The organism is Streptomyces sp. NPDC088197, from assembly GCF_044741185.1.
Lineage (GTDB): Bacteria > Actinomycetota > Actinomycetes > Streptomycetales > Streptomycetaceae > Actinacidiphila.
Window position 1 is genome coordinate 206,821 of the sequence record NZ_JBIUSD010000007.1, and the last position, 226,800, is coordinate 433,620.

The window sequence follows — 226,800 nt, forward strand, 5'->3', positions numbered from 1 at the left end:
CGTCCGGACGAAAGACGGTGCGCCCCGTCAGAGGCGAACCCCTCACCGGCGGGTGGTCCGGGGACAACCGGTCTGCCCCGCTGGGGCGGGTGGTGAGGTGCGGGAGCGTCGTGGCTGGTGGCGCAGTTCCCCGCGCCCCTTAAAGGATCGGCTCGCCGTCCGGACGAAAGACGGTGCGCCCCGTCAGAGGCGAACCCCTCACCGGCGGGTGGTCCGGGGACAACCGGTCTGCCCCGCTGGGGCGGGTGGTGACGTGCGGGAGCGTCGTGGCTTGTCGCGCAGTTCCCCGCGCCCCTTAAAGGATCGGCTTGCCGTTCGGGCGAAAGGGGGTGGGCCCCGTTAGGGGCGCGGGGAACTGCGCGGCCCGCCCCCACCGGCGGGTGGTCCGGGGACAACCGGATTGCCCCGCTGGGGCGGGTGGTGACGTGCGGGAGCGTCGTGGCTGAGCGCGCAGTTCCTCGCGCCCCTGAAGACCTGGCCCTGCGCGAGGGCGCCGGCTTTTTTGTGGGACCCCCCGGAGGGGTCAGTGGCGGATGAGGCGGTCGGCGGCGCGGGTGGTGAGGAGGAGAAGGAGGGCGGTGAGGAGGGCGGTGGGGAGGAGGAGCTGGGCGGCGGAGCCGGGGTGGAGGCCGTGGACGAGGGGCGGGTCGAGGAGGAGGGAGAGGGCGGTGACGGAGACGAGGGGCCCGGCGGCGTACCAGGCGAGGAAGATCAGCGGGCCGGGCCCGCCGACGGGGGAGCCGCCGCCGAGGAAGAGGAGCTGGGTGCGGGCGGGGCCGCGGCACGCGGAGAAGAGGGCGGCGGCGGTGAAGGGCGGGGCGCACAGGGGCATGAGCAGCAGCGCCGAGGGGGTGCCGGTCACGGCGAAGGGAACCGCGGCGAGCAGGCCGAGGAGCGCGCCGAGGACGGCGGGCACGACGGCGTGGTGCAGCATCAGCGTGCGGAAGCGGAACGGCGCCCAGGCGGCCCGCCGCACGTCGTCGGTCTCCAGCCGCGCCGCCTCGGCGAGCGCGCCGACCGCCATGTAGCCGAAGAGCAGGCCGAGGACGAGGCCGACGACCCGCCGCTCCCCGCCGAGGTCCACGCCGAGCCCCGCGGTGGCGGCGCCGCACGCGGTCCAGACGGCGGCCTTGCCGAGCCGCCCGGGAGCCCGCAGCAGCGCCAGCAGGTCGCGCCACTCGACGACGAAGTGCCGGCCGAGCCGCCCGCGCGGCGGACGCAGCCGCAGCCCGCGGGCGGTGGACGCGCCGCCCGCCTCCATGATCGCCAGCTTGGCGGCGCGCAGCTCCATCGACCACATCACGGAGGACACGGTGGTGGCCGTCGCCGCCCGCTCCCTGAGCTGCGTGGTCGGCACGCGGGCCGCGTCCCCGTACGCGCGGACGGTGGCGACGGCGGTGAGCGCCACCAGCAGCACGACCGCGGCGGGCCAGCCGGGCACCGAGCCGCCGGTGGCCCGTACGACCGGCTGCGCGGCCCAGCCCCACGGCCCCGACCACAGCTCGATCCACTCCAGGACCGACGAGCGGTGGCCGGTCGCGGCCAGGACGGTCTGGGCGGTCAGCGCGCCCAGCAGCAGGACGGCGGGCGCGGTCCACCGCTGGACGGCCCGGATCAGCCGGGGCCGCCGCTCGACGGCCATGCCGAGCGCGACCGCGAGCAGCGGCAGGCACAGCGCGGCCGGGAGCACCCCGAGCAGGGCGGGGCCGATCGCCGCGCGCCCGGTGACGCGCAGTACGACGCCGCCCGCGACCCCCACCAGCAGGCCGGGGATCAGCGCGATCCCGGCGGAGAGCCGGAACCACGGGCGCAGCACCGCCGCCCGCCGTACCGGCTGGGCCAGCAGCCAGCCCACGGTCGGGCCCGGCACGACGACCGGGCCGCGCCACAGCGCGTCGCGCGCCGCGAAGAGCGCGAGGGCGACGGTCAGGGTCGTGAACAGCGCGGGCAGCCCGCGCTGGAGGTCCCGGCCGACCCCGCTGTAGTCCGCGCCGTTCTCCAGCTCCCGCAGGAAGTGCACGGCCACCCCGCTGCCGTACCCGATGCCGCCGAGCAGCACGGAGTACAGCAGGACGGCCAGGTCCCGGCCCTGTTCCCTGCGGTGTGCCCGGCGCTTGCGCTTCAGCCAGGCCAGCGTCTCGGCCGTCCGGTCGTCGTCCTCCTCGCTCCAGACCTCGTCGGGGTCCGGGTCCCCGAGGTCGGACGCGACGTCGGACGCGACGCCGGAGTCGTCGCCGTCGTCCACCGGGTCCCGGCCGTCCGCCTGCGGCGGGATCGACGCGGCCGTCACGGGCGCAGCCCCAGCTCGCGCAGGACCGTGGCGGGCGCGCCGGTGGCGATCACACGGCCGTCCTCCAGGGCGATCATGCGGTCGGCGACGGCCTCGGCGAGGTCGGGCTGGTGGGTGGCGAGCAGTACGGCGACGCCGTCGGCCTTCTCCGCGACGAGCAGTTCGGCCAGGCGGCGCCGGGCGTCGGGGTCGAGGCGCTGCTCGGGCTCGTCGAGGACGAGCAGGTCGCGGGGGCGGACGAGGGCGGCGGCCAGCAGCAGGGACTGCATCTGGCCGGAGGAGAGCGAGCCCGGCAGGGCGTTGGCGTGGTCGGACAGCCGCCGGTCGGCCAGCACCTGGTCGATCCAGGCGGCCGCGTCGTCCACGGCGTGCGCGACGGTGACCAGCTCCAAGTGCTCGCGGACGGTCAGGTCCGGGTAGCAGGCGACGGTGTCGCCGACGACCGCGACCCTGGCGCGTACCTCCGGGTCGTCCTCGCTCATGGTGCGGCCCGCGAACAGCGCCTCTCCCGAGGTGGGCGCGTCCCGGCCGCTGGCGATCCGCAGCAGGGTGGACTTGCCGGAGCCGTTGTGGCCGAACAGGGCCGTGCAGCGGCCCGGCGCCAGGCTCAGGTCGAGCGGCAGCAGCGCCTTGCGTTCCCCGTAGGTCCTGCTCACCTTCCGCAGTCGCAGGAGCGCGCCCGCACCCTTGGTCGCCTTCATGCGGGGCCTCCGTGCCGAGGTGGGTGGATACGTCGTGACCTTAGTACGACGGGTGCGGCGGCCCGGCCGCCGGTCGGCACAGCGCCGCCGCATTGGTATAGACCTATAGCGGGTCGCCCGGATAGCATGCGAGCGCAATCGCACCACCTCCGCACGGTCCCTGACTGTCTGTCAGGGAATCACCCTGTTCAAGGAGTTGGAACGTGAGACAACGCATCGGACTGCTCGCCGCCGCCGCGGTGGCGATCCTGGCCCCGCTCGGCGCCGCGACCTCCGCCAGCGCCGCGGGCGAATTCCACGTCTCGGGCGTCTACTACACGCAGGAACAGTGCCAGGCGGCGGGCGCCGCGGGCGTCGCGCTCTGGGGTCCCAACTACTTCTGCTCCCAGGCCAACGGCTTCGTGTACCTCTACACGCACTGACCCCGTGACCCCGCGGACCCGCTGATCCCACCGGGATCACCGGCGGCACGGGACCGGGGGCGCGGCGCGGGCCCGCCCCCGGTCGTCACCGTGACGACACCCGAACGTCTTCCTGCGGTGGTTCGTTCAGGACAGAATCACCCCTCGTGACGATGACGGATGCCACGGAGACCGCCCACGCCGGCGGGAACGGCCCTTCGGCGCTGCTGCGCGGGCTGCTGGTCGGCGGGGCGTTCGGCGCCGGGGTGGCGGCGATCGTGGTCGGCGGCACCATCGGCAAGGTCGCGGTGTGGGGCAGCGGCATCGCGGCCCTGGCGCTGCTGGTCCTGACCACGGCCGCGTTCAGCGCGCGGCGCCGGGTGCGGCGGCCGGTCGTGGAGCGGGTCAAGGCCGTCGCCATGATCGAGAGCAGGCGCGCCACCAGCGGGGAGTACGCGGACGTGCCGGTGGCCTTCGACCTGACCGTGGCGCCGGACGACCGGCCCGCGTTCCGGGCCCACGTCCACCGGTCGGTGAATCTGGTCGACCTCCCCGACTTCCCGGTGCGCGGCATCGTGGTGGTCGAGTACCGGCCCGACAGGCCGTGGGACGTCACGATCGTCAGCGAGCCGGACGCGGAGTGGGCGAGCCGGGCGGCGCGGGCGTCGCTGGACTCGGCGCCGGAGTCCACGCGGGTCCGCGATCCGGAGAAGGCCGGCCCCTGGTGCGCGATCGCCGTCCTCGGCATGCTGGCCGGCGCCGCGGTCGTCGTCCTGGTCTTCCGCGGCGACCTCTTCACGGACGACCCGGCGAAGCCCTCCTCGTCCGCGACGAGCCCCGGCGCCTTCGGCGGTTCCGGCCGTTCCGGCGGTTCCGGCTCCACGAGCACGACCGTCTCGCGGAGCGTGACCACGGCCGACGTCAGCACCTCGATCCTCATCGGAGGGCAGTTGCGCGCCACCTCCGACGCGCTGCTCAAGGCCGGGGTGTCCACCGCCGTCAGCGTCAGCGTCACCGACCGCCGTATGACGGCCCGCGGCACGAAGCCGGACGAGTGGGCCCCGGGTCAACTGCCCGTGGTGCTGACCGACCTGCCGTACGAGCGGATGCCGGAACTCGTCAGGGAGGCCAGGACCAATCTCGGGGTCACGGGCGCGGGCGCCGGCTCCTGGAGGATCGACATCGCCCGCGACGCGAAGACCAGGGCCGTGGTGATCCGGGTGACCGTCACCGGCGGCAACGGCACGGCCGACGTGCAAGCGGACGGAACAGGACGTATCACCGCGACCCACTCGCTGTGAGGGCCGCCGCCGCACGCCTCAACGAGCCCAGGTTTGGCGGCTGAACGCGGAGGGGTAAGCTTTCCGGCCCGATTGGCCACGGCCATGCCCCATATGGCACACTGTCCAAGTTGCTCGGTCGAGCGCCGATGCTGCGCGCCTCCCGTCGGGAGGACCGGAAGCGAGTCCCACAGTACTCGTCGCCTTAACTGCCCCTCGGGGCAGCGCTGGGGCGGACGTACGGGAATCTTCCGGGAAGCGTGAGCGCGGTTCCGACCAGGCATCCGGTGGGTGTTATCTCCCACGCAACCCCCTGAAGAGGGATTTCCGCATGCGGAAATTCGCGGAAGGGGCGCGACACGCCCGACCGCGTGGGTCGGCGAAGCGGATGTCAGAGCGTAAACAGAGACAAGGACTACGGAGTAGCCATGGCGGGACAGAAGATCCGCATCCGGCTCAAGGCCTACGACCACGAGGTCATCGACTCCTCGGCGAAGAAGATCGTCGAGACGGTGACGCGTACTGGTGCGCAGGTCGCGGGCCCGGTGCCGCTGCCCACTGAGAAGAACGTGTACTGCGTCATCAAGTCGCCGCACAAGTACAAGGACTCGCGCGAGCACTTCGAGATGCGCACGCACAAGCGCCTGATCGACATCCTCGACCCGACGCCCAAGACCGTTGACTCGTTGATGCGCCTGGACCTTCCGGCCGGCGTCGACATCGAGATCAAGCTCTGAGAGGCGCGGAGAAGATGACCAAGCAGATCAAGGGCATCCTGGGCGAGAAGCTCGGCATGACCCAGGTCTGGGACGAGAACAACCGTGTCGTCCCAGTGACTGTCGTCAAGGCCGGTCCGAACGTTGTGACCCAGGTCCGTACGAACGACGCCGACGGTTACGAGTCGGTTCAGCTCGCCTTCGGCGAGATCGACCCGCGCAAGGTGAACAAGCCCCTCAAGGGCCACTTCGCGAAGGCCGACGTCACCCCCCGCCGCCACCTGGTGGAGCTGCGCACCGCGGACGCCGCGGAGTACACGCTCGGCCAGGAGATCACCGCCGAGGTGTTCGAGGCAGGCGTCAAGGTCGACGTGACCGGCAAGAGCAAGGGCAAGGGCTTCGCCGGTGTCATGAAGCGTCACAACTTCAAGGGCCTCGGCGCCGGGCACGGCGTGCAGCGCAAGCACCGCTCGCCGGGCTCCATCGGTGGCTGCGCCACCCCCGGCCGTGTCTTCAAGGGCATGCGCATGGCGGGCCGCATGGGCAACGAGCGGGTCACCACCCAGAACCTGACCGTCCACGCCGTTGACGCGGAGAAGGGACTGCTGCTCATCAAGGGCGCTATCCCCGGTCCGAACGGCGGCCTCGTCCTGGTCCGCACCGCGGCCAAGGGGGCCTGAAGGCTATGAGCACCATCAACGTCCTGTCGCCGTCGGGCGACACCGCCGGGACCGTAGAACTCCCGGCCGAGATCTTCGACGCCAAGGTCAGCATCCCGCTGATCCACCAGGTCGTCGTCGCGCAGCTCGCCGCCGCCCGCCAGGGCACGCACAAGGTGAAGACGCGTGGCGAGGTCCGCGGTGGTGGCCGCAAGCCGTACCGCCAGAAGGGCACCGGCCGCGCCCGTCAGGGCTCGACCCGCGCCCCGCAGTTCGCCGGCGGTGGCGTCGTCCACGGTCCCGTACCGCGTGACTACTCGCAGCGCACCCCCAAGAAGATGGTCAAGGCCGCCCTCCGCGGCGCCCTGACCGACCGTGCGCGGCACAACCGCATCCACGTCGTCTCCGGCGTCGTCGAGGGCTCCGCCCCGTCGACGAAGGCCGCCAAGAGCCTGCTCGGCAAGATCAGCGAGCGCAAGAACGTGCTCCTGGTCATCGAGCGCGCCGACGAGGCCGCGTGGCTTTCCGCCCGCAACCTGCCCCAGGTGCACATCCTGGACGCAGGCCAGCTCAACACGTACGACGTGCTCGTCTCCGACGACGTGGTCTTCACCAAGGACGCCTTCGAGCGTTTCGTGGCGGGATCCGGTCCTGAGTCGGCCTCCGGCAAGGCCGTCGCCTCCGAGGATGAGCTCGAAGGGAGCGAAGCCTGATGAGCGACGACACGACCACCACCGGACCCGTGATCACCAGCAAGACGTACACGGACCCCCGTGACCTCTTGATCAAGCCGGTGGTCTCGGAGAAGAGCTACGCGCTGCTGGACGAGAACAAGTACACGTTCGTCGTCGACCCGCGCGCGAACAAGACCCAGATCAAGCAGGCCGTCGAGGCGGTCTTCTCGGTCAAGGTCACCGGGGTCAACACGATCAACCGGCAGGGCAAGCGCAAGCGCACCCGCACCGGTTTCGGCAAGCGCGCCAACACCAAGCGCGCCATCGTGACCCTTGCCGAGGGCGACCGAATCGACATCTTCGGCGGCCCGGTCTCCTAACGGAGGCCGGATCGTGTCGAAGTCCTGAATTCATCCGAGGACTGAGAAATGGGTATCCGCAAGTACAAGCCGACGACTCCGGGCCGTCGTGGCTCCAGCGTCGCCGACTTTGTCGAGATCACGCGGTCCACGCCGGAGAAGTCGCTGGTCCGCCCGCTGCACAGCAAGGGCGGCCGTAACAACGCCGGTCGTGTGACCGTCCGCCACCAAGGCGGTGGCCACAAGCGCGCCTACCGTGTCATCGACTTCCGTCGCCATGACAAGGACGGCGTGCCCGCCAAGGTCGCGCACATCGAGTACGACCCCAACCGCACCGCGCGCATCGCGCTGCTGCACTACGCGGACGGCGAGAAGCGCTACATCCTCGCCCCCGCGAAGCTCCAGCAGGGTGACCGGATCGAGAACGGCCCCAACGCCGACATCAAGCCGGGCAACAACCTGCCGCTGCGCAACATCCCGGTGGGTACGACGATCCACGCGATCGAGCTGCGGCCCGGTGGCGGCGCGAAGATCTCCCGCTCCGCGGGCGCTTCCGTCCAGCTACTGGCGAAGGAAGGCACCATGGCCACCCTTCGCATGCCGTCCGGTGAAGTCCGCATGGTCGACGTCCGCTGCCGCGCCACGATCGGCGAGGTCGGCAACGCCGAGCAGTCGAACATCAACTGGGGCAAGGCCGGCCGCATGCGCTGGAAGGGCGTCCGCCCGACCGTCCGCGGTGTCGCCATGAACCCGGTGGACCACCCGCACGGTGGTGGTGAGGGCAAGACCTCCGGTGGTCGCCACCCGGTCTCCCCGTGGGGTCAGAAGGAAGGTCGTACTCGCTCGCCGAAGAAGGCATCGAGCAAGTACATCGTCCGCCGCCGCAAGACGAACAAGAAGCGCTAGGAGCGGGTTTAGATGCCGCGCAGTCTCAAGAAGGGGCCCTTCGTCGACGACCACCTGATCAAGAAGGTGGACGTACAGAACGAAGCAGGCACCAAGAACGTCATCAAGACCTGGTCCCGCCGCTCGATGATCATCCCGGCGATGCTGGGTCACACGATCGCGGTGCACGACGGCCGTAAGCACGTCCCGGTGTTCGTCACTGAGTCGATGGTCGGCCACAAGCTCGGCGAGTTCGCACCGACCCGCACCTTCCGCGGGCACGAGAAGGACGACCGCAAGTCGCGGCGTCGCTGAGCGGGCTGAACCGTGACGACGAAGACAGACACTGAAGGGACAACCATGGAAGCCAGGGCCCAGGCGCGGTACATCCGCGTCACGCCCATGAAGGCCCGCCGCGTGGTGGACCTCATCCGTGGCATGGACGCCACGGAGGCTCAGGCGGTCCTGCGTTTCACCCCGCAGGCCGCGAGCGTGCCGGTCGGCAAGGTGCTGGACAGCGCCATTGCCAACGCCGCGCACAACTACGACCACACCGACGCCGAGTCGCTGTTCATCAGCGAGGCGTATGTGGACGAGGGTCCGACCCTCAAGCGGTTCCGGCCGCGCGCCCAGGGCCGCGCCTACCGCATCCGCAAGCGGACCAGCCACATCACCGTGGTCGTCGCCAGCAAGGGAGAGACCCGGTAATGGGCCAGAAGGTAAACCCGTACGGGTTCCGCCTCGGCATCACCACGGACTTCAAGTCCCGCTGGTACGCCGACAAGCTGTACAAGGACTACGTCAAGGAAGACGTGGCCATCCGCAAGATGATGACGCAGGGCATGGAGCGCGCCGGTATCTCCAAGGTGGAGATCGAGCGCACCCGTGACCGCGTCCGCGTCGACATCCACACCGCCCGGCCGGGCATCGTCATCGGCCGTCGCGGCGCGGAGGCCGACCGCATCCGCGGTGACCTGGAGAAGCTGACCGGCAAGCAGGTCCAGCTCAACATCCTCGAGGTCAAGAACCCGGAGATGGACGCTCAGTTGGTGGCCCAGGCCGTCGCCGAGCAGCTCTCCTCGCGCGTCTCCTTCCGCCGTGCCATGCGCAAGAGCATGCAGGGCACCATGAAGGCCGGCGCCAAGGGCATCAAGATCCAGTGCGGTGGCCGCCTCGGCGGCGCCGAGATGTCCCGCTCCGAGTTCTACCGCGAGGGCCGTGTCCCGCTGCACACCCTGCGCGCCAACGTGGACTACGGCTTCTTCGAGGCCAAGACCACCTTCGGCCGTATCGGTGTCAAGGTGTGGATCTACAAGGGCGACGTCAAGAACATCGCCGAGGTCCGCGCCGACAACGCCGCGGCCCGTGCGGGCAACCGCCCGGCGCGTGGTGGCGGCAACGAGCGTCCGCAGCGCCGCGGTGGCGAGCGCGGTGGCCGCGGTGGCGGTGGCGGCCGTCGTCCTCAGACCGACGGCGCGTCCGGCTCCCCGGCCTCCAAGACGGATGTTCCTGCCGTCGAGGCCCCGGCAGCAGCCGCGGAGACCCCCGGAACGGAAGGCTAAGTACCATGCTGATCCCCCGTAGGGTCAAGCACCGCAAGCAGCACCACCCCGGGCGCGACGGAATGGCCAAGGGCGGCACGGAGCTGGCGTTCGGCGAGTACGGCCTTCAGGCCGTCACGCCCGCCTACGTGACCAACCGGCAGATCGAGTCCGCTCGTATCTCCATCACCCGTCACATCAAGCGCGGCGGCAAGGTCTGGATCAACATCTACCCGGACCGCCCGCTGACCAAGAAGCCCGCCGAGACCCGCATGGGTTCCGGTAAGGGTTCTCCCGAGTGGTGGATCGCGAACGTCAAGCCCGGTCGGGTGATGTTCGAGCTGTCATTCCCGAACGAGAAGGTTGCTCGTGAGGCGCTGACCCGCGCCGCGCACAAGCTTCCGATGAAGTGCCGCATCGTGCGGCGCGAGGCAGGTGAGTCGTGATGGCGGCCGGTACCAAGGCTTCCGAGCTGCGCCAGCTTGGTGACGAGGAGCTCGTCAACAAGCTGCGCGAGGCGAAGGAGGAGCTGTTCAACCTCCGCTTCCAAGGGGCCACCGGGCAGCTCGAGAACAACAGCCGGCTCAAGGTGGTCCGCAAGGACATCGCCCGGATCTACACGTTGATGCACGAGCGTGAGCTGGGCATCGAGACGGTGGAGACGGTGGAGAGCGCCTGATGAGCGAGAAGAATGTGACTGAGACGACCGACGAGCAGCGCGGCTTCCGCAAGACCCGCGAGGGCCTTGTGGTCAGCGACAAGATGGACAAGACCGTAGTGGTCGCCGTCGAGGACCGTGTGAAGCACGCCCTGTACGGCAAGGTCATCCGCCGCACCAACAAGCTCAAGGCGCACGACGAGCAGAACGCCGCGGGCATCGGCGACCGGGTCCTCCTCATGGAGACCCGGCCGACCTCCGCGACCAAGCGGTGGCGCGTCGTCGAGATCCTCGAGAAGGCCAAGTAATCCCTGAGGGCACTCCCTCAGGACCGTTCCGTCAGGCTCGGCGGTGGCCCGCTCCCCGTGAGTGGGCCCCGCCGGGAACCGACGCGACAAACAGGAGATAGACGTGATCCAGCAGGAGTCGCGACTTCGTGTCGCCGACAACACTGGTGCCAAGGAGATCCTTTGCATCCGTGTTCTCGGTGGCTCGGGTCGCCGCTACGCGGGAATCGGTGACGTCATCGTCGCCACCGTCAAGGACGCGATCCCCGGTGGCAACGTGAAGAAGGGCGAGGTCGTCAAGGCGGTCATCGTCCGGACCGTCAAGGAGCGCCGTCGCGCCGACGGCTCGTACATCCGGTTCGACGAGAACGCCGCCGTCATCCTCAAGAACGACGGCGACCCCCGCGGCACCCGTATCTTCGGCCCGGTGGGCCGTGAGCTGCGCGAGAAGAAGTTCATGAAGATCGTCTCGCTCGCGCCGGAGGTGCTGTAACCGATGAAGATCAAGAAGGGCGACCTGGTCCAGGTCATCACCGGTAAGGACAAGGGCAAGCAGGGCAAGGTCATCGTTGCCTACCCCGCGCTCGACCGTGTCCTCGTCGAGGGTGTCAACCGGGTCAAGAAGCACACCAAGGCCGGCCAGACCGACCGCGGTTCGAAGACCGGCGGCATCATCACCACCGAGGCGCCCATCCACGTCAGCAACGTGCAGCTCGTTGTTGAGAAGGACGGCAACAAGGTCGTGACCCGCGTCGGCTACCGGTTCGACGACGAGGGCAACAAGATCCGCGTTGCCAAGCGGACCGGTGAGGACATCTGATGACTGACACCGCTACGACGCACGCACAGCCGCGTCTCAAGACGCGCTACCGCGAGGAGATCGCGGGCAAGCTGCGCGACGAGTTCTCGTACGAGAACGTCATGCAGATTCCCGGTCTCACCAAGATCGTGGTCAACATGGGTGTGGGCGACGCCGCCCGCGACTCCAAGCTGATCGAGGGCGCCATCCGCGACCTCGCCACGATCACCGGCCAGAAGCCGCAGGTCACCAAGGCCCGGAAGTCCATCGCGCAGTTCAAGCTGCGTGAGGGTCAGCCGATCGGCGCCCACGTCACCCTCCGCGGTGACCGCATGTGGGAGTTCCTGGACCGCCTGCTGTCGCTCGCGCTCCCGCGTATCCGCGACTTCCGCGGTCTGTCGCCGAAGCAGTTCGACGGCCGGGGCAACTACACCTTCGGTCTCACGGAGCAGGTCATGTTCCACGAGATCGACCAGGACAAGATCGACCGCGTCCGGGGTATGGACATCACCGTGGTCACCACGGCGACCAACGACGATGAGGGCCGCGCCCTCCTTCGTCACCTCGGCTTCCCGTTCAAGGAGGCGTGAGCCGTGGCGAAGAAGGCTCTCATTGCCAAGGCCGCTCGTAAGCCGAAGTTCGCTGTGCGCGCGTACAACCGCTGCCAGCGCTGCGGCCGGCCGCACTCCGTCTACCGCAAGTTCGGCCTGTGCCGCGTGTGCCTTCGTGAGATGGCCCACCGTGGCGAGCTGCCGGGCGTGACCAAGAGCTCCTGGTAGTCCGGGCAATCCGGATCACCAGGAACTCTCGGTAAGCATCTGGACGGTCGGGGGCCCAACCTTTTTCCCGTAAGGTAGAAGGGTTGGGCGTCCGCCGCCCGATTCGACTTACTACGCCGTAGGTCCCCGTACCGCACCCGTCCCGACGTGTCCGCCACCGCGCGGCGCACCTCTCGGGGAGAGGGATGGCACAGATAGGAAACCCCGGCGAGAGAGGCCCAGGGCCAACTCATGACCATGACCGACCCCATCGCGGACATGCTGACCCGTCTGCGTAACGCCAACTCGGCGTACCACGACGACGTCGAGATGCCGTTCAGCAAGATCAAGTCGCACATCGCGGAGATCCTCCAGCAGGAGGGTTACATCACCGGCTGGAAGGTCGAGGACGCCGAGGTCGGCAAGAACCTCATCCTCGAGCTGAAGTTCGGTCCGGAGCGGCAGCGCTCCATCGCCGGGATCAAGCGGATCAGCAAGCCTGGTCTGCGGGTCTACGCGAAGTCCACCAACCTGCCGAAGGTGCTCGGCGGCCTGGGCGTGGCGATCATCTCCACGTCCCACGGGCTGCTCACCGGCCAGCAGGCGCAGAAGAAGGGCGTGGGTGGGGAAGTCCTCGCCTACGTCTGGTAACCGGGAAAGCGAGGTATAGCAATGTCGCGCATCGGCAAGCTGCCCATCTCGGTTCCCGCCGGAGTGGACGTCACCATCGACGGCCGCACGGTCGCTGTGAAGGGCCCCAAGGGTTCCCTTTCGCACACCGTTGCCGCGCCGATCGAGATCGCCAAGGGCGAGGACGGCACTCTGCTGGTCACCCGCCCCAACGACGAGCGTGTCTCGAAGGCCCTGCACGGCCTGTCCCGCACGCTGGTGGCGAACATGATCACCGGCGTGACCGCGGGCTACAGCAAGCAGCTCGAAATCAGCGGTGTCGGCTACCGCGTCCAGGCGAAGGGCTCCAACCTGGAGTTCGCCCTGGGCTACAGCCACCCGATTCTCGTCGAGGCCCCCGAGGGGATCTCCTTCAAGGTCGAGAACCCGACGAAGTTCTCCGTCGAGGGCATCGACAAGCAGAAGGTCGGCGAGGTGGCCGCCAACATCCGCAAGCTGCGGAAGCCCGACCCGTACAAGGCCAAGGGCGTCAAGTACGCCGGCGAGGTCATCCGCCGCAAGGTCGGAAAGGCTGGTAAGTAGCCATGGCATACGGTGTGAAGATCGCCAAGGGCAAGGCGTACAAGGGTGCGGCACTCAAGCGTCGCCACATCCGCGTCCGCAAGCGGGTCTCGGGCACGGAGGCGCGTCCGCGTCTGGTCGTGACCCGTTCCAACCGTGGCATCGTGGCGCAGGTCATCGACGATCTCGCGGGCCACACGCTCGCGTCCGCGTCGACCCTCGACGCGTCCATCCGCGGCGGCGAAGGCGACAAGAGCGCCAAGGCCAAGCAGGTCGGCCAGCTCGTGGCCGAGCGTGCGAAGGCCAAGGGCGTCGAGGCTGTCGTGTTCGACCGTGGCGGCAACCAGTACGCGGGGCGCATCGCCGCCCTGGCGGACGCCGCCCGCGAAGCCGGACTGAAGTTCTGATCCGGTTCCGTAGCTAGCGGAAAACGAAGAGAGGTAATTCCAATGGCTGGACCCCAGCGCCGCGGAAGCGGTGCCGGTGGCGGCGAGCGACGGGACCGTAAGGACCGGCGGGACGGCGGCCAGCAGGCCGAGAAGACCGCCTATGTCGAGCGTGTCGTCGCGATCAATCGCGTCGCCAAGGTTGTGAAGGGTGGTCGTCGCTTCAGCTTCACCGCGCTGGTCGTGGTGGGCGACGGTGACGGCACCGTGGGTGTCGGTTACGGCAAGGCCAAGGAGGTGCCGGCCGCCATCGCCAAGGGTGTGGAGGAGGCCAAGAAGCACTTCTTCAAGGTCCCCCGTATCCAGGGCACCATCCCGCACCCGATCCAGGGCGAGAAGGCCGCGGGCGTCGTCCTGCTCAAGCCCGCTTCCCCCGGTACCGGTGTGATCGCCGGTGGCCCGGTGCGCGCCGTTCTGGAGTGCGCCGGTATCCACGACGTGCTGTCCAAGAGCCTCGGCTCGGACAACGCGATCAACATCGTGCACGCCACGGTGGCCGCGCTCCAGGGGCTTCAGCGCCCCGAGGAGATCGCCGCCCGCCGCGGTCTGCCGATCGAGGACGTCGCGCCCGCCGCCCTGCTGCGTGCGCGTGCCGGGGTGGGTGCGTAATGGCTCGCCTCAAGGTCACCCAGACCAAGTCCTACATCGGCAGCAAGCAGAACCACCGTGACACCCTGCGGTCGCTCGGCCTGAAGCGGCTGAACGACGTGGTGGTCAAGGAGGACCGGCCGGAGATCCGCGGCATGGTCCAGACCGTCCGCCACCTCGTCACGGTCGAGGAGGTCGACTGATCATGGGTAACGAAAGCCCGATCAAGATCCACAACCTCCGTCCGGCCCCCGGCGCCAAGACCGCCAAGACCCGTGTGGGTCGTGGCGAGGCGTCCAAGGGCAAGACGGCCGGTCGTGGCACCAAGGGCACCAAGGCCCGCTACCAGGTTCCGGAGCGCTTCGAGGGCGGGCAGATGCCCCTCCACATGCGTCTCCCGAAGCTCAAGGGCTTCAAGAACCCGTTCCGCACCGAGTACCAGGTCGTCAACCTGGACAAGCTCGCGACCCTCTACCCCGAGGGTGGCGAGGTCACGGTGGCCGATCTGGTCGCCAAGGGCGCGGTACGCAAGAACCAGCTCGTCAAGGTGCTCGGCACCGGCGAGGTGACCGTGGCGCTCCAGGTGACCGTGGACGCGGTTTCCGGGTCCGCCCAGCAGAAGATCACCGCCGCCGGCGGTACCGTGACCGAACTCATCTGAGTCAGATGTCACACGACGACCGGGGATGCCCAGCACCTAGGGGCATCCCCGGTCGTTGTTTCCTTGTATTTCCTTGGCCGATTGGTCATTCCTAGGGAGCCCGCCTCGCGGGTAGGGTGACGTCGGTTGTTACTGTTCGCAGAGCCTGTGTGCTTTCGCGGGTGGTACAGCCGTATGGCCAGCGCCGTATCTGCCCGTATCAGTCAGTACCTCATCAGACCGTCCTTCCGCCGTGCGCGGGGGGTGCAGGAGGCACCGTGCTCACCGCGTTCGCACGGGCGTTCAGGACGCCCGACCTGCGGAAGAAGCTGCTGTTCACGTTGGGCATCGTGGTGATCTATCGCCTCGGTGCGCATGTTCCGGTGCCGGGGATCGACTACTCGGTGGTCAACCAGTGCATTAAGGACACGAAGAGCAGCAACAGCCTCTTCGGCCTGGTGAACATGTTCAGCGGCGGCGCTCTTCTCCAGCTCACGATCTTCGCGCTCGGGATCATGCCGTACATCACGGCGAGCATCATCCTGCAGCTCCTCACGGTGGTGATCCCACGCCTGGAGGCCCTCAAGAAGGAGGGCCAGGCGGGCACCACCAAGATCACGCAGTACACCCGGTACCTGACCGTCGCGCTCGCGGTCCTCCAGGGCACCGGCCTCGTCGCCACCGCCCGCTCCGGCAGCCTGTTCTCCAGTTGCCAGAACAAGTTCGACATCGTGCCGAACCAGTCGATCTTCACCACCGTGACCATGGTGACCACCATGACCGCGGGCACCGTGATGATCATGTGGCTCGGCGAGCTGATCACCGACAAGGGCATCGGCAACGGCATGTCGATCCTGATGTTCGTGGCCATCGCCGCCGGATTCCCCGGCTCGCTGTGGGCGATCAAGGTCTCCGGCAAGATCGCCGGCGGCTGGGTGGAGTTCCTCGCGGTGATCGCCGTCGGTCTCGCGATGGTCGGCCTGGTGGTCTTCGTCGAACAGGCCCAGCGCCGAATTCCGGTGCAGTACGCGAAGCGCATGATCGGCCGCCGCTCGTACGGCGGCACCTCCACGTACATCCCCCTGAAGGTCAATCAGGCGGGTGTGATCCCGGTCATCTTCGCGTCGTCGCTGCTCTACATCCCGGCGCTGATCGTGCAGTTCTCCGGGTCGACCGCGGGCTGGGCGCAGTGGATCAGCCGCAACATGACCAAGGGCGACCACCCGATCTACATGGCCGCCTACTTCCTGCTGATCGTGTTCTTCGCCTTCTTCTACGTCGCTATCTCGTTTAACCCCGAGGAAGTGGCGGATAATATGAAGAAGTACGGTGGCTTCATCCCCGGCATCCGGGCCGGCCGCCCCACCGCGGAGTACCTGAGTTACGTGCTGAATCGCATCACGTGGCCGGGATCGCTGTATCTGGGTCTCATCGCTCTCGTGCCAACGGTCGCCATCGCGGTCTTCAACGGGAGCAACGGCAGCTTCCCGCTGGGCGGCACCAGCATCCTGATCATCGTGGGTGTCGGTCTGGAGACGGTGAAGCAGATCGAGAGCCAGCTCCAGCAGCGTAACTACGAAGGGTTCCTCCGCTGATGCGAATCGTCCTGGTCGGTCCCCCCGGCGCGGGCAAGGGGACGCAGGCCGCGTTCCTCGCCAAGAACCTGTCGATCCCGCACATCTCCACGGGAGACCTGTTCCGCGCCAACATCAGTCAAGGGACCGACCTGGGCAAGCAGGCGAAGGCGTTCATGGACGCCGGTGACCTGGTACCTGACGAGATCACCATCGGCATGGCGGAGGACCGCCTGGAGCAGGCGGACGCGGCGGAGGGCTTCCTGCTCGACGGCTTTCCGCGCAACGAGTTCCAGGCCCGCGCGCTGGACGCGTACATGGCCGGGCACGGGATCGCGCTCGACGGTGTGCTCGACCTGGAGGTCCCCGAGGACGAGGTCGTCAAGCGGATCGCCGGCCGCCGGGTGTGCCGCAACAACAGCGCGCACGTCTTCCATGTCGAGTACAGCAAACCCGCCACCGAGGGCGTCTGCGACGTCTGCGGGGGCGAGCTGTACCAGCGCAGCGACGACGCGGAGGACAAGGTCCGCAACCGGATCGAGGTCTACCACCGCGAGACCGAGCCGATCATCGACTACTACAAGCAGCAGGACCTTGTGGTGACGATCTCGGCGCTCGGCCCGGTGGCCGAGGTCACGCAGCGCGCGATGGACGCGCTGCGCGCGGGCGAGCGGCGGTAGCCGCCGCAGAGCACGGCATCGGCCGTGGTGCCCTGACGGGCGCCACGGCCGTATCGTTGAGTGGGCACATGCCGTCCTCGAGGGGCGGGCGGTGCCCGAGCACTGACGTACACGAGGAAGGCGCCAGCCGTCATGGTGGAGATCAAGACCCCCGAGCAGATCGCCAAGATGCGCGAGGCCGGGTTGGTCGTGGCGGCGATCCACCGGGCGACGCGCGCCGCGGCGGTGCCCGGCGCCACCACCAAGGACCTGGACGAGGTCGCCGCGAAGGTGATCGCCGACCACGGCGCCAAGCCGAACTTCCTGGGGTACGGCGGCTTCCCCGGCAACATCTGCACGTCGGTCAACGACGTGGTGGTGCACGGCATCCCGGACCGCGAGACGGTGCTCAAGGACGGCGACATGATCGCCATCGACGCCGGTGCCATCGTGGACGGCTGGCACGGCGACGCGGCCTTCACGTGCTTCGTGGGCAGCGGGCACGCGCCGGAGCTGATCGAGCTGAGCCGGGTCACCGAGGAGTCCATGTGGGCGGGCATCGCCGCCTTCCGCAAGGGCAACCGGTTGGAGGACATCTCCAAGGCGATCGAGGGCTACATCCGCCGCCAGCCGCGGCCCGCCTCCGGCAAGTACGGCATCGTCGAGGACTACGGGGGCCACGGCATCGGCACCCAGATGCACATGGACCCGCACCTGCTGAACTACGTCACCAAGAAGCGCGGGCGCGGCATCAAGCTGATCCCCGGCGTCTGCCTCGCCATCGAGCCGATGGTCACCCTCGGCACCCCCCGCACTCACGTCCTCGCCGACGAGTGGACGGTCAAGTCCGACGACGGCTCCTGGTCCTCCCACTGGGAGCACTCCATCGCCCTCACCGAGGACGGCCCCCTCGTCCTGACCGCCGAGGACTGCGGCAAGGCCAAACTGGCCGAGTACGGCATCACGACCGCTCCGGACCCGCTGGCGTGATGATCCACCGGTCTGACGTTCCCCTGCTTAAGGATCTTCGGGGCAGGGCATACATCCCTGATTCGTCTTTCCGGGTGGCGTGACGTAGACTGACACGTCGGCTCTCGCGTGTCTTTTGGCATGTCTGGGGCCGACCAAGGTAGCCGATCCCGAAAGCAGGACATGGCCAAAAAGCAAGGCGCCATCGAAATCGAGGGCACCGTGATCGAGTCTCTGCCGAACGCGATGTTCAAGGTGGAGCTGCAGAACGGTCACAAGGTCCTCGCGCACATCAGCGGCAAGATGCGGATGCACTACATCCGCATCCTCCCGGATGACCGGGTCGTTGTGGAGCTCTCTCCGTACGACCTGACGCGCGGACGGATCGTCTACCGATACAAGTAGCAACGAGTAGATCTCAAGACCCGGAGAACCTCACCTCATGAAGGTCAAGCCGAGCGTCAAGAAGATCTGCGACAAGTGCAAGGTGATCCGCCGTCACGGCCGGGTCATGGTCATCTGCGACAACCTGCGCCACAAGCAGCGCCAGGGCTGACGCACGCCGACCTACCTGCATCCGCAGAACTTCGCGCGACGCACACACGTACATACGCAGTGCCCATCTCCTGCCACAAGGGGATGACACCTCCGGCGGAGGCCGGGGACCTGGTCGTACCACCGCTCAGCACACGAGCGGTCGGCGGTCAGGAGCCGGTACTGCGGAAGACCTCCGAAACCATCAGGAGCCAAGAAAATGGCACGCCTTTCAGGCGTTGACCTCCCGCGTGAGAAGCGCGTGGAGATCGCCCTCACCTACGTCTTCGGCATCGGGCGCTCCCGCTCCCAGCAGGTGCTGAAGGAGACCGGTGTGAACCCCGACATCCGCGTCCGCGACCTGGCCGAGGAAGACCTCGTCAAGCTGCGCGAGTACGTCGATGCCAACTTCAAGACCGAGGGTGACCTCCGTCGCGAGGTGCAGGCCGACATCCGCCGCAAGGTGGAAATCGGCTGCTACCAGGGTCTGCGCCACCGTCGTGGCCTGCCGGTCCACGGTCAGCGCACTCACACCAACGCCCGTACCCGCAAGGGTCCGCGTCGCGCCATCGCCGGTAAGAAGAAGCCGGGCAAGAAGTAGTCCTCAGCGGACGCTCATCAGCGGTCTTCGCTGTAGGACCGACCACCTCCACCGGGAGAAGTTGACACATGCCTCCTAAGGGCCGTCAGGGCGCAGCCAAGAAGGTGCGCCGCAAGGAAAAGAAGAACGTCGCTCATGGGCACGCCCACATCAAGAGCACGTTCAACAACACGATCGTCTCGATCACCGACCCCGCGGGCAACGTGATCTCCTGGGCCTCCGCCGGCCACGTCGGCTTCAAGGGCTCGCGCAAGTCCACCCCCTTCGCCGCGCAGATGGCCGCCGAGTCGGCCGCCCGCCGGGCGCAGGAGCACGGCATGCGCAAGGTCGACGTCTTCGTGAAGGGTCCCGGCTCCGGCCGCGAGACCGCGATCCGCTCCCTCCAGGCCACGGGCCTCGAGGTCGGTTCGATCCAGGACGTCACCCCGACCCCGCACAACGGCTGCCGCCCGCCCAAGCGCCGCCGCGTCTGACAAGCTGATACAGGAGACACGAGACAATGGCGCGTTACACCGGGGCCGACTGCAAGCGTTGCCGTCGGGAGAAGCAGAAGCTCTTCCTCAAGGGGAGCAAGTGCGAGAGCGCGAAGTGCCCGATCGAGATCCGTCCTTACCCCCCGGGTGAGCACGGACGCGGGCGCACCAAGGACAGCGAGTACCTTCTCCAGCTTCGTGAGAAGCAGAAGTGCGCGCGCATCTACGGTGTCCTCGAGAAGCAGTTCGTGAACTACTACAAGGAAGCGAACCAGAAGTCCGGCAAGACCGGTGAGAACCTTCTGCGCATCCTTGAGACCCGCCTCGACAACGTGGTGTACCGGGCCGGCTTCGCCAAGTCCCGCGACCACGCGCGGCAGCTCGTCCGTCACGGACACATCACCGTCAACGGCCGCAAGACCGACATCCCGTCGGCCCGTGTGTCCGTGAGCGACATCGTCGAGGTCCGCGAGTCGTCCCGCAACCTGACCCCGTTCGCGGTGGCCCAGGGCGAGGCCGGCGACAAGACCGTGCCCGCGTGGCTCGAAGCCAACGCCGGCAAGCTGCGGATCCTCGTGCACAGCCTGCCCGAGCGCCAGGTGATCGACACCCAGGTGCAGGAGCAGCTCATCGTCGAGCTGTACTCGAAGTAAGCAATTACTTCGGCGTACGGACCGAGGCGATGCCGGGCGGTACGACGGGCAACCGTCGTACCGCCCGTATCCTCGTAGTACAGGGGGCGTCAAATAGCGGGCGCCCACGAATGAAGGACCGACACTCATGCTGATCGCTCAGCGTCCCTCGTTGACCGAAGAGGTCGTCGACGAATTCCGCTCCCGGTTCGTGATCGAGCCGCTGGAGCCGGGCTTCGGCTACACCCTCGGCAACTCGCTCCGCCGTACGCTCCTCTCCTCGATCCCCGGTGCCGCTGTCACCAGCATCCGGGTCGACGGTGTCCTGCACGAGTTCACCACCGTGCCGGGCGTCAAGGAGGACGTGACCGACGTCATCCTCAACATCAAGCAGCTCGTCGTCTCCTCGGAGCACGACGAGCCGGTCGTGATGTACCTGCGCAAGCAGGGCCCGGGTGTCGTCACCGCCGCCGACATCGCGCCCCCGGCCGGTGTCGAGGTGCACAACCCCGACCTGGTCCTGGCGACGCTGAACGCCAAGGGCAAGCTGGAGATGGAGCTGACCGTCGAGCGCGGTCGCGGCTACGTTTCCGCGGTGCAGAACAAGCAGCAGGGCCAGGAGATCGGCCGCATCCCGGTCGACTCCATCTACAGCCCGGTGCTCAAGGTCACCTACAAGGTCGAGGCGACCCGTGTCGAGCAGCGCACCGACTTCGACAAGCTGATCGTCGACGTCGAGACCAAGCAGGCCATGCGCCCCCGTGACGCCATGGCGTCCGCGGGCAAGACCCTGGTCGAGCTGTTCGGCCTGGCCCGCGAGCTGAACGTCGACGCCGAGGGCATCGACATGGGCCCGTCCCCCACGGACGCCGCCCTGGCCGCTGACCTGGCGCTGCCGATCGAGGAGCTGGAACTCACCGTCCGCTCCTACAACTGCCTCAAGCGCGAGGGCATCCACTCCGTGGGTGAGCTCGTGGCACGCTCCGAGGCCGACCTGCTCGACATCCGCAACTTCGGCGCGAAGTCGATCGACGAGGTCAAGGCGAAGCTGGCCGGCATGGGCCTGGCCCTCAAGGACAGCCCGCCCGGATTCGACCCCACCGCCGCCGCCGACGCCTTCGGCGCCGACGACGACGTGGACGCCGGTTTCGTGGAGACCGAGCAGTACTGATCGCCTCCGGCGCGGCCGGGACCCCTGGTCCCGGCCGTCGCCGGGCGCCTTCCCGGTTCGCACCGAACGGGGAGGGCACCGGGGCCCCGCCCCGGACCCCCATCGAGCTGGCAGCCGCCAGTTCGCACTGACATCGGTACCTCGTACGGCCGGTGCAGCGGAGAAGGAGAAAGACCATGCCTCAGCCCGCGAAGGGTGCCCGCCTCGGCGGCGGCGCCGCGCACGAGAAGCTGCTGCTCGCGAACCTCGCGAAGTCGCTGTTCGAGCACGGCAGGATCAAGACCACCGAGGCCAAGGCGCGCCGTCTGCGTCCGGTCGCGGAGCGGCTGATCACGAAGGCGAAGAAGGGCGACATGCACAACCGTCGCCAGGTGCTGCAGACGATCACGGACAAGAGCGTCGTCCACACGCTCTTCACCGAGATCGCGCCGCGGTACGAGAACCGCCCGGGTGGCTACACCCGGATCACCAAGGTCGGTAACCGCCGCGGCGACAACGCGCCGATGGCCGTCATCGAGCTGGTCGAGGCGCTGACCGTGGCGCAGGCCGCCACGGGCGAGGCCGAGGCCGCCACCAAGCGTTCCGCCAAGGACCGCGCCGGTGACGAGGCTCTGGCCGACCTCAAGAAGGACTCCGAGCCGGCGGACGCCACGCCCGAGACCGCGGACGACGCGGTCGAGGACGCCGCTCCGGCCGACGAGGAGCCCAAGGAGTCCAAGGACGCCTGAGCGTTCTGAGACCCCGGGAGCGACCCCGCGGGCCCGTACCCCTCTGCCGGAGGGGTACGGGCCCGTTCCGCTGGTCCCCGCGATCCCCGGCCCCCGAAGTCCCCAGGGTCCCCAGAGTCCCCTGATCCCGCTGAGAGGAATGCGCGCGTGAGCGACGAGGTGGCGCCCGGCGCCGTACGGGTGCGGCTGGATCTGGCCTACGACGGTACGGACTTCTCCGGGTGGGCCAAGCAGCGCACCCGGCGGACCGTGCAGGGGGAGTTGGAGGCGGCGATCCCGACGGTGCTACGGATGGCGGAGCCGGTGGAGCTGACCGTCGCGGGGCGCACCGACGCCGGGGTGCACGCGCGCGGGCAGGTGGCGCATGTGGACCTGCCCGCGGACGTGTGGGCGGCCGAGGGCGGCAATCTGCGCCGGCGGCTGGCCGGACGGCTGCCGTGGGACGTACGCGTCTGGGACGTCTCGGCGGCCCCCGCCGGGTTCAACGCGCGGTTCTCGGCGGTTTGGCGGCGGTACGCCTACCGCGTCGGCGACCACCCCGGCGGTGTGGACCCGCTGCTGCGCGGCCACGTGCTGTGGCACGACCGTCCGGTGGACGTCGACCGGATGAACGCGGCGGCCGAACTCCTGCTCGGCGAGCACGACTTCGCCGCGTACTGCAAGAAGCGCGAGGGCGCCACGACCATCCGCACCCTGCTCGACCTGCGCTGGGAGCGTACGGCCGACGGTCTCGCGGTCGCCACGGTCCGCGCCGACGCCTTCTGCCACAACATGGTGCGCGCGCTGATCGGCGCGATGATCCTGGTCGGCGACGGCCACCGCCCGGTCGGCTTCCCCGGCGAGGTCCTGGCCGGGCGCGAGCGCCACTCCGCCGTCAAGGTCCTGCGCCCGCACGGCCTCACCCTGGAAGAGGTCGGCTACCCGGCGGACGACCAGCTGGCCGCCCGCTCGGTGGAGGCCCGCAACAGACGGACCCTGCCGTGCGCCCCCGCCGCGCCCGCTGCCGCCGTTACGGGGTAGCGGCGCTCGCGGCGTCGCGGCCGCGCTGGATGACGCGCTGGAAGGCGAAGTCGGAGGCGTCGTTGGCGGCCTGCCTGGCGGTGGTGTCGGCCTTGGTGAGGGTCTTGCCGGTCTTGAAGCCGGAGATGGTGAAGTAGGCGTAGCGGCCGACGGCGTTGGACGTCATCTGGCAGGCGACGGCGTGGCAGAAGTCCTTGATGCCGCCGCCGTTGAGCGGGCCGAGGTAGTGGGCGGTCTTCTGCACCTTCGCCGCGTGGGCGGTGTCGTCGAAGACGGCGACGCCGACGGTGACGGCCACGCCGCCGCGTACGTAGGTGGCGCGGATCAGCTTGCGGCAGCCGTTGGCGGTGAGGGCGGCGGCCAGCTCGCTGCGGGCGCCGTCGGCGCACTTGGCGGTGGTGGCAGCGGCGGTCTGGGAGTAGACGTTGCCGCCGATCCGGAACTGCTTGCCGGGGAAGAGGCCGCCCACGGTGATCGGGGCGGTGTCCTTGGCGGCGGTGGAGATGAAGTCCAGCGGGTTGGGCGGCGGCGGGGGAGCGACCGAGGAGAACGAGGGCGCGGGCGGCAGCGGCGACTGCGACGTGGCGCCGCTGGTGGCCGAGGACGGGCCGGCCACCGGCTCGTCGTCCGAGCCGCCCGACATGACGACGGCGGTGGCGACGCCGCCCGCTATCACCGCGACGGCGACGATCCCGCCGCCGAGCATCATCAGCTTGCGCCGCTTGGCGCCGCTGGCGGCCTGCTGCTCGGCGAGCGCGCCCCAGTCGGGTGTCCCGCCCGAGGGCGGGCCGCCCGGCCCTGAGGCGGGCGTGTGCGCCCCTTGTCGACGCTGTCCCGCGCCGCGCTGCTGGCGCGGGAAGGGCTGACGGTGGGTGCCCATGCCGGGCGCGCCCTGCGGGGCGCCCTGGGGGCTCTGCGACGGGCTTCGGGGTGCGCCCTGGGCGGCCGGCCGCGGGCCTGTCGGGCCGGTGGGCCGCGCGGGGGCGGGGCCGGGCGGCGGCGCGGGAGCCGCGGGGGTCTCGGCGGCACCCGGCGCCGCGGCGGCGGGCGGCAGCGAGGCGTGCGGCCGGGCCGCGCCCTGGCCGGGGACGCCGGGCCGTACCTGGTACGCGCCCGGCTGCTCGGCCTGCGGCGACCACGCGGGACCGGACGAGGGTGCCTGCGGCTGCGACTGTCCCGGCTCGTGGCGGAACCCGCGCCGCGGGTCGTCCGCGTAGCCCCCCGGCGGCCCGGCCGGCTGGTCGGCGGCCGGGCCCGACGGCGGCTGCGGGCCCTGCGGCGCCTGCGCGTCGTACGGCGACGGCTGCTGCGGGGGTGCCTGGGCGGCGGCGTGGCGCGGCTGGGGCCGAGAGGGGATGACGCGTCCCTCAAGGACCTCGCGCTCGCCCTCGGGGGCGCTCGTGGGGGGTTCCTGCGGAGGCTGCGGCTGCTGTCCGGGCCCATCAGTCATGCCGCGCATCATATTGCCGGTCAGGCCGCGCACATATTCCGGTGAACACACCGGTGAACACACCGGAGAACGCACCGGTGAACGCGCCGGTGGAGACCTCACGAAAACGAGTTGGGGCGGATCGCGCCCCACAGGGAGAATCCAGGACATGGGACATGTGGAAGCAGCGCACTTGGAGTACTACCTGCCGGATGGGCGGGCGCTGCTCGGCGACGTCTCGTTCCGGGTGGGCGACGGCGCCGTGGTCGCGCTGGTCGGCGCCAACGGCGCGGGCAAGACCACGCTGCTGCGGCTGATCTCCGGCGAGATCAAGCCGCACGGCGGCACGGTCACGGTCAGCGGCGGCCTCGGGGTGATGCGGCAGTTCGTCGGCAGCGTCCGCGACGACCGCACCGTACGTGACCTGCTGGTGTCCGTCGCGCACCCGCGGATCCGGACCGCCGCCAAGGCGGTCGACGCGGCCGAGCTGGCGATCATGGCGCAGGACGACGAACCGGCGCAGATGGCGTACGCGCACGCCCTGGCCGAATGGGCCGAGGCGCGCGGCTACGAGGCCGAGACCCTGTGGGACATGTGCACGATGGCCGCGCTCGGCGTGCCGTACGAGCGGGCGCAGTGGCGCGAGGTGAAGACGCTTTCGGGCGGTGAGCAGAAACGGCTGGTTCTGGAGGCCCTGCTGCGCGGTCCCGACGAGACGCTGCTGCTCGACGAGCCGGACAACTACCTGGACGTGCCGGGCAAGCGCTGGCTGGAGGAGCAGCTCGCCCTCACCAAGAAGACCGTGCTGTTCGTCAGCCACGACCGGGAACTGCTGGCCCGCAGCGCGCAGAAGATCGTCGCCGTCGAGACCGGCCCGGCCGGGTCCACGGTGTGGGTGCACGGCGGCGGTTTCGACACCTTCCACGAGGCCCGCAAGGAGCGCTTCGCGCGCTTCGAGGAGCTGCGGCGGCGCTGGGAGGAGGAGCACGCCAAGCTCAAGGCGATGGTGCTGCGGCTACGCCAGCAGGCGGCGAACAGCCCCGACATGGCGTCCCGCTACCACGCGGCGCAGACCCGGCTGAAGCGGTTCGAGGACGGGGGCGCCCCGCAGGAGCCGCCGCGCGAGCAGGACATCCGGATGCGGCTGCGCGGCGGACGTACCGGCGTACGGGCGGTCACCTGCGAGAAGCTGGAGCTGACCGGTCTGATGAAGCCGTTCGACCTGGAGGTCTACTACGGCGAGCGGGTCGCGGTGCTCGGCTCCAACGGCTCGGGGAAGTCGCACTTCCTGCGGCTGCTCGCCGGGGACGGGAGCGTCGCGCACACCGGGACGTTCAAGCTCGGCGCGCGGGTGGTGCCCGGCCACTTCGCGCAGACCCACGCGCACCCGGAACTGCTCGGCCGCACCCTGGTCGACATCCTGTGGGGCGACCACGCGCACGACCGGGGCCGCGCCATGGGCGTCCTGCGGCGGTACGAGCTGGAGCGGCAGGGCGACCAGCCCTTCGACAAGCTCTCCGGCGGGCAGCAGGCCCGCTTCCAGATCCTGCTCATGGAGCTGGCCGGGACCACCGCGCTGCTGCTGGACGAGCCCACGGACAACCTCGACCTGGAGAGCGCCGAGGCCCTTCAGGAGGGCCTGGAGTCGTACGACGGCACGGTGCTCGCGGTGACGCACGACCGGTGGTTCGCGCGCAGTTTCGACCGCTATCTGGTCTTCGGGTCCGACGGTCTGGTCAGGGAGTCCACCGAGCCGGTCTGGGACGAGCGGCGGGTCGAGCGCAAGCGGTAGGGCCCGGCGGACGCCCGGTCCCCACGGGTCCCGAACGGCCCCTCCCGGCCCGGGAATCCGACGCGTTTTGACCCGTACGGGGGCGCGCGGGTATTCTTCGATGTCGTTATGCGTATTGGCTTGCTCTATCTCACGTGAGGGGCCCTTACGCCGGTCCACCGGGCCGATGACCAGCGGCAGGCAGACGGGTTGCGTCCCCGAATGCCGCCAGGGCTGGCCTGATCGTCCGGGTGGCCTTGTACAAGGACCCGTTTCCCCGGCCCCTCACGGGCTCGTGGAGACACCATCACTGAAGAAGCGAAGGCGACCGTGCGTACGTTCAGCCCCAAGCCCGGCGATGTCACCCGCCAGTGGCACGTAATCGACGCGCAGGACGTTGTCCTGGGCCGTCTGGCCACCCAGGCCGCGACCCTCCTGCGGGGCAAGCACAAGCCCATCTACGCCCCGCACGTCGACACCGGTGACTTCGTCATCATCATCAACGCCGACAAGGTGCACCTGTCGGGCAACAAGAAGACCCAGAAGATGGCGTACCGCCACTCCGGGTACCCGGGCGGCCTGCGCTCCGTGCGCTACGACGAGCTGCTCGACAAGAACCCGGAGAAGGCCGTGGAGAAGGCCATCAAGGGCATGCTCCCGAAGAACACCCTGGGCCGTCAGATGCTCTCGAAGCTGAAGGTCTACTCGGGCGACCAGCACCCGCACGCTGCCCAGCAGCCGGTGCCGTTCGAGATCACCCAGGTCGCGCAGTAGTACCGGCCACCAGCTACCAGAAAGAATCTGAGGAGAATCGTGGCTGAGACCACTGCCGAGACCGTCGTCGAGGGTGAAGAGACCTTCGAGGAGATCACGACCTTCGAGTCCGAGACCCCCGAGTCGGAGTACACCTCCGAGTCGCTCGCCTCGCGCTTCGGCGACCCGCAGCCGGCCGCCGGCACCGGCCGCCGCAAGCAGTCCATCGCCCGTGTCCGGATCGTTCCGGGCAGCGGCAAGTGGAAGATCAACGGCCGCACCCTTGAGGGCTACTTCCCCAACAAGGTGCACCAGCAGGAAGTCAACGAGCCCTTCAAGGTGCTCGAGCTGGACAACCGGTACGACGTCGTGGCCCGCATCAGCGGCGGCGGCATCTCCGGCCAGGCCGGTGCCCTGCGCCTGGGCGTCGCCCGCGCGCTCAACGAGGCGGACGTGGACAACAACCGCGGCCCGCTGAAGAAGGCCGGCTTCCTGACCCGTGACGACCGCGCGGTCGAGCGGAAGAAGGCCGGTCTGAAGAAGGCCCGCAAGGCCCCGCAGTTCAGCAAGCGCTAAGTCGCCTCCGGCGCGGGAACCAAACCCGCGCCGGGCGCATCGAACGCCTCGGAGACACTTTGTGCCTCCGAGGCGTTCGCATTCCTGGGAATCGGCACATTTGTCTGTTGATATGGCTCTGAGCCCTGGATGGTGGAGCCATGTCCCCGCACCGGGGGCGCGGACCGCGGGGCACGGGAGGCCCGGCGGCACAGGGATCGTCGCGTCCCGGGACGGCCGCACGACCGCACGGATCATCGGAGGAAACACTGTGGGACGACTCTTCGGCACCGACGGCGTGCGGGGCATGGCCAACGCCGACCTCACCGCCGAGCTTGCTCTCGGCCTGTCGGTCGCGGCGGCACACGTGCTCGGCGAAGCGGGCAGCTTCGCGGGCCACCGGCCGGTGGCGGTCGTGGGGCGCGACCCGCGCGCCTCGGGCGAATTCCTGGAGGCGGCCGTCGTGGCGGGCCTCGCGAGCGCGGGCGTGGACGTCCTGCGGGTCGGTGTGCTGCCCACCCCGGCGGTGGCGTATCTCACCGGCGCGCTGGGCGCCGACCTCGGCGTGATGCTCTCCGCGAGCCACAACGCGATGCCGGACAACGGCGTGAAGTTCCTGGCGCGCGGCGGCCACAAGCTCGACGACGAGCTGGAGGAGCGGATCGAGGCGATCTACGAGGAGCACCGCACCGGCGCCCCCTGGAACCGCCCGACCGGCGGCGGCGTCGGCCGGGTCCGCGACTACGACGAGGGCTTCGACCAGTACGTGGCCCACCTCATCGCGGTGCTGCCCAACCGCCTCGACGGCCTGAAGGTCGTCCTGGACGAGGCGCACGGCGCGGCCTCCCGCGTCTCGCCCGAGGCGTTCTCGCGCGCCGGTGCCGAGATCATCACCATCGGCGCCCAGCCCGACGGGCTCAACATCAACGACGGCTGCGGCTCCACCCACCTGGAACTGCTGAAGGCCGCCGTGGTCGAGCACGGCGCCGACTTCGGCATCGCGCACGACGGCGACGCCGACCGCTGCCTGGCCGTCGACGCCACCGGTGAGGAGGTCGACGGCGACCAGATCCTCGCGATCCTCGCCCTGTCGCTGCGCGAGCGCGGCGCCCTGCGCGAGAACACCGTCGTCGGCACCGTGATGTCCAACCTCGGCTTCAAGCTGGCGATGGAACGCGAAGGCATCGAGATGGTGCAGACCGCCGTCGGCGACCGCTACGTCCTGGAAGCGATGAAGGAGCACGGGTACGCGCTCGGCGGCGAGCAGTCCGGGCACGTCATCGTGCTCGACCACGCCACCACCGGCGACGGCACCCTGACCGGTCTGCTGCTGGCCGCCCGCGTCGCCGCCACCAAGCGCACCCTGGCCGACCTGGCCGGGGTCATGGTGCGGCTGCCGCAGGTGCTGGTCAATGTGCCGGACGTCGACAAGAGCCGCGTCGACTCCACGCCCGAGCTGCTGACCGCCGTCGCCGAGGCCGAGACCGAGCTGGGCACCACCGGCCGGGTCCTGCTGCGGCCCTCCGGCACCGAGCCGCTGGTGCGCGTGATGGTCGAGGCCGCCGACATCGACCACGCCCAGTCCGTCGCCGGGCGGCTGGCCGACGTCGTCAAGTCCACCCTGGGCTGAGCCGCCCCGCGCGGGGGCCGACCGTACGTCGTCAGGCGGCGGGTACGTGCCGCTTCGCCCAGAGCCACTTCTGGGCGAGCAGCGTCAACGTGCCCGCCACCGCGATGCCCGCCAGGTTGATCACGAGCTGCAAGGTGGAGCCCCACGCCTCGCCCCAGGCCCCGTAGCTGATCCCCAGGGCGGCGTTCGCGGCGGCCGGCACCGTCGTCACCGAGATCGCCACGCCCACCAGCGCGCCCGACTTGGACGAGGTCAGGGAGAGGATTCCGGCGATCCCGGCGAGGAACGCGACGACGAACGAATCCCACGTCGGCTGCCAGATGAACTCCGTCGCCGGGTGCGGCGCGTCGAACCGCGCCTGCGTGAACAGCCCGAACAGGCTCATCAGATCGCTGAACCCGCCGGTGATCAGCATCGCCACCGGGAAGCCGATCAGCAGCGCCGCCACCGACCGCCCCACCAGGCGGCGCTGACGCCGCACCACCCCCGTACAGATCCCGGCCAGCGGCCCGAACTCCGGCCCGACCACCATCGCGCCGACGATCAGGATCGAGCTGTCCAGCATCACGCCGTACGCGGCCAGCATCGTCGCCACCGTCAGGAACGCGATGTACGTGACCGTCAGCGTCGACTCCTCGTGCGTCTCCTCGACCAGCGACTCCCACAGCACCGCGTCCGCGCCCTCGCCCGGCGCGTCCTCCTCGGCCTTCTCCGCGCTCGTCGACAGCGTCAGGTCGATGTTCTCGACCGCGATCGAACCGGTCTCCGCCACGCCCAGCTCACGCAGCCCGGCCAGCAGGCCGTCGGCCGCCTCCCGCGCCACGTCGCAGGTCAGCACGTCGCCGAGCGGGTCGTACGCGGCGCCGCGCATCACCGTCAGATGGGTGGCGCCGAGGGTCGCGCCGACCAGTCGCGCGACCTCCTCGGTGCGGTCGGCGGGCACGATCATCCGCAGGTGCAGCACGGCGGGGCTCCCGTTTCCTCGACATCTGGCGGCCCGCGTCGGGCGAGCCGCGTCATGTGACCGGCGCCGGGTGACCGGCGTCAGAGCTTGCGCAGCGACAGGCGCTGCACCTTGTGCCCCGGCCCCTTGCGGAGCACCAGCGTCGCCCGGCTGCGGGTGGGCAGCACATTCTGCTGCAAGTTGGGCTGATTGACGGTGCGCCACATCAGCCGGGCGTACTCCAGCGCCTCGTCCTCCGAGACCTGGGTGTACTTGCGGAAGTACGAGTGCGGGTCCTGGAAGGCCGTCTCGCGCAGTTTCCTGAACCGCCCCAGGTACCACTGCTCGATGTCCTCGGTGCGCGCGTCCACGTACACGCTGAAGTCGAAGTGGTCGGCCAGGCCGATCCTCGTCCTGCCGTCCTTGCCGGGCAGCGCCGGCTGGAGGACGTTCAGGCCCTCCACGATGAGGATGTCCGGGCGGCGCACCGTCAGCGTCTCGCCGGGCACGATGTCGTAGATCAGGTGCGAGTAGACCGGCGCGGTGACCTCGTCGCGGCCGGCCTTCACGTCCGCCACGAAGCGGGTCAGCGCGCGGCGGTCGTACGACTCGGGGAAGCCCTTGCGGGACATCAGGCCGCGCCGGTGCAGCTCCGCGTTGGGCAGCAGGAAGCCGTCGGTGGTGACCAGTTCGACCCGCGGGTGCTCGGGCCAGCGGGCCAGCAGCGCCTGGAGCAGCCGGGCCGTGGTCGACTTGCCCACCGCCACACTGCCCGCCACCCCGATCACGAACGGCGTCCCCGGCTGCGCGTGGTGCCCTCCCCCTGCCTTCGGCGGAGGCGCCCCCACCGCGTCCCCCAGGAAGGTGTTCAGCGCGCCGCGCAGCCGGTTGTGCGCGGCCACGTACAGATTCAGCAGCCGGGACAGCGGCAGATAGACGTCCACCACCTCGTCCAGGTCGATCACGTCGCCCAGGCCGCGCAGCCGCTCCACCTCCTCGGCGGTCAGCGGCAGCGGCGTGCGCTCGCGCAGCGCACTCCACTCCTCGCGGGTCAGGTCGACATAGGGGCTGGTCGCGGCTGGGGTCGTCGGCACGGGCCCCATTGTCCAGACGTGCGCGTACGGAGCGCGGGCGGGGGGTGCGGAGCGCGTGCGGGGGTGTGGCGCGCGGCCGGGGGTGCGCGTGCGGGCGGGGGCACGGCGGGTGGGGGCACGGCCTAAGCTGGCCGGCATGAACGGCACGTCGGGCGAAGGGGATGGCCAGTGATCGTCGGGGTCGGGATCGACGTCGCCGAGATCGACCGCTTCGCCGCCGCCCTGGAGCGCACGCCCGGCATGGCCGACCGGCTCTTCCTCCCCGGCGAACTGCTGCTGCCGACCGGCGAGCGGCGCGGTGTCGCCTCGCTGGCCGCCCGGTTCGCGGCCAAGGAAGCGCTCGCCAAGGCCCTGGGCGCACCCGCCGGGCTGCACTGGCTCGACGCCGAGATCACCACGGAGCCCTCCGGCCGGCCCCGGCTGACCGTCACCGGGACCGTGGCCGCGCGGGCCGCGGAGCTGGGGGTACGCGGCTGGCACGTCTCCCTCAGCCATGACGCCGGGGTCGCGTCCGCGGTGGTCATCGCGGAGGGCTGACCCGCGGGCGGATGCGCCGGGCGCGTCCGGTCCGCCTGGTCGGGGGGCTGGGTGCGCGCCGGGCGCGTAGTGTCCGTTGAGGCTGTTTCCGTCGAGCCCTGCCGGAGGACTTTCCATGAGGTACGCGCACGCGGTGGAGACCGTACGGGCCGCCGAGGGCGAGTTGATGGCCCGGCTGCCCGAGGGCGCGCTCATGCAGCGCGCGGCGGCCGGGCTCGCGGGGGCGTGCCGGGACCTGCTCGGGCGTACGTACGGCGCGCGCGTCGTCGTCCTCGCCGGGAGCGGCGACAACGGCGGTGACGCGCTGTACGCCGGTGCCCGGCTGGCCCGCCGCGGCGCCGCCGTGCACGCCGTGCTGCTGGCCCCCGAACGCGCCCACCGCGGCGGCCTCGCCGCCCTGCTGGCCGCCGGGGGCCGCGCCGCCGCAGCGGAGGACGCCGAGGCGCTGATCGGGCGGGCCGACCTCGTGCTCGACGGGATCGTCGGCATCGGCGGCAAGGGCGGCCTGCGGCCCGGCGCCGTACCGCTCGCCGAGGCCGCCGGGGCCTCCCGCGCCGTCGTCGTCGCCGTCGACCTGCCCAGCGGCGTCGACGCCGACACCGGGGAAGTCCTCGGGGACGCCGTGCACGCCGACGCGACCGTCACCTTCGGTACGTACAAGCCGGGGCTGCTCGTCGACCCGGCCGCCACCTTCGCCGGGGCGCCCCGGCTCGTCGACATCGGCCTCGGGCCGTACCTCGGCGAACCCGAACTGGAGGCGCTCCAGCACGCGGACGTCGCCGCCGCGCTGCCGCGGCCGGGGGAGTCGAGCGACAAGTACCGGCGCGGTGTCGTCGGCGTCGTCGCCGGGTCCGGGCGGTATCCGGGGGCCGCCGTCCTCGCCGTCTCCGGCGCGCTGCGGGGCGGCGCCGGGGCGGTGCGCTACGTCGGGCCCGGCGGCGACGCCGTGCTCGCCCGGCACCCCGAGGTGCTGGTGTCCACCGGGTCCCCGCACAGCGCCGGGCGCGTTCAGTCCTGGGTGGTCGGGCCCGGCATCGGCGACTCCCCGGAGGCGCGGCAGGCCGTCACCGACGTGCTCGCCACCTCGGTGCCGGTCCTCGTCGACGCCGACGCCTTGCGCTTCCTCTCGCCCGCCGCCGTACGGGAGCGGAGCGCCCCCACCGTCCTCACCCCGCACGCCGGGGAGGCCGCCGCGCTGCTCGGCTGGGCGCGGGAGGAGGTCGAGGCGCGGCGCCTCGACGCCGTGCGGGGGCTGGCCGGGCGGTTCGGTGCCACCGTTCTGCTTAAGGGGGCCACCACGTTGGTGGCTTCGCCGTCGCCCCGGGCGGCCGTTCGCGTCAATCCGACGGGGGTCGCGTGGCTGGCGACGGCGGGGAGTGGGGACGTGCTGTCCGGGCTTGCGGGGTCGTTGCTCGCGGCGGGGCTTGCGCCGATGGACGCGGCTGCTTGTGGGGCGTACCTGCATGGGCTCGCTGCGCGGCTGGGGTCGGGGGGAGCGCCGCTTGCGGCGTTGGATGTGGCCGCCGCCGTTCCCACTGCGTGGCGCAGCCTTTAGCTTGTCTTTCCCGCCCGCCCACCCCTGCGGGTGTTTGTTCGTCTGCGGGTGCCGCTTGTGCCTGGGTCGGTGCCGGTCCGGGGCACCTCCTCGGGCGACGAACGTGTCCGCACTTCGATGACGTCCAGCCCTTGTCTGTTCGTCCCCCTGCGGGGGCACCCCGGCCCGTCCCCTCCCGGTACGTCGGCGTCCGGCGGTCCGGTGGGGGTGCCGGGGAGGGGGGTGGGTGGGCTCGGGTGCGTCGGTGTTCGACGGTCCGGTGGGGGTGGGCTCGGGTGCGTCGGCGTCCGCCTGTCCGTGGGGGTGGGCGGAGGGGGTGGGTGGGGGCTCGGCTGCTTCCGGTGCGTCGGCGGCCGACGGTCCGGGGGGGGCAGGTGAGGCGGGGGATCGGGGGGGCTTGGGGTGGGGGGTAGGATCTGCGGGCCTTGTCGGGGTGTGCCGGTGGGGGTGGGCTGGTCCTGTGGGGGGATTGTCGATGACGTTCCGGCTGCGTGCTGTGCGCGCGTTGGTGTTGCTGGTCGGGTTCGTGTTGTTGGGGTTTGTGCTGTTGGCGGCGATGGCGGCGCTGGACTGGCTGCTGGTGACGCGGTGGTTCGCGGCGGGGGCGGCGTGGTTCGAGGGCACGATTTTGATGGTCACGGCGTTGGTGGCGGTGGCGATCGTGCGGGGGATGCTGGCGTTTCTGCGGGCCGGGCGGCTGGGGTCGGTGCCGGACGGGGTGGCGGTCACGGCGCAGGAGCAGCCCGAGCTGTGGGAGCAGGTGCGGGCGGCGGCGGAGGTGGCGGGGGAGCGGGCGCCGGACGAGCTGTACCTGGTTTCCGAGGTCAACGCGGGGGTGGCGGAACAGAGCCGTCTACTGGGCCTGTTGCCGGGGCGGCGCCGTCTGCTGCTGGGCCTGCCGCTGCTCGCGGGGCTGACCGTGCCCCGGCTGCGGGCCGTTCTGGCGCATGAGTTCGGCCACTACGGCAATCGCGACACCCGGCTCGGCGGCCTCACCCTGCGCGGCCGGGCGGCCGTACTGCACACGGTGGAGGTGTTCAGCGAGGGCACCACGCGGATGCATTACGTGGTCGGGGCCGTCTACGTCGGCTACGCCCGGATGTTCCTGCGGACCTCGCAGTCCGTCGCCCGCCAGCAGGAGTTCGCCGCCGATGAGTCGGCCGCCCGGTACGCGGGCCGTGACGCGACGGTCGGCGCACTGCGCGCCATGCCGGTCATCGACGCCGCGTACGACCACTACGTGGACACGTACGCCGGGATGGGCGGCCCCGTGGGGGCGCTGCCTCCGGTCGGCGAGGTCCTCGGCGGATTCTCGCGACTGCTCGCCGCCCGGCCGGGGGAGAGGCTCGCCGCGCTCGCGGACGGTCGGCGTCCGCCGAAGCCGCACCCGTACGACTCCCACCCGCCGCTCCAGGATCGGATAGCCCGGATCGAGCGGCTGCCCGCCGACGGTGCGACGGATGAAGCTGAGGGGGAGGCGAACGCGCTGTCCCTGCTGCGGGACCAGAGCCAGGTGTTCGCCGCTCTGGAGGCGCGCACGCTGCCCCCGGAGGCGGCCGAGCGCCCGCGTCTGGCCTGGGACGACCTGGTCATGGCCCGCGCCTCGGCGGATGCCGAGGGCTGGTCCCGACCGCTGCTGCTCGCGGTCGCCAGGGCGCTGCGCGCGGAGTCGCCGGACCAGGACGGCGCGGCCCGTACGTCCCGCCGCGCGTCCTCCGAGACGGTGACGGACACCGATCTGCCCACCTTGGAGGACGTGCTCGACGCCTTCGACCACGGCCTGCTGTGGATGGCGGTCGCCGACCGTATCCCCAAGCCGCCGCAGGCGGGCCGCCTGACCGGCGCGTCGGCGCGCAACTTCATCCGGCCCGTGGTCTTCGACGGGCTGGCCGGTCTCATCCAGCTCCGTCTCATCGAGTCCGGACTCGCCGCCCCCGACATCGCCTGGACGGGCCGCCCCGGACTTGTTCTCCCGCCGGCCTGGGAGAACGGCATGGACGACGCCATCGACGCGGCCATCGCCGACAGCCCCGACACGGCCCCCCTCCGCACGCTCCTTGCCGCCGCCGACCGGGAGGTCGTCCCGTAGCCGTCGCGGGGGTCAGGCCGGGCGAACGCAGAAGGGGTGCCCGGCCGGACTGGCGTAGACCCGGGCGCCCTCGCGGTCGGCGGAGCCGACGTCGCCGGTCGGCCGCAGCCGTCGGCCGCCGGCCGCGAGCACCCGCGTGTCGGCGCTCTCCATGTCGTCCGTCGCGAGGTCGAAGTGCATCTGCTGGGAGGTCCCGTCGGGCCACCGCGGCATGACATGCCCCGGAACCCGCTGGACCACGAGCACGGGGAATCCGTCGCTGCGCAGGAAGTGGTGCGTGGCCGTCCGGGTGACCGAGCCGCCGAGCAGGCGGTGCCAGAACGCGCCTTCGCTCTCCGGGTCCGCGGCGTCCACGATCAGTGACGTCAGGCTGAAGGTCACGGTGTCTCTCCTCGGAATCGCTGGGGCTCAGACGGTGGGGATGATGCCGCCGTCGACCCTGAACTGGGCGCCGGTGAGCCATTTGGCGCGGCCGGACGCGAGGAACGCGATCATCTCGGCGACGTCCTCGGGTTCGCCGGGCCGTCCCATCGGCAGCTTCAGGTGCTCCACGATCCGCTGCGTGACGTCGTCGACGCCGATGCCCTCACTGTCGGCCATCCGCCGGAGGTGGTCGGCGGCTCCCTCGGTGACGACGAAGCCCGGCAGCACGCACACCACGCGTACGCCGTGGCCTCCCACCGCCGTCGCCAGTTCGCGGCTGTAGGCGTTGAGCGCCGCCTTCGACGCGGCGTACGACGCCTCGGCGGGCTGGGGGAGGTGGCTGGCGATGGACGAGACGTGCACCACGACGCCCGAGCCGCGCTCGACCATCCCCGGAACCAACGCCCGGTCGAGCCGGACCGCGCTGAGCAGATTCATCTCCAGGTCGGCGAGCCACGACGCGTCGGACCGCTCCAGAGTCGGCATCGGCCCGGTCGCGGCTCCCGCGTTGTTCACCAGGACGTCGACGCCTCCGACGCTGTCCAGCACGCGCTGCCCCAGCTCCCGCACCCCCTCCTCGGACCGCAGGTCGGCCGGGATGAAGGCGGCGTCCAGGTCGTCCGGCGGCGCGGTGCGCGAGGCCGTCAGCACCGTGGCGCCCGCGGCGGCGAAGCGGCGGGCCGTCGCCTCCCCGAGCCCTCGGCTGCCGCCGGTCACCAGCACACGCAGGCCGTCAAGCCCCTCGTTCTCGATCGTCACGGACGTTCTCCCCAGTAAAGTGAACCCGACTCCGGAAACTGTACACAAGCGGAGTCCGATTCACCTTATGGAGGACTGTTGCCGTCACCACGCCCGTTGCGCGCCGACGCCCGCCGCAACCGCGACGCGCTCCTCGCCGCCGCGCGCGAAGCACTCCTCTCCGACGACGACGCCCACGTCGAGGAGATCGCCCGCCGTGCCGGTGTGGCCGTCGGCACGCTGTACCGCCACTTCGACACCCGCGAAGCCCTTGTCGCCGACGTGTACCGCCAAGAGGTCGCCGACCTCTGCGCGGCCCCCTCCCGGCTGCTCGCCCAGCACGCCCCCGACGAAGCCCTGCGCGCCTTCCTCCTGCTGCTCGTGGAGCACGCGGCGGTCGGCCGCGGCATGGGCGAAGTGCTGGAGAGCATCATGGCGACCGACTCGCCCGTCTTCGACGACACCCGCGCCGAGATGGCCCGTGCCCTGGACCACCTCCTCACCGCCGGCGCCGCCGCCGGCCTCATCCGCGAGGACGTCAGCGGCCGCCTCCTCCTCCGCGCCCTCGGCGGCATCTGCGGCCTGCGCTCCGAAGGCTGGCAGGACGACGCCGTACGCATCGCCTCACTCCTCTACAACGGCCTCCGCCTCCCCGCCTAGCGCCTGTCCGGCGAATCACGAACGGCCCCTGCGACCCCCACCCCGCCCGGCCCCACTGACGGGCACCCGTAGCCGTACGCCACCAGCCCACCCACCCCCTCCGCCACCACAGCGCACCGTCGGCGCCGACGTACCCGAGCCCACCCCCACCGGACCGTCGGCCACCGACGCACCCGAGCCCACCCACCCCGCCCGGCCACCCCCACGGACCGTCGGACGCCGACGTACCCATGCCCACCCGCCCCCTTCCCCGGCCACCCCCACCGGCGGGCGGACGCCGACGTACCGGGAGGGGACGGGCCGGGGTGCCCCCGCAGGGGGACGAACGGAAAGGGGCTGGACGTTTTCGAAGTGGGTGCACGTTCGTCGCCCGAGGAGGTGCCCCGGACCGGCACCGACCCAGGCACAGGCGGCACCCGCAGACGAAAAAGCACCCGCACGGGTGGGCGGGCGGGCGGGAAAGACAACGCCCAGCACCCGACCTGAGACACTGACCGCAATGGACGAGAAGCGGATGCGCGGCTGGGCACAAGTGGACCTGACCGCGCTGCGAGCAAACGTGAGAGCGCTGCGCGCAAAGGCACCCACGGCCGCGTTCATGGCCGTCGTGAAGGCCGACGCCTACGGCCACGGAATGGTCCCGTGCGCCAAGGCGGCCGTCGAGGCCGGAGCGACCTGGCTCGGCGTGGCCACCCCCGAGGAAGCCCTGACCCTGCGGGCAGCGGGCCTGAAGGCCCGCACCCTGTGCTGGCTGTGGACCCCCGGAGGGCCCTGGCGGGAGTGTGTCGAAGCCGACATCGACGTGACGGTGAGCGCGATGTGGGCGCTCCGCGAAGCCACGGCGGCGGCCGAGGCGGCCGGCCGCCCGGCCAGGGTGCAGCTCAAGATCGACGCGGGCCTCGGCCGCAACGGCGCCCAGCCCGCCCAGTGGCCCGAACTGGTCGCACGGGCCCGCGCGGCCGAGCGCGACGGCCTGATCCGGGTGACAGGAGTGTGGGCGCACTTCAGCTGCGCCGACGAACCGGGCCACCCCTCCATCGAGCGGGAGCTGAACGTCTTCAAGGAGGCCCTGGCGCAGGCCGAGGCGGCGGGCCTCGCCCCCGAGGTGCGGCACCTCGCGAATTCGCCGGGCACCCTGACGCTGCCGGAGGCGCACTTCGACCTGGTGCGGCCGGGCGTGGCGATGTACGGCATCTCGCCGGTGCCCGAGATCGGCGGTTCCGCGGACTTCGGGCTGCGGCCGGTGATGACGGTCGTCGGCCGCCTGGCGTCGGTGAAGCGGGTGCCGGGCGGGCACGGGGTGAGCTACGGGCACAAGTACGTGACGCCGGGCGAGACGACGTTGGCGCTGGTGCCGCTGGGCTACGCGGACGGCGTGCCGCGGCACGCCTCGGGCACGGGCCCGGTGCTGGTCGCGGGCAAGTGGCGGACGGTCGCGGGCCGGGTCGCGATGGACCAGTTCGTGGTGGACCTCGGCGGCGACGCGGCCGAGCCAGGCGACGAGGCGGTGCTCTTCGGCCCCGGCGACCAGGGCGAGCCGACCGCCGAGGACTGGGCACGGGCGTGCGGCACGATCGCGTACGAGATCGTCACCCGCATCGGCGCGCGGGTCCCGCGGGTATACGTGGGCGCCAGCGATGGAGCACCGTGCCCGTAGGCGTGACCGGCCCCCTGGTCTCGGTGGGCGAGACCACAGGCGGCAGCGACGACGCCCCGTGTCCCACGGCGTGATCGGCGCGCGGGTCCCGCGGGTATACGTGGGGGAAGGCGCCGGTCCCGGCGCAGGCGACAGCGATGGAGCACCGTGCCAGAAGGCGTGAAGTGGGAGAAGGCAGGGCTGGTCGGCGCGGCGATCGGGGTGGTCGCGGCGGGCGCCGCCGCGGGCGTGGCGATCGAGCGGGTGACCGTCGGCCGCGGGATGCGCCGCCGCGCCCGGCTGGCGCTGGACTCGGCGGGCCCGTACGGAACGCTGCGCGGACAGCCCGGCACGGTCGCGGCGGAGGACGGCACGGAGCTGTACTACGAGACCGAGGACGTCGCGCCGCCCGAGCCCGAGCCGCAGACACCGCCCTCGCGCCGCAGCCGCGGCTGGCTGCGCCGCCGCGCCGAGGCGCCGCAGCCGGTGACGGTGGTGTTCTCGCACGGGTACTGCCTGAACCAGGACTCCTGGCACTTCCAGCGGGCGGCGCTGCGCGGCACCGTACGGGCGGTGTACTGGGACCAGCGCAGTCACGGCCGCAGCGAGCGCGGCCGGGACCAAGTGGCGGGCGGGCCCGCCACCATCGACCAGCTGGGCCGCGACCTGAAGGCGGTGCTGGACGCGGCGGTGCCCGAGGGCCCGGTGGTGCTGGTCGGGCACTCGATGGGCGGGATGACGGTGATGGCGTTCGCCGACCAGTTCCCCGAGTACGTCGAGGAGCGGGTCGTCGGCGTCGCGTTCGTCTCGACGTCGGCGGGGAAGCTGGCCGCGGTGACGCTGGGGCTGCCCGCCGCGGGCGCGCGGGCGTTCCGGGCGCTGGCGCCCGCGGTGCTGCGGGCGCTGGGCAGCCAGGCGGATCTGGTCGAGCGGGGGCGGCAGGCCACCGCCGACCTGTTCGCGGGGATCATCAAGCGGTACTCGTTCGGCTCCGACGTGGACCCGGCGGTCGGCCGGTTCGCCGAGCGGCTGATCGAGTCGACGCCGATCGACGTGGTCGCCGAGTTCTACCCGGCGTTCACCGACCACGACAAGGGCGACGCGCTGTCGGTGCTCGACGGGCTGCCCGGTCTCGTACTGGCGGGGGACAAGGACCTGTTGACGCCGAGCGCGCACAGTACGGAGATCGCCGAGAAGCTGCCGGACGCCGAACTGGTGATCGTGGAGGGCGCGGGGCACCTGGTCATCATGGAGCGCCCCGAGGTGGTGAACGCGGCGCTCGCGCTGCTGATCGCGCAGGCCGCGGACTCGGTGCGCGCACCGGTCCCGCAGGTGCTGCGCGACCTGGCGGCGGCGCGGGCGTCGACCCGTACGACGGCCGCCGACGCGTAACATTCGCGTTCATGGCCACACCGCACGATGCCACGCCGCCGCACGAGACCGCCGCGCAGAACGCCGCCGAGCACGAGGCGGTGCGGCGCGGCGCGACACCGCACGAACCGGGCTCCGTGGGGATCACCGTCCCCACCCCCGACCTGATGCGCGACCTGGGCCGCCGCCTGGCCGCGCTGCTCGCCCCCGGCGACCTGGTGCTGCTCAGCGGCGAGCTGGGCGCGGGCAAGACCACGCTGGCCCGCGGCCTCGGCGAGGGTCTGGGCGTACGCGGCGCCGTCACCTCCCCGACCTTCGTGATCGCCCGCGTCCACCCCTCCCTGACCGCGGGTCCCGCGCTGGTGCACGTGGACGCGTACCGCCTGGGCGGCGGCCTGGACGAGATGGAGGACCTGGACCTCGACGTGTCGCTCCCCGAGTCCGTGGTCGTCGTGGAGTGGGGCGACGGCAAGGTCGAGGAGCTGTCGGAGGCGCGGCTCCAGGTCGTCATCGCCCGTACGGTCGGCGGCCCGGCGGACGGGGACGGCGAGGGCGACGACGTACGCGAGGTGACCGTCACCGGCGTCGGCCCGCGCTGGACCGGCCAGGACCTCACCGCGCTGCGCGCCTGACCCTCGCTCCGATCCCCCGTTCGGCCCCCGCTCCGCCCTCCGTTCCGACAGGCTGTCGGCAAGATGTTGCGCGAGGGCGGCCGGGCGTGGTCTGCTGGTTGCGGGTACCTGGTTAGGGCGCCCTAACTACGTCTCTTCGGGGAGGCGCACATGCCGGCCCAGATCCGGACCCAGGACACGCGGGACCCGCGGCGGGACACCCCGCCGCCCAACGTCGGCGCCCTGCTGGCCGCCGGAGCCGCGGCCCGCACACTGTCGACCCCGCCGGACGACGGCGAGGAGCCCGCGCCGGCGGACGCGCCGGTCACCACGGCGACGGGCAGGACGACGGACGCGCCGGAGGCAGAAACCGGCGCGTGAGACGCGCGGCTACTTCACAGGGCGCCTACTTCACCGGGCGGCTACTTCACGGCGCGGCCACTCCGCGCGGCTACTTCACGACGAAAACACTGCTGCCGATCGTTGCGATCTGCCACAGCGCCGTGCCGTCGAGCCGCGTCTCGCGGATCGCCGCCGTCTGCTTCGAAGGATCAGGCTTCGCCAGCGACCCGTCCGCGGCCGCGCTGAAGCCGACGTTTATCCCGTCGGTCGTCGCGAAGAGCACCACGTGCTCGACCTGGGCGCCGTCGCCTCCTATGCCGGAGGCGCGCCGCGAGAAGACGCGGTGTATCCCCACGCTCGGCGCCACATTGCCCGCGACCACCGCGTAGGTGCGGTCGACCTTCTCCGCGTCACCGACCAGCCACACCCGCTTGGCGGAGATGCCGTAGACCACGCGCCTGCCGGTGCCGGAGGCGGCGGGCAGCGGATACGTCTTCGGCGTCGGCTTGGTGCTGGGCGACTTCACGGCCGAGGTGGAGGGCCTGGCCTGCGGCGGCTGGTCGGGCGCGGAGCCCGCCGCCTGCGCGGCGAGCACGGCGATGACGACCAGGGCAGCCGCAGTGAGCCCCGAGACCAGGGTGCTCGACTTGATCCGCGCCACGGTTGTCCTCCGGATGGGGTTCGCACATGCTCCCGGTTGACGGTAGCAGCCGCGCCGCCCGCGGCCACGACCGTACGGGCGCGCGCCGTACCCTTGGGGACGTGCTGCTGCTTGCCTTCGATACCGCCACACCCGCCGTCACCGCCGCCCTGCACGACGGGGAGCGGGTCCTCGCCGAGTCGACCGTCGTCGACGCGCGCCGGCACGGCGAGTTGCTGATGCCCGCGATCGACCGGGTCCTGGTCGCCGCCGACCGTACGCTCGCCCACGTCACCGGCGTCGTGGTCGGCGTCGGCCCGGGACCGTACACCGGGCTGCGCGTCGGCCTGGTGACGGCCGCGTCCTTCGGGGACGCGCTGGGCGTCCCCGTGCACGGCGTGTGCACCCTGGACGGGCTGGCCTGGGCCGCGGGCGCGGCCGGGCTCGACGGGCCGTTCACCGTGGCCACCGACGCCCGCCGCAAAGAGGTGTACTGGGCGCGCTACGACGACCCGCGGCACCGCGCCACCGAGCCCGCCGTGGACCGCCCGGCCGACATCGCGGACGCGGTACGCGGCCTGCCGTCGGTCGGCGCGGGCGCCGCGCTGTACCCGGAGGTCTTCACCGACCGCCGTCAGGGCACCGAGGACCAGTCGGCGGGCGCGCTCGCGGCGCTGGCCGCGTACCGGCTGGCCGCCGACGAGCCCTTCGACCCGCCGCTGCCGCTGTACCTGCGGCGGCCGGACGCGCAGGTGCCCGCCGGGTACAAGGCGGTACTGCCGAAGTGACCGGGGCCGCTCACGGGAGCGCCACCGCCGTGACGCTGCGCGAGATGCGCTGGTGGGACCTGGACGCCGTACTGGCCCTGGAACACGACCTGTTCCCCGAGGACGCCTGGTCGCGCGCGATGTTCTGGTCGGAGCTGGCCGACGCCCGGCACCCGGCCGCGACCCGCTTCTACGTGGTCGCGCAGGACGCCGGGGGACGGCTCGTCGGCTACGCGGGGCTCGCCGCCATCGCCGGAACGGGTGATGTGCAGACCATCGCCGCCGCCCGCGACCACTGGGGCACCGGGCTCGGCGCCCGGCTGCTCACTACACTGCTGCGCGCCGCCACCGACGCCGAGTGCCACGAGGTGCTGCTGGAGGTACGGGTCGACAACACCCGCGCCCAGCGGCTCTACCAGCGCTTCGGCTTCGAGCCGATCGGCTTCCGCAAGGGCTACTACCAGCCGGGCAACGTGGACGCCCTCGTCATGCGGCTCGCCGACCCGGCCGCCACCCCCGTCGCCCCCGCCGCCTTCGCGCAGACCGACGAAACCGACCCGGCCGCCCCGCCTCCCACCCGTACAGGAAACTGAGATCCATGGCTGACGAACCCCTTGTCCTCGGCATCGAGACCTCGTGCGACGAGACCGGCGTCGGCATCGTGCGCGGCCACACGCTGCTGGCCGACGCGGTCGCCTCCAGCGTCGACGAGCACGCCCGGTACGGCGGTGTGGTCCCCGAAGTGGCCAGCCGCGCGCACCTGGAGGCGATGGTCCCCACCATCCAGCGCGCGCTGAAGGACGCCGGGGTCGCCGCGAGCGACCTGGACGGCATCGCGGTCACGGCGGGCCCCGGGCTCGCGGGCGCGCTGCTGGTCGGGGTGTCGGCGGCGAAGGCGTACGCGTACGCGCTCGGCAAGCCGCTGTACGGCGTCAACCACCTGGCCTCGCACATCTGCGTGGACCAGCTCGAACACGGCGCGCTGCCCGAGCCGACGATGGCGCTGCTGGTGTCCGGCGGGCACTCGTCGCTGCTGCTCGCGCCCGACATCACCAGCGACGTACGGCCGTTGGGCGCGACCATCGACGACGCGGCGGGCGAGGCGTTCGACAAGGTCGCCAGGGTGCTGGGGCTCGGCTTCCCCGGCGGCCCGGCGATCGACCGGCACGCCCGCGAGGGCGACCCCGGGGCCATCGCCTTCCCGCGCGGCCTGACCGGCGGGCGCGACCCGGTCTACGACTTCTCCTTCTCCGGCCTGAAGACCGCCGTGGCGCGCTGGGTCGAGGCCCGGCGCAGGGACGGCCAGGACGTGCCGATCGCCGATGTGGCCGCGTCCTTCCAGGAGGCCGTGGTGGACGTGCTGACCCGCAAGGCGATCCGCGCCTGCCGGGACAACGGCGTCGACCACCTGATGATCGGCGGCGGTGTCGCCGCCAACTCCCGCCTGCGGTCACTGGCGTTGGAGCGCTGCGAGGACGCGGGCATCCGGCTGCGGGTGCCGCGCCCCGGCCTGTGCACCGACAACGGCGCGATGGTCGCGGCCCTCGGCGCCGAGATGGTCGCGCGCGGCCGGGCCTCCTCCACCCTCGACCTGCCTGCCGACTCCTCGCTGCCGGTCACGGAGGTGTCGGTGCCCGGCCACACCCACCCCGGCCCGCACGGCCACGGGCCGGGCCACGCGCACCCGCACGCACACGACCACGGGCCGGGCCACGCGCACGACCACGACCATGTGCACGAGCTGAGCAAGGACAACCTGTACGGATGACCGTCACGCTGATGTGGGAGGCCGCCGCCGCAGAAGGCCGCGGCCCCGACCTCCTCGACTGGGCCAGGAAGCAGGCCCGTACGCTCCCCGGCACGCCGACCCGCCGCGAATTCCTCACCGCGCCCGACGACCGGGTGCTCATCCTCACGTGGTGGGACGCGCCCTACGACGCCGTACTGCCGGAACTGCCCGACCCGGACGGGACGTTGGTGCGCCGCCAGGTGCACCGCTGGCGCTTCACCTCGGTGTCGGTGGAACCCGGCGCCTGAAAGTCGCATCAGCCAGGGTGTGCACCACGATCCCCTGACCCCCGTCCCCACCCGCGCCCGTCGCCGCCCCGGCGGTCGCCCGGCCCGTACCGGCAGCAGGGCCGCTCTCCCGCTGCTGGCGGCGGCCTGCCTGCTGCTCGTCGCGGGCTGCTCGGGCAGCAGCCCGACGTCCGCCTCGACGCCCGGCCCGTCCGCGCCGACGGGCACGGCCACGAGCGCGGGCGGCACCGGGAAGCCCACCACGCCGGCCGGCTCCGCGCAGGCCGAGCGCGCCGCCGCCTTCCGCAAGTGGGGCATACCCGTGCTCGCGGACCCGCCCCCGCCGCCCGCGGTGAAGCCGGTCAAGACCGGCAAGGGGCTGCTGCCGGTGGTCAGCGATGTCCCGACGACGCGGAAGATCGTCTTCGTCACCTTCGACGACGGCGCGGAGAAGGACCCGAAGTTCGTGCGGATGATGCAGGACCTGAAGATCCCCTTCACCATGTTCCTGACGAACGCGATCATCCAGAACGACTACGGCTTCTTCAAACCGCTCCAGGCGCTGGGCAACTCGATCGAGAACCACACCCTGACCCACCCCAACCTGAACACCGAGTCGCTCGCCGCGCAGAAGCACGAGATCTGCGGCCAGCAGACGAAACTCACCCACGAGTACGGCACCGCGCCCGGCCTCTTCCGCCCGCCCTACGGCAACCACAACGCCGCCACCAAGGAGGCCGTGCGGTCCTGCGGTGGCCTGCGCGCGATCATCCTGTGGCGCGAGTCGATGCAGATCAAGAAGGTGCAGTTCCAGCGGCCCGACCACACGTTCCACCCCGGCGACATCATCCTGGCGCACTTCCGCGGGCCCAGTGAGCTCAAGGGCGAGTCGATGACGAGGATGACCGCGAACATGCTCCGGCAGATCGCCCAACAGGGCTTCACCGTGGCCCGGTTGGAGGACTACGTCTGAGAGGTCCCGGTCACCGGCCGCCCGAGCAGCATCGAGGGCGCGCCCGCCACCCGGGTCAGGAACACGGTCGCCGCGTGCGGCCCCCGCGGCTTGACCCGGCGCCGCACCTCCTCGGGCTCCACCGCCGACCCGCGCTTCTTCACCGTCAGCACGCCGACCTCGCGCTCCCGCAGCAGCGCCTTGAGCCGCTTCAGCCCGAACGGCAGCACATCGCCGATCTCGTACGCCGTCGCGTACGGCGTCGGCCGCAGCTCGTCCGCCGTCACGTACGCGATGGTCTCGTCGATCAGGCCGCCGTCCAGCGGGGCCGCCGCCTCCGCCACCAGATGCGCGCGGATCACCGCGCCGTCCGGCTCGTACAGATACCGGCCGACCGGGCGGACCTCCGGGTCGGGCAGCGGCGCCGCCGTGCGCAGACTGGCCCCGCCGGGCAGCAGCGTGGCGCGTACGGCGCCGGGCTCGGTGCCGAACCACAGCGCCGCCTCCTTCACGTCACCGCGGTCCGAGACCCACTCCGCCTCGGCCTCCGGCGGCACCGCCTCGTGCGGAATGCCGGGCGCGACCTTCACCGCGGCGAACGGCACCGCCCGGGCCGCGGCCAACGCCCAGGACAGCGGCGGCGCGTACGCCTCGGGGTCGAAGGTCCGCCCGCCCGTCGCCCGGCCGCCACCCCTCATCGACGTGCCGCGCGCGGCCCCGCCCGGTCCGCCGGTCCGGCGCGCCGGGTCCACGAACACCGCGTCGAACCCGGCGGTGTCCACCTCCGTCACGTCCGCGCAGCGCACCTCGATCAGGTCGGCCAGGCCCAGCGCCGCCGCGTTCGCCCGCGCCGCCGCGCACGCCAACGGGTCCCGGTCCACGGCCAGCACCTCGATCCCGGCCCGCGCCAGCGCGAGGGCGTCCCCGCCGATGCCCCCGCACAGGTCCGCCAGCCGCCGCACGCCGAGCGCCCTGAAGCGCTCCGCGCGGTGCGTCGCGACACTCTTCCGGGTGGACTGCTCCACGCCGTTCGGCGTGAAGTACATCCGGTACGCGTCCTCCTCGCCGAATTTCGCCACGGCCCGCTGCCGCAGCCGCGCCTGCCCCAGCGCCGCCGACACCAGCCCGGCGTCGTACGTGCGCCGCAGCCGGGTGGCCGCCGCCAGCTCGTCGGCGGGGCTGTGCTCCCGCAACTCCGCGAGCAGCGCCTGTCCGTCGCCGGACAGCAGCCCGGCAAATCCTTGGAGGTCCACCCGGCCATTGTCCCCGCCCGCCATGCGCCGGACGACGGGGCCTGGTACCCCCGAGGGGTACCCCTTTGGAGGGCGTCGCCTGGCACTCCGCTTGACCGAGTGCTAAGCGCGTCCTAGTCTCGGTTCTGGCACTCGGCACCGCTGAGTGCCAGCACTCAGCGACGGGCAGGTCCGGCACCCGCGACGACGGGCCTACCAGGTCGCCGACCCAGACAGACACTCTTCCGTGAGCCCTTTGAAGGGGGAGGTCGGATCGTGACGACCGCCAGCACCAAGGTTGCCATCAAGCCGCTCGAGGACCGCATCGTGGTCCAGCCGCTGGATGCCGAGCAGACCACGGCCTCCGGCCTGGTCATCCCGGACACCGCCAAGGAGAAGCCCCAGGAGGGCGTCGTCCTGGCCGTCGGTCCGGGCCGCTTCGAGGACGGCAACCGCCTGCCGCTCGACGTCTCCGTGGGCGACGTCGTGCTCTACAGCAAGTACGGCGGCACCGAGGTGAAGTACAACGGCGAGGAGTACCTCGTCCTCTCGGCTCGCGACGTCCTCGCGATCGTCGAGAAGTAAGCACCGCTTTTACCGCAGCAGTGATCCCGCCCCGGGTTTCCGCGTCCTACGGACCGGGCGCCCGGGGTGGTTTCGTTGCCTGCTCCTGCCGTCCTTGACGACGTGATTTGACGAGTAGACGAGGTAGTTCACAGGCATGGCCAAGACCCTGAAGTTCGACGAGGACGCCCGTCGCGCCCTTGAGCGCGGCGTCAACAAGCTCGCCGACACCGTGAAGGTGACGATCGGTCCCAAGGGCCGCAACGTCGTCATCGACAAGAAGTTCGGCGCCCCCACCATCACCAACGACGGCGTGACCATCGCCCGTGAGGTGGAGCTGGAGGACGCCTACGAGAACCTGGGCGCCCAGCTCGTCAAGGAGGTGGCGACCAAGACCAACGACATCGCGGGTGACGGCACCACCACCGCGACCGTGCTGGCCCAGGCCCTGGTCCGCGAGGGCCTGCGCAACGTGGCCGCGGGCGCCTCCCCGGCCGCCCTGAAGAAGGGCATCGACGCCGCCGTCAAGGCCGTGTCCGAGGAGCTGCTCGCCACCGCCCGCGCGATCGAGGGCAAGGAGGACATCGCCGCCGTCGCCGCGCTGTCCGCGCAGGACAAGCAGGTCGGCGACCTGATCGCCGAGGCGATGGACAAGGTCGGCAAGGACGGTGTCATCACCGTCGAGGAGTCCAACACCTTCGGCCTGGAGCTGGACTTCACCGAGGGCATGGCGTTCGACAAGGGCTACCTGTCGCCGTACTTCGTCACCGACCAGGAGCGGATGGAAGCGGTCCTCGACGACCCCTACGTCCTCATCCACCAGGGCAAGATCTCCTCGATCCAGGACCTGCTGCCGCTGCTGGAGAAGGTCATCCAGTCCGGCGCGTCCAAGCCGCTGCTGATCATCGCCGAGGACGTCGAGGGCGAGGCCCTGTCGACCCTGGTGGTCAACAAGATCCGCGGCACGTTCAACGCCGTCGCCGTCAAGGCGCCCGGCTTCGGTGACCGCCGCAAGGCCATGCTGGGCGACATCGCGACGCTGACCGGCGCCACGGTCATCGCCGAGGAGGTCGGCCTCAAGCTCGACCAGGCCGGTCTCGACCTGCTCGGCACCGCCCGCCGCATCACCGTCACCAAGGACGACACCACGATCGTCGACGGCGCCGGTGACAAGGCCGAGATCGAGGGCCGCGTCAACCAGATCAAGGCCGAGATCGGCACCACTGACTCGGACTGGGACCGCGAGAAGCTCCAGGAGCGCCTGGCCAAGCTCGCCGGCGGCGTCTGCGTCATCAAGGTCGGCGCGGCCACCGAGGTCGAGCTCAAGGAGAAGAAGCACCGTCTGGAGGACGCCATCTCCGCGACCCGCGCCGCGGTCGAGGAAGGCATCGTCTCCGGCGGCGGCTCCGCGCTCGTCCACGCCGTCAAGGTCCTGGAGGGCAACCTCGGCAAGACCGGTGACGAGGCGACCGGTGTCGCCGTCGTCCGCCGCGCCGCCGTCGAGCCGCTGCGCTGGATCGCCGAGAACGCCGGTCTCGAGGGCTACGTCATCACCGCCAAGGTGGCCGAGCTGGAGAAGAACCACGGCTTCAACGCCGCCTCCGGTGAGTACGGCGACCTCGTCAAGGCCGGCGTCATCGACCCGGTCAAGGTCACGCGCTCCGCGCTGGAGAACGCGGCCTCGATCGCGTCGCTGCTGCTGACGACGGAGACGCTGGTCGTGGAGAAGAAGGAAGAGGAGCCCGCTGACGCGGGGCACGGTGGGCACGGTCACTCCCACTGAGTGACGTCCGGCGGTTCCACCGGGGCGGCCCCGGCACCCTCACGAGGGTGCCGGGGCCGCCCCCTTTCCCCGCCCCGGCCCTACGTCGCCTCCCCGACAGACGGCACACCGCCTTCCCCGCGGCGCCCCCCCGGACGGCTCCCTTGCCCTGGGCGTCACGCCGATCTTTTTCGGGGCGCGGCCCCGGGGCGGTTCTTCTGCCGAGGCGGCACGCCGTGTAGTTAGGGGCGCGGGGAACTGCGCGCTCAGCCACGGCGCTGGTGCGCCGTGAAAACCGGCCCCAGCGGGGCAGTCGCTGTTGTTCTCGGGCTGAAAGCCCGGTGGGGGCTGGTCGCGCAGTTCCCCGCGCCCCTAAAAACAGGCCCTGCGTCGGCGCCGCGCGCGTACCCGTGCCCCTAAAGACAGGCCCTGCGCCAGCGTGGCGCGCGTAGCTGCGGCCCTGGGGGCGTGAGCTGAGGGATCGGCTTACCCACGGGGGTCGAAGCGGCGGCCGGCGCGGGTGGAGGCGGCTGCGTAGAGGCCGGGAGGAAGGTGCCGGGCAAGAGAGACGGCGAGTTTGTAGCGGGCGGAGGGCACGCTGAGAATGCGCCGACGGGCGAGATCACGCAGAGCCGCCGTGACCACGGCATCGGCGTCGAGCCAGGCGAAGGAGGGCAGCCGGGAGGCGTCCATCCCGGCCCGGGCGTGGAATTCGGTGCGGACGAAGCCGGGGCACAGGGCGAGGAGCCGCACCCCGGACCCGGCCGTCTCGGCGGCCACGCCCTCGGTGAAGTGGACGATCCACGCCTTGCTGGCCCCGTACGTGCCGCGAGGCATGTAGGCCGCGACGGACGAGACGTTGATCACGTACCCGCGCCCCCGCGGGCGCATGGTCTCGACGGCCGCGCCGGTGAGGCGCAGCACGGCCTCGCAGTGCAGCTTGAGCATGCGCAGCTCGTCGGACATGGGGGCGTCGAGGAAGGTGCCGTGGTTGCCGAAACCGGCGTTGTTGACGAGGACGTCGACGGGCCGTTCCCGGTCGCGCAGCCGCGCTTCCACGGCGGCGATCCCGTCGTCGGTGGTGAGGTCGGCGGGGAGCGCCTCGACGTCGGCCCCGTACCGCTCGCGCAGCCCGGCCGCGGTGTCGGCGAGCCGCTGTTCGTCGCGGGCGACGAGGACGAGGGCGTGTCCGTCGGCGGCGAGCCGTCGTACGAAGGCCGCTCCGATGCCGGAGGTCGCGCCGGTGACCAGTGAAGTCGTCATCCCGGCAGCGTACGGGCCGCTGCCGGACCCTTCGTCAACGCGCCGGACTCAAGCGGCTGTTGACCGCCTCCAGATACGTACGGTTCATGGTGTCGGCCGCGGCCATGACCCGCGGCAGCAGCTCGGACTCCAGGGTCATCGCCCGGAAGAGGAAGGCGACGGTGACCTCGTGGTCCGGCCGGTGCACGACCTCGACCGGGTCCCCGGCGCGGACCTCGCCCGGTGTGATCACCCGCAGGAACGGGCCAGGCAGCCCCTCCCGGGTGAACCGCTTGACCCATCCGCGTTCGTCCAGCCACCCGGCGAAGGTGCGGCACGGGATGCGGGGCGAGGTCACTTCGAGGACGAGCCCCGCGGCGCCGATCCGCCAGCGCTCGCCGATCAGCGCGGCGTTGACGTCGATGCCGGTGGTGGTCAGATTCTCGCCGAAGCGGCCGTCGGGCAGCTCGCGCCCCAGCCGCCGCTCCCAGCGGTCGAGATCCTCGCGGGCGTACGCGTACACCGCCTGTTCGTCGCCGCCGTGGAAGCGCAGGTCACAGACGGTGTCCCCGGCGAGGCCGCCGCCCGCGACGCCGCGCGGTCCGGGCGCCGTGACGGCGACGGGTCCGGTCACCGGGAGCTTCCCGATGCCGGTGAGGCCGCCTTCGCCGTCGGTGTAGGGCACGACGAGGGGGCGGGCGACGTTCACGGAGCGCACTCGGGACATGGGAGGCAGCCTATTTCGCGTCGCGGGCGAGGCGGCGGCGGATCGCGTCGCGGTCCTCGCGGGGGAGGGCGTCGAGGCCGGTCAGCAGCGGCAGCAGCTCGGGCTCGGTGGTGAAGGCCCGGAAGGACAGCGCGACGGTGACCTCGTGGTCCGGCCGGTGCACGACCTCGACCGGGTCCCCCGCGCGGATCTCGCCCGGCTCGATCACCCGCAGATACGGGCCCGGCAGCGCCGCGTCGGTGAAGCGCCGCAGCCACCGGTTCTCGCCGAGCCAGCCCGCGAAGGTCGCGCACGGGATGCGCGGGCAGGACACCTCCAGGAGGGGTCCGCGCGCGCCGATCCGCCAGCGCTCGCCGATCAGCGAGGCGTTGACGTCGATGCCGGAGGTGGTCAGATTCTCGCCGAAGAAGCCGTTGGCGAAGGTACGGCCCAGCTCGCGGCCCCAGTGGTCGAGGTCCTCGCGGGCGTACGCGTAGACGGCCTGGTCGGCGCCGCCGTGGTGCTTGACGTCGTGCGCGCGGTCACCGGCCAGACCGACCGCGCCGTCCCCCTTCGGACCCGGCGCGGTGACCCGTACCGGGCCGGTGACCGGCCGTTTGTCGATACCGGTCGCCGGCAGCCGCTTCCACGGGTTGGGGCGCGGGTGGCCGATGTTGACGCTCAGCAGCAGTCCCATGCGGGGCGCGCCTCCGCTCTCAGGGCTGGTAGAGGTACGGGGTGGTGACGCTCAGGGCGCTGAAGCCGAGGCGCTGGAGGATGGGGCGGCTGGCGTCCATCGCGTCGACCTGGAGGTAGCGGTAGCCGCGGGCGGCGGCGATACGGGCCCGGTGGGCGATCAGCGCGCGGTAGACGCCGCGCCCGCGCCACTCGGCGACGGTGCCGCCGCCCCACAGGCTCGCGAAGTCCTTGCCCGGCGGCATCTCCATGCGGGCACCGCAGACCGGCCGGTCGCCCGCCATCGCCAGCACCAGCGCGATCTCGTCCGGCGCCTGCGCGAGCGCGTCCAGCAGCCGCTCGCGCAGCTGCTCCGCGCCGGTACCGAACGCCTCCTCGTGCACGGCGGCCAGCAGGTCCACCCCGGCGGCGTCGGTCACCTCCACCAGCCGTACGCCGTCCGGCGGGACGGGCTCGCCGGGCAGCGCCGCCACCTCCGCGACCATCAGCGTCTCCGGCTCCTCCGGCACGAACCCCGCCGCGCGCAGCCGCTCGCCCAGATCGGCCGGCCGGTCGTGCGAGTAGAGCTTCCACTCGAACTCCCGGCCCGCCCCCTCGGGCGACTTCAGCCACGCGAGCTGCGCCTGGACCGCGGGGCCCGCGCTGCCCTCGTCCAGCTCCGACCAGAGCACCCCGCTCCAGTCGTGCACGGCGGCCCCCACCTGCCGCACCACCCCGCCGCCCCGCTCCACCCGCGTCCCCGCCCCCTCCGGCGGAGCGTCCCGCCGCATCTGAGCATCGAACAACCGGAGTACATAAGCGCGATCCATCCCCCCATCCCAACACGCCCACCCCCCCACCCCCAACCGATTTCCCCCCGCGACGCGCCCCGCCGGGTCCGGTGGGCTCACGCGACCGAGGAGCCACCGCCCGGAGCCGGTTCGTCGGATCGCTCGTCGGTATGGGCGGTGAAGACGAAGGTGGAGGTGTCGCCGTCGAGGTTGATGCTCAAGGACGCGTCCAACGCCTTCGCGAGCCGCGTCAGCAACGGCAGTGTCGGTACGGAGTCGCCGCCCTCGATCGTGGAGATCTGCGGCTGGTTCATGTCCGCGCGCCGCGCGAGGTCGGTCTGGGTCAGACCGAGTTCCGTACGCCGGTCGTACACGGCCTGGCCGAGGGCGAACGCGTAACCGGCCGCCCTGTACGCGGGGGACTCCTCCACCTCTTCGCCGAGAAGCTTCCGGTCCCGCCGGGTCTTCCACGCCGCGTGGTTCATGCCGTCTCCTCCTTCACCCGGTCATAGCTGTGCCGGGCGGGCCCGTGGTCCGCCTCGCACACCTTCTGCGCCTGCTGCGCGCGTTCGACTTCGGCGTCCTCGCGCTGCCTGGTCTTACGGAACACCGTCAGCAGGACGATGCGCCTTCCCGGCGCGAGCCAGTAGGTGACGCGCACCGCGTTGCCGTCCATGACGAATCGCAGCTCGCGCACTTTTCCGCCCAGATGACGCGAATACGGCTCCCCGAGCGTCGCACTTCCGGTTCGATTCCGATCCGCCATAAACCGTCCGCCGTCGCGACTATACACATATCTATATGCGGCGCCGGAGCGGTCGTACCAGGTCAGGCGAGGGATTCGAGGGTGTGGTCGATGTCGGAGGGGGTGTTGTAGAGGTGGAAGGCGAAGCGGAGGGAGGTGGTGGGGGTGGAGAAGCGGACGGCGGCGGCGGTGAGGCGGGCGGGGGCGGTCGGGGGGAGGGCGACGGTGACGGTGGCGGAGGGGCCGGGGACGGGGGTGTGGCCGAGGGCGGTGAGGCCGTCGCGGAAGCGGGCGGCGAGGGCGGTGTCGTGGGCGTGGATCGCGGGGACGCCGATCTCCTCGATCAGGGAGAGGGAGGCGGCGGCGCCGACGAGGGGGAGGTAGGCGGGGCGGGCGTCGAAGCGGCGGGCGCCGGGGGCCAGCCGGGTGACGGGGCCGTAGCACCACTCCCAGGGGTCGTCGGCGGCGTACCAGCCCGCGAAGCCGGGGGAGAGGGTCGGCTCGGCGCCCGCGCGTACGGTCAGGAAGCAGGCGCCGTGCGGGCTGAGCAGCCACTTGTAGGCATGGCAGACCACGTAGTCGTAGTCGTCGGCGCACAGCGGGAGCCAGCCGACGGACTGGGTGCCGTCCAGGAGCGTACGGGCGCCGTGGGCCGCGGCGGCGGCGCGGATCGCGGGCAGGTCGGCGACCCGGCCGTCGGCGGACTGCACGGCGCTGACGGCGACCAGCGCGGTGCCCGGCCGCACCGCGTCGGCGAGCGCGTCCAGCGGCACGATCCGCAGATCCAGGTCCTCGCGGGCGGCGAAGGGCTGCACGAGGGAGCTGAAGTCCCGGTCGGCGACGACCACTTCGGCGCCGGGCGGCAGCCGCGCCGCGATCAGCCCGACGCTCTCGGCGACCGTGCTGGCCAGCGCCACCCGCTCCACCGCCACCCCGACGATCCGGGCGTAGGCGGCGCGCGCCGAGACGACGGCCGCCTCGAAGGCGTCGGTGTCGGGGCGGCCCGCCGCCCACTCGTCGACGGCCCCGCGCAGCGCCGCCGCGGTGCGGGCCGGGAGCAGCCCGACGGTGGCGGTGTTGAGGTAGGGCGCGCCGGGGTCGAGGTCCGGATACTCGGCACGGATGAGGCGGTTCGCGGCGAGGCCGTCCCCCGAGGCGCCGCCGCCCGCGCCCGTACCCCTGCCCGCGCCCGTACCGCTGCCTGTACCGCTGCCTGTGCCTGTGCTGCCGAATGCGATGGCGTCCATGGCTCCTCAGCGTGGCGCGGGCCCGCCTCAAAGTCCATTACCGATATCTGTCGGGTATCCCTAAGTTCCGCTTATGGTGGGCGGATGATCGAGGCACGTCATCTCCGGGTGCTGCGGGCCGTCGCCCGCACCGGTTCGTTCTCCGCGGCGGCCCGCGAACTGGGCTGCACCCAGCCCGCCGTCAGCCAGCAGATGAAGGCGCTGGAGCACTCCGCGGGCACCCCGCTGCTGGTCCGCGGCGCCCGCGAGACCCGGCTGACGGAGGCGGGTGACGTGCTGGTCAGGCACGCCGTCGGCATCCTGGCCGGGCTGACGGCGGCCGAGGAGGAGGTCGCGGCGATCGCGGGGCTGCGGGCCGGACGCGTACGCCTCACCTCGTTCCCCTCGGGCAGCTCCACGCTGGTGCCGGGCGCGGTCGCGGCGATGCGCGCGCAGTACCCGGGCACGAAGGTGTCGCTGGAGGAGGCCGAGCCGCCGCGCTCGGTGGAGATGCTGCGCGCGGGCGACTGCGACATCACCCTGGCGTTCCGCTACGTGGATCTGCCGACCCCGGCCGAGGAGTCGTGGGACGACCTCGTCGTGCGCCCGCTGCTCACCGACCGGCTGGTCGGCGTCGTGCCGGAGGGGCACGCGCTCGCCGTCGGCGGGCGCCCGGTGGACATCGCGGAGCTGGAGCAGGAGCAGTGGATCGCGGGGTGCGCGCGCTGCCGCCGCCACCTCGTGGAGGTGTGCGAGCGGGCCGGGTTCACCCCGCGGATCGACTTCGCGACCGACGACTACCCGGCGGTGGTCGGCCTGGTGGCGGCCGGTCTCGGGGTCGCGGTGCTGCCGGAGCTGGCGCTGGAGTCGGTACGTCCCAAGGGTGTCGCCGTGGTGGAGGTGCGTCCGGCCGTGCAGCGCGAGGTGGTGGCCCTCACGCTGCCCGATCTGGCGAACGTCCCGGCGGTGGACATGATGCTCGGCCGCCTCGCGCAGGCGGCGGCCCGCTGATCTCAGGGCACCGGTCGCCCGTCAGCCGGGCCCGGCGGGCGGCGCGCCGCGCGTGCCGTACGCGGCAGGGCGGACGGGGCCGACGCGGCCGACGGGGCCGACGGAACCGGGAGTGCCGACGGCGCCGGGAGTGCAGGAACGATTCTGCTGGCGTCTCGCGGAAGCGCGCTCACACGTGGGACGCGTCGCGGATGTCGGACGCGTCGTGCAGGTCGGCGTCGTGCAGGTCAGAATCGTGCAGGTCAGAGTCGTGCAGGTCAGAGTCGTGCAGGCCAGAGTCGTGCAGGTCGGCGTCGTGCAGGTCGGCGTCGTGCAGCTCGGACCTGTCGTCCAGGTCGGCGTCGTGCAGGTCGGTCGCGTCGCGCACGTCCGACGGCTCGCGCTCGGAGCGGCCCGCCTCGGCGTCCGCCGACGGCATCCGCGACCGCGAGCGGCCCATCATCGCCTCGCGCTCGTCCTCGGTGAGTCCGCCCCAGACCCCGTAGGGCTCGCGGACGGCGAGGGCGTGGGTGGCGCATTCGGCCCGTACGGGACAGCGCATGCACACCTCCTTGGCGGAGGCCTCGCGCGCGCTCCGGGCGGCGCCCCGCTCGCCCTCGGGGTGGAAGAAGAGCGAGCTGTCGACGCCTCGGCAGGCGGCCACGAGCTGCCAGTCCCAGAGGTCGGCGTTGGGGCCGGGAAGGCGGGAGAAGTCTGCCATTGCTTATCCCCTCGGAGGGTGTGTGTCGGTCTGGGAGGCCGTGAAGAGTCAGCGTCTCGACCGTACATCTACTGTCGTAGTAGATGTAAATATGACTCATCGCCAATCTAGTGGCGAATAGCCCACAAGGCGCGAAAGAGCGTCCAAACAGTGAAAAATCTGGCATAACACCCGTTCGGCAGCATCCGGGCAGGGCCGCTCGGCCGTAGAGGAATCGTTCCGCCTCCGAAATACCGGCTCTCTCACCCGTCTGACCTGCGGCCTGGGCGATCCGTGTGCGCATGATCACGTAGAGTGCCGATGACCGTCGGCAAACTTCGTAACTCTTTCGGGTGAGGGTCGTTGAGTCTGGCGGAAGCGGTTGGCGGACAAGTGAATCGGGCAGGTGCCCGAGGCCGTCAGCCTCAACGGTGAACATTCGTACAGCCTGGAGGCACAACGTGACGCGGTTCAGCTGCGGAGGGCGGTCATGACTTCTGTCCTCGTCTGCGACGACTCCCCGCTCGCCCGAGAGGCCCTGCGCCGCGCGGTGGCCACCGTGCCCGGTGTCGAGCGCGTAACCACCGCGGCCAACGGCGAGGAAGTCCTCCGCCGCTGGGGTGCCGACCGGTCGGACCTGATCCTGATGGACGTCCGCATGCCCGGCCTCGGCGGCGTCGAGACCGTACGGCGGCTGCTGTCGGCCGACCCCGGCGCCCGGATCATCATGCTCACGGTCGCCGAGGACCTGGACGGCGTGGCGCTCGCCGTCGCCGCCGGTGCCCGCGGCTACCTGCACAAGGACGCCTCGCGCGCCGAACTGCGGGCGACTGTGACGCAGGCGCTGGCCGACCCCACCTGGCGGCTCGCCCCGCGGCGGCTGCGCTCGGCCGAGATGGGCGCCGCGCCCACCCTCACCGCCCGCGAGATCCAGGTGCTCGAAGGCATGAGCCACGGACGCTCCAACGCCGAGATCGGCCGCGAGCTGTTCCTCTCCGAGGACACCGTGAAGACGCACGCCAGGCGGCTGTTCAAGAAGCTCGGCGCGTCCGACCGGGCCCACGCCGTGGCGCTCGGCTTCCGCTGGGGCCTGGTTCGCTGAGCCGTCGTGTCGTACGCCCGAGAGGGCGGCCGTTCCGGCGAAGTCGCCCACAAGTCCTCGGTTTCCCGGGGGAGGACGCATGCTTGACGTATGGACTTCCTCGGGGATCGGCGGGGGCCTCACATGGCGGAGATGACAGCGTCGGGTTCGGCCGCTCATAACGCTTCGGTGCAGAAGTACGGCCGCGATGACGCGGATCGCGCCGCGGCGAGGCACCATGGGTGGATGCGCGACGACGACACTCCGGCCATCGGTGCCCTTGTCCGGCGCGCAGTCGACGGCGACGAGCAGGCGACACACGACCTGCTCGCGCATGTCCACCCGCTCGCCGAGCGGTACTGCCGCACCAAACTGTCCCGTCTTCCGGGCGACGCCCGGCACTTCGTCGACGACCTCGCCCAAGAGGTCTGTCTCGCGGTGCTGTGCGCCCTGCCCCGCTACCGCGACCTGGGGCGGCCGTTCGAGGCCTTCGTGGTCTCCATCGCCGCCCACAAGGTCGCCGATCTGCAACGGGCCGCCATGCGCGGGCCCGGCAGCACCGCCGTTCCGTCCGACGAGATGCCGGAGAAACCGGACGATTCGCTCGGCCCCGAGGAGCGCGCGCTGCTCAACAGCGACGCCGCCTGGGCCAAGAAGCTGCTCGACAACCTCCCTGACCACCTGCGCGAGTTGGTGCTGCTGCGGGTCGCCGTCGGGCTGAGCGCCGAGGAGACCGGCCAGGTGCTCGGCATGTCGCCGGGGGCCGTACGGGTGGCGCAGCACCGCGCGCTCAGCCGGCTGCGCGCCATCGCGGAACAGACGGCGGGGGCGCCCGCCGCCGGGGACGCGCCGGGTCTCTCGGCGTAGGACACGCGGAAACGGACGGGCGGGCCCGGCACCGGGCCCGGCACCCGGGTGCGACGGCGCGGTCCGGCCGCGCGGTCCGACCGCTGGTGACCGTACGGGTGTACGGGCCCGGCCGAGGGCGTCATGGGAATAGCGGCGAAGCCACTACCATTGAACAACTCGCCGGGCAAGACCATTCGGGAAGGTGTCATGACGCTGAACGCCGACGGAGTAGCTGAGAAGTTCGCCACACTCGGGCTGACCTATGACGATGTGCTGCTGCTTCCGGGGGCGTCAGAGGTGCTGCCCAACCAGGTGGACACCTCCTCCCTCATCTCCCGCAACGTCCGGGTGAACATCCCGCTGCTGTCCGCCGCCATGGACAAGGTCACCGAGGCCCGGATGGCCATCGCGATGGCCCGCCAGGGCGGCGTCGGCGTGCTGCACCGCAATCTGTCGATCGAGGACCAGGTCAACCAGGTCGACCTGGTGAAGCGGTCCGAGTCCGGCATGGTCACCGACCCGATCACCGTCAGGCCCGACGCGACGCTCGCCGACGCGGACGCGCTCTGCGCGAAGTTCCGGATCAGCGGCGTGCCCGTCACCGACGCGTCCGGGCGGCTGCTCGGCATCGTCACCAACCGCGACATGGCCTTCGAGAGCGACCGCTCCCGCCAGGTCCGCGAGGTCATGACCCCGATGCCGCTGGTCACCGGCCAGGTCGGGATCTCCGGGGTCGACGCGATGGCGCTGCTGCGCCGCCACAAGATCGAGAAGCTGCCGCTGGTCGACGCCGACGGCAAGCTCAGCGGGCTCATCACCGTCAAGGACTTCGTCAAGGCCGAGCAGTACCCGAACGCGGCGAAGGACTCCGAGGGCCGGCTGCTGGTCGGCGCCGCCGTCGGCGCCAGCCCCGAGGCGCTGGACCGCGCCCAGGCGCTGGTCGGCGCGGGCGTCGACTTCCTCGTCGTGGACACCTCGCACGGCCACAACAGCAACGCGCTGAACTGGATGGCGAAGATCAAGTCCAGCGTCGGCGGGGTCGACGTGGTCGGCGGCAACATCGCCACCCGTGACGGCGCCCGCGCCCTCATCGACGCCGGTGTCGACGGCGTCAAGGTCGGCGTCGGACCCGGCTCCATCTGCACCACCCGCGTCGTCGCGGGCATCGGCGTCCCGCAGGTCACCGCGATCTACGAGGCCGCGCAGGCGTGCATCGAGGCCGGGGTGCCGGTCATCGGCGACGGCGGCCTCCAGTACAGCGGCGACATCGGCAAGGCGCTCGCCGCGGGCGCCAGCAGCGTCATGCTCGGCAGCCTGCTCGCCGGGTGCGAGGAGTCCCCCGGGGAGCTGCTCTTCATCAACGGCAAGCAGTTCAAGTCCTACCGGGGCATGGGGTCGCTCGGCGCGATGCAGTCCCGCGGCCAGGGCCGCTCCTACTCCAAGGACCGCTACTTCCAGGCCGAGGTCTCCTCCGACGACAAGCTCGTGCCCGAGGGGATCGAGGGCCAGGTGCCGTACCGCGGACCGCTGTCCGCCGTCCTCCACCAGCTCATCGGCGGTCTCCGGCAGACCATGGGCTACGTCGGCGCCGCCGCCGTCTCCGAGATGGAGTCCAAGGGGCGGTTCGTCCGCATCACCGCCGCCGGGCTCAAGGAGTCCCACCCCCACGACATCCAGATGACCGTAGAGGCCCCCAACTACCACGGCTGACGCCGCGCTTGCGCGGGACCTGGTCCTCCGGGCCGGGGCCCCGGGCGGTTCTTCTCCCCGCGCCCCTACGGGGCACAGGTCCTGTGCCGAGGCAGCGCGCGGGGGCGCATCCCCGACGGGGCACGGGCCGCCCGCGGGCCGAACGGGGATACTGAGGGGCCGCAGGTCAAAAGAAAGGCGCAGGACGTGACAGAGATCGAGATCGGTCGGGGCAAGCGAGGCCGCAGGGCGTACTCGTTCGACGACATCGCCGTCGTGCCGAGCCGGCGCACCCGGGACCCGAAGGAGGTCTCGATCGCGTGGCAGATCGACGCGTACCGCTTCGAGCTGCCGTTCCTCGCGGCGCCCATGGACTCGGTGGTGTCGCCGGAGACGGCGATCAGGATCGGGAACCTCGGCGGCCTCGGGGTGCTGAACCTCGAAGGGCTGTGGACCCGGTACGACGACCCGGAGCCGCTGCTCGCGGAGATCTCGGAGCTGGACGACACCCGGGCGACGGCCCGCCTCCAGGAGATCTACGCGGCGCCGATCCGCGAGGAGCTGATCGGGCAGCGGATCAAGGAGGTCCGGGACGCGGGCGTCGTGACGGCCGCCGCGCTGTCGCCGCAGCGCACCGCGCAGTTCTCGAAGGCGGTCGTGGACGCGGGCGTCGACCTGTTCGTGATCCGCGGCACCACGGTCTCCGCCGAGCACGTCTCCGGCTCGCACGAGCCGCTGAACCTCAAGCAGTTCATCTACGAACTCGACGTGCCGGTGATCGTCGGCGGCTGCGCCACGTACACGGCGGCGCTGCACCTGATGCGGACCGGCGCCGCGGGCGTCCTCGTCGGCTTCGGCGGCGGCGCCGCGCACACCACGCGCAATGTGCTGGGCATCCAGGTGCCGATGGCGACCGCGGTGGCCGATGTCGCCGCCGCCCGCAGGGACTACATGGACGAGTCCGGCGGCCGGTACGTGCACGTCATCGCGGACGGCGGCTTCGGCGCCAGCGGTGACCTGCCCAAGGCGGTCGCGTGCGGCGCGGACGCGGTGATGATGGGCTCCCCGCTGGCCCGCGCCACCGACGCGCCGGGCCGCGGTTTCCACTGGGGCATGGAGGCGGTCAACACCGAACTGCCGCGCGGCAAGCGGATGAACCTCGGCACCGCGGGCACCACCGAGCAGATCCTGCTCGGCCCGTCCCACGCGCCCGACGGCTCGATGAACTTCTTCGGCGCCCTGCGCCGCTCGATGGCCACCACCGGCTACTCGGACCTGAAGGAGTTCCAGCGCGTCGAGGTGACGGTCTCCCCGACCCACCACCGCTAGGGCGTGTCCGTAAAGTCTCGCCTGGCTGGCGGCGCCTGGCACGCACGCTCGCTGCGTTGTCGGGCTCATCCGAATAGGCCCACTATGAGGACGACCCTCCGCCTTGCGATCGCACGCACCAGACACCGCCAGCCCCGCCCTCCGGGCGGACGACGCGACTTTACGGACACGCCCTAGACCGCACACGCCGGAGAACGCACGAGGGGCCGTACCGCGCAGGCGGTACGGCCCCTCGTCGCGTCACGGCGCGGTACGCGTCACCGCGCCGGGGCGGTTGTCGTCAGTTGTCGCCCGCGTGCTTCGCGACGCCGAAGGAGATGAACGCGGCGACGGCGAGGAAGAGGAAGCGCATGAAGCTGAAGTCCTGCTTCCACGAGTCGAGCAGGTCGCCGAAGTGGTGGAAGAAGATGTCGGTGACCGGCATCGAGCCGCCCTGGCCCGACACGTAGTGGCTGATCACCAGGGCGCCGCCGAAGAGTTCGCCGAAGACGACCGCGAACAGCGCGAGCAGGACGGCCACGAACGGCAGGGCCGGGTTGCGTCCGCCGGCCTTGCCGACGGCGAGGCCGACGAGCGCGCCGACGCCGATCGCCATCAGCCGGAATTCGTGGGTGCTGCCGTCGTCGCTGGACAGCGCGCGCAGGATGCCGCCGTACGCGAGCGCGGCGACGATCGCGGCCAGCAGGCCGACCAGGAAGCCGAGTCCGGGGTTGTCGCGGCGGGCGACCGGCGCCGGCGGCGGGTAGGCGGCCGGGTTGAAGGCGCCGGGCGCGGGCGGCGCGCCCCACTGCTGCTGGGGCTGCTGACCGTAGGGCGCCTGGGGCTGCTGGCCGTACGGGGCCTGGGGCTGCTGCGGGTAGCCGTATCCGGCGCCCGGCGGCGGTCCGTACGGATTCTGGCCACCGGGCTGCTGCGGCTGCTGCGGCTGCTGCGGCGGCGGGTAGTTGGCGCTCATGGGGTCCCCCGGGATACGGCATTCGACGATGGACGCCGAAATCTAGCAGCAGGGGGTGACAATCGGACAAGTTGTTCTTCCGGTCGTTACATGACCACTACACGCGGATCGGGAACCCCGCCGCGGCGGGCCGCTACAGCCGCGCCGCCGCGCCCGCGGGCGTCGCCCCCCTTGTGTCCAGCAGGAGTTGCGCCTTGACCGCCAGACCCTGGAGGTCGTACGTGCGGTGGTGCTGGAGCAGCACCGTCAGATCGGCCTCGGAGGCGGCCTCCCACAGGGAGTCGGCGCGCGGCACCGGACGGTCGAGAACGCGCCACTGCGGTACGTAGGGGTCGTGGTAGCACAGCTGCGCGCCGAGTTCGATGAGCCGGGTGCCGATCTCGCGGGCGGGGGCGCCCTCCTGGGAGGCCAGGTCGGCCTTGTAGGTGACGCCGAGCAGCAGGACGCGGGCGCCGCGCAGGGACTTGCCGTGCTCGTTGAGCAGCGCGGCGGCGCGCTGGACGACGTAGCGCGGCATGCGGGAGTTGACCTCCTGGGCCAGTTCGACCATCCGCAGCGGGTGGCCGAGCATGCGGACCTGGCCCTGGGCGGGCATGGCGGCGAAGAGCGGGACGGCGTTGGGGTCGAGGGCGGCGGCCGGGCCGCCGACGCCGGGTCCCGGTCGGAACGCCTGGAAGCCGAACGGCTTGGTCTCGGCGCAGCGGATCACGTCCCACAGGTCGACGCCGAGGTCGTGGCAGAAGACCGCCATCTCGTTGGCGAAGGCGATGTTGACGTGCCGGTAGTTGGTCTCCAGCAGATTGACCGCCTCGGCCTCGCGGGGGCCGCGGGCGCGCACGATGCGTTCGGTGAAGCGGCCGTAGAAGGCGGCGGCGGCCTCGGTGCAGGCGGGGGTGCAACCGCCGATCACCTTGGGGGTGTTGGCGAGGTGGAAGTCCCGGTTGCCGGGGTCGAGGCGGCTGGGGGAGTAGGCGAGGTGGAAGTCCCGGCCCGCGCGCAGCCCGTCGGCCTCCAGCAGCGGGCGCAGGAACCCCTCGGTGGTGCCGGGGTAGACCGCCGACTCCAGGACGACGGTGGTGTGCGGGCGCAGGTGCCCGGCGAGCGCGCGGGCGGCGGCGGACACCGCCGTCAGGTCCAGGGCGCGGTCCTCGCCGAGCGGGGTGGGCGCGCAGATCACGGCGGTCCTGACCCGGCCGAGCACCGCCGGGTCCGCGGTCGCGCGGAAGCCGCCCGCGAGCATCCGGCGCAGGTCGGCGGCGGCGAGCGTGCCCGGCGGTACGCGGCCCGCGTTGATGTCGGCCGCGGCGGCCGGGTCGGGTTCGTAGCCGATGACGCCGACGCCCGCGGCGGTCGCCGCCTGGGCGAGGGGAAGTCCGGTGCGGCCGAGTCCGAGCACTGCGAGGTCTGCGGGCATGCGGTTCAGTCCTCTCCCTTGCGACCACCACGGGGACTCCACGGATGGCTCCACGGATGGCTTTAAATCAGGCTAACCAGACAAATGACTGATATGACCGCACGGCGCGCCGTGCAGTCATCCGGGTTACGGGCAGAAGAGGCACGGGATCGCCGGGTAGGAGAGGGACGGCCCGGACGCCCTGCCCGCAGGGCGTTCACCGCCTCGCCGCACCGCGGGCGCGCCCCGGCACCCCCCTCGACGGCGGGTCAAGGGTGGCCGCTCGCGGCGGTGGCGGTCACTATCGAGTGGAGGGCTATCCACCGCGGCGGCACGCGAGAGCGCCGCCACCATGGGAGGCACACGGATGCGTACGTCAACACTGGGCCCCGCCGAGCGGGCCGGGGCACTGGCCCGGATGGCCGAGCACGAACTGGACCTGCTGGTCGTGGGCGGCGGGGTGGTCGGCGCGGGAACAGCGCTGGACGCCGTCACCCGTGGCCTGTCCACCGGTCTGGTCGAGGCCCGCGACTGGGCGTCCGGCACGTCGAGCCGGTCGAGCAAGCTGATCCACGGCGGCCTGCGCTACCTGGAGATGCTGGACTTCGCGCTGGTCCGCGAGGCCCTCAAGGAGCGCGGCCTGCTCCTGGAACGCCTCGCCCCGCACCTGGTGCGGCCGGTCCCGTTCCTCTACCCCTTGCAGCACAAGGCGTGGGAGCGGCTCTACGCGGGCTCCGGCGTCGCGCTGTACGACACCATGTCGGTCTCCTCCGCGCACGGCCGCGGCCTGCCGGTGCACCGCCACCTCACCCGTAAGCACGCCCTCCAGGTCGCGCCCGCGCTGCGCAAGGACGCGCTGGTCGGCGCGCTCCAGTACTACGACGCGCAGGTCGACGACGCGCGCTTCGTCACCACCCTGGTGCGTACCGCCGCCTCCTACGGCGCGCAGGTCGCCAACCAGGCGCGGGTGATCGGCTTCCTCCGCGAGGGCGAGCGCGTCGTCGGCGCGCGGGTGCAGGACGGCGAGCAGGGCGGCGAGTACGAGATCCGCGCCAAGCAGATCGTCAACGCCACCGGGGTGTGGACCGACGACACGCAGGCGCTGATCGGCGAGCGCGGCCAGTTCCACGTCCGCGCGTCCAAGGGCATCCACCTGGTGGTCCCCAAGGACCGGATCCACTCCACCACCGGGCTCATCCTGCGGACCGAGAAGAGCGTGCTCTTCGTCATCCCCTGGGGCAGGCACTGGATCATCGGCACCACCGACACCGACTGGGACCTGGACAAGGCCCACCCGGCGGCGTCCAGCGCCGACATCGACTACCTGCTCGAACACGTCAACTCGGTGCTGTCCACCCCGCTGACCAGGGACGACGTCCAGGGCGTCTACGCGGGCCTGCGTCCGCTGCTGGCCGGGGAGTCGGACGCCACCAGCAAGCTCTCGCGCGAGCACACCGTGGCGCACCCGGTGCCCGGACTCGTGGTGGTCGCGGGCGGCAAGTACACGACGTACCGCGTGATGGCCAAGGACGCGGTCGACGAGGCCGTGCACGGCCTGGACCACCGGGTGGCCGAGTGCTGCACGGAGGATGTGCCGCTGGTCGGCGCCGAGGGCTACCACGCGCTGTGGAACGCCCGCGCCCGCACCGCCGCCCGCACCGGACTGCACGTCGCCCGGGTGGAGCACCTGCTCAACCGGTACGGCTCGCTCGCCGAGGAGGTGCTCGCGCTGATCGCCGAGGACCCGTCGCTGGGCGCCCCGCTGACCTCGGCCGACGACTACCTGCGGGCCGAGATCGTCTACGCGGCGATGTACGAGAGCGCCCGCCACCTGGACGACGTGCTCGCCCGCAGGACCCGGATCTCGATCGAGACCTTCGACCGCGGCACCCGCAGCGCCCGCGAGGCCGCCGAGTTGATGGCACCCGTCCTGGGCTGGGACAAGGACCAGATCGACAAGGAAGTGGCCTACTACGAGAAGCGCGTGGAGGCCGAGCGCGAGTCGCAGCTCCAGCCCGATGATCTGACCGCGGATGCGGCCAGGCTGGGCGCGCCCGATATCGTTCCCCTCTAGGCACGGTGCGTCTCGGGGGAGACGCGGCGCGCGTCGGGGGAGCGGGCGGAAGGGCGCGAGATGACGGGACAGGCCGACGAGGGGCGGTTGGTCGCGGGCCGGTACCGGCTGCTCGAACGCATCGGCCGGGGCGGCATGGGCACCGTGTGGCGGGCCGAGGACGAACTCCTCGGCCGGCAGGTCGCGGTGAAGAAGCTGCACCCGCCCCAGCCGCACATGCACGACGACGAGTTGGCCACCCTCTTCGAACGCACCCGCCGCGAGGCGCGCGCCGCCGCCCGGATCAGCCACCCCAACGTGGTGGTCGTGCACGACGTCGTGGACGACGAGGGACTGCCGTCCATCGTCATGGAGTACGTCCCGTCGGTCACGCTCGGCGAACAGCTCAAGAAGCACGGACCGCTGCCGGTCGCCGAAGTCGCCAGGATCGGCCGCGGCATGGTCGCCGCGCTGCGGGCCGCGCACCGCGCCGGAGTGCTGCACCGCGACGTCAAGCCGGGCAACGTCCTGCTCGGCGTCGAGGGCGGCGCGCCCGTCGAGGGCGCTTCCGCGGAACAGGGCTACGGCAGCGGGCGCGTGGTCCTCACCGACTTCGGCATCGCCCAGGCGTCCGGCACCTCCACCCTCACCCGGACCGGCGAACTCATCGGCTCCATCGACTTCCTGTCGCCCGAGCGGATCAGGGGCGCCCTGCCCGGACCCGAGGCCGACCTGTGGGCGCTGGGCGCCACCCTCTACCAGGCCGTCCAGGGCGAGTCGCCCTTCCGGCGGCCGACCGCGATCGAGACCGCGTACGCCATCGCCGAGGAGCCGGTGCTGCCGGCCGCCAACGCGGGCGCGCTGACCCAGGTGATCGCCGGGCTGCTCGCCAAGGAACCGGCCGAGCGGCTGTCCGCGGCCGAGACCGAGCGGCTGCTGCGGATTCCGCTGGCAGAACCCGACACCGGGCAGGTCGACACCGACCGGTTCACCTACCCCGCGGGCGACGGCCGGACCGCCACCGTGACCCAGGTGCCCGGCGCCCCGCCCCCCGGCGGCGCGCACTCCCCTCCGTACGCCGACTCCTTCGGGCCCCCGCCGCCCTACTCCACGGGAACCGGTACGGGAACGGCCGCCGGTTTCGGTACGGGCGCGGGCGGTTCAGGCCCCGACACCGGCCCGCACTCCGGCGCGCACCGCCCCGAACGGCCGCGCCGCCGTACCGGAGCGTGGATCGCGGGCGTCGCCGTCCTCGCCCTCGTGGCCGCGTGCACCGCCTTCGCCGTCATCCACAACGGCGGCTCCGGTACGGACGCGAGCCCCGGCCCCACCACGGCGGTCAGCACACCGCCCACCGGCACCACGTCCTCGGCCGGTCCGACGCCGAGCACCACGGCGCCGCCCCCGCCGGTCCCCGACGGCTACCACCTGGTCACGGAGGCCGACCACGGTTACGCGGTGCCGGTGCCCGACGGCTGGACGCGGCAGGTCAAGAACGACGGTGACGAGGTCGACTTCATCGACCCGACCGGCAAGATCGGCCTGAAGATCAGCTCGCTGGACTTCGGCAGCGACGACCCGTACGAGCACTGGCTGACTCTGGAGCCGCAGACCCAGGAGCAGGTTGACGAGTACCACCGTGAACGGATGATCCGCACCGTGCAGTTGGGGATGCCCGCCGCGCTGTGGGAGTTCACCTTCCAGGGCTCGGTCCGCAAGTTCCATGCGATCGACCTCGGATTCGGCAAGCCGGGTGGTCGTGAGTACGCGGTCTACCTGTCGGCTCCGGACGCCGAATGGGACACCTACCGACCGGTGTTCACGAACGCTGTGGCCGGTTTCCGGCTATCGAACCCATAAGCCGGGTTCGCTTCCGCGTCCCCCGTTCGGGGATGATGGGTGTTTACACGTCCAGCACTCCAGAGGGATCCCATGAGCGAGGTCGAAAGTACCGACGGACGCGTGCTCGCCGACCGGTACCGCCTCGGCGAAGTCCTCGGCAAAGGCGGCATGGGCACGGTGTGGCGCGCCGTCGACGAGACGCTGGGCCGTACCGTCGCGGTCAAAGAGCTGCGTTTCCCCGGCAACGTCGACGAGGACGAGAAGCAGCGCCTGGTCACCAGGACCCTGCGCGAGGCCAAGGCCACCGCGCGGATTCGCAACACCGGCGCGATCACCGTCTTCGACGTGGTCAAGGAGGACGACCGGCCGTGGATCGTCATGGAGCTGGTCGAGGGCCGCTCGCTGTCCGACGCGATCCGTGAGGACGGCCCGCTCACGCCCAAGCGCGCCGCCGAGGTCGGCCTCGTCATACTCGACGTCCTCAAGGCCGCCCACAACGCCGGCATCCTGCACCGCGACGTGAAACCCTCCAACGTCCTGCTCGCCGACCGCGGTTCGGACCCCGCGGGCCGCGGCGCCGGGCGCGTGGTCCTCAGCGACTTCGGCATCGCCCAGATCGACGGCGACCCGTCCGTCACCTCCACCGGCATGCTCGTCGGCGCCCCCTCGTACATCTCGCCGGAACGCGCGCGCGGCCAGAAGCCGGGCCCGCCCGCCGACCTGTGGTCGCTCGGCGCGCTGCTCTACGCCTCGGTCGAGGGCCGCCCGCCCTACGACAAGGGGTCGGCCATCGCCACCCTGACCGCCGTGATGACCGAGCCGGTCGGGCCGATGACCAACGCCGGGCCGCTCGCCGAGGCGATCAAGGGCCTGCTGGTCAAGGACCCGGCCCAACGCCTCGACCACGACGCCGCGTACGCCCTGCTGTCCACCGTCGCGCACGCCCCCGAACGCCCGGTCGCGCCGCCCACCTCCGACGCCCGTACCGTCGTGCTGAACGTGGACCCGCAGCCCACCCCGACCGACGCTCCCGCTGCCTCCGGCGGGGGGACCCCCACCGCCGGAGGCGAAGCCGCCGCCGACCAGGCCCGGGTGCGCGACGCGCTGCGCTCGGTCCGCAAGGCCGCCGCCGCCAAGATCCCCGCGAAGCCCGCGACGTCGGCCGCCGCCCCTGAGCCGGGCGGCCCCGTCCCGCCGCCCGCCCCGCCGCGCGCGTCGCTCACCGACGTCGTACCGCGCCGCACGATGGTCATCGTGGCCGCGGCGATCGTGATCGTCCTGCTGGGCACGGTGATCGGCATAGCGCTCGCCAACTCCGGTGGCGGCGACGGCGGGAACGGATCGGCGTCGAAGCCGAAGGGCGGGGCCTCGGCCTCCGCGTCGACCGGCGCGAAGAACGACGACGACAGCAAGGGCGGCACGGACGACAGCAAGTCGCCGTCGTCGCCGGGCGGTTCGGCCTCCGCGCCGACCACCCCCGCCTCGTCCCCGCCGGCCACCGGCGGCTCGGACGCCGTACCGGCGGGCTTCTACCGCTACGACGACTCCGAGGGCTTCTCGATAGCCCTGCCCAACGGCTGGAAGCGCGTGGGGGACAACGGGTACGGCAGCGGCTCGAAGTTCCGGGGCTCGGACGGCAGCGAGTTGCTCGTGGACTGGACGCATTCGCCGGGGCCGAGCGCGCTCAAGGACTGGCAGAACGCGGCGAAGACCGCAAAGTCCGGCCGGAACGGCATGCCCGGCTACCAGGAACTCAAGGTGGCCCAGACGCAGTACCGCTCGTACGACGCGGCCGACTGGGAGTACAAGCGGGACGTGAAGGGTAAGCAGGTACACGTCCTGAATCGCGGCATGGTGACGGACCCGAAGCACGGGTACGCCATCATGTTCACGACTCCGGCCGACGCGTGGACCAGCGATACCAGCACCAAGGCCCTCACGACCTTCTTCGCTACCTTCAAACCGGCCAAGTGAGCCTTCCGCAGCACGTATTGTGAGTAGCCGTGGACTGTCCGCAGCCGGAATCCGTTCGGATCGGACCGCTTCGGGTACAAGGTGGGGTGCGGGCGAGGGTTCCCGCACGGATGGCATCGGGTCGGGAAGGGCCGGAGAGGGGGCGTCGTGGACGAATACGCGGGCCGCGTGCTCGCCGACCGGTACCGGCTGCCCCGGCCGCCCGCCGACGAGTTCGAACTGGTCGAGACGCGCGCCTTCGACACCTACAGCGGCCAGGAGGTCCTGGTCCGGCAGGTGCTGCTGCCCGAGGTCGTCACGGCCGAGGACCCGGGCGACGACCGGGGCTACGGCGACCAGGACGCGCTGAGCGACAGCGCCCGGCGCGCCCTTGAGGCCGCCCGCGCGGCGGCGGCGATACCCGACCACCCCCGCCTGGTCCAGGTCTTCGACATCTTCATCGAGGGCGGCAGTCTCTGGATCGCGAGCGAACTGGTGTCCGCCCGGCCGCTCGCCGCGTTACTCGCCGACCGGCCGCTGGACGCCTACCGTGCCGCCGAGGTCGCCTCCGACGTGCTCACCGCGCTGCGTGCCGTGCACGCGTACGGCTGGACGCACCGCAATGTGACCGCGAGCACCGTGCTGGTCTGCGACGACGGCCGGGCGATGCTCGCCGGGCTCGCCGCGGGCGCCGCCCAGGAGGCGCTGTGCGGCTACGACCCCGTGCCGCAGCACATCCAGGTCCTCGCGGGCGGCGGCCTGTCGGGCGCGGGTGAGGACCAGTCGTGGCACGGCCCCGAGTCCGCGCTCGAACAGGAGCGGGCCCGGCAGAACCGGATCACCGTCATCGGCGCCGTCACCGAGCGCTGGGCGCCGGAGCAGGCGCACGAGGTGCACGAGAACTGGCGGCTGTCGCCGCCGGTCGGCCCGGCCGCCGACCTGTGGGCGCTCGGCTCGCTGCTCTTCCGTACCGTGCAGGGGCATCCGCCGTTCCCCGAGGAGAGCGCCGCCGAACTGGTGCAGATGGTGTGCGCCGAGCCGCCCGCCTTCGCCGAGGAGTGCGGCGCGCTGCGGCCGATCGTCGAGTCGCTGCTCCGGCCCGACCCCGAGGAGCGGCCGGAGGCCGAGGAGTTGGGCGGCTGGCTGCGGTCGCTGATCCGCTCCGCGCCCGAGCCGGATCTCGGCCTCGACATGGTCCAGGTGCCGACGGATCCGGCCAAATTGCCGATCGTGCGCCGCAAGGGCGAGTTGGTGCGGCGGCGGCGCCGCAAGGCCGCCGCCGAGGCCGACGTCGCCGGGATTCAGCACCGCAGGCACGCCCGCGGCAAGCAGGCCAGGGTCACCAAGGCCAAGCGCGAGCAGGCGCGGCGCAGCGAGATGCGGCAGGAGCAGATCCACCAGGAGCAGGAGGTCGTCTACCGCAAGCCTCCGCGCGGCGGCGACGAGGCACCGCGCAAGCTGGGCGTGCGGCTGCTGATCGCGGTCCTGGTGGTGCTCGCGGCCGTCGTCGCGTACGCGGTGCTCGCCATGCCAGGCAACGGCGACACGTCGGACAACGGGGCCAAGGGCGGCGACCGTACGGTCCCGGCCGAGGTGCCGGGCGGGCACAGCGGCGGCAAGAAGCCGACGCCGACGCCTACTCGTACGACCGCGGCGCCGACGACGAAGCCGGCCACCACGAAGCCGGCCCCGCCGCCGAGTACGGCGGTGCCGCCGCCGGACCTCGGCAGCGACTTCGTCATGCGGACCGACTCCGCCGGGTTCACCGTCGCCGTCCACACCGGGTGGCAGCGCTCCGGCAAGAACGGTCAGGGGCAGGTCCGTTACTCCGGCAGCGACCTCCAGCTCACCGTCGTGCCCGGCCGTGACAAGGTCTCCGACCACGGCAGCGATCCGCTCGCCTACCAGCTCGAAGAGCCCGAACTGGCCGCCTTCCGCGGCTCCTCCTGGTCCGCCGCCTCCGGTCTCCACACGCTCGACCTGCGCGGGCACAGTGCCGCCGAGGGCGAGTACAGCTACCGCGACGCCAACGACACGCAGATCTACGCCCTCAATCTCGCCGTCATCATCGACGGCTCCTACCACGTCGTCGTCGTCAGCGGGCCGGACGCTCGGCGCGCCGATGTCCAGCGTGCCTTCGACAAAGCCGTCGAAACCTACGCGGCGAGCTGACGCCCGCCCCACGCCAAGGTCTCGCCGCCCCGGCCCGTTCACCTGGCGCGGTTGAGTCCGCCCCGTCAGGGGCGCGGGGAACTGCGCGAGCAACCCACCACCGGCCGGTGGTCCGGAGACAACCGAACTGCCCCGCTGGGGCGGGATTTTCGCCCGCGCCACTGCCAGCGGCTGCTCGCGCAGTTCCCCGGAGGGGATTCCTCAGAACGCACGTGACGTGCGGGAGGGGTAGGCGGACCATGGAGAGCATGTACGCGACGGCTATTGCTGGCGATGACGGCGGCGGGGGCCGTGCGGGCGGCCGCGGTCGTGGTCGGGGTAGGAGGGCGCGGATTCCGGCGGGGCCGGTGACGGCTTATGACGGGTGTGGGAAGTGTCTGGTGGCGGTGCGCAGGCTGAGCCGGAAGAAGGACGCGACGTCGTCGCCGGAGAGGCCGGAGGCTCAGGACCTCAAGGCGGCGGCGAGAGTCGGTGGTCACATCATCGCTTGGGCGGACGACTGGGAGGGCCCGCATGCCGGGCGGTCCACTCCGCACGCGCCGCCACAAGCAGGGGGTATACCTCGCGGTCGAGGTAGTCGGCCTGAGCACGCAGTTGGGCGGCGAACGTCGCCAGGCCGGTCGGATCGAGCCCGTTGACCCAGTAGTCGTCAACGATCCAGACGTTCGCCACCGGAAGACGCCCCGCAGTGTCTTCGGCGTACGGCGTGCAGTCGATGGTCCCGCTGAACACCGCCGACTCCTCGCCCGGTTCGCGGGCATGCGCGACGCGCATCCGCTGACCGTCGAAGTGAGCCTGGTGGCACATGTCTCCCAGCAGGACGAAGAGCCGTGCGAGCGATACGCCGGACGTGCTCGGATCGTCCTCGGCCCAGGTCGGCAGGTAACCCGTGGCGGTGTAGTTGTCCGTGCTGGCGATCTCCCACGTCCGGCCAGGGCGTGCGGGAACGTCGGTTTCGGCGGCAGGGCCACGGGAGACGGTCTTCATTCCGCTCACCGGCCCGGCACCTCGCCCTCGGCGTCCGCGTCGTCCTGCGCGACCACCGCCCATACCCGCTTTCCGACCCCTTCTCGCGCGCTCACACCCCAACGTGACCCGGTAATCGCGTCCACCAGCGCCAGCCCCCGGCCGCACTCCGCGTCCGCCGACGGCTCCTGGAGTACGGGCCAGGACTCGTTGGCGTCATGCACCTCGATCTGCACGCCGCCGTCGAGGCGTTCGTACCGCGTCTCGATCAGCCGCCCCTGCGGAGAACGCGCATGGCGCAGAGAATTGGTCAGTAACTCCGAGAGGACGACCTCAGCGCGGTCGGCGAGCGTGGGCATCCCCCAAGCTCCCAAATGCCCCCGCAGCTCATGCCGAGCCACCGGTACACACCTCGGATGGTGGGCCCACCGCTTCACGACCAGGGAACGCCCCTCCGCAGCGGGCGGCACAGTCAACGTCACCGCACTGCCCCCACCCACACGAACGAACGCCGGTTAAACTCACGCATGTCAGCCTGCTCTCTCAGGTTGGCCACGCCCCCGGACCGTTCACGCGGTTGCGGGGGTCGTACGGCGAATCCGCCAGGAGCGCGGCCTGCACGTCCTGACCCGAGTAGCGTTGCTTGTCGGCAAAGTCCGGTGCAGTAGTTACGTGTCCGCGCTCGTCCGCACCTCTGCGGACACAGCGGACAGCGGAGGACTCATGAGCGAGTCATTCGGTCAGGCGTTGAAGCGGCTTCGCGGAAGCCGGTCGCTTCGAGACGTAGCCCGATTAGCAAGTGTCAGCAAGAGCCAGGTGTCTGATCTCGAAAACGGTCGGCGCAAGCCAACCGCGCAGTCAGCGGCGGCACTTGATCGGGCGTTGGAGGCACACGGAGAGCTGGTGGTCCTGGCCGAAGCGGAGTCCGGTCCGTCGTCACTTGAGCAAGCGGACTCCTTGCAACGCGGGCTGCACGAAGCCTTCGCCGCTGGTCCCCTCTCAGGTGTGAGCCTGGACGAGGTGGAATGGACGGTCGCACGCCACGGCAGAGCCACCCGATACCGTCCGGAGTCCGAGCTGTTGCCAGATCTGATCACCGACTTCGCAGATCTCCGCCTCTTAATGACGGGGCGTCAGTCGGAGCGCGTACGTAAGCGGCTCACCATCGCCGCCGCACGTATGTCCGGTCTCGTCGCCCTGACATTGCTCAAGATGGGAGACGAGCGAGCGAAGAGTTGGTGGCGCACGGGGCGTGCCGCAGCGGCGTCCGCCGAAGACCGGGCCACCCTCTCGTGGATCTACGCGCAGGAGGCGTACCAGCTCTACTACAGCGGTGACCTCTACGGGGCGGTCGAACTGGCTGTACGGGCCCAGCATTGGGCCGGTGGCCTCCCTTGCGTCGGGCCTGCTCTCGCCGCGCCGCTTGAAGCACGTGCCCACGCCTTGCTCTCCCGACCCGACGCCACGGCGGTGGCGCTGGCTCATGCTCAAGATGCGCTGAACCGGCTTCCGGACGAAGACCGGGAGGAGTCCGCGTTCAGCTACTCCGAATCGCAGATGGCCTTCCACGCCGGGAACGCCTGGACGCACCTTGAAGACACCGACCGTGCCAGCGCGGAGTTGACCCGCGCTCTCGATCTCTACCCATGCTCCGATCACACGGACCGGGCTCTCGTCCGGCTGGACTTGGCCATGTGCACGGCGATTGCGGGCGATCCCGCCTCGGCCGCCGAACAGGCCATGAACACCGTGGTCGAGTTGCCCGAGGAGCACAGGACCGCACTGATCATGTGCCGCGCCCGAGATGTCGCCGATAGGGTGCCGGAGGCTCGAAGAGTGCTGGAGGTGAAGGCGCTGCGTGAGATCCTCGCGCAACCTTCGGAGTGAGAAAGGGCGGGCGCGGTGCAGATCAGCGAGGCGACCGAGGCGGACACGGATGAAATCTCCGTGATCCTCGGAGAGATAGAGCACTACTACGGCGGCGAGCCGACCGCCGCCGATCCCGAGCAGATCCGCCGGGCCCTGTTCTCCTCCAGGCCCGCCGCCACCGTTCTCCTCGCCCGGAATGACGGCAACGTCGTCGGGCTCGCGTCCTACACGTTCCTCTGGCCCGCAGCGGGCGCGGACACGTCGCTGTACCTCAAGGAGCTTTACGTACGCGAGAGCGCTCAGCGTCGCGGCGTAGGTCGTGCGCTGCTGGCTGAGCTGAAGAGGATCGCCGCCGAATCCGCGTGCTCCCGGATCGAATGGACGGCAGACACCGACAACCCCCCGGCCCTCGCGTTCTACGAGGCACTGGGCGTGGAACAGAAGGCGGGGAAGGTCTTCTACCGCCTCGGCCTGTAGCACTAGATGTTGCCGTCGACGGACCGCACACCGGTTCAAGCAGCTACGGCTGATGGGCGGCTGATCGGGGCTTTAGGCAGCCACCATGGGGCGAGCCTCTAAGATCGGGGCCCACTTCGGGCTATTGCGGGCAGGTCCACAGCCTGCCCGAGTCGCGCGAGCTTACGGGCCCCGATCTCTCGCCCCATGGCAGCTCCCGCCCAAAGCCCCGCCCAACCGCCAGCCCGCACGCGCACCCAGCAATGCGCGCACCCCAACTGACCAGCGCGAATGCCTCATTTTGCCTGTTCAGAGCGACTTCTCGCCGGTAGACCGGACCTTGTCTTTAGGCGAAGTCCCCCCGCGCCCCTGAGGAACACGCCCTGCGGGGAGGGGCTGTTCGGGGCGGGGGCCCTGGAGGGTGGGCCGGGGTGGGGAGGGTGGATAGCCTGGGGGGTATGGGGAGTGACGGGGGGTGGACGGCGGAGGCGGAGCCTCGGGATGTGGTGGCGGGGAGGTACCGCATCACGGGGCGGCTCGGCCGCGGGGGGATGGGGACGGTGTGGCGGGCGGAGGACGAACTGCTGCACCGACCGGTGGCGGTCAAGGAACTGCACCTGCCCGAGGGCGGCCAGGACCGGGCACTGCGCGAAGCGCGCAGCGTGGCCAGGATCAGGCACCCGCATGTGATCGTCGTGTACGACGTGCTGGAGCAGGACGGCCGCCCGTGGATCGTGATGGAGCTGGTGGACGGCCGTTCGCTGGCGGACGTGCTGGCACAGGACGGCCCCCTGGAACCGCGGGAGGCGGCGCGGATCGGCGCGGCCGTGGCGGGCGCGCTGCGGGCGGCGCACGCGAGCGAGGTCCAGCACCGTGACGTGAAACCGGCGAACGTGCTGATCGAGCGCGGCACCGGACGCGTCGTGCTGACGGACTTCGGAATCGCCCGGGTCGCGGGCAGCGCGACGATCAGCGAGACCGGGTCCTTCGTGGGGTCGCCGGAGTACACCTCGCCCGAGCGGATGTCGGGCCGTGCGGCGGGCCCGGAGTCCGACCTGTGGTCGCTCGGCGCGCTGCTGTGCGCGGCAGTGGACGGCGAGTCCCCGTTCCACCGCGAGTCGATAGGCGAGATCGTGCACGCGGTCGCGATCGACACGATCAGGACGCCCGAGGCTGCGGAGCCGCTGCTGCCGGTGGTCACGGCGCTGCTCGACCGGGACCCGGGCCGCCGGATGGGCGCGGCGCGGGCGCAGACGCTGCTGACGGCGTACGCGGAGACCGGTGAGCCGCCGCCCGCCCAGCACGTACCGGTGGTCCCGGCGGCCGAACCCCCGCGTGACGCGGAGCCCGAGCCGCGGGCGACCCCCCGCCCGAAGGGCCGCAGGCGCCGTGTCCTCGCCGCCGCCGTGAGCGTGGCGGCCCTCGCGGTCGGCGGCGGCGCGCTGGCCGCGGTGCTGGTCGTCCGGCACGACGACGGCGGCGCCCGCGCCGCGTCGCCCCCGCCGAGCACGGCGCCGGTGACGGGCACGACCCCGCCGCCCACGACGCCGAGCCCGACGACACCCCCGCCGACGACCCCGGCCCTCCCGGCCGGGTACGAGCGCGTCACCGATCCGACCGGCTTCTCACTGGCGCTGCCCGCCGGATACGTGCGCGACGCGCAGCGCGACAGCAGCGGCGTCCTGCGGGTGTACTACTGGTCGCCCGACCGCGCCTTCCGCTTCGGCGAGCGCGAGCAGTCGCCCGACCCGCGCGGCCCGTACGCGGTGCTGCGCGACCAGGATCTGGCCGGTCCCCGGGCGGGCAGTGTCTATCCGGGGTACCGGGACGGCGTGATCACCGAGACCACGCAGCGCGGGCGGCCCGCCGCGCTGTGGCAGTTCACGTACGACGGTTTCGCGGACGGCAACGGCGCGCGCCGGACGTTCGACCTGTGCTGGACGGAGGGCGGCCGGATGTACGACATGTGGCTGTCGGCGCCGATCGAGCAGGTCGAGCGGGCGCGGGACACCTTCGACGCGGCGCGCGCCGCCTTCCGTCCGCACTGATGTTCCACCGACACGTACGCGCCCCGCGGGCACCCGGCGCCTGCCGCCACTGCCCCTCCGGGCAACCCGCGTGACCTGCGAAGATCCGTACGACGCCACCGATTGCTGGCTTAGTTGCACGGATCACGAGGAAAATACTTACTCACGGGTATCCAATCGGTGCCGGACGGTCGTAATCTCACCGGCATGACGGATTCGCTGGAGCGCAGCACGCCCCCCGCAGACGGCCGCCCCACCGACGGCCCCACCGACGGAAACCCGGTCGCGCCCACCACGGCGCGCGGCCCGAAGGACGTCGTCACCCCCGATCTGGTCGCCCGCCTCACCCGCGACGTCATCGGCTGGGGGTCCCCCCGCTGGCAAGCAGGGGGAGGCCGTACCGCCAGCCACACCCCGCTGACCGGCGACAGGCTCGCCGAGCTGCCGGAGACCACGCCCGAGGAGGTCGCGGAGGCGTTCGCGCGCGCCCGCACGGCGCAGAAGGCGTGGGCCGCCACCCCCGTACGGCAGCGCGCGGCGGTCCTGCTCCGCTTCCACGACCTGGTGCTCGCCCGGCAGGCCGAGGTGCTCGACCTGATCCAGGTGGAGACCGGCAAGGCGCGCATGCACGCGCACGAAGAGGTGCAGGTGGTCGCGATGGCGGCCCGGCACTACGGCCGCAAGGCCCCCGCGTACCTGAAGCCCAAGCGGCACACCGGCGCCATCCCGACGCTGACCAAGGCCGTGGAATTGCGGCAGCCGCGCGGTGTCGTCGGCCAGATCGCGCCCTGGAACTACCCGCTGGAGCTGTCCGTCGGCGACGCGCTGCCCGGACTCGTGGCGGGCAACGCCCTGGTGATGAAGCCGGACACCGAGACCGCGCTGACCGCGCTGTGGGCGCGCGAGCAGTTGGTCGAGGCGGGGCTGCCCGGCGACGTGTGGCAGATCGTGATCGGCGAGGGCCCGGTCGTCGGCCCGGCCCTGGTCGAGCACGCCGACTACGTGTCCTTCACCGGCTCGACGCGCACCGGCCGCGACGTGGCTCAGCGCGCCGCCGCCCGGCTGATCGGCGCCTCCCTCGAACTCGGGGGCAAGAACCCCCTGTTGGTGCTGCGTGACGCCGACCTCGACAAAGCCGCCGACGGCGCCGTCCGCGCCTGCTTCGCCTCCGCCGGTCAACTCTGCGTCTCCGTCGAGCGGTTGCTGGTGGACGAGTCGGTCGCCGACGCGTTCCTGGAGAAGTTCGCCGCGCGCACGAAGGCGATCAGGCTCGGCACGGCCCTCGCGTACGGCGCGGGCATGGGATCGCTGGCCGGGGAACGGCAGTTGGAGACCGTCGTCCGGCACGTCGAGGAGGCCCGCGAGAAGGGCGCCACGGTGGTGGCCGGCGGCCGGGCCCGCCCCGACATCGGCCCGTACGTCTACGAGCCGACGATCCTGGACGGCGTCGAGGCCCCGATGGCCGTCTGCGCGCAGGAGACCTTCGGCCCCGTCGTGTCCGTCTACCGCTTCCGCGACGAGGAGGAGGCGATCGAGCGCGCCAACGACACCGACTACGGCCTCAACGCCAGTGTGTGGACCAAGGACACCCGGCGCGGCGCGCGGATCGCGGCCCGGCTGCGCTCCGGCACGGTCAACATCAACGAGGCGTACGCCGCCGCGTACGGCAGCGTCCGGGCGCCGATGGGCGGCATGAAGGACTCCGGGCTCGGCCGCAGGCACGGCTCCGAGGGCATCCTCAAGCACACCGAGGCCCAGACCGTCGCCACCCAGCGCCTTCTGCCGATGGCGCCCTCGCTCGGCATGACCGACGAGACGTACGCGAAGTTCCTCACCGTCTCGCTGAAGGCGATGAAGGCCCTGCGGATGCGCTGACCCCCGCCCGCCCGCGCGCTGCCCGGCCCTCGCCCGCCGCCCGCGCCCCGCCCACGCCCTGCCCGCCGACCCGGCCGGACCGGACGAGTCCCGCACCGACGCACGGAGGATCACGTGTCACAGGAAGACGGCTACGACTACGACGTCGTCGTCATCGGCTCCGGCTTCGGCGGCTCCGTCTCCGCGCTGCGGCTGACCGAGAAGGGCTACCGGGTCGGCGTGCTGGAGGCCGGCCGCCGCTTCGCCCGCGACGAACTGCCGAAGAACTCCTGGGACGTCCGCAACTACCTGTGGGCGCCCGCGCTCGGCCTCTACGGCATCCAGCGCATCCACGTCCTCGGCAACGTCCTGGTGCTGGCGGGCGCGGGCGTCGGCGGCGGCTCGCTGAACTACGCCAACACCCTGTACGTGCCCCCGAAGGCGTTCTTCGAGGACCGCCAGTGGGGCGCGATCACCGACTGGCAGCAGGAGTTGGCGCCGTACTACGACCAGGCCCAGCGGATGCTCGGGGTGCGGACCAACCCCACGCTCACCCCCTCGGACGAGCACCTGAAGGCGGCGGCCGAGCGGATGGGCGTCGGCGACAGCTTCCACCTCGCGCCGGTCGGGGTGTTCTTCGGCGACGGCCAGGACGCGGGCGGCGCGTCGAAGGCGGCGCCCGGCGGCGAGGTGCCCGACCCGTACTTCGGCGGAACCGGCCCCGCGCGGCGGGCCTGCACCGAGTGCGGCGAGTGCATGACCGGCTGCCGGCACGGCGCGAAGAACACCCTCACGGAGAACTATCTGCACCTCGCCGAGCGGGCGGGCGCCGTCATCCACCCGATGACCACCGTCACCGACCTCACCGAGGACCCCGAGGGCGGCTACCGCGTCACCGCCGTCCCCACCGACCAGCGCAAGAAGGGCGAGCGGGCGGTGCTGAGGGCCCGTCAGGTCGTGGTCGCGGCGGGCACGTACGGGACGCAGACGCTGCTGCACGCGATGCGCGACGGCGGCCGGCTGCCCGGCATCTCGGCGAAGCTCGGCGAGCTGACCCGTACCAACTCCGAGGCGCTGGTGGGCGCGCAGACCTCCACCCGCCGCTACCGCAAGCGGCACCCGGACCGCGCGCTGGACTTCACCAAGGGCGTCGCGATCACCTCGTCCGTGCACCCCAACGACCACACCCACATCGAGCCGGTCCGCTACGGCAAGGGCTCCAACGCGATGGGGAATCTGTCGATCATGGCGGCGCCGTACGGCGGGAAGGTGCCGCGCTGGGCCGAATTCGCCGTCAACTACCTGCGCCACCCGGCGGTCGGCCTCCGCTCGCTGTCCAACTTCCACTGGTCGGAGCGGACGATCATCGGCCTGGTCATGCAGACCAGCGACAATTCGCTGACCACCTACCGCAAGGCCAAGGGCCTGGGCAAAGGGCTGCTGACGGCCCGTCAGGGTCACGGCGCTCCCAACCCGACGCACATCCCGGAGGGCGCGCGGGCCGCGGAGTTGATAGCCGAGGAGATCAACGGCTTCGCGGGCAGCAATGTCGGCGAGGCCACCGAACGCCCCATGACCGCGCACTTCCTGGGCGGCTGCCCGATCGGCGAGGACGCGGACCACGGCGTCATCGACCCGTACCACCGGCTCTACGGGCACCCGGGCATCCATGTGGTCGACGGTTCGGCCGTCTCGGCGAATCTCGGCGTCAATCCGTCGCTGACGATCACCGCGCAGGCGGAGCGCGCGATGTCGCTGTGGCCCAACAAGGGCGAGGCGGACCCGCGTCCGGCCCAGGGCGAGGGCTACCGCAGGATCGCCGCGGTACGGCCCGCCGCCCCGGTGGTGCCGGAGGGAGCCTTCGGCGCGCTGCGGCTTCCGCTGCTGCCGGTCCCCGCGGTCCCGCCCAGGTCCGCGGCAGAGTGACGCGGCTGAACCGGCTGAACCGGCTGAACTACCTGAACCGGCTGAACTGCCTGAACTGACTGCGGTGACTGACGCGTTCGGGTGACGCGTCCGCGCGCGCCGACGCGTACCCGTGCGCACGGGCACGCGCTGTGTCACCCGATCGTGGACGGGAAGTCCGTGCCGGGAGCCGTACATGAGTAATGTGGGTTCTCGCAGAGCGGCCGGATCCAAGCGTCCCCGGAGCCGACCGCCTCTTTGAGTCGTGACCGGGCTGCTGTCCCCTGCCGTCCGGTCACATAGCACCGACACGAGGTCCCACGGCGACCGCACACCTGCGGTCGCCTCATCGCATCGGTCACACCCCGCCTAGCTGCGTCTAGGCGGTGTCCAGTTCCACGCGTGGTGTTGGGTTACCGCCCCTGGATGGCACGGACACCACCTCCAACGAAGCCATCGCGGGCCGGTCACGTGCCGTACGGGTGATGCCGCTCGAAAGGGCGAAACGTCACGCCTCGCGGGCCGCTCCGGCCGCGCCGCTCACACCTTGCCGCGGCACAGTTCCAGCAGCGTCATCGCCAGTGACGTGCCCGGCCTCCCCAACTCCGCGCTGTAGTGCGTCAGCACCTCCATCTCGCGGTTCAGGCTCACCCGGCGACCGCCGGACGTCATGCGGGCGCGCTGGATGTCGGCCGACTCGGTCATCCGTTCCCTGACCAGGCCGATGATCCGGGTGTCGAGATCGTCGATCCGCCGCCGCTTGCGCGCGATGACCGCGTCCGCGGACTCCGGGACGCCGTGGGTGTCCGGGGCGTCCGGGACGCTCTCGGTGCCCGCGGTCGCGGTCGCGGGGGCCGGGGCCGGAATGGGGGCCGGGACGGAGGTAGGTGTCGGGGTCGGGGTCGTCATGTCTGCTCTCCTCGGGAGGGGCGGGCGGCGCCGCGGGCCTCGGGTCCCGGGGGAGCGAAACGACAGGCGCCCCGGGCCGTCCGGCCCGGGGCGCCTGGGAAGTCGCTCGTCAGCTCACGCGACGCGACCATGGCAGCCGGACCAGCCGGTGCCATAGGTAAACGTGACGCTGCGCGTGTGCATGGCGTCAGTGTGCCCCCCTCGCCTCCCGCGGGGCAAGCCGGGGGAAGGAGGGAGTGCGCCGCCCCGGTAGAATCGGGTCCTATCCCCGTTGGAACCGCCGGAAGGCACACCGTGGTAACGCCAGTCGCCCCCGCCCCCTCGTCGGGCACACCGGATACACCGGACCTGGTCCTGGTCGTGGACTTCGGTGCGCAGTACGCGCAACTGATCGCGCGCCGGGTCCGTGAGGCCCGGGTGTACAGCGAGATCGTGCCCTCCACGACGCCGGTGAGCGAGATGCTGGCGAAGCGGCCGAGCGCGATCATCCTGTCCGGCGGCCCGTCCTCGGTCTACGAGCCGGGCGCCCCCACCCTGGACCCGGCGATCTTCACGGCGGGCGTCCCCGTCTTCGGCATGTGCTACGGCTTCCAGCTCATGGCGACGGCGCTCGGCGGGACCGTCGACAACACCGGGGCGCGGGAGTACGGCCGCACCGCGCTGGCCGTCTCCAAGCCCGGCTCCACCCTCTTCGAGGGCACCCCCGCCGAGCAGTCGGTGTGGATGTCGCACGGCGACGCCTGCTCGGCCGCGCCCGAGGGCTTCGCCGTGACGGCGTCCACCGACGTGGTGCCGGTCGCCGCGTTCGAGAACGACGAGAAGCGGCTGTACGGCGTCCAGTACCACCCCGAGGTGCTGCACTCCACGCACGGCCAGCAGATCCTGGAGCACTTCCTCTACCGCGGCGCGGGCCTCGCGCCGACGTGGACGACCGTCAATGTCGTGGACGAGCAGATCGCGCTGATCCGCGAGCAGGTCGGCAGCAGCCGGGCCATCTGCGGGCTGTCCGGCGGCGTGGACTCCGCGGTCGCCGCCGCCCTCGTCCAGAAGGCCATCGGTGACCGGCTCACCTGCGTGTACGTCGACCACGGACTGATGCGCAAGGGCGAGACCGAGCAGGTCGAGAAGGACTTCGTGGCCGCGACCGGCGTCCAGCTCAAGGTCGTGGACGCCACCGACCGCTTCCTGGACGCGCTCGCCGGGGTCAGCGACCCGGAGCAGAAGCGGAAGATCATCGGCCGGGAGTTCATCCGGGTCTTCGAGCAGGCGCAGGCGGAGATCGTCGCCGAGGCGCCCGGCGACGAGCCGGTGGAGTTCCTGGTCCAGGGCACCCTCTACCCGGACGTGGTCGAGTCCGGCGGCGGCACCGGCACCGCGAACATCAAGTCGCACCACAATGTCGGCGGCCTGCCCGAAGACCTCCAGTTCACGCTCGTCGAGCCGCTGCGCAAGCTGTTCAAGGACGAGGTGCGGATGGTCGGCCAGGAGCTGGGCCTGCCCGAGGAGATCGTGCAGCGGCAGCCGTTCCCCGGCCCCGGGCTCGGCATCCGGATCGTCGGCGAGGTCACCCGCGACCGGCTCGACCTGCTGCGCGAGGCCGACGCCATCGCCCGCGAGGAGCTGACCGCGGCCGGGCTCGACCGCGACATCTGGCAGTGCCCGGTGGTGCTGCTCGCCGACGTCCGCTCCGTCGGCGTCCAGGGCGACGGCCGCACCTACGGCCACCCGATCGTGCTGCGCCCGGTCTCCTCCGAGGACGCCATGACCGCGGACTGGTCGCGGCTGCCGTACGAGGTGCTGGCGAAGATCTCCACCCGGATCACCAACGAGGTGGCCGACGTCAACCGCGTGGTGCTCGACGTGACGAGCAAGCCGCCGGGCACCATCGAGTGGGAGTGACGCGCGTTCAGTGCGCCGCCAGGCTCTCGCGGGCCGCGGTGACGTAGCGGCTCCTGGCCGCCTTGTACTCCTCCCACGCGCTGTCCGGGATCTCGTCCATATCGTAGAAGGACCGGATGCGGCCGACCAGGGCCTTCGCCTCGGTGAGCGGGCCGCCGCCCTCGATGTCCAGCACATTGAGGGCGGCCTGGGTCCTGCCGTACGCGGCCTCCGTACGCTCCAGGAGGTCGGCCCTGTCGGTGTGGTCGCCCTGCCTGCGGTGCCAGACGACGGACGCCTCCTCGTCGGTCGCGGTGAGGAAGTCCGCGTAGTCGTCGCGGTGGGCCAGGTAGATCGTCAGGTCGTACGGCAACTCGGATACCTCCACCCGTCGGGTCCGTGCGATGCCTGAGTATCGGGGGCGGGGCCGCGTACTGCCAGAGACGTGCGGGTCTTTCTGCGGTCCCGCGCTTTGTGGCCGCCGCCTTGAGTGACAGCCGCCGGGCGTACGTATGTCCCTCCGAGGGCGCCGTACCGGCAGAATCGTTCTCATCAGGGAACGCACGGGCGGCGGGATTGGCGGAACACGATGCTCGAACGGCTCGACGTCCGGCGGGACACCGCCCGTCGCTACGCACTGCTGCCGCTGCGGATCTTCCTCGGCGTCACGTTCATCTACGCCGGGCTCGACAAGCTGACCAGCGACACCTTCTTCACCGACTCCGCGAACGGCTCGCTGGTGCAGATCCTGCACGGCGCCCACGACACCGCGGCGATCCCCGCGATGATCGACCTCGCGCTGAAGGCGCCGCACGGCTTCGGGTACGCCATCGCGCTCGGTGAGACAGCGGCGGGGCTCGGCACGCTGTTCGGGCTCCTCGGCCGGGTCGCCGCCCTCGGCGGCGCGCTGGTCTCGCTCAGCCTGTGGCTGACGGTGAGCTGGTCCTCGACGCCGTACTACTACGGCAACGACCTCGCGTATCTGATGGCCTGGCTGCCGCTGGTGCTCGCGGGCACGCCCTATCTGTCGCTGGACGCGCTGCTCGCGCGGCGGCGCGGCAAGGGCGGCGGCGCGGTGCCGGGGCCCGGCGCGCACGCCGCCGACGGCTCGGGCTCCGCTACGCGCGGCGGCGCTTCCGGCGCCCCCGTACCGCCCTCACGACCTGTGTGACGATCGCGGTGGCCACCGTCAGGGCCAGACCGCTGACGACGAGCGGGACGGAGTCCTCGGGCCGCAGGTCCCAGACCTGGCAGGCGTCGAGGATGAAGCACGCCGTCAGCCAGAGCAGCACCAGGCCCATGACCAGGACGGCGGGTTCGAAGCGGTGCCTTCTCATCGGTTCACCTGTCCTGCGGGCGGGCCGGGCACGCCGGGTACGGGCACGTGGCGCGCGCCGGGTACGGCGGGCGCGGTCGGCGCGAGCGGGGCCGTCCCCGTACCGGTCCCGGCCGTGGCGGGCTCGATCCGCAGATCACCGGCGCCGATCCGCACGTGGACGTTGACCGTGCCGGTGTTCATGGTGCCCGCGGGCGGGGCGAAGACGACCGGCACGGCCCCTTCGCTGTTGACGTTCAGCCCGCCGTGGTCCTTCTCCGGCAGGCGGATGGCGCCGACGGCGACGTGGTAGGTCAGCTGCACGGTCGCGTCCTTGGGCAGTCTGATCAGCACTTCGCCGACGCGCAGGTCGACCCGTGTGTTGACCGTCCTGCCGTCGAGCGTCAGGTCGGTCAGGTCGAGGACGCCCTGTCCGCTGCCGCGTTCGTACGTCGGCTGGACGGCGGCGGCGGTCATCGGCCTCCAGGTGTCGCGCCACCCCGCGTTGTCGTGCGGCACCGACGCGGTGGCGATCAGCCCGGCGAGGGTCAGCAGGGTGAAGAAGACGGTGCCGCCGCGCGCCCGCCCGGCGAACGACGCGACGACGAAGGCCAGGCCGAAGACGCCGAGCACCGCGATCAGGCCGATCTCGACGCTCACGGCGGGGGACTGGTACGGCGCCGCGGCCCCGGTGCCGATCGCGCCCGCCGCCACGACCAGCACGAAGACGGTCAGGCCGAAGACCCACGAGCTCTCCTTCTTGCGGGCCGCGCGCTTGCGCTCCCGCCAGGCGACCTTGTCCTCGTCGCCGTAGGGGCCGTCGTCCGGGCCCCACAGATACGACGGCTCCTTGGTCAGCGGGCCGCGCCACCAGGACGCGGAGCCGCCGGGCTCCGGCGGCGCCTGCACGGCGGGCGGCGCGTCCACCACCGCGCTCGCCGCGCCCGACGGGGAGGCGGCCTCGCCCGCGGCCTGCCGACGCCGTACCTGGGCCCAGTAGTAGACGGCGCCGGTCGTCGCGGCCAGCAGGATCAGTGAGAACGCCTGGTCGTCGCCGTTGTCCAGCATCGAGGCGTACAGCCCGCAGCCGACCAGCGCCATCAGCACGGCGGTCAGCGGCGCGCCCTCGATCCGGCCGGACAGCAGCCGCTGCGCCTCGCTCTGCCGCTCGCCCTCCAGCGGGATGACCAGCCAGCCCATGCCGTAGATGATCAGACCTATGCCGCCGGTGAGGGAGAGGACGGCCAGCACCACGCGGAAGATCACCGGATCGATGTCGAAGTAGCGGCCCGCCCCGTCGCACACGCCCGCGAGGACTTTGTGGTCGCGGCCACGGGTCAGCCGCCGCTTGGGCGCGGCGCTGTCGCCGTCCGGGCCGCCGGTGCCGCCGGTGCCGAGGCCGCTGCCGTCGGCGTCGTCGGCGCGCGGTGCACTCGGCCGGTCGCGCGGCTCGTCGCTCGGCTCTTCGGGTGGCTGGTCCGTCATACGACCATGGTGACGGTTCACGGGGGCGGCCGGCATCGGCCCCGACCCTGGTACGTCCCTGATCCGTACCCTGCCCTACCCCTGGGGGGACAACCCTGATGCCCCGGGCGGCCCGGACGTGTGACGATCGGGGTATGTCAGCGAGCAGCCCGGCCGGAGCGTCCGGCATGCCCGGAGCGTCCCGTATGCCGGGCGGGTCCGGCGGACCCGGCGTGCCGGGCGGTCCCGGTCCCGGTGGTCCCGGCCCGGGCGGCTCCGGTGGTCCCGGTCTGGGCGGCTCCGGTGGTCCCGGTCTCGGCGGGCCCGGTGCTCCGCGGGGTCCCGGCGGTCCCAGCGGGGCGTCCTTCCTCTCCTCGCCCCTGTCCTCGCACGAGCCGGGGGACTCCGGGGTGCGCAAGCTCTACCGCAGCTCCGAGGGGCGGATGGTCGGCGGCGTCGCGCGCGGCCTGGCCGGGCACTTCGGCCTGCCCGTGCTGTGGGTACGCGGCCTGTTCGTGCTGCTCGCCTGCTTCAACGGCATCGGCGTGCTCCTCTACGCCGTCTTCTGGTTCTTCGTACCGCTCGGCGTCGGCGGTGTCGCCATGGCCAAGGAGCCGCGCGACGCCCGCTCGTGGCTGGCGGGCAAGCGGCCCGACAAGGGCCAGATCATGGCCCTGATCGCGCTGGCCGTCGGCGCGGGCATCCTCATCGACAACCTCAACCTCGGCGCCGCCAACCGCGCCGTGTGGCCGCTGCTGGTCATCGGCCTCGGTGTCGCGCTGGTCTGGCGGCAGGCCGACAACGCCCGCAAGGCCCGCTGGGTCGAGATGAGCCACGGCAAGCGGTTCTGGCCGCTGGCCCGCGCGGCGGCCGGTGTCGCCCTGGTCGTCGCGGGCGTCACCGGCTTCATCGTGGTGCGCGGCTCCGGCAGCCACCTCGGCGGCATCCTCCAGGCCGCGCTCGCCGTCCTCGTCGGCGTCGCGCTGATCGCGGGCCCGTACCTGGTCCGTATGACACAGGACCTGTCGGCGGAGCGGCTGATGCGCATCCGGGCCCAGGAGCGCGCCGAGGTCGCCGCCCACGTCCACGACTCGGTCCTGCACACCCTGACCCTCATCCAGCGGCACGCCGACGAACCCCGCGAGGTCAACCGGCTGGCCCGCGCCCAGGAACGCGAGCTGCGCGCCTGGCTCTACCGCCCCGAGGGCACCGGGCGCGACGACGAGCCGACGACGGTCGCCGAGGGCGTACGCGCCGCCGCCGCCGAGGTCGAGGACGCGCACGGCGTCCCGGTCGAGGTCGTCTGCGTCGGCGACTGCCCGCTGGACGAGAAGCTGGCGGCGCAGATGCAGGCCGCGCGGGAGGCGATGGTGAACGCGGCCAAGTACGGTGGCAGCGGACCCGTTCAGGTCTACGCGGAGGTGGAGGGCGTCAAGGTGTTCGTCTCCGTGCGCGACCACGGCCCCGGATTCGACCTCGACCAGGTGCCGGACGACCGCATGGGCGTCCGCGAGTCGATCATCGGCCGGATGCAGCGCAACGGCGGCGAGGCCCGGCTGCGGGCCGCACCCGGCGGCGGTACGGAAGTCGAACTGGAGATGGAGAGGGTGGCGGCATGAGCACACCGAGTGCGCCTTTGGCGGGGGAGCGGCGGGTACGGGTGGTGCTCGTCGACGACCACCGCATGTTCCGTACCGGGGTCCAGGCGGAGATCGGCGCCACCGAGGAGACCGGTGTCGAGGTCGTCGGCGAGGCCGCCGACGTCGACCAGGCGGTCAGTGTCGTCACCGCGACCCGGCCCGAGGTCGTCCTCCTCGACGTGCACCTGCCCGGCGGCGGCGGTGTCGAAGTCCTGCGCCGCTGCGCCCCGTTGGCCGCCGACCCCGACAACCCGGTGCGTTTCCTGGCCCTTTCGGTCTCCGACGCGGCCGACGACGTCATCGGTGTCATCCGGGGCGGCGCGCGCGGTTATGTCACCAAGACCATCACCGGGCCCGACCTGATCAACTCGATCTTCCGGGTGCGCGACGGAGACGCCGTCTTCTCCCCGCGGCTGGCCGGTTTCGTCCTGGACGCCTTCGCGTCCACCGACGCCCCGCCGGTCGACGAGGACCTGGACCGGCTCACCCAGCGCGAGCGCGAGGTCCTGCGCCTGATCGCGCGCGGCTACGCGTACAAGGAGATCGCCAAGCAGCTCTTCATCTCGGTCAAGACCGTCGAGTCCCATGTCTCGGCCGTCCTGCGCAAGCTCCAGCTCTCCAACCGCCATGAGCTCACGCGGTGGGCGACGGCACGGCGCCTGGTCTGAGCCGGGCGCGCACGCCGGAGCCCGCAGGAGAGCCCGTACGTGAACCTGGCCGCGAGCCCGCAGGAGAGCCTGGCCGCGAGCGTCGCGTCACGCCCGGGCGTGTGCTGTGGCTGGCGTGCCTGGTCCTCGTGTGGGCGCTGCTGCTGCTGGCCGGGGTGCTGGACGTCGTCGCCTTCGTCGCCAGCGCGTCCGACACCCCTTACCAGGGCCGGGCCGACGACCGTACCGCCGCCTGGTGGACGCTCTTCGGTCTGGTGATCCCGCTGGCCTTCCTGGCCGCCGTCCTGACCTCCCTGGAACGACGCGCCCGCCGTCGCCGCGGCGGTCCGCCGGGCGGTGACCGCAGGTCGCTGACGGACGGCAGCGTCGGATAAGCGGTGTCAGAGGGCGGCGATACGGTCGCCCGCATGACGGAATCCACCGACCTGACGGACATCCGCGCGGCTTACGACACCGTCGCCGACAGCTACGCCGACCTGCTGCGGGACGCGCTGGCGGCCGGCGTCCTGGACCGCGCGACGCTGGGGGCGTTCGCCGAACTGGCCCAGCGGGGACGGCCGGTGGCGGACATCGGATGCGGCCCCGGACGGATCACCGGGTATCTGGCGGAGCTGGGACTCGACGTCTTCGGCGTCGACCTCTCGCCCGAGATGGTCGCCGTGGCCCGCCGCGATCTGCCCCGACTGCGCTTCGACGTCGGCTCGATGACCGACCTGGACCTCCCGGACGGCTCCCTCGGCGGCCTCGTCGCCTGGTACTCGATCATCCACCTGCCCCCGCGCCTGCTGCCGCGCGTCTTCGCCGAATTCCACCGCGTCCTGGCCCCCGGCGCCCCGCTCGCCGTGGCCTACAAGATCGGCGACACCCGCCACCACCTCTCCCACGGCTACGGCCACCCCATCTCCCTCGACGTCTACTGGCATCCCCCCGCCCGTATCACCGCCCTCGCCGAATCCGCCGGCCTCACCGTCACCGCCACCACGACCCGCGCTCCGGCCCCGGACGAACGCCAGCCCCAGGGCTACCTGTTGGCGGCCAGGCCCGTCTGAAGGGCGGGGGTCAGGCCAGGGCGACGGTGATGATCTCGCGGCTGGCCGGGGTGACCGGGGTGCGGGGCCAGTCGCCGTAGCGGGACTCGGTGCGGAAGCCCGCGGCGGTGAGGAAGGCGTCGAGGGCGGGCTCGGAGAGGAAGCGGAGGGTGGAGCGGTCGGTGTGGAGGGGGGTGCCGTCCGGGGCGGCGGTGGTGGTGGTGAAGGTGACGAGGTCGGGGGTGACGGAGTCGACGGTGTGCCAGACGCGGAGCGGACCGGCGGTGGGGTGGGTGGTCGTGACGGGGTGACCGGGGGTCCAGGACAGCCAGGCGCGGGCCTGGGGGTGGCGGGTCTCGAAGACGAAACGGCCGCCGGGGCGCAGGGCGGCGCGGACGGCGGCGAGCGAGTCGCGGATGTCGTCGTCGGTGAGCAGGCACTGGAAGGCGTGCCCGGTCATGATCGCCAGGTCGAAACCGGCGCCGGGCGGGGCGTCGGCGGCGCGGCCGTCGAGCCACTCGATGTCGGTACGGCGCCGGGCCCGGCGCAGGGACGGGGGGTGCGGGTCGAGGCCGACCAGACGGCCGCGGTGGCCCAGCGCCCGCGCGTGATGCAGCGTCATGCCGGTGCCGCAGCCCACGTCGAGAACGGAGTCGGCGGCCATGACCAGGTCGGTGTAGAACCGGTCGCCGGGTGACCGCTCGGGGTCCCACTGATTGAGCAGGTCGTAGAGCACGGCATCGTCGTCGTCGGTGAACACCGGGACAGTATTGAGGCGCGGCCGTCCGCGGCCAACCGGTTATTCCGGCCGCCGGGAAGGTGCCCCCGGCACGTATGCCTTTCCGGCGCGCTCCGCTATTCGGCCGGCCTCGCCGTTCGGCGCCAATCCTTACGAACACGGGGGTTCGTAGTCACCACCCGGCGACCGGTGATTCGATACGCGGCTGTAGGTATCGCTGAGCGTGGGGTGGGGGAAATGGCTCGGGGTGGAGCGGGGCTGTTCGGCGTGCGCGAGGGGCGGTTGAGGCCGCGCGCGGCGGGTGCGGTGCGTGAGAGCGCCGCCGTACCGCCGACGGCGGGAGCCATTCCGGGAGTGCCGCCCCTGTCGACGTCACCTACGGATTCCGGTCGTCCGGATTCCGCCCGTCCGGATTCCGCCGCTCCGGATTCCGCCCATACGGATTCTGCCCGTCCGGATTCTGCCCGTCCGGATTCCCGCGCGAATACAAAAGCGTCCACGGCTTCCGCCCCGTCCGGGACCGTCGCCTCGCGAACGGCCCTCTCCTCCGGCGGCGGCGACACGGCCGGGGCGGCGGCGCGTCGGGAACGGGCCGCCGCGGCCGTCGGCGGGTGACGGCCGCCGGGCGGGGCGGGACGAACCGGCCCGGCCGGGCGCGTGGTGATCGTTCGTGGGGTTGTACGGCCGCGGGGCGGGATGTCCGTCCGCGGCCGGTGTCGGGACTGCTCGTGCCGCGGTGCTCCGGTCCGCGGCCGTCATTCACCAGGGGGTTGTCATCGTGAGATCGGGATTCGCCGGCCGCGGGCGGCGGGCACGCGCCCGCGCGTACCTGCCGGGCAGGCGCGCCAAGCTGTTCGTCGTGGCGCTCGCCGCCGCGCTGACCGTGCCGGTCGGGCTGAGCCCGCTCGCCCACGCCGCGCCGGGGCCGCTGGGCCGCCCCGATCTGCCCGCGCCGCGCAACGGCACGGTGCACACCGCGGGCCTCGGCGCGCAGCAGGCCCGCGCGAAGGCCGCGGCGGGCAAGGCGGCCGACGACCGGAGCGCGCGGCGCGCGCTCGCCGAGCAGCACACGACCTGGCCCAAGGGCAGCACCCTCAAGAGCGCCGCGTCCGGCACCTCCGAGGTCACCGTCCTGGACCGGGCCGCGACCGACGCGGCAGGCGTACGAGGTGTGCTGCTCGCCGTCACACCGCGGGCGCGCGAGGCGAGTTCGGCCTCCGCCGCGCACACCGGCCCGGCCGGCGCACGCGTCCACGTCTCCGTCGACTACTCCTCCTTCGCCTCCGCCTACGGCGGCGACTGGTCCGGCCGCCTGCGCCTGGTGCGGCTCCCGGCGTGCGCCCTGACCACCCCGCAGAAGGCGCGGTGCAGGACCCGGACCCCGGTCCCTTCGTCCGTCAACGACCTTGCCCGGCAGACGATTTCGGCCGACGTCAGTGCCGATGCCGGTGCCGGTGCCGGTGGTGACGCCAGCGCTGACGCCACCGACGACGCCCCCGCCACGGCCGGTACCGACGCCGGTACCCTGAGCGCCTTCGCCGTCACCGCCGACAGCGGCGAGTCCGCCAAGGGCAGTGGCGACTACGGCGCCACCCCCCTGTCGGCGTCCTCCAAGTGGTCGGCGGGCACCTCCTCCGGCTCCTTCGACTGGTCGTACCCGATGGAGGTCACCCCGTCCGTCGCGGGCCCGGTGCCCGCGGTGACGCTCACCTACGACTCCGGCAGCATCGACGGCCGCACCGCATCGACCAACAACCAGGGCTCGCAGGTCGGTGAGGGCTTCACCGTCTCCGCCGACTCCTACGTCGAGCGCCAGTACGGCGGTTGCGACAAGGACGGGCACGCCGAGGTCTTCGACCAGTGCTGGAAGTTCGACAACGCCTCGGTCGTCCTGAACGGCAAGTCCACGGAGCTGGTCAAGGACGACACCACGGGGAAGTGGCGGCTGGCCGACGACGACGCCTCCACCGTCACCCACTCCACGGGCGCCGACAACGGCGACGAGGGCGACAGCGTGGACGGCGCGGGCGAGTACTGGACGGTGACGACCGGCGACGGCACCCAGTACGTCTTCGGCCTCAACAAGCTCACCGGCGCGGGCACGCAGCGCACCAACTCCGTATGGACCGTCCCGGTGTTCGGCGACGACTCCGGCGAGCCCGGCTACGCCAAGGGCAGCGCCTTCGCCGACCGCTCCTACAACCAGGCGTGGCGCTGGAACCTCGACTACGTCGTCGACACCCACGGCAACGCCGAGTCGTACTGGTACACGGCGGAGTCCAACTTCTACAAGAAGAACGGCTCGAAGACCGCCAACGCCTCCTACACGCGCGGCGGTCACCTCGACAAGATCCTCTACGGGCAGCGCTCCGACACGCTCTTCAGCGCCACCGCGCCCTACGAGGTGACCTTCGGCTACACCGAGCGCTGCACCGCCTCGGACTGCTCGAAGCTGACCAAGGACACCGCGCACAACTGGCCCGACGTGCCCTTCGACGCGATCTGCGCCTCCGGCGCGTCCGACACCGACTGCGCCGCCCAGGCGCCGTCGTTCTTCACCCGCAAGCGCCTCACCTCGGTGCAGGCCCTGGTGCTCTCGGGGACCTCGTACACGCCCGTCGACACCTGGGCGCTGGCGGAGAAGTACCTGGACGCCGGTGACCTCGGCGACAGCAGCGACCAGACGCTGGTGCTCGACTCGATCAAGCGGACCGGCGAGGCCGGCACCGCGGTCCCGCTGGACCCGGTGTCGTTCACCTACCAGATGCTGGCGAACCGGGTCGACGCCACCGACGACATCCTGCCGCTGCACCGGCCCCGCATCCAGTCGGTCACCTCGGAGACCGGCGCGGTCACCAGCGTCACGATGTCGACGCCGGAGTGCGTGCGCGGCTCGCACATGCCCGCCGCCGAGGACAGCGACACCATGAACTGCTATCCGCAGTACTGGCACATCAACGGCGCCGAGGACGCCGGGCTCGACTGGTTCCACAAGTACCGCGTCGTGGACGTCACCACCTCCGACCCGGCGGGCAACAACGAGGCGCTGGAGCAGAGTTACGTCTACACCGACCCGGCCTGGCACTACAACGACAGCCCGTTCACACCCGACGACGAGCGCACCTGGTCGGTCTTCCGCGGCTACGGCACGGTCACCTCGTACTCCGGGACCGGCGCGGGCAACCGGCTCAGGACCGTCACCCGCTACATGCAGGGCATGAACGGCGACAAGGTGAAGGCGGGCGGCACCCGTACGGTCACCGTGGCGGGGCTGACCGTGCCGGGACTGACCACGGCGGCGCTCACCGACTCCGACCAGTACGCGGGCTTCCAGCGCCAACAGGTCACCTACAACGGGGACACGCCCGTCTCGGCGACCGTCAACGACCCGTGGTCGGTCAGGACCGCCACGCAGCACAAGTCGTACGCCGACGTCGAGGCGTACTACGTGCGCACCGCGAAGACGTACTCCGACACCTATCTGACCGTGCCCGCCAAGTGGCGCACCAGCACCACGGCCAGCACCTACGACTCCTACGGCATGCCGGTCACGGTCGACGACGCGGGCGACACCGCCAAGAGCGGCGACGAGACCTGCACCCGCACCTGGTACGCCCGCAACGACAGCGCGGGCATCAACTCCCTGACCTCCAGGGTCCGTACGGTCGGCCAGCCGTGCGGCACCGCCGACGCGTCGCTGTCGCTGCCCGCGAACAGCACCACGCGCGGCGATGTGCTCGCCGACACCGCGACCGTCTACGACAGTTCGGCCGCGACGGCCTGGACCGCGAACCAGAGCCCGGCCAAGGGCGACGCGATGTGGAAGGGCCGGGCCGCCGCGTACCCGGCGGGCGCGGACGCCAACGGCGACCGCAACCCCAGTAGTTGGCAGACCACCGGCACCTCGGCCTACGACACCCTCGGCCGGATGACCCTCGCCAAGGACGGCGCGGGCAACCCGACGTCCAACACCTACACCCCGACCGGCGCGGGCGTCCCGACCCGTTCGGTGATCACCAACGCCAAGAGCCAGAAGACCACGACCTTCTACGACGGTCTGCGCGGCCTGCCGACCACCACCTACGACGTCAACACCAAGAAGACCGAGCTGACCTACGACGGTCTGGGACGGCTGACCGGCGTGTGGCAGCCGGGCCGCGTCAAGTCGGCGGGCGACAGCGCCAGCATCGTCTACGGCTACCACATGGAGCGCGGCTCGGCGCCGTACGTCAGCACCTCCACGCTCGGCCCGAACAACGTCCGCAGGGTCACCTACCAGATCGACGACGCGCTGCTGCGCCCGCTCCAGACGCAGTCGCCGAGCCCGCTGGGCGGCCGGGTCCTCACCGACACCCGGTACGACTCACGGGGGTTGGCGTACGAGACCTTCGCCGGGATCTTCGACCAGGACCACACGCCGAGCGGCACGTACGCCCGCGCCGAATACGGCGGCGCGCCCACCCAGCACGAGATCACCTTCGACGGCGCGGGCCGCACCACCTCCGACAAGCTGCTCGTCTACGGCGTGCAGAAGGGCGTCACCGTCACCTCGACGTACACCGGCGACTCGACGGCCACCAGCGCCCAGCCGGGCGGCACCGCCTCCCGCGTGATCACCGACGCGCTCGGCCGCACCGTCGAGCGCCGCGACTACTCGGGCGCCTCGCCCGCCGACGCGGACTACGGCGGCGCCGCCCCGCTGCCCGCGCACACCAGCACCCTGTACGGCCTGACCAGGGACGGTAAGCAGTCCACCGCCACCGGCCCCGACAACGCCAAGTGGAGCTGGGGCTACGACCTGTTCGGCCGTCAGGTCTCCGCGAACGACCCGGACATGGGCGCCACGTCGACCACGTACAACGCGCTCGACCAGATCGCCACGACGACCGGCTCCACGCACAAGACGCTGCTGTTCGAGTACGACACGCTCGGCCGCAAGACCGGCGAGTGGGAGACGGCCAGGACCGACGCGACGAAGATCGCCGCGTGGACGTTCGACACGGCCGCCGCGGGACAGCTCGACACCTCCACCCGCTACGACGGCGGACTGGCCGGGAAGGCGTACACCCAGAAGGTCACCGCGTACGACGACGCCTACCACGTCACCGGCAGCGAGATCGACCTCGACGCCAACGACCCGCTGGTGAAGTCGGGTGCGGCGAAGGCCAGTTACAGCTACTCCGCCTACTACAACGTCGACGGCAGCCTCCAGCACACCACCGAGCCCGCCGTCGGCGGCCTGCCGCAGGAGTCGGTCAGCTACGGCTACACGCCGACCGGCCAGATCGAGACCGCCACCGGCACCAGCGGCTACCTCCAGGACACCTCCTACTCCGCGCTCGGCGAACCGCAGCAACTCACCCTGGCCACCGCGGCGTCCGGGGTGAAGAAGGCGTACATCACCAACGTCTACGAGGAGGGCACCAGCCGGCTGACCCGCTCCTCGGTCACCGACCAGACCCACGCGTACATGACGCAGGACCTCAACTACAGCTACGACGACGCCGGGAACGTCACCAAGATCGCCGACCCGACCACGCAGGGCGGCACCGCGCAGGCCGACACGCAGTGCTTCGGCTACGACGGCTACCAGCGGATGACCAGCGCCTGGACGCCCGCCAACGCCGACTGCGCGAGCACCACGACCGGCGGCGCGGCCCCGTACTCCACCGGCTGGACCTACAACCCGGCGGGGCTGCGGCTCACCCGGACCCAGCACACCGCGACCGGCGACAGCACCGCTCAGTCCTGCTACAACGACTCCGCCCACCCGCACGCCCTGACCACCGTCACGGCGGCGGCGAGCTGCACCGGGGCGACCGCCACGTACGGCTACGACGAGGCGGGCGACACCACCAAGCGGCCCGGCCCGAGCGGCACTTCGCAGACGCTGGCCTGGAACAGCGAAGGCGACCTGACCAGGACCACCGAGGGCGCCAAGGTCACCGACTACCTCTACGACGCGGGTGACAACCTGCTGATCCGCCGGGCGTCCGCGGGCGACGGCGAGAGCGTCGTCTACCTGGGCGCCACCGAGATCCACAGCAAGGTCAGCGCCGGGAAGACCACCACCTGGGCGGTCCGCACGTACACCGCGGGCGCCGGGGGACCGGCGATCGCGGTGCGCTCCACCCAGTCCGGCGCCACCACTCTGACCTGGCTCGCGGGCGACAACCACGGCACCAGCAGCCTCGCGGTGGACGCCGGCACGCAGGCCGTCACCAAGCGCTACACCGACCCGTTCGGCGCCGCCCGCGGCAGCGCGCCCGCGACGGCGTGGCCCGACGACAAGACCTTCCTCGGCAAGCCCGCGGACACCGGCACCGGACTCGTCCACATCGGCGCCCGCGAGTACGACCCGTCGACCGGCCGCTTCATCAGCGTCGACCCGCTGCTCCAGACCGACAAGGCGCAGACCCTCAACGGCTACGCCTACGCCGCCGACAATCCCACCGGGCTCGCCGACCCGACCGGCGAGGGCGTTCCCGAGTGCATGACCGGTGTCATCACCGGCTGCCACAACGGCGTGCCCGGCAAGGGCTCGGTCTACCACCCGGACCGCGACCCGGGGAACCGGCCGTCCCACAGCGGCGGCAAAGGCAACGGCAACAGCAACAGCAGTGGCAGCGGCGGCTGCGACCGGGCCTGCCAGAACGCGCTCGCCGCGCTCCAGCAGAACACCTGGAAGGACGACAAGAACGAGAAGAACGTCCACGCGGCGCTGGCCAAGGAACTGCGCGACTACGTCCTCGCCCTCGCCGGGAACACCAACCCCTGCAAGGTCGGCGCGTCCGTGACCTCCGGCACCATGGCCGCCTGCAACCAGATGGGCGGCAACTCGCCGCAACTGACCTGGACCGACCTGCTGCAACTGTGGCTCGGCGGCAAGGGCGCCAATGTGCCCTTCGACGCGAACAGCCTGCTCACCAAGCAGTTGGCGTTCAACGGCCACAGTCTCCAGATCATCAAGAATCTGGCCAGGGCGGTCTCGGACGCCGACTTCGGGGCCGACATTGACGCGCTGGGAGGCCAGGACGACTATGTCGACGGGAAGAACCTCGGGGAGAAGATGAAGAATCTGCCCAAGGACCTCAGCGGCATGGCCACCAGGGGGCGCGTGGGCACCAAGGTCCCCGAAGCCTTCACCGGCGGCTACGACCTCGTCTACCAGGTGATCAACCAGAACAAGAAGGACCACTCCATGACCGTGGCCTTCGCCGCGTTCAACGACACCGGCACCGCGTCCGCCTTCCACTTCGGGGTCCCGGACATCAAGCAGGGCTACGGAGGAGCGAGCGTGTACCAGGAGTACTACTGGTCCGTCACGGTGAGCGTCGAGTGACCACCGGTCCGCAGGCCACGCTCCCCGCCGCACCGGACGGCGGGGAGCCCGGGGGGCCGGGCTCCGGCGGTCACGGCTCCGGGCCCGCCGCCCGGCTCGACCGGCTCTGGGGGCCCGTCCGCTGGGCGCTGCTGGCCGTGCTGGTGCTGTCGTTCGCCACCGTCCTGCTGCGGATCGTGCCGGGCGGCGGGTCGACCGGCGCCCTGGCGCGGGACATCGAGGCCGGGCGGACCCACTCGGTACGGGTCGACGACCAGGGCTCCGACGGGATCACCGTCCGCTGGAGCGCCGGGCCGCTGACCGAACGGCAGTACACCTACCGGCCCGCGAACCCCTTCCCCGGCGGCCGGAACGGTGTCGTCGGGGAGTTCACCGCGGACATCAGGCGGCAGGCGGGACCCGCGGCGGACGGCCTCGCCGTACGGAGCTTCGACAGCTCCTACGGCGCCGGGGGCCTGACGCTGCTGGTGCCCGTCGCCTACGTCCTGCTCACCCCGTGGGCGTGGCTGCGGGTGGCGGCGCTGCTCGCCGGTCTCCTGGTGGTCGTACGGACGCTGGCGGTGACCCGGCACCGGCGCGCGAGCGGCCCCGCGTGGCTGCTGGCGTGCGCGGTGACGGGGGCCGGTTTCTTCGGCTACCTGTGGGCGGAGCCGGGAGGCGGCCCCGGCCCCGGCACCTCGGGGGACGGGTCCGTACGGGCGCCGCGGTGGACGCGGGCCTGGCTGGCGTCGCTCGCCTCGGCGGCCGGGCTGGCCGTCCTCGGCGCGCTGCTGCTGCTCGTCGCCGGGCGGTACTGACCCGGCGACCGGCGGAGGCGTACGGCCGCGGGCGCGCGCTCAGCGCAGGATGCCCGCGGCCGTCGCGGCCTTCAGCCAGGTCGGGAACTCGGTGAGCAGGCGGTCGTACAGTTCGGCGTCGGAGAGGCTGGCGATGTCGTCGACGGCGAAGAAGCCGACGTTGTCCACGCGGCGGCCGGTCATGGTGTCGAAGCGCTCCAGGACGCCGTAGTTGGACTGGCCGAGTCCGACGAACTGCCAGAACAGCGGCTCCTCGACGGCCCCGCGCAGCTCGCGCTCGATCTCCGCGTTGCGGTAGACACCGCCGTCGGAGAAGAAGAGCACGAGGGTCGGGGCGGCGGACGGCTCGCCGCGCACGTAGTCCCGTACCTGCGCGATGACCTTCTGCTCCTCGTTGCCGAAGCCGACCAGCTTCATGTCCACCTGGCCGTTCGGAGACGGCTTGCGGCGCTTGAAGATGCCGATCGCGCCGACCCGGACGTGCAGTTCCAGCCACTGCGGCAGCGAGCCGAGGTCGAGGTCGGGCAGCCGCGCCGGGTTGCTGGCGAAGGTCCACGCCTGCATGACGCCGTCCGGTACGAGCGCGGCGGCCACGGCCGCCATCCGCTCCACCACGTCGTGCACCACGCGCCGCGAGTACAGGTGGGACATCGACCCCGACGCGTCCAGCACGATGATCACCCGCGCCCGGACGTTGTCGGCGCCGTGCTTGCGCAGGCTCACCGCGACCTGCTCCTTGCGCAGCGACAGCCGCTTGCGCATGTCGACCGGCAGGTGCTCCTCGCCCTTGACGAGCGAGGGCGCGCCGGAGCCGGGGGCAGGCGCCGACGCGTATCCGGAAGCGGGCTGCGCGCCGTGCGCAGAGCCGTACGGGGAAGCGGGCTGCGCGGGCGCAGAGCCGTACGGCGAGGGCGCCGCGTACGGGGACGCGGGCGGCGGGGGCGCGGCGGGCGCCGTCACGGGAACGGGCGCCGCTTCCTCCTCCTCCGCGTCCACGCTGATGCCGAAATCGGTGGCGAGCCCCGCGAGGCCCGAGGCGTACCCCTGGCCGATCGCGCGGAATTTCCAGCCGTCCCCGCGCCGGTACAGCTCACCCGCGACGAGCGCCGTCTCGGATGTCGCGGTGACCGGGAAGTACGCCAGTTCGGCGCCGGACGCCGCGTCCAGCAGCCGCAGCCCGAGGCCGGTCATCGCGCCGAAGGTGCCGCCGTCGGCGGACGCGCACAGCATGATCCGCTCGATCCCCGGCTCGACGCGCGCCAGGTCCACCTCGATGGTGTCGGTGACCACGGCCGCCTGCCGCTTCCCCGCGTGCCGTACGGCCCCCGACGCGTGTCCTGGCTGGTTGTAGAAGACGAAGTCGGCGTCGTCCCGCACCTTCCCGCCGCCCGCCAGCAGCAGCGCCGACGCGTCGGCGTCGGGCCCGCCGCCCGCTCCCCAGGCCAGTTCGGCCCGTACGGCGGGCACGGCGACCGGCACATTCGCACCCTTGCTCAGCGGCGTAGACGTCATGGGGCAAGTCTGCCCGGAGTCGGGCGGTTCGTCAGGAGAAGAGCTTGTCCGGATTTCGTATCAACATCTGACGTACGGACCGGTGGGCGGGGCGGACGGGCCGACGGCCGGGCTCAGCGGGCGGGCGGCCTCGGTCAGGTGGGGCGGGTGGCTCCCGCGAAGGGCATCTCGGAGATCGGGGCGATACGGACCGGGGCGCCCGGGTGCGGGGCGTGGATCATCTGGCCGTTGCCGATGTAGAGGCCCACGTGGCTGATGCCGGAGTAGAAGAAGACCAGGTCACCGGGTTGGAGCTGGGACTCGGAGACCCGGGTGCCCGCGTTGATCTGGGTGTACGTGGTGCGCGGGAGCGAGACCCCCGCGGCCCTCCAGGCGGCCTGGGTGAGGCCGGAACAGTCGTACGAGTTGGGCCCGGTGGAGCCCCAGACGTACGGCAGGCCGAGCGCGCGGTAGGCGAAGGCGACGGCCTGGGCGGCGCGCGAGGACGGCGCGGCGACGGGCGTCGTGTCGCCGGGCAGCGGCGTACGGGCGCTGGCGCGGCTCGCGGCGGCCGGTCCCGACGACGGGGTGTCGGCGGCCTCGACGGCCGCGCGCTGGGCGGCCGTCAGCCGGTCGAGCAGCGCCCGCGCCGCCCGCAGCTTGCCCTGCACGGTCGCCTTGCGCGCGGCCAGCTTGGACTGCGCCTCCTTGAGCGCGTCGAGTTTCGCGTCGGCCGCGTCATGGGTACGGGTGACGTCCTGCTGCTCCTCGGTGAGCTGCGCGAGCGCGGTCGCCGTCCGCGAGTCGAGGCGGTTGAGCATCCCGGCCCGGTCCAGATACGTGTCGGGCGAGGAGCTGAGCGCGAGCTGCACGCTGGGGTCGAGCGAGCCGGTGCGGTACTGCGCCGCCGCGAGGGCGCCGATCGTGTCGCGGGTGGCGTTCAGCCGCGCGGTCTTGCGGGCCAGTTCGTTCTGCAGATCGGCGACCGCGGCGCGGGCCTGATCGGCCTGCTCCTTCGCGCCGTTGTACTGCTCGGTGGCGGCCTCCGCCTGCCGGTAGAGCGTGTCGACCTGGTCCTTCACCTCGCTGAGCGAGGCCGGTGCCTGCGGCCGCGGGTCCGCGAGGGCGGATTCGCCGAGCAGGCTCACGGAGGCGGCGGACGCGAGCGCCACGGTGAGGGCGGCGCGGGTCGCGGTGAGCGCCGACGTGCGGGCGGACGTACGCGCCGCCGAGGTTCTGCGGTGTGAGGCGGGACTGTGGGAGGCCATGCGGCCGTCATTCCTTCCAGTGCTCCGACGGGCCCGCGCGGAGGCCCGGCGACGCCTGCACGGGGGAGCAGAGCGCCGCCGGACCTTCGGCGGGGGTGACCGCGCCGCCACGGTCCTGACGGCTGTGGGGATCGGTCACCTGGGGAGCGACGCTAAACCTGACCGGGGGTGCGCCAGGGGAAGGAGACCGGGACTGCTCCGATTCGACCGGCCCGTGACCGTAAACGACCGCCGTTCGACGGGTGACCCGGTCATATGCGCGCGCCTGCTGACCAAAGTGCCCGGTCGGGAGGTCCGACCGGGCACGGGGTGCTATGCGGGGCTGTGAGCCCGGCGGTCCTGAGGCTCCGCGGACGCGGGCTCAGGCGATGCGGCGGGCCGCCGCGAAGGGCATCCAGCTCATCGGGGCGACCTCGACGACCGCGCCGCTGTGCGGGGCGTGCACGATCTGGCCGTTGCCGATGTACATGCCGACGTGGCTGATGCTGGAGTAGAAGAACACCAGGTCGCCGGGGCGCAGGTCGGACTGCGAGACCGCCGTGCCGTCCTTGACCTGGTCCCACGTGGTGCGGCCGATGGAGATGCCGGCGGCGCGGTAGGCGGCCTGGGTGAGCCCGGAGCAGTCGTACGCGTCGGGGCCGGTGCGGCCGGAGCCGTACGGCTTGCCGCGCTGCGACATCGCGAACTGGATGGCGGCGGCGGCGCGGCCGGACGCCGGGCCGTTGTAGGTGTAACTGACGTTGCTCGCCGTGGAGTTCGAGGAGTTCGAGGAATTCGAGGAGCCCGCGGTGTTGGTCGGGGCGGTGGGCCGCATCGCGGCGAGCTTGGCGCGCTCCTGCGCGTTGAGGCTGTTGAGCAGCTTCTGCGCGGCGGCCAGCTTCGTCTGGACGTTCTTCTTCGCCGCCGCGAGCTTGTTCTGCGCGCTGGTCAGCTCGTTGAGGCTCTTGGTGGCCTGCGCGCGCTGGATGGACGCCTGCTCCTGCTGGACCTTGAAGGTCTCCAGCGCCTGTTCCTGCGTGGTGGAGATGCGGTCCATCATGTGCGACTGGTCGAAGAACTTCTGGGGGTCGTCCGTCAGCAGCAACTGCGTCGTCTGGTCGAGGCCGCCGTCGCGGTACTGCGCGGTGGCGTACTGCCCGAGCACCCGCCGCGTCTCGTTCATCTTCGCGGTCTTCTGCGCGACCTGCTCCAGGAGCTGATTGGCCTTGGCCCGCTGGTTGTCGGTCTTCTCCTTGGCGGCGTCGAAGTGCTGCGTCGCTACCTCGGCGTCCTGGTTGAGCTGGTCGATCTGCGCCTTGACCTCGGTGATCGAGGGCTTCGCGGGCGCCGCGCTGGCGCTCTCGCTGAGCAGGGTGACCGACGCGAGGGCCGCTGTGGTGATCCCGACGGCGGCCCGTGGACCGGCCGTGGACAGTATGCGATTGCGCGGCTTGCGGTGCGACGCCAAGGGAGGCGACTCCTTCCGAATACCGCCGACCGGGTTAGCTGACGGGTTCGGGCTGAAGGTCGCCCTACGGTCCCGACGCCTGCTGCGGCGTCCGTTCCGATTCACCCCACGTGCTGTTGGGTCCCCGGCTCCGGCCTGGGCCGGATTGAGCGGAGGTGATTCGCTGTCGGCTCTTCAGCCGACGGGGAAGCTCACCACCTAGCGGGCTACCGTAGTCAACTTGTGCGAGCCTTGGGAAGTTTGGATTGCAATGTGACCGAAATCGCTTTGTGATCTTACCGTTTGTGAGCGCGACGGCGTCCGGACAAGTCGGACTATGCCGGGTGGACTATGCGGGACGGACCGCCCCGTAGAACGGCATTTCGGTAATCGGGGCGATCTTGACCACGGTGCCGGTGTGCGGCGCGTGGATCATCTGGCCGCCGCCGATGTAGAGGCCGACGTGGCTGATGTCGCTGTAGAAGAAGATCAGGTCACCCGGCCGGAGATCCGACTCCGACACCCGCGTGCCGACGTTCACCTGATCCCAGGTCGTGCGCGGCAGATCGACCCCGGCCGCCTTCCACGCCGCCTGGGTGAGCCCCGAGCAGTCGTACGACGTCGGCCCGGTCGCGCCCCACACGTACGGCTTGCCGAGCTGCTTGCGCGCGAAGGCGATGGCGTCGTCGGCCTTCGAGGAACCCGTGCTCGGCACGGTCGGCGTCGAGGAGTCCTTCGCGGCCTTCGCCGCCTTCGCCGCGGCCTCGGCCGCCGCCTTCTCCTTGGCCGCGATGGCGGCGGCCTTGACGCGCGCCTCTTCCTCCTGCTTGGCCCGCAGCGCTGCGAGCCGCGCCTTCTCCTGCGCGTTGAGGCTGTTGAGCAGCTTCTGCGCCTCGCCCAGTTTGGCCTGCACATCCCGCTTGGCGGTGCGCAGTTCGCCCTGCTGGGTGGTGAGCGTCGCCAGGCTCTTGGCCGCCTCGATGCGCTGCTGCGTGGCCGCGGCCTGCTGCACCCGGTACGACTCGACGGCCTTCTGCTGCCGCTTGCCGAGCACGTCCGACAGGTGCACCTGGTCGAGCATCGACTGCGGGTCGGTGGCCAGCAGGTAGCGGCCGGTCGAGTCGTCGCCCCCGGTGCGGTACTGCGCGGCGGCGTACTGCCCGAGGACCCGGCGCGAGTCGTTCAGCGCCTGCGTCTTCTTCGCCGCCTGCTCCAGGAGCCGGTTGACCTTCGCGTTCTGCGCGTCGGTCGACTCCTTGATGCCGTTGTACTTCTCCGTGGCGACCTCGGCCTGGTGCGTCAGCCCGTCGACCTTCGCCTTCACCTCGGCGATGCTCGGCTGCTTCGGCTTGGCCGGCTCGGCGCTGGCGCTCTCCGCGAAGAGGGTCACGGTGGCCAGCGCGGCCGTCGTGATCCCCACGGCCGCACGCGGGCCGGGGGTGCTGAGGATCGCGGCGCGAGCCTTACGGTGTGTCGCCATGGCGCGCGAACTCCTTTCGGACGCCCATCCGGACGCTGCTGGAGCGAGACCGTAGCCAACGCTCCGGGCTGCTGGGAAGAGCGGTGTCCGATAGGCCCGATACCTTTTCGTAATCATTTCCCATTGTCACGGTGCGTGGTAACGGGACTACGGGGTAAAGGTACGTGGTTGCCCCGGAGGCGGCCGTCGGGCGGGGGGCCGGGAGTGTCGGCCGGGACTCCGGGCGAAGGGGTTGGGGTGTCGGCCGGGGGGCCGTCGTACGGGGGCCGGGGGGTGTCGGCCGTGGGCTGTGCGGGGAAGGGCCGTGGGCTGTCGGTGCCGGGCTCTAGACTCGGGGAGCGATGAGCAGCCTCTTTGACGACAACTTCCTGAACGGTCTGCATGTGGCCCCCGAGCCCGCCGACCCCACCGCTCCGCCGCCCCCGGAGGACGGGGGCCCCGGCGGCGAGCACGTACCGGACGACCTGTTCGGCGGCCGGTTCGACGGACCGCCGCCGCAGGCCACCGGGCGGGACGCGTATTACCGTGACGGCGCCCCGCGGCCCGCCACCGACCCCGCGCAGCTCCTGGAAGGGCTCAACGAGCAGCAGCGCGCCGCCGTCGAGCACGCGGGCGGCCCGCTGCTCATCGTCGCGGGCGCGGGCTCCGGCAAGACCCGGGTGCTCACCCACCGGATCGCCTATCTGCTCGGCGCCCGGCACGTGCACCCCGGCTCCATCCTCGCCATCACCTTCACCAACAAGGCCGCGGGCGAGATGAAGGAGCGCGTCGAGGAGCTGGTCGGCCCGCGCGCCAATGTGATGTGGGTCTCCACCTTCCACAGCGCGTGCGTGCGCATCCTGCGCCGCGAGTCCAAGTCGCTCGGTTTCACCTCGTCGTTCTCGATCTACGACGCCGCCGACTCCAAGCGGCTGATGGCGCTGGTCTGCCGGGACCTCGACCTGGACCCCAAGCAGTACCCGCCGAAGTCGTTCAGCGCGAAGATCTCGAATCTGAAGAACGAGCTGATCGACGAGGAGACCTTCGCGGCCACCGCGGAGAACCCCTTCGAGAAGAAGCTCGCCGAGGCGTACGCGATGTACCAGTCGCGGCTGCGGGACGCCAACGCGCTCGACTTCGACGACATCATCATGACCACCGTCAATCTGCTCCAGGCGTTCCCCGACGTCGCCGAGCACTACCGGCGGCGCTTCCGGCACGTCCTGGTCGACGAGTACCAGGACACCAACATCGCCCAGTACACGCTGGTCCGCGAGCTGGTCGGCACCGATCAGGACGAGGACGCGGCCGAGCTGTGCGTGGTCGGTGACGCCGACCAGTCGATCTACGCCTTCCGCGGTGCGACGATCCGCAACATCCTCCAGTTCGAGGAGGACTACCCGCAGGCCCGCACGATCCTGCTGGAGCAGAACTACCGCTCCACGCAGACGATCCTCACGGCCGCCAACGCCGTCATCGAGCGCAACGCGGGGCGGCGGGCGAAGAACCTGTGGACCGAGTCCGGCGACGGCCCGGTCATCGTCGGCTACGTCGCCGACCAGGAGCACGAGGAAGCGCAGTTCATCGCCGAGGAGATCGACCGGCTCACGGACGCGGGCGACGCCCGCCCCAGCGACGTCGCCGTCTTCTACCGCACCAACGCGCAGTCCCGTGTCTTCGAGGAAGTCTTCATCCGCGTCGGCCTGCCCTACAAGGTCGTCGGCGGCGTCCGCTTCTACGAGCGGCGCGAGGTCCGCGACGTCCTGGCGTATCTGCGGGTGCTGTCCAACCCCGAGGACACCGTGCCGCTGCGCCGCATCCTCAACGTGCCCAAGCGCGGCATCGGCGACCGCGCCGAGGCGATGATCGACGCGCTGGCCGCGCGCGAGCGGATCACCTTCCCGCAGGCGCTGCGGCGGGTGGACGAGGCGTACGGGATGGCGGCCCGCTCGGCGAACGCCGTCAAGCGCTTCAACACGCTCCTGGAGGAGCTGCGCACCATCGTGGAGTCCGGCGCGGGCCCCGCGGTCGTCCTGGAGGCCGTGCTGGAACGCACGGGCTATCTGGCCGAGTTGCAGGCGTCCACCGACCCGCAGGACGAGACCCGCGTGGAGAACCTCCAGGAACTGGCCGCCGTGGCCCTGGAGTTCGAGCAGGAGCGGGACGCGGACGAGCCGGGCACCCTCGCCGACTTCCTGGAACGGGTCGCGCTGGTCGCCGACTCCGACCAGATCCCCGACGAGGACGACTCCGGCGGCGTCATCACCCTCATGACCCTGCACACCGCCAAGGGCCTGGAATTCCCCGTGGTGTTCCTCACCGGCATGGAGGACGGCGTCTTCCCGCACATGCGGGCGCTCGGCCAGGTCAAGGAGCTGGAGGAGGAGCGGCGGCTCGCCTACGTCGGCATCACCCGCGCCCGCGAACGGCTCTACCTGACCCGCTCGACGATGCGCAGCGCCTGGGGCCAGCCCTCCTACAACCCGCCGTCGCGTTTCCTGGAGGAGATTCCGCCGACGCTGATCGAATGGAAGCGGCTCGGCTCCGCCGGGGGGTCCTCGGGGCCCATGACCAAGTCCGCCTCCGCGGCCTCCTCCGTCACCGCCCGCGGCCGGTCCGGCGCCGCCGGCGGCTTCGCCACCCGCCGCTCCTCCGGTGACCGCCCCGTCATCTCCCTCAAGGTCGGCGACCGCGTCACCCACGACCAGTTCGGCCTCGGCACCGTCATCTCCGTCACCGGCCAGCCGGGCGACGAAAAGGCCACCATCGATTTCGGCGACGAACGCCCCAAACAGCTTCTTCTCCGCTACGCCCCCGTAGAAAAGCTCTAGCCCCTCCCGCGCGGGCCTCCCCCCTGCGCCAGCCCGCCGCCCTACACAGGGCCTGGTCTTTAGGGGCGCGGCCCCCGTGGGTTCACCTTGCGCAGGGCCTGGTTTTTAGGGGCGCGGGGAACTGCGCGACAAGCCCCCACCGGCGGGTGGTCCGGGGACAACCGGACCGCCCCGCCGGGGCGGGTGGTGACCTGCGGGAGCGCGGCGGCCGGCCGCGCAGTTCCTCCCCCCACCTCCGGCCGGGGGTGCCCCCAGCGCCCCAGACGGGGCACAGCCCACCCGCAGGGTGAACGCACAGGGGCCGCGCCCCTGACGGGCGCACCGTCATGCGCAGGGTGGACGTCGCGAGTGGGCCCGCCCGCAGGGCGTCAGCGGGGGTCGAGCCCGTGGGCCAGAAGCCAGGGCAGCGGATCGATCGGAGATCCCCCGTGGGGCCGCACCTCGAGGTGCAGGTGCGGACCGGTGGTGTTGCCGGTGTTGCCGGAGTAGGCGATGACGGTGCCCGCCTTGACCGACCCGCTGCGAATCTTCGTACTGCTGAGGTGGCAGTACCACGTCTCCGTGCCGTCGGCCGCCGTGACGATCGCCATGTTGCCGTAGGAGCTGTTCCACTGCGTGCGGACGGTGCCGTCCGTGACCGCCATGACCGGCGTCCCCACCGACACGGGGAAGTCGATGCCGGTGTGCAGCGCCATCCAGTTGACCCCGGCCTGGCCGAAGTACGCGCTGAGGCCCTTCTCCGTCACCGGCAGCAGGAACTTCGGCCGCAGCGCCTCCTTGCGGGCCGCCGCGTCCGCCTTGGCCTTCTTCGCCGCCGCCTCGCGGTCCTTGAGGTCGATCCGCTCCTGCGTCCGGCTCGCGCGGTCCGCGAAGTCGTTCGCGTCGGCGCTCACCCCGGCGAGCTGCCGGTCGAACTGCGTCGTCGGCGCGTTCGCGTCCGTCGCCGCGCTCCCGCCGTCGGCCTGCGTCTTCGAGGATTCGGCGACGCCGACCCCGGAGACCGCCGCCGCGCCCACGGCCGCCACGCCCATCACCGCGACGGAGGGGACCGCCACGGTCAGCAGCGCCGACCGCCGGGCGGGCTTTCGTCGTCGGCTGCGCGCCACCGGCTCGCCGTCTGCCGGGAACGCGTCCGCGTAGGCGTGCTCCACGGCGGGTTCGTCGTCGCGGGCCGCCTCGGCCGTCGCCGTCACGGGCTCGACCGCGTCGACCGCCTCGAACTCGGCCGTCATCGCGGCGGGTTCCGCCACCGGCTCCTCGACCCGCGGGTGCGGCTGCGGCTCCTCGTGGACCGGCGCCATCTGCTCGTACACACCGGTGTCGCCGCTGGCGTCGTAGCCGTACCCGTAGCCGTACGTCGGATACGCGCCCGAGTCCCAGTCCTGCTGCGGCTGTTGGGCCGGAGCCTGCGGTTCCTGATACGGCTGCTGGTAGAACGCCGTGCTGTCGTACGTCCCCGTGTCGTAGTACGTCCCCGCGGCCTGCGTCGCGTACGGGTCGTACGCCGCGTAGCCGCCGGTGTCGTACGTCCCGGTGTCGTACGTCCCGGTCCCGGCCGCGTACATGCCGGTGTCGTAGACGCCCGTGTCGTACGTGCCCGTGTCGTACGAGGTGTACGTGCCGGTGTCGTACGCGTCGGCGGGCTGGGACTGCGCCGGTACGTGGGGCTGCTGGACCTGGGTCTGGGCCTGCGGCTGCCCCTGGTCGTAGCCGTAACCGGTGTCGTAGCCGTACCCGTGTGTGTACTGCGGGGGCTGCGGGGCATACGCGTAACTACCGGTCGCGTCGGGCGCGTGGCCGTACAGCGGATCGGCGTCAGCGAAGGTGGTGCCGACGGTCTGGTAGGCGCCCGTGGAATAAGCGTCGTACCCGTAGGCGTCGTAGTCGGGGGCGTACCCCGACGCAGGACGTTCGTTCACCGCCAGCTTCTCTTTCGCCTAGGCAGCAGGAGAATTAGCGGTGACTGTAGCTCCCCGTACGGGGAGCCGACAATCTTCTGCGGTGACCTGGCGTCCGCCTTGCCCGGTGTTCGGTTGATATTCGACCGTTACGTGTCCGTTATGCGGCGTCGATCGCGCCCCTCCAGAGCTCCTTCCCGCTCAGCGCTTGCCGTATCTCGGCGGCCACACCCCGGTGCACGGGCAGTGCCAGGTGGCCGATCCCGCTCACCCGGATGTTCTCCGCCGAAAGATCCGGGTGTTCGAGGCGCGCCGCGGCCACCGGGACCATCAACTGGTCGAGGTCGCTCCAGAACGACACAAAGCGCGTCCCGCACCCCCGCGCGGGCTGCGACAGCTCCTCCAGCAGCGCCGACCCGGGCCGCATCTGCCGCACGATCGGCAGCGGCGTCAGCAGCGGCACCACCCTGGTCCCGGTGTGCGGCGTCCCCAGCGTGACCAGCGTCCGCACCCGCGCGTCACCGCCCAGCCGCTGCACGTAGTACCGCGCGATCAGCCCGCCCAGGCTGTGTCCCACCAGGTCGACCCGGCTGTGCCCGGACTCCGCGCAGATCCGCTCGACGTGCCGCCCCAGCAGCTCGGCCGCTCCGCGTATGTCACAGGTCAACGGTGAGTAGTTCAGCGCGTCGACCCGTGTCCAGCCGTGGTGCAGCAGGGAGCGGCGCAGCAGGGTGAAGACCGACCGGTTGTCCACGAAGCCGTGCAGCATCACCACCGGCGGGTGGGCCCTGCCCTCGGTCGGCAGCCGCAGCGCCCCGCCGGGCGCCCGGCCTATCGCGGGTGTCTTCGGTGAGGGGGCGGCCGTCCGCGCGGGGAGTATCCCCGTGGGGTAGAGCAGCAGGTGGCCCGCCAGGATCGCCAGGTCGAACGCGGTGGCCTTGACCAGCGCCGCGCCGTGCAGCAGCCGGGCCAGCGGGGCCGTCGCCGCCCCGGCGGACGGACGGTCCGCCTGCGGGTCCTCCGCGGCCCGCGCAGGGCCGGTGGCGGCCGGGGTGCCGGCCGGTGTCGTGGCGTCCGGCGAATCGGCTGGTCCGACGGTCATGGCCCACCTCCCGTCACGGCACGCTCCGTGCGGCCCGGTGGCCCGGCGTGCCCTGTCGAGGGCCGGAGCGGAGGCCGTGTCCCCGTGCTCTGCGGCTGCGAGCGCGGGAACACGGCATCCTGGCAGCGGCTCCTCCACAGCGGGCCGGACCGGTGAGCGACGGCTCCGGCGTGTCCCACACCGTGACGAGCCGTTTCCCGGGGTCCCACCCGTGGTGAATGTGTCCCACTGTGTGATTTCCCCCTCCCTGGGTCCCGCGAAACTGTCGGGCGGCGGAGCGGGGCGATAACGTTCGTTCACACTGTGGGACGCTCTCCGCGACCGCAGCCCCGAATTCCCGGCCCGCGAGCCGTACGCATGGAGGCAGTGATGGGAGTGTCCGGTCCGATCCGCGTGGTGGTGGCCAAGCCGGGTCTCGACGGCCACGATCGCGGGGCCAAGGTCATCGCCCGCGCCCTGCGGGACGCCGGTATGGAGGTCATCTACACCGGCCTGCACCAGACGCCCGAGCAGGTCGTCGACACCGCCATCCAGGAGGACGCCGACGCGATCGGCCTGTCGATCCTGTCCGGCGCCCATATGACGCTCTTCGCGAAGGTCCTCGAACTGCTCAAGGAGCGCGACGCCCTGGACATCAAGGTCTTCGGCGGCGGCATCATCCCCGAGGCCGACATCGCGCCCCTCAAGGAACTCGGCGTCGCCGCGATCTTCACCCCCGGCACCCCGACCACGGCCGCCGTGGACTGGGTGCGCGCCAACGTCCACCAGGCCACCGGCGCCTGACCGCCGCCGCCCCGTCCGCCCGAGCCCGCCGGGCCCTCCGAGCCGCGCCAGGCCCCGGAGCGCCCGGGCCGCGGTGCGCACCGCCCGCCGTACCGTCCGCATGATCACTCACCCCCGTCCCCCGGCGCCCCGGGGGCGGTGGCCTCGCCGCGCAGCTCGGCCAGCATCACCGCGCGCAGCCGCAGCGTGCCCGTCAGCCGCTGGAACGCCTCCGACCAGTACGCGCCCGCGCCCGGCGAACCGTCCGGCGGCTCCTCGGCCGCCGCGCTGAGCACCCCGACCTGGTCGGCCGCCGCCGGATCGAGACAGCGCTCCGCCAGACCCATCACGCCGCTGAAGCTCCACGGGTAACTGCCCGCGTCCCGCGCGATGTCCAGGGCGTCCACCACGGCCCGGCCCAGCGGCTCCGACCACGGCACCGCGCACACGCCCAGCATCTGGAACGCCTCGGACAGCCCGTGCGTGGCGATGAACTCCGCCACCCACGTGGCCCGTTCGCCCTCCGGCAGGATCGACAGCAGCTTCGCCGGGTCGCCGACCGCCGCCACCGGCGAGGACGGCGCCGGGGGAGGGCCGAGCAGGGCCCGCGCCCAGCCCGTGTCGTGCTGCCGTACCGCCGCCCGGCACCAGGCGGCGTGCAGATCGGCCTGCCAGTCGTCCAGGACCGGGAGGGCGATGATCTGTTCCGGGTCGCGGTCGCCGAACCGCGCGCCCCAGGTCGCCAGGGGCGCCGCGTCCACCAACTGGCCCAGCCACCAGGCCCTTTCGCCCCGCCCGCTCGGCGGCTTGGGCGCCACCCCGTCCCGTTCCATCCCCGCGTCGCACTCGTACGGCGCCTCCACCGTGATGCCGTCGGGGCCCAGCGACACACAGCTCCTGGCCCGGTCCGCCATCCGCCCGGCCAGCGCCGACTCGGGCAGCGCGGCCAGCAACTCGGCCGCCGTCGAGCGGACATTGCGGCTGCGGTCGGTCAACGCCTGTTCCAGGAAGGGCTCGTCGGCCCCCGACAGGCCCACCCGCAGCGAGTCCAGGAACATCAGCCGGTCCTCGGCCCGCTCGCCGCTCCAGGTGGACACCAGCAGCGCCAGCGCGCGGGCCGGGTCGGCCAGCCTGATCCGGGTGAGCAGCGCGACCCGCTCCGCGAACAGGCCCTCCTCCCACAGCCGTTCGGCCGCGTCCGGGTCCTCGGGCGCCGCCGCCAGGCCCCGGTGGCCCGAGCGCAGCACGAACTTCCAGTCCGGATTCAGCCCGGCCAGCCACAGCCCGCGCGGTCCCGCCAGCGCCACCGCGTCCGTCCGCAGGTCCGTCCGCGCCCTGGCGGCGTCCAGCAGTGCGGGCAGCAGCGCGGGCGGCGCCCCGTACCCGAGGAGGTTGGCCTCCGCGAGCCACTGCGGCAGCAGCTCGGCCAGATTCGGCGCCGACCCCCGCCGGTTGCCGGAACCGCCGCCGGTGCGGTCCGTCAGCAGCCGGTCCAGCCGCTGCCGGGCGGCCTCGGGCAGCGGCCGTCGTGTGTCGGGCGGCGCCAATCCCGGCCGCTCCCGCGCCACCCCAGGCCGTACACCGGCACGCCGCCGCACCACCCCGGCCGCCGCCGCGTCCAGCAGCCCCGCCGCCGCCTCGTCCGCGTCGCCCGCCACGATCGCGGGCCGCCGCCGCTCGGTGCCCAGCAGCGCGCTGCCGACCAGATCGTCCCAACCGATGCTCATCACATTCCCCCTTCGCACTCCACGACGTCGCCTCGCGGATCTCCTCCGCGTCGTCCGCTTCCCCTGCGCTGATGCCGCTGATCCCGCTGCTGCCTGATGCCGCTGCTCCGGCCGGGTCCGGCCCGCCGGGTTCCCGCGCGCGGCTGCCCCCTCCGCAGTCGCGCACCGTCCCCCGGGCGGGCCGCCCCGCGCCCCCGTACCCGTCCCCCCGTAAACCGTGCGTTCCACGCCGGGCCCTGCTCCGGGCTCCCCGCGCTTCCGGCGCGGTTAGAGCGGCACCGTCTCCCCGCCGTCCGGCCAGACCGCCAGCGCGCGCAGGCCCGTCGGACCCAACTCACCGAAGACGGTGACCGGGTGGCCGCCGGAGACCGAGGCGAGGCGCCACAGGCCGGTGGTGGCCGGGGTGAGCGGGACGGCGTCCTGCCCTTCCCTGTGCGCCAGTTGCCAGCGGTTCGGCCCCGGTATGGGGACGACTCCCGACAGGACGACGGGCCACGCGTCGAGCCAGGGGTCGTCCGCGAGCGCGCTGCCGTAGGACGCGAGCGCCGCGTCGATCCCGGTCCCGACCGGTGCGCCGCCCGTACCGCCGCCGGAGGGGCCGCCGCCCGTACCGCCGCCGGAGGGGCCGCCGCCCGCGCCGACCGTGCCGTGCCGGGTGCCGAGCGCGGCCCGCAACGGCAGCGCCGCCGGGTGGTAGGCCAGCTCCGCGTCGAGCACCGCGCCCACCGGCAGGGCCAGTTCGGGCGCGCGGCCGACCGCCCCGAAGGACAGGAGCAGCGCGAAACGGCCGGGCTCCCGGTCGTACAGCCAGATCCGCCGAGTCGTCAGCCGCTCGTCCGCGCTGTCGTACTGCGCGAGGACCTGCCAGTGGCCGCGGACGGTCGGCCCGGCCAGCAACTCCGCCGTGTCGACGGTGAATCCGACCCGCGACCTGACCGTGTCGGCCAGCGGCCCCGGCAGCCCCTGGCGGCCGAGGAAGCCGCGCGCCAGCAGATGCAGCAGCGCCGTCTCCTCCAGCATCCGCGACGGCCAGTCGCCGCCCGCCGCGACGACCGTCCCCAACTCCCGCACCCGCGTGGCCAGTCCCGGCGCCTGCGCGTCGACCATGCGGGCCGCGATCTCGTCCCACTGCTGATAGCCCGCGCGGTCCGCGCCCGCGAGCCCGCCGCGCAGCAGGTCGGTGAGCCGCTGCTCCAGCTCGGCGGCCCCGCCCTCGACGCGGACCGCGCGCCGCTCGGCCCGCCGCCGCGCCGCCGTCGGGTCCGCGGGGCCCGACTCCGCCCGGACCGCGGCCGTCTCGGCCACCGTCTCGGCCTTCTTCCGCCGGGCGTCGATCCACTGCTCGGCCCACTCCGGCACGTCCCCCGCGCCGACCGGCCCCGCCCCGCCCTCGGACCACAGCAGCAGCAGTCCGAGCGCGTGCTTGCACGGGAATTTCCGGCTCGGGCAACTGCACCGGTACGCGGGCCCGTTCACATCCACGACCGTCTGGTACGGCTTGCTGCCGCTGCCCGCGCACAGCCCCCACACCGCGCCGCCGGCCGTCCCCGCACCGGACCACGGCGCGGGTGTGGCGAGCCGCGCGCCCGCCTTGCGTGATGCGGCGTCAGGCGCGAGCGCCAGGACCTGATCCGCTGTCCACCGTGCTTCCGTCTCCATGTCCCCGAAGGTAGAACCCCCCACTGACAATCGCTCTGACCTGCGCGGATCGCGCGCTGTGACCGATTGTCAGTGGTCGGGTGCATCGTGGAGAACAGCTCGGACCACGCGGGTCCGACGGATGAGTGGGGGAGAGCCATGACCGGTACGACGGGTGCCGAGACCGACAGCGGCACCGGCGCCGAGCAGGCCCTGAGGCCGCACGCGGAGGACGCGTTCGCGGACGAGCTCAAGGCGCTCGCCGCGGCGGACGACCGGCCGCGCCCCGCCCGGTGGAATCTCTCGCCCTGGGCCGTGGCCACCTACCTGCTCGGCGGGACACTGCCCGACGGCACGGTCGTCACACCGAAGTACGTGGGCCCGCGGCGGATCGTCGAGGTGGCCGTGACCACGCTCGCCACCGACCGGGCGCTGCTGCTGCTCGGCGTGCCGGGCACCGCGAAGACCTGGGTGTCGGAACACCTCGCCGCCGCGATCAGCGGCGACTCGACACTGCTGGTGCAGGGCACCGCGGGCACCCCCGAGGAGGCCATCCGCTACGGGTGGAACTACGCGCAGCTCCTCACCAACGGCCCCAGCAGGGACGCGCTGGTGCCCAGCCCCGTCATGCGGGCGATGGCCGAGGGCCGGCTCGCGCGCGTCGAGGAGCTGACCCGCATCCCGGCGGACGTCCAGGACTCGCTGATCACGATCCTGTCCGAGAAGACCCTGCCGATACCGGAGTTGGGCGCCGAGACACAGGCCGTACGCGGCTTCAACCTCATCGCGACCGCCAACGACCGCGACCGCGGGGTCAACGACCTCTCCAGCGCGCTGCGCCGCCGCTTCAACACGGTCGTGCTGCCGCTGCCCGCCTCCGCCGAGGACGAGATCGACATCGTCTCCCGCCGGGTCGACCAGCTCGGCCGCGGCCTCGACCTCCCGGCCGCCCCGGAGGGCGCCACCGAGATCCGCCGGGTCGTCACCGTCTTCCGCGAACTGCGCGGCGGCGTCACCGAGGACGGCCGCACCAAGCTCAAGTCCCCCTCGGGCACGCTCTCCACGGCCGAGGCGATCTCCGTGGTCACCAACGGCCTCGCGCTCGCGGCCCACTTCGGGGACGGCGTGCTGCGGGCCGGTGACGTCGCCGCGGGCATCCTCGGCGCCGTCGTCCGCGACCCGGCCGCCGACCGGCTGATCTGGCACGAGTATCTGGAGACGGTCGTCCGCGAGCGGGACGGCTGGAAGGACTTCTACCGCGCCTGCCGCGAGGTGTCGGCATGACGGTCATGGACGCCGCCACCGGCGGCACGACGACGGGTGACCGCGCGGCGGGAGGCACGCGGACGGCTGACGGTACGGCGGTGCCCGGTCGCGCGGAGGACGGTGCGACGGCGGCCGGAAGCAGGCCGGAGGACCGCGCGGCGGAAGGACTCCGGGCCGGGGCGGTGCCCGCCGCCGTCGTCCGCGGCGGTGCGGGCGGCCACTACGGCGACGACCTCGTACTGCTCGGGGTCCGGCACCACGGGCCCGGGTCCGCGCGGGCGGTGCGGGCCGCGCTCGACGCGTACCGGCCGCAGGCCGTGCTCATCGAGGGGCCGCCGGAGGCCGACGCGCTGCTCGCGCTGGCCGCCGACCCCGCGATGCGCCCGCCCGTCGCGCTGCTGGCGCACGTGGTGGACGACCCGGCGCGGGCCGGGTTCTGGCCCTTCGCCGAATTCTCGCCCGAGTGGGTGGCGATCCGGTGGGCCGCGCAGGCGGGCGCCGACGTCCGCTTCATCGACCTCCCGGCCGCGCACACCCTCGCGCTGCGCGCCGCCGCGGAGGAAGAGGAGGCCGCGTCCGGCGGCCCGGACGCGGAAGGGCCGGTACGGGGGCCGGTGCGAGAAGGAGAGGAAGGGCAGCAGCCCGCCGAGGGGGAGGCGGCCGGAGGGGATACGGACGACGGCGGGGCGGCGGCTGCCGCGCGGATCGACCCGCTGGCCGTGCTCGCCAGGGCCGCCGGGTACGACGACCCGGAGCGCTGGTGGGAGGACGCGGTCGAGCACCGCGGCGGCACGGCGGACGGCGACGGCGACGGCGACCCGCTCGTCCCCTTCGCGGCGCTCGCCGAGGCCATGGCGGCGATCCGCGAGACCTACGGCGACGGCGGCCACGCCCAGGACCCGCTGCGCGAGGCCCACATGCGGCTGCGGGTCCGCGAGGCGCGCAAGGCGTACGAGCGGACGGCGGTGGTCTGCGGCGCCTGGCATGTGCCCGCCCTCACCGAGCGGACGACGGCCACCGCCGACCGGCAGCTCCTCAAGGGCCTGCCCAAGGCGAAGGTCGAGACGACCTGGGTGCCGTGGACCCACCGTCGGCTGGCCAGGGCCAGCGGATACGGCGCGGGCATCGACTCGCCGGGCTGGTACCGGCACCTGTTCACCGCGCGGGACCGCCCGGTGACCCGCTGGATGACGAAGGTGGCGGGGCTGCTCAGGGAGGAGGACCTGCCGGTCTCCTCGGCCCACGTCATCGAGGCGGTACGGCTGGCCGACACGCTCGCCGCGATGCGGGGCCGCCCGCTGGCCGGTCTCGGCGAGACCACCGACGCGGTCCGCGCGGTGATGTGCGACGGCTCCGACGTGCCGCTCGCGCTGATCCAGGACCGGCTGGTCGTCGGCGACGTGCTCGGCGAAGTCCCGCCGGACGCGCCCGCGGTGCCGCTCGCCCGTGACCTCGCCCGCGAGCAGCGCAGGCTCCGGCTCAAGCCCGAGGCGCTGGAGAAGGAGCTGGAGCTGGACCTGCGCAAGGAGACGGACGCGGGCCGCAGCCGCCTGCTGCACCGGCTGACGATGCTCGGCATCGGCTGGGGCGAACCGGCCGTCGCTCGGCACGGCAAGGGCACCTTCCGTGAGACGTGGCGGCTGCGCTGGGAGCCGGAGCTGGCGGTACGGATCGCCGAGGCCGGGATCTGGGGCACCACCGTGGGGTCGGCCGCCACGGCCAAGGCCGAGGACGCCGCCGTGCACAGCGACGCGCTGGCCGCCGTCACCTCGGTCGCCGAACAGTGCCTGCTCGCCGGGCTGTCCGACGCGCTCCCCGTCGTCATGCGCGTCCTCGCCGACCGCGCCGCGCTCGACGCCGACGTCTCCCACCTCGCCGCCGCGCTGCCCGCGCTGGTCCGTGCCGTCCGCTACGGCGACGTCCGCGGCACCGACTCCGCCGCCCTCGGCGAGGTCGCAGAGGGCCTGGCCTCCCGTATCTGCGTCGGCTTCCCCCCGGCCTGCGTCGGCCTCGACGCCGACGGCGCGGCGGCGCTGCGCACCCACATGGACGAGGTCCACCGCGCGATCGGCCTCCTCCCCTCCCCGACCCCGCACCCTGCGGTCGGCCCAGGACCTGCGGTTGGCCCGGCGCAGACGGACGCACCCGCACCCGCACCCGCCTCCGGCACCGCACCCGCGCCCGGCACCGCACCCGCACCCGCCTCCGGCACCGCACCCGCCTCCGGCGCCGCGCTGGTCTCCGGGGCCAGCGCGCGGGGGCGGGGGAATGCTTCTGAGGGGGACCTTCGGGAGCGGTGGGCGGGGACGCTGCGGGGGTTGGCCGAGCGGGACGGGGCGATACCCGGGCTGCTGCGGGGGGCCGCGACGCGGCTGCTCATGGACGACGGGCGGATCGAGGCGGAGGACGCGGCGCGGCTGATGGGGCTGGCGCTGTCGCCGGGGACGGGGCCCGCGGAGGGGGCCGCGTGGATCGAGGGGTTCCTGTCCGGCGGCGGGATGCTGCTGGTGCACGACGAGCGGCTGCTGGCGCTGGTCGACGGCTGGCTGGCGGCCGTACCGGCGACGGCGTTCAACGACGTGCTGCCCCTGCTGCGGCGGACCTTCGCGGACTTCGAGACCGGGGTGCGGCGCAGCGTGGGGGAGTTGGTGCGGCGCGGCCCCTCGGCGGCGCGCCACCCGGCCACCGCGTCGGACCCGGGCCTGCCCGGCTTCGGCACCGGCCTCGACGCGAGCCGCGCCGACGCCGTCCTGCACACCGTCCGGCTGCTGCTGGGCACGACCACCACGACCGATCTCGCCGCCAGGCTGACCAACGAGGGGGACCAGGCAGATGACTGACACCGATGAGCGGCTGCGCCGCTGGCGGCTCGTGCTCGGCGGCGGGGGCGCCGACGGCACCGGGTGCGAACTGACCGGCAGGGACGCGGCGATGGACCGTACCCTCGGCGCGCTGTACGGCGGCACGGGCAGCGCCTCGGGGCGCGGGGCCGACCGTTCGGCGGGCCTCGGCGGCTCCGCGCCGCAAGTGGCCCGCTGGCTCGGCGACATCCGTACGTACTTCCCCAGCTCCGTCGTCCAGGTGATGCAGCGGGACGCGATCGACCGGCTCGGGCTGTCGGCGCTGCTGCTGGAGCCGGAGATGCTGGAGGCCGTGGAGGCCGACGTGCACCTGGTCGGCACGCTGCTGTCGCTGAACAAGGCGATGCCCGACACCACCAAGGAGACGGCGCGGATGGTGGTCCGCAAGGTCGTGGACGACCTGGAGAAGCGGCTCGCCACCCGGACCCGCGCCACCCTCACCGGCGCGCTCGACCGCTCGGCGCGGGTCAGCCGCCCCCGGCACCGGGACATCGACTGGAACCGCACGATCCGCGCCAACCTCAAGAACTACCTGCCCGAGCACGGCACCGTCGTGCCCGAGCGGCTGATCGGTTACGGCCGCGCCGACCAGGCGGTGAAGAAGGACGTCGTCCTCTGCATCGACCAGTCGGGTTCGATGGCCGCCTCCGTCGTCTACGCGTCCGTCTTCGGCGCCGTCCTGGCCTCGATGCGGTCGATCGCCACCAAGCTCGTCGTCTTCGACACCGCCGTGGTCGACCTCACCGACGAGCTGGACGACCCGGTGGACGTGCTGTTCGGCACCCAGCTCGGCGGCGGCACCGACATCAACCGGGCGCTCGCGTACTGCCAGGGCCTGATCACCCGTCCGGCCGAAACCGTCGTCGTACTGATCAGCGATCTCTACGAGGGCGGTATCCGCGACGAGATGCTGAAGCGGGTGGCGGCCATGAAGGCGGCCGGCGTCCAGTTCGTGGCGCTGCTCGCGCTGTCCGACGAGGGCGCGCCCGCCTACGACCACGACCACGCCGCCGCGCTCGCCGCCCTCGGCGCTCCCGCGTTCGCCTGCACCCCCGACCTCTTTCCCGATGTGATGGCAGCGGCGATCGAGAAACGCCCGATTCCGATACCGGAGGCGTGAACGACGATCGGGAACGGACCCGGACGGTGATCTGTGACCGTTCTCACCGCCCACATGTGATCTGCGATTTAGCCCGTCACCGCCCTCGGCGATAACCTGCGAGACGGACATGCCGCGTACTCGGTCACCGTGTGCGCTTCCCTTGTGACAGTGCAGTCGCCCTGCCCGTAGCGGCACGCCCAGGCAGATCAGGCAGAAACGCACGCAGCGCCGCACACATCAGGCGGCAGCAGCTTGCGAAATGCTGAATTCCAGGGAAACCAGGAACCCTGGAAACCAGGGAAAAGGGAGACGGACGCGCGTGGACCTGTTCGAGTACCAGGCGAGGGACCTCTTCGCCAAGCACGGTGTACCGGTGCTGGCCGGTGAAGTCATCGACACGCCTGAGGCGGCGCGCGAGGTGGCGGAGCGACTGGGCGGCCGTGCGGTCGTCAAGGCTCAGGTCAAGGTGGGCGGCCGCGGCAAGGCCGGTGGCGTGAAGCTGGCCGCCGACCCGGCCGACGCGGTGGCCAAGGCCGACGCGATCCTGGGCATGGACATCAAGGGCCACACGGTCCACAAGGTGATGCTCGCCGAGACCGCGGACATCAAGGAGGAGTACTACGTCTCCTTCCTGCTGGACCGCACCAACCGCACCTTCCTCGCCATGGCCTCCGTCGAGGGCGGTGTCGAGATCGAGGTCGTCGCCGAGGAGAACCCGGACGCGCTGGCCAAGGTCCCGGTCGACGCCCTGGAGGGTGTGACCCCGGAGAAGGCCGCCGAGATCGTCGCCGCCGCGAAGTTCCCGGCCGACATCGCCGACCAGGTCGCCTCCGTCCTCCAGCAGCTCTGGACCGTCTTCGTCAAGGAAGACGCCCTGCTGGTCGAGGTCAACCCGCTGGTCAAGACCGGCGAGGGCAAGATCGTCGCGCTCGACGGCAAGGTCTCGCTCGACGAGAACGCCGCGTTCCGGCAGCCGGAGCACGAGGCGCTCGAGGACAAGGCCGCCGCCAACCCGCTGGAGGCGAAGGCCAAGGCCAAGGGCCTCAACTACGTGAAGCTGGAAGGCGAGGTCGGCATCATCGGCAACGGCGCGGGGCTCGTCATGAGCACCCTCGACGTCGTCGCCTACGCCGGTGAGGCGCACGGCGGCGTGAAGCCCGCCAACTTCCTGGACATCGGCGGCGGCGCGTCCGCCGAGGTGATGGCCAACGGCCTGGAGATCATCCTCGGCGACCCGGACGTCAAGTCCGTCTTCGTCAACGTCTTCGGCGGCATCACCGCCTGCGACGAGGTCGCCAACGGCATCGTGCAGGCCCTGGAGCTGCTCAAGTCCAAGGGTGAGAACGTCACGAAGCCGCTGGTCGTACGCCTGGACGGCAACAACGCGGAGCTGGGTCGCAAGATCCTGTCCGACGCGAACCACCCGCTGGTACAGCGCGTGGACACCATGGACGGAGCGGCCGACAAGGCCGCCGAGCTGGCTGCGAAGTAAGGGACGAGGACACCGACAACCATGGCTATCTTCCTGACCAAGGACAGCAAGGTCATCGTCCAGGGCATGACCGGCGCCACCGGCATGAAGCACACCACGCTCATGCTCGCCGACGGCACGAACATCGTCGGCGGCGTCAACCCGCGCAAGGCGGGCACCACCGTCTCCTTCGACCAGGGCGAGGTCCCGGTCTTCGGCTCCGTCAAGGAGGCCATCGAGGCCACCGGCGCGGACGTGACGGTCATCTTCGTCCCGGAGAAGTTCACCAAGGACGCCGTGGTCGAGGCCATCGAGGCCGAGATCCCGCTCGCCGTGGTGATCACCGAGGGCGTCGCGGTGCACGACTCCGCCGCGTTCTGGGCGCTCGCCCAGGCCAAGGGCAACAAGACCCGGATCATCGGCCCGAACTGCCCCGGCCTGATCACCCCCGGCCAGTCCAACGCGGGCATCATTCCGGGCGACATCACCAAGCCCGGCCGCATCGGCCTGGTCTCCAAGTCCGGCACCCTGACGTACCAGATGATGTACGAGCTGCGCGACATCGGCTTCTCGTCCGCCGTCGGCATCGGCGGTGACCCGATCATCGGCACCACGCACATCGACGCGCTCGCCGCGTTCGAGGCCGACCCCGACACCGACCTGATCGTCATGATCGGCGAGATCGGCGGCGACGCCGAGGAGCGGGCCGCGGCCTTCATCGAGAAGAACGTGACGAAGCCGGTCGTCGGCTACGTCGCCGGTTTCACCGCGCCCGAGGGCAAGACGATGGGCCACGCGGGCGCCATCGTCTCCGGCTCCTCCGGCACGGCGCAGGCCAAGAAGGAGGCCCTGGAGGCCGCGGGCGTCAAGGTCGGCAAGACGCCGTCCGAGACGGCGCGCCTCGCGCGGTCGATCCTGGCCGGCTGACCCGCGGTCGGTTCGGCACGCCACACGGCGCGGGTCCGGTTCCCTTCCTCGGAAGGGGCCGGACCCGCGCCGTTTCCGCGTCGCGCGGACGGAGCTCGGCCCAGCGGCCGTTCGCCGCTGCCGTCCCCGCCCGGACCGCGCCCGCGGCCAAGTCCTCAGGGCAGCGGCGGTTTGCCGGTGTCCGGGCGGAGTCGCGCCCCGTGCGCGTCCCGTAGGCCGGGGCGGGGGTTGCGGTGTGCGGTCGGGGGGACGCGGGGCGGGACGGGCGGGGGTACGTCGGTGCGTGCGTCCGCTGCCGCGCGCGCCGGGTCGTCGGAGGGGGCGTGGCCCGGGGCGCCGGGGGTGTCGGCGCGGTTCTGGCCCGCCTCGCGAGCGTGCCGGGGCGGCACCGGCTTGCTGTGGTCGGGCGCGACCGCCATGGTCACGACGGTGGCCGTCACGATCAGGGCGGTCAGGGCGAAGGCCGCGACCGTACGCCGCCGTACACCGCGCTCGCTCGCGTCCCGTACGGCGGCCGGTTTCCGGGTACGCGCGGGCGCGGCGTCGTCCTGCTCGTCGGCGAGCAGCGCGCCGAGTTCCACGGACAGGGGCTGGCCGTCCTCGGAGAGTTCCGGCAGCGCCGTGGTCAGGGCGGCCCGCGCGTGGGTGATGCGTGCCGCGGTGATGGGCGTACTGGACTCGGTCTCGGCGGCGGTGCCGGGCAGATCGAGGCCGAGGCCGTCGTAGAGGAGCAGGGCGCGGCGGTGCTCGGCCGGCAGCCGCAGCAGGGCCGCCGCCAAGGGGACGGGGGCGGCCGGGGCGGCGGGTTCGCGGCGGTGGGCCGGGACCCAGCGCTGCCAGGGCGCGAGGGCGAACGCGTAGGCGTTCGCGCGCAGCCAGCCGACCGGATCGGCGTCCCGCGCCACCTCCGGCCACCGCTGCCACGCCTGGTCGAAGGCGCGGGCCACGGCGTCGTCGGCGAGCCGCGGACTGCCGGTCAGGACCAGGACCTGGCGTACGAGCGGGTCCGCGCAGTGCGCGTACAGCGCGTCGAAGGCGGCCTCGGGGCTCGGGCCGGGCAGCACCGGCGGGTCCTGTGCCACGACGGGCGCGGCGACGACCGCCACGCGGCCCAGACCGACCGGCTCACGGGTGGGCGCGGGGGAGCGCGGGGGCCTCTTGCGCGCCGGAGCCGTGGGCGGAGGGGTCTTCGCCGCGGGGCTCTTGGACGGCGGGCTCTTCGCGGCCGGCCCCTCGGGCGCCGGTCTCTTGGGCGCGGGACCCGCGGGGCTCTGGGACGGAGCCGGGTCCGCGGCAGGTGCGGGCGCGCCGGACGACGGCGGATTCTGCCGCTGCCGCGACGTCGGCTTCTGCTTGGCCGGTACGGGCTTGGGCGGTGACTGTGTCCCGCCGGTGCGCCTGCGGGCGCTCACCGCGGCGACCCCGAGCCGTCACGCCGTACCCGTGCTCGTACGGATACCCGTACATGTGACAGTGTGAAAAAAGGACACATAGCGCCCATCATGTGCGACACGACGACTTTTCGCCCGCTGCCGGGGCGAAACGGGTGTTGTTGGCACCATGGGTCGCCGTGACCCATACGACCGATCGCATCGCGGCACTGTCCGCCGAGGCCGCTGCCCGGCGGGTCGCGGCGGCACGCGCCACCGCGTTCGCCGGGGGAGCGGTCGCCGCCGGGCTCGGCCTCGGCGTCCTCGGCGCCGTCGTCCTCCTGCTCTGGATCGCCTCGCCCTTCCCCGACAGCGGCCTCGGCGGCGCCCTGCACGTCGGCGCCGCCCTGTGGCTGCTGGCCCAGGGCGCCGACCTGGTCCGTACGGAGACGCTCTCCGGCGCCGCCGCGCCCATCGGTGTGACCCCGCTGCTGCTCACCGCCCTGCCGGGCTGGCTGCTCTTCCGCGCCGCGGCCTCCGCGGTCCGCACGGCGGCCGGGGGCGAGGACGGCCCGCGGCCCGCGGTCGACGTCCGTACGGTGGCCGCCACCGCGGGCTGGCTGCTCGGCGGATACCTGGCCGCCGCGTCCGGCGCCGTCGCGTACGCCGCGGGCGGGTCCTTCCGCGTCGACATCCTCGCCGCGCTGCTCTACGTGCCGCTCTTCGCGACCGCCGTGACCGCCGCCGGGGCGTGGTCGGGGTGCGGGCGGCCGTCACTCGCGCGGGTCGGGCCGTACGGCCGGGAGGCCGTCGTCGCGCTGCGGGCCGCCGGGACGGCGGTGGGCGTCGTCATCGGCGGCGGCGCGCTCATCGGCGCCGCCGCCCTTGGGTGGCACGCCGGGGCCGCCGGGCGGACCTTCGCGCAGCTCAGCGCGCCACCGGCCGGACAGCTCGCCGTCCTGCTCGTCGCGGTCGCGCTCGTCCCCAACCTCGCCGTCTGGGGGGCCTCGTACGCGCTCGGGCCGGGGTTCGCCGTCGGCGTCGGCAGCGCGGTCGCTCCCGCCGGGGCCTCCGGCTATCCGACGCTGCCCGGATTTCCGCTGCTCGCCGCGTTGCCGGACGAGGGGAGCGGGGGGTTCGTCGGGTGGGCCACCCTCGCCGTGCCCATTTGCGCGGGGGTTCTCGTCGCCCGGTCCGTGGGGCGCGCCGCCGACGCGTGGAGCCTGCGGCGTACGGCCTCGGTGGCCTCGGTGGCGGCCCTCGTCACCGGGGTCGCCTTCGCGCTGCTCGCCGCCGTGTCGGGCGGGCCCCTCGGCACCGTCACCCTCGCCGCCTTCGGCCCCTCCTGGTGGGCCACCGGCCTCGCCGCGCTCGCCTGGACGCTGCTGCTCGGTGCGCCCGGGGCCGTGGCGATGCGCTGGCACCGGGACGGGGCCGCGGTCTTCCGTCCCCGGACCTGGGCCGGTTGGGTCCGGGCCCTGCGGCCCCTCGGCTGGCCTGCCGCCACCGCGCGCGCCGCGCGCGGGCTCTGGGGGCGGTGCGGCCCCGCGGTGCGGCGCCGTGTCGCCGCCTTGCGGCCGACCCGCGCCGTTTCGGCGTCCGCCGAGGTCCCGGTACCTGCGGTTCCACCGCCTCTTCCTGCGGAGCCGCCTCCTCCGGCCGTTCCGCCCATGCCGACGCTGCCGCCTGCTCCGATCGCCGCCCCGGACCCCGTCGCCGCCCCGGACCCCGTCGTCCCCCGGCCCGAGCCGGACCCCGGGCCCGAGTAGGCCCCCCACCGGGCTTTCAGCCCGAGAACCCACAGCGTCTGCCCCGCCGGGGCCGGTTCTCCCCCGCGCCCCCGGTGGGGGCTCGCCGCGCAGTTCCCCGCGCCCCTAAAAAGCAGGCCCTTCGTCTGCGCCCGGCGGAAGAGGTCGAGCCCCGTAGGGGCGCGGGGAACTGCGCGACAAGCCCCCACCGGGCGGACGCTCGGCGAATACGCGACCCGAATTTCACGCGCCACCCCCCCGGAGGGGATCAGCGGAGGCCGGGGAAGTCGCGGAGGGGGCTGGGGAGGAGATTCTGGCAGGAGTGCGACGCGGGCGTGGTGAGGGCGTCGCTCTTGCAGGTGAAGTAATCGCGGTAGGCGTACTGCAAGGAGTACGTGGTGACGACCAGCGCGAGCGTCACGGCACTGGTGATGATGCCGCTCCAGGCCGCGGTGACGAAGGAGCGCTGGGCGTCGGGCCCGGGCGCGGGCGGGGCGGGCCGGGGCGTCTGGGTGGCGTCGGCCAGGGCGGAGGCCGCCTCGGCGCGGGCCTTGGCCCGGTCCTGCGGGCTCATGCGGAGCGCGGAGATCCCCCAATAGAGGGCGAGCGCGCCGAGCAGGAGCCCCACCGGGGTCCAGCCCAGGAGGGCGAAGATCAGTCCCCAGCCGCCGCAGACCAGCGAATAGCGCGACCGCCGCTGGGCGGGGTCGGTGGGGTCGAAGCGCGGGCCGCTGCCCGCGGGCCCGGTGGGACCGCCGCCCTGCTCCGGCCTGCGTCCGAACGGGTCAGGGCGTCCGCCCTGGGGCTGCTGATTGCTCCACCCGTGGCCCCACGCGGTGGGCGCGCCGTGCGGTGGCGGGGGCGGACCCTCCGGCTTGTCCCCGGAGCCGCCTTCCGACGAGCCTTCCGACGAGCCCTCCTTCGACGAACCATCTGAGGGCTGCTGTCGCGGCTGCCACGGACGGTCGGGCGCGCCCTCAGGCGGCGGCGCGAAGGGATTGTCCTGCTGATCGCCCTCGGGCGCGCGCAGCGCGAGACGAATACGGCCGCTGCTCATGATGTGATGCGCCATCCCCTTGGGCTCGACTCCTTCTTCGGCTTGTACCGACGTGTACTGACGTCTTGCAACGACCGTACGACGATGTGCCATCCCTGTCAGATGCGTCACTTACGCCCGCGTGCGGGGCGCGCGAAGTGCCGCTCTCCCGGCAGACGCTACCGTCCGCGCGCTCCCCCGTCCCGTGGGGGCCGCCGGGAGTGCCGGTATCGTTGCTGACGGTCGGCGGCCTCGTAGGGTTCCCCGTCATCCGATCGGCCTCCGACTCGTACGATCCTCTAAACGAGAGAGCACCGCCAGTGGCCGCGCCCGCACACGCCTCCACCCCCGCCCGTCTCGTCGTCCTGGTCTCCGGTTCGGGGACCAATCTCCAGGCGCTGCTCGACGCCATCGAGGCCGATCCCTCGTACGGGGCCGGGGCCCGTGTGGTCGCCGTCGGCGCCGACCGCGACGGCATCGCGGGCCTGGACCGCGCCGTCCGCGCGGGCCTGCCCACCTTCGTCGTCCGCGTCAAGGACCACGAGGACCGCGCCGCCTGGGACCTCGCGCTCGCCGAGGCCACGGCGCGGTACGCGCCCGACCTCGTCGTCTCCGCGGGCTTCATGAAGATCGTCGGCAAGGAGTTCCTGGCCAGGTTCGGCGGCCGGATCATCAACACCCACCCCGCGCTGCTGCCGAGTTTCCCCGGCGCCCACGGCGTACGCGACGCGCTCGCGTACGGCGCCAAGGTGACCGGGTGCACCGTCCACTTCGTCGACGACGGCGTCGACACCGGCCCGGTCATCGCCCAGGGCGTGGTCGAGGTCCGGCCGGACGACACGGAGGACGCGCTCCACGAGCGCATCAAGGAAGTCGAGCGACGACTGCTCGTCGAGACCGTGGGGCGCCTGGCGCGCCACGGCTACCGCATTGAGGGACGAAAGGTTCATGTCGGTGAATAAGCCCATCCGTCGCGCGCTGATCAGTGTCTACGACAAGACGGGTCTCGAAGACCTGGCCCGCGGTCTGCACGAGGCGGGGGTGGAACTGGTGTCGACCGGGTCGACCGCCGCGAAGATCGCCGCCGCGGGCGTCCCCGTCACCAAGGTCGAGGAGCTGACCGGCTTCCCCGAGTGCCTGGACGGCCGGGTCAAGACGCTGCACCCGCGCGTCCACGCGGGCATCCTCGCCGATCTGCGCCTGCCCGACCACCAGCGGCAGCTCGCCGAACTCGGCGTCGAGCCGTTCGAGCTGGTCGTCGTCAACCTCTACCCGTTCAAGGAGACCGTCGCCTCGGGCGCGAGCCCTGACGAGTGCGTCGAGCAGATCGACATCGGCGGCCCCTCGATGGTCCGCGCCGCCGCCAAGAACCACCCGTCGGTCGCCGTCGTCGTCAGCCCGAACCGGTACGCCGACGTCCTGGCCGCCGTCCGCGACGGCGGCTTCGACCTCGCCGCCCGCAAGCGGCTCGCCGCCGAGGCGTTCCAGCACACCGCCGCGTACGACGTGGCCGTCGCCTCCTGGTTCCTGGACGGCTATGCGTCCAACGAGGAGTTCCCCGAGTTCAGCGGGCAGACGTACGACCTCCAGCAGACGCTGCGCTACGGCGAGAACCCGCACCAGGGCGCCGCGCTCTACAGCGACGGCAGCGGAAAGGGGCTGGCCGGGGCGGAGCAGTTGCACGGCAAGGAGATGTCGTACAACAACTACGTCGACACCGACGCCGCCCGCCGTGCCGCGTACGACCACGAGGGCGTCTGCGTCGCGATCATCAAGCACGCCAACCCGTGCGGGATCGCGGTCGGCACGGACGTCGCCGACGCCCACCGCAAGGCGCACGCCTGCGACCCGGTCTCCGCGTACGGCGGCGTCATCGCCGTCAACCGGCCCGTGTCGGTGGCCATGGCCGAGCAGGTCGCCGAGATCTTCACCGAGGTGATCGTCGCTCCCGGGTACGAGGACGGCGCCGTCGAGATCCTCGCGCGCAAGAAGAACATCCGCGTCCTGCGCTGCGCCGACGGGCCCGAGACCGTCACCGAGTACAAGCCCATCGAGGGCGGCCTCCTCGTCCAGGCCAAGGACCGCTTCCAGGCCGAGGGCGACGACCCCGAGACCTGGACCCTCGCCACCGGGGACGCGCTGACGGCGGCCCAGCTCGCCGAACTTGCCTTCGCCTGGCGCGCCTGCCGCGCCGTCAAGTCCAACGCCATTCTTCTCGCGAAGGGCGGTGCCACGGTCGGCGTCGGCATGGGGCAGGTCAACCGGGTCGACTCCGCCAGGCTCGCCGTCGAGCGCGCCGGGGCCGAGCGCGCCACCGGCTCCTACGCCGCCTCCGACGCCTTCTTCCCGTTCCCCGACGGGCTCGAGGTCCTCACCGCCGCCGGGGTCGCCGCCGTCGTCCAGCCGGGCGGGTCCATCCGCGACGAAGCCGTCATCGAGGCGGCGGCCAAGGCGGGAGTCACGATGTACCTGACGGGGACACGGCACTTCTTCCACTAGGCCCCTGGCGGTAGGCCGATCCTTCACAGGGCGCGGGGACCGCGCGTCCGGCCGTGACGTGCTCGCACGTCACCACCGGCCCCGGCGGGGCGGACCGGTGGTCTTCGGACCACCGGCCGGTGGGGCCGGCCGCGCGGTTCCCCGCGCACGCGGCCCCGCGGGTCGGCCGATGACCCGTTCGTCATCTACACCGCTCGCGGCCCCGCGCACGCGGCCCCGCGTCAGCGCGGGGTCGGTCAGGACTGGTCCTTGATGACCACGGTGTGGACCATCTTGTCGGCGAAGGTCTGCTTCTTCGCGTCCCACAGCGGCCAGAGGAACCCGAGGTAGCACGGCAGGCCGTCCAGGACGTGGAGCAGGCGGCGGCCGAAGGCGAGGCCGAAGCCGAGGGTGGAGCCGTCGTGTTCGCGCAGGAGGCGGATGCCGACGATCTTCTTGCCGGGGGTCTGCCCGGTGCTGCCCTCGCGGTAGCAGAGGAAGAGCATGGCGACGAGGCTGAGCAGGCCGCCGATGAGGATCAGCGCGACGGAACCGCCGGAGACGTGCGGGTTGGGGCACGCGTCGCGGGGGATGCCCGCGTCGTCGCAGTCCTGCCAGCGGTCGGCGAGCTTGACGGACATCTGGGTGTAGCCCGCGATGACCAGGCCGCCCGGTACGAGGTTGAACATCAGCGCGTCGAGCAGCGTGGCACCGAGCCGGGCGCCCCAACCGGCCAGCGGGGGCATGCCGGGCGGCAGGTTCCCCTGCGGGTAGCCGTACGGCGCCTGGCCCGGGTAGCCGCCGCCGGGGTAGCCGTAGCCGCCGGGCTGCTGCTGTTGCTGCGGGTATCCGGGGTAGCCGCCGGGCTGCTGCTGGTACGGGCCCGGCTGCTGCGGGACGCCCTGGCCGTACGGGTTCTGCGCGTAGGGCGGCTGCTGCGGCGGCTGGGACGGTCCGCCGTAGGGGTTTCCGGGGCCGGGAGGGCCGGGGGGTTGGCTCACGTGCTGCTTCCTTACGCGCGCGGCTGGGACGACAGGGCCGGTCGGGACGGCGGCGGCCGGACCGCATCCGTCGTATATCCGTCGTACTGGCCCAATCGGGGGACGAGGCCACATCGTGGGGCCCCTGTGCCCCGGTGCGCAAGGGACCAGAGGTGTCGGACCGAGGTCGGGACGGTGCCTCCACGGTGCGGCGGTCCGGGGCGGCGGCCGGGGCACCGGTCGAGGCACCCGTCCGGGCGTCGGCGGGCGTCGGCGGGGGCCGGGCACGGCACAGGCGGCGCTCAGGTGGCACCCAGGCGGGGTTCGCGCCGGGGGCGGATTGGTCCGGCGCGGGTCCGATCCGCGAGAATGGCGGGCATGACCGCCCAGATTCTCGATGGCAAGGCCACCGCCGCCGCGATCAAGTCCGAACTCGCCGAACGCGTCAAGGCGCTGAAGGCCCGCGGGATCACCCCGGGCCTCGGCACGCTGCTGGTCGGCGACGACCCGGGCAGCAAGTGGTACGTCGCGGGCAAGCACCGCGACTGCGCGCAGGTGGGCATCGGCTCCATCCAGCGTGAACTCCCGGACACCGCCACGCAGGAGGAGATCGAGGCGGTCATCCGCGAGCTGAACGCGGACCCGGCCTGCACCGGCTACATCGTGCAGCTCCCGCTCCCCAAGGGCATCGACACCAACCGGGTGCTGGAGCTGATGGACCCGGCCAAGGACGCGGACGGGCTGCACCCGATGAGCCTCGGCCGACTCGTGCTCAACGAGACCGGGCCGCTGCCCTGCACCCCCAACGGCATCGTGGAGCTGCTGCGCCGCCACGGCGTGGAGATCAACGGCGCCGACGTGGTCGTGGTCGGCCGCGGCATCACCGTGGGCCGCTCGATCGGCCTGCTGCTGACCCGTAAGTCGGAGAACGCGACGGTCACCTTGTGCCACACCGGCACTCGTGACCTCTCCGCGCATCTGCGACAGGCCGACATCGTCGTGGCCGCCGCCGGTGTGCCGCACATCATCAAGCCGGAGGACGTGAAGCCGGGCGCGGCCGTCCTGGACGTCGGCGTGAGCCGCGACGAGAACGGCAAGATCGTCGGCGACGTGCATCCGGGCGTGGCCGAGGTGGCCGCCTGGATCTCGCCGAACCCCGGTGGCGTCGGCCCGATGACGCGGGCGCTGCTCCTCCAGAACGTGGTGGAGGCGTCCGAGCGGGCCGCGGGCGATGTCGGCTGATCCGGGTCCCGCGGCAGGGGCCGCGGACTTCGGCGCCGGGGGGCCGGGGACCGGCCGGACGCCGGGGGAGGGCCGTGAGAACGGCTCGGGCCCGGCGTCGGCGCCGGTGCCCGCGCCCGCGTCCGCCGGGCACTCCTCTGGGCACTCCCTCGGACAGGCGGCCGGAATCACCGGGGAGCACGGCAGGCACGAGGCCGGGCCCGGCAGGACCACCGCGCGTCCCGAGGGCGGCGGCCGGGCGGCGGGCAAGGACGCCCCCGCGCCCGCCCGGCAGTGGCCGATCCTGCTGGTCATCTGCGGCGCGGCCATCGGGCTGATCGTCACGGCGGCCGGCGCCTTCCGCGCGGGCACGATCGTGATCGGGGCGTCGCTGCTGGTCGGCGCCGCGCTGCGCTGGGGCGTGACGGCGGTCGGCATGCTCGCGGTCCGCAGCCGGTTCACTGATGTGATCACGTACGGGCTGTTCGGTCTCGCGATCGTGCTGCTGGCGCTGATGGCGCAGCCGGATCCGCTGATCAGGATTCCGTTCCTGGAGGACATCATCCACTTCTCGGTGCGGTAGCCCGGAACGGTGGGCTGACGCGGGGCCAGGTTCTTTGGTGGCGCCGCCGCGTGGGCGCTCCGCTTAGGTCACCACCGGTCCCGGCGGGGCAATGCGGTTGTTTCCCGGCCACCGGCCGGTGGGGGGTTGCTCGCGCAGTTCCCCGCGCCCCTGACGGGGCGGGCCCCTTTCGCCTGGGCGGCGGGCCGGTCTTTTTGGGGGCGCGGGGAACTGCGCGGCCAGCCATGGCGCTCCGCGCAGGTCGCCACCGGTCCCGGCGGGGCAGTGCGGTTGTTTTCCGGTCACCGGCCGGTGGTGGGTTGCTCGCGCAGTTCCTCGCGCCCCTGGCGGGGCGGGCCTCTTTTCGTATGGGGGGTGGGCCGGTCTTTTTGGGGGCGCGGGGAACTGCGTGGCCAGCCACGGCGCTCGCGCAGGTCACCACCGGCCCCCGGCGGGGCAATTCGGTTGTCCCCGGACCACCGGCCGGTGGGGGCTGGCCGCGCAGTTCCTCGCGCCCCTGACGGGGCGCATTCCCCGGGGCGGGCGCTGGGCCGCGACAGCGGTGGCGCGGACGAAGGGCTGGCCTCGGAGGCGGCCGGGGCCCGGCACCCGGTAATAGCAGGTCCGGACGAGTTCGGGGACGCTGTCCGGAAAGTCCCCCCGACAAGGGGACACCCGTTCTAGCGTTGCCCCCGGCGGGGGACTCGTTGAGACAGGGGGCACGATGGGGCAGTGGGAGCCGTTGGCGGAGCGGATTCCGGTGGATGTGCGGCGACTGGCCGTGCAGTTACGCCGGATGAAGGACCGCGGCGGCCTGACGGTCCCGGCGCTGGCGGCGCGCACGGCGCAGTCCGCGGAGTCGTGGGAGAAGTACCTCAACGGCAGGCAACTGCCGCCGCTGGACGCGGTGGAGGTGCTGGCGCAGGCGAGCGGCGCGGACTACGACCGGGTCGGCGCGCTGTGGAAGCTGGCGGAGAAGGCCGCGACCGGCACCGGCGACAGGGGCCGGGGCAAACCCGTACCGCATCCCGATCCGCTGGACCCGCTGGGCCCGGAGGAGGGTCTGCCGGGCAACCGCCGCCGCAGGGCGCTGCTGTTCGGCACGGCGGGGGTGCTGGCGATCGGCGCGGCGGTGACGGTGCTGCTCGCGGCGGGCCCGAGCACCGGGCGGGCCCCGGTGCCCGAGGCGGCGCCGACGGTGACCGACCGGGCGACGGCTCCCCGTCCGCCGGTCCGCCGGGAACACCCGGTGCCACGGCCACCCACGGCGCGGGCCCCGGCAGCGCGCCGGGCGGCGGCGCTCCCGGCACCGTACCGACCGATTCCGGGTCCCCTTCGGCGCCCGCCTCCGGAGGAACCGTTTCTCCTACGGATACGCCCACCGGTCCGCCGTCCCCGACCGCGACCGCCACCGGCCGCGGCGGCCTGTGCCTCGGCCTGCTCGTCGTCAACCTCTGCCTGGGCGGCCAGGGCTGAGACGCGCGGACCCAAGTCCGCGCGGACCCGCGGCGCACCGCGCAAACCCGCGGACGCGGGTCCCGCGCGGCACGGGAACGTCACCCGGCGGCCTTCCCGGTGACCGGGGCCACACGCCCTCGCGTCACCGGCGGCGCCGCCGCGCGATAGCCTGACAGACGGCTCTCTTGACGACGAGAGAGTCACGTTCCGGGGCCGCTCGGGCCACTGCCGGGGCGGCAATGCCAGGTACCCGCAGGAAAAGGCCAGGAGAAGGCAATGACTCGCACCCCCGTCAACGTCACCGTCACCGGAGCGGCAGGCCAGATCGGCTACGCCCTCCTCTTCCGCATCGCCTCGGGCCACCTGCTCGGCGCGGACGTGCCGGTGAGGCTCCGTCTGCTGGAGATCCCCCAGGGCCTGAAGGCCGCGGAGGGGACCGCGATGGAGCTGGACGACGCCGCCTTCCCGCTCCTCCAGGGCATCGACATCACCGACGACCCGAACGTGGCCTTCGACGGCGCCAACGTCGCGCTGCTGGTCGGCGCCCGCCCCCGCACCAAGGGCATGGAGCGCGGCGACCTGCTGGAGGCCAACGGCGGCATCTTCAAGCCGCAGGGCAAGGCCATCAACGACCACGCGGCCGACGACATCAAGGTCCTGGTCGTCGGCAACCCGGCGAACACCAACGCGCTCATCGCGCAGTCCGCCGCCCCCGACGTACCGGCCGAGCGCTTCACCGCGATGACCCGCCTGGACCACAACCGCGCGGTCGCGCAGCTCGCGAAGAAGACCGGCGTGCCGGTCTCGGAGATCAAGCGGCTCACCATCTGGGGCAACCACTCGGCGACCCAGTACCCCGACATCTTCCACGCCGAGGTCGCGGGCAAGAACGCCGCCGAGGTCGTCAACGACGAGCAGTGGCTGGCCGACACCTTCATCCCGACCGTCGCCAAGCGCGGCGCCGCGATCATCGAGGCGCGCGGCGCGTCCTCCGCCGCCTCCGCCGCGTCGGCCGCCCTCGACCACGTCCACACCTGGGTCAACGGCACCGCCGAGGGCAACTGGACCTCCATGGGCATCGTCTCCGACGGCTCCTACGGCGTCCCGGCCGGTCTCATCTCGTCCTTCCCGGTCACCACGAAGAACGGCGCCTTCGAGATCGTCCAGGGCCTGGAGATCAACGAGTTCTCGCGCGCGCGCATCGACGCGTCCGTGAAGGAGCTGGAAGAGGAGCGCGCCGCCGTGCGCGAGCTGGGCCTCATCTGAGTCCCGCCTCTTTTCCGCCGGTAAGGGGTCCCGCCCTGGTGCGGGGCCCCTTACGTTTGCCCCATGGACGTCATCCTGCGCGAGGTACGCGACTCGGACCTGCCCGTCTTCTTCGTTCAGATGCAGGACCCCGAGGCGGTACGGATGGCCGCGTTCACCGCCGAGGACCCGTCGGACAGCGCCCGCTTCCACGCCCACTGGGCCCGCGTCCGTGCCACCCCCGGCGTCGTCAACCGCACGGTCGTCGCCGCCTCCGACGGTACGGTCGTCGGCCACGCCGCCGTCTACGGCCCGCCCGAGGAGCGCGAGGTCACGTACTGGATCGGCCGCGAGTTCTGGGGCCGCGGCGCCGCCACCGCCGCCCTCCGCCAACTCCTCGCCGTCGCCCCCGAACGCCCCCTGCACGCCCGCGCCGCCGCCGACAACCCCGGCTCGATCCGCGTCCTGCGCAAATGCGGCTTCCACCCCACCGGCACCGACCGCGGCTTCGCGAACGCCCGCGGTGAGGACATCGACGAGGTCCTCCTCACCCTCCCCGCCTGACCTCGACTCCCTTCTCCGCCGGCCCACTTACCCGGGTGCCAGGACCTCGCACAGGCGGGAGAGGGCGCCGGAGAAGGCGTGGTCGGGGGGCGTGGCGTAGCCGATGACGAGGGAAGTGGGGGCGTGGGCGGTGGGGGCGCCGTAGACGGGGAGGCCGCTGAGGGCCAGGCCGAGGGCGTGGGCGCGGTCCACGAGGGCTTGCAACGGGCCGGTCTCCGGGGGGAGTTCGAGTACGGCGTGCAGGCCCGCGGCGATGCCGGAGACCCGGACGTGGGGGGCGTGTTCGGCCAGGGCCGCCACCAGGCGGTCGCGGCGGGCGCGGTAGTGCAGGCGCATACGGCGTACGTGGCGGTCGTACGCGCCCGATCCGATGAATTCGGCGAGGGTCAACTGGTCGAGCACCGGCGAGTGGTGGTCGGCCATCCGCTTCTCGCGCACGACCGCCTCCAGCAGGTGCGGGGGCAGCGCCAGCCACGCCAGCCGCAGGCCCGGCGCGAGGCTCTTGCTGGCCGTGCCCGCGTACACGACGTGTCCGGGCGCGAGGCCCTGGAGGGCGCCGACGGGCTGCCGGTCGTAGCGGAACTCCCCGTCGTAGTCGTCCTCCAGGATCACCGCGCCGGTGCTCCGCGCCCACCCCGTGACGGCCGTCCGGCGCCCGGGGGACAGCGGCACACCGGTCGGGAACTGGTGCGCGGGGGTCAGCAGCACCGCCTGCGCCGAGCCGTCCAGGCGGTCCACCCGCGCCCCGTCGCCGTCCACGTCCAGCGGCACCGTCTCAAGTCCCGCCGTGCGCAGCAGCGTTCGCGTGTCCGGGAAGCCCAGCGCCTCGACGGCGATCCGGCGGGCGCCCCGGCCGTACAGCGCGCGGGCCAGCAGACCGACGCCCTGCACGTACCCCGTGCAGATCATCAGGTGCTCCGGGTCGGTCCGCACCCCGCGCACCCGCGCGAGATACGTGCTCAGCGCCGCCCGCAACTCCGGCCGGCCGCGCGGGTCGGTGTACCCGAACGCCTCGTTCGGCGCCGCGGCCAGCGCCCGCCGCGCCGCCGCCGACCACGCGGCGCGCGGAAAGGACGACAGGTCGGGCGAGCCGGGCCACAGGCTGTACGGGAGGCCGGTCGCGTTGTCCGGCACCAGCTCGACCGGGGCGACGGGCGTACGGCGCACGGGGGCGCGCTCCGCCCGGCCGGGGACCGCGGCCGGGCGCGGTGCCACCGTCGTGCCCGAGCCCTGCCGCGCGGTCAGCCACCCCTCGGCGACGAGCTGCGCGTACGCGTCCGCGACCGTGTTGCGCGCGAGGCCCAGATCCCCGGCCAGCACCCGGCTGGACGGCAGGCGGGTACCGGGGGAGAGGCGGCCGTCGCGCACGGCCTCGCGCAGGGCCCGCTCAAGACCGGCCCGCGCGCCGCCGCCCGCCGCGGCCCGCGCGGCGGGGAGGTCGAGCAGCAGGTCGTAGTCGGCGGTGCGCTCACCGCGAGTGGCCCAGTCGTTCATGCTCCAAGTGGACCACGGCATGGAGCCACTTTCCTCCTACGGTGGAGGCATGACGACGACGACCGACGACACCGCTACCGTTCCCGCGCCCGCGCGCCGGATCGACCTCAACGACAAGGCCCCCGACTTCTACGCGGCCATGGCCGCCCTCGACAAGGCCGCCGCCCGCGGCCTCGACCCCGCCGTCCGCGAACTCGTCCGCGTCCGCGTCTCCCAGCTCAACGGCTGCGCCTACTGCGTCGACAAGCACAGCGCCGACGCCCGCGCCCTCGGCCTCACCGAGCAGAAGCTGTACGGCGTCACCGTCTGGCGCGAGACGCCCTTCTTCACCGCCCGCGAGCGCGCCGCCCTCGCCCTGGCCGAGGCCGTCACCCACCTCGGTGACCATGGCGTCCCCGACGCCGTCTTCGACGAGGCGGCCCGGCTCTTCGACACCGACGAATTCCCCCGCCTCCTGGCCATGTGCGTCACCATGAACGCCTGGAACCGGATCGGCGTCTCCTGCCGGATGTCCCCGGCGGTCCGCGCGTAAGGCGCGGTACGGCCGCCGGTCAGGTCACGCGCGGGGCGGCGGTACGGCCGCCGGTCAGGTCACGCGCCGGGCGGCGGTACGGCGCCGGTCGCGTCACGCGTCGGGGTGGCGCGCCGCGTCGAGCAGGGAATGGGCGCCCCGCGCGACGAGTTCCGCGGCCAATTCCCTTCCGAGCCTTTCCGGCCGCTGCGCCGGACCGCTGACGGTGGCGGAAATCTGCGTCCTGCCGTCGAGAGACGTGACCTGTCCGAACAGCCGCAGATTTCCGGCCGGGTCCAATTCGGCGTAACCCCCGACCGGAACGCTGCACCCGCCGTGCAATTCGGCGAGGAAGGCGCGTTCGGCGCGGACCCGCGCGTCGACGGAGGCGTCACCGGCGCAGGCGAGCAGGTCGCGTACGGCGGTGTCGTCCGCGCGGATCTGGATGCCGAGGGCGCCCTGGCCCGGACTCGGCGGGAAGAGGTCGAGCGGCAGCACCTCGCTCACAGCGCCGTCGAGACCGAGGCGGCGCAGGCCCGCCAGGGCCAGCACGACCGCGTCCAGCCCCTCGGTCGCCAGCTTCTCCAGGCGCGGCGGTACGTTGCCGCGAATCGGCACGATCCGCACGTCAGGGCGTACGGCCAGGAGTTGGCCGATCCGGCGGGCCGCCCCCGTACCGACCCTGGCCCCCTCCGGCAGCCCGGCGAGCGTCGCCCCGCACAGCGCGTCGGCCACGTCCTCCCGCCCCGGCGGCGGCAACAGCGTCAGGCCCGGCGGATTCGACGTCGGCAGGTCCTTGAGGGAGTGGACGACCACATCCACGTCACCGCGCGCCAGCGCGGCCTCCTGCTCGGTGCTGAACGCCGAACCGCCGCTCACCGCCGACACGTTGGCCAGCGGTGAGCGCCGGTCGCGGTCGCCGCCCTCCACGATCACCCGATGCGTGAAGGTCACCTCGGGAAACCGCTCCCTCAACGGCGTCAGATATTCACGCACTTGCGCCCTGGCGAGGTCGCTCCCGCGCGATCCGACAATGCAACGGCCCTGCTTCACATTCGCCAATTGCCCATGCCTCCAAGTGTTTCCGCTTCACCCTAAACCCGGCCGCCACCTCCTTTTGCACACACGTTGTCGGCATTACCGCGCGCCAGTGGACCGACAGGGGACCGGCCGTCAACCGGCCGTCAACCGGCCGTCAACCGGCCGTGGAGCGGCCGTCAACGGGCGGTGCCTCAGAAGCCGATGGGCTCGCGGAGCAGCAGTACGGTGCCGCGCCCCGGCACGTACTCCGCGTTGAGGACCAGGAGCCGGTTCACGGTGCTCGGCCAGCCGTGCACCTCCATGGTCCTGGCGCTCTCCAGCGGCAGGCAGTGCTCCTCCACCCGGCGCAGCGCCGTCTCCAGGTCCGGCACGACCTTCTGCGCGCCCACCACCCAGATCGCGCGCCCCGCCCCGCCCGCGTACCCGGGCAACTGGCTCCCGCTGCCCGACGCGATCACCAGCGACCCCGTCTCGGTGACGGCGGCGACGCTCCCGACGCTGACGTCCGGAGCGGCAAGCGCCCGCCGGATCGCGTCCGCCTCGCTCGCCCGGTCCATGGCCAGCACGCGCGGCTTGACCGCCTCGTACCGCCCGCTCCCGTTGATGTCCTCCTCGATCCCGGACAGCCGCAGCGTCTCGCTGGCCCCGGTGAACACGCTCGCGCCCGGCGGGATCAGCTCGCCCACCCGGACCCGCGCGGCGGCCACGTCGTCGAGGATCTCCGCGTCGAAGCCGTGCAGCACCAGAGCCTCCGCCGCCCGCTCCAGCCGCTCCGCCGCCACCGCTTCCGTGAACGCGACGGCCGATGTCCGCGTACCCATGATCACTCCCGGCTTTCTGCCCGACCTGACGAATCAGCGCACCGCCCGTGGGTGGGCGGTGCGCTGATGTGTCGCACGGAAGCGGCCGAATGTGACCGACGGGGCCGGCTTACGGCCGAAGCACGGCCGAAGCGCGGCAGGAGTCGCGGCCGGGCCGACCCCGCAGCGCCGTTACAGCCGCGTCGCGGCCTTGGCGGACTGCTGGTGCGGGACGGCCGAGAGGCCCTCACGGCCGAAGGGGTACTCGCGCATCTTGCGCCAGACGCCGTCCTCGCCCTGCTCGTAGAGGGCGAAGCTGATCGCGGTCCAGGCGGCGGAGAAGGTGGCGAGCTCGGACTGGGCCAGGTCCATGGCGGGGTCGGGGATGCCGTGGGCGACCGTGACGTGCGGGTGGTACGGGAACTGGAGCTCGCGGGAGACGGGTCCCGAGCGGACCTGCTCCTGGAGCTGGGCGCAGGCGTCGCCGCCGTCGGCGAGGCGGACGTAGACCACGGGGGAGAGCGGCCGGAAGGTGTCCGTGCCGTGCAGCCGCATCAGGAAGGGGCGGCCGTCGGCGGCGACCTGCGCGAGGTGGCGGCGCAGCGCCGGAAGCGCGCCGCAGTCGACCTCGGTGGGCGGCAGCAGCGTGACGTGGGTGGGGATCGCGTACGCCGCCGGATCGCCGAAACCGGCGCGCCGCTCCTGGAGCAGGCGCCCGTACGGCTCCGGGACCGCGATGGACACGCCGATCGTGGTGGTCGTGGAGGTCCCCACTGCGCTCACCCCTTTCCCCGTTCAGCCGGCCGCGTGGTCACCCCCGCGCGATGACCCCGCATGGTCATACAGCCATCATGCGGGACAATCATGCGAGAGCAGAAAAATCGTCCTCGGTACCGCCCCGTACCGTACTCAGTGCTTGGCGGGCAGGAACCCGACCCGGTCGTACGCCCCGGCCAGCGTCTCCGCCGCCACGGCGCGCGCCTTCTCGGCACCCTTCGCCAGCACCGCGTCCAACGTCTCCGGGTCCCCCAGATACTCCTGCGTACGCTCACGGAACGGTGTGACCCACTCCACGAAGATCTCCGCGAGGTCGGTCTTCAGCGCACCGTAGCCCTTGCCCTCGTACCGCTCCTCGAGTTCCGGAATTCCGGTACCGGTGAGCGCGGAGTGAATCGTGAGCAGATTGCTGATGCCCGGCTTGTCTTTTTCGTCATATTTGACGACCGTGCCGGTGTCCGTCACCGCGCTGCGGAACTTCTTCGCCGACGTCTTCGGCTCGTCCAGCAGATTGACCAGGCCCTTCGGCGACGCCGCCGACTTGCTCATCTTGGCCGTCGGGTCCTGGAGGTCGTAGATCTTCGCGACCTCCCGCACGATGTGCGGCGCCGGGATGGTGAAGGTCGGGCCGAAGCGCGTGTTGAACCGCTCCGCCAGGTCGCGGGTCAGCTCGATGTGCTGCCGCTGGTCCTCGCCGACCGGCACCGCGTCCGCCTGGTACAGCAGGATGTCCGCGACCTGGAGGATCGGATACGTGAACAGGCCGACCGTCGAGCGGTCCGCGCCCTGCTTGGCCGACTTGTCCTTGAACTGCGTCATCCGGGACGCCTCACCGAAGCCGGTCAGGCAGTTCATCACCCAGCCGAGCTGGGCGTGCTCGGGCACATGGCTCTGGATGAACAGCGTGCAGCGGTCCGGGTCGAGCCCGGCGGCCAGGAGCTGGGCGGCGGCCAGCCGCGTGTTCGCCCGCAGCTCGGCCGGGTCCTGCGGCACGGTGATCGCGTGCAGGTCGACCACCATGTAGAAGGCGTCGTGCGTCTCCTGGAGCGCCACGTACTGGCGGATCGCCCCCAGGTAGTTCCCCAGGTGGAACGAACCGGCGGTGGGCTGGATACCGGAAAGCGCGCGCGGGCGATCTGTTGCCATGTCCATCATTCTCTCAGGTGGTGACCCCGCTCCCATACCCCTGGTGGACACCACTGGCCGCCGTCGGTGAGGTTTCGCCGTGATCGCGGCGAGCGACGATAGAAAGGGGCGTCACCCCGCCCCTTCGCCCTGGCCTCCGACGTACAACGAACGGAGAACGCACGTGACCACCACCACCGCAGGTCCTTCCGGCACCGCAGGTACCACCGGCACCACCGGTGAGCGGATCGCCGCCGCCGAGGCGCACAGCGCGCACAATTACCACCCGCTCCCCGTCGTGGTCGCCACGGCCGAAGGCGCGTGGATGACCGACGTCGAGGGCCGCCGCTACCTCGACATGCTCGCGGGCTACTCGGCGCTGAACTTCGGCCACGCCAACCCCCGGCTGATCGCGGCGGCCAAGGCGCAGCTCGACCGGGTCACGCTGACCTCCCGCGCCTTCCACCACGACCGCTTCGCGGACTTCTGTACGCGGCTCGCCGAGCTGTGCGGCATGGAGATGGTGCTGCCGATGAACACCGGCGCCGAAGCAGTGGAGACCGCCGTGAAAACGGCGCGCAAGTGGGGCTACCGGGTCAAGGGCGTACCGGACGGCCGGGCCAGGATCGTTGTCGCGGCCGGGAACTTCCACGGGCGCACCACCACGATCGTCAGCTTCTCCACCGACCCCGAGGCGCGGGCGGACTTCGGCCCGTACACCCCCGGCTTCGTGACCGTCCCCTACGGCGACCTCGCCGCGCTCGAAGCGGCCGTGGACGACGAGACCGTCGCCGTGCTGCTGGAGCCGATCCAGGGCGAGGCGGGCGTCCTCGTGCCGCCGCCGGGCTATCTCGCCGGGGTGCGCCGGGTCACCGCCGAGCGCGGGGCGCTCTTCATCGCCGACGAGATCCAGTCCGGCCTCGGCAGGACCGGCCGCACCTTCGCCTGCGAGCACGAGGACGTCGTCCCCGACATGTACGTCCTCGGCAAGGCGCTCGGCGGCGGCGTCGTGCCCGTCTCGGCCGTGGTCTCCTCCCGCGACGTCCTCGGCGTCTACCGGCCCGGCGAACACGGGTCCACCTTCGGCGGGAACCCGCTGGCCTGCGCCGTCGGGCTCGAAGTCCTCGCCATGCTGCGCACCGGGGAGTACCAGGAGCGCGCCGCCGAACTCGGTGACCACCTGCACCGCGAGCTCGCCCTCCTCACCGGCTCCGGCAAGGTCACCGAGGTGCGCGGGCGCGGGCTGTGGGCCGGGGTCGACATCGATCCCGCCGTGGGGACCGGCCGCGAGATCTCCGAGCGGCTCATGGCGCTCGGGGTTCTCGCCAAGGACACCCACGGCAGCACCATTCGGCTGGCGCCGCCGCTCACCATCTCCAAGGACGACCTCGACTGGGGCCTCACCCAACTCCGCACGGTCCTCTCCGCCTGACCTTCCCCCCTCCCGCCGGGGGGGGCGGTCCCCTCCTCTCCGCACCACCGGCCGGTGGGGGCCGGCCGCGCAGTTCCCCGCGCCCCTGGCGCGGTGGGCCGATCTTTTGAGGGGCGCGGGGAACTGCGCGCTCAGCCACATTGCTGCCGCAGGTCACCACCGGCCCCAGAGGGGCAATTCGGTGGGCTTCCGGCCACCGGCCCGGTGGGGGCTTGTCGCGCAGTTCCCCGCGCCCCTGACGGGGCGCACCGGTTGTTTGCGGACCACCGGCCGGTGGGGGCTTGTCGCGCAGTTCCCCGCGCCCCTGGCGGGGCGGGTCGTCTTTCGGTCGGGGGGTGGGCCGGTTTTTTGAGGGGCGCGGGGAACTGCGCGACGCGCCACGACGGGCGTGCGGGTCACCGCCGGGACCGGAGGGGCGATTCGGTGGGCTTGCGGCCACCGGCCGGTGGGAAGGGACGGCTCGCCGTCCGCGGCGGAGGAAGCGCTCGGGGCGGGGCCCGGGGTGCTGGACGCCCTAGAGTCAGTGGCGTGCTTCTGGGAATGGTGTGTGCGCTGGGCGCGGCCGTGTGTTTCGGGGTGGCGTCGGTGCTGCAAGCGGTGGCGGCGCGGGCGGCGGCGGAGCCGGGCGGAGGCTCGGGCTCGGCGGTCGACGCGCGGCTGCTGGGCAGGGCCCTGCGCGAGTGGCGCTACGTGGCGGGCCTGGGCCTCGACGGCGTGGGCTTCGCGCTGGAACTGGTCGCGCTGAGGTCGCTGCCGATCTACGCGGTGGGCGCGGCCCTGGCGGCGAGCCTGGCCGTCACGGCGGTCGCGGCGGCGCGGCTGCTGGACACGCGGCTGTCGCCGCGCGAGTGGGGCGCGGTCGCGGCGGTGTGCGGCGGCCTGGCGCTGCTGGGCATGGCCTCGGGCAGCGAGGGGGCCGGCGCGGACCACGGCGGCACGGCGCTGCGCTGGGGCACGCTGGCCACGGCCCTCGCCGTCCTCGCGGCGGGCACGGCGGCCGGCCGTCTCCCCGAACGCTCCCGCGCGGCGGCGCTGGGCCTCGGCGCGGGCCTCGGCTTCGGCGTGGTCGAGGTCGCCGTCCGCGTCATCGACGGCATGACCCCGGTGGCGCTGCTCACCAACCCGGCCGTGTACGGCCTCCTCGTCGGCGGCGGAGCCGCCTTCCTGCTGCTGACCTCCGCCCTCCAGCGCGGCTCGGTGACGGCCGCCACCGCGGGCATGGTCATCGGCGAGACCGTCGGCCCCGCGCTCGTCGGCGTCCTGGCCCTCGGCGACCGCACCCGCCACGGCTGGGCCCCGGTCGCGGTCGCGGGCTTCGCCCTCGCCGTCGTCGGCGCCCTGGCCCTGGCCCGCTTCGGCGAGGTCGCCCCGCCCGGGGAGGACGCGGAGAACACGACGGACGAGGCGACCCCCAGCCGCCTGTGAGCGGGGGTACGGACGCTCAGCCCGCCGCGCGCGGAGTCAGCGGAGCCGTCAGCGTACGGAGATCGATCGCGTTCGCCATCGCGCGGTAACCGGCGTCGTTGGGATGCAGGTGGTCGCCGCTGTCGTAGGCGGGGGACAGGCGGTGCGGCCGGGCGGGGTCGCGCAGCGCGGCGGACAGGTCGAAGACGGCGTCGAAGGCGTGGCCGCCGAGCATCCAGCGGTTGACGGTCTCGCGGGTCCGCTCACCGGCGGGGGTGTAGGGGCGGGAGCCCTGGAAGGGCGGCAGGGTCGCGCCGTAGATCCGTACGCCCGCCGCGTGCGCCTGGCGGATGAGGGTGCGGTAGGCGTCGATGAGGTCGGCCGCGGCGAGGTGCCCGTGCGGGCCGCGGTCGACGCTGATGTCGTTGATGCCCTCCAGCAGGACCACGGCCGTGACGCCGGGCTGGCCGAGGGCGTCGTGGGCGAAGCGGTGCAGGGCGCTGGTGCCGAAGCGGGTGCCGGTGTCGGTGAGCACCCGGTTGCCGCTCAGGCCCGCGTCCACGACGCCGAGGAGCGGGCCGCCCGGCCGGTCGCGCAGCCGCCGGGCGAGGACGTCGGGCCAGCGGGCGTTGGCCGACGTGCTGGAACCCGCGCCGTCCGTGAGGGAGTCGCCGAAGGCGACCAGGGTGCCGCGGGCGGTGGCGGACTCGACGTCGAGACCGCTGAGGTAGTACCAGACGCCGTTCGAGACGGGGTAGTGCGCGGTGGTGTCGGCGGCGGCGAAGTCGCCGGGCGCCGAGTAGTACGTGGTCTCGGCGGCCAGCCAGTGCCGCCCCGACGCGCCCGCGTCACCGGGGAAGTAGACGCTGACCAGCAGATTCTCGTCCGCGTTGACGGTCATCGCGAGGGGGTCGGTCGCCGCGTCCCGCCCCGCCGGGATCGTCGTGGCGCCCGCCCCGGAGAACGTCGCGGTGTGATGCGTGCCGGGTGCGGCGTCGCCGCCGTGCGCCTGGACGGCCACGTCCACGGCCCCGACCGGCAGCGGCCCGGTCCCGTACCGGTTCGACAGCCGCACGCGTACGCCCGTCCCGCCGATCGTCGGGTGCACGACCATGCGGACCGTGCGGTGGTGGACCCGCTGGCCGCCGCCCGCCAGCGCCGCCGTCCACACGCCGACCCGGGTGAGCACGGGCCTGGGCGGGGCCGCGCTCTGCACGGCCGACCTGGCACCGGTCCCGGACAGGCCCGCGACGGCGAAGACGGAGCTGACGACGACCGCGAAGGCCACGACCGGCGGGGTCAGCCACCGCAGCCGCCGCCCCCGAAGTCCTCTCCCGTCAGCGGGAGTCGCCCCCATGGCCCCCTCCTCCGGAACGCGGTGTCACCGTCTGTGGAGCGTACGACACGGCCGCCCGCCGCCGACGGCGCGCGGCGGAGCCGGTGCCGGGTCAGACCGGCAGGCGGCGGAAGAGCGGCCTCGGGACGTGCCGCAGGGCCGACATGACCACGCGCAGGGTGCCGGGCACCCAGACCGTTTCGCTGCGGCGGCGCAGCCCGGTCTCGATGGCGACCGCGACGGCCTCGGGGGTGGTGGCCAGCGGGGCCTCTTCGCGCCCCGCGGTCATCTTGGTGCGGACGAAGCCGGGGCGGACGATCATGACGTGCACGCCGGCCCCGTGCAGGGCGTCGCCGAGGCCCTGGGCGAAGGCGTCGAGCCCGGCCTTGCTGCTGCCGTAGATGAAGTTGGCGCGGCGGGCGCGCTCGCCGGCCACGGAGGACAGCACGACCAGCGAGCCGTGGCCCTGCGACTGGAGGGCGCCCGCGCAGACCAGGGAGGCGGAGACGGCGCCGGTGTAGTTGACCTGGGCGACGTGGACGGCCGAGAGCGGTTCCTGCTCGTCGCGGGCCTGGTCGCCGAGGACGCCGAAGGCGAGCAGCACCATGTCGATGTCGCCCTCGGTGAAGAGCTTGCCGAGGACCTCCTCGTGCGAGGCGGGGTCGAGGGCGTCGAAGCCGACCGCGTGGACGTCGGCGCCGAGCGCGCGCAACTGCGTCGCGGCGGCGTCCAGCGCCTCGGAGGGGCGGCCCGCGAGATAGACGGTACGGGTGCGGCGGGCGATGAGGCGGCGGGCGGTGGCCAGCGCGATCTCGGAGGTGCCGCCGAGGATCAGCAGGGACTGGGGGGCGCCGAACGCGTCCTTCACGGGAAGCTCCTTCGAGGCTGTGGCGGCGGGCCCTAGAGGGCCAGGCGGCGGGCGAGGTCGGACGTGATCACGCCGCGCGGGTCGTACGTGGCGCGCAGGGTGCGGAAGTCGTCGAGGCGCGGGTACATCCGGGCCAGGAGTTCGGGCCGCAGCCGCGCGTCCTTGGCGAGGTAGACCCGGCCGCCCGCCTCCGCGACCTCCTCGTCCAGCTCGTCGAGGAACGCGCCGAGGCCGGGGAGCGCGGCGGGGATGTCGAGGGCGAGGGTCCAGCCCGCCATCGGGAAGGAGAGCCAGCCGGGGTCGCCCTCGCCGAAGCGCTTGAGCACGGCGAGGAAGGACGGGCAGCCGCGGGCGCCGATCCGTCCGACGATGCGCCGCAGCGCCTCCTCCTGGCCGTGGCCGACGACGAACTGGTACTGGACGAAGCCGCTGCGGCCGTAGATCCGGTTCCAGTGCGGCAGCCCGTCCAGCGGGTGGAAGAAGGTGGACAGGCGCTGGAGTTCGCCGCGCCGCTCGCGCGGGGCCCTGCGGTACCAGAACTCGTTGAACAGGCCGACGCTGGTGCGGCCGAGCAGGCCCTCGGGGACGAAGCGCGGGGCGGCGGGCAGCCGTCCGGGGCGGAAGGCGAGCGGGTCGCGGCGGGCGCGGGACGTGGCGGGCAGCGCGTCGAGCGGGGCGTGGTCGCCGCGGGTGAGGACGGCGCGGCCGGTCTTCGCGCCGCGCGCGAGCAGGTCGATCCAGGCCACCGAGTAGCGGTACGTGTCGTCGGTCGCGGTCAGCCGCGCCATCAGGTCGTCCAGGTCGGTGGCGCGTTCGGTGTCCACGGTCATCAACGACGTCTGGACCGGCAGGAGCTGGAGGGTCGCGGCGAGGATGACGCCGGTCAGGCCCATGCCGCCGGCCGTCGCCCAGAACAGGCCCGGCTCGTCCTCGGGCGTGACCAGCCGGGTCTCGCCGTCACCGGTGAGCAGTTCGATGGCGCGCACATGGCGGGAGAAGGACCCGGAGCCGTGGTGGTTCTTGCCGTGGATGTCCGCGCCGATCGCGCCGCCGACCGTCACATAGCGGGTGCCGGGCGTGACGGGCACGAACCAGCCGAGCGGCAGCAGCACCTCCATCAGGCGGTGCAGCGAGACGCCCGCGTCGCACACGACCAGGCCGTTGACGGCGTCGATCTCGTGGACGCGGTCGAGTCCGGTCATGTCCAGGACGGCGCCGCCCGCGTTCTGCGCCGCGTCCCCGTAGGCCCGGCCCAGGCCCCGCGCGATGGCGCCGCGGCTGTCGCTGCCGGTGACCGCCGCGACGGCCGCCTCGTACGTCAGGGGGCGCAGGACGCGGGCGGTGGTGGGGGCGGTGCGGCCCCAGCCGGTGACCGGGCCGACGCGGCTGGGGAGGTCGGCGGGGCCGGAGCCGCGATCGAGGGGGGCGGCGGTGGGGTCGGCCGAGGCGTCGGTGGGGTCGGCCGAGGCGTCGGCGGCGGTGCGGCCCTCGCCGGTGACGGGGACGGTCGTCGCGGAGGGTACAGGCATGTCCGTGACCGTAGCGCTCTGAGTGGTGCGAAAGATCACGAATAGTGCGTTATGCGGCTTTTCTCACTGAAAAGGGTGAGTGGTGGTGCGTGAGGAGCCGTCGCGCACGGTAAGCACTCGGGGTCCAAGTGTGATGACCCGACAATTCGCCCAGGTGGGGCGGCCGGTCGCCCAGCTGTGGCGGCCCCGGGTCACGAGCCGTCGCTGCGAGGGAGTACCGACCAGTGCGCTACCCCGACTCCGCCGCGGAACGCGCGGACCACCACCTGCTGGCCGCGCTGCGCCGCCGCGGCACCGACCCCCGCGTCGCGGGCGCGGCCCGCGCGCTGTCCTGGGCGGGCGAGCACGGCGCGGTCTGGCTGGCCGCCGGTCTCGCCGGCGCCTGCGCCGACCCCGGCCGCCGCGGCGCCTGGCTGCGCGCCACCACACTGGTCGGCGCGGCCCACGCGGCGAGCATGGGCGTCAAACGGGTCGTCCGCCGCCCGCGCCCGGTGCTGCCGGACGCCGAACCGCTGGTCCGCACCGCCGGACGGCACAGCTTCCCCAGCTCGCACGCCACCTCGGCCGCCGCGGCCGTCGTCGCCTTCGGGGCACTGATGCCCCGTACGCCGTTCGCCGCGCCGCTCCCGCCGCTCGCCGCCGCCATGTGCGTGTCCCGGATGGTCGTCGGCGTCCACTACCCGAGCGACGTGGCCTGCGGCGCGCTGCTCGGCGCCGTCACCGCCCGGCTCGGCCGGAACTGGGCCCTGCGCGGAGGGCGGCCGTCATGACGGAACGCACCGCCGCGCTCATCGACGACGTACCGGCGACCGCCGTCCCCTCGGCCGGACGCTTCCCGCCCCCGGTCTCCGTACGGGGCCTGCCCGCCGGTCTGGTGCGGACCGCCCGGCCCCGGCAGTGGGTCAAGAACGTCCTCGTGCTGGCCGCGCCGCTGGCCGCCGGGCGCCTGCTGTCCGCGCACGCCGTACTCCAGCTCGCCGTCGTCTTCGTGCTCTTCACCGGCTGCTCCGCCGCCGTCTATCTGATCAACGACGCCCGCGACGCCGACGCCGACCGCGCCCACCCCGTCAAGTGCCGCCGCCCGGTGGCCTGCGGACAGGTCCCGGTGCCGGTCGCGTACGCCGCGGGCGGCGCCCTCGCGGTCCTCGCGCCCGCGGCGGCCGGGGTGCTCTGCAACCCGGACACGGCCGGGCTGCTCGCCGGGTACGTGGTCATGCAGCTCGCCTACTGCGTGTGGCTCAAGCACATGCTGGTCGTCGACCTCGTCATCGTCACCACCGGCTTCCTGATGCGCGCCATGGCGGGCGGCCTCGCCCTCGGCATCGACCTGTCCCGCTGGTTCCTGATCACCTCGGGCTTCGGCGCGCTGTTCATGGTCGCCGCCAAGCGCTACTCCGAACTCGTCCTGATGTCGCGGCTCGCCGAACGGGCCACGGCGGCGGCCCCCGCGGCCCCGACGGTCGGACCCCAACCGGACGCCACCGCCCCGGCGGCCCCCGCGCCGCCCGAGGACTCGGAGGGCTCCGAGGTCGGCGCCTCCCGCGCCCTCCTCGGCGCGTACACCACCGGTTACCTGCGCTTCGTCTGGCAGCTCGCCGCGGGCGGCGCCGTACTCGCCTACTGCCTGTGGTCGATGGAGACCGGCGCCTCGCCCAACGGCTGGCTCCCCTGGCGGCAGCTCTCGATGATCCCCTTCATCCTCTCCGTCCTGCGCTACGCCGTCTTCGCCGACGCGGGCTCCGCGGGCGCCCCCGAGGACGTCGTCCTGCGCGACCGCGCCCTGGTCGTCATCGCCCTGGCCTGGGTCGTCCTCTACGTCCTGGCGGCGGTCAACCGGTGAGGGCGCGCTCCCCTCGGGGCCTCAGCTCGGAAGTGCTCGGCTTCGCCCTCGCGGGCGGCGCCGCGTACGCCGCCGACCTCGGGCTGTTCGTCTGGCTGCGCGGCCCCGGCGGGTTCGGGCCGATCGGGGCGAAGGCGCTGTCGTTCCTCGCCGGGTGCACGGTGGCGTATCTCGGCAACGCGCTGGGGACCTACCGGGGCCGGACCCCGGCGGTCGGCAGGGCGCGGCAGTACGGGGTCTTCTTCGCGGTGAACGTGGCGGGCGCGCTCGTGCAGTTGGGCTGTCTGGGCGTATCGCACTACGTGCTCGGGCTGGCCAGTGCGCGCGCCGATGTCGTGTCGGGCGCGGGGATCGGCATGGCTCTCGCGACCGCGCTGCGCTTCTGGGGAACCCGCACCTTCGTGTTCCGCGGGACTGCGCGGGCCGGGGGAGGGTAGGCCCCCCGGTATGGACTGGTTGACAAGGTTGCCCTGGATCGGCCCCCGCATCGCCGCGGCGATGCGGACACACGGCTGGCGCGCCTTCGCGCACCTCCAGACCGTCCACTGGACGCGGCTGGCCGCCGCGATGACCTTCACCAGCTTCCTCTCGCTCTTCCCGCTGCTCGCGGTCGTCGCGGCGATCGGCGCCGCGCTGCTGTCGCAGCATCAGCTCGACACCCTCCAGCACAAGATCTCCGACCAGATCCCCGGCATCGCCGACCAGCTCGACATCAACGGCCTGGTCGCCAACGCCGGGACCATCGGCGGGATCGCCGGTGCCGCGCTGCTCTTCACCGGTATCGGCTGGGTCGGCTCGCTGCGCGACTGCCTGCGCGCGGTCTGGGACAAGGACGACGAGGAGCGCAACCCCGTCGTCGCCAAACTGGTCGACGGCGGCATCCTGCTCGGCCTCGGCGCGGCGGCCCTGCTCTCGCTCGCCGCCTCCGGCTTCGCGACCGCGGCCGTCGACTGGACCGTCCACAAGGCCGGGCTCGCCGACCACGGCCCCGGCCGCGCGCTGCTGACCGTCCTCGGCTTCTGCATCGCCGTCCTGGCCGACTTCCTGATCCTGACCTACCTGCTGACGCTGCTGCCGGGCGTCGAACCGTCGCGCCGCGCCGTGGTCCAGGCGGCGTTCATCGGCGCGGTCGGCTTCGAACTGCTGAAGGTGCTGCTCAGCGGCTACCTCCAGGGCGTCGCGGGCAAGAACGTGTACGGCGCCTTCGGTACGCCGGTCGCCCTGCTGCTCTGGATCAACTTCATGGCGAAACTGCTGCTGTACTGCGCCGCGTGGACGGCGACGCCCAGGCACGCGCCGCCGCCCGAGAAGGACGGCGAGGACGGCGGGGACGGCGGGGACGGCGACGCCGCCGGGGAACCGGTGGAAGGTGTCGAGACCGTGGAGGTCGTCGAGGTGATCGAGGTCCACGGGGCCACGCGGGCCCCGGAGTCCGTCAGCCCTTCCGGCGCCGGGAGCGGCGGTCGGGACCGGACGCCGGACCGGACGCCCGATCGGGATCGGGATCGGGATCAGGGCCAGGATCAGGATCAGGGTCAGCACCGGGACGCGGAGCGGGATCAGGACGCGGGGCAGGATGAGGACCACCGCCGGCCGGGGACGGCAGCGGGCGGAGCTTCCGTACCACGATGAACGCCACGGCCAGGACGAGCAGGGAACCGGCGGCGACGCCCAGCGCCGTCCACAGGCCGTCGTGGGAGGAACCGGCCGTGGCGGAGGCGGTGGCCGGTCCCTTGTCGCCCTCGGGCGCCTTCGTCGTGGCGGTCGGCGGCGGCAGTTGGCTCAGCGGCGGGACCAGCGTGCCGACCGGCTTGACCGTAGGGGCGGCCTTGAAGCCCCAGTCCAGCAGCGAGGCGGCCTCGCGGTAGACCAGGTCGTGCTCGGCCTTCGGCGTCATGACGGTGACCAGCAGCGTACGGCCGTCGCGCTGCGCGACCCCGGTGAAGGTGGCGCCCGCGTTGGTGGTGTTGCCGTTCTTGACGCCCGCGATGCCGGGGTAGGGGGACAGGCCGTAGTCGCCGCTGAGCAGCCGGTTGGTGTTCTGGATGCCGAACGACTCGCGCTTCTTGGTGGTCTTGCCGGTCTTCTTGTTCTTGTCGACCTTCCACTCGCCGGGGAACTGCGCGCTCACCGTCGAGCAGTACTCGCGGAAGTCGGCGTTCTGGAGCCCCGAGCGGGCGAAAAGCGTGAGGTCGTACGCGCTGCTGACCTGCCCGCGCTCGTCGTAGCCGTCTGGCGTGACCACATGCGTGTCGGCCGCCTGCAACTCCTTGGCCCGCGCGTTCATGTCCGCGACAGTCCTGGCGACGCCGCCGTTCATGGCGGACAGCACGTGCACCGCGTCGTTGCCCGAGCGCAGGAAGACACCGAGCCACAGGTCGTGGACGGTGTAGGTCAGATTCTCCTTGATGCCGACGAGGCTGCTGCCCTCGCCCATGCCCTGGAGGTCGCTCGGCAGCACCTTGCGCACGGTGTTCTTCGGGAACTTCGGCAGCACCGTGTCGGCGAACAGCATCTTCAGGGTGCTGGCCGGGGGGAGCCGCCAGTGCGCGTTGTGCGCGGCGTAGATCTCGCCGGTCTTGGCGTCCGCCACGATCCAGGACTTCGCCGTCAGCTTCGCGGGCAGCGCGGGCGCGGACTGTCCCGGGTCCACCTGCGTGCCCGGCACGCCCAGCCGGTCGCCGCCCACCGTGGACATGTGCTCGGGCGGTCTCGGCGCGGGCTTGGTGCCGGCGGCCGGAGCCGCGCTCGCGGCCCCCGTCAGGACGGTGCCGCCGAGCAGCGCGGCGACGGCGGACACGGCGAGAACGGCCAGGGCGGAACGGTGCGGCGCGGTGCGGCGCGCGGCGGTCGTAGGCATGGGCACCCGAGGAAACGTACATGTCCTTTCCTGGCCGCCGCGCCCCCGGGTGCGGGCCGTCCGCCGTGACGATCCGCACGTCCCGCGCGGGGAACCGGCCACCCCCGTCGGCCCTCCTACCGGGGGGCCCGCACATACTGGGACGCATGAAGCTCAGTCGGCGCGTGTCCTGGTTCCTGGTCGCTTTCGGTGTGTGGTCGTGGATCGTCTGGGTCACCTTTGTCAAGAATTTGTGGAAGGACACCAGCGGTCTGGCCTTCCACGACGGCGACCACGGATCGCCCACCGCCTACTTCTGGATCCACCTCACGCTCGCGATCGTCTCCTTCCTCCTCGGCACCGCCATCGCGGCCCTCGGCGCGCGGAGCCTGCGGGCGCTGCGCCGCGAGGCGGCGCAGGCCGGTCCGGCCGACCCGGCGGAGGCGACCGCCCCGACTAGCCCGGCTGCCCCGGCTGATCGGGAGTCGGCCGACTCGACGGTGTGACCGCGGTGCGGCCGATCGTCGGGAGGATGAAGTCCTGGATGAGGGACTTGGCGTCGCGGACGACGGGGCGGAAGACCCGGTAGCGGGACAGGCCGATGACGCGGGCCGCCACGGGGGTGGAGCGGTGCACGAACTCGCGGGTCCGCGCGGTGTCGGGGGTGCGGTCGAAGACCCAGTAGAGGACGACGACCATGAGGTGCAGCCAGAGCAGTTCGGGGAGCAGCTCGGCGAGTTCGGAGTCGAGCTTGGGGGCGAGGTCGGAGCCGGAGAGCACGTCGCGGAAGAGTTCGACGGCGGTGGCGCGGGCCGGGTGCGACTCGTTCGAGAACGGGCTGAGCGAGCTGTCCGGGTCGGCGGCCGTGCGGAAGAACTGGGCGGCGAATTCGTGGTACTCGGCCGCGGTGTCCAGCCAGGACGCGAGCGTGATCTCCAGGCGCTCCGCGAAGTCGGTCACCCCGCGCATGCGCACCCGGGCGTCGGCCGCGTGGTCGTGCGTCATCCGGTCGTAGAACCCCTGGATCAGGAATTCCTTGGACTGGAAGTAGTAGTAGGCGTTCCCGACCGAGACGCCCGCCTCCTGGGCGATGGCGCGCATCGTGGTCTTGTCGTAGCCGCGCTCGCGGAACAGCCGCATCGCGGTCTCCAGGATCACCGCGCGGGTCTGCTCGCTCTTGCCGGTCTTGGGCCGGGCCCGGCCGCCGGGCAGTTCCTCGCCCAGGCCGGGGCCCGGCTCCGCCGCCGGACCCGTGGCCGCGGGCTCCGGCTGGTCTGTCACGTGCTCCACCCGGGTGAGCCTATCCGTCGCCCGCACAGCCGTCGGCGCAGTCCTCGCCCCGGCCGCGCCGCGGGTCGGCCGGCGGTACGGCCGGCGGTGCCGACGGGGCGCCCGGGTCGCTCTGCGTCCAGCCGGTCGCCTTGTCGTAGATCCAGCCGGGTACGGACCTGACCGGCGCGGGGCCGGGCGCGCCCGCCGCGTTGCGCCCGGGGAACCAGGTCGGGGCCGCGGCCGAACGCTGCTTGCTCTCGCGGTACTTGGCCGCGGTCAGCACCGCCGCGCGGGCGAGCCTGCGGCCCGCGGGGGTGGCCAGGGTGTGCGAGAAGGCGCGGTGGTCGGCGAGCGCCCACAGGCACACCACCCAGGCGGAGTCGCCCCGGTAGAGCTGGCCCGCGTCGCCGACGACGGTGATCTCGCGCCCGGTCGCCGCGTGGTCGAGGCCGGGGAAGCGGTGCATGGCCTCGGGGGAGCCGACCGGCACCATGTCCAGTCTGACGAGCTGCCGCTGCCGGACGAGCCAGTCCCGTACGAAGGCGCACAGCCGGCAGGCGGGGTCGTACAGCACGGTGAGCCGCCGTACGGGCGGGCGGGGCGTCCGCGCCACGGGCCGCGCCGTCGGCCGGTCGGGCCGCGCGGTCACCGCGCTCTGCGTGAGGCGCGTCATGTCACACCCCGGCCGGGGTCGGGCCGTTCGGCTTCGTCCAGCCGTCGCTGTCCACCGGCGGGTACTGCTCGCGCTCCATCAGCCCGCGCCGCCGGATCTTGTTGAGCACGTAGACGTTGCCGAGGTGCATCACGCCGAGCACCAGCAGCACGACGCCGAGCTTGACCGACAGCGCCTCGAACAGGCCGCGCGCGTTGTCGACGGCGTCGGCCGACTTCAGGTAGAGGGCGACGAAGCCGAGGTTCACCAGATAGAAGCCGACCACCAGGAGGTGGTTGACGGCGTCGGCGAGCTTCTCGTCGCCGTGCAGCACGTCGGCGAGGAAGATCCGGCCGTTGCTGCTGAGGGTACGGGCCACCCAGACGGTCAGGCCGATACTGACGGCCAGATAGATCACATACGCGAGGACGGTCAGGTCCATAGCGGGTCCACCCCTTGTTTGAACGTGTTCAAACCTACTGACGCGACGACTCTAGACCCGGTTTTGAACATGTTCAAGGCCGGTGCTCCGGGCATACGGAAGGGCCCGGCTCCGAAGGTTCGGAACCGGGCCCTGACGACAGACGCCACCGGGGGAGCGGCGGCGCCCGGCCGCGGTCAGTCCTGCGAATAACTCAGCTCCAGATCGACGTCACCGTCCCCCTCGCCGCCGTCGTCCGGGACCCGGACGGTGGCGGGGAACGGCGGATAGCCCATGGTCAGCAGCGTGTACCGGCCGGGGTAGAGATTGCCGAAGGCGTACGAGCCGTCCTTGCCGGTCCGCGTCTCCGCCACCTCGTGGCCGTCCGCGTCGTGCAGCACGACCCGCGCGTCCTCGACCGGCTGGCCGTCCGCGCGCCGCACCGTACCGGTCAGCGCACCCGTCCCCGTGAGGCGCAGATCACACTCCACCGGGCGGTCGGAGGCCAGCACGCTCGCCGTCTGCGGGTGGTGTCCCGGCGCGTTGGCGACCAGGACGTACGAGCCCGCGCGCGGTGTCGGCAGAGCGAAGGCGCCCTCGTCGTCCGCCGCCGCGCGGCCCACCTGGCGGCCGTCCGCCGCGATCAGCGTCAGCTCCGAGCGCGGCACCGGCAGCCCGGCGGCGCCCGTGACCCGGCCGCGTACGGCGGGCCCGGAGACGATGTCGGTACCGGCCCCGGCGGCCATCAGCGTGCCCGTCGGCGCGCCTGCCGCGGGGCCGTCGTCCTCGGCCGGCTCCACCGCCAGGTGCGGCAGCCGCTTGTTCAGCCACGCGGGCAGCCACCAGTTGGAGGTGCCGAACATGTGCATCAGCGACGGCACCAGCACCGTCCGCAGGATGAACGCGTCCAGCGCGACCGCGCCCGCCAGGCCGATGCCGAACATCGCCAGCACCCGCTCGCCGCTGAGCACGAAGGCGCCGAAGACGCAGATCATGATGACCGCCGCCGAGTTGATCACCCGGCTGGTCTCGGCGAGCCCGACCCGTACCGCCCGCGCGTTGTCCTTGGTGTGCACCCACTCCTCGTGCATCCGGCTGACCAGGAAGACCTGGTAGTCCATCGACAGGCCGAAGAGCAGCGAGAGCATGATGACCGGCAGGAAGGCGTCGATCGGCCCCTCGCGCCCGGCCAGCGAACCGCCCCAGCCCCACTGGAAGCAGGCCACCAGCACCCCGAAGGAGGCCGCCGCCGCGATCAGGTTCATCGCGGCGGCCGTCAGCGGCACCACCAGGCTGCGGAAGGCGACCAGCAGGAGCAGGAAGCCCAGCACGATGATCACGCCGATGAACAGCGGCAGCTTGTTGAACAGGACCGTCGCGAAGTCCTCGAAGATCGCCGTCTGGCCGCCGACGTACGCCCGCATCGTGCTGCCCCGCTCGGCGGCCGGGACGACGTCGTCGCGCAGGTGGTCGATCAGGTCGGAGGTCGCCTTGTCCTGCGGCGAGGTGGTCGGCACCGCCTGGATGAACGCCACCTTGTCGCCCGGCTTCATCGGCAGGGCGGCGGCGTACGCGATGCCGTCGGTGTCCTTCAACGTCGTGACCAGGCCGTTCAGCGCGGTCCTGTCCGCGCCGGTCGGCACCTCGGCGAGGATCGTCAACGGCCCGTTGAAACCGGGGCCGAAGCCGTCCGCGAGCATGTCGTACGCCTTGCGGGTGGTGGTCGTCGTCGGGTTGTTGCCCTGGTCGGAGGAGCCCAGGCGCAGGCCGAGCGCCGGGATCGCCAAGGTGGCCATCACGGCCACCGCCGCCACCGCGAGCGCCCGCGGGTGCCGCTGGAGGAACGACGACCAGCGCGCCGCCGCGCCCGTCGCGACCTCCGGCTGCGGTCCCTCGGCCGCCAGCGCGCGGCGCTGCCCGCGGCTGAGCACCCGCATGCCCAGCAGGCCGAGCAGCGCGGGCAGCAGCGTCATCGCGGCGGCGACCGTGATGACGACGGTCAGTGCCGCCGCGACGGCCACACCGTCGAGGAAGGTCAGCCGCAGCGTGAACATGCCCAGCAGCGCGATGCAGACCGTGCCGCCCGCGAACAGCACGGCCCGGCCCGAGGTGTTGAGCGCGGTGACCGCCGCGTCCTCGGGGCTCTTCCCGCGCAGGATTCCCCTGCGGTGCCTGGTCACGATGAACAGCGCGTAGTCGATGCCGACGCCCAGACCCACCAGCGTCGCGAGCTGCGGCGAGAAGTCCGCCACGTCCATGCCGTGGCTGAGGATGATGATCGCCGACGACGAGATGCCGATGCCGAACAGCGCCGTCACGATCGGCAGCAGCATCCCGAACAGCGAGCCCAGCGCCAGGAACAGCACCACGGCCGCCGCCGCGATGCCGACGCCCTCGGCGAGGCCCGGCAGCGGCTGCTCCGCCTGCGCGGGCTTGTTGCCGCCGACCTCGACCCTCAGGCCCTTGGCCGCCGCGTGGTGCGCGGTGTCGATCAGCTTCTGCGCCTGGTCGTCGGAGAGGTCACCGCCGAGCTTGGTGTACGTCACCGTCGCGTACGCCGTACGGCCGTCCTTGCTGATCTGCGCCGCGCCCGCCGGGTCGTACGGGCTGACGACCTGCCCGACGTCCTTCTGCCGGGCGATGTCCGCCAGCGCCGGGTCGAGCCGCGCCCGTACCGAAGCGTCGCGCACCGTACCGGAGTCGACGTGCCACACCACCGTGTCGGCCTCGCCGGACCGCTCGGGCACCACCTGGTCCATCAGGTCCAGGACCTTGGTGGACTCGGTGCCCTTGAGCGAGAACGCGTTGGAGTAGCCGCTGCCGAGCGCGTTGCCCACCGCGCCGACGCACAGCAGCGCCGCCAGCCAGAACGACATCACCAGCCATTTGTGCCGAAAACACCATCGAGCCACAACGGCCACGACCACATCCCCCATCAACGAGCGTTCCACGACCGACGAGTTGACCAACGGGACCGCGCACTGACCGACGGACCCGCGGACTGACCAACGAGCCTCTTCAGCCTCCGTGGCTGTCGCGCCGACCGCCAAGCCGATCCCGCTTCTCTCAAGGAACTCCAAAGTTCCGGCCGGGACGGGGTCGCGGGGGGAGTGCGGATACTGGTGGGCATGGACGCCACCGTGCTCATCGTGGAGGACGAACCGGGGATCGCGGACATCCTGCGCATCACCCTGAAATACAACGGCTTCACGGTGCACAGTGCCGCGACCGGGCGCGAGGCGCTGGCCGCCGCGCGCGAACACCGGCCCGACCTCGTACTGCTCGACGTGATGCTGCCGGACGGCAGCGGCTGGGAGGTCTGCCGCGCGCTGCGCCAGGAACGCGCCGCCGAGACCGACGCCGACGACCTCGCCGTCATCTTCGTCACCGCGCGGGACGCCCCGCGCGACGTGGTCGCCGGGCTCGCGCTCGGCGGCGACGACTACATCACCAAGCCGTTCGGCGTCGACGAGGTGGTGGCCCGCGTGCACGCGGTGCTGCGCCGCACCCGGCGCCGCGAGGGCGCCGACGGGCGCGTCCTGCGCCACGGCGACCTGGAGATGGACGAGGCCACGTACACCGTCCGCAGGTGCGGGCAGCCCGTCGAGCTGACGCCCACCGAGTACAACCTGCTGCGGCACCTGCTGCGCAACGCCGGGCGGATCGTCACCAAGGAGCAACTGCTCCAGCACGTCTGGCAGTACGACACGGCCGTCTCGTCCACGGTCGTCGAGACCTACATCTCGTATCTGCGGCGCAAGCTCGACCGGCTCGGGCCGCCGCTGATCGAGACCCGGCGGGGGATCGGATACGGGCTGCGCGCGGCGGAACCGGGCGCCGCCGCGGCCGGGGGAGCGGTGTGAAGGTGAACAAGTGCGGCCTGTGGCCCCGCCCGCACTCGCTGCGCGGGCGCTTCACGATCGCCAACGTGACCTTCCTCGCGGTCGGCCTGCTGCTCGCGGCCTGCGCGAGCATCGCCGCCACGTACATGGTGCTGGTCGGCGAGATCGACGACTCGCTGAAGGGCTCGCAGTCCTCGCTCGCCAAGACCTCGATCGACGCGGACATGGTGCGGCGGCTCTGCCAGCTCGCCGACCTCCTACAGAGCGGGCAGGGCGGGCAGAACGGGGGCGGCGGGCAGGGGAGTTCGGCGATCGCGGTGGCGTTCCAGCAGGATCTGTTCGTCATGCTCGACCGGCGCGGCGAGCCCGCCGCCGTCTGCCAGGACGGCACCATTCCGGTCAGCTCCGAGCAGCGGCGGCTCGCCGAGGCGATCCCCGACCCGGCGGGGCTGGTCCGCAGCGGCGGCGCGAAGACCGTGAAGACCGGCTCGATGGAGTACCGGGTGGTCGCGATCCGGCTCTCCGACGGCACCATCGTGGTCAAGGGCATACGGCTCAGCGGCGTCAAGCACGCGATCGGCAATCTGCTGATCGTCGAATCGGTCGTCGGCGTGGTGCTGCTCGCGCTGCTCGCCACCGGCTCGCTGACCGCGGCCAGGCGGCGGCTGAGCCCGCTGGAGGACATGGTGGAGACCGCGTCCGCCATCGCCGGGGGCGACCTCGGGCGGCGGATCGGCACCGCGCGGCACGGCTCCAGCGAGGTCGAACAGCTCAGCGGCGCGCTCAACGCGATGCTCCAGCAGATCGAGACCGCCGTGACCGAAAGCGAGCGCGCCACCACACAGTTGCGGCGATTTCTGGCCGACGCCTCGCACGAGCTGCGCACCCCGCTGGCGTCGGTGCGCGGCTACCTCCAGCTCTACGAGAAGGGCATGCTCGACGCCGACGAGAAGGAGCGGGCGCTGAGCCGGGTCAGCTCCGAGGCGCTGCGGATGAGCCGCCTGGTCGACGAACTCCTCGCGCTGGCCAGGCTCGACGACCGGCCCGCGCTGCCGCACGGCGCCGTCGACCTGTCCCGGCTGGTCCGCGACGCCGCCGCCGACCTGGCCGCGCAGCAGCCGGAACGGCCGCTGACGCTGATGGTGCCCGACTGCCGGGCCGACGGCGGACCGCTGCCCGAAGTCCTCGGCGACGAGGCCGCGTTGCGGCAGGTCGTGGGCAATCTGCTGAGCAATGTGCGGGTGCACACCCCGGCCCGATCCCCGGCCAGCGTCGAAGTCGCCGCGCGTGGCGAGAAACTGCTCTTGCGGATCACCGATTCGGGTCCCGGTATGAGCGAGCGGGACGCGGAACGCGTCTTCGACCGGTTCTTCCGCGCCGACGCAGGACGCGCCCGCGACAGCGGCGGCGCGGGCCTCGGCATGGCCATCGTGCAGGCCGTCGTCCAGGCGCACCACGGCACGGTCGCGTTGGAGACGGCGCCCGGCCGCGGCCTCACGGTCTGCGTGACGCTGCCGACGGTGGGCGCGGGGACGGCGGTCGGCGAGGACCCGGCGGTCGGCGAGGACCCGGCGGCGGACGCGGCGAGGGGCCAGGAGACGGTGGTAACCGGTGCGAAGTCCACTGTCCCCGCCGCTACTTGACCAAATCTATAACAAACGGAAACCCGTACAACCCCTGTGCGACATCGGCCGTCCAACTCCCCACAACGAACCACCACTCGAAGTGACGGGGAGACACCATGCGAGGTCGAGCATTCACCGGACGGCTGCGCCCGGCGGCGCTGGCCCTTGGGGCGGCCGGGGTGTTGACGCTCGGCGGCGGAGCCGTGGCCTTCGGAGCCGACGGGCCGCCGGCGGACACCGCGCCGGCCGATTCGATCGACCTGGGCCTGCGCGCCTACGACGTGACCTTCGCGCCCACGGCGGCCGGGGCGGAACCGGTCACCCGCTCGATGGCGGTCACGATGTTCCACCACGACCCGAACGTGGCCGTGCCCGCCCAGCGATTGACCTTCTCCGCGGCGGGCATGAAGAACGTCGCCGAGGTCGTCTGGCCGCAGGGCTGTACGGTGACCGGCGCCGACGCCGTCTGCACCGTGCCCGGCGCGCCCGTCGGGCGGCTCGACCTGCCCGACGTCGCGGTGAAGATCCGGCCGCTGCCGGGCGTGGCCGCCGGGGCCAAGGGGTCGTTCAGCGTCAGCCACCGCAACACCAACGGCAAGACGCAGACCTTCAAGCCGACGGTGACGCTGGCCGACGGCCCGTCCCTGGTCGTCGGCCGGGCGGCGGCCACGACCCTCGCCCCCGGAGCGAACGGCGACGTGCCGGTCACCGTCACCAACGAGGGCAACGCCGACGTCGCCTCGGTCCAACTGGAGCTGCGGTGGTCGCACGGCCTCACCCCGGTCGAGCGCTTCTCCAACTGCGTGTACGACACCTCCCGCGACCCGCGGCAGGGCGTGGACCGTACGGTGGCGCGCTGCGCCGTCGACCAGCCGCTCGCGGCCGGCGCCAGCTACGGCGTGCGCGACACCGTCTCGATGAAGGCGAACGCGGACGCCTACGCGGAGAGCGTGGACGTCACGGCGTTCACCCCGAAGGAGGCCACCGCGCACCCCGCGGGCGAGCCGGGCACCGGGCCCGCTCTGCACCTGGTGCCGGTTCCCGGCGGGACCCCGGGGGCGGACGGCCGTAACGACACCTCGTACGGCGGCGCGGACTTCACGGTCACCAACACCGCGGACTTCGGGATCTCCGCGCCCGAGGTCACCGGTGCGAACGGCGCGCAGGTCAAGCTCACCGTGCACGTGGACAACCACGGACCCGCCTCGATCGACCCGCTCGAGTACTTCACGCCGGTCACCCGCTTCGACGTCCGCGTGCCCGACGGCACCGCACTCGTGGAGTGGCCCGTGACGTGCGCGCCGCGCGACACCGCGAAGCGGTACCTGCGCTGCGCGTCGGACACGGAGTCCGACGTCGAGCGCCCGGTCACCCTCTACAGCGGGAAGTCGTACGACTTCCCGCTCACCCTGCGCGTCACGTCCACCGGCATGCACAGGGGCGAGGCGGCGCTGCTGACGACCGGGCCGAACCGGATCGAGCTGCCCTTCGACCACAACGCGGCGAACAACACGGTCGCGCTCGTGGTCAAGACGTCGGCCTCGAACGCCTCGGCCACCGCCGGTTCTTCCGGCTCCTCCGGCTCCAACGGGACCACCGGATCGGCCGGGTCCTCCGGCGCGGTGTCCGGCGGCGCGGGCAACGCCTCGCTGCCCGCCACCGGCGCGGGCGCGACCCGGCTGATCGGCGGGATCGCGGTCGGCGCCGTCGCGTTCGGCGGCGCGGTGCTGTTCACCGCGCGCAACCGCCGCCGTACCGCGTAGTCCGCGGGTTCCCGACAGCTCCCCCCACGGGGTGATCAGACGGTGACCGGTGCCCGCTCCCTGGGGGCGTCGGTCACCGTCGTCGCGTGCCGCACACCGGGGACGGCCGCCGTCCCCAGGCACAGGGCGGCGACCAGCGCCGCCGCCACGTACAGCGGCACGGCGGGTCCGAAGGCGTCGCAGGCGAGCGGCGCGAGCGCGTATCCGACCGGCATCGCGGCGAGCGAGAGCAGCCAGTCGTACGAGGTCACGCGGGCCAGCACCCCGGCGGGCACCGAGCTGAACACGTAGGACTCCCAGACCGGGTTGAAGAAGCCGAGCGCGCCGAGCGCGAGGCCGTAGGAGACGATCAAGGGCACGGCGGGGGCGTCGGCGGCGAGCAGGACCAGCGGCAGCGCGTAGCTGGTCAGGGCCAGATTGCCGGTGAGCACGGGGCGGCGCAGCCGGGCGCGGGAGGCGAGCAGCGAGCCGGTCAGCAGGCCGACGGAGCCCGCTTCGAGCATCAGCACCCACATGCCGTCGCCGCCGCGCCGGTGGTGCGCGATCAGCGGGCCGAGGGTGGCCAGGACGGCGGCGGCCCCGTTCCACACCGCGTGGGCGATCAGGCTGGTCCAGTACCAGTCGCGGGCGCGGACCTCGGTCCAGCCCTGGACGAGGTCGGCGCGCATCGAGCGGCGCGGGATGGGGGTGCGGCGCACCCGGACGAGGGTGAGCAGCGCCGCACTCGCCGCGAAGGACGCGGCGTCCAGCAGGAACGCCCAGCCGGGCCCCGCGGTGAAGATCAGCAGTCCGGCGAGCGCGGGGCCGCCGAGCCGGGTCGCGCTCGCGGCGGACGCCATCAGGGAGTTGGCGCCGAGCAGGCCGTCCTCCTCGACGGTGCCCGCGACCAGCGGCGCGGAGGTCGGGATGGCGAAGGCGGAGGCGGCCCCGCCGACGGTCTCGGCGACCGCGAGGACCCGGATGCTCGGGTCGCCGCCGACGAGTTCGAGGCCGACGAAGATCTGCGCGGCGCAGCGGACGAGGTCGGTGGTGAGCGCGACCTTGCGCGCGTCGAACCGGTCGGCGATCACGCCGCCGACCGGCAGCAGCAGGAGGCGCGGCACCATCGCGCAGCCCAGCACGACCGCGAGCGCGGACGCCGAGCCGGTCGCGCGGCTGATGGCGATGGCGAGCGCGGCCGGGACGACGGCGTCGCCGAGGGCGGAGAGCGTCCGGCCGAAGAAGAGCAGGCGGAACGAGCGGTGCCGGAGCGGGTGTCGGGGCTTGGGGGGCGGGGCGACGGGGTCCTGGCGGGAGCCGTCGCGGGGGGCGTCGTGCCGGTCGTCGCGGGGGTCGTCGTGCCGTTCGTCGCGGGGGTCGTCGCGCGGGTCGTCGTGCCGGTCTTCGTGCGGGGGCGGGGTGGTCACGGCGAACAAGGTATTTCGGCGTCGAACATTTCGTCAACGAATATTTCGGCACCGACGTATCTCCGGTGGGTAGGCATAGGATCGGCCCATGCCCACCCCGCACGACTGGACCGACGGCCACGTCGCCCGCTGGCAGCCCGTACTGCCCGACCTCGACCCCGACGTCGAGGGCGCCGCCACCCGCGCCATGCTGTTCACCGACCACATCCGCAGGGTCAAACAGCGCTCGCTCGTCGACCACGGCCTGCACAAGCACGAGTACGAGACGCTGCACACGCTCGCCGGGCGCGGCGGCCGTACCGTTCCCTCCGAACTCGCCGCCGACCTCAAGATGGCCCCCGCCTCCATCACCGGCCGCCTCGACGGCCTGGAGCGGCGCGGGTACGTACGCCGTACGCCGTCGGCCGCCGACCGCCGCCGGGTCGACGTCGAACTCACCGAGGCGGGGCGGCAGGCGTGGCTCGGGGCGCTGGAGTTCCAGGGCCAGGAGGAGCGCCGGCTGCTGGGCGTGCTGACCCCGGCCGAACGGCGCACGCTCTCCGACCTGCTGCGGCGGGTGATGCTGGCGGCCGAGGGGAACGGGGACGGCGGTCGCGACTGCACGGGCTGAGCTGGCGTGGGACTTGCGCTGGAGTCGACTCCAACCCCTAGCGTCGTCGTCATGACCACCGCAGACGGCTCCGACCCCACCGACCGCGCCGAATCCGCTCCCGCCGACGACCGGTACGCGCGCGGCCTGGCCGCCCTCCGCACGGTCACCGGCGACGAGCGCCCGGCCCTGCTCGACTCGGTCGCGGAGATCGCCCCCGACCTGGCCCGGATGACCATCGAGTTCGGCTACGGCGACCTATGGTCACGCCCCGGCCTCACCCCGCGGCAGCGGCAGCTCGCCACCGTCGCCGCGCTCGCCGCCCTCGGCAACGCCGCCCCGCAGCTCCGCTTCCACATCGCCGGAGCGCTCAACGTCGGCTGCACCCGGCGCGAGATCGTCGAGACCTTCATCCACACCACCGTCTACGCCGGTTTCCCCGCCGCGCTCAACGCCCTCGGCGCCGCCCGCGAGGTCTTCGCGGACCACCCGGCCGACGACGACCCGGTCGTCAAGGAACCGGTCGACGGCGGCCGTTACGAACGCGGCCTGGACGCCCTGCGCACCGTCGACGGCCCCGACGGCGTCCGCGTCGTGGCCACCCTCGACGACATCGCCCCCGACCTCGGCCGCTACATCGTCGAGCACGTCTTCGGCGACATCTACTGCCGCACCGGCCTGGACCTCGTCACCCGCGAACTCCTCACCATCGCCATCTGCACCGCCCTCGGCACCGCCGCCCCCCAGCTCCGCATCCACATCCGCGCCTTCCTGCGCCTCGGCGGCACCCGCACCGAAGTCGTCGAAACGCTCACCCAAATGGCCGGCTACGCCGGTTTCCCCGCCGCCCTCAACGGCGTCGCGGCAGCCCGCGACATCTTCACCGAGCAGGACGCGGCCGGGACCGCGGGCTAGCGCGCGCGAAGGGGACCGCGAAGGGACCCGCGTACGGACACGCGAAAGGGCCCGCCCGTGGCCGGTGGTGGCCGGTCGGGGCGGGCCCTTGGGGGCGCAGGGGTCAGAAGCGGCGGGTGATCAGGGCGCGCTTGACCTCCTGGATCGCCTTCGTCACCTCGATGCCGCGCGGGCACGCGTCGGTGCAGTTGAAGGTGGTGCGGCAGCGCCAGACGCCGTCCTTGTCGTTCAGGATCTCCAGGCGCTGCTCACCCGCCTCGTCGCGGGAGTCGAAGATGAAACGGTGCGCGTTGACGATGGCCGCGGGGCCGAAGTACTGGCCGTCGTTCCAGAAGACCGGGCAGGACGACGTGCACGCGGCGCACAGGATGCACTTGGTGGTGTCGTCGAAGCGCTCACGGTCCTCGGCGGACTGAAGGCGCTCACGCGTCGGCTCGTTGCCCTTGGTGATCAGGAAGGGCATCACATCGCGGTACGCCTGGAAGAACGGGTCCATGTCGACCACGAGGTCCTTCAGCACGGTCAGGCCCTTGATCGCCTCGACCGTGATCGGCTTGTCCGGGTTGATGTCCTTGATCAGCGTCTTGCACGCCAGCCGGTTCTTGCCGTTGATCCGCATGGCGTCGGACCCGCAGATGCCGTGCGCGCACGAGCGGCGGAAGGTCAGCGAGCCGTCGATCTCCCACTTGACCTTGTGCAGCGCGTCCAGGACGCGCTCCTTCGGGTCGATGGCCAACTGGTAGTCGACCCACTCCGCGTCCGCCGCGACCTCCGGATTGAACCGGCGGATCCGCAGCGTGATCGTGATCAGGTGTGCGTCGGTCACCTCGGCGGCGTCGAGGGCCGCCGAGTGCTTGTCGAGCGTCGGGGTGCTCATCAGTACTTACGCTCCATCGGCTGGTAGCGGGTCTGCACGACCGGCTTGTAGTCGAGGCGGATCGACTCGACGCCGGTCGCGTCCACCTCGCGGTAGGCCATCGTGTGCCGCATGAAGTTGACGTCGTCGCGGTTCGGGTAGTCCTCGCGGTAGTGACCGCCGCGCGACTCCTTGCGGGCGAGCGCGGAGACCGCCATGACCTCGGCCAGGTCGAGCAGATTGCCCAGCTCGACGGCCTCCAGCAGGTCGGTGTTGAACCGCTTGCCCTTGTCCTGGATCGCCACGTTCAGATAGCGCTCGCGCAGCTCGCCGATCTTCTCGACGGCCGTCTTGATGGTCTGCTCGGTGCGGAACACCATCACGTTGGCGTCCATGCACTCCTGCAACTCCGTGCGGATCACCGAGACCCGCTCGGTGCCGGTGGACGCGCGCAGCCGCTCCACCTGCGCCTCGACCAGCGACGCCGGGTCGTCGGGCAGCGGCACGTAGTCGTGCGCGTGCGCGTACTCGGCGGCGGCGATGCCGGAACGGCGGCCGAAGACGTTGATGTCCAGCAGCGAGTTGGTGCCCAGCCGGTTCGCGCCGTGCACCGACACGCACGCGACCTCACCGGCCGCGTAGAGGCCCGGCACGACGGTGCTGTTGTCGCTCAGCACCTCGCCCTGCACGTTGGTCGGGATACCGCCCATCGCGTAGTGCGCGGTCGGCTGGATCGGGATCGGGTCGGTGTACGGCTCGATGCCCAGGTACGTCCGCGCGAACTCGGTGATGTCCGGCAGCTTCGCGTCGAGCTGCTCCGGCGGCAGGTGCGTGAGGTCGAGGTAGACGTGGTCGCCCTCGGGGCCGCAGCCGCGGCCCTCACGGATCTCGGTGTAGATCGCGCGGGAGACGACGTCACGCGAGGCGAGGTCCTTCATGACCGGCGCGTACTTCTCCATGAAGCGCTCGCCGTCCTTGTTGCGGAGGATGCCGCCCTCACCGCGGGCGCCCTCCGTCAGCAGGATGCCCATCCGCCAGATGCCCGTCGGGTGGAACTGGAAGAACTCCATGTCCTCCAGCGGCAGCCCGCGCCGGTACACCGCGGCCTGGCCGTCACCGGTCAGGGTGTGCGCGTTCGACGTCACCTTGAAGAACTTGCCGGTGCCGCCCGATGCGTAGATCACGGCCTTCGCCTGGAAGACGTGGATCTCGCCGGTGGCCAGTTCGTACGCGACCACGCCCGCGGAGCGCTTGACGCCGTCGACCTCGACCAGGAGCTGGTCCAGGACGTAGAACTCGTTGAAGAACTCCACGCCCTCCTTGACGCAGTTCTGGTACAGCGTCTGGAGGATCATGTGGCCGGTGCGGTCCGCGGCGTAGCAGGCGCGGCGCACCGCGGCCTCGCCGTGGTTGCGGGTGTGGCCGCCGAAGCGGCGCTGGTCGATCCGGCCCTCGGGCGTCCGGTTGAACGGCAGGCCCATCTTCTCCAGATCGAGGACCGCGTCGATGGCCTCCTTCGCCAGGATCTCGGCGGCGTCCTGGTCGACCAGGTAGTCACCGCCCTTGATCGTGTCGAAGGTGTGCCACTCCCAGTTGTCCTCCTCGACGTTCGCGAGGGCGGCGGCCATGCCGCCCTGGGCGGCGCCGGTGTGGGAGCGGGTCGGGTACAGCTTGGTCAGAACGGCGGTGCGGCTGCGCTTGGTGGCCTCGATGGCCGCGCGCATGCCGGCGCCGCCCGCGCCGACGATGACGGTGTCGTACTTGTGGATCTGCATGGGGGTCGCTTCCCTGTTCCAGCCCTGGCTCAGCGCTTGGCGTCAGCGGCTTCGCGGCTTGGCGGTGATGGCCGTGTCGGCCGCGTTAGCGGATGTTCGGGTCGAAGGTGAAGATCACCAGCGAACCGAGCACGATGGTGAACGCCGTCGCGGTGAACAGCAGCGTCTTCAGCCAGATGCGGGTGTTCGGCCGCTCGGCGTAGTCGTTGATGACGGTCCGCAGGCCGTTGCCGCCGTGCAGCATGGCCAGCCAGAGCATCACCAGGTCCCAGCCCTGCCAGAACGGCGAGGCCCAGCGGCCCGCGACGAACGCGAAGCCGACCTTGGTGACACCGCCGTCGAGCACGAGCTGGATCAGCAGGTGGCCGAGGACCAGGACGACCAGCACCACACCGGACAGCCGCATGAACAGCCAGCCGTACAGCTCGAAGTTGGTGCGGGAGCTGCGCGGGGTCCGCTTGGTGCGGGCGCGCGGCGGCTCGATGACCGGGGCCGGGTTGTCCGGGCTGTACGTGACGCTGGAGCCGGTCAGCTCGACCGCGTCCGCGGGAGTGATTTCGGTGGACATGTGCGGTCAGCTCCCGAACAGGACTCGTGCGGCGTGGCCGAGGACGGGGTAGATCGCGCCGACCATCAGGAGAGCCCACAGGCCGAGCACCGTCCACAGCATCTGCTTCTGGTAACGCGGGCCCTTGGTCCAGTAGTCGACCGCGATGATCCGCAGGCCGTTCAGCGCGTGGAAGAGGATCGCGGCCACGAGGCCGTACTCCAGCAGGCTGACGATGGGGGTCTTGTAGGTCGCGACGACCTTGTCGTAATCCTCGGGGGAGACCCGCACGAGAGCGGTGTCGAGGACATGGACGAACAGGAAGAAGAAGATGAGGACACCGGTGACTCGATGAGCCACCCAGGACCACATGCCTTCCCGGCCGCGGTACAGCGTTCCAGCCGGCACGGAAAAAACCCTCCGGGAGCGGGGCGAGGGGTGCCGGCTTCGGTGTCGGTCACGCCCGGCCGGGTACGGTCCACCGGCCCCGGCCATCGTAGCGACGCGATGTCGGCTCCGGACCGCGGGGTAGGCCAGGTGTGATCGATCCCGCACGGTCGGGTGAACCGGCGGGGGTCTTTCGCGGGCCGGACTCGGCCAGATGCCCACCGGTGTCCGCGAGTCGCAGCAGCCGCGCGCGGCAGATCCGGCGCAGCTGCTCGGCCGTCGCCACCGACTCCTCGTCCTCGTCGTGCCCCAGGCGCTGGCGCAGGCTCGCCAGCGTCAGGTCGAGGGCAGCGGCCGGATCGTCGGGGTCGTCCAGGTCGGTCAGCGCGATCACGAAGGCGTGGCCGAACTTCGCCTCGTACGCCGCGTTCGCGGCCCGCAGCGCGGTGTGCACGGTCAGGCCGCCGCGGTCGGGCAGCGCGGTGGTGGCCTCGCCCGCCAGCGCCTCGGCGAGATCGCCCGACGTCAGGTCGTACGCCGCCTCGTCGGCCGCGGCGAGCAGCGCCTCGACCGTCGGATACGGCCGGTGCGCGGCCACCCGGCGGGCCCAGCGGTGGCTGCCGCAGCAGGTGCGCAGCGCCGCCTCCGCGACCAGGGAGGGGGCCCGGTTGAGCAGATACAGCCCCTCGGGCGGGGTGTCGCTGGACAGCGCTGGGCTCCTGGATCGGGTGGACCGGGGGTACGGAATCGGCACGGCGGTACGACAGGTGCGGATTCGGTACGGCTTCGGCTCGGGAAGGTACGGCAGGGGGAGTGCTCCCACTTTAGGGGCAGCCGGTTCGAACATGTCCGACGGGACCTTGAACTTCACTCGTACGTGAGGCGGCGCGCCCGCCGTTGACGCGCCCCCCGTTGACACGACCTCCGTTGACGTGAGCCCCGTTGACGCGCCCCCGTCGGCCCGCCCCGGCCCGGCGCCGCTCAGTCCCACCAGAACGACCACAGCCGCTCCCCGCGCAGCGCCTCGGCGTAGTCGGGGAACGGAAACGTCCCGTCGTTCAGATTCGACGCCCCGGTCAGCACGTGTTCGAGCGCGACGTGCCCGGCGTGCGCGGAGGCCAGCGGCGGCGAGGCCACCGACACGAAGACCGACGAGCCCTCGAAGCCGATCACCCGCGCCCCGAACCGGTCCTCCCACGTACGCAGCAGCGCCGACAGCTCCAGCGCGGGCGCCTCGGTCTCCCAGCCCGCCAGCGCCGGGATGTCGGCGCTGCGTTCGGCGCGGACCAGCGCGATGTGCGCGATGAAACGGGTCGTGAAGTAGTGCAGCATCTGCCCGACGGCCGCGCGCGCCACCGCGTCGGGCGAAGGGCCGGGATGCGGCGGCGAGGCGGCGGCGAGCCCGGGAAAGGCGGTGAAGGGCGGCCCCGGGTCGGCCGCCAGCAGCGCCGCCGCGTCGTCCGGCCACACCTCGTCGATCGCCGGGTGCGGCGGAAGCAGCGACCGCGCCTCCTGGTACGTCCCCCACGACTCGCGCAGCGACGCCTCCGCGTCCACCGCGTCGATCTCGGCCGCGCGGTGCCCGAAGCCGTTCGCGCACGGCCACGCCATCAGCACCGGCCGCCAGCCGGTCTCCTCCTGCTGCGCCTGGTAGCGGGCCCACAACCGGCCCGGTGCGACCACGGGTTCGTCGCTCAGCCACAGTCCCGGCGCGGAGCCGGGGACCAGCCGTCCCGGCGGCAGTCCGCCCGGGAGCCCGTCGAGGAGGCGGTCCAATGACATCGGAGGACTCCTCAACGACCGTTCATGAGGGGACTGCGTGGGGAAGTTGACGACGGCCGGGGGCCGCCTCCCCCCACAGGAGCGTCCCCGGCCGCCGTCTTGTACGGCGTATCCCCGTTCAAAAGTGTCACCGCTCCCATGGTTCAAAAGTGTCAGCGCTCCCACATGAGGCAGGATGGGGCGAGTGTTCGAGGGGGTGGGGCCAGAGGTGGACCTGGAGACCGCGGTAGCCGGGGCGCAGCGCGGGGACGAAGCCGCGTTCCGCGTCGTGTACCGCGCTGTGCAACCGCAGTTGCTGCAATACGTCCGCAGCCTGGTCGGACCGGTGGACGCCGAGGACGTCGCCTCCGAGACCTGGTTGCAGATCGCCCGCGACCTCCCCAACTTCCGCGGCGCGGGCGACTCGGTGCGCGGCTGGGCGGCGCGCATAGCCCGCAACCGCGCGCTCGACCACATCCGTGCCCGCGCCCGGCGGCCCGTCTCCGGCGCGGGGGTCGACGAACTCGTCCAGCTCCCCGACCGGGCCGACACCGCGGGCGAGGCGCTGGACGCCGTCGCCACCGACCGCGCCCTGGCCGCGATAGCCGCCCTGCCGCGCGAGCAGGCCGAGGCCGTCCTGCTCCGCGTCGTCATGGGCCTGGACTCCACCAGCGCCGCCCGCGTCCTCGGCAAGCGCGCCGGGTCCGTCCGGATGGCCACCCACCGCGGCCTGCGCCGCCTGGCCGAACTCCTCGAACACGACGACGACCCGCGCGCCGACGCCGACCACGTCGGTGTGACCTTCTCGACCTCCAAGGCCCTGTGACGCGACCCGCGGGGCCCGGTACGGCGCCGCGCGGGGCGCTTCCGGGACCCGCGGCCCCGGCCGCCGACCCCTCCGACGAATCATGGGACGGCCGGGGCGGGTGCGGCCAGGTGACACTTCCGCGTGCCGGTGCGCTGTAGGAAGTGGACCGACTGGTCATCGGTCCTGCGGACCCCGGTTCTCCCCGTATCGGGGTCCGTGCAAAGGGCGCGGCCGGGCGCATTCCCCCTGCCCGGCCGCGCCCGTCACCACACGGATCGACGCTGCCCGCGTCACCAGTAGACGACGACCTTGTCACCCACCTTGACCTGGTCGAACAGCGCGGAGACCGCCGCCTTGTCCCGTACGTTCACACAGCCGTGCGAGGCGCCCGCGTAGCCGCGGGCCGCGAAGTCCGAGGAGTAGTGCACGGCCTGGCCGCCGCTGAAGAACATCGCGTACGGCATCGCCGTGTTGTAGAGCGTCGAGACGTGGTCGCGGCTCTTGAAGGTGACGTGGAAGAGCCCCTCGCGCGTCGGGGTGTACTGCGACCCGAAGCGGACGTCCATGGTGGCCCTGACCTTGCCGTCGACCACCCACGACAGCGTGCGAGTGGTCTTGCTCACACACATGGCGCGGCCGGTCATGCAGCGCGGGTCGAGCTTGCCCGCGGGCTTGGGCGGCGCGACCGGGTACAGCTCCTTGTGGGTCGGGGCGTGGGTCAGCGAGCGCAGCTTCGTCCAGGTGTCCTGGGTGACGCGGCCGGTGATGGCCAGGCCGTGCCGCTCCTGGAAGTCGCTCACCGAGTGCTGGGTGACGGTGCCGTAGTAGCCGGTGGGGGACTGGCTGAAGAGGTGGAGCTGAGCGAGCCTGGCCTGGAGTTCGCGGACCTTGGCGCTGGTCGAGCCGGTGGCGATCACGGCTGGCACGACGGGCGGCGCGGTCGTGGCCGGAGCCGTCGGCGAGGCCGGTGCGGTCGTGGTGGGCGCGGCCGACGTCGTCGGGGGCGCGGTGGTGGCCGGCGGCTCCGACGACGGCTGCGCGGTCGTCGCGGTCGGCGACGGCGCGGCCGAGGTGGCCGGCGGCCTGTCCTTGCCCGAGGCCCCGGTGTCCTGCGGTCCGCAGGCCGCCAGCACGGCCGTCGAGAGCGCCGCCGTCACGACCGCCGCGGCCACCGCCAGCGGCGATCTGCTGCCCGTCCCCGTCATCGTCCTCATCCCCTGCGTCCCCCCGCTCGTACTTCCTGTTCTTCCCTAGACATCGATTCCCGGCCGTGCGGTTGCGCGAACCGCGGGGAAGACTGTGAGGAAGGTCCCAGGCCGCCGCGGTGCACCGCACGCAGGGCCGCCGCTACAGTCCGTTACGCCAGCCACACAGCCATTCAGCAGCACACGGAGGCGTGAAGATGACACGCGAGTCGGAGTCGGGACTGCCGATCGAGCCCGTTTACGGGCCGGGTGTGTTGGAGGGCTGGGATCCCGCGGCCGAGCTGGGGGAGCCGGGCGCGTTCCCGTTCACCCGCGGTGTGTACCCGTCGATGTACACCGGCCGTCCCTGGACGATGCGGCAGTACGCGGGCTTCGGCACGGCGGCGGAGTCCAACACCCGCTACAAGGGCCTGATCGCCAACGGCACGATGGGCCTGTCGGTCGCCTTCGACCTGCCCACCCAGATGGGCCACGACTCCGACGCGGTGATCGCGCACGGTGAGGTCGGCAAGGTCGGCGTGGCGATCGACTCGGTCGAGGACATGAAGGTCCTCTTCGACGGCATCCCGCTGGACCGCGTGTCGACGTCGATGACGATCAACGCGCCCGCCGCGCTCCTGCTGCTGATGTACCAGCTCGTCGCCGAGGAACAGGGCATCGAGGCGTCCGCGCTGACCGGCACGGTGCAGAACGACGTGCTGAAGGAGTACATCGCGCGGGGCACGTACATCTTCCCGCCCAAGCCGTCCCTGCGGCTGATCGCGGACATCTTCGGATACTGCCGGACCGAGATCCCGAAGTGGAACACCATCTCGATCTCCGGCTATCACATGGCGGAGGCCGGTGCCTCGCCCGCGCAGGAGATCGCGTTCACCCTCGCCGACGGCATCGAGTACGTGCGCACCGCCGTCGCCGCCGGGATGGACGTGGACGATTTCGCGCCCCGCCTGTCGTTCTTCTTCGTCGCCCGCACCACGATCCTGGAAGAGGTCGCGAAATTCCGGGCCGCGCGGCGCATCTGGGCGCGGGTGATGCGCGAGGAGTTCGGGGCGAAGAACCCGAAGTCGCTGATGCTGCGCTTCCACACCCAGACCGCCGGTGTGCAGCTCACCGCGCAGCAGCCCGAGGTCAATCTCGTACGGGTGGCCGTCCAGGGCCTGGCGGCGGTGCTGGGCGGCACGCAGTCGCTGCACACCAACTCCTTCGACGAGGCCATCGCGCTGCCCACCGACAAGTCCGCCCGGCTCGCGCTGCGCACCCAGCAGGTGCTGGCGTACGAGACGGACGTGACCGCGACCGTCGACCCCTTCGCCGGGTCGTACGTGGTGGAGAAGCTGACCGACGACGTCGAGGCCGCCGCGCTGGCGCTGATGGCGAAGGTCGAGGACCTCGGCGGCGCGGTCGCGGCGATCGAGAACGGCTTCCAGAAGTCGGAGATCGAGCGCAGCGCGTACCGGATCGCGCTCCAGACGGACTCCGGCGAGCGCGTGGTGGTCGGCGTGAACCGCTACCAGCTCGACGAGGAGGAGCCGTACGAGCCGCTGCGCGTCGACCCGGCCATCGAGGCCCAGCAGGCCGCCCGGCTGGCGGCCCTGCGCGCGGGCCGCGACCAGGACGCCGTGGACGCGGCGCTGGCGGCCCTGCAGAAGGCCGCGCAGGGCACCGACAACGTCCTCTACCCGATGAAGGAGGCGCTGCGGGCCCGCGCCACCGTCGGGGAGGTCTGCAACGCGCTGCGGGAGATCTGGGGCACGTACGTCCCCACGGACGCCTTCTGATCCGCGCCCGGGCCCGCCGACACCGTCACGCGGGCCCCGGGAGCGCCGTCAGAGCAGGTGGATCTGCGTGATCAGCATCGCCACCAGCACGGTGAGCGTCCAGCCCAGCACCTGCTCCATGAGGTGCTTGCGGTCCTTGGGCCCGCCGGTGCCGGTGCCGGGCTCGGTGTGCGGGCGGGGTGCGGCGAAGTCGCTCACGGTGTCGGTCCTCATCGTGTGGGTGTACGGCCCCTCAGGCCGGTGCGGCCCCCGGAAGTCCTCCACGATGCGCCGTCCGACGCCGCCGGTAAAGGGGCGAATGCCCCACCGGCGGCGATCGTGAGGGATGTCACCCCATGGTGGCCTTCTTCAGGGCGCGCGCCCTGCGGGCCACCCTGCGGACCGTCCGATTGCGCGGCACGAACGCCAGCCGGGCCGGTACCGCGCCCGGCAGCCCGAGCGAGGTCAGCCGCCGCCGCTTGAAGTACGGCCAGGTCGCCGCGCTCAGATGACCCGTCAGATACGCCTCCGCCCCGGCCCGCAGCTTCGGGTACGCCTTCGGCTGCATGCAGAAGCCCACCGCGTGCAGCAGCGGCGTCAGCTCCGCCGCCACCCGCTCGGGCGACGGCGACGACCAGGACCGTACGGCCGAGGCGTCCGCCAGGTCCGGCAGCAGCGCGTGCACGATCGTCACGGGCACCCGGTTGCTGTTCTGGTACGGCGACAGGCGCTCCAGCAGCAGCTTGGTGCCGGTACGGGCCACCGGGATGCCGTACAGCGCCGACGCGGTCAGCAGCGCGGTGGAGAAGCAGCCGACGACCAGCGCGGGGCGGGCCCGCTGGTAGACCACCTCGGCCAGTACCGGCGTGTTGAGCACCGTCAGCCTCGCGCCCAGCCGCTCGGCCTCGGCGCGCAGCGGCTCCGTCCAGTGCGCGGGCGCCGTGGGGTGCGGCTTGAAGACGATCGCGCGGTGCCCGAGGGCGGCGGCGCCGCGCACCATCGACAGGTGCAGCTCCTCCTCCTCGGCCACGGAGAGGATGCCGAGCGCCGACAGGTACTGGCCCAGCAGCAGCGCCGCGCCCTCCGGCACGTCCGCCAGATGCTCCTCGGCGAGGTCGGCGGAGCCCTCCGCGACCTCGGAGAGCACCTTGGTGAAGCCCTCGGTCGGCACCACCTGCGGCTCCACGCCGTGCTCGGAGAGCAGCAGCGGACGCAGCCCCGGCACCAGGTCCAGGTGGTAGAGCCGGTCGATCCGGGTGTCGACCAGCAGCCCCAGCTTGTTGCGGGTCGGGCCGTACGACATCAGGCCGTCCGCGTACACGCTGATCGGGGCGCCGGTGAAGACCTGCACGAAGGAGAGCGCGGGCGCGACCTGGAGGGATTCGACGATCAGCTCCACCGCGTCGTCGCCCAGGCTCCACAGCATCCGCAGATGCCGTTCCCACAGCGGCACGTCGTCCGGGCGCGGGACCCAGCCGCCCGGGTGCAGCGGGGTGATCGTCTCGTTCCACGACACGATGCGGTCGAAGCGGTCGCGCAGCACCTCGAAGCCGGGTGCCTGGTCGAGCCCCGGATTGGTCTCGGGCACCGACGCGTTGTTGCTGACCACCAGGATGCGGCGGTCGGCGGGCGGGAACGACCCGGAGTCCAGGCCGGCGGCCAGCGTGGCGGCGCCGTACAGCGTGGAGGCCATGAAGAGCTGAGTGGTACGTGCCATCACGCGACCGCCGATCCGTTGTCCGTGGCGTCCGGATCGTCGTCGGCCTCGGGCTTCGCGGCGCCCGCCCCCGCTCCGGCGGCCGGGGAGGCGGAGGCCGCGGTGCGCCGTGCGGCGGGCGACAGCTCCGGGTAAGGATCGGCGTCCAGGCCGTCGGTCCTTACCGGCACCCGCCAGCGCAGGCGGCGGATCTTCACACTGCGCTCCAGGTCCATCGAGTCCAGCGCGTCGGTGAGCACGTCGTGCGGCAGCCGGTTCAGCGCGGCGGCGCTGATCGCCTTGAGCTTGCGGGCCAGCACGGGCTCGAAGCGGTCGATGTTGTCGAGGTGGTGGGCGATGATCGCGCAGTAGGTGCGGACCGCCTTGGGCAGGAACAGCTCCGCGTCCCGGTCCGCGGTGATCTCCGCGATGACCTGGTCGAAGGAGCGGACGAAGTCGAGCTGCCGGATGTCACCGATCTGGGTGAGCGAACTGGCCACGCCGCGCCGGTAGTAGACGCCCAGCAGGCCCAGCACCGCGCAGGACTTCGCCTCGCGGTGCAGCCGCCAGATCCACGGCCGGTCCTCGGCGGTGCGCAGGTGCTCGGGGAAGTGCAGCAGCCCCTCGTCCACGATCCGCCGGTGGTAGGCGCCCGCCCAGGAGTACGGGTAGTCGACCAGCGTCGGGCGGTCGGCGGGCAGGATCGTCGCGCGCGGGTCGAGCCGCTGACCGCGGCGGCCGTACGGCGCCCGGATGATGTTGCGGGTGCTGCCGGTGCACTGCACATGGTCGGTACGGATGAAGTCGACGTCCAACTCCTCCATCGCCCGCACCAGTTGCGGCAGATAGCCCGGGGCCATCCAGTCGTCGCCGTCGAGGAACGTCAGATACGTCCCCCTGGCCGCGTCGATGCCCGCGTTGCGCAGGCTCGCCACCCCGGTGTGGTCACGCCGGATGATCCGTGCGCCGGGCAGCGAGCCGACCCCTTGCTCCAGAAGCTCCGGAGTCCGGTCGGTCGACCCGTCGTCCATCAGCAGGAACTCGAAATCCGAGCGTGCATTGGCACGGAGACTGCGCAGCGCGTCGGGCACGAATTGCTGCACATTGAAAAAGGGCACGATAACGGTGAGCTTGACCACCCGCCGTACCTTAGGGCGTTTGCCTGTCCTTTTGCTTTGCGTCGAGCGTACATCTGGGTAAACGGCAGATGTCGGAGCGGTGAAGCAGGCCCCGCACGGGCTCTTCTGCCGGTCGGAGAACTCCTGGCCTATCCACGGCAGACGGCTAAGTGGCGGCTCTATGTTTACCTGCTGTTGGTCGCCAATTAGCACGATGAACTCAACGGCTTCCTAAGGTCTTGCCGTGCCAAAACGTAAGCCCGGCCCATTGCGGGTCACTGTGATCGCCGACTCGGACACCCGGTGGAAGTGGGGTGCGCTGACCGCGCGCCGGATCGACCCCGAGGCCCGACTCGACGCGCGGCTGCTGCGCGGCCGGGCCACCCCCACGCCCCGCCAACTGGCGGAACTCGGTATTCCGGCCGACTCCATGGAGGAGGCGACCGCCGCCGAGATGCTGGCCGACATCGACGAGGAGAGCTGCGACGTGGTCGTCATCTCCTGCGTCGGCGGCACCGTCCAGGCGCTCCTGCACGGCTTCGCGCGCGCCTGGGAAGGCCGCCCGCAGCGACCGCTGGTCGTCACCGGATACGTCGGCGTCGTATACGAGAAGCTCGCCGACGGTCTGCTGCTGCGCGCCGGGGCCGATGTCGTCCTCGCCAACAGCGCCGACGACGCACGGCGGTTCAGGGACGTGTACGAAGGCGTCGGCTACCGCACCACGAGCATCGTCGAGACCGCGCTGCCGTTCCTCGGCGGCGAGCCGTACCGGCCCGACGACCAGCGGCCGTTCACCGTCACCTTCGCCGTGCAGCCGTCCGCGCCCGAGGGCCGGGCCGACCGGACGCACCTGCTGCGCCGCACTGTCGACCACGCGCGGCGGCACACCGAGCGCGAGGTGCTGGTCAAGCTGCGCAGCAAGCCCGGCGAGCACACCACGCACATCGAGGAACACCCGTACCAGAAGCTGGTCGCCGCCCTCGATCCGCCGGACAACCTCCAGTTGGTCTACGGCAACATGGCCGAGGTCCTGGACCGTACGGACCTGCTGGTCACGGTCAGTTCGACCGCCGCGCTCGAATCGCTGCACCGGGGCATCCCGACCGCGATCCTCACCGACCTCGGCATCCGCGAATCGCTCGGCAACCACCACTTCCTCGGCTCCGGCTGTTTCGCCTCCTGGGACGAACTGGACGACGGCCACGTGCCGCACGCCCACCCCGACTGGACCGCGGCCCACGGCGTCGCCGCCCTCGCGCCCTTCGCCGCCCTGCGCGCCCGCGTCCAGGCACTGCTCGCCGAACCCGAACTGCCGAGGATCACGCCGTACTACACGCTGCGCACCGCCCCCGGTTACCTCCCCGGTGTCCTCGCCCGCCACGGCCTCGACCCCAAGGGCGAACCCGTCGGCGGCCTCGCCCCGCGCGACCCCGGCCCCGTCCGCCGCGCGGTCCGCGACTTCGTCCGCAACTCCGCCCGCACCGCCTACCGCCAGGGCGTCCAGCGCGTCGCCCCCACCATCCGCCGCTGGGGCCAGCTGTGACGGCCCGCACGCGATTCCCGGCCGAGCGCGCGGTTCCCCGCGCCCCTGGAGCGGCCGTCCTCCGCATACGCGGCGAAAGCACAGAGCCCCTCGCGGGAGCGGGGCGCCGGGGCCGCCGGGCCCGAAAGACGACAGGAGTCACCCGATGAGCGACCGATCCACCACCCCGGCCGGAAGCGTCCTTGCCGTCATCCCCGCGCGCGGGGGGTCCAAGGGGGTGCCCGGCAAGAACCTGGCGCCGGTGGGCGGGGTGCCGCTGGTGGCGCGGGCGGTGGCGGCCTGCGTCGAGGCCGGGCGGGTGACCGCGGTCGTCGTCTCCACCGACGACCCCTCCATCGCCGAGGTCGCGCGCGCCGCGGGCGCCGAAGTCGTCCTGCGCCCGGCGGCGATCGCGGGCGACACCGCGACCAGCGAGGCCGCGGTGCTGCACGCGATGGACGCCCACGAGGCGATGAGCGGCGCGGCCACCGACGTCGTCCTGCTCGTCCAGTGCACCAGCCCGTTCATCACCGCGGAGGAGGTCGACGGCGTCGCCGCCGCGGTGCTGGACGGCGGCGCGGACACCGCCCACACCGTCGCCCCCTTCCACGGCTTCATATGGCGCGAGGCCGGGGACGCGGCGGCGGCCGACACGTCGCACGAGTCCGTGAACGGGACCGCGGAAGCCCCATCGGGCAGGACGGCCGACGTCACCGCGCCCGCCTCCGCCGTCACCGCGCCCGCCGCCGGGGGCGCCGTCGGCGTCAACCACGACAAGTCCACCCGGCCGCGCCGCCAGGACCGGCCGCAGGACCTGCTGGAGACCGGCACCGCGTACGCGATGCGCGCCGACGGCTTCCGCGCCGCGAACCACCGCTTCTTCGGCAGGACCGCGCTGGTGCGCACCGACCCGGCCCGCGTGCTGGAGATCGACGAACCCGCCGACCTCGAACGGGCCCGCGCCCTCGCCCCGCTGCTCGACCCGCGCACGACGACCCCCGGCTGGGGCGACGTCGACGCGGTCGTCCTCGACTTCGACGGCACCCAGACCGACGACCGGGTGCTGATCGACGCCGACGGGCACGAGTCGGTCACCGTGCACCGCGGTGACGGCCTCGGCGTCGCGGCCCTGCGCCGCGCCGGAATGCCCGTCCTCATCCTGTCCACCGAGACCAACCCGGTCGTCGCCGCACGGGCCCGCAAGCTCAAGGTCCCCGTGCTGCACGGCATCGACCGCAAGGACCTCGCCCTCAAGCAGTGGTGCGAGGAGAACGGCATCGCGCCCGAGCGGGTGCTCTACGCGGGCAACGACGTCAACGACCTGCCGTGCTTCGGCCTGGTCGGCTGGCCCGTCGCCGTCGCCGGTGCCCACGACGTGGTGCGCGCCTCGGCCCGCGCCATCACCACCGCCCAGGGCGGTCACGGCGCGATCAGAGAGATCGCCGCCTGGCTGCTGGGCCCCACTCTCGCCCGCTGACAAGCAGCCGCCGGCGACCGCCGACCCCGGCCGCGCCGGCGGCACACATCCATCCCCCCGACAGTCCCAACCCGTAAGGAACACCCTCGTGACCACATCCATCCCCGCAAACCTCCGCCGCGTCGGCTCCCGCCACATCGGCAACGGACAGCCCGTCTACGTCACCGGCGAGATCGGCATCAACCACAACGGCGACCTGGAGAACGCGTTCGCACTGATCGACGCGGCCGTCGCCGCGGGCTGCGACGCGGTCAAGTTCCAGAAGCGCACCCCGGAGATCTGCACCCCGCGCGACCAGTGGGAGATCGAGCGCGACACCCCCTGGGGCCGTATGACGTACATCGACTACCGGCACCGCGTCGAGTTCGACGAGGCCGGCTACCGGTCGATCGACGAGTACTGCCGCAAGCGCGGCATCGACTGGTTCGCCTCCCCGTGGGACGTCGAGTCCGTCGCCTTCCTGGAGAAGTTCGACGTGCCCGCCCACAAGGTGGCCTCCGCCTGCCTGACCGACGACGACCTGCTGCGCGCCCTGCGCGGCACCGGCCGCACCGTGATCCTGTCCACCGGCATGTCCACGCCGAAGCAGATCCGGCACGCGGTCGAGGTGCTCGGCAGCGACAACATCGTGCTGTGCCACGCCACGTCGACGTACCCGGCCAAGCACGAAGAGCTGAACCTGCGGATGATCAACACCCTCCAGTCCGAGTACCCGAACGTGCCCGTCGGCTACTCCGGCCACGAGGTCGGCCTCCAGACCACGCTCGCCGCGGTCGCGCTCGGCGCCGTCTTCGTCGAGCGGCACATCACCCTCGACCGCGCCATGTGGGGCTCCGACCAGGCCGCCTCGGTCGAGTCGACCGGCCTGGAGCGCCTGGTGCGCGACATCCGGATCATCGAGACCTCCCTCGGCGACGGCGTCAAGAAGGTCTACGAGGGCGAGCTCGGCCCGATGAAGAAGCTGCGCCGCGTCGCGGGCGTCGTCGCCGAGTCCGAGGCCGCGGGCGTCGAGGCACCCGCCGCCGTCTGACCCCGGAAGGGCGGCGGGGATCACTGACCAGGACCGGCGGGACCGCGGGACCTTCGGGTCTCCCGGTCCCGCGCACAACCGCAGAGGAAAAGGGGAACGGCCATGACCGGTAAGCCCGCAGTCGCGGCCGGGCAGGTGCCCGCACCGGGTATCGGCGCCGTCGCGCTCGTCGAGTCACCCGTCCAGCTCCTCAACGTCCTGGAGTGGGCGCACATCCATCCGCCCACCGTCCCCGCCGCCCGCACCACCGGTGAACCGGCGGTACCCGCCGAACCGGAACCGGTCGCGCGACCGCTCACCGTCGTCGTCCTGTCCCCGGTCGACCCCACCAGCCGCGGCCAACTGCGCCGCATGGCCGAACTCGCCCGCGACGAAGGCGCGGTGGTCCGCTGGTTCGAGGCCCGCGGCAGCCGCGGCGGCCTCCTGCGTACGGCGGTCTCGCTCGCGCCGCTGCTCTTCCGGGTCAGGCACCTCGTGATCGGCGACCCGTTCTCACGGCTCGTCCAGGTGCTGCTCCCGCTGTGCCGCGCCCGTGAGCTGACCGTCGTGGACGACGGCACCGCGACCATGGAGTTCACCGAAATCCTCTCCAGAGGCGGCCGGTTGGTGCGCTGGCACCGCTCGGGGCGGCGCCGTTCGCCCGTCGACGCGGCCTTCGGGATCTTCTCCTCCGCGGCCCGCCGCCGCCTGACGCCCGGCAAGCGGCGCCATGTCGAACTCTTCAGCGCGATGCCCGCGACGCCGCCTCCGGGGATGGCGCTGCGCACCAACCGCTTCGCCTGGACCCGCAGCCGCTTCGGGCCGCCGCGCACGCTGGCGGGCACCGACCTGATCGGCACCTCCCTCGTCGAGACCGGCGTCGTCGACCCCGAGCGGTACCTCGCCGTCGTCCGCTCGCTCGCCGAACGGCACGGCGCCAAGCGGTACTTCGCGCACCGCCGCGAGGCCGTCGACAAGCTCCACCGGCTCGCCGCCGAGACCGGCCTGGAGATCGTCCGGCCCGACCTCCCGCTCGAACTCGTCGCCCGCCGCGGCCCGATCGGCCGGACCGTCCTGTCCTTCCCCTCCACCGTCGTGCACACGCTGCCGCTCGCGCTCGGCGGTACGGGAGTCCGTATCGTCGTCATCGACATCGACCAGGAGTGGCTGACGGCCGCCGCCTCGCCGCGCGCCCACACCTTCCTGACCGGCATCAACCACTCGGCCCGTGACCTGCACGGCCTGAACGCGGCCGAGTCCCCGAGCCCGGCCTGAGTCCCGGGTCCCGCCTGAGTCCCGAGCCCGGCTTGAGCCCCAGGTCCCCGGGTCCCGCCTGAGGCCCAGGGCCCCGGGTCCGGCTCAAGTCCCGCCGCCTCAGGGGACCTTGGTGACTTTGGTGACGGCGGTGTCGTCGGCGTCGAGCCGCCGCCCGTCCGCGGCGTGGACCTCCAGCGTGCGCAGGGGACGTCCCTGGCGGAGGTCGGTCAGCTCCGAGTGCGGCTCGTCGGGGGCGAAGAGATTGCGCTCGCCCCACTGCCGCAGCGCGACGACGACGGGGAACAGGTCCTTGCCCTTCGGCGTCAGTACGTACTCGCGGTAGGCGCTGCCGTCCGAGGCGGGGACGGTGTCGAGCACCCCGGCGGCGACCAGCGAGCGCAGGCGCGCGGTGAGGATGTTCTTCGCGACGCCGAGACCGCGCTGGAACTCCCCGAAGCGGCGGCTGCCGTCGAAGGCGTCCCGCACGATCAGCAGGGACCACCAGTCCCCGATGGTGTCGACCGAGCGCGCGACGGGGCAGTCGCTGTCGTCGAAGCGGGTCCGCTCCACCATCTCGCCCTCCCTCTGTGACGTGTTCCATCCTGGTTGCATCATGCTACCGGATCGGCTTATGGTCCAACTGGTAGCAAGATGAAACCAGCGAGGGAGGGCTTGGCGTGGGACGAGCGTGCGAGGTCGTGGGCGAGGCCGGTCCTGTCGATACGGCGCGGGTCGCGGGGCCCGGCGCGGCGAAACCCGGATTCACGCTGACCCGAGGCGTCACCCTGCTCTTCGCGGTCGCCTGCGGCACCTCCGTGGCCAACGTCTACTTCGCGCAGCCCCTCCTGGTCACCCTGGGCCGCGACTTCTCGATCGGTACGGCGACGGTCGGCGCGATCGTGACCCTGACCCAGGTCGGCTACGGCCTCGGCCTCTTCTTCCTCGTACCGCTCGGCGACCTGCTCGACCGCAGACGCCTCGTCGTGGCACAACTCCTGTTCCTGGCAGGGGCGTTGACGGCGGTCGGCACCGCGGGCGACGCGGCGCTCCTGCTCGTGGGGCTCGCCGCCGTGGGACTGCTCGCGGTCGTCACCCAGACGCTCGTCGCCTTCGCCGCGTCGCTGGCTCCGCCCGGCGAACGCGGGCGCGTCGTCGGCCTGGTGACCAGCGGCGTGGTCACCGGCATCCTGCTCGCCCGTACCGCCTCCGGCGTCCTGGCCGACCTCGCGGGCTGGCGCTCGGTCTACCTCACCTCCGCCGTCCTGACCTGCGTGCTCGCCCTGGCCCTGCACCGCCTGCTGCCGTCCCGTCCCGGCGCTCCGCGAACGTCCGGGGGATACGGGCGGCTGCTGCGCTCCACCGTCACGCTGTTCGCGCGGGAACGCCTGCTCCGGATACGAGCCCTGCTCGCGCTCCTGGTCTTCGCCGCCTTCAGCGTCCTGTGGAGCAGTGTCGCGCTGCCGCTCAGCGAGCCCCCGCTCTCCTTGTCCCACACCGCGATCGGCGCCTTCGGCCTGGCCGGGGCCGCCGGCGCCCTGGCCGCCACCGCGGCCGGCCGCCTCAACGACCGCGGCCTGTCCCAGCGCACCACCGGCATCGCCCTGACCCTGCTCACCGTCTCCTGGCTGCCCCTCGTCTTCACCCGCCAGTCCCTCTGGGCCCTCGCCGTCGGCGTCATCGTCCTCGACCTCGCCGTACAGGCCGTCCACGTCACCAACCAGACCCTGGTCCACGCCCTCCGCCCCGAAGCCGGCAGCCGCCTCATCGGCGGCTACATGGTCTTCTACTCCCTCGGCAGCGCCTCCGGCGCCTTCGCCGCCACCACCCTCTACGCCGCCGCGGGCTGGCTCGCCGTCTGCGCCCTCGGCGCCGCCCTGAGCCTGGCCGCCCTCCTCCTCTGGGCGGCCACCACTCCGCGACGTTAGGCCGATCTTTTTGGGGCGTTGGGGGCACCTCCCAGCGGTAGCCGGGGGAGGAACTGCGCGGGCGGCCGAGACGTGGCTGCACGTCACCCCCGGCCCCAGCGGGGCGATTCGGCTGTTGTCTGACCACCGGCCGGCGGGGCCAACCGGGCGGCGGTTCAGCCTCGTTCGCCTCACGTCAAGGCTGACGTAACCAAATGATCACCCCCGTGAGGTTGGCTTCGGGAATGACGGAGGGTTTAAGGGCCCCGGCCCACGTAGCGATCCTCGCCGGAGGCGACCCCGGTGGATTGGACGGCGACTCGCGTGCCCTGAGGGTGGCGGACGCGGCGCGGGCGGCGGGCTATCGGGTCACGCTGATCGGCAGGGCACCGGCGACGGTGACGCCGAAGGGCGTGGACGTACGGAAGGTCGCCGTGCGCGGCGTACTCGGCGCGCACCGGGTGCGGCGGCCGAGACCCGGGCTGCGCTGGCCGCTGGCGTACCGGAGCGCGGCGGCGTACGACCACCGCACGGCACTGGTGACGGCCGAGCGCGCGGTGCTCGTCACCCGCACCGCCGAACTGGACGTCGTGCACCGGGCGTTGCCGCTGCTCGCGGCGGCCCGCACGGGCCACGCGCTGGCGTGGCTGCGGCACGGACTGCGGGCCGGATGGACACGGCTGCGCGCGGCGCAGTACCTGGCGGCGGTCCGCCGCCGCAAAAGCCCGACGGCCCGGCTGGACAACTTCGTCACCGAGACGCTGCGACTGCTGCTCGGCCGCCGCGCGTGGCGCCGCCTCGACCCCGGCCTGCTGGACGAGGAGGTCGCGTACGGCCCGGTGCTGGACGCCGTCCGCCCGCATCTGATCCACGCGCTCGGCCACCGGGCGCTCGGCGTCGCCACCCGCGCGGCGCTGCGGGCCGAAGGGGCGGGGCACCGTATCGAGGTCGTGTGGGACGCGCCGCCGCGCACCCCGGCCGCCTCCCGCCGCGCGGCCGTGGCGGGCGAGGCGTACGAACGGACCTTCGCGCCCGAGGCCGACGGCGTCGTCACCGTCGGCGAGGGCCTGGCAAGGGAGTTGCGCGCACGGCACCGGCTGGCGGCCACGCCCGCCGTGGTCCGCAACGCGCCGCCGCTGGCCGCCGCCTCCGTCGCCGCGCACCCCGCGGGCATCAGGGCGCGCTGCCATCTGGCGCCCGACATCCCGCTGTTGGTGCACACAGGACCCGTCACCCCGGACCGCGGCCCGGCCACCGTCGTGGAGGCGCTGCCCAAGCTGTACGACCTGCACGCCGCCTTCGTCGTGCCCGACCCCGGCCACCCGCACCTGCGCGAGCTGCGCGAGCGCGCCGCCCAACTCGGCGTCCACGGACGGCTGCACGTCCTCCCGTACGTCCCCGTCGCCGAGATCCCGCGCTTCCTCGCCTCCGCCGACATCGGCGTCCTGCCCGTCCACCAACTCCCGCACCACCAAACGGTGCTGGCCACCCGCTACTTCGAATACGCCCACGCCCGGCTGCCCGTGGTCGTCAGCGACGTCCGCGCCATGGCCGCCGCCACCCTCGAACTCGGCAACGGCGAGGTCTTCCGCGCCCGCGACACCGCCGACTTCGTCCGCGCGGTCGGCGCCGTCCTCACCAACCCGCGCCGCTACCGCAAGGCATACGACCGCACCGACATCCTCCGCCAATGGTCCTGGCAGACCGAGTCCGCCCCCCTCCTCGACCTCTACACCCGCCTCCTGGGCCCCCGCCCCTCCGACACCTGAGCCCCCTGAGCCCCCGCCCGGTCCGCCAGCAACAGCGCGAGCGGCCCCGCGGGCAACAGAAACCGACCGTCCCCGGCGGCGCGCAAAGCCTCTCCCATGGACCACCACCCGAGCGCGAAGTCCGCTTCGCTTTCCGCGAGTTCCTGCGGACCACAACTCAGGCCGCGCGCTTCGTAGAGATACACGCGGGCGGGCGTGGCGACGGTGAACGCGAACGACCCCAGCGATCGCCACACCGCCTACAGACCGTGGCCGGCGACCGGAAAGCCGGAGTGGAGATCGCCGCGCGTTCCTGCCGAACCCTCACACCCGACGCCCCCGCCGGGGTGCGAGCCCTGCTCCACGAGCGGTTGGCGTGGGCCTGCGCCGTCGCGGGACTCGCCACGGAAGCGGAGAAGGCGCTCAGCCACGCCGAGGAAGCACTGGCCGACCTCGGCGCCGCGCCCCAACCCGACTGGGTGGCATGGGTCGACAGCAACGAACTCCAGATCATGTCCGGCCGCTGCTGGAGCGAACTGCGCCGTCCGCTGCGCGCCGTGCCCGTGCTGGAGGCAGCACTGGCCGGGTACGACGACAGCCACGCCCGCGACAAAGCGCTCTACCTGTCGTGGCTGGCCGCCTCCTACCTGACCGCCGGAGAGATCGAACAGGCCGCCAAGGTCACCGGCCGGGCGCTCGACCTCGCCAACGGGGTCGCATCCGTCCGTCCGAAGCAGCGCCTCGCACCGTTTGTGGAGCGGCTCGCGCGGCACCGTGATGTCGCCGCAGTGGCGGACGTGCTGGAGAAGGCAGCGGTCTGAGGGTTACGAAGCCGCTTCGGGCGTGGTGTTCGTCTCGATCCACCGGAAGGACGCCTCCGAACCGGCGACGACCGGCACCGCCGACACCTCGGGGTTGTCCCACGGATGGTGCCGCAACAGATGATCTTCGAGGGCCTGGTACCGCTCCGCCCGGGTGGTCAGCAGCAACCGCCACTCCTCCCCGGTACCGAACTTCCCCAGGTGCCAGAACACCGATGTCACCGGCCCGACGACCTGCGCCCCCGCGGCCAGACGCTCACGCACCGCGGACGCGGCCAACTCCACCGCCTGGTCACGAGTTTCCGTAGCAGTGCTCACCTGAAGGAAGTCGCCCATGTCGCGAGAGTAACCGCCGCGTTGGGCGCGCAGCCGGGCGCGGTGGGCGGCGGAGGTGCGGAGCACGGGGGCGTGGGGAGCGGAACACTCGGGCGGCACACGTTGCCGTAACACGAGGGTCGTAAGGTGAGGGGTCTCACCCGTGAGGCGGGGGTCGTCGGAGACGGTCGCGTTGCCTCGCGTGGGACGGCTCGTTGAGCCAGTATGGGTGTAAGAGACCTAAAAAGTTTTCTTACCCCCGAGGGTGACTGGGTATGCGCCGATCGGGCGACTTCTTCTCCTCCCGCAGGACAAAAACTTTCCCGATCACGTAAGAGGAGCCGGTGATGGGCCCTACGCTGACTGAGGTGAACGATTCACCTACACCGCCGTCCGACGGGCTGACCGCGGCTGTGCTGTCCGGTCTCGCCGAGACCGTCGTGGACGACGCACTGCGCGCCGAGCTGATCGCCTTCCGCCGTGACCTGCACAGGAACCCCGAATTGGGGCGGCAGGAGTTCCGGACGACCGAGCAGATCAGGGCCCGGCTGGAGCGCGCGGGGCTGAGCCCTCGGGTGCTGCCCGGCGGGACCGGACTGGTGTGCGACATCGGCGACACGGACGACAGCGGCAACGGCGGCGACAGCGGCGCGGCACGCCCCCAGCGCCCCCGCCTCGCCCTGCGCGCCGACCTGGACGCGCTGCCGGTGCCCGACACCAAGACCGTGGAGTACCGATCGACGGTCGAGGGCCGGGCGCACGCGTGCGGCCACGACGTGCACACCACGATCGTGCTCGGCGCCGGCCTGGTCCTCGCGGAGCTGGACAAGCGGGGCGCGCTCCCGCGCCCGGTGCGGCTGGTGTTCCAGGCGGCCGAGGAGATCATGCCCGGCGGCGCGCTGGACGCGATCAAGGCGAACGTGCTCGACGGCGTCGACCGTATCCTCGCGGTGCACTGCGACCCCAAGGTGGAGGTCGGCAGGATCGGGCTGCGCCAGGGGCCGATCACCTCGGCCGCCGACCGGCTGACCCTGACGCTGGAGGGCCCCGGCGGACACAGCGCCCGCCCGCATCTGACCACCGACCTGGTGATGGCCACCGCGAAGCTCGCCGCCGAACTGCCCGCCGTACTGGCCAGGCGCGTGGACCCCAGGTCCGGGCTGAGCATCGTGTGGGGCCGCATCCAGGCCGGGCACGCGGCCAACGTCATCCCGCAGTACGCGGAGCTGGAGGGCACCGTCCGCTGCCTGGACCTGACGGCCTGGCACGACGCACCCGACCTGGTGCACGAGGTGATCGACCAGATCACGGCGATGTACCGGGCGAAGTGCGAGATCACCTACCAGCGCGGTGTGCCGCCGGTGGTCAACGAGGCGGTTTCGGTGGAGCTGCTGCGGGACGCGATGACCGCGCGCTACGGCCTGCACGCGGTCGAGGACACCGAGCAGAGCCTGGGCGGCGAGGACTTCTCCTGGTATCTGGAGCGGGTGCCGGGCGCGCTGGCCCGGCTCGGCGTGCGGCCGGTCGGCGACACCGCCAAGCGCGATCTGCACCAGGGCGATTTCGACGTGGACGAGGGGGCGATCGCGGTCGGCGTGGAGCTTTTCACGGCGGCTGTCCTGCTGTCCTGACACCGGGTGAACCCCCCGCTACCGGTCCGTCACCTGGCTGAAATGCGTCGATCCGATAACGGGCCGTCATTCGGTCTTTACCTGACATCTACGCGCGTTAAGCTCCCGCTTAGCCAGCGCCGGACGGGGCGCTTCAGACTGAAGGGGACCCTCTTGCGCCGGGTATCCAAGATCATCGTCGCGGGTATGGTGTCCGCGACTCTGGGGCTCACTGCCACCGCGTGCGGCAGCAGCAGCTCCTCGGACAGCGGCAAGGACAAGGGCGTCGGTCTCGCCTTCGACGTCGGCGGCCGTGGCGACCACTCCTTCAACGACTCCGCGGCCCGCGGCATGGACAAGGCCGTCAAGGAGTTCAAGATCGGGTCGAAGGACCAGACCGCCAGCAACGGCGAGACGGAGTCCGACCGCGAGCAGCGCCTCGACCTCCTCGCGGGCGGCGGCTACAACCCCGTCGTGGCGGTCGGCTTCACCTACGGCGACTCGGTCACGAAGATCGCCAAGAAGTACCCCAAGGTGACCTTCGGCATCGTCGACTCGGTCGTGGACCTGCCCAACGTCGACTCCATGGTCTTCGCCACCGAGCAGAGCTCGTACCTCGCCGGTGTGGCCGCGGCCCTGAAGACCAAGACCAACAAGGTCGGCTTCATCGGCGGTGTGCACAACACCCTGATCGGCACCTTCGACGCGGGCTTCGCCCAGGGCGTCAAGGACACCAAGCCGTCGGTCCAGCTCACCCGCCAGTACCTGTACGAGACCGACACCAAGGGCTTCAACGACCCGACGTCGGCGCAGGGCAAGGCGCAGGGCATGCTCGACAGCGGCGTGGACGTGATCTACACCGCCGCCGGTCTGTCCGGTGACGGCGCGATCCAGGCGGTGGCGGGCAAGGCCGGCGCCTGGGCGATCGGCGTGGACTCCGACCAGTACGAGGACCCGGCCCTGGCCAAGTACAAGGACCACATCCTGACCTCGGCGGTCAAGAACGTCGACGTGGCCACGTACGACCTGATCAAGTCGGTGCACGAGGGCAAGGCCAAGACCGGCACCAACACGTACGACCTGGCCAACGACGGTGTGTCGCTGGCGACGTCCGGCGGTTTCATCGCCGACATCCAGTCGCAGCTCGACACGGCCAAGCAGAAGATCGTCTCGGGCGCGATCAAGGTGAGCTCGAAGCCGTGACGTAAGCCGGGGACCCGGTCACGGGTCCCCGCTGGACCGGCGGTACGACAACCGGTTCGCGAGGCTCGGCGGGGGGATGCTGCGGCGCCCCCCGCCGAGCCTCGATCACTGTGCGGAACCATGCGGGAACACCCGGAAATCCCAGGAACCGTCCTGTCGGAATCCCGTGGTCCCCAGCCTGTGGAATGAACACAACTACGCGCGTAGAGTGCCATTTCCACGATACGTTCACGCGATATCTTCACCCCACCCGCCCTGCCGCTCCGAGCCTTTCCCCCCAGGAGAGTGCGTCATCAACGCGTCCACGAGTCCACCCGCCGCCCCGGCCCCCGGCCGGTCCGCCGCGCCGCCCGCCGTCGAGCTGCGCGGCATCACCAAGCGGTTCCCCGGCGTCGTCGCCAACCACGACATCGACATCACTGTGCGCAGCGGCACCGTGCACGCCCTCGTGGGCGAGAACGGCGCCGGCAAGTCCACCCTGATGAAGATCCTCTACGGCATGCAGAAGCCCGACGAGGGCACCATCGCCATCGACGGCGAGGTGGTGACGCTCGGCGACCCCGGCGACGCCATCGCCCGCGGGATCGGCATGGTGCACCAGCACTTCATGCTCGCCGACAACCTCACCGTGCTGGAGAACACCGTCCTCGGCAGCGAGGGCCTGCACGGCATCGGCGGCAGGGCCCGCGCCCGGATCAAGGAGCTGTCCGACGCCTACGGCCTCGGCGTACGCCCCGACGTCCTGGTCGAGGACCTGGGCGTCGCCGACCGGCAGCGGGTGGAGATCCTCAAGGTCCTCTACCGCGGCGCCCGCACGCTGATCCTGGACGAGCCGACCGCCGTCCTGGTGCCGCAGGAGGTCGACGCGCTCTTCGAGAACCTGCGCGGACTGAAGGCCGAGGGCCTGACCGTCATCTTCATCTCGCACAAGCTCGGCGAGGTGCTGTCGGTCGCCGACGTCATCACCGTCATCCGGCGCGGCACCACCGTCGGCGAGGCGGACCCGGGGACCACCACGGCCAAGCAGCTCGCCGAGCTGATGGTCGGCAGCGAACTGCCCTCGCCCGAGACCCGCGAGTCGACCGTCACCACCGAGCCGATGCTCACCGTGGACGGGCTGCGGCTGGGCACCGTCGACCTCGACGGCATCGAGCGCAAGGTGCTCGACGACATCTCCTTCACCATCCACAAGGGCGAGATCCTCGGCATCGCGGGCGTCGAGGGCAACGGCCAGGCCGAACTGGTCGAGGCCATCATGGGCATGCGGGAGCTGGACTCCGGCGGCCTCGTGCTCGACGGCCGCGACATCGCCCACGTGCCGACCCGCAAGCGGCGCGAGGACGGCATCGGCTACATCCCCGAGGACCGGCACCGGCACGGCCTGCTGCTGGAAGCGCCGCTGTGGGAGAACCGCATCCTCGGCCATGTCACCGAGCGCCCCAACAGCCGCGGCTTCCTGATCGACTCCGGCGCCGCCCGCCGCGACACCGAGCGGATCGTCAAGGAGTACGACGTCCGTACCCCCGGCATCGAGGTCACCGCGGCCTCGCTGTCCGGCGGCAACCAGCAGAAGCTGATCGTCGGCCGCGAGATGAGCCACCTGCCCAAGCTGCTGATCGCCGCGCACCCCACCCGGGGCGTGGACGTCGGCGCGCAGGCGCAGATCTGGGACCAGATCCGTGAGGCCCGCCGCGAGGGTCTGGCGGTGCTGCTGATCTCCGCCGACCTCGACGAGCTGATCGGCCTGTCCGACACTCTGCGCGTCATGTACCGGGGACGGCTCGTCGCCGACGCCGACCCCGCCACCATCACCCCGGAAGAGCTGGGATCCGCGATGACCGGTGCCGCCAGCGGCCATCTCGAACACGGGGCCGGGACCGACACCTCGGCCGTCTCAGAGGACCGGCCCAAGAAGCTCGGGGGAGAGGACCGATGAAGAAGTTCGACAAGGACCGGCTGGCCCTGGGCGTCGCCGCCCCCGTGCTCGCCGTCGTCGGCGCGCTGGTGGTCACCGCCCTGGTGCTGCTGGCCACCGGCAAGGAGCCGTTCCACGCGTTCGACGTGATGGTGAACTACGGCAGCAAGACCGATAGCCAGGTCTACATCCTCAACAAGGCGACCACGTACTACCTCGCGGGTCTCGCGGTGGCGGTCGGCTTCCGGATGAACCTGTTCAACATCGGTGTGGACGGCCAGTACCGGCTCGCGGCCTTCTTCGCCGCCGCCGCGGGCGGCGCGATGTCGATCCCCGGCATCATCCAGATCCCGGTCATCATCCTCACCGCCATGGTCGTCGGCGCGCTGTGGGCGGCCATCGCGGGTGTCCTCAAGGTGACCCGGGGGGTCAGCGAGGTCATCTCCACGATCATGCTGAACTCCCTCGCGGGCATCGTGATCGGCTACTTCCTGCGCGACGGACGGCTCGGCGTCACCGACAAAGCGGCGAACATGATCTCCACCAAGCCGCTGCCGTCCTCCAGCCACCTGTTCAACTTCACCACCTCCACCGACCCGGTCTTCGGCTTCATCGTCTTCGCGGTGCTGGCCGGTGTCATCTACTGGTTCGTGCTCTCGCGCACCCGCTTCGGCTTCGACCTGCGCGCGGTCGGCCGCTCGGAGTCCGCCGCCGAGGCCAGCGGCGTCAGCGTCAAGAAGATGGTCGTCACCAGCATGCTGATCTCCGGCGCGATGGCCGGACTCGTCGGCATGCCGACCCTGCTCAACCAGTCGTACGAGTACGGCACGGACTTCCCGACCGGTATTGGCTTCACCGGTATCGCGGTCGCCCTGCTCGGCCGCAACAACCCGATCGGCATCGGCATCGGCGCCCTGCTCTGGGCCTTCCTGGAGCGGGCCTCCAACGGCCTGGAGTTCGAGGGGTACGACAAGGAGATCGTCGGCGTCATCCAGGGCGTCATCGTCCTGGCCGTCGTCATCGCCTACGAACTGGTCCGCCGCTACGGCATCACCCGCCAGCAGCGCCAGGTGGGCGCGGAACTCGCCGCGGCGTCCGGTCCGGGCAACGGAACAGGCCCCGGCACCGGCAACGGTTCAGGTAACGGCACCGGCAACGGCACCGGCAATGGCACCGGCAATGGCCCCGACTCCGGCCCCGACGACAAGCAGGAGGTGACGGCGTGACTGCCACCGCTACCCAGACCCCGCCGCCGGCCGCGCCGCGCGTGACCAACGGCGGCAAGGCGCCCCGGCTCAAGATCACCTTCCCGGTGATCCTGCTGATGATCGCCGCCGCGCTGATCGTCGTCTCCCTGGTCCGGATCATCACCGGCGCGAACGACATCACCTCCGACGGCCAGATCGCCGGAGCGCTCGCCGGCGCCGTACCGATCGGCCTGGCAGGACTCGCCGGCCTGTGGTCCGAGCGGGCCGGTGTGGTCAACATCGGCCTCGAGGGCATGATGATCCTCGGCGCCTTCTTCGGCGCGGCGGTGGGCTGGCAGACCGACCCGTGGCTCGCTGTCCTGGCCGGTGTGCTCGGCGGCGCGGCGGGCGGCCTCGTGCACGCGATCGTCACCGTCACCTTCGGCGTCGACCACATCATCGCCGGTGTCGCCATGAACATCCTCGCCACCGGCGTCACCGCGTACCTCGCCAAGCGCTGGTTCACCGTCGGCGAGGCGGCCTCCAAGGGCGGCAGCCCCAAGCAGTCCCCGCCGATGGACTCCATCAAGTCCTTCACCGTGCCCGGACTCTCGCACTGGCTGGCCACCGTCGAGAACCACCACTGGTTCCTGATCTCCGACGTGGCGGGCATCCTCGGCGGCCTGGTCACGCACATCTCGTCGCTGACCATCCTCACGCTGGTGCTCTTCGTCGCCACCTTCTTCGTGCTGTGGCGCACCGCCTTCGGCCTGCGGCTGCGGTCCTGCGGCGAGAACCCGGTCGCCGCCGAATCCCTCGGCGTCAACGTGTACTTCTACAAGTACATGGCCGTCATCGTCTCCGGCGGCCTCGCCGGACTCGGCGGCGTCTTCCTCGCCATCGGCACGCACTTCTACCTCGCGGGCCAGACCGGCGGACGCGGCTACATCGGTCTCGCCGCCATGATCTTCGGCAACTGGCGCCCCGGCGGACTCGCCATGGGCGCGGGCCTGTTCGGATACGCCGACAGCCTCCAGCTCCGCAACGGCAGCTCCTCCGTGCACGCCCTGCTGCTCCTGCTCGCGCTGCTGCTGCTGGCCATGGCCGCCTGGAAGTTCTTCCGCAAGTCCTACGTGCCCGCCGCCGTCGCCCTGGGCTTCGCCGTCCTGCTGGCCGTCTGGTACGCGCTGACCGACTCCGTCCCCGACGAGGTCGTCCAGGCCACGCCGTACGTCGCCACGCTGCTCGTCATGGGCCTGTCCGCACAGCGGCTGCGCATGCCGAAGGCGGACGGGGTCCCGTACCGGAAGGGGGAGGGCGGATGACGCCTCCCGTCACCGACCCGGCCGCCGTCGACTGGGACCGCCTGCGGTCCGCCGCCCGGGAGATCATGGAGAAGGCGTACGCGCCCTACTCCGGTTTCCCGGTCGGCGCCGCGGCGCTGGCCGTCGCCGACGACGGCACGGTCCGTACGGTCGTCGGCTGCAACGTCGAGAACGCCGCGTACGGGGTCGCGCTGTGCGCCGAGTGCGGGCTGGTCTCGGCGCTGCACGCCTCGGGCGGCGGCAGACTGACCGCCTTCACCTGCTCCGACCTGCGCGGCAACCTGTTGATGCCGTGCGGGCGGTGCCGCCAACTGCTGTGGGAGAACGGCGGGCCCGGCCTGCTGGTCGACACCGCGGGCGGCATCCGGCCGATGAGTGAGATCCTGCCGGACGCGTTCGGCCCGGAAGACCTGAACCGCTGACGCGGTTGAACCGCCAGACCGCTAGGACTATTCGTGGACGTCATTTCCGTCATCCGTACCAAGCGGGACCGCCAGAGGCTGAGCGACGACCAGATCGACTGGGTCATCGACGCCTACACGCGCGGTGCCGTCGCCGACGAGCAGATGTCGGCGCTCGCCATGGCCATCCTGCTCAACGGCATGGACCGCGCCGAGATCGCCCGCTGGACCGCCGCGATGATCAACTCCGGTGAGCGGATGGACTTCTCGGCGCTCACCCGCCCCACCGCGGACAAGCACTCCACCGGCGGCGTCGGCGACAAGATCACGCTGCCGCTGGCCCCGCTGGTCGCCGCGTGCGGCGCCGCCGTCCCGCAGCTCTCCGGGCGCGGCCTCGGCCACACCGGGGGCACCCTCGACAAGCTCGAATCCATCCCGGGCTGGCGCGCCTCGATCTCCAACGAGGAGATGCTGGCCGTCCTGGACGACGTCGGCGCCGTCATCTGCGCCGCCGGGGACGGGCTCGCGCCCGCCGACAAGAAGCTGTACGCGCTGCGCGACGTGACCGGGACGGTCGAGGCCATCCCGCTGATCGCCTCCTCGATCATGTCCAAGAAGATCGCCGAGGGCACCGGGTCGCTCGTGCTCGACGTCAAGGTCGGCTCCGGCGCCTTCATGAAGTCCCTTGAGGACGCACGGGAGTTGGCGTCCACCATGGTCGGGCTCGGCACCGACCACGGCGTCCGCACGGTCGCCCTGCTCACCGACATGTCCGTACCCCTCGGGCTCACCGCGGGCAACGCGCTCGAAGTCCGCGAATCCGTCGAGGTGCTGGCCGGTGGCGGCCCCGCCGATGTCGTCGAGCTGACCCTGGCGCTCGCCCGCGAGATGCTGGCCGCCGCCGGGCTTCCCGACGCCGACCCCGCCAAGGCGCTCGCCGACGGCTCCGCCATGGACGTCTGGCGCCGCATGATCCGCGCCCAGGGCGGTGACCCTTCCGCTCCGCTCCCGGTGGCCCGCGAAACCCTCGTCGTCCCCGCGCCCGCCTCCGGCGTCCTCACCTCCCTCGACGCCTACGCCGTCGGCGTCGCCGCCTGGCGGCTCGGCGCCGGCCGCGCCCGCAAGGAGGACTCCGTCCAGGCGGGGGCCGGGGTCCAACTCCACGCCAAACCGGGCGACTCCGTCGTAGCGGGCCAGCCCCTCCTGACCCTCCACACCGACACGCCGGAAAAGTTCCCGTACGCGGAGGAAGCCCTCGACGGCTCCTTCTCCGTTGCCCCGGAGGGTGCCTCCTTCTCCCCCCGCCCGATCATCCTCGACCGCATCGTCTAGGCCCCGGCGCCGGGCCCGCTGCCTTTGCGCAGGGCCTGGCCTTTAGAGGCGCCGGGGGCGCGGTGCCTTTGCGCAGGGCCTGTTTTTTAGGGGCGCGGGGGGCGCGGTGCCTTTGCGCAGGGCCTGGCCTTTAGGGGCGCGGGGAACTGCGCGACAAGCCACGACGTGCGTGCACGTCACCACCCGCCCCAGCGGGGCAATTCGGTTGTCCCCGGACCACCGGCCCGGTGGGGGCTGGCCGCGCAGTTCCTCCCCCAGCTACCGCTGGGAGGTGCCCCCAGCGCATTAAAGGATCGGCCCACCGCCCTGGGTGGAAGGGGCGTCGGGGCCGCGCCCCGTAGAGGATCGGCTCACCGCCCCGGATGGGCTCCCCGGGGATGTGTCAGGATCGGCGGATGGTGGGGATGAGGACGTGGGCGGTGGCGGCGGCGGCCGCAACGGTGTTGGCGGTGGGCGGGTGCGGGACGGACGGGGGGTCCGAGGCGGCCGTGGGGCTGCCGACGGACGCGGCACCCCCCGCGCCGGCGCCGGTGGTGACGGAACCGCCGTGTCCGGAGGGCGGCCTGGCCGTCACCGGTGAGGAACCGGACGCCGCGATGGGCCTGCGGGCGATGGCCGTCTACGTGACGAACTGCGGGAAGTCGCCGCGCACCGTGGAGGGTTACCCGCGGACGTATGTTCTGGACAAGGCGCGCGAGCGCCTGAAGGTGACGGTCCATCAGGGCTTGTCGATCACGACCGGCATCGACGACCCGGCCCCGACACGTATCGAACTGCGGCCGGGACAGCGGGCGTTGACAGTGCTGGTGTGGCGCAACACGGTGACGGACAGCACGGTGGCGGCGAGCACGGGCGAATACCTGGAGATCACGCCGGTCAAGGACGCCCCTCCCCAACGCGTCACGATGATGGTCGACTTGGGCACCACCGGAAAGCTGGACGTCACGGCGTGGCGGCGCCCGGCCGCCTGAGCGCGAGGCCCGCGACGAGCCCGACGGCGCCGACGGTCGCCAGCGCGAGCGACACCGTCGCGCCCCACCCCCCGGCGTGGAACGCGCCGGCGCCGAGCGTGCCGCCGAGGCTGTTGCCGATGTAGTACGCGGTCAGGTAGAGCGCGGACGCCTGCGCGCGGCCCGTGAGGGCCGTCCGGCTGACCGCGCCGGAGGCGGCCGAGTGGCCGGTGAAGAAACCGGCCGTGACCAGGACGAGCCCGAGCAGGATCAGCGCCAGGGACCCGGACAGGGTGAGCAGCAGCCCGGCGGCGCACAGTACGGCGGCGACGGTGAAGGCGCCGCGCAGGCCCGTACGGGCGAGGAGCGCGCCGGACGCGGCGGAGGCGGCCGTACCGACGAGGTAGACGAGGAAGATCGCGCCGACGGCGGTCTGGGAGAGGCCGAAGGGCGCGGCGGTCAGCCGGTAGCCGAGGACGGTGTAGACGGCGCCGAAGACCGCCATGAAGAGCAGGCCGATCGCGTAGAGGCCGCGCAGCAGCGGGTCGCCGAGGTGCCCGGTGACCGTGCGCCACAGCGCGGCCGGACGCACGGGTCCCGGCGTGAAGTGCCGGGCGGGCGGCACGAGCAGCCGGAAGGCGACCGCGCAGGCCAGCGCCGACAGGCCGACGGCGAAGAGCGCGGCGCGCCAGCCGAACGCCTCGGAGAGGACCCCGCCGACGACGCGCGAGCTCATGCCGCCGATGGAGTTGCCCGCCACGTACAGGCCGATCGCGGAGGGGACGGCGGCCGGGTGGACCTCCTCGGCGAGATACGCCATCGCGGTCGCGGGCAGCCCGGCGAGCGCCACGCCCTGCACGGCGCGCAGCGCGACGAGGACGGCCGGGTTGGGCGCGAAGGGCACGGCGAGGGCGAGCAGCGAGGCGGCGAAGACGGAGGCCGTCATCACCGGCGTACGGCCGTACTTCTCGCTGAGGGCGCTGACCGGCAGGAGCGCGACGGCCAGCGCGGCCGTCGTCGCCGAGACGGTGAGGCTGGCCCGCGCGGGGCTCAGCGACAGGCCGGAGGACAGGGCGGGCAGCAGCGCCTGCGTGGAGTAGAGCAGGGCGAAGGTGGCCAGTCCCGCGGCGAACAGCGCGAGGTTGGCGCGGCGGTAGCCGGGGGAGCCGGGGCGGAGCCGGTCATCGGCCGTGGTGGCGGCCTGCGTTCGGGCTCGGGCGTTCGCGCGGGTCGCGGCGACCGCCCCGGTATCGGCGGGTGACATGTCACGACCGTAGGGGCGTCCACATTTATGCGTCCAATGCACAGATCGTGCATGATTGATGCACTGGTGCATGAGCGCAGGTGGAGGGGGCATATACGGTGGCCGACACAGCCGGTACGGGGCCGGACCCGGAGTCCTGGGGCGCGCTGCTGGCACCGCGCCTCGCGCAGTTCGCGGCCGTGGCGCGACACGAGCATGTGACGCGCGCGGCCCAGGAGTTGGGCATGCCGCAGTCGACGCTCAGCCGCGCGCTGGCCCGCCTCGAAGCCGATCTCGGTGTCGCCCTCTTCGCCCGCCACGGCCGCGCCGTCCGCCTCACCCGCGCCGGGGTCACCTTCCGCGCCGCCGCCGAGCGGGCGCTCGCCGAGGTGGAACGGTCCGCCGAGTCCGTACGCCTCGACGCCGATCCCGACAGCGGGCGGGTCGCCTTCGGGTTCCTCCACACGCTCGGGCCCGAGACCGTCCCCTCCCTCCTGCGCGCCTTCCGCGCCGAGTATCCGCGCGTCCGCTTCCAGCTCGTGCAGACGTACGGCGAGGCCATGCTGGAACGCCTGCGGCTGGGCGAACTCGACCTCTGCCTGACGTCCCCGCCGCCGGACGAGGCGGGTCTCGTCGTCCGCAAACTCGACGAGCAGCGGCTGCGGCTCGTCGTCCCCGCCGGGCACCGGCTGGCCGGCCGCAAGCGCGTGCGGCTCGCCGAGGCCGCCGCCGAGGCGTTCGTCACGCTCGAACCGGGCTACGGGCTGCGGCGCATCACCGACGCCTTGTGCGCCGAGGCCGGGTTCACGCCGAGGGTCGCCTTCGAGGGCGAGGAGGCCGAGACGCTTCGGGGGCTGGTCGCCGCCGGGCTCGGCGTCGCCGTCCTTCCCCCGCCGGCCGTGCCCCGGCCCGGCGTCGTCGAACTCGACCTCACCGGGCGACGTGCCGTCCGCGAGATCGGTCTCGCCTGGCTCGACGGTGCCCCGGCCCCGCCCCCGGTCGCCGCTTTCCGTGCTTTCCTGCTCGCCCAGACGGGCACCCTTCTGCCGGCCTGAGCCGGTCTCCTGCGGAGGGCGAAGCCCGACGTCTTTGGGGCGCGGCCCCTGTACGGTTCCTTGGCGTGGGACGCCAGCCCATGTTTTTAGGGGCGCGGGGAACCGCGCGCTCAGCCACGACGGCGGCGCGGGTAAACAACCGCCCCAGTGGGGCAGACGCTGTGTGTTTCGCGACCACCGGCCGGTGGTGGGCTGGCCGCGCAGTTCCCCGCGCCCCTAAAAGCACGTGGCTGGCGTCCGGGCGAAAGGTGGTGCGGCCCGGTGGGGGGGCGACCTCCCCGGGGGGCGGGTCAGACGCGGAGGGACTTGCCGAAGCCGGAGGCCAGGGGCATGCGGAGGCCGAGGGGCGGCGGAGCCGCGAGCGCGTCGGCGATGGGCCGGGCGTGGGGCCGGTCGAGAAGGGAGCCGAGGACGAAATCGGAGGTGAGGGCGAAGACCTCGCTGCGGTGCTGGTGGAGGCCGTGACCGTCGGAGTGCACCTCGAAGCGGCAGGTGTCGCGGTTGACCTTCTTGAGGCGTTCGGCGAAGCCGTAGGAGATGTCGGGCGCGGTGGACTCGTCCTCGGTGCCGTGGACGAGCAGCACGCGCCGCCCGATGAGCTGCTTGACCGGCTCGGGCTCGGCACCGCGCGGCAGCCACGGAGAGAGCGCGACGACGGAGGTCACGGCGGGGTGACCGGCGGCGTGGAGGGCGGCCCGCGCGCCCATGTCCATGCCGACGAGGCAGACGGGCACGTCACCGTAGCGCCGTACGGCCTCGCCGACCGCCCACTCGGCGTCCTCCGCCGGATGCGCGTGCCCGCCGTTCCAGCCGCGGAAGCGGTAGTGCACGACGTGCGCGGCCACCCCGTCGGCGGCCCCCTCGCGGACGAGATGGCGGGCCAGCGGCCACATGACGGCCGCCGCCACCGGGGAGCGGCGCCGGGTGCTCAGCGCGTCACCGCCGGGCAGGGCGAGCACGACGGCGCGCACCGCGGCGCCGGTATCGTGTTCGCGCTGCCTCGGCGCGGGCACCAGCCCGGACGGCACCGGGCGGCCCAGTCGTGCGCCACGCGCCGGTAATGCTTGGGAAGCCATGGCGCAACGATGGCAGACGCAGGGGTGTGCACTGTATGGCCGGGCGGAAAATTGTTGTGCGCAGCGCGATATCTACGCGCGTAGGGGCTATCGTTTGAGCATGCAGAACCCCAAACCGAGCACTCCCACCCCGGAACAGATCCGCCGCGCCCCCAAGGCGCTGCTCCACGACCACCTCGACGGCGGCCTGCGCCCCGGCACGATCGTGGACATCGCGCGCGCGACCGGTTACGACGCGCTGCCCGAGACCGATCCGGACAAGCTCGGCGCGTGGTTCCGCGAGGCCGCCGACTCCGGTTCGCTGGAGCGGTATCTGGAGACGTTCGCGCACACCTGCGCCGTGATGCAGACGCGGGACGCGCTGGTACGGGTCGCCGCCGAGTGCGCGCAGGACCTGGCGGCCGACGGCGTGGTCTACGCCGAGATCCGGTACGCGCCCGAGCAGCACCTGGAGCGCGGCCTGACCCTCGAAGAGGTCGTCGAGGCGGTCAACGAGGGCTTCAGGGAAGGCGAGCGCCGGGCGCGCGAGGACGGCCACCGGATTCGCGTCGGCGCGCTGCTGACCGCGATGCGGCATGCCGCCCGCTCCCAGGAGATCGCCGAACTGGCCAACCGCTACCGGGACCTGGGCGTCGTCGGCTTCGACATCGCGGGCGCCGAGGCCGGTTACCCGCCCACCCGGCACCTGGACGCCTTCGAGTACCTGAAGCGCGAGAACAACCACTTCACGATCCACGCGGGCGAGGCGTTCGGCCTGCCGTCCATCTGGCAGGCGCTCCAGTGGTGCGGCGCCGACCGGCTCGGGCACGGCGTGCGGATCATCGACGACATCTCCTCCGACGGGCGCGGCGACCAGGTCAAGCTCGGCCGCCTGGCGTCGTACGTGCGCGACAAGCGCGTGCCGCTGGAGATGTGCCCCACCTCCAACCTCCAGACCGGCGCGGCCAGCTCGTACGCCGAGCACCCGATCGGTCTGCTGCGGCGGCTGCACTTCCGGGTCACCGTGAACACCGACAACCGGCTGATGTCCGGCACCAGCATGAGTCAGGAGTTCGAGCACCTCGTGGAGGCGTTCGACTACACCCTCGATGACATGCAGTGGTTTACCGTCAATGCGATGAAATCAGCGTTCATCCCTTTCGATGAACGTCTGGCCATGATCAATGAGGTGATCAAGCCGGGGTACGCGGAGCTGAAGGCCGAGTGGCTGTTCCGGCAGTCGGCCGCCGCACCGACCCTGGCCAGCGATTCCGTGCCCGACGAGGGCTGACGGAACACCTTCACGGCGCGGCCGGCCCGAGGGGTGACGGCCGCGCCACGCCGTTTGCACGGCCGGTCAACATCTGACTACGTTCCGAAGTCATGCAGACCCGTACCCAGAAGACCCTCGCCACCACCGTGCTCGGCCTCGCCTTCGCCGCCGCCGCGGCGGGCACCGCCTCCGCGGCCTCCCTCCCGGCCCTGCCGATCACCGACCAGGCCGGTTCGCTGCTCGGCCACGCCGGTTCGCCCACCGTGCTCGACGGGACTCCGGTCGGCACCGCCGCCAAGCTCCTGCCCGGCGCCGCCGACAGCGCCAACGGCGCGCAGCAGGCGCTGACCAACGGCACCTCCGCGCTCCCCGGCAACCCGGGCAAGCTGCTGCCCTCCGGCAACCAGGTCAGCCCGGCGAACGGCCTCCTCGGCGGCCTCCCGGTCGGCGGTCTCACCGGCAAGTAGGCCGCGGACACGTCGGCGCGTCTCCACGTACGCACGTAGGCACGTCGGCACGGAGCAAGCAGGCAGGCACCGGCCGGAGTACGTACCGCCTCCGCGCGTACCGCCTCGGTACGTCGGCCGACCGGTCAGACCCCCACGGGCCGCGCCCCCGCCGAGCGATCCTCGGCAGGGGGCGCGGCCCGCTTGCGTGCCTCGCGCCTGCGCAGCGCGCGCCGCGCGGGCGGCACCACCAGGAGGTGCGCCAGCGCCACGCCCGCCGTGTTGAGCAGCAGCGCGTCCACGTCGAAGAGCTGGCCCGGCACCATCGTCTGAAGGAATTCCAGGGTCAGCGACACCATCAGCGAGGCGAAGACCGTCCGCGCGAAGGACGCGAAGCCCGAGGTGCGGACCCGGCCGCCCGCCATCGGCAGCAGCACGCCCAGCGGCGCGAGCAGACCCAGGCCCTCGGCGATCCGCCGGGCCGCCTCGCCCGCGCTCATCGCCAGGTCGGCGCGGATCGTGCCGAACGGCCGCAGATTCGGCGCGGGCACCCACGTCACGTAATGCGGACGCAGCAGCAGCCAGGCGACGAAAGCGAGGTACGCGGCGGTGAGCAGCAGCCCGGCCGCGCGCACCCTGAAACTGGAGCCTTCGTGCCGCACGCCCTCCAAGACGCGGCTTCACCCCACCGCGGTTCCCGCGCTGTCCGCGGCGTCCGGGCGGGTCCGCAGGTCGGGCGTGCAGGCGTAGCGGCGCGGCTTGCTGTCGGGGTCGTCGCCGCCGAGCACCACACCGCCGTCGCCGGTGACCGACGGGTCGTCGACGAGCGTGCAGACGATCTGCGCGAGCGCGAACGACGGCAGCTCGTCCACCGGCTGGTTCAGCCGCAGCGCGTTCTCGGGATCGCCCTTGAACGGCCCCAGGATCTCCAGGCTGCCCGGCACCTCGGTGGAGAAACCGGCCTGCGCCTCGGCCGACAGCGGGCTGCGCTGCAACTGCGCGACCAGCTCCCTGACCTGCGTCAGCCGGTCGATCCTGCCAGGCCGCAGCGTCACGTTCCGCTTGACCGGCGTGGTCTGCATGCTGCACACCAGATACACCTGGCGTACGACGGTGTCCGTCTCCGGCGCCTTGCCGTCGCGCGGCACCGCGCACGACACCCGCGACGGCGCGGGCCCCGCGTCCACCGGGACCGTGGTCGACCGGATGCCGCAGCCGCCGATCAGCGGCAGCGCGGCGAGCAGGACGACGGCCAGCACCTTGCGTGGCGCATGTCTCATCCGGCCGAGGCTCATCGGGCGGCGTCTCATCGAGCGGTGGTTCATCAGGCCGTATCTCGTCGGGCCGTATCTCGTCGGGCGGTGTCTCGTCGGGCGGTATTTCGTCGGGCGGTGTCTCATCGCGCGTCACCGCCGGGCCCCTGCGACGTGCCCGTGGTGCCCGAGCCGTTCGCGCCCCCGTCGCCGTCCGCGTCGTCCTCGTCCTCGTCGGTGCGCGGCCTGACCGGCAGCCGCAGCGTGAAGACCGCGCCGCCGTCCGGGGAGTTGGCCGCCGTGATGTCGCCGCCGTGGATGTGCGCGTTCTCCATCGCGATCGACAGGCCGAGACCGCTGCCCTCGGAGCGGGCGCGCGAGGCGTCGGCCTTGTAGAAGCGGTCGAAGACATGCGGGAGTACGTCCTCGGGGATGCCGGGGCCGTGGTCGGAGACCGCGATGACGACGTCGCCGTCCGCGCCCCCCTCCCTGCGTAGGCTGACCCGGACCGGGGAACCGCCGTGCTTGAGCGCGTTCCCGATCAGATTCGCCATGATCACATCCAGCCGTCGCGGGTCCAGGGTGGCCAGCAGGCCGCGCGGCGCGTCCAGTTCGACCGAGTCGACCCACGCCCTGGCGTCCATGCAGGCCATCACCATGTCCGCGACGTCGACCTCGTCGACCCGCAGCTTCGCGGTGCCCGCGTCGAAGCGGGTGACCTCCATCAACGTCTCCACCAACTCGTTCAGCCGCCGCGTCTCGCTGACCACCAGCCGTACCGCCGGGGCGATCATCGGGTCCAGCGCCTCCGCCTCGTCCTCCAGCACATCGGTGACCGCCGTGATGGCCGTCAGCGGGGTGCGCAACTCGTGCGACATGTCGGCCACGAAGCGGCGGCTGGCCGCCTCCCGCGCGCTCAACTCCTCGACGCGGCTCTCCAACGCCTCGGCCGCGCTGTTGAACGTCCGTGACATCTCGGCGAGTTCGTCGGTGCCCGACACCTTCAGCCGGGTGTCCAGGTGGCCTTCGCCGAGCCGCTGCGCCGCCTCACCGAGCCGCCGCACCGGACGCAGGACGGTCGAGCCCGCAGCCTGGGCGAGCAGCGCGGCGCCCACCAGAGCGAGCAGGGTCGCGATCCCCAGCGACCAGGCGAGGGAGTTGAGGTCCTTGCGCTCCGCGTCCAGCGACTTGAGCATGTAGCCGGTCGCGCCGTCGTCGTTGATCCGCGCGCCCGCCACCAGATACGGGCGGCCCTGCAACGAGATCCGCATCCACCGCAGGTGGTAGCGGTTGTGGTCCTTGGCGTCCGGGGTGTTGACCGCCCGCTGCAACTGCGCGGGCACGTCGTCCAGCGTGAACACGTCCCGGTTGGAGGGCGCGGCGCACGGCGCGTTGTCCCGCGTCGTGTCGATCAGCACCACCTGGTACGTGTCGGGTCCGCCGATCCGGCCCGCCGCGGTGTTCAGCGACTCGCAGGTCGGCGAGACCGGCAGCGAGGCGGCGTTGCGCTGCAAGGAGTCACGGAAGTCGTTCAGCGCGCTGTTCTGCGCGCGGGTCAGCACCGCGTCGCGGTTGAGCCAGTACGCGATGCCGGAGACGGAGACGGCGGCCGTGAGCGCGACGGCCGCGAAGACCGCGACCAGGCGCAGCCGCAGACTCGTCCAACGCACCATGCCGGGCGACCAGTTCCAGCCCCGGTCGCGTTCCTGGCCGGTGGCGGAGCCGGTACCGGTGCCGGTGGCGGTGACGGTGGCGGTGCCGTCGGAACCGCCGTCGTCCGAAGGGCCGTTGTCGGTCGGGCCGCTCTCAGAGGGGTCGTCGTGCCGATCCTGCCGGTCGTGCCGATCCTGCCCGCCGTGCCCGCCGTGCCCGTCGCCGAACCGCGATGTCACTGGGGCGTGTCCAGGCGGTAGCCCACGCCTCTGACCGTACGGATCAGGGTCGGTGACGACGGCACGTCCTCGATCTTGGCGCGCAGCCGCTGCACACACGCGTCGACGAGACGCGAGTCACCGAGGTAGTCGTGCTCCCACACCAGACGCAGCAACTGCTGCCGGGACAGCGCCTGTCCCGGCCTGCGGCTCAGTTCGAGCAGCAGGCGCAGCTCGGTCGGTGTGAGCTGAAGGTCCTCGCCGTCCTTCGTCACCGTCATGGCACTGCGGTCGATGACGATCGCGCCGAAGGCCGCGGAGTCGGTGCTGTCCCGCTCGCCGCGCCGCAGCACCGCCCGGATGCGGGCGTCGAGCACCCGCGGCTGCACCGGCTTGATCACGTAGTCGTCGGCCCCGGACTCCAGCCCCACCACCACGTCGATGTCGTCGCTGCGCGCGGTGAGCAGGATGATCGGGAGCTGGTCGGTACGGCGGATGCGCCGGCACACCTCGAACCCGTCGATCCCCGGCAGCATCACGTCCAGCACGATCAGGTCGGGGCGCTGCTCCTTGAGCAGCTTCAGGCCGTCCTCGCCCGTCGCAGCGGCCACCACGCGGTGACCCTGACGGGACAGGCCGAGTTCGAGGCCCGTACGGATGGCGTCGTCATCCTCGATAAGCAACAGGAAAGGCACGCCGGTCATTGTTGCCTAACGACGGCGTCCGCATGAAGTGCGGGGACCTTCCGCCCTGACATGACCCTGTCCGCGTGACCTGCTCGTGACCTGCTGACCGGCGGTGCCGCACCCGGGCCGACCGGTCGGTCACGCGGCGCGCGGCCTCTGTGACGGGCCTGTGACACTCGGCGGACAGCGTCATGAAACTGGCCCGGCAGTCTGTTGTCACATCGGAAGAGCGCACGCCGTACCGGATGCGACGCCGAAGACCACGCATCAGGTTCCAACGACGGGGGCGGGACATGAACACACTGCACATCACCACCGACACCGCGGTTCATGCGACGCACACGCACTCGGCGCACTCCACGGGGACCTGCGCCGTCCGCACCACGGAGAAGTCCGGCGCCGCGAACGGACGGGGGTACGTACGCGGCGCCGTACGCGGCACCTCGTACCCGACGAGCGCCCGGCACCGCCCGCCGTTCATGGCGGCGGTCGACAGCGGCGCCGAGCACCAGGCGAAGCCCGTACCGTCCGCGACCACCGCCGACCAGCCGTCCGGCACCTTCGACGGCGCCGCCGCCCGCACCCCGGCGCGGGCCGAGGCCGAAGCGGCCTTCACCGCCTACGTCCAGGAGCGCCGCGCGTCGCTCTACGCGACCGCGTACCACCTCACCGGGGACCGCTTCGCGGCCGAGGACCTGCTCCAGAGCGCCCTGTTCTCCACCTACCGGGCCTGGGACCGGATCAGCGACAAGGCGGCCGTCGGCGGCTACCTGCGGCGCACCATGACCAATCTGCACATCAGCGCCTGGCGGCGGCGCAAGCTCAGCGAGTACCCGACGGAGGAGCTGCCCGAGACGGTCGGCGACACCGACGAGATGGGCGGCACCGAACTGCGCGCCGTCCTGTGGCAGGCGCTCGCCCGGCTGCCCGAGCAGCAGCGCACCATGCTCGTGCTCCGCTACTACGAGGGCCGCACCGACCCCGAGATCGCCGACATCCTCGGGATCAGCGTCGGCACCGTCAAGAGCAGCATCTGGCGCTCCCTGCGCCGCATGCGCGACGACGAGGCCCTGAGCTTCGGCCGCGACGAGGAGGACGCCTTCGGCGAACTGGTCGCCTGAGGGCCGTCCGAGGCCCAGCTCAAGGCCAAGGATTTCCACACGCCGGTACGGGGGCCGGTCGGGGGGACACGGGGGAGCAGGGGGGGTACGGGGGAGCAGGGCCGGACGGCCAGGGGAATGCCGTCCGGCCCTGTCGTACGTCCACTGCCGTACAGCTCTACAGCTTTGCGGCTTTATAGCTCTACGGCGTTACGCCTCGGCCGGGACGCGGGGCAGCGGGGGCGCGGGGGTGACGGCCGCGGCGATACGTTCCAGCGCCTCGTCACGGCCGCAGGGGTGGCAGCCGAGAGCGGTCTGACGGGCCACGATCGCGCGTTCCGCGCGCATGAGGTTCCAGCCCCTGCGGACCAGGAACGGCACCGACTTCCGCGCCTCGCGCAGATCCCGTACGAAACGCCGGCGCGCCGTCGTCGTCGGGCGTCCGCGCAGGCACAGCGCGTCCGCGAGCAGCCCCAGCTCCCGGCAGCGCCCGGCGATCTCGGCGGCGAAGATGCCTTCGGCGACGAAGACGGGCGCTCCGCCGAGGTCGAGGCGGGTACGGCCGGTGACCGAACTCGTCGCGATGTCGTAGACCGGGGTGTCGGCGGCGCCGTCCGCGCAGAGCGCGGCCACGGCCGCGAGCGCCGCGTCCGCGTTCCACGAACCCGGGGCGTCCCAGTCGGTGCCCGCGCCGCTGGGCAGGGCGGGCAGCGTCGGGTCGTCGCACGCCTTGTAGAAGTCGTCGAGGGCCAGCACCGGCAGTCCGGCACGGGTGGCGAGGGACGATTTGCCGGACCCCGAGGGGCCGGTCAGCAGGATCACACGGGAGCGAAGCGACACCGGGGATGAACTCACGGAGAACAATTGTCCCGTATCCCCGGCCGGGGGACGACCCGCCGTAGGACAACTACCCTGCGCGGTCATTGCGTTACGCTGCGCCAGGAAGACTCCCGTCGACAGGAACCGGTCCATGCCCTCGCTCCGTACCGCCCTCGCCCTGACCCTCACCGCCGCCGCGGCAGCCGTCGTCGTACCGGCCGGTGTCGCCGCCGCCGATCCCCTCGCGGCGGCCCAGAGCGCCACCGACGCCCTCCCGACGTCCGACGTCACCTCCGCGCTCCCCACCCAGTACGTCACCGGCGCCCTCGGCGCGGGCGTCGCCCCCGTCCGCGACCTCACGATCGATCCGTTGAGCAACACCGGTGTCGACCCGCTCGACAACGCCGTCGGCTCCCAGGTCGCCGATTTCCACCCCGTCTCCACCTCCGCCGTGACCGCTCCGATCACCAACGGGGGCTCCCTCGGCACGCTTCCCCTGGTGGGACCTGTCACGGGACTCCTCCCGCACTGAGCGGTTCCTTTGCCGGGGACGGCAGGCCGGTTTTTTCAGGGGCGCGGGGAACTGCGCGGCCCGCCCCCACCGGCCGGTGGTCCGGAGACCACCGATCTGCCCCGCCGGGGCGGGTGGTGACGTGCACGCACGTCGTGGCTTGTCGCGCAGTTCCTCGCGCCCCTACGGGGGAGCCGTCAGACGCCGATGGGGTGCCAGACGGTTTTGGTCTCGAGCCACGCGGTGAGGCGGGAGAGGCCGGGGTCCGTACCCCAGTCCTCCGGCGCCGGACGGCGCACCCGCTTCAGGTTGTCGGCCGCGCTCCGCTCCAACTCGGCGGCGAGGTCCGCGTCGGCGCCGGTGAGGTCGAGGCCGTTGACGTCCTGGTGGGCGGCGAGGGGCGCGGCGATCTCGGAGGTGCGGCCGGAGAGGATGTTGACGACGCCGCCCGGCACGTCGGAGGTGGCGAGGACTTCGCCGAGGGAGAGCGCGGGCAGCGGCGAGCGCTCGGAGGCGACGACCACGGCGGTGTTGCCGGTGGCGATCACCGGGGCGAGGACCGAGACGAGGCCGAGGAAGGACGAGTCCTGGGGAGCCAGGACGGCGACCACACCGGTCGGCTCGGGCGTCGAGAGGTTGAAGTAAGGACCGGCCACCTGGTTGGCGCCCCCTACCACCTGGGCGATCTTGTCGGTCCAGCCCGCGTACCAGACCCAGCGGTCGACGGCGGCGTCGACGGCGGCCCCGGCCTTCGTCTTGGAGAGCCCCTCGGCCTCCGCGACCTCGCGGACGAACTGCTCGCGCCGCCCCTCCAGCATCTCCGCGACGCGGTACAGCACCTGCCCGCGGTTGTACGCGGTCGCGCCCGACCAGCCGGACACGGCCTTGCGGGCGGCGACCACCGCGTCCCGCGCGTCCTTGCGGGACGCCTGCGGCGCGTTGGCCAGCCAGGCGCCGCCCTTGGAGTCCGTCACCTCGTACACCCGACCGCTCTCACTGCGGGGGAACTTGCCCCCGACGTACAGCTTGTAGGTCTTGAACACGCTCAGCCGAGCGTCGCGGACGTCAGACATCGAGGTACCCCTCCAGGCCGTGCCGACCGCCCTCGCGGCCGTAACCGGACTCCTTGTAGCCGCCGAAGGGGGAGGCCGGATCGAACTTGTTGAACGTGTTCGCCCACACCACACCGGCCCGGAGCTTGTTCGCCATCGACAGGATGCGCGAGCCCTTCTCGGTCCAGATGCCCGCGGACAGGCCGTACGGGGTGTTGTTGGCCTTCTCGACCGCCTCGGCCGGGGTGCGGAAGGTCAGCACCGACAGGACCGGGCCGAAGATCTCCTCGCGGGCGATGCGGTGCGCCTGGGTGACGCCGGTGAACAGCGTCGGCGCGAACCAGTAACCGGCGTCGGGCAGTTCGCACGCCGGGGCCCAGCGCTCGGCGCCCTCCTCCTCACCGGCCTGCGCCAGCGCGGTGATCCGGGCCAACTGCTCGGCCGAGTTGATCGCGCCGATGTCGGTGTTCTTGTCCAGCGGGTCGCCGACCCGCAGCGTCGCCATCCGCCGCTTGAGCGCGTCGAGCACCTCGTCCTGCACCGACTCCTGGACCAGCAGCCGGGAGCCCGCGCAGCAGACATGGCCCTGGTTGAAGAAGATGCCGTTGACGATGCCCTCGACGGCCTGGTCGACCGGGGCGTCGTCGAAGACGATGTTCGCCGCCTTGCCGCCCAACTCCAGCGTGACCTTCTTGTCCGTGCCCGCGACCGTACGGGCGATGGCCTTGCCGACCCCGGTGGAGCCGGTGAAGGCGACCTTGTCCACGCCCTCGTGCGCGACCAGGGCCGCGCCCGCGTCCCCGTACCCCGTCAGGATGTTGACGACACCGCGCGGGAGGCCGGCCTGGCGGCAGACGTCGGCGAAGAACAGCGCGGACAGCGGGGTGGTCTCGGCGGGCTTGAGCACCACCGTGTTGCCCGCGGCCAGCGCCGGGGCGATCTTCCAGGCCAGCATCAGCAGCGGGAAGTTCCACGGGATGACCTGGCCGGCCACGCCGAGCGGGCGCGGGTCGGGGCCGTAGCCCGCGTACGCCAGCTTGTCGGCCCAGCCCGCGTAGTAGAAGAAGTGCGCGGCGACCAGCGGGAGGTCGACGTCGCGGGTCTCGCGGATCGGCTTGCCGTTGTCCAGCGACTCCAGCACCGCCAGTTCGCGGGAGCGCTCCTGGATGATGCGGGCGATCCTGAAGAGGTACTTGCCGCGCTCGGCGCCCGGCAGCGCGGACCACTTCTCGAACGCCTTGCGGGCCGCCTTCACCGCGCGGTCCACGTCTGCCTCGCCCGCGCGCGCGACCTCGGCGAGGACTTCCTCGCTGGACGGCGAGACGGACTTGAAGACGGTGCCGTCGGCGGCGGCGGTGAACTCGCCGTCGATGAACAGGCCGTAGGAAGGCGCGATGTCGACGACGGACCGCGACTCGGGCGCGGGCGCGTACGCGAATTTCTGGCCGGGTCGCTGGCCGGGATTCCGGCCGGGCCGCACGCCGGGCTGGCCGGTGCTCTGGCCGGTGCTCTGGTCGGTGCTCTGGTCGGTCATGGTTTTCAGTCCACCGTCACGTAATCGGGACCGGAGTACCGGCCGGTGCTGAGCTTTTGACGCTGCATCAGCAGATCGTTGAGCAGGCTGGAGGCGCCGAAGCGGAACCAGTCGGGGGACAGCCAGTCGTCGCCGAGCGTCTCGTTGACCATCACCAGGTACTTCACGGCGTCCTTGGAGGTCCTGATGCCGCCCGCGGGCTTCACTCCGACCTGTACGCCGACGGCCGCGCGGAAGTCGCGGACCGCTTCCAGCATGAGCAGGGTGTTCGCGGGGGTCGCGTTGACCGCGACCTTGCCGGTCGAGGTCTTGATGAAGTCCGCGCCCGCCAGCATCGCCAGCCAGGAGCAGCGGCGGATGTTGTCGTACGTCGCCAGCTCGCCGTTCTCGAAGATCACCTTCAGGTGGGCGGCGCTCTCGCCGTCGGGGCGGGCGCACGCCTCCTTGACGGCGCGGATCTCCTCGAAGACGTCCATGTAGCGGCCGGACAGGAACGCGCCGCGGTCGATCACCATGTCGATCTCGTCCGCGCCGGCCGCGACCGCGTCGGCGGTGTCGGCCAGCTTCACGTCGCGCGCGACCCGGCCGGCCGGGAAGGCCGTCGCCACCGAGGCGACGTGCACGCCGGAGTCGCCCAGGGCCTCTTTGGCCGTCGCCACCATGTCGGGGTACACGCAGATCGCCGCGACCTTCGGGGTCGTGCGGTCGGTCGGGTCAGGACGCACGCCCTTCGCGCACAGCGCCCGGACCTTGCCGTGCGTGTCCGCGCCCTCCAGCGTCGTCAGGTCGATCATCGAGATCGCCAGGTCGATGGCGTACGCCTTCGCCGTCGTCTTGATCGACCGTGTGCCGAGCGACGCCGCCCGTCCTTCCAGGCCCACCGCGTCCACCCCCGGCAGTCCGTGCAGGAAGCGGCGCAGGGCGCTGTCCGAAGCGGTCACATCCGACATCGTCGCCGTACGGCGCGCGGCATCGGGATCATAGGCGGGGACTACCGGCGTAGGCGGCGGCGAAGACATGGTCACCACCTCAGCATATCTACGCGCGTAGCAACCCGCCACCCCCCTCCGGGCGAGGGTTCCCCCACCCTCGACGGCCCCCGATCTCCCGGGGCTCCCCTCTGAACCCTTCTCCGCCTTGGGCGGCGGGCCGATCTTTTGAGGGGCGCGGGGCTGTGTCCGATCTGCGGCTGCCGCCGCGTGGGCGCTCCGCGCAGGTCGCCACCGGTCCCGGCGGGGCAGTCCGGTTGTTTCCCGGCCACCGGCCGGTGGTGGGTTGCTCGCGCGGTTCCCCGCGCCCCTGGCGGGGCGGGGCCCCTTTCGCATGGGGGGCGGGCCGGTCTTTTTGGGGGCGCGGGGAACTGCGCGGCCAGCCATGGCGCTCCGCGCAGGTCACGACCGGTCCCGGCGGGGCAGTCCGGTTGTTTCCCGGCCTCCGGCCGGTGGTGGGTTGCGCGCGCAGTTCCTCGCGCCCCTGGCGGGGCGGGGCCCCTTTCGCCCGGGCGGCGGGCCGATCTTTTTGGGGGGCGCGGGGAACTGCGCGGCCAGCCATGGCGCTCCCGCAGGTCGCCACCGGTCCCGGGCGGGGCAGCCCGGATGTTTTCCCGCCTCCGGCCGGTGGGGGGTTGCGCGCGCGGTTCTGCGCGCGCCTGGCGGGAAGTGCGGGTTTGGGGGAAAGATGCGGGAACGCAACAGGGCCGGGGCCGAGGGCGGCGGCTCGGTGGGGCAGAATCGGGGATTATGACGAGCCACCACAACCGCCCGGCCGCGCAGGCCACCACGCCCGACCCGGCAGGCGGGACACCGCAGTACCCCGACCGGGTCTACCGCTCGGTGGCCGGACTGTGCGCCGGTGTGCTGCTGCTGGTGCTCGCGCTGTGGCTGGGCGGCGACGCCGTGGTGCACGGCAAGGGACACGCGCCGTGGCTGGCGCTGGCCTCACTGCTGCTGGCGATCCCGCTGATCGTGGCGTTCACCTTGCGGCCCGCCGTCTACGCGGGCGAGCAGCGGCTCAAGGTCCGCAACCCGTTCAGGACGATCTCGGTGGCGTGGGCCGGCGTCGAGTCGCTGCGCGCGTCGTTCTCGAACGAGCTGTTCGCGGGCGGCAAGAAGTACCAGATCTGGGCGATCCCGGTCTCGCTGCGCGCGCGCAAGCGCGCGACCAAGCAGCAGATGCGCGCCAAGGCGGCGGGCGACGACCCCTTCGGCGCGCCCCCGCGCCGCAAGCCGCGCCCCGGCCTCCCGGTCGACGACGACGGCGCCTTCCGTTCGCCCTCCGACCAGGCCATCCACGAGCTGCGCGAGCTCAAGGAGCGGCACGGCGCCGACGACGGCTCCGAGCCCCCGAAGCCCGAGATCCGCTGGGCCTACGAGGTCATCGCCCCGGCCGTCGCCGGCTTCGTCGTCCTCGTCGTCCTCCTCGCCATCGGCGGCTGACCCTCCCCCCGAGGCCCCCTGAGCCCTGCGGAGACCCCCCGAGGCCCCCGCGCCGCCCGGCGCGCCCTGCGAACGTCACCCCTAGCGACCGTCCGTGAACAAGGGGCAACTTCGCGGTGAAGGATGCCGTGGGCAACCTGTGAGACAACCCTCAATTATCTGAGGCCACATACATTGCCCGTGCCGCACGATCTACCGCGCGTGCGGCCTTCCTCGACGTGGGGCGACAAAGAGGTCATCAGGGGTGGGGTTGCGGCAGATGGCAGGAGAGATCGGTGGGGCCAGTGTGGTGGGGACACGGTGTCAGATCGACATCGACGAGAACGGGTGGCACTCGTGGCGACTGACGGCGAACAACGGCCGGGTGATCGCTCTCGGGGCGAACGCGTATCCGGACGACGCCGCGTGCAGGGCGTCCTTCGAGGGGCTGTGCGAGAGCGCGGAGGGACTGGCGGGCGGAGTACAGCACGCCGCCGAGTCCAATGGATGGATCTGGCGGTTACGGGACAGTGAGGGTCGTGTGCAGGCCGTGTCGGCGCGGGCGTACGAGCGCCACTCGACGTGCCAGGCCGCGTACGACCGGTTCCGTCTGACGCTGCTCGGGCTCGGCGCCGCCGAATCCGTGCCCTGGGACGACGCGAGCTGACCGAAGAACCTCAACGGCCACGTTCCGTGCCGCGCCGACGCGCGGCGGGACGTGGCCGCCGTGTTTCCCCGCCCGCCCGGCCGGCCCCCGCGCCCCGCGTCCGCCCCGCGCCCCGCCCCGCCCGCCGCCCCCGACCCGTACGGCTGTACGGCCCACGTGATTCCGTACGGAAACCGAAGTTGCCCCTACGGGTGCTGTCGTTCACATCGGCTTGCGAATGCGGCCATCGCGGACCATGAGCGTCAATGCGTGACGATGCGAACACTGGCGAGAACCGGCGAGCCGGACCAGGGTGACGGGCCCGGAGCCGACAGCGCCCGGCGGCTGCACGCCGACTCGGGGCTGCCCGACCGGGTGTTCAGGGCAGTGGCGCGCGGCGGCGGCAGCCTGGTGCTCGTCGTGATGCTGCTGGTCGGCGGATTCCTGCTGTACCGGGCGTGGCAGGCGCTGCGCAAGGTGGGCGTTCCGGCGTTCCTGACCACCGCCGAATGGGACCCGGACGCCGGGCACTTCGGCATCGCGGCGGTCATCATCGGCACGGTGCTGATCGCGGCGGTCGCCATCGTCATCGCGGTGCCGATGGCGATCGGCACGGCGCTGTACATCTCGGAGTACGCCCCCGCCAGGCTGCGCCGCACGCTGGTCAGCACCGTGGACCTGATGGCCGCCGTGCCGTCGGTGGTCTACGGCCTGTGGGGGCTGTTCTTCCTCCAGGGCAAGGTGATCGGCCTGGCCCGCTGGCTGTCGACGTACTTCGGCTGGATCCCGCTCTTCCACGTGGACGGCGCCGACCCGCACGATCCGCTCGCCACCGCGACCGTCTACACCGCGTCCACCTTCGTCGCCGGAATCGTCGTGGCCATGATGGTCACCCCGATCATCTGCTCGATCATCCGCGAGGTGTTCTCGCAGGCCCCGGTGGGGGAGCGGGAGGGCGCGTACGCGCTGGGCGCGACCCGCTGGGGCATGATCCGCTCGGTCGTCCTGCCCTACGGCATGGGCGGCATGATCGGCGGCACCATGCTCGGCCTGGGCCGCGCGCTCGGCGAGACCATCGGCGTCTACCTGGTCATCTCGCCGATCTTCGTCATCCAGCCGCACATCCTCCAGAGCGGCACCAGCTCCGTCTCGTCGCTGATCGCGCTGCGGTACGGCGAGGCCAGCCCGCTGGGCATGTCCGCGCTGATGGCCGCGGGTCTGGCCCTCTTCCTCATGACGCTGGTGGTCAACTTCGCCGCTTCGTCGATCGTCGCCCGCAGCCGGTCCGGCGCCACCGCCGAGTAGCCGCCCAGTAGCCGAGCCGCTGAGCCGCCGCCCCACCGTCAGCCCGCAGCCGTCAGCCCGCATCCGTCAGCCGCACGCACGCCGTAGGCCGAGCGATCGGCGGAACCAGGAGACCCCCTCGTATGACCACGGACGCACCGGACTCCGTCACCAAGGCGCCGGAATCCGCCGGGACCGCCACCGCCGGAGCCGGGACGGGTACGGCCGGGCCGGACACCGTAGAGCTGGACGCCGGCGATCCCACGGCGCCCGCCACCGCCCCGGCGCACCCGGCCACGAAGGCCCCCGGCACCGGCACCGTCATCCCCGGCCCGCCCCCCGCGGCAGCGGAACGCCGGCGCTCCACCTCCACCGTCCGCCAGACCGACCTGCTCGGACTGCTCGGCTCGGCAGCCGCCTCCCTCTCCCTCACCTGGCTGTTCTTCGCCAGGATCGCCCCCTTCAGCGGGGCCCTCGGCTTCGTCGTCTTCTGGTACGCGCTGTTCATCGCGCTGTACGCGCTGCTGGTCTCCTTCGACGAGGACGGCCCGGTGGTGCGCGACAAGATCGCCTCCGCCGTGGTCCACAGCATCGCGGTGCTGCTGCTGGTCGCGCTGCTGTTCGTCGTCGTCTACACGCTGTGGTCCGGCCGCAGGGCGATACCGCACCTGAACTTCTTCACCCAGGACATGTCCGTCACCGGGCCGCTCGACCCGCTGAGCGCGGGCGGCATCAAGCACGCCGTGGTCGGCACGCTGATCGAGATCGGCATCGCCCTGGTCCTCACCGTCCCGGCGGGACTGCTGTGCGCGGTGTTCCTCAACGAAGTGCCCGGACGCTACGCGCGTTTCGTCCGTACGGTCGTCGAGGCGATGACCGCGCTGCCGTCGATCGTGGCCGGTCTGTTCATCTACGCCACCGTGATCCTCGCGCTGAACGTCCCCAAGTCGGGCTTCGCGGCGTCGCTGGCCATCTCCGTGATGATGCTGCCGATCATCATCCGCGCCTCCGACGTGGTGATCCGCCTGGTGCCCGGCACCCTGCGCGAGGCGTCGTACGCGCTGGGGTCGCCGCGCTGGCGGACCGTATGGCATGTGGTGCTGCCCACCGCCCGGTCGGGGCTGACCACCGCGGTCATCCTCGGCACCGCCCGCGGCATCGGCGAGACCTCTCCCGTCCTGCTGACGGCGGGCTTCGGCGCGAGCACCAACTACGACCCCTCGCAGAACCCGATGGTGTCGCTGCCGCTCGCGACCTTCGAGTTCGTGAAGTCCCCCCAACCCACCATGATCGCGCGCGGGTTCGGCGCGGCGTCGGTGCTGCTGGTGCTCGTCCTGGTGCTCTTCGCCCTCGCCCGGGTCCTCGGCGGGCGCGACGCGGGCCAGTTGAGCAGGCGCGGCACCCACCGCAGGGTCGTCGCCTCCCGCCGGGACACGCGCCGCTTCACCGAGCGCGCCGCGGCGCGCGACGGCTACTCGTCGGCGTCGGCCGCCCCGGCCTTCCGCACGACAACAATCCAACCTGCACAGGGAGTTGACGGATCGTGAAGAGGATCGGCTGGACGGGCCTCAGGGCGGCGAGGGCGGCGAGGGCGGCAGCGGGGGCGATGGCCGCGCTGCTGGTCTCGCTGCTGTTCCTCGGCCAGGCACCGCCGGCCAAGGCCGACTCGTACGCGAGGATCAGCGGCGCCGGCTCGACCTGGAGCCAGAACGCCGTCGACCAGTGGCGGGCGAGCGTCAAGAAGTACGGGATGACCGTCGACTACACGGGCAGCGGCTCGTCCGACGGCCGCCAGCAGTTCACCAATGGCACCGTCGACTTCGCGGTGTCCGAAATCCCTTACGGCATGACCGAGTTCGGGGTGCGTGAACCTCCGCCCAAGCGCGGCTACGCGTACATGCCGATCGTCGCGGGCGGCACGGCCTTCATGTACAACCTGAAGATCGGCGGCAAGCGGGTCACCAATCTGCGGCTGAGCGGCGGCACGGTCGCCAAGATCTTCACCGGCCGGATCACCAACTGGTCCGACCGGCAGATCGCCGCCGACAACCCCGGCCTCACCCTCCCGGCCCGCAAGATCATCCCGGTGGTGCGCTCCGACGGCTCGGGCACCACCGCCCAGTTCACGCTGTGGATGTCCAAGCAGCAGGGCGCGGTGTGGAACGACTACTGCAAGCGCGCCAACAAGCCCACCCCGTGCGGCCTGACGTCGTACTACCCGGTGATCCCCGGCTCCGGCTTCATCGCCCAGTCCGGCTCGCTCGGCGTGTCCGGCTACACCCGGCAGAACTACGCCGAGGGCGCCATCACCTACGTCGAGTACTCCTACGCGGTCACCACCGGCTTCCCGGTCGCCAAGGTGCTCAACGCCAAGGGCTACTACACCGAGCCCACCGCCTCCAACGTCGCCGTGGCGCTGACCCAGGCGCAGATCAACCAGGACGAGAACTCCTCGCAGTATCTGACGCAGATCCTCGACAAGGTCTACGCGTACCAGGACGCGCGGACGTATCCGCTGTCCAGCTACAGCTACATGATCCTGCCGACCTCGCTGGACTCGCCGCTGACCGAGGACAAGGGCAGAACGCTCGGCGCGTTCGGCTACTACTTCCTGTGCCAAGGCCAGTCGCAGGCCCAGCCGTTGGGCTTCTCGCCGCTGCCGAAGAACCTCGTGCAGGCCGGATTCGACCAGCTCAAACGCGTCCCCGGTGTGCAGGCCCAGACCATCAATCTGGCGGGCTGCCACAATCCGACCTTCTCCAGCGACGGCACCAACACCCTGGCCAAGAACGCGCCGTTCCCCAAGGCGTGCGACCGGCAGGGCACGCAGCAGTGCTCCGACGGCACGGGCGGCGCGTCCAGGCAGCCCACCTCGGTCAAGCCGCAGGCCAACGCCGCCTCCGGCGGCGGCTCCAACGGCGGCAACTCCGGCGGGAGCAGCGGCGGTTCCGGCGGTACGGGCGGCGGCTCGTCCGGCACCACGGCGGGGGCGAGCGGCGGTACGGGCACCACGTCCGGCGGCACCACGGCCGGTACGAGCGGCGCCACCACCGGCGGTACGACCGCCACGGGCGGCACCGGCCAGAGCGTCGACCCCGACACCGGACTGCCCGCGGGCGACTCCGGCGGCACCGGCGGCAACCAGGACATCGTCGCCTCCAGCGTCGGCGTCGGCAACGAGACCTTCTGGGGCATGCGGACCTGGCTCATGGGGCTCTCCGCCCTGGCGCTGCTGCTGGTCGTCCTCGCCCCGCCCACCTTCGCCAGGCGGCTGACCAGGAACGGGAGGCGTGATGGCCGCGCGTAACCACCCCGGAGCCGCCCGAGGCCGCGTCCTGTCGGTCCGCCTCGGCGCGCTCCTCACCTCGCTGCTCGCCGCCGTCGGCCTGACCCTGCTGCCGCCGTCGGCGGGCGGCGGACAGGCCCACGCGGACACCGGCACGGACACCGGCTCCGCCGTCACCAAGCCCGGCACCAAGGGTCCCTACGACGACTTCTCGCACCTGAGGGTGACGGTCGAGCAGACGAGGAATCTGCGGACGCAGGGACTGAAGGTCTCATGGGCGGGCGGGGTGAAGAGCTCGCCCAACAACGCGGGCAACTACCTCCAGCTCATGCAGTGCTGGGGTGACGCGGCGACCGGCCCGACCCCGGAGCAGTGCGAGTACGGGAACCCGCCGCCGAACACGGGCGTGCTCAACGTCGGGCGGAGCGTGGGCAATCTGGACCCGCTGGAGCCGGCGCAGCACACCGTGCCCTTCACCACGGTGAAGGGCGCCAGCTCGACCGACGTCAACCAGTTCTTCACGCAGTACGCGACCAATGAGCAGGACCTCGCCACGACCGGCGTCGACGGCAGCGGCCAGACGATCTTCCAGGCGGAGGACGCGGACACCTCGCCGATCCTGGGGTGCGGCACGGTGGCGAGGACCGGTCAGGCGCCCGAGCCGTGCTGGCTCGTGGTCGTGCCCCGCGGCACCCACGAACCCGACGGCTCCGAAGCGCCGCCGCCCAACGGACTGATCAGCTCCCCGCTGTCCGCGGGGAACTGGGCCCAACGCATCGTGTTCCGCCTCGACTTCGCCCCGACCGACTCGCCCTGCCCGATCGGCCAGGACGAACAGCCCACCATCGGCTCCGAGATGATCTTCGAGGCGATGAGCTCCTGGGCGCCGACCCTGTGCACCTCGCAGAAGGTCACCTACGGATACGTTCCGCAGCTCGAGGACTTCTCCCGTACGCAGGTCACCAGCCCCGGCACGGGCTCGGCCGGACTCGCCTTCATCGAGAACCCGGTACTGCCCCAGCCGGACGTGGCACCGGTCGTCCACGCGCCGGTCGCGGTCTCCGGACTCGTCATCGGCTACAGCGTCCAGGTCGCCGGATCGTCCCAACAGGTGCCCCGGATACGGCTGAACGCGCGGCTCGTGGCGAAGATGCTCACCGAGTCCTACCAGTGCGACCTGCCGGGCAACGACTTCCCGCGCGGCAGACTTCCGGCGAAGAACCCGTTCGGTATCGAGCGCGATCCCGAATTCGCGCGGCTCAACGCCGGTGTGCCCTACCCCGTGGGCAGTTCCTGCGGATTCGGTATCGGGGTCCCGCAGGGCGCGAGCGATTCGGCGGGGCAGCTGTGGAAATGGCTGCTCTCCGACCCCGACGCGCGCAGCTTCCTTTCCGGAAAACCCGACCCGTGGGGCACGGTCATCAATCCGTATTTCCTGGAACTGGCACCGGTCAGCACCCCGCCGTCCGGCTTCGACAAGCCGGACCCGACGGTGTGGGCGCCCGACAGCCGCTTCCCCGACATCCGGCTGACGGCCGTCGGCGTGAACCCGTACGGCAGCGGTCTGAGCGACGACGCCAGGACGGTCCGCAAGGCCAACAACGGCGGCATCACCGGCTTCAACCCCACGTCCACGCCCCCGGCGCTGACCAAGGCCGAGACGCAGCCCGCGGGTTCGAACTTCATCATGGGCCTGACGGACGCGGCCAGCGCCGCCCGCTACCGGCTCGGCACCGCCGAACTCCTCAACGCCGACGGCCAGTTCGTCGCCCCGACGGTCGACTCGATGACCAGGGCGGTGAACGGGATGAAGGCGGGCAAGGCCCCGGGCGTCCTGGACGCGGACCCCTCCGCGAAGACACCGGGCGCCTACCCGCTCACCACCGTCACCTACGCCGCCGCCTCCACCTCGCTGGACGCCGCCGACCGCAAGACCTACGCCGCGCTGATCCGGTACGCGGCGGGCTCCGGCCAGCGACAGGGCATCGGCTTCGGCCTGCTGCCGCTCGGCTACGCACCCCTGACCGCCACCCTGCGCGAACAGGCCCTCACGGCCGCGTCCGCCCTGATCGCCGGTGTGCCCCCGGCCACGGGACCGGGTGACACGTCCTCCAACGGCGGTTCCGGCTCCGGCCCCGGCGGTACGGGAACGGCCGGCGGCGGTACGGGCGGCGGCGCCGGCCACGGAGCGACCGGCGGGGGACCGGGTCCGGGCGGCGCACCGCCCGCGTCCCCGTCGTCGTCGGCCCCCGCGGCCGGTACGACCAAGGGCTCCACCGGCGGACCCGCCGCCTCGCCCCCCGTCAGCAACGTCGCCCAGACCGGCGGCACCACCCCCCAGGCGATTCTCGGCGCCGTCCGCTGGGTGCTGCTGATCGTCCTCATCGCGGGCATCGCGGGCTCCCTGGCCGGGCCCCTGCTGATGCGCGCGGGCGTCGTCCGCGGCAGGAGACCGGTGTGACGGGTACTTGGGCGCCCCTTGGAAGGAAAATAAAAGAGAATTCGGAATACCCGTTGTTCACTTTTGCGGGGCGGTAATTTTGGTTGCCACTTCTTGAGGGGATCGGCAGGATCATTCATGGCCGGACCGACAGGTCAGGTCTTTTGGGGGGAATTATCAATTCTCCTTGCGTGTCACACGTCTGGAAATTCCATCCGCATCGACTCGGAGGAAATACAGTGAACGTGAAATTCGCCAAGCGGGCGGCGATCGTGGTCGGTACCGCGACCCTCGGTGTCACCATCGTGGCCGGTACGGCTCAGGCCGACCCGGCGGCCGGCGTCCACCGCACGCTCGTCGCGGTCGGCTCCGACACCACGCAGGACGTGCTCAACGGCCTCGGCAACAAGATCGCCGACCCGAACCCGACCGGTTCCTCGGACGGCAACCTGATCGCGTCCTACGACGCCACCGGTTCCTCCACGATCTCGACGCGGGACACCACCTGTGCGTCGGTCACCCGCCCCGACGGCTCGGGCGCCGGTGTCAACGCGCTGCGCGCCGACATCGCGGCCGGCAGCCACTGCATCGACTTCGCCCGGTCCTCCTCCACCCCCAACGCCACGGGCCAGTTCACCTTCATCCCGTTCGCCGTGGACGCGGTGACGGCGGCGACGGCGACCACCACCAACCTGCCCGCCAACTTCACGTACCTGGCCGGTGGTTCCTCCCTGACGAACGCCCAGAAGGCCACCTCCGACCTGACCCGGGTCTACAACTGCCTGGACACGGCGGGCAACCCGCTGCCGGCCGGCACGTACCCGACCATCGGCGGCGTCACCGTCCACCCGCTGGTGCCGCAGGCCGGTTCCGGCACCCGCAAGTTCTGGGCCTCGACGCTGGGCTTCAACGCCACCACCCTGCCGTCCTGCGTCAAGGACACCGCCGCGAACGGCGCCGCCGTCCAGGAGCACAACGGCAGCGCCCTCCAGGGCCCGAACGACCTCATGCCGTTCTCGATCGCGCAGCACATCGCGCAGGGCCGCTCCCTGCCGGGCGTGACCGACCGTCGCAACGGCGCGGTGCTCAAGACCGTCAACTCCACCGCGCCGCTGAACGCGAGCGGGAACCTCAACACCGCGTTCCCGGTCACGCGTGAGGTCTACAACGTCATCCCGGACAGCCGGGTGACCGGCGAGACGCTCATCAAGAACACCTTCGTCGGCAGCGCCTCCAAGGTGTGCACCGCCAAGTACGACTCCACCACCACGGTGATCAACAAGTACGGCTTCGGCACCGACACCAACTGCGGCAACGCGACCACCCTGGTCAGCCGCGACCTCGTCTGACCCGTCGTCTGACCCGTCACAGCGGCGGACCACCGTCCGCCGGGCCGGGCGTCCCTCGGGGGCGCCCGGCCGCTCCCGGCACCGCGACGCGGTGCCACGTACACACCGGACTCCTTCAGGGGGAGAGAAGACAATGACGAGACGAAGACTGCGCGGCGTTCTGGTCGGCGCGCTCGCACTGGCCATGGGCACGGGCGCGCTGCTCGCGGGGGCGGCCACCGCAGACGCCACCACCGGTACCCCGACGGCGACTTCGGGTACGGTCACCCTCACCGCCCGCGGCACCGGCATCGACGACGACTCGCCGTTCGCGCGGGTGTCGGTCGACAAGGCGTGCCCGGCGAACTACCAGGACGCCCTCACGGTGTCGCTCGTGGTGCCGGACGGCCGGGAGTCGCTCCTGGCCTCCCACCTGACCGGCGGCGCCCCGTACACCAAGGCCCCGGTCACGGCGCAGGTCCCGGAGGCGTCGGGCAACGGCACCATCGTCCGGTCGATCGCCACCGCCTTCGACGTCGCCAGTGTCCCGGTGGCGGACGGCACCTACCCGATCCACGTGACCTGCGCGAACGCCGACCGGGCGAACTTCCCCGAGCACCCGACGTTCACCGGCTTCATCGACGTGACCGGTGACACCTGGCAGGTCTCCAGTCACGCCGCCCCGGTCGCCACCAGCGTCAGGCTCAGCGCCGACCCGGCCCACCACGTCCAGGTCGGCAAGCCCTTCACGCTCACCGCGAAGGTCGCGGGCGGCGTGCCCGGAGCCGTCCAGTTCGAGGCGGACAACGGCGTCACCGTGTACGACACCCCGGTGCCGGTCGTGAACGGCGTGGCCACCTTCCAGCCGCCGGCCAACACCGCGCCGAACGTCCGCAGTTACATCGCGGTCTTCATCCCCGCCGACCAACTCGCCTACGCGCAGGACTACTCGGTCCTCAGCTACTCGTTCGTCAACGCGCCGTCCGTCACGGTGACCGACGCGGACGGCAACGCCCTCGGGGACAGCCCGCAGTTGACCCCCGGACAGCACATCAAGGTCTCCGCGCAGGGCTTCCTGCCGCAGAGCCAGGAGCAGGTGCTGCCGTTCGTGTCCAACGCCCTCGCGCTCTTCGCCCCGGTGGCGACCGACGCGCGGGGCTCGGTCACCGGCTACGACCTGACGGTGCCGAAGCTGATCGCCCGCGGCTCCCACACCCTGACCCTCACCGGTCTGTGCAGCTTCGTCCAGGTCTCCTTCACCTTCACCACGAAGTGACCGCGAAACAGCGCTGACCAGCACAGACGTACCACCGGCCGGGCATCGTCCAGATGCCCGGCTGCCGCCGTGACACGGCGGGAACGGCACCGCCACCGCACGACCCGCACGACTCGTACGACCGACGCATATCCCCGAGGGGACGAGGAGACATGAAACGAAGAATGCACGCGGCGCTGCTGAGCGTGCTCGCACTGGTCCTGGGCACCGGGGCCCTGGTCCTCACCACCGCGGGGACCGCGAACGCGGATCTGGCCGGGAACGTGACGCTGTCGCCCGCCGCCGGCACCGTCGACGACTCCCCGGCCTTCACGTCGGTCTCGGTCGACCAGGCATGCCCCACGAACTACCAGGACGCCGTGAGCGTGTACATCGTCCTCGACGGCGCGGAGTCGCTCCTGGCGACCCACTTGACCAACGGCGCCCCGTTCTCGACCGCCCCCATCACCGCGCGGCTCCCGGCCTCGGGGGGCAACGGCACGATCCTCCGGTCGATCAGCTCCGCGTTCGACGCGTCAAGCGTGGAACTCGCCGACGGCACGTATCCGATCGACGTGGTCTGCAAGTCCGCCGACCCGTCCGCCGGGGACCTGCCGACCTTCACCACGTTCATCGAGATCACCGGCTCCGACTGGGCGGTGAAGACGGTCACCCCGCCGACGTCGACCTCCGTCGTTCTCACCGTCGACCCGGCGGGCCGGGCCGTGGCGGACAAGAAGATCACCCTCAAGGCCACCGTCACGCCGGACACCGCCGAAGGCACCGTGACCTTCAAGCAGGGCGCCGTGCCCGTCACCGGCGGGAACATGATTCCGCTGGTCAACGGCGTGGCGACGGCGAGCATTCCAGGGATCGGCAACCCCGGCGTCATCACGCTCTCGGCGCAGTTCACGCCCAGCGACCCGCTCAAGTTCGCCGCCAGCCAGAACGGGGTGTCGTATCCCGTGGTGGCCGAGCCCGACCTGACCGTGCTCGACGACTCCGGGACCGAACTGCACGACACCCCGGCGCTCACCAAGGGCCAGAAGATCAAGGTCACCGCGGAGGGGTTCCTGCCGGGCCCCACGGGCGGGAACGGCGAGAAGATCACCTTCGCGCTGGACGGGTCCCCGGCTGCCGACGACGCGACCGCCGACAACAGCGGCAAGATCGCCAACTACGCGGTGACCCTGCCCGCCGACCTCGCCGACGGCAGCCACTCCCTGGTGCTGACCGGCGCGACCAGCGGCATCAAGCAGACGTTCGCGTTCACGGCGGGCGCGGGCACCTGGCCGACCGACGACCCGACCGGCACGCCGACCGACGAGCCCACGGACACCCCGACCGACACCCCCACGGACACGCCCACCGACACCGGCGGCGCGGACGGCGGAGGCACGTCGACCGACGGCGGCGCGTCCAACGGCGGTCTGTCCAGCGGCGGTTCGTCGGGGACGTCGGGCGGCTCCGGCGGCGGCAACGGCCCGCTGGCGGCCACCGGAGCCACCGGTGTCGTCCCGCTGAGCGTGCTGGCGTTCCTGATGGTGACCGGTGGCGGCTATGCCGCCTACCGGGTGCGCAGGGACGGCAAGTTGCTCACCTTCGGTCCCACGCCGCGCGACTGACCGTACGCGGTACGCGGTACGCGGTACGCCGGGCGGCGGGCGGTTCCGACCGTCCGCCGCCCGGCGACCGGCCGTACTGCCGCCGTACGACCGGCCGTTACGACCGGCCGCTACGACCGGTCCGTACGACCGCTGTCGGGGCCGCGTACGAGACCGCGGCGCCGACCCCCCGTCCGAGCACGTCAGCGAAACGCACACACGCGAAGGAGCGCCACCCGTGGCCGTACTGTCACCGTCCCGTGAGGCCGCCGGGCCGCCGCCGGAACCGGCCGAGCCGCAGATAGGTAGGGCGGCCGAACAGCCGCCCGCCGCCTGGTTCGTCGTCCCGGGCGCGGCGCTGACCCTGCTGGCCGCGCTGCTGCTCGGATTCGTCGTCAATCTCACGCTGCTCGGCCACGTCGAGCACGCCCGCGCCCAGCAGACCGGTTACGCCGACCTGCGCGCCCAACTCGCCAAGGGCACGGCCCCGGTGGGCCGCCTGGACGACAAGGGCGAGCCCGTGCCGCTGGGTTCGCCGGTCGCGGTGCTGCACATCAAGGCGATCGGCCTCAAGGAGGTCGTCTTCCAGGGCACGACGTCCGGTGTGCTCAGGTCGGGTCCTGGGCACCGCAGGGACACCCCGCTGCCGGGCCAGCCGGGCACCAGCATCGTGATGGGCCGTCAGTGGGGCTACGGCAGCCCGTTCAACCACATCGACGAGCTGAAGGCCGGGGACCCGATCACCGTCACGACGGGCCAGGGCCAGCAGCGGTACCAGGTGACCGGAGTGCGGCACGCGGGCGACCCGGCGCCCGCGCTGCCCGGCACCGGACAGGGCCGGCTGATCCTGATGACCGCGACCGGCGGCCTCTACACCCCGCACGGTGTGCTGCGGGTGGACGCGGAACTGGTCAGCGACGTCCAGCCGGGCCCGGCGGCGGGCGGCGGCATCTCGGCGGCCGAGCAGCCGCTGGCCGGTGACCCGGCCGCCTGGCTGCCGATCCTGCTGTGGACGCAGGGGCTGCTGCTCGTCGCGGTCGCCGTCACCTGGACCTACCGGCGCTGGGGGCGCTGGCAGACGTGGATCTGCGCGGTCCCGGTGCTCGCCGCCGTCGTGGTCGCCCTGTCCGGTGAGGCCACCCGCCTGCTGCCCAACCTGCTGTGAGACCGGCGTACTTGGGACCGGCGTGCTGGACCGGCGTGCTGGAGGCCGGACCTCCCGGGACCGGACCGCCTGGTACCGGACCGCCTGGGACCTGACCGCTTGAGCCGCTTTCGGACCGAGCCCGCCACGAACCGCCCCGACGCATACCCGACGCATATGAGGAACACGATGTCAGCGACTGACGAGACCGTCGTACTGCCGCCCGTCCCCGGCGACCCGCCGACCGGCGGCGACCCCCGCTTCGATTCCCGCTCCGCCTCCCGTTCCGCGACCCTCGACGCCCGTGAGGTGTCGGCCTGGTTCGGCGACCACAAGGTGCTCGACCGGGTGTCGCTCACCATGCCCGCGCAGCGCGTCACCGCGCTGATCGGCCCCTCCGGCTGCGGCAAGTCCACCTTCCTGCGCATCCTCAACCGCATGCACGAACTGATCGGCACCGCCTCGCTCGCCGGGCAGGTCCTGCTCGACGGCGAGGACATCTACGACCGGGGCCGCCGGATCACCCACGCCCGCCGCGAGATCGGCATGGTCTTCCAGAAGCCGAACCCGTTCCCCGCGATGTCGATCTACGACAACGTGCTGGCCGGACTGAAGATGAACGGCGTCAAGGCCGGGCGCGGCGAGCGCGACGACCTGGTCGAGGAGTGCCTGACCAAGGCCGGGCTGTGGAAGGAAGTACGCGACCGGCTGCGGCAGCCCGGCGGCGCGCTCTCCGGCGGCCAGCAGCAACGCCTTTGCATCGCACGGTCGTTGGCGGTACGGCCGCGCGTGCTGCTGATGGACGAGCCGTGCTCCGCGCTCGACCCGACCTCCACGCGGCGCATCGAGCAGACCATCGGCGAGCTGTCCGACGACGTGACCATCGTCATCGTCACCCACAACATGCAGCAGGCCGCCCGTGTCTCGGACTCCTGCGCCTTCTTCCTCGCCGAACAGGGCACGCCCGGCGTGATCGTGGAGCACGGCCCGACCGACGACATGTTCAACCGCCCGCAGGACCCACGCACGTCGGACTACGTCAACGGCCGGTTCGGCTGAGCGGCGGCGCCCCGTGCGACCTCCGCGCAGCCCACGGTGCCGTCCGTACGCACCCGCGCTGCTGACCGCGTCCGTGGCCACCGCGCTGGCCGCGGCCCTGACCTCGTGCGCCCACCCGGCGGCGCACACCCCACCGGCCGCCGCGGACCGTACGCGCGTCCCCGTACAGCGGCCGTCCGCGCCCGCCGTGCCCACCGTGCCTGCCGTGCCCAGCGCGCCTACCGTGCCCGACCCGTCCGCCGCGTCACCGGCCGGGGACGCCAACCGGCCGCGTCCGTACGCCGATCCGGCCGCGAGCACCCCACCGGCCTTCCCGCCGCCGACCGGGAAGGCCGAGGCCGTGAAGGGCACGAAGGGAGCCGGGGCATCCGCCGCCCCCTCCCGGACGGGCGCGCCGCCGCCCGCCACGACGGCCGCCCGGCCGGGGCCGAACCCGTCCCGCGGCGCACCCGCCGCGCCGAAGAAGGCCGCCGCCGAGCGTCAATACCCGCCCGGCACCACGGTGTTGCGGATCGGCGACTGGTCACGGCCCGTCGTGCGCGGCGACCAGGCCACCATCGACGCGTGCGGGGCGGCCGTGCTGTTCTCGGGACCCGATCCGGCGCTCTCCGACGGCTACGAGATGCGGACCT

209 protein-coding genes, 3 pseudogenes and 1 riboswitch (1 of these 213 only partly in view) are annotated in these 226,800 nt (G+C 72.2%); of the genes and pseudogenes, 137 read left to right on the forward strand and 75 right to left on the reverse strand.

Annotated elements, in window-relative coordinates:
- Positions 1-523: 523 nt before the first annotated feature.
- Both ACIOC1_RS19180 and ACIOC1_RS19185 read right to left on the reverse strand, forming a co-directional pair.
- Positions 524-2,290 (reverse strand): hypothetical protein, encoded by a 1,767-nt coding sequence (locus ACIOC1_RS19180; RefSeq protein WP_401855525.1) that lies wholly within the window; start codon positions 2,288-2,290, stop codon positions 524-526.
- Positions 2,287-2,991 carry an ABC transporter ATP-binding protein gene (locus ACIOC1_RS19185; RefSeq protein WP_355340228.1) on the reverse strand — a complete coding sequence of 235 codons (705 nt, stop codon included), beginning with the start codon at positions 2,989-2,991 and terminating at the stop codon, positions 2,287-2,289. The genes ACIOC1_RS19180 and ACIOC1_RS19185 overlap by 4 nt, the downstream gene beginning before the upstream one ends.
- Before the next feature lie 203 nt (positions 2,992-3,194).
- On the opposite strand from ACIOC1_RS19185, the gene ACIOC1_RS19190 reads away from it, so the two are divergent.
- The 34 genes from ACIOC1_RS19190 to truA all read left to right on the forward strand — a co-directional run bounded on the left by ACIOC1_RS19190 (position 3,195) and on the right by truA (position 23,234).
- Positions 3,195-3,413: a hypothetical protein gene (locus tag ACIOC1_RS19190; protein WP_355340225.1), complete on the forward strand. Its 219-nt coding sequence runs from the start codon at positions 3,195-3,197 to the stop codon at positions 3,411-3,413.
- Between the two features lie 146 nt (positions 3,414-3,559).
- Positions 3,560-4,693 carry a hypothetical protein gene (locus ACIOC1_RS19195; protein ID WP_401855528.1) on the forward strand — a complete coding sequence of 378 codons (1,134 nt, stop codon included), beginning with the start codon at positions 3,560-3,562 and terminating at the stop codon, positions 4,691-4,693.
- A gap of 407 nt (positions 4,694-5,100) precedes the next feature.
- On the forward strand, positions 5,101-5,409 hold the full coding sequence (rpsJ, locus tag ACIOC1_RS19200; RefSeq protein ID WP_014144312.1) for a 30S ribosomal protein S10: 309 nt from the start codon (positions 5,101-5,103) through the stop codon (positions 5,407-5,409).
- Between the two features lie 14 nt (positions 5,410-5,423).
- Positions 5,424-6,068 carry a 50S ribosomal protein L3 gene (rplC, locus tag ACIOC1_RS19205; RefSeq protein ID WP_188284641.1) on the forward strand — a complete coding sequence of 215 codons (645 nt, stop codon included), beginning with the start codon at positions 5,424-5,426 and terminating at the stop codon, positions 6,066-6,068.
- Between the two features lie 5 nt (positions 6,069-6,073).
- Positions 6,074-6,760 (forward strand): 50S ribosomal protein L4, encoded by a 687-nt coding sequence (rplD, locus tag ACIOC1_RS19210; RefSeq protein ID WP_355340218.1) that lies wholly within the window; start codon positions 6,074-6,076, stop codon positions 6,758-6,760.
- Positions 6,760-7,101 (forward strand): 50S ribosomal protein L23, encoded by a 342-nt coding sequence (gene rplW / locus ACIOC1_RS19215; protein WP_188284643.1) that lies wholly within the window; start codon positions 6,760-6,762, stop codon positions 7,099-7,101. The genes rplD and rplW overlap by 1 nt, the downstream gene beginning before the upstream one ends.
- A 48-nt stretch (positions 7,102-7,149) precedes the next feature.
- Positions 7,150-7,986: a 50S ribosomal protein L2 gene (gene rplB, locus ACIOC1_RS19220; protein WP_073492405.1), complete on the forward strand. Its 837-nt coding sequence runs from the start codon at positions 7,150-7,152 to the stop codon at positions 7,984-7,986.
- Positions 7,987-7,998: 12 nt separating this feature from the next.
- Positions 7,999-8,280, forward strand: a complete 282-nt coding sequence (rpsS, locus tag ACIOC1_RS19225; RefSeq protein ID WP_033177798.1) for a 30S ribosomal protein S19 — start codon at positions 7,999-8,001, stop codon at positions 8,278-8,280.
- Positions 8,281-8,325: 45 nt separating this feature from the next.
- Positions 8,326-8,673 carry a 50S ribosomal protein L22 gene (gene rplV / locus ACIOC1_RS19230; RefSeq protein WP_188284646.1) on the forward strand — a complete coding sequence of 116 codons (348 nt, stop codon included), beginning with the start codon at positions 8,326-8,328 and terminating at the stop codon, positions 8,671-8,673.
- Positions 8,673-9,527, forward strand: coding sequence for a 30S ribosomal protein S3 (gene rpsC / locus ACIOC1_RS19235; RefSeq protein ID WP_355340213.1), 855 nt, complete (start codon positions 8,673-8,675; stop codon positions 9,525-9,527). The genes rplV and rpsC overlap by 1 nt, the downstream gene beginning before the upstream one ends.
- A gap of 5 nt (positions 9,528-9,532) precedes the next feature.
- The gene (rplP, locus tag ACIOC1_RS19240) at positions 9,533-9,952 is read left to right on the forward strand and encodes a 50S ribosomal protein L16 (RefSeq protein ID WP_188284648.1); all 420 of its coding nucleotides are present in this window, start codon (positions 9,533-9,535) and stop codon (positions 9,950-9,952) included.
- Positions 9,952-10,185 carry a 50S ribosomal protein L29 gene (gene rpmC / locus ACIOC1_RS19245; protein WP_093713214.1) on the forward strand — a complete coding sequence of 78 codons (234 nt, stop codon included), beginning with the start codon at positions 9,952-9,954 and terminating at the stop codon, positions 10,183-10,185. The genes rplP and rpmC overlap by 1 nt, the downstream gene beginning before the upstream one ends.
- Positions 10,185-10,472 carry a 30S ribosomal protein S17 gene (gene rpsQ / locus ACIOC1_RS19250; protein ID WP_188284650.1) on the forward strand — a complete coding sequence of 96 codons (288 nt, stop codon included), beginning with the start codon at positions 10,185-10,187 and terminating at the stop codon, positions 10,470-10,472. Before rpmC ends, rpsQ begins: the two co-directional genes overlap by 1 nt.
- Positions 10,473-10,575: 103 nt before the next feature.
- Positions 10,576-10,944, forward strand: a complete 369-nt coding sequence (rplN, locus tag ACIOC1_RS19255) for a 50S ribosomal protein L14 (RefSeq protein WP_031524788.1) — start codon at positions 10,576-10,578, stop codon at positions 10,942-10,944.
- Positions 10,945-10,947: 3 nt separating this feature from the next.
- Complete coding sequence (gene rplX / locus ACIOC1_RS19260) at positions 10,948-11,271, forward strand: 50S ribosomal protein L24 (protein WP_188284651.1); 324 nt, start codon at positions 10,948-10,950, stop codon at positions 11,269-11,271.
- The gene (gene rplE, locus ACIOC1_RS19265) at positions 11,271-11,840 is read left to right on the forward strand and encodes a 50S ribosomal protein L5 (RefSeq protein ID WP_188284652.1); all 570 of its coding nucleotides are present in this window, start codon (positions 11,271-11,273) and stop codon (positions 11,838-11,840) included. The genes rplX and rplE overlap by 1 nt, the downstream gene beginning before the upstream one ends.
- Before the next feature lie 3 nt (positions 11,841-11,843).
- The gene (locus ACIOC1_RS19270; protein ID WP_030890724.1) at positions 11,844-12,029 is read left to right on the forward strand and encodes a type Z 30S ribosomal protein S14; all 186 of its coding nucleotides are present in this window, start codon (positions 11,844-11,846) and stop codon (positions 12,027-12,029) included.
- 231 nt (positions 12,030-12,260) lie between these two features.
- Complete coding sequence (gene rpsH, locus ACIOC1_RS19275) at positions 12,261-12,659, forward strand: 30S ribosomal protein S8 (RefSeq protein ID WP_355340206.1); 399 nt, start codon at positions 12,261-12,263, stop codon at positions 12,657-12,659.
- Positions 12,660-12,680: 21 nt separating this feature from the next.
- Entirely contained in the window at positions 12,681-13,220 is a 540-nt protein-coding gene (rplF, locus tag ACIOC1_RS19280) for a 50S ribosomal protein L6 (protein WP_188284654.1), read from the forward strand.
- Between the two features lie 2 nt (positions 13,221-13,222).
- On the forward strand, positions 13,223-13,606 hold the full coding sequence (gene rplR, locus ACIOC1_RS19285) for a 50S ribosomal protein L18 (protein WP_188284655.1): 384 nt from the start codon (positions 13,223-13,225) through the stop codon (positions 13,604-13,606).
- Between the two features lie 42 nt (positions 13,607-13,648).
- Positions 13,649-14,254: a 30S ribosomal protein S5 gene (gene rpsE, locus ACIOC1_RS19290; protein ID WP_093713222.1), complete on the forward strand. Its 606-nt coding sequence runs from the start codon at positions 13,649-13,651 to the stop codon at positions 14,252-14,254.
- On the forward strand, positions 14,254-14,436 hold the full coding sequence (gene rpmD / locus ACIOC1_RS19295; protein WP_030890715.1) for a 50S ribosomal protein L30: 183 nt from the start codon (positions 14,254-14,256) through the stop codon (positions 14,434-14,436). Before rpsE ends, rpmD begins: the two co-directional genes overlap by 1 nt.
- 2 nt (positions 14,437-14,438) lie before the next feature.
- Positions 14,439-14,894, forward strand: a complete 456-nt coding sequence (rplO, locus tag ACIOC1_RS19300; RefSeq protein ID WP_355340200.1) for a 50S ribosomal protein L15 — start codon at positions 14,439-14,441, stop codon at positions 14,892-14,894.
- Positions 14,895-15,151: 257 nt separating this feature from the next.
- Positions 15,152-16,468, forward strand: coding sequence for a preprotein translocase subunit SecY (secY, locus tag ACIOC1_RS19305; protein ID WP_093713225.1), 1,317 nt, complete (start codon positions 15,152-15,154; stop codon positions 16,466-16,468).
- Positions 16,468-17,127, forward strand: coding sequence for an adenylate kinase (locus tag ACIOC1_RS19310; protein ID WP_355340197.1), 660 nt, complete (start codon positions 16,468-16,470; stop codon positions 17,125-17,127). The genes secY and ACIOC1_RS19310 overlap by 1 nt, the downstream gene beginning before the upstream one ends.
- Before the next feature lie 132 nt (positions 17,128-17,259).
- Entirely contained in the window at positions 17,260-18,096 is an 837-nt protein-coding gene (gene map, locus ACIOC1_RS19315) for a type I methionyl aminopeptidase (RefSeq protein WP_355340194.1), read from the forward strand.
- Positions 18,097-18,258: 162 nt separating this feature from the next.
- Complete coding sequence (gene infA / locus ACIOC1_RS19320; RefSeq protein WP_003956442.1) at positions 18,259-18,480, forward strand: translation initiation factor IF-1; 222 nt, start codon at positions 18,259-18,261, stop codon at positions 18,478-18,480.
- Positions 18,481-18,517: 37 nt separating this feature from the next.
- Positions 18,518-18,631 carry a 50S ribosomal protein L36 gene (gene rpmJ / locus ACIOC1_RS19325; RefSeq protein ID WP_003956441.1) on the forward strand — a complete coding sequence of 38 codons (114 nt, stop codon included), beginning with the start codon at positions 18,518-18,520 and terminating at the stop codon, positions 18,629-18,631.
- 198 nt (positions 18,632-18,829) lie between these two features.
- Positions 18,830-19,210 carry a 30S ribosomal protein S13 gene (gene rpsM, locus ACIOC1_RS19330; protein ID WP_188284659.1) on the forward strand — a complete coding sequence of 127 codons (381 nt, stop codon included), beginning with the start codon at positions 18,830-18,832 and terminating at the stop codon, positions 19,208-19,210.
- Positions 19,211-19,278: 68 nt separating this feature from the next.
- Positions 19,279-19,683 carry a 30S ribosomal protein S11 gene (gene rpsK / locus ACIOC1_RS19335; protein ID WP_006376016.1) on the forward strand — a complete coding sequence of 135 codons (405 nt, stop codon included), beginning with the start codon at positions 19,279-19,281 and terminating at the stop codon, positions 19,681-19,683.
- A 26-nt stretch (positions 19,684-19,709) separates the two neighbouring features.
- Positions 19,710-20,336 (forward strand): 30S ribosomal protein S4, encoded by a 627-nt coding sequence (gene rpsD / locus ACIOC1_RS19340; protein WP_355340190.1) that lies wholly within the window; start codon positions 19,710-19,712, stop codon positions 20,334-20,336.
- A 127-nt stretch (positions 20,337-20,463) separates the two neighbouring features.
- Positions 20,464-21,486: a DNA-directed RNA polymerase subunit alpha gene (locus ACIOC1_RS19345; protein ID WP_033177813.1), complete on the forward strand. Its 1,023-nt coding sequence runs from the start codon at positions 20,464-20,466 to the stop codon at positions 21,484-21,486.
- Between the two features lie 176 nt (positions 21,487-21,662).
- Positions 21,663-22,214: a 50S ribosomal protein L17 gene (rplQ, locus tag ACIOC1_RS19350; RefSeq protein ID WP_355340186.1), complete on the forward strand. Its 552-nt coding sequence runs from the start codon at positions 21,663-21,665 to the stop codon at positions 22,212-22,214.
- Between the two features lie 147 nt (positions 22,215-22,361).
- Entirely contained in the window at positions 22,362-23,234 is an 873-nt protein-coding gene (gene truA, locus ACIOC1_RS19355; RefSeq protein ID WP_355340183.1) for a tRNA pseudouridine(38-40) synthase TruA, read from the forward strand.
- Here the strand turns inward: truA and ACIOC1_RS19360 are convergent.
- A complete protein-coding gene (locus ACIOC1_RS19360) occupies positions 23,224-24,684 on the reverse strand; it encodes a hypothetical protein (RefSeq protein ID WP_401855541.1) in 1,461 nt (486 codons plus the stop codon). The genes truA and ACIOC1_RS19360 overlap by 11 nt on opposite strands.
- A 148-nt stretch (positions 24,685-24,832) precedes the next feature.
- On the opposite strand from ACIOC1_RS19360, the gene ACIOC1_RS19365 reads away from it, so the two are divergent.
- The 4 genes from ACIOC1_RS19365 to glmM all read left to right on the forward strand — a co-directional run bounded on the left by ACIOC1_RS19365 (position 24,833) and on the right by glmM (position 29,372).
- A complete protein-coding gene (locus ACIOC1_RS19365; protein WP_401855544.1) occupies positions 24,833-26,455 on the forward strand; it encodes an ABC-F family ATP-binding cassette domain-containing protein in 1,623 nt (540 codons plus the stop codon).
- A 309-nt stretch (positions 26,456-26,764) separates the two neighbouring features.
- A complete protein-coding gene (gene rplM / locus ACIOC1_RS19370; RefSeq protein ID WP_355340175.1) occupies positions 26,765-27,208 on the forward strand; it encodes a 50S ribosomal protein L13 in 444 nt (147 codons plus the stop codon).
- Positions 27,209-27,247: 39 nt separating this feature from the next.
- Complete coding sequence (gene rpsI / locus ACIOC1_RS19375) at positions 27,248-27,763, forward strand: 30S ribosomal protein S9 (protein WP_188283331.1); 516 nt, start codon at positions 27,248-27,250, stop codon at positions 27,761-27,763.
- A 250-nt stretch (positions 27,764-28,013) separates the two neighbouring features.
- Positions 28,014-29,372, forward strand: coding sequence for a phosphoglucosamine mutase (gene glmM, locus ACIOC1_RS19380; RefSeq protein ID WP_355340172.1), 1,359 nt, complete (start codon positions 28,014-28,016; stop codon positions 29,370-29,372).
- A gap of 31 nt (positions 29,373-29,403) precedes the next feature.
- On the opposite strand, the gene ACIOC1_RS19385 is transcribed toward glmM, so the two are convergent.
- On the reverse strand, positions 29,404-30,336 hold the full coding sequence (locus tag ACIOC1_RS19385) for a DUF389 domain-containing protein (RefSeq protein ID WP_401309237.1): 933 nt from the start codon (positions 30,334-30,336) through the stop codon (positions 29,404-29,406).
- Between the two features lie 80 nt (positions 30,337-30,416).
- Positions 30,417-31,418: a type I pantothenate kinase gene (coaA, locus tag ACIOC1_RS19390; protein ID WP_391050427.1), complete on the reverse strand. Its 1,002-nt coding sequence runs from the start codon at positions 31,416-31,418 to the stop codon at positions 30,417-30,419.
- Positions 31,419-31,577: 159 nt separating this feature from the next.
- Here coaA and ACIOC1_RS19395 point away from each other — a divergent pair, with 159 nt between their 5' ends.
- From ACIOC1_RS19395 to ACIOC1_RS19405, 3 genes are all read left to right on the forward strand, one after another.
- Entirely contained in the window at positions 31,578-31,946 is a 369-nt protein-coding gene (locus tag ACIOC1_RS19395) for a holo-ACP synthase (RefSeq protein WP_355340163.1), read from the forward strand.
- A 115-nt stretch (positions 31,947-32,061) separates the two neighbouring features.
- Positions 32,062-33,501, forward strand: coding sequence for an NAD(P)H-hydrate dehydratase (locus tag ACIOC1_RS19400; RefSeq protein WP_401855548.1), 1,440 nt, complete (start codon positions 32,062-32,064; stop codon positions 33,499-33,501).
- 475 nt (positions 33,502-33,976) lie between these two features.
- On the forward strand, positions 33,977-35,590 hold the full coding sequence (locus ACIOC1_RS19405) for a M48 family metalloprotease (protein ID WP_401855551.1): 1,614 nt from the start codon (positions 33,977-33,979) through the stop codon (positions 35,588-35,590).
- A 12-nt stretch (positions 35,591-35,602) separates the two neighbouring features.
- Here the strand turns inward: ACIOC1_RS19405 and ACIOC1_RS19410 are convergent, their stop codons facing one another.
- Together ACIOC1_RS19410 and ACIOC1_RS19415 are read right to left on the reverse strand one after the other, a co-directional pair.
- Complete coding sequence (locus ACIOC1_RS19410; protein WP_401855554.1) at positions 35,603-35,971, reverse strand: VOC family protein; 369 nt, start codon at positions 35,969-35,971, stop codon at positions 35,603-35,605.
- Between the two features lie 27 nt (positions 35,972-35,998).
- On the reverse strand, positions 35,999-36,772 hold the full coding sequence (locus tag ACIOC1_RS19415; RefSeq protein ID WP_401855557.1) for an oxidoreductase: 774 nt from the start codon (positions 36,770-36,772) through the stop codon (positions 35,999-36,001).
- A 78-nt stretch (positions 36,773-36,850) separates the two neighbouring features.
- Between ACIOC1_RS19415 and ACIOC1_RS19420 the strand changes: the two genes are divergently transcribed.
- The 5 genes from ACIOC1_RS19420 to ACIOC1_RS19440 all read left to right on the forward strand — a co-directional run bounded on the left by ACIOC1_RS19420 (position 36,851) and on the right by ACIOC1_RS19440 (position 41,410).
- Complete coding sequence (locus ACIOC1_RS19420) at positions 36,851-37,411, forward strand: TetR/AcrR family transcriptional regulator (protein WP_401855559.1); 561 nt, start codon at positions 36,851-36,853, stop codon at positions 37,409-37,411.
- Positions 37,412-37,910: 499 nt separating this feature from the next.
- The gene (alr, locus tag ACIOC1_RS19425) at positions 37,911-39,068 is read left to right on the forward strand and encodes an alanine racemase (protein ID WP_401855561.1); all 1,158 of its coding nucleotides are present in this window, start codon (positions 37,911-37,913) and stop codon (positions 39,066-39,068) included.
- A gap of 147 nt (positions 39,069-39,215) precedes the next feature.
- Entirely contained in the window at positions 39,216-40,439 is a 1,224-nt protein-coding gene (locus ACIOC1_RS19430) for an alpha/beta hydrolase (protein WP_355336783.1), read from the forward strand.
- Between the two features lie 11 nt (positions 40,440-40,450).
- Positions 40,451-41,050, forward strand: coding sequence for a tRNA (adenosine(37)-N6)-threonylcarbamoyltransferase complex ATPase subunit type 1 TsaE (tsaE, locus tag ACIOC1_RS19435; protein WP_391163421.1), 600 nt, complete (start codon positions 40,451-40,453; stop codon positions 41,048-41,050).
- Positions 41,051-41,200: 150 nt separating this feature from the next.
- Positions 41,201-41,410 carry a hypothetical protein gene (locus ACIOC1_RS19440; RefSeq protein ID WP_401855565.1) on the forward strand — a complete coding sequence of 70 codons (210 nt, stop codon included), beginning with the start codon at positions 41,201-41,203 and terminating at the stop codon, positions 41,408-41,410.
- Between the two features lie 70 nt (positions 41,411-41,480).
- Here ACIOC1_RS19440 and ACIOC1_RS19445 read toward each other — a convergent pair whose 3' ends face one another.
- Positions 41,481-42,032, reverse strand: coding sequence for a hypothetical protein (locus ACIOC1_RS19445; RefSeq protein ID WP_401855567.1), 552 nt, complete (start codon positions 42,030-42,032; stop codon positions 41,481-41,483).
- A gap of 101 nt (positions 42,033-42,133) precedes the next feature.
- Here ACIOC1_RS19445 and tsaB point away from each other — a divergent pair, with 101 nt between their 5' ends.
- Genes tsaB through ACIOC1_RS19470 form a run of 5 tightly spaced genes read left to right on the forward strand, consistent with a single transcriptional unit; the run spans position 42,134 to position 45,767 of the window.
- On the forward strand, positions 42,134-42,799 hold the full coding sequence (tsaB, locus tag ACIOC1_RS19450) for a tRNA (adenosine(37)-N6)-threonylcarbamoyltransferase complex dimerization subunit type 1 TsaB (protein ID WP_355336786.1): 666 nt from the start codon (positions 42,134-42,136) through the stop codon (positions 42,797-42,799).
- A gap of 44 nt (positions 42,800-42,843) precedes the next feature.
- Positions 42,844-43,371 carry a ribosomal protein S18-alanine N-acetyltransferase gene (gene rimI / locus ACIOC1_RS19455; RefSeq protein WP_355337193.1) on the forward strand — a complete coding sequence of 176 codons (528 nt, stop codon included), beginning with the start codon at positions 42,844-42,846 and terminating at the stop codon, positions 43,369-43,371.
- Between the two features lie 5 nt (positions 43,372-43,376).
- The gene (gene tsaD, locus ACIOC1_RS19460) at positions 43,377-44,546 is read left to right on the forward strand and encodes a tRNA (adenosine(37)-N6)-threonylcarbamoyltransferase complex transferase subunit TsaD (RefSeq protein ID WP_401855570.1); all 1,170 of its coding nucleotides are present in this window, start codon (positions 43,377-43,379) and stop codon (positions 44,544-44,546) included.
- On the forward strand, positions 44,543-44,815 hold the full coding sequence (locus tag ACIOC1_RS19465; RefSeq protein ID WP_391050434.1) for a hypothetical protein: 273 nt from the start codon (positions 44,543-44,545) through the stop codon (positions 44,813-44,815). The genes tsaD and ACIOC1_RS19465 overlap by 4 nt, the downstream gene beginning before the upstream one ends.
- Before the next feature lie 19 nt (positions 44,816-44,834).
- Positions 44,835-45,767 (forward strand): polysaccharide deacetylase family protein, encoded by a 933-nt coding sequence (locus ACIOC1_RS19470; RefSeq protein ID WP_401855572.1) that lies wholly within the window; start codon positions 44,835-44,837, stop codon positions 45,765-45,767.
- On the opposite strand, the gene ACIOC1_RS19475 is transcribed toward ACIOC1_RS19470, so the two are convergent.
- On the reverse strand, positions 45,758-47,023 hold the full coding sequence (locus ACIOC1_RS19475; RefSeq protein WP_391163416.1) for a THUMP-like domain-containing protein: 1,266 nt from the start codon (positions 47,021-47,023) through the stop codon (positions 45,758-45,760). The genes ACIOC1_RS19470 and ACIOC1_RS19475 overlap by 10 nt on opposite strands.
- Before the next feature lie 231 nt (positions 47,024-47,254).
- Here ACIOC1_RS19475 and groES point away from each other — a divergent pair, with 231 nt between their 5' ends.
- Positions 47,255-47,563: a co-chaperone GroES gene (groES, locus tag ACIOC1_RS19480; protein WP_093740451.1), complete on the forward strand. Its 309-nt coding sequence runs from the start codon at positions 47,255-47,257 to the stop codon at positions 47,561-47,563.
- 136 nt (positions 47,564-47,699) lie between these two features.
- Positions 47,700-49,325: a chaperonin GroEL gene (groL, locus tag ACIOC1_RS19485; protein WP_355336791.1), complete on the forward strand. Its 1,626-nt coding sequence runs from the start codon at positions 47,700-47,702 to the stop codon at positions 49,323-49,325.
- Between the two features lie 465 nt (positions 49,326-49,790).
- On the opposite strand, the gene ACIOC1_RS19490 is transcribed toward groL, so the two are convergent.
- The 7 genes from ACIOC1_RS19490 to ACIOC1_RS19520 all read right to left on the reverse strand — a co-directional run bounded on the left by ACIOC1_RS19490 (position 49,791) and on the right by ACIOC1_RS19520 (position 54,710).
- Positions 49,791-50,567 carry an SDR family NAD(P)-dependent oxidoreductase gene (locus ACIOC1_RS19490; protein ID WP_401855577.1) on the reverse strand — a complete coding sequence of 259 codons (777 nt, stop codon included), beginning with the start codon at positions 50,565-50,567 and terminating at the stop codon, positions 49,791-49,793.
- 34 nt (positions 50,568-50,601) lie between these two features.
- Positions 50,602-51,273, reverse strand: a complete 672-nt coding sequence (locus ACIOC1_RS19495) for an MOSC domain-containing protein (protein ID WP_401309269.1) — start codon at positions 51,271-51,273, stop codon at positions 50,602-50,604.
- A gap of 10 nt (positions 51,274-51,283) precedes the next feature.
- Positions 51,284-51,949 carry an MOSC domain-containing protein gene (locus tag ACIOC1_RS19500; RefSeq protein WP_391050438.1) on the reverse strand — a complete coding sequence of 222 codons (666 nt, stop codon included), beginning with the start codon at positions 51,947-51,949 and terminating at the stop codon, positions 51,284-51,286.
- Between the two features lie 19 nt (positions 51,950-51,968).
- On the reverse strand, positions 51,969-52,757 hold the full coding sequence (locus ACIOC1_RS19505) for a GNAT family N-acetyltransferase (protein ID WP_401855579.1): 789 nt from the start codon (positions 52,755-52,757) through the stop codon (positions 51,969-51,971).
- Between the two features lie 77 nt (positions 52,758-52,834).
- Complete coding sequence (locus ACIOC1_RS19510; RefSeq protein WP_401855582.1) at positions 52,835-53,203, reverse strand: helix-turn-helix domain-containing protein; 369 nt, start codon at positions 53,201-53,203, stop codon at positions 52,835-52,837.
- Entirely contained in the window at positions 53,200-53,511 is a 312-nt protein-coding gene (locus ACIOC1_RS19515; RefSeq protein WP_401855585.1) for a type II toxin-antitoxin system RelE/ParE family toxin, read from the reverse strand. Before ACIOC1_RS19515 ends, ACIOC1_RS19510 begins: the two co-directional genes overlap by 4 nt.
- 35 nt (positions 53,512-53,546) lie before the next feature.
- Entirely contained in the window at positions 53,547-54,710 is a 1,164-nt protein-coding gene (locus ACIOC1_RS19520; protein WP_401855588.1) for an aminotransferase class V-fold PLP-dependent enzyme, read from the reverse strand.
- 84 nt (positions 54,711-54,794) lie between these two features.
- On the opposite strand from ACIOC1_RS19520, the gene ACIOC1_RS19525 reads away from it, so the two are divergent.
- On the forward strand, positions 54,795-55,700 hold the full coding sequence (locus ACIOC1_RS19525) for a LysR substrate-binding domain-containing protein (RefSeq protein WP_391050441.1): 906 nt from the start codon (positions 54,795-54,797) through the stop codon (positions 55,698-55,700).
- 169 nt (positions 55,701-55,869) lie between these two features.
- Here ACIOC1_RS19525 and ACIOC1_RS19530 read toward each other — a convergent pair whose 3' ends face one another.
- Both ACIOC1_RS19530 and ACIOC1_RS19535 read right to left on the reverse strand, forming a co-directional pair.
- Complete coding sequence (locus ACIOC1_RS19530) at positions 55,870-56,067, reverse strand: pentapeptide repeat-containing protein (protein WP_401855792.1); 198 nt, start codon at positions 56,065-56,067, stop codon at positions 55,870-55,872.
- Positions 56,068-56,085: 18 nt separating this feature from the next.
- A pseudogene (locus ACIOC1_RS19535) lies at positions 56,086-56,400 on the reverse strand (WhiB family transcriptional regulator); the annotation flags it as partial.
- A gap of 469 nt (positions 56,401-56,869) precedes the next feature.
- Here ACIOC1_RS19535 and ACIOC1_RS19540 point away from each other — a divergent pair.
- From ACIOC1_RS19540 to ACIOC1_RS19555, 4 genes are all read left to right on the forward strand, one after another.
- On the forward strand, positions 56,870-57,481 hold the full coding sequence (locus tag ACIOC1_RS19540; protein ID WP_003948568.1) for a response regulator transcription factor: 612 nt from the start codon (positions 56,870-56,872) through the stop codon (positions 57,479-57,481).
- A gap of 225 nt (positions 57,482-57,706) precedes the next feature.
- A complete protein-coding gene (locus ACIOC1_RS19545) occupies positions 57,707-58,327 on the forward strand; it encodes a sigma-70 family RNA polymerase sigma factor (RefSeq protein ID WP_355336798.1) in 621 nt (206 codons plus the stop codon).
- 189 nt (positions 58,328-58,516) lie between these two features.
- Complete coding sequence (gene guaB / locus ACIOC1_RS19550) at positions 58,517-60,019, forward strand: IMP dehydrogenase (protein WP_355336799.1); 1,503 nt, start codon at positions 58,517-58,519, stop codon at positions 60,017-60,019.
- A 186-nt stretch (positions 60,020-60,205) separates the two neighbouring features.
- Complete coding sequence (locus ACIOC1_RS19555; protein ID WP_355336800.1) at positions 60,206-61,327, forward strand: GuaB3 family IMP dehydrogenase-related protein; 1,122 nt, start codon at positions 60,206-60,208, stop codon at positions 61,325-61,327.
- A 280-nt stretch (positions 61,328-61,607) separates the two neighbouring features.
- Here ACIOC1_RS19555 and ACIOC1_RS19560 read toward each other — a convergent pair whose 3' ends face one another.
- Both ACIOC1_RS19560 and ACIOC1_RS19565 read right to left on the reverse strand, forming a co-directional pair.
- On the reverse strand, positions 61,608-62,282 hold the full coding sequence (locus ACIOC1_RS19560) for a hypothetical protein (RefSeq protein ID WP_401855591.1): 675 nt from the start codon (positions 62,280-62,282) through the stop codon (positions 61,608-61,610).
- Positions 62,283-62,415: 133 nt separating this feature from the next.
- Positions 62,416-63,696: a nucleotide sugar dehydrogenase gene (locus ACIOC1_RS19565; protein WP_355336803.1), complete on the reverse strand. Its 1,281-nt coding sequence runs from the start codon at positions 63,694-63,696 to the stop codon at positions 62,416-62,418.
- A 346-nt stretch (positions 63,697-64,042) separates the two neighbouring features.
- Here ACIOC1_RS19565 and ACIOC1_RS19570 point away from each other — a divergent pair, with 346 nt between their 5' ends.
- The 4 genes from ACIOC1_RS19570 to ACIOC1_RS19585 all read left to right on the forward strand — a co-directional run bounded on the left by ACIOC1_RS19570 (position 64,043) and on the right by ACIOC1_RS19585 (position 71,695).
- Positions 64,043-65,749 (forward strand): glycerol-3-phosphate dehydrogenase/oxidase, encoded by a 1,707-nt coding sequence (locus tag ACIOC1_RS19570; RefSeq protein WP_188281981.1) that lies wholly within the window; start codon positions 64,043-64,045, stop codon positions 65,747-65,749.
- A 60-nt stretch (positions 65,750-65,809) separates the two neighbouring features.
- On the forward strand, positions 65,810-67,588 hold the full coding sequence (locus ACIOC1_RS19575) for a serine/threonine-protein kinase (RefSeq protein ID WP_401855594.1): 1,779 nt from the start codon (positions 65,810-65,812) through the stop codon (positions 67,586-67,588).
- Between the two features lie 72 nt (positions 67,589-67,660).
- Positions 67,661-69,544: a serine/threonine-protein kinase gene (locus tag ACIOC1_RS19580; RefSeq protein WP_401855597.1), complete on the forward strand. Its 1,884-nt coding sequence runs from the start codon at positions 67,661-67,663 to the stop codon at positions 69,542-69,544.
- Positions 69,545-69,691: 147 nt separating this feature from the next.
- On the forward strand, positions 69,692-71,695 hold the full coding sequence (locus ACIOC1_RS19585; RefSeq protein ID WP_355336806.1) for a protein tyrosine kinase: 2,004 nt from the start codon (positions 69,692-69,694) through the stop codon (positions 71,693-71,695).
- 480 nt (positions 71,696-72,175) lie between these two features.
- Here ACIOC1_RS19585 and ACIOC1_RS19590 read toward each other — a convergent pair whose 3' ends face one another.
- Both ACIOC1_RS19590 and ACIOC1_RS19595 read right to left on the reverse strand, forming a co-directional pair.
- Positions 72,176-72,682: a DUF6907 domain-containing protein gene (locus ACIOC1_RS19590; RefSeq protein ID WP_401855794.1), complete on the reverse strand. Its 507-nt coding sequence runs from the start codon at positions 72,680-72,682 to the stop codon at positions 72,176-72,178.
- Positions 72,683-72,687: 5 nt separating this feature from the next.
- Complete coding sequence (locus ACIOC1_RS19595; RefSeq protein ID WP_401855599.1) at positions 72,688-73,161, reverse strand: ATP-binding protein; 474 nt, start codon at positions 73,159-73,161, stop codon at positions 72,688-72,690.
- 223 nt (positions 73,162-73,384) lie between these two features.
- On the opposite strand from ACIOC1_RS19595, the gene ACIOC1_RS19600 reads away from it, so the two are divergent.
- From ACIOC1_RS19600 to ACIOC1_RS19620, 5 genes are all read left to right on the forward strand, one after another.
- On the forward strand, positions 73,385-74,548 hold the full coding sequence (locus tag ACIOC1_RS19600; RefSeq protein ID WP_355336809.1) for a helix-turn-helix domain-containing protein: 1,164 nt from the start codon (positions 73,385-73,387) through the stop codon (positions 74,546-74,548).
- Between the two features lie 15 nt (positions 74,549-74,563).
- On the forward strand, positions 74,564-75,007 hold the full coding sequence (locus tag ACIOC1_RS19605; RefSeq protein ID WP_401309303.1) for a GNAT family N-acetyltransferase: 444 nt from the start codon (positions 74,564-74,566) through the stop codon (positions 75,005-75,007).
- A gap of 482 nt (positions 75,008-75,489) precedes the next feature.
- Complete coding sequence (locus tag ACIOC1_RS19610) at positions 75,490-77,034, forward strand: serine/threonine-protein kinase (RefSeq protein WP_401855602.1); 1,545 nt, start codon at positions 75,490-75,492, stop codon at positions 77,032-77,034.
- Between the two features lie 186 nt (positions 77,035-77,220).
- Positions 77,221-78,888: a succinic semialdehyde dehydrogenase gene (locus ACIOC1_RS19615; protein ID WP_401855604.1), complete on the forward strand. Its 1,668-nt coding sequence runs from the start codon at positions 77,221-77,223 to the stop codon at positions 78,886-78,888.
- A 114-nt stretch (positions 78,889-79,002) separates the two neighbouring features.
- Positions 79,003-80,793 carry a GMC family oxidoreductase N-terminal domain-containing protein gene (locus ACIOC1_RS19620; RefSeq protein WP_401855607.1) on the forward strand — a complete coding sequence of 597 codons (1,791 nt, stop codon included), beginning with the start codon at positions 79,003-79,005 and terminating at the stop codon, positions 80,791-80,793.
- Between the two features lie 519 nt (positions 80,794-81,312).
- Here the strand turns inward: ACIOC1_RS19620 and ACIOC1_RS19625 are convergent.
- Positions 81,313-81,681: a chorismate mutase gene (locus ACIOC1_RS19625; protein ID WP_401855609.1), complete on the reverse strand. Its 369-nt coding sequence runs from the start codon at positions 81,679-81,681 to the stop codon at positions 81,313-81,315.
- A 294-nt stretch (positions 81,682-81,975) separates the two neighbouring features.
- Between ACIOC1_RS19625 and guaA the strand changes: the two genes are divergently transcribed.
- The gene (gene guaA, locus ACIOC1_RS19630) at positions 81,976-83,580 is read left to right on the forward strand and encodes a glutamine-hydrolyzing GMP synthase (protein WP_355336815.1); all 1,605 of its coding nucleotides are present in this window, start codon (positions 81,976-81,978) and stop codon (positions 83,578-83,580) included.
- A 7-nt stretch (positions 83,581-83,587) separates the two neighbouring features.
- Here guaA and ACIOC1_RS19635 read toward each other — a convergent pair whose 3' ends face one another.
- Entirely contained in the window at positions 83,588-83,947 is a 360-nt protein-coding gene (locus tag ACIOC1_RS19635) for a hypothetical protein (protein ID WP_355336816.1), read from the reverse strand.
- Between the two features lie 201 nt (positions 83,948-84,148).
- On the opposite strand from ACIOC1_RS19635, the pseudogene ACIOC1_RS19640 reads away from it, so the two are divergent.
- Positions 84,149-84,631, forward strand: a pseudogene (locus tag ACIOC1_RS19640) (DoxX family protein); the annotation flags it as partial.
- 46 nt (positions 84,632-84,677) lie between these two features.
- Here the strand turns inward: ACIOC1_RS19640 and ACIOC1_RS19645 are convergent.
- Together ACIOC1_RS19645 and ACIOC1_RS19650 are read right to left on the reverse strand one after the other, a co-directional pair.
- The gene (locus ACIOC1_RS19645; protein WP_355336817.1) at positions 84,678-84,896 is read right to left on the reverse strand and encodes a hypothetical protein; all 219 of its coding nucleotides are present in this window, start codon (positions 84,894-84,896) and stop codon (positions 84,678-84,680) included.
- Positions 84,893-86,359 (reverse strand): PspC domain-containing protein, encoded by a 1,467-nt coding sequence (locus ACIOC1_RS19650; RefSeq protein ID WP_401855613.1) that lies wholly within the window; start codon positions 86,357-86,359, stop codon positions 84,893-84,895. Before ACIOC1_RS19650 ends, ACIOC1_RS19645 begins: the two co-directional genes overlap by 4 nt.
- A 134-nt stretch (positions 86,360-86,493) precedes the next feature.
- Between ACIOC1_RS19650 and ACIOC1_RS19655 the strand changes: the two genes are divergently transcribed.
- The 4 genes from ACIOC1_RS19655 (at position 86,494) to ACIOC1_RS19670 (ending at position 89,695) form a co-directional block, all read left to right on the forward strand.
- Positions 86,494-87,957 (forward strand): PspC domain-containing protein, encoded by a 1,464-nt coding sequence (locus ACIOC1_RS19655; RefSeq protein WP_401855615.1) that lies wholly within the window; start codon positions 86,494-86,496, stop codon positions 87,955-87,957.
- Entirely contained in the window at positions 87,954-88,646 is a 693-nt protein-coding gene (locus ACIOC1_RS19660) for a response regulator transcription factor (protein WP_188281968.1), read from the forward strand. The genes ACIOC1_RS19655 and ACIOC1_RS19660 overlap by 4 nt, the downstream gene beginning before the upstream one ends.
- A gap of 101 nt (positions 88,647-88,747) precedes the next feature.
- Positions 88,748-89,020, forward strand: a complete 273-nt coding sequence (locus ACIOC1_RS19665) for a hypothetical protein (protein ID WP_355336820.1) — start codon at positions 88,748-88,750, stop codon at positions 89,018-89,020.
- A gap of 33 nt (positions 89,021-89,053) precedes the next feature.
- On the forward strand, positions 89,054-89,695 hold the full coding sequence (locus ACIOC1_RS19670) for a methyltransferase domain-containing protein (RefSeq protein ID WP_391050460.1): 642 nt from the start codon (positions 89,054-89,056) through the stop codon (positions 89,693-89,695).
- Positions 89,696-89,705: 10 nt separating this feature from the next.
- Here the strand turns inward: ACIOC1_RS19670 and ACIOC1_RS19675 are convergent, their stop codons facing one another.
- Positions 89,706-90,434, reverse strand: coding sequence for a class I SAM-dependent methyltransferase (locus ACIOC1_RS19675; RefSeq protein ID WP_401855619.1), 729 nt, complete (start codon positions 90,432-90,434; stop codon positions 89,706-89,708).
- Positions 90,435-91,191: 757 nt separating this feature from the next.
- Between ACIOC1_RS19675 and ACIOC1_RS19680 the strand changes: the two genes are divergently transcribed.
- Entirely contained in the window at positions 91,192-97,755 is a 6,564-nt protein-coding gene (locus ACIOC1_RS19680) for an RHS repeat-associated core domain-containing protein (protein ID WP_401855622.1), read from the forward strand.
- Complete coding sequence (locus tag ACIOC1_RS19685; RefSeq protein ID WP_401855624.1) at positions 97,752-98,552, forward strand: hypothetical protein; 801 nt, start codon at positions 97,752-97,754, stop codon at positions 98,550-98,552. The genes ACIOC1_RS19680 and ACIOC1_RS19685 overlap by 4 nt, the downstream gene beginning before the upstream one ends.
- A gap of 39 nt (positions 98,553-98,591) precedes the next feature.
- Here the strand turns inward: ACIOC1_RS19685 and ACIOC1_RS19690 are convergent, their stop codons facing one another.
- The 5 genes from ACIOC1_RS19690 to ACIOC1_RS19710 form a co-directional block, all read right to left on the reverse strand.
- Complete coding sequence (locus ACIOC1_RS19690; RefSeq protein ID WP_401855627.1) at positions 98,592-100,064, reverse strand: VWA domain-containing protein; 1,473 nt, start codon at positions 100,062-100,064, stop codon at positions 98,592-98,594.
- A 134-nt stretch (positions 100,065-100,198) separates the two neighbouring features.
- Positions 100,199-101,311 carry an NlpC/P60 family protein gene (locus tag ACIOC1_RS19695; protein WP_401855630.1) on the reverse strand — a complete coding sequence of 371 codons (1,113 nt, stop codon included), beginning with the start codon at positions 101,309-101,311 and terminating at the stop codon, positions 100,199-100,201.
- Between the two features lie 7 nt (positions 101,312-101,318).
- Complete coding sequence (locus ACIOC1_RS19700; RefSeq protein WP_355336827.1) at positions 101,319-101,450, reverse strand: hypothetical protein; 132 nt, start codon at positions 101,448-101,450, stop codon at positions 101,319-101,321.
- A gap of 222 nt (positions 101,451-101,672) precedes the next feature.
- On the reverse strand, positions 101,673-102,758 hold the full coding sequence (locus tag ACIOC1_RS19705) for an NlpC/P60 family protein (protein ID WP_401309338.1): 1,086 nt from the start codon (positions 102,756-102,758) through the stop codon (positions 101,673-101,675).
- Positions 102,759-102,765: 7 nt separating this feature from the next.
- Positions 102,766-102,920: riboswitch (cyclic di-AMP (ydaO/yuaA leader) on the reverse strand.
- 166 nt (positions 102,921-103,086) lie between these two features.
- A complete protein-coding gene (locus ACIOC1_RS19710) occupies positions 103,087-104,217 on the reverse strand; it encodes an NlpC/P60 family protein (protein ID WP_355336829.1) in 1,131 nt (376 codons plus the stop codon).
- Positions 104,218-104,558: 341 nt separating this feature from the next.
- On the opposite strand from ACIOC1_RS19710, the gene pcrA reads away from it, so the two are divergent.
- On the forward strand, positions 104,559-107,027 hold the full coding sequence (gene pcrA, locus ACIOC1_RS19715) for a DNA helicase PcrA (RefSeq protein WP_391123490.1): 2,469 nt from the start codon (positions 104,559-104,561) through the stop codon (positions 107,025-107,027).
- 368 nt (positions 107,028-107,395) lie between these two features.
- Here pcrA and ACIOC1_RS19720 read toward each other — a convergent pair whose 3' ends face one another.
- Together ACIOC1_RS19720 and ACIOC1_RS19725 are read right to left on the reverse strand one after the other, a co-directional pair.
- Positions 107,396-108,946: a M23 family metallopeptidase gene (locus ACIOC1_RS19720; protein WP_401855634.1), complete on the reverse strand. Its 1,551-nt coding sequence runs from the start codon at positions 108,944-108,946 to the stop codon at positions 107,396-107,398.
- Between the two features lie 139 nt (positions 108,947-109,085).
- Positions 109,086-110,027: an esterase/lipase family protein gene (locus ACIOC1_RS19725; RefSeq protein ID WP_401855637.1), complete on the reverse strand. Its 942-nt coding sequence runs from the start codon at positions 110,025-110,027 to the stop codon at positions 109,086-109,088.
- A 369-nt stretch (positions 110,028-110,396) separates the two neighbouring features.
- On the opposite strand from ACIOC1_RS19725, the gene ACIOC1_RS19730 reads away from it, so the two are divergent.
- The gene (locus tag ACIOC1_RS19730) at positions 110,397-110,810 is read left to right on the forward strand and encodes a cobalamin B12-binding domain-containing protein (protein WP_355336833.1); all 414 of its coding nucleotides are present in this window, start codon (positions 110,397-110,399) and stop codon (positions 110,808-110,810) included.
- A gap of 104 nt (positions 110,811-110,914) precedes the next feature.
- Here ACIOC1_RS19730 and ACIOC1_RS19735 read toward each other — a convergent pair whose 3' ends face one another.
- Both ACIOC1_RS19735 and ACIOC1_RS19740 read right to left on the reverse strand, forming a co-directional pair.
- Positions 110,915-112,516: a DUF5691 domain-containing protein gene (locus ACIOC1_RS19735; protein ID WP_401855639.1), complete on the reverse strand. Its 1,602-nt coding sequence runs from the start codon at positions 112,514-112,516 to the stop codon at positions 110,915-110,917.
- 267 nt (positions 112,517-112,783) lie between these two features.
- Positions 112,784-114,175 carry an SWIM zinc finger family protein gene (locus tag ACIOC1_RS19740; RefSeq protein ID WP_401855641.1) on the reverse strand — a complete coding sequence of 464 codons (1,392 nt, stop codon included), beginning with the start codon at positions 114,173-114,175 and terminating at the stop codon, positions 112,784-112,786.
- Positions 114,176-114,313: 138 nt separating this feature from the next.
- On the opposite strand from ACIOC1_RS19740, the gene ACIOC1_RS19745 reads away from it, so the two are divergent.
- From ACIOC1_RS19745 to sucD, 5 genes are all read left to right on the forward strand, one after another.
- Positions 114,314-115,438, forward strand: a complete 1,125-nt coding sequence (locus tag ACIOC1_RS19745) for an AAA family ATPase (protein ID WP_355336836.1) — start codon at positions 114,314-114,316, stop codon at positions 115,436-115,438.
- Positions 115,435-118,260 (forward strand): DUF5682 family protein, encoded by a 2,826-nt coding sequence (locus ACIOC1_RS19750; protein WP_401855644.1) that lies wholly within the window; start codon positions 115,435-115,437, stop codon positions 118,258-118,260. The genes ACIOC1_RS19745 and ACIOC1_RS19750 overlap by 4 nt, the downstream gene beginning before the upstream one ends.
- Positions 118,253-119,401 (forward strand): VWA domain-containing protein, encoded by a 1,149-nt coding sequence (locus tag ACIOC1_RS19755; protein ID WP_355336838.1) that lies wholly within the window; start codon positions 118,253-118,255, stop codon positions 119,399-119,401. The genes ACIOC1_RS19750 and ACIOC1_RS19755 overlap by 8 nt, the downstream gene beginning before the upstream one ends.
- A 301-nt stretch (positions 119,402-119,702) precedes the next feature.
- A complete protein-coding gene (gene sucC / locus ACIOC1_RS19760) occupies positions 119,703-120,875 on the forward strand; it encodes an ADP-forming succinate--CoA ligase subunit beta (RefSeq protein ID WP_355336839.1) in 1,173 nt (390 codons plus the stop codon).
- A gap of 21 nt (positions 120,876-120,896) precedes the next feature.
- A complete protein-coding gene (sucD, locus tag ACIOC1_RS19765) occupies positions 120,897-121,781 on the forward strand; it encodes a succinate--CoA ligase subunit alpha (RefSeq protein WP_355336840.1) in 885 nt (294 codons plus the stop codon).
- 155 nt (positions 121,782-121,936) lie between these two features.
- Here sucD and ACIOC1_RS19770 read toward each other — a convergent pair whose 3' ends face one another.
- On the reverse strand, positions 121,937-123,193 hold the full coding sequence (locus ACIOC1_RS19770; RefSeq protein ID WP_401855649.1) for a hypothetical protein: 1,257 nt from the start codon (positions 123,191-123,193) through the stop codon (positions 121,937-121,939).
- Between the two features lie 158 nt (positions 123,194-123,351).
- Here ACIOC1_RS19770 and ACIOC1_RS19775 point away from each other — a divergent pair, with 158 nt between their 5' ends.
- The gene (locus tag ACIOC1_RS19775) at positions 123,352-124,920 is read left to right on the forward strand and encodes a DUF6350 family protein (RefSeq protein WP_401855652.1); all 1,569 of its coding nucleotides are present in this window, start codon (positions 123,352-123,354) and stop codon (positions 124,918-124,920) included.
- Positions 124,921-125,167: 247 nt separating this feature from the next.
- Here the strand turns inward: ACIOC1_RS19775 and ACIOC1_RS19780 are convergent, their stop codons facing one another.
- The gene (locus tag ACIOC1_RS19780; RefSeq protein WP_355336843.1) at positions 125,168-125,971 is read right to left on the reverse strand and encodes a hypothetical protein; all 804 of its coding nucleotides are present in this window, start codon (positions 125,969-125,971) and stop codon (positions 125,168-125,170) included.
- A 284-nt stretch (positions 125,972-126,255) separates the two neighbouring features.
- On the opposite strand from ACIOC1_RS19780, the gene purN reads away from it, so the two are divergent.
- On the forward strand, positions 126,256-126,897 hold the full coding sequence (gene purN, locus ACIOC1_RS19785) for a phosphoribosylglycinamide formyltransferase (protein WP_355336844.1): 642 nt from the start codon (positions 126,256-126,258) through the stop codon (positions 126,895-126,897).
- Positions 126,884-128,434: a bifunctional phosphoribosylaminoimidazolecarboxamide formyltransferase/IMP cyclohydrolase gene (gene purH / locus ACIOC1_RS19790; RefSeq protein WP_355336845.1), complete on the forward strand. Its 1,551-nt coding sequence runs from the start codon at positions 126,884-126,886 to the stop codon at positions 128,432-128,434. Before purN ends, purH begins: the two co-directional genes overlap by 14 nt.
- 236 nt (positions 128,435-128,670) lie before the next feature.
- Here the strand turns inward: purH and ACIOC1_RS19795 are convergent, their stop codons facing one another.
- Positions 128,671-129,414 carry an RDD family protein gene (locus ACIOC1_RS19795; RefSeq protein WP_355336846.1) on the reverse strand — a complete coding sequence of 248 codons (744 nt, stop codon included), beginning with the start codon at positions 129,412-129,414 and terminating at the stop codon, positions 128,671-128,673.
- Between the two features lie 357 nt (positions 129,415-129,771).
- Here ACIOC1_RS19795 and ACIOC1_RS19800 point away from each other — a divergent pair, with 357 nt between their 5' ends.
- The 5 genes from ACIOC1_RS19800 (at position 129,772) to ACIOC1_RS19820 (ending at position 134,443) form a co-directional block, all read left to right on the forward strand.
- Positions 129,772-130,635, forward strand: a complete 864-nt coding sequence (locus ACIOC1_RS19800) for a bifunctional methylenetetrahydrofolate dehydrogenase/methenyltetrahydrofolate cyclohydrolase (protein WP_401855656.1) — start codon at positions 129,772-129,774, stop codon at positions 130,633-130,635.
- Positions 130,625-131,197: a DUF3017 domain-containing protein gene (locus tag ACIOC1_RS19805; protein WP_391163356.1), complete on the forward strand. Its 573-nt coding sequence runs from the start codon at positions 130,625-130,627 to the stop codon at positions 131,195-131,197. Before ACIOC1_RS19800 ends, ACIOC1_RS19805 begins: the two co-directional genes overlap by 11 nt.
- 703 nt (positions 131,198-131,900) lie before the next feature.
- Positions 131,901-132,755, forward strand: coding sequence for a helix-turn-helix domain-containing protein (locus tag ACIOC1_RS19810; RefSeq protein WP_401855659.1), 855 nt, complete (start codon positions 131,901-131,903; stop codon positions 132,753-132,755).
- A 155-nt stretch (positions 132,756-132,910) separates the two neighbouring features.
- Entirely contained in the window at positions 132,911-133,900 is a 990-nt protein-coding gene (locus ACIOC1_RS19815; RefSeq protein WP_355336849.1) for a malate dehydrogenase, read from the forward strand.
- Positions 133,901-133,963: 63 nt separating this feature from the next.
- On the forward strand, positions 133,964-134,443 hold the full coding sequence (locus tag ACIOC1_RS19820; protein ID WP_391050479.1) for a GNAT family N-acetyltransferase: 480 nt from the start codon (positions 133,964-133,966) through the stop codon (positions 134,441-134,443).
- A 27-nt stretch (positions 134,444-134,470) separates the two neighbouring features.
- Here ACIOC1_RS19820 and ACIOC1_RS19825 read toward each other — a convergent pair whose 3' ends face one another.
- Complete coding sequence (locus ACIOC1_RS19825; protein ID WP_401855663.1) at positions 134,471-135,958, reverse strand: PLP-dependent aminotransferase family protein; 1,488 nt, start codon at positions 135,956-135,958, stop codon at positions 134,471-134,473.
- 28 nt (positions 135,959-135,986) lie between these two features.
- Between ACIOC1_RS19825 and ACIOC1_RS19830 the strand changes: the two genes are divergently transcribed.
- Complete coding sequence (locus ACIOC1_RS19830; RefSeq protein ID WP_401855665.1) at positions 135,987-136,469, forward strand: carboxymuconolactone decarboxylase family protein; 483 nt, start codon at positions 135,987-135,989, stop codon at positions 136,467-136,469.
- Positions 136,470-136,562: 93 nt separating this feature from the next.
- On the opposite strand, the gene hemC is transcribed toward ACIOC1_RS19830, so the two are convergent.
- From hemC to trpS, 4 genes are all read right to left on the reverse strand, one after another.
- Positions 136,563-137,501, reverse strand: a complete 939-nt coding sequence (hemC, locus tag ACIOC1_RS19835; protein ID WP_401855797.1) for a hydroxymethylbilane synthase — start codon at positions 137,499-137,501, stop codon at positions 136,563-136,565.
- Positions 137,502-137,680: 179 nt separating this feature from the next.
- Positions 137,681-138,310: an LUD domain-containing protein gene (locus ACIOC1_RS19840; protein ID WP_355336853.1), complete on the reverse strand. Its 630-nt coding sequence runs from the start codon at positions 138,308-138,310 to the stop codon at positions 137,681-137,683.
- 171 nt (positions 138,311-138,481) lie between these two features.
- Entirely contained in the window at positions 138,482-139,072 is a 591-nt protein-coding gene (locus ACIOC1_RS19845) for a 2'-5' RNA ligase family protein (RefSeq protein WP_391163343.1), read from the reverse strand.
- A 126-nt stretch (positions 139,073-139,198) separates the two neighbouring features.
- On the reverse strand, positions 139,199-140,212 hold the full coding sequence (trpS, locus tag ACIOC1_RS19850; protein ID WP_391050482.1) for a tryptophan--tRNA ligase: 1,014 nt from the start codon (positions 140,210-140,212) through the stop codon (positions 139,199-139,201).
- Between the two features lie 226 nt (positions 140,213-140,438).
- Between trpS and rocD the strand changes: the two genes are divergently transcribed.
- Both rocD and ACIOC1_RS19860 read left to right on the forward strand, forming a co-directional pair.
- Positions 140,439-141,623 carry an ornithine--oxo-acid transaminase gene (gene rocD / locus ACIOC1_RS19855; RefSeq protein WP_355337199.1) on the forward strand — a complete coding sequence of 395 codons (1,185 nt, stop codon included), beginning with the start codon at positions 140,439-140,441 and terminating at the stop codon, positions 141,621-141,623.
- A gap of 540 nt (positions 141,624-142,163) precedes the next feature.
- The gene (locus tag ACIOC1_RS19860; protein ID WP_355337201.1) at positions 142,164-143,048 is read left to right on the forward strand and encodes a hypothetical protein; all 885 of its coding nucleotides are present in this window, start codon (positions 142,164-142,166) and stop codon (positions 143,046-143,048) included.
- 16 nt (positions 143,049-143,064) lie between these two features.
- Here ACIOC1_RS19860 and ACIOC1_RS19865 read toward each other — a convergent pair whose 3' ends face one another.
- The 3 genes from ACIOC1_RS19865 to ACIOC1_RS19875 form a co-directional block, all read right to left on the reverse strand.
- On the reverse strand, positions 143,065-144,384 hold the full coding sequence (locus ACIOC1_RS19865; RefSeq protein WP_401855668.1) for an SGNH/GDSL hydrolase family protein: 1,320 nt from the start codon (positions 144,382-144,384) through the stop codon (positions 143,065-143,067).
- A gap of 91 nt (positions 144,385-144,475) precedes the next feature.
- A complete protein-coding gene (locus tag ACIOC1_RS19870) occupies positions 144,476-145,231 on the reverse strand; it encodes a decaprenylphospho-beta-D-erythro-pentofuranosid-2-ulose 2-reductase (protein ID WP_355336857.1) in 756 nt (251 codons plus the stop codon).
- A 32-nt stretch (positions 145,232-145,263) separates the two neighbouring features.
- Positions 145,264-146,760, reverse strand: coding sequence for an FAD-binding protein (locus ACIOC1_RS19875; RefSeq protein ID WP_401855671.1), 1,497 nt, complete (start codon positions 146,758-146,760; stop codon positions 145,264-145,266).
- A gap of 224 nt (positions 146,761-146,984) precedes the next feature.
- Between ACIOC1_RS19875 and ACIOC1_RS19880 the strand changes: the two genes are divergently transcribed.
- From ACIOC1_RS19880 to ACIOC1_RS19895, 4 genes and pseudogenes are all read left to right on the forward strand, one after another.
- A complete protein-coding gene (locus ACIOC1_RS19880; protein WP_355336859.1) occupies positions 146,985-147,530 on the forward strand; it encodes a phosphatase PAP2 family protein in 546 nt (181 codons plus the stop codon).
- Complete coding sequence (locus ACIOC1_RS19885; protein ID WP_391050486.1) at positions 147,527-148,600, forward strand: decaprenyl-phosphate phosphoribosyltransferase; 1,074 nt, start codon at positions 147,527-147,529, stop codon at positions 148,598-148,600. Before ACIOC1_RS19880 ends, ACIOC1_RS19885 begins: the two co-directional genes overlap by 4 nt.
- Positions 148,597-149,037: a GtrA family protein gene (locus ACIOC1_RS19890; RefSeq protein WP_355336861.1), complete on the forward strand. Its 441-nt coding sequence runs from the start codon at positions 148,597-148,599 to the stop codon at positions 149,035-149,037. Before ACIOC1_RS19885 ends, ACIOC1_RS19890 begins: the two co-directional genes overlap by 4 nt.
- Before the next feature lie 10 nt (positions 149,038-149,047).
- Positions 149,048-149,959 (forward strand): annotated as a pseudogene (locus ACIOC1_RS19895) (YihY/virulence factor BrkB family protein); the annotation flags it as partial.
- A gap of 76 nt (positions 149,960-150,035) precedes the next feature.
- On the opposite strand, the gene ACIOC1_RS19900 reads toward ACIOC1_RS19895, so the two are convergent.
- Entirely contained in the window at positions 150,036-151,460 is a 1,425-nt protein-coding gene (locus ACIOC1_RS19900; protein ID WP_401855674.1) for a D-alanyl-D-alanine carboxypeptidase family protein, read from the reverse strand.
- Between the two features lie 146 nt (positions 151,461-151,606).
- Between ACIOC1_RS19900 and ACIOC1_RS19905 the strand changes: the two genes are divergently transcribed.
- Positions 151,607-151,945, forward strand: a complete 339-nt coding sequence (locus tag ACIOC1_RS19905; protein ID WP_391050487.1) for an SCO4848 family membrane protein — start codon at positions 151,607-151,609, stop codon at positions 151,943-151,945.
- Here the strand turns inward: ACIOC1_RS19905 and ACIOC1_RS19910 are convergent.
- The 4 genes from ACIOC1_RS19910 to ACIOC1_RS19925 all read right to left on the reverse strand — a co-directional run bounded on the left by ACIOC1_RS19910 (position 151,896) and on the right by ACIOC1_RS19925 (position 156,660).
- On the reverse strand, positions 151,896-152,729 hold the full coding sequence (locus ACIOC1_RS19910; RefSeq protein ID WP_401309394.1) for a TetR family transcriptional regulator: 834 nt from the start codon (positions 152,727-152,729) through the stop codon (positions 151,896-151,898). The two genes, ACIOC1_RS19905 and ACIOC1_RS19910, sit on opposite strands and share 50 nt — an antisense overlap.
- A gap of 10 nt (positions 152,730-152,739) precedes the next feature.
- Positions 152,740-153,384: a DCC1-like thiol-disulfide oxidoreductase family protein gene (locus ACIOC1_RS19915; protein ID WP_355336865.1), complete on the reverse strand. Its 645-nt coding sequence runs from the start codon at positions 153,382-153,384 to the stop codon at positions 152,740-152,742.
- A 1-nt stretch (position 153,385) separates the two neighbouring features.
- The gene (locus tag ACIOC1_RS19920) at positions 153,386-153,805 is read right to left on the reverse strand and encodes a hypothetical protein (RefSeq protein WP_391050490.1); all 420 of its coding nucleotides are present in this window, start codon (positions 153,803-153,805) and stop codon (positions 153,386-153,388) included.
- Between the two features lie 176 nt (positions 153,806-153,981).
- Positions 153,982-156,660 (reverse strand): MMPL family transporter, encoded by a 2,679-nt coding sequence (locus ACIOC1_RS19925; protein ID WP_401855679.1) that lies wholly within the window; start codon positions 156,658-156,660, stop codon positions 153,982-153,984.
- Positions 156,661-156,912: 252 nt separating this feature from the next.
- Between ACIOC1_RS19925 and ACIOC1_RS19930 the strand changes: the two genes are divergently transcribed.
- From ACIOC1_RS19930 to ACIOC1_RS19940, 3 genes are all read left to right on the forward strand, one after another.
- The gene (locus tag ACIOC1_RS19930) at positions 156,913-157,647 is read left to right on the forward strand and encodes a response regulator transcription factor (RefSeq protein WP_355336867.1); all 735 of its coding nucleotides are present in this window, start codon (positions 156,913-156,915) and stop codon (positions 157,645-157,647) included.
- Positions 157,644-159,269, forward strand: coding sequence for an ATP-binding protein (locus tag ACIOC1_RS19935; RefSeq protein WP_401855682.1), 1,626 nt, complete (start codon positions 157,644-157,646; stop codon positions 159,267-159,269). The genes ACIOC1_RS19930 and ACIOC1_RS19935 overlap by 4 nt, the downstream gene beginning before the upstream one ends.
- 98 nt (positions 159,270-159,367) lie before the next feature.
- Positions 159,368-161,014, forward strand: coding sequence for a hypothetical protein (locus ACIOC1_RS19940; protein WP_401855685.1), 1,647 nt, complete (start codon positions 159,368-159,370; stop codon positions 161,012-161,014).
- A 35-nt stretch (positions 161,015-161,049) separates the two neighbouring features.
- On the opposite strand, the gene ACIOC1_RS19945 is transcribed toward ACIOC1_RS19940, so the two are convergent.
- Positions 161,050-162,420, reverse strand: coding sequence for an MFS transporter (locus ACIOC1_RS19945; RefSeq protein ID WP_401855688.1), 1,371 nt, complete (start codon positions 162,418-162,420; stop codon positions 161,050-161,052).
- An 88-nt stretch (positions 162,421-162,508) separates the two neighbouring features.
- On the opposite strand from ACIOC1_RS19945, the gene ACIOC1_RS19950 reads away from it, so the two are divergent.
- Positions 162,509-163,030 (forward strand): MarR family winged helix-turn-helix transcriptional regulator, encoded by a 522-nt coding sequence (locus ACIOC1_RS19950; protein WP_355336870.1) that lies wholly within the window; start codon positions 162,509-162,511, stop codon positions 163,028-163,030.
- A gap of 51 nt (positions 163,031-163,081) precedes the next feature.
- On the forward strand, positions 163,082-163,924 hold the full coding sequence (locus ACIOC1_RS19955; protein ID WP_401855691.1) for a carboxymuconolactone decarboxylase family protein: 843 nt from the start codon (positions 163,082-163,084) through the stop codon (positions 163,922-163,924).
- Positions 163,925-164,027: 103 nt separating this feature from the next.
- Here the strand turns inward: ACIOC1_RS19955 and ACIOC1_RS19960 are convergent, their stop codons facing one another.
- The 6 genes from ACIOC1_RS19960 to ACIOC1_RS19985 all read right to left on the reverse strand — a co-directional run bounded on the left by ACIOC1_RS19960 (position 164,028) and on the right by ACIOC1_RS19985 (position 169,271).
- On the reverse strand, positions 164,028-164,801 hold the full coding sequence (locus tag ACIOC1_RS19960; RefSeq protein ID WP_355336872.1) for a succinate dehydrogenase iron-sulfur subunit: 774 nt from the start codon (positions 164,799-164,801) through the stop codon (positions 164,028-164,030).
- Positions 164,801-166,555 carry a succinate dehydrogenase flavoprotein subunit gene (gene sdhA / locus ACIOC1_RS19965; protein WP_391050500.1) on the reverse strand — a complete coding sequence of 585 codons (1,755 nt, stop codon included), beginning with the start codon at positions 166,553-166,555 and terminating at the stop codon, positions 164,801-164,803. The genes ACIOC1_RS19960 and sdhA overlap by 1 nt, the downstream gene beginning before the upstream one ends.
- Before the next feature lie 85 nt (positions 166,556-166,640).
- Positions 166,641-167,123: a succinate dehydrogenase hydrophobic membrane anchor subunit gene (locus ACIOC1_RS19970; RefSeq protein WP_355336874.1), complete on the reverse strand. Its 483-nt coding sequence runs from the start codon at positions 167,121-167,123 to the stop codon at positions 166,641-166,643.
- Between the two features lie 6 nt (positions 167,124-167,129).
- Positions 167,130-167,510, reverse strand: coding sequence for a succinate dehydrogenase, cytochrome b556 subunit (gene sdhC / locus ACIOC1_RS19975; protein WP_188279402.1), 381 nt, complete (start codon positions 167,508-167,510; stop codon positions 167,130-167,132).
- Between the two features lie 49 nt (positions 167,511-167,559).
- On the reverse strand, positions 167,560-168,243 hold the full coding sequence (locus ACIOC1_RS19980; protein ID WP_355336875.1) for a 2-oxo-4-hydroxy-4-carboxy-5-ureidoimidazoline decarboxylase: 684 nt from the start codon (positions 168,241-168,243) through the stop codon (positions 167,560-167,562).
- A 227-nt stretch (positions 168,244-168,470) separates the two neighbouring features.
- Positions 168,471-169,271: a DUF4253 domain-containing protein gene (locus ACIOC1_RS19985; protein WP_355336876.1), complete on the reverse strand. Its 801-nt coding sequence runs from the start codon at positions 169,269-169,271 to the stop codon at positions 168,471-168,473.
- Positions 169,272-169,455: 184 nt separating this feature from the next.
- Here ACIOC1_RS19985 and ACIOC1_RS19990 point away from each other — a divergent pair, with 184 nt between their 5' ends.
- Entirely contained in the window at positions 169,456-170,076 is a 621-nt protein-coding gene (locus ACIOC1_RS19990) for an RNA polymerase sigma factor (RefSeq protein ID WP_317452472.1), read from the forward strand.
- Positions 170,077-170,348: 272 nt separating this feature from the next.
- Here ACIOC1_RS19990 and ACIOC1_RS19995 read toward each other — a convergent pair whose 3' ends face one another.
- Positions 170,349-171,272, reverse strand: coding sequence for a L,D-transpeptidase family protein (locus ACIOC1_RS19995; RefSeq protein WP_391163317.1), 924 nt, complete (start codon positions 171,270-171,272; stop codon positions 170,349-170,351).
- A 188-nt stretch (positions 171,273-171,460) separates the two neighbouring features.
- Between ACIOC1_RS19995 and ACIOC1_RS20000 the strand changes: the two genes are divergently transcribed.
- Complete coding sequence (locus ACIOC1_RS20000; RefSeq protein WP_355336879.1) at positions 171,461-173,041, forward strand: methylmalonyl-CoA mutase family protein; 1,581 nt, start codon at positions 171,461-171,463, stop codon at positions 173,039-173,041.
- Positions 173,042-173,089: 48 nt separating this feature from the next.
- On the opposite strand, the gene ACIOC1_RS20005 is transcribed toward ACIOC1_RS20000, so the two are convergent.
- The 3 genes from ACIOC1_RS20005 to ACIOC1_RS20015 all read right to left on the reverse strand — a co-directional run bounded on the left by ACIOC1_RS20005 (position 173,090) and on the right by ACIOC1_RS20015 (position 175,855).
- Positions 173,090-173,254 (reverse strand): SCO1431 family membrane protein, encoded by a 165-nt coding sequence (locus tag ACIOC1_RS20005; RefSeq protein ID WP_355336880.1) that lies wholly within the window; start codon positions 173,252-173,254, stop codon positions 173,090-173,092.
- 115 nt (positions 173,255-173,369) lie between these two features.
- Positions 173,370-174,737 (reverse strand): alpha-2,8-polysialyltransferase family protein, encoded by a 1,368-nt coding sequence (locus ACIOC1_RS20010; RefSeq protein ID WP_355336881.1) that lies wholly within the window; start codon positions 174,735-174,737, stop codon positions 173,370-173,372.
- Positions 174,737-175,855 (reverse strand): glycosyltransferase, encoded by a 1,119-nt coding sequence (locus tag ACIOC1_RS20015; protein WP_391050505.1) that lies wholly within the window; start codon positions 175,853-175,855, stop codon positions 174,737-174,739. The genes ACIOC1_RS20010 and ACIOC1_RS20015 overlap by 1 nt, the downstream gene beginning before the upstream one ends.
- 223 nt (positions 175,856-176,078) lie before the next feature.
- On the opposite strand from ACIOC1_RS20015, the gene ACIOC1_RS20020 reads away from it, so the two are divergent.
- The 4 genes from ACIOC1_RS20020 (at position 176,079) to ACIOC1_RS20035 (ending at position 181,117) form a co-directional block, all read left to right on the forward strand.
- A complete protein-coding gene (locus ACIOC1_RS20020; RefSeq protein ID WP_355336883.1) occupies positions 176,079-177,377 on the forward strand; it encodes a DUF6716 putative glycosyltransferase in 1,299 nt (432 codons plus the stop codon).
- Between the two features lie 145 nt (positions 177,378-177,522).
- Positions 177,523-178,833, forward strand: coding sequence for a cytidylyltransferase domain-containing protein (locus tag ACIOC1_RS20025; RefSeq protein WP_391163315.1), 1,311 nt, complete (start codon positions 177,523-177,525; stop codon positions 178,831-178,833).
- Between the two features lie 88 nt (positions 178,834-178,921).
- Positions 178,922-179,863 carry an N-acetylneuraminate synthase family protein gene (locus ACIOC1_RS20030; protein ID WP_355336885.1) on the forward strand — a complete coding sequence of 314 codons (942 nt, stop codon included), beginning with the start codon at positions 178,922-178,924 and terminating at the stop codon, positions 179,861-179,863.
- Positions 179,864-179,965: 102 nt separating this feature from the next.
- Positions 179,966-181,117: a hypothetical protein gene (locus ACIOC1_RS20035; RefSeq protein ID WP_391163314.1), complete on the forward strand. Its 1,152-nt coding sequence runs from the start codon at positions 179,966-179,968 to the stop codon at positions 181,115-181,117.
- Positions 181,118-181,216: 99 nt separating this feature from the next.
- On the opposite strand, the gene ACIOC1_RS20040 is transcribed toward ACIOC1_RS20035, so the two are convergent.
- Entirely contained in the window at positions 181,217-181,672 is a 456-nt protein-coding gene (locus tag ACIOC1_RS20040; protein ID WP_355336887.1) for a helix-turn-helix domain-containing protein, read from the reverse strand.
- A gap of 194 nt (positions 181,673-181,866) precedes the next feature.
- Between ACIOC1_RS20040 and ACIOC1_RS20045 the strand changes: the two genes are divergently transcribed.
- The 3 genes from ACIOC1_RS20045 to ACIOC1_RS20055 all read left to right on the forward strand — a co-directional run bounded on the left by ACIOC1_RS20045 (position 181,867) and on the right by ACIOC1_RS20055 (position 185,572).
- Positions 181,867-183,024 (forward strand): MFS transporter, encoded by a 1,158-nt coding sequence (locus tag ACIOC1_RS20045; protein ID WP_401855800.1) that lies wholly within the window; start codon positions 181,867-181,869, stop codon positions 183,022-183,024.
- 287 nt (positions 183,025-183,311) lie between these two features.
- On the forward strand, positions 183,312-184,772 hold the full coding sequence (locus ACIOC1_RS20050) for a glycosyltransferase (protein WP_391163313.1): 1,461 nt from the start codon (positions 183,312-183,314) through the stop codon (positions 184,770-184,772).
- 248 nt (positions 184,773-185,020) lie between these two features.
- On the forward strand, positions 185,021-185,572 hold the full coding sequence (locus ACIOC1_RS20055; protein WP_401855701.1) for a hypothetical protein: 552 nt from the start codon (positions 185,021-185,023) through the stop codon (positions 185,570-185,572).
- 3 nt (positions 185,573-185,575) lie between these two features.
- Here ACIOC1_RS20055 and cutA read toward each other — a convergent pair whose 3' ends face one another.
- Positions 185,576-185,908: a divalent-cation tolerance protein CutA gene (cutA, locus tag ACIOC1_RS20060; RefSeq protein ID WP_401855704.1), complete on the reverse strand. Its 333-nt coding sequence runs from the start codon at positions 185,906-185,908 to the stop codon at positions 185,576-185,578.
- A 326-nt stretch (positions 185,909-186,234) separates the two neighbouring features.
- Here cutA and ACIOC1_RS20065 point away from each other — a divergent pair, with 326 nt between their 5' ends.
- The 8 genes from ACIOC1_RS20065 to ACIOC1_RS20100 all read left to right on the forward strand — a co-directional run bounded on the left by ACIOC1_RS20065 (position 186,235) and on the right by ACIOC1_RS20100 (position 195,831).
- A complete protein-coding gene (locus ACIOC1_RS20065) occupies positions 186,235-187,518 on the forward strand; it encodes an amidohydrolase (RefSeq protein WP_401855707.1) in 1,284 nt (427 codons plus the stop codon).
- A 153-nt stretch (positions 187,519-187,671) separates the two neighbouring features.
- A complete protein-coding gene (locus tag ACIOC1_RS20070) occupies positions 187,672-188,700 on the forward strand; it encodes a BMP family ABC transporter substrate-binding protein (RefSeq protein WP_355336891.1) in 1,029 nt (342 codons plus the stop codon).
- Positions 188,701-188,935: 235 nt separating this feature from the next.
- A complete protein-coding gene (locus tag ACIOC1_RS20075) occupies positions 188,936-190,636 on the forward strand; it encodes an ABC transporter ATP-binding protein (protein ID WP_401855802.1) in 1,701 nt (566 codons plus the stop codon).
- Positions 190,633-191,841, forward strand: a complete 1,209-nt coding sequence (locus ACIOC1_RS20080) for an ABC transporter permease (RefSeq protein WP_401855710.1) — start codon at positions 190,633-190,635, stop codon at positions 191,839-191,841. Before ACIOC1_RS20075 ends, ACIOC1_RS20080 begins: the two co-directional genes overlap by 4 nt.
- The gene (locus ACIOC1_RS20085) at positions 191,838-193,127 is read left to right on the forward strand and encodes an ABC transporter permease (protein ID WP_401309434.1); all 1,290 of its coding nucleotides are present in this window, start codon (positions 191,838-191,840) and stop codon (positions 193,125-193,127) included. Before ACIOC1_RS20080 ends, ACIOC1_RS20085 begins: the two co-directional genes overlap by 4 nt.
- Positions 193,124-193,549, forward strand: coding sequence for a cytidine deaminase (locus ACIOC1_RS20090; protein WP_355336894.1), 426 nt, complete (start codon positions 193,124-193,126; stop codon positions 193,547-193,549). Before ACIOC1_RS20085 ends, ACIOC1_RS20090 begins: the two co-directional genes overlap by 4 nt.
- Positions 193,550-193,582: 33 nt before the next feature.
- Positions 193,583-194,860 carry a thymidine phosphorylase gene (locus ACIOC1_RS20095; protein ID WP_401855715.1) on the forward strand — a complete coding sequence of 426 codons (1,278 nt, stop codon included), beginning with the start codon at positions 193,583-193,585 and terminating at the stop codon, positions 194,858-194,860.
- A 533-nt stretch (positions 194,861-195,393) separates the two neighbouring features.
- On the forward strand, positions 195,394-195,831 hold the full coding sequence (locus ACIOC1_RS20100) for a DUF4232 domain-containing protein (RefSeq protein ID WP_355336896.1): 438 nt from the start codon (positions 195,394-195,396) through the stop codon (positions 195,829-195,831).
- On the opposite strand, the gene ACIOC1_RS20105 is transcribed toward ACIOC1_RS20100, so the two are convergent.
- Complete coding sequence (locus ACIOC1_RS20105) at positions 195,803-197,074, reverse strand: MFS transporter (RefSeq protein WP_401855718.1); 1,272 nt, start codon at positions 197,072-197,074, stop codon at positions 195,803-195,805. The two genes, ACIOC1_RS20100 and ACIOC1_RS20105, sit on opposite strands and share 29 nt — an antisense overlap.
- A gap of 98 nt (positions 197,075-197,172) precedes the next feature.
- On the opposite strand from ACIOC1_RS20105, the gene ACIOC1_RS20110 reads away from it, so the two are divergent.
- Positions 197,173-198,108, forward strand: a complete 936-nt coding sequence (locus ACIOC1_RS20110) for a LysR family transcriptional regulator (RefSeq protein ID WP_355336898.1) — start codon at positions 197,173-197,175, stop codon at positions 198,106-198,108.
- A gap of 290 nt (positions 198,109-198,398) precedes the next feature.
- Here ACIOC1_RS20110 and ACIOC1_RS20115 read toward each other — a convergent pair whose 3' ends face one another.
- The gene (locus tag ACIOC1_RS20115) at positions 198,399-199,184 is read right to left on the reverse strand and encodes an alpha/beta hydrolase (protein ID WP_401855721.1); all 786 of its coding nucleotides are present in this window, start codon (positions 199,182-199,184) and stop codon (positions 198,399-198,401) included.
- Between the two features lie 100 nt (positions 199,185-199,284).
- Between ACIOC1_RS20115 and ACIOC1_RS20120 the strand changes: the two genes are divergently transcribed.
- Both ACIOC1_RS20120 and ACIOC1_RS20125 read left to right on the forward strand, forming a co-directional pair.
- Positions 199,285-200,454, forward strand: coding sequence for an adenosine deaminase (locus ACIOC1_RS20120; protein WP_355336900.1), 1,170 nt, complete (start codon positions 199,285-199,287; stop codon positions 200,452-200,454).
- Between the two features lie 92 nt (positions 200,455-200,546).
- Positions 200,547-200,903 (forward strand): ATP-binding protein, encoded by a 357-nt coding sequence (locus tag ACIOC1_RS20125; protein ID WP_355336901.1) that lies wholly within the window; start codon positions 200,547-200,549, stop codon positions 200,901-200,903.
- A 125-nt stretch (positions 200,904-201,028) separates the two neighbouring features.
- Here ACIOC1_RS20125 and ACIOC1_RS20130 read toward each other — a convergent pair whose 3' ends face one another.
- The 4 genes from ACIOC1_RS20130 to ACIOC1_RS20145 all read right to left on the reverse strand — a co-directional run bounded on the left by ACIOC1_RS20130 (position 201,029) and on the right by ACIOC1_RS20145 (position 204,701).
- The gene (locus ACIOC1_RS20130) at positions 201,029-201,517 is read right to left on the reverse strand and encodes a VanZ family protein (protein ID WP_401309446.1); all 489 of its coding nucleotides are present in this window, start codon (positions 201,515-201,517) and stop codon (positions 201,029-201,031) included.
- A gap of 45 nt (positions 201,518-201,562) precedes the next feature.
- Positions 201,563-202,162, reverse strand: coding sequence for a hypothetical protein (locus ACIOC1_RS20135; RefSeq protein WP_391050533.1), 600 nt, complete (start codon positions 202,160-202,162; stop codon positions 201,563-201,565).
- A gap of 116 nt (positions 202,163-202,278) precedes the next feature.
- The gene (locus ACIOC1_RS20140) at positions 202,279-204,027 is read right to left on the reverse strand and encodes an ATP-binding protein (protein ID WP_401855726.1); all 1,749 of its coding nucleotides are present in this window, start codon (positions 204,025-204,027) and stop codon (positions 202,279-202,281) included.
- Complete coding sequence (locus ACIOC1_RS20145; protein ID WP_188279231.1) at positions 204,024-204,701, reverse strand: response regulator; 678 nt, start codon at positions 204,699-204,701, stop codon at positions 204,024-204,026. Before ACIOC1_RS20145 ends, ACIOC1_RS20140 begins: the two co-directional genes overlap by 4 nt.
- A gap of 284 nt (positions 204,702-204,985) precedes the next feature.
- Here ACIOC1_RS20145 and ACIOC1_RS20150 point away from each other — a divergent pair, with 284 nt between their 5' ends.
- The gene (locus ACIOC1_RS20150) at positions 204,986-205,813 is read left to right on the forward strand and encodes a SigE family RNA polymerase sigma factor (protein ID WP_391163304.1); all 828 of its coding nucleotides are present in this window, start codon (positions 204,986-204,988) and stop codon (positions 205,811-205,813) included.
- 189 nt (positions 205,814-206,002) lie between these two features.
- Here ACIOC1_RS20150 and ACIOC1_RS20155 read toward each other — a convergent pair whose 3' ends face one another.
- Entirely contained in the window at positions 206,003-206,647 is a 645-nt protein-coding gene (locus ACIOC1_RS20155) for an ATP-binding protein (protein WP_391050535.1), read from the reverse strand.
- A gap of 115 nt (positions 206,648-206,762) precedes the next feature.
- Between ACIOC1_RS20155 and ACIOC1_RS20160 the strand changes: the two genes are divergently transcribed.
- Positions 206,763-207,143 (forward strand): hypothetical protein, encoded by a 381-nt coding sequence (locus ACIOC1_RS20160; RefSeq protein ID WP_355336906.1) that lies wholly within the window; start codon positions 206,763-206,765, stop codon positions 207,141-207,143.
- A gap of 176 nt (positions 207,144-207,319) precedes the next feature.
- On the opposite strand, the gene ACIOC1_RS20165 is transcribed toward ACIOC1_RS20160, so the two are convergent.
- Genes ACIOC1_RS20165 through deoC form a run of 3 tightly spaced genes read right to left on the reverse strand, consistent with a single transcriptional unit; the run spans position 207,320 to position 210,658 of the window.
- A complete protein-coding gene (locus ACIOC1_RS20165) occupies positions 207,320-208,195 on the reverse strand; it encodes an aldehyde dehydrogenase family protein (protein WP_401855730.1) in 876 nt (291 codons plus the stop codon).
- Positions 208,188-209,708, reverse strand: coding sequence for an aldehyde dehydrogenase family protein (locus ACIOC1_RS20170; protein WP_355336908.1), 1,521 nt, complete (start codon positions 209,706-209,708; stop codon positions 208,188-208,190). The genes ACIOC1_RS20165 and ACIOC1_RS20170 overlap by 8 nt, the downstream gene beginning before the upstream one ends.
- A gap of 5 nt (positions 209,709-209,713) precedes the next feature.
- Complete coding sequence (deoC, locus tag ACIOC1_RS20175; protein ID WP_355336909.1) at positions 209,714-210,658, reverse strand: deoxyribose-phosphate aldolase; 945 nt, start codon at positions 210,656-210,658, stop codon at positions 209,714-209,716.
- A gap of 789 nt (positions 210,659-211,447) precedes the next feature.
- On the opposite strand from deoC, the gene ACIOC1_RS20180 reads away from it, so the two are divergent.
- From ACIOC1_RS20180 to ACIOC1_RS20235, 12 genes are all read left to right on the forward strand, one after another.
- Positions 211,448-212,143 carry a PH domain-containing protein gene (locus ACIOC1_RS20180; RefSeq protein ID WP_401855734.1) on the forward strand — a complete coding sequence of 232 codons (696 nt, stop codon included), beginning with the start codon at positions 211,448-211,450 and terminating at the stop codon, positions 212,141-212,143.
- A gap of 259 nt (positions 212,144-212,402) precedes the next feature.
- Positions 212,403-212,789 (forward strand): hypothetical protein, encoded by a 387-nt coding sequence (locus ACIOC1_RS20185; protein ID WP_355336911.1) that lies wholly within the window; start codon positions 212,403-212,405, stop codon positions 212,787-212,789.
- A 255-nt stretch (positions 212,790-213,044) separates the two neighbouring features.
- Positions 213,045-214,073, forward strand: a complete 1,029-nt coding sequence (gene pstC, locus ACIOC1_RS20190; RefSeq protein WP_355337214.1) for a phosphate ABC transporter permease subunit PstC — start codon at positions 213,045-213,047, stop codon at positions 214,071-214,073.
- Between the two features lie 122 nt (positions 214,074-214,195).
- Positions 214,196-215,599, forward strand: coding sequence for a phosphate ABC transporter permease PstA (gene pstA, locus ACIOC1_RS20195; RefSeq protein ID WP_401855738.1), 1,404 nt, complete (start codon positions 214,196-214,198; stop codon positions 215,597-215,599).
- A complete protein-coding gene (locus tag ACIOC1_RS20200; protein ID WP_401855741.1) occupies positions 215,596-217,359 on the forward strand; it encodes a phosphate ABC transporter substrate-binding protein PstS in 1,764 nt (587 codons plus the stop codon). The genes pstA and ACIOC1_RS20200 overlap by 4 nt, the downstream gene beginning before the upstream one ends.
- Positions 217,346-219,799, forward strand: a complete 2,454-nt coding sequence (locus ACIOC1_RS20205) for a hypothetical protein (RefSeq protein WP_401855744.1) — start codon at positions 217,346-217,348, stop codon at positions 219,797-219,799. The genes ACIOC1_RS20200 and ACIOC1_RS20205 overlap by 14 nt, the downstream gene beginning before the upstream one ends.
- Positions 219,800-220,017: 218 nt before the next feature.
- Positions 220,018-221,127, forward strand: a complete 1,110-nt coding sequence (locus ACIOC1_RS20210) for a hypothetical protein (RefSeq protein ID WP_355336915.1) — start codon at positions 220,018-220,020, stop codon at positions 221,125-221,127.
- A gap of 133 nt (positions 221,128-221,260) precedes the next feature.
- Positions 221,261-222,382 (forward strand): hypothetical protein, encoded by a 1,122-nt coding sequence (locus ACIOC1_RS20215; RefSeq protein ID WP_401855747.1) that lies wholly within the window; start codon positions 221,261-221,263, stop codon positions 222,380-222,382.
- Positions 222,383-222,534: 152 nt separating this feature from the next.
- A complete protein-coding gene (locus ACIOC1_RS20220) occupies positions 222,535-223,986 on the forward strand; it encodes a hypothetical protein (protein ID WP_401855750.1) in 1,452 nt (483 codons plus the stop codon).
- Between the two features lie 217 nt (positions 223,987-224,203).
- Entirely contained in the window at positions 224,204-225,130 is a 927-nt protein-coding gene (locus ACIOC1_RS20225) for a sortase (protein WP_401855752.1), read from the forward strand.
- Positions 225,131-225,298: 168 nt separating this feature from the next.
- The gene (locus ACIOC1_RS20230) at positions 225,299-226,168 is read left to right on the forward strand and encodes a phosphate ABC transporter ATP-binding protein (protein ID WP_401855754.1); all 870 of its coding nucleotides are present in this window, start codon (positions 225,299-225,301) and stop codon (positions 226,166-226,168) included.
- Between the two features lie 205 nt (positions 226,169-226,373).
- Positions 226,374-226,800, forward strand: partial view of a hypothetical protein gene (locus ACIOC1_RS20235; RefSeq protein WP_401855757.1) — the 5' portion only. The gene runs 227 nt beyond the window's last position; the window shows 427 of its 654 coding nt (coding positions 1-427); the start codon lies at positions 226,374-226,376; the stop codon falls past the right edge of the window.

Excerpts from the sequence above, each read along its gene's own strand:
- pstA (WP_401855738.1), top strand. The coding sequence starts at position 214,196 with ATGACCACGGACGCACCGGACTCCGTCACCAAGGCGCCGGAATCCGCC.
- ACIOC1_RS19820 (WP_391050479.1), top strand. The coding sequence starts at position 133,964 with ATGGACGTCATCCTGCGCGAGGTACGCGACTCGGACCTGCCCGTCTTC.
- ACIOC1_RS20230 (WP_401855754.1), top strand. The coding sequence starts at position 225,299 with ATGTCAGCGACTGACGAGACCGTCGTACTGCCGCCCGTCCCCGGCGAC.
- ACIOC1_RS20035 (WP_391163314.1), top strand. The coding sequence starts at position 179,966 with ATGACCGGTAAGCCCGCAGTCGCGGCCGGGCAGGTGCCCGCACCGGGT.
- ACIOC1_RS19860 (WP_355337201.1), top strand. The coding sequence starts at position 142,164 with ATGGTGTGTGCGCTGGGCGCGGCCGTGTGTTTCGGGGTGGCGTCGGTG.
- sucD (WP_355336840.1), top strand. The coding sequence starts at position 120,897 with ATGGCTATCTTCCTGACCAAGGACAGCAAGGTCATCGTCCAGGGCATG.
- ACIOC1_RS19565 (WP_355336803.1), bottom strand. The coding sequence starts at position 63,696 with ATGCCCGCAGACCTCGCAGTGCTCGGACTCGGCCGCACCGGACTTCCC.
- ACIOC1_RS19915 (WP_355336865.1), bottom strand. The coding sequence starts at position 153,384 with ATGACGCGCCTCACGCAGAGCGCGGTGACCGCGCGGCCCGACCGGCCG.
- ACIOC1_RS19735 (WP_401855639.1), bottom strand. The coding sequence starts at position 112,516 with ATGAGCATCGGTTGGGACGATCTGGTCGGCAGCGCGCTGCTGGGCACC.
- ACIOC1_RS20165 (WP_401855730.1), bottom strand. The coding sequence starts at position 208,195 with ATGTCTGACGTCCGCGACGCTCGGCTGAGCGTGTTCAAGACCTACAAG.
- ACIOC1_RS20170 (WP_355336908.1), bottom strand. The coding sequence starts at position 209,708 with ATGACCGACCAGAGCACCGACCAGAGCACCGGCCAGAGCACCGGCCAG.
- rplF (WP_188284654.1), top strand. The coding sequence starts at position 12,681 with ATGTCGCGCATCGGCAAGCTGCCCATCTCGGTTCCCGCCGGAGTGGAC.
- sdhA (WP_391050500.1), bottom strand. The coding sequence starts at position 166,555 with ATGCAGATCCACAAGTACGACACCGTCATCGTCGGCGCGGGCGGCGCC.
- ACIOC1_RS19560 (WP_401855591.1), bottom strand. The coding sequence starts at position 62,282 with ATGAGCGCCAACTACCCGCCGCCGCAGCAGCCGCAGCAGCCGCAGCAG.
- ACIOC1_RS19475 (WP_391163416.1), bottom strand. The coding sequence starts at position 47,023 with ATGGCGGGCGGGGACAATGGCCGGGTGGACCTCCAAGGATTTGCCGGG.
- rplB (WP_073492405.1), top strand. The coding sequence starts at position 7,150 with ATGGGTATCCGCAAGTACAAGCCGACGACTCCGGGCCGTCGTGGCTCC.
- ACIOC1_RS20125 (WP_355336901.1), top strand. The coding sequence starts at position 200,547 with ATGCAGACCCGTACCCAGAAGACCCTCGCCACCACCGTGCTCGGCCTC.
- ACIOC1_RS19540 (WP_003948568.1), top strand. The coding sequence starts at position 56,870 with ATGACTTCTGTCCTCGTCTGCGACGACTCCCCGCTCGCCCGAGAGGCC.
- ACIOC1_RS19905 (WP_391050487.1), top strand. The coding sequence starts at position 151,607 with ATGAAGCTCAGTCGGCGCGTGTCCTGGTTCCTGGTCGCTTTCGGTGTG.
- rpmJ (WP_003956441.1), top strand. The coding sequence starts at position 18,518 with ATGAAGGTCAAGCCGAGCGTCAAGAAGATCTGCGACAAGTGCAAGGTG.
- ACIOC1_RS20105 (WP_401855718.1), bottom strand. The coding sequence starts at position 197,074 with ATGTCACCCGCCGATACCGGGGCGGTCGCCGCGACCCGCGCGAACGCC.
- ACIOC1_RS19730 (WP_355336833.1), top strand. The coding sequence starts at position 110,397 with ATGGGAGTGTCCGGTCCGATCCGCGTGGTGGTGGCCAAGCCGGGTCTC.
- ACIOC1_RS19900 (WP_401855674.1), bottom strand. The coding sequence starts at position 151,460 with ATGCCTACGACCGCCGCGCGCCGCACCGCGCCGCACCGTTCCGCCCTG.
- ACIOC1_RS20080 (WP_401855710.1), top strand. The coding sequence starts at position 190,633 with ATGAAGAAGTTCGACAAGGACCGGCTGGCCCTGGGCGTCGCCGCCCCC.
- tsaE (WP_391163421.1), top strand. The coding sequence starts at position 40,451 with ATGGCCACACCGCACGATGCCACGCCGCCGCACGAGACCGCCGCGCAG.
- ACIOC1_RS19780 (WP_355336843.1), bottom strand. The coding sequence starts at position 125,971 with ATGGCGCATCACATCATGAGCAGCGGCCGTATTCGTCTCGCGCTGCGC.
- ACIOC1_RS19805 (WP_391163356.1), top strand. The coding sequence starts at position 130,625 with ATGTCGGCTGATCCGGGTCCCGCGGCAGGGGCCGCGGACTTCGGCGCC.
- guaB (WP_355336799.1), top strand. The coding sequence starts at position 58,517 with ATGACGCTGAACGCCGACGGAGTAGCTGAGAAGTTCGCCACACTCGGG.
- ACIOC1_RS19495 (WP_401309269.1), bottom strand. The coding sequence starts at position 51,273 with ATGTCCCGAGTGCGCTCCGTGAACGTCGCCCGCCCCCTCGTCGTGCCC.
- ACIOC1_RS19655 (WP_401855615.1), top strand. The coding sequence starts at position 86,494 with ATGTCAGCGAGCAGCCCGGCCGGAGCGTCCGGCATGCCCGGAGCGTCC.
- ACIOC1_RS19725 (WP_401855637.1), bottom strand. The coding sequence starts at position 110,027 with ATGACCGTCGGACCAGCCGATTCGCCGGACGCCACGACACCGGCCGGC.
- trpS (WP_391050482.1), bottom strand. The coding sequence starts at position 140,212 with ATGGCAACAGATCGCCCGCGCGCGCTTTCCGGTATCCAGCCCACCGCC.
- ACIOC1_RS19695 (WP_401855630.1), bottom strand. The coding sequence starts at position 101,311 with ATGGCCTCCCACAGTCCCGCCTCACACCGCAGAACCTCGGCGGCGCGT.
- ACIOC1_RS19510 (WP_401855582.1), bottom strand. The coding sequence starts at position 53,203 with ATGAACCACGCGGCGTGGAAGACCCGGCGGGACCGGAAGCTTCTCGGC.
- ACIOC1_RS19920 (WP_391050490.1), bottom strand. The coding sequence starts at position 153,805 with ATGGACCTGACCGTCCTCGCGTATGTGATCTATCTGGCCGTCAGTATC.
- ACIOC1_RS19525 (WP_391050441.1), top strand. The coding sequence starts at position 54,795 with ATGATCGAGGCACGTCATCTCCGGGTGCTGCGGGCCGTCGCCCGCACC.
- ACIOC1_RS19580 (WP_401855597.1), top strand. The coding sequence starts at position 67,661 with ATGAGCGAGGTCGAAAGTACCGACGGACGCGTGCTCGCCGACCGGTAC.
- ACIOC1_RS20005 (WP_355336880.1), bottom strand. The coding sequence starts at position 173,254 with ATGAGGACCGACACCGTGAGCGACTTCGCCGCACCCCGCCCGCACACC.
- rplQ (WP_355340186.1), top strand. The coding sequence starts at position 21,663 with ATGCCTCAGCCCGCGAAGGGTGCCCGCCTCGGCGGCGGCGCCGCGCAC.
- rpsQ (WP_188284650.1), top strand. The coding sequence starts at position 10,185 with ATGAGCGAGAAGAATGTGACTGAGACGACCGACGAGCAGCGCGGCTTC.
- ACIOC1_RS19840 (WP_355336853.1), bottom strand. The coding sequence starts at position 138,310 with ATGGGTACGCGGACATCGGCCGTCGCGTTCACGGAAGCGGTGGCGGCG.
- ACIOC1_RS19625 (WP_401855609.1), bottom strand. The coding sequence starts at position 81,681 with ATGACGACCCCGACCCCGACACCTACCTCCGTCCCGGCCCCCATTCCG.
- ACIOC1_RS19815 (WP_355336849.1), top strand. The coding sequence starts at position 132,911 with ATGACTCGCACCCCCGTCAACGTCACCGTCACCGGAGCGGCAGGCCAG.
- pcrA (WP_391123490.1), top strand. The coding sequence starts at position 104,559 with ATGAGCAGCCTCTTTGACGACAACTTCCTGAACGGTCTGCATGTGGCC.
- pstC (WP_355337214.1), top strand. The coding sequence starts at position 213,045 with ATGCGAACACTGGCGAGAACCGGCGAGCCGGACCAGGGTGACGGGCCC.
- ACIOC1_RS19970 (WP_355336874.1), bottom strand. The coding sequence starts at position 167,123 with ATGTCCACCGAAATCACTCCCGCGGACGCGGTCGAGCTGACCGGCTCC.
- ACIOC1_RS19590 (WP_401855794.1), bottom strand. The coding sequence starts at position 72,682 with ATGAAGACCGTCTCCCGTGGCCCTGCCGCCGAAACCGACGTTCCCGCA.
- rpsJ (WP_014144312.1), top strand. The coding sequence starts at position 5,101 with ATGGCGGGACAGAAGATCCGCATCCGGCTCAAGGCCTACGACCACGAG.
- ACIOC1_RS19310 (WP_355340197.1), top strand. The coding sequence starts at position 16,468 with ATGCGAATCGTCCTGGTCGGTCCCCCCGGCGCGGGCAAGGGGACGCAG.
- rpsE (WP_093713222.1), top strand. The coding sequence starts at position 13,649 with ATGGCTGGACCCCAGCGCCGCGGAAGCGGTGCCGGTGGCGGCGAGCGA.
- ACIOC1_RS19545 (WP_355336798.1), top strand. The coding sequence starts at position 57,707 with ATGCGCGACGACGACACTCCGGCCATCGGTGCCCTTGTCCGGCGCGCA.
- rimI (WP_355337193.1), top strand. The coding sequence starts at position 42,844 with ATGCGCTGGTGGGACCTGGACGCCGTACTGGCCCTGGAACACGACCTG.
- ACIOC1_RS19960 (WP_355336872.1), bottom strand. The coding sequence starts at position 164,801 with ATGAGCACCCCGACGCTCGACAAGCACTCGGCGGCCCTCGACGCCGCC.
- ACIOC1_RS20010 (WP_355336881.1), bottom strand. The coding sequence starts at position 174,737 with ATGGCACGTACCACTCAGCTCTTCATGGCCTCCACGCTGTACGGCGCC.
- ACIOC1_RS20180 (WP_401855734.1), top strand. The coding sequence starts at position 211,448 with ATGACGAGCCACCACAACCGCCCGGCCGCGCAGGCCACCACGCCCGAC.
- ACIOC1_RS19405 (WP_401855551.1), top strand. The coding sequence starts at position 33,977 with ATGACGTTCCGGCTGCGTGCTGTGCGCGCGTTGGTGTTGCTGGTCGGG.
- coaA (WP_391050427.1), bottom strand. The coding sequence starts at position 31,418 with ATGGGGCCCGTGCCGACGACCCCAGCCGCGACCAGCCCCTATGTCGAC.
- ACIOC1_RS20220 (WP_401855750.1), top strand. The coding sequence starts at position 222,535 with ATGAAACGAAGAATGCACGCGGCGCTGCTGAGCGTGCTCGCACTGGTC.
- ACIOC1_RS19950 (WP_355336870.1), top strand. The coding sequence starts at position 162,509 with ATGCCCACCCCGCACGACTGGACCGACGGCCACGTCGCCCGCTGGCAG.
- purH (WP_355336845.1), top strand. The coding sequence starts at position 126,884 with ATGTCGGTGAATAAGCCCATCCGTCGCGCGCTGATCAGTGTCTACGAC.
- ACIOC1_RS19500 (WP_391050438.1), bottom strand. The coding sequence starts at position 51,949 with ATGGGACTGCTGCTGAGCGTCAACATCGGCCACCCGCGCCCCAACCCG.
- rplE (WP_188284652.1), top strand. The coding sequence starts at position 11,271 with ATGACTGACACCGCTACGACGCACGCACAGCCGCGTCTCAAGACGCGC.
- ACIOC1_RS19670 (WP_391050460.1), top strand. The coding sequence starts at position 89,054 with ATGACGGAATCCACCGACCTGACGGACATCCGCGCGGCTTACGACACC.
- alr (WP_401855561.1), top strand. The coding sequence starts at position 37,911 with ATGGACGAGAAGCGGATGCGCGGCTGGGCACAAGTGGACCTGACCGCG.
- ACIOC1_RS19465 (WP_391050434.1), top strand. The coding sequence starts at position 44,543 with ATGACCGTCACGCTGATGTGGGAGGCCGCCGCCGCAGAAGGCCGCGGC.
- rplC (WP_188284641.1), top strand. The coding sequence starts at position 5,424 with ATGACCAAGCAGATCAAGGGCATCCTGGGCGAGAAGCTCGGCATGACC.
- rplP (WP_188284648.1), top strand. The coding sequence starts at position 9,533 with ATGCTGATCCCCCGTAGGGTCAAGCACCGCAAGCAGCACCACCCCGGG.
- rpsC (WP_355340213.1), top strand. The coding sequence starts at position 8,673 with ATGGGCCAGAAGGTAAACCCGTACGGGTTCCGCCTCGGCATCACCACG.
- ACIOC1_RS19925 (WP_401855679.1), bottom strand. The coding sequence starts at position 156,660 with ATGTCGTTCTGGCTGGCGGCGCTGCTGTGCGTCGGCGCGGTGGGCAAC.
- ACIOC1_RS19185 (WP_355340228.1), bottom strand. The coding sequence starts at position 2,991 with ATGAAGGCGACCAAGGGTGCGGGCGCGCTCCTGCGACTGCGGAAGGTG.
- rplR (WP_188284655.1), top strand. The coding sequence starts at position 13,223 with ATGGCATACGGTGTGAAGATCGCCAAGGGCAAGGCGTACAAGGGTGCG.
- infA (WP_003956442.1), top strand. The coding sequence starts at position 18,259 with ATGGCCAAAAAGCAAGGCGCCATCGAAATCGAGGGCACCGTGATCGAG.
- ACIOC1_RS19940 (WP_401855685.1), top strand. The coding sequence starts at position 159,368 with ATGCGAGGTCGAGCATTCACCGGACGGCTGCGCCCGGCGGCGCTGGCC.
- ACIOC1_RS19830 (WP_401855665.1), top strand. The coding sequence starts at position 135,987 with ATGACGACGACGACCGACGACACCGCTACCGTTCCCGCGCCCGCGCGC.
- ACIOC1_RS19755 (WP_355336838.1), top strand. The coding sequence starts at position 118,253 with ATGACTGACACCGATGAGCGGCTGCGCCGCTGGCGGCTCGTGCTCGGC.
- tsaD (WP_401855570.1), top strand. The coding sequence starts at position 43,377 with ATGGCTGACGAACCCCTTGTCCTCGGCATCGAGACCTCGTGCGACGAG.
- rplV (WP_188284646.1), top strand. The coding sequence starts at position 8,326 with ATGGAAGCCAGGGCCCAGGCGCGGTACATCCGCGTCACGCCCATGAAG.
- rpsH (WP_355340206.1), top strand. The coding sequence starts at position 12,261 with ATGACCATGACCGACCCCATCGCGGACATGCTGACCCGTCTGCGTAAC.
- ACIOC1_RS20135 (WP_391050533.1), bottom strand. The coding sequence starts at position 202,162 with ATGAGACATGCGCCACGCAAGGTGCTGGCCGTCGTCCTGCTCGCCGCG.
- ACIOC1_RS19440 (WP_401855565.1), top strand. The coding sequence starts at position 41,201 with ATGCCGGCCCAGATCCGGACCCAGGACACGCGGGACCCGCGGCGGGAC.
- cutA (WP_401855704.1), bottom strand. The coding sequence starts at position 185,908 with ATGGGCGACTTCCTTCAGGTGAGCACTGCTACGGAAACTCGTGACCAG.
- ACIOC1_RS20185 (WP_355336911.1), top strand. The coding sequence starts at position 212,403 with ATGGCAGGAGAGATCGGTGGGGCCAGTGTGGTGGGGACACGGTGTCAG.
- ACIOC1_RS19930 (WP_355336867.1), top strand. The coding sequence starts at position 156,913 with ATGGACGCCACCGTGCTCATCGTGGAGGACGAACCGGGGATCGCGGAC.
- ACIOC1_RS19740 (WP_401855641.1), bottom strand. The coding sequence starts at position 114,175 with ATGGAGACGGAAGCACGGTGGACAGCGGATCAGGTCCTGGCGCTCGCG.
- ACIOC1_RS19750 (WP_401855644.1), top strand. The coding sequence starts at position 115,435 with ATGACGGTCATGGACGCCGCCACCGGCGGCACGACGACGGGTGACCGC.
- ACIOC1_RS20160 (WP_355336906.1), top strand. The coding sequence starts at position 206,763 with ATGCCCTCGCTCCGTACCGCCCTCGCCCTGACCCTCACCGCCGCCGCG.
- ACIOC1_RS20065 (WP_401855707.1), top strand. The coding sequence starts at position 186,235 with ATGGGCCCTACGCTGACTGAGGTGAACGATTCACCTACACCGCCGTCC.
- map (WP_355340194.1), top strand. The coding sequence starts at position 17,260 with ATGGTGGAGATCAAGACCCCCGAGCAGATCGCCAAGATGCGCGAGGCC.
- ACIOC1_RS20090 (WP_355336894.1), top strand. The coding sequence starts at position 193,124 with ATGACGCCTCCCGTCACCGACCCGGCCGCCGTCGACTGGGACCGCCTG.
- rpsD (WP_355340190.1), top strand. The coding sequence starts at position 19,710 with ATGGCGCGTTACACCGGGGCCGACTGCAAGCGTTGCCGTCGGGAGAAG.
- ACIOC1_RS19600 (WP_355336809.1), top strand. The coding sequence starts at position 73,385 with ATGAGCGAGTCATTCGGTCAGGCGTTGAAGCGGCTTCGCGGAAGCCGG.
- ACIOC1_RS19505 (WP_401855579.1), bottom strand. The coding sequence starts at position 52,757 with ATGGATCGCGCTTATGTACTCCGGTTGTTCGATGCTCAGATGCGGCGG.
- ACIOC1_RS19575 (WP_401855594.1), top strand. The coding sequence starts at position 65,810 with ATGACGGGACAGGCCGACGAGGGGCGGTTGGTCGCGGGCCGGTACCGG.
- ACIOC1_RS19955 (WP_401855691.1), top strand. The coding sequence starts at position 163,082 with ATGACCACCGCAGACGGCTCCGACCCCACCGACCGCGCCGAATCCGCT.
- ACIOC1_RS20150 (WP_391163304.1), top strand. The coding sequence starts at position 204,986 with ATGAACACACTGCACATCACCACCGACACCGCGGTTCATGCGACGCAC.
- rpmC (WP_093713214.1), top strand. The coding sequence starts at position 9,952 with ATGGCGGCCGGTACCAAGGCTTCCGAGCTGCGCCAGCTTGGTGACGAG.
- rplO (WP_355340200.1), top strand. The coding sequence starts at position 14,439 with ATGGGTAACGAAAGCCCGATCAAGATCCACAACCTCCGTCCGGCCCCC.
- ACIOC1_RS19885 (WP_391050486.1), top strand. The coding sequence starts at position 147,527 with ATGACGGAACGCACCGCCGCGCTCATCGACGACGTACCGGCGACCGCC.
- ACIOC1_RS19660 (WP_188281968.1), top strand. The coding sequence starts at position 87,954 with ATGAGCACACCGAGTGCGCCTTTGGCGGGGGAGCGGCGGGTACGGGTG.
- ACIOC1_RS19490 (WP_401855577.1), bottom strand. The coding sequence starts at position 50,567 with ATGACGACTTCACTGGTCACCGGCGCGACCTCCGGCATCGGAGCGGCC.
- ACIOC1_RS19800 (WP_401855656.1), top strand. The coding sequence starts at position 129,772 with ATGACCGCCCAGATTCTCGATGGCAAGGCCACCGCCGCCGCGATCAAG.
- ACIOC1_RS19825 (WP_401855663.1), bottom strand. The coding sequence starts at position 135,958 with ATGCCGTGGTCCACTTGGAGCATGAACGACTGGGCCACTCGCGGTGAG.
- rplW (WP_188284643.1), top strand. The coding sequence starts at position 6,760 with ATGAGCGACGACACGACCACCACCGGACCCGTGATCACCAGCAAGACG.
- ACIOC1_RS20000 (WP_355336879.1), top strand. The coding sequence starts at position 171,461 with ATGACACGCGAGTCGGAGTCGGGACTGCCGATCGAGCCCGTTTACGGG.
- rpmD (WP_030890715.1), top strand. The coding sequence starts at position 14,254 with ATGGCTCGCCTCAAGGTCACCCAGACCAAGTCCTACATCGGCAGCAAG.
- ACIOC1_RS19520 (WP_401855588.1), bottom strand. The coding sequence starts at position 54,710 with ATGGACGCCATCGCATTCGGCAGCACAGGCACAGGCAGCGGTACAGGC.
- ACIOC1_RS19570 (WP_188281981.1), top strand. The coding sequence starts at position 64,043 with ATGCGTACGTCAACACTGGGCCCCGCCGAGCGGGCCGGGGCACTGGCC.
- ACIOC1_RS19400 (WP_401855548.1), top strand. The coding sequence starts at position 32,062 with ATGAGGTACGCGCACGCGGTGGAGACCGTACGGGCCGCCGAGGGCGAG.
- ACIOC1_RS19865 (WP_401855668.1), bottom strand. The coding sequence starts at position 144,384 with ATGGGGGCGACTCCCGCTGACGGGAGAGGACTTCGGGGGCGGCGGCTG.
- ACIOC1_RS20120 (WP_355336900.1), top strand. The coding sequence starts at position 199,285 with ATGCAGAACCCCAAACCGAGCACTCCCACCCCGGAACAGATCCGCCGC.
- rplD (WP_355340218.1), top strand. The coding sequence starts at position 6,074 with ATGAGCACCATCAACGTCCTGTCGCCGTCGGGCGACACCGCCGGGACC.
- ACIOC1_RS20025 (WP_391163315.1), top strand. The coding sequence starts at position 177,523 with ATGAGCGACCGATCCACCACCCCGGCCGGAAGCGTCCTTGCCGTCATC.
- rplX (WP_188284651.1), top strand. The coding sequence starts at position 10,948 with ATGAAGATCAAGAAGGGCGACCTGGTCCAGGTCATCACCGGTAAGGAC.
- rpsK (WP_006376016.1), top strand. The coding sequence starts at position 19,279 with ATGCCTCCTAAGGGCCGTCAGGGCGCAGCCAAGAAGGTGCGCCGCAAG.
- ACIOC1_RS19615 (WP_401855604.1), top strand. The coding sequence starts at position 77,221 with ATGACGGATTCGCTGGAGCGCAGCACGCCCCCCGCAGACGGCCGCCCC.
- rpsM (WP_188284659.1), top strand. The coding sequence starts at position 18,830 with ATGGCACGCCTTTCAGGCGTTGACCTCCCGCGTGAGAAGCGCGTGGAG.
- deoC (WP_355336909.1), bottom strand. The coding sequence starts at position 210,658 with ATGTCGGATGTGACCGCTTCGGACAGCGCCCTGCGCCGCTTCCTGCAC.
- ACIOC1_RS19650 (WP_401855613.1), bottom strand. The coding sequence starts at position 86,359 with ATGACGGACCAGCCACCCGAAGAGCCGAGCGACGAGCCGCGCGACCGG.
- groL (WP_355336791.1), top strand. The coding sequence starts at position 47,700 with ATGGCCAAGACCCTGAAGTTCGACGAGGACGCCCGTCGCGCCCTTGAG.
- ACIOC1_RS19985 (WP_355336876.1), bottom strand. The coding sequence starts at position 169,271 with ATGTCATTGGACCGCCTCCTCGACGGGCTCCCGGGCGGACTGCCGCCG.
- ACIOC1_RS19710 (WP_355336829.1), bottom strand. The coding sequence starts at position 104,217 with ATGGCGACACACCGTAAGGCTCGCGCCGCGATCCTCAGCACCCCCGGC.
- rpsS (WP_033177798.1), top strand. The coding sequence starts at position 7,999 with ATGCCGCGCAGTCTCAAGAAGGGGCCCTTCGTCGACGACCACCTGATC.
- ACIOC1_RS20205 (WP_401855744.1), top strand. The coding sequence starts at position 217,346 with ATGGCCGCGCGTAACCACCCCGGAGCCGCCCGAGGCCGCGTCCTGTCG.
- ACIOC1_RS19875 (WP_401855671.1), bottom strand. The coding sequence starts at position 146,760 with ATGCCTGTACCCTCCGCGACGACCGTCCCCGTCACCGGCGAGGGCCGC.
- ACIOC1_RS19365 (WP_401855544.1), top strand. The coding sequence starts at position 24,833 with ATGGGACATGTGGAAGCAGCGCACTTGGAGTACTACCTGCCGGATGGG.
- ACIOC1_RS19810 (WP_401855659.1), top strand. The coding sequence starts at position 131,901 with ATGGGGCAGTGGGAGCCGTTGGCGGAGCGGATTCCGGTGGATGTGCGG.
- ACIOC1_RS19745 (WP_355336836.1), top strand. The coding sequence starts at position 114,314 with ATGACCGGTACGACGGGTGCCGAGACCGACAGCGGCACCGGCGCCGAG.
- ACIOC1_RS19645 (WP_355336817.1), bottom strand. The coding sequence starts at position 84,896 with ATGAGAAGGCACCGCTTCGAACCCGCCGTCCTGGTCATGGGCCTGGTG.
- ACIOC1_RS19360 (WP_401855541.1), bottom strand. The coding sequence starts at position 24,684 with ATGACTGATGGGCCCGGACAGCAGCCGCAGCCTCCGCAGGAACCCCCC.
- ACIOC1_RS19690 (WP_401855627.1), bottom strand. The coding sequence starts at position 100,064 with ATGACGTCTACGCCGCTGAGCAAGGGTGCGAATGTGCCGGTCGCCGTG.
- ACIOC1_RS20115 (WP_401855721.1), bottom strand. The coding sequence starts at position 199,184 with ATGGCTTCCCAAGCATTACCGGCGCGTGGCGCACGACTGGGCCGCCCG.
- ACIOC1_RS19345 (WP_033177813.1), top strand. The coding sequence starts at position 20,464 with ATGCTGATCGCTCAGCGTCCCTCGTTGACCGAAGAGGTCGTCGACGAA.
- ACIOC1_RS19995 (WP_391163317.1), bottom strand. The coding sequence starts at position 171,272 with ATGAGGACGATGACGGGGACGGGCAGCAGATCGCCGCTGGCGGTGGCC.
- ACIOC1_RS20040 (WP_355336887.1), bottom strand. The coding sequence starts at position 181,672 with ATGGTGGAGCGGACCCGCTTCGACGACAGCGACTGCCCCGTCGCGCGC.
- ACIOC1_RS20215 (WP_401855747.1), top strand. The coding sequence starts at position 221,261 with ATGACGAGACGAAGACTGCGCGGCGTTCTGGTCGGCGCGCTCGCACTG.